Origin of the sequence: Nesterenkonia aethiopica (genome assembly GCF_039534665.1) — a bacterium.
GTDB lineage: Bacteria > Actinomycetota > Actinomycetes > Actinomycetales > Micrococcaceae > Nesterenkonia > Nesterenkonia aethiopica.
Genome location: NZ_BAAAVT010000002.1, coordinates 56,914 through 248,114 on the forward strand (window position 1 = coordinate 56,914; position 191,201 = coordinate 248,114).

156 protein-coding genes, 2 tRNA genes, 1 other RNA gene and 2 pseudogenes (1 of these 161 running past the window's edge) are annotated in these 191,201 nt (G+C 69.4%); 79 read left to right on the top strand and 82 right to left on the bottom strand.

Annotated elements, in window-relative coordinates:
• On the bottom strand, positions 1–289 hold the 5' portion of the coding sequence (locus ABD658_RS01605) for an FGGY family carbohydrate kinase (RefSeq protein WP_344682839.1). Its footprint begins 1,310 nt before the window's first position; 289 of the gene's 1,599 nt are visible here — the first part of the coding sequence; the start codon lies at positions 287–289; its stop codon lies off the left edge, out of view.
• A 128-nt stretch (positions 290–417) separates the two neighbouring features.
• Here ABD658_RS01605 and ABD658_RS01610 point away from each other — a divergent pair, with 128 nt between their 5' ends.
• Together ABD658_RS01610 and ABD658_RS01615 are read left to right on the top strand one after the other, a co-directional pair.
• On the top strand, positions 418–1,674 hold the full coding sequence (locus ABD658_RS01610; RefSeq protein WP_344682841.1) for a D-arabinono-1,4-lactone oxidase: 1,257 nt from the start codon (positions 418–420) through the stop codon (positions 1,672–1,674).
• A complete protein-coding gene (locus tag ABD658_RS01615) occupies positions 1,671–2,075 on the top strand; it encodes a sensory rhodopsin transducer (RefSeq protein WP_344682843.1) in 405 nt (134 codons plus the stop codon). Before ABD658_RS01610 ends, ABD658_RS01615 begins: the two co-directional genes overlap by 4 nt.
• Positions 2,076–2,211: 136 nt before the next feature.
• Here ABD658_RS01615 and ABD658_RS01620 read toward each other — a convergent pair whose 3' ends face one another.
• The 3 genes from ABD658_RS01620 to ABD658_RS01630 all read right to left on the bottom strand — a co-directional run bounded on the left by ABD658_RS01620 (position 2,212) and on the right by ABD658_RS01630 (position 4,018).
• Positions 2,212–2,469, bottom strand: a complete 258-nt coding sequence (locus ABD658_RS01620; RefSeq protein WP_344682845.1) for a DUF7218 family protein — start codon at positions 2,467–2,469, stop codon at positions 2,212–2,214.
• Between the two features lies 1 nt (position 2,470).
• Positions 2,471–3,376: an SDR family oxidoreductase gene (locus ABD658_RS01625; protein ID WP_139827535.1), complete on the bottom strand. Its 906-nt coding sequence runs from the start codon at positions 3,374–3,376 to the stop codon at positions 2,471–2,473.
• Positions 3,377–3,589: 213 nt separating this feature from the next.
• The gene (locus ABD658_RS01630) at positions 3,590–4,018 is read right to left on the bottom strand and encodes a DUF3054 domain-containing protein (protein ID WP_083277684.1); all 429 of its coding nucleotides are present in this window, start codon (positions 4,016–4,018) and stop codon (positions 3,590–3,592) included.
• 96 nt (positions 4,019–4,114) lie between these two features.
• Between ABD658_RS01630 and ABD658_RS01635 the strand changes: the two genes are divergently transcribed.
• The 8 genes from ABD658_RS01635 (at position 4,115) to ABD658_RS01670 (ending at position 10,352) form a co-directional block, all read left to right on the top strand.
• Positions 4,115–4,810, top strand: coding sequence for a SatD family protein (locus tag ABD658_RS01635; RefSeq protein WP_344682849.1), 696 nt, complete (start codon positions 4,115–4,117; stop codon positions 4,808–4,810).
• Positions 4,807–5,424 (top strand): hypothetical protein, encoded by a 618-nt coding sequence (locus ABD658_RS01640; protein ID WP_344682851.1) that lies wholly within the window; start codon positions 4,807–4,809, stop codon positions 5,422–5,424. The genes ABD658_RS01635 and ABD658_RS01640 overlap by 4 nt, the downstream gene beginning before the upstream one ends.
• A gap of 140 nt (positions 5,425–5,564) precedes the next feature.
• The gene (locus ABD658_RS01645) at positions 5,565–6,068 is read left to right on the top strand and encodes an SRPBCC domain-containing protein (RefSeq protein WP_344682853.1); all 504 of its coding nucleotides are present in this window, start codon (positions 5,565–5,567) and stop codon (positions 6,066–6,068) included.
• Complete coding sequence (locus ABD658_RS01650) at positions 6,065–6,433, top strand: ArsR/SmtB family transcription factor (RefSeq protein ID WP_070161571.1); 369 nt, start codon at positions 6,065–6,067, stop codon at positions 6,431–6,433. The genes ABD658_RS01645 and ABD658_RS01650 overlap by 4 nt, the downstream gene beginning before the upstream one ends.
• A gap of 300 nt (positions 6,434–6,733) precedes the next feature.
• Positions 6,734–7,657 (top strand): methyltransferase domain-containing protein, encoded by a 924-nt coding sequence (locus ABD658_RS01655; protein WP_344682857.1) that lies wholly within the window; start codon positions 6,734–6,736, stop codon positions 7,655–7,657.
• Between the two features lie 200 nt (positions 7,658–7,857).
• Complete coding sequence (locus ABD658_RS01660; RefSeq protein ID WP_344682859.1) at positions 7,858–8,343, top strand: NfeD family protein; 486 nt, start codon at positions 7,858–7,860, stop codon at positions 8,341–8,343.
• A gap of 74 nt (positions 8,344–8,417) precedes the next feature.
• The gene (locus ABD658_RS01665; protein ID WP_344682861.1) at positions 8,418–9,881 is read left to right on the top strand and encodes an SPFH domain-containing protein; all 1,464 of its coding nucleotides are present in this window, start codon (positions 8,418–8,420) and stop codon (positions 9,879–9,881) included.
• A gap of 126 nt (positions 9,882–10,007) precedes the next feature.
• A complete protein-coding gene (locus tag ABD658_RS01670; protein ID WP_070161566.1) occupies positions 10,008–10,352 on the top strand; it encodes an RNA polymerase-binding protein RbpA in 345 nt (114 codons plus the stop codon).
• A gap of 145 nt (positions 10,353–10,497) precedes the next feature.
• Here the strand turns inward: ABD658_RS01670 and ABD658_RS01675 are convergent, their stop codons facing one another.
• The 3 genes from ABD658_RS01675 to ABD658_RS01685 form a co-directional block, all read right to left on the bottom strand.
• Positions 10,498–11,232, bottom strand: coding sequence for a polyprenol monophosphomannose synthase (locus ABD658_RS01675; protein WP_344682864.1), 735 nt, complete (start codon positions 11,230–11,232; stop codon positions 10,498–10,500).
• A 135-nt stretch (positions 11,233–11,367) separates the two neighbouring features.
• Complete coding sequence (locus tag ABD658_RS01680) at positions 11,368–12,759, bottom strand: hypothetical protein (RefSeq protein ID WP_311024317.1); 1,392 nt, start codon at positions 12,757–12,759, stop codon at positions 11,368–11,370.
• A 16-nt stretch (positions 12,760–12,775) separates the two neighbouring features.
• The gene (locus tag ABD658_RS01685; protein WP_344682867.1) at positions 12,776–15,898 is read right to left on the bottom strand and encodes a DEAD/DEAH box helicase; all 3,123 of its coding nucleotides are present in this window, start codon (positions 15,896–15,898) and stop codon (positions 12,776–12,778) included.
• 109 nt (positions 15,899–16,007) lie between these two features.
• Between ABD658_RS01685 and ABD658_RS01690 the strand changes: the two genes are divergently transcribed.
• A complete protein-coding gene (locus ABD658_RS01690; protein ID WP_344682869.1) occupies positions 16,008–17,294 on the top strand; it encodes an MFS transporter in 1,287 nt (428 codons plus the stop codon).
• A gap of 27 nt (positions 17,295–17,321) precedes the next feature.
• Here the strand turns inward: ABD658_RS01690 and ABD658_RS01695 are convergent, their stop codons facing one another.
• A complete protein-coding gene (locus ABD658_RS01695) occupies positions 17,322–18,362 on the bottom strand; it encodes a LacI family DNA-binding transcriptional regulator (protein ID WP_311024320.1) in 1,041 nt (346 codons plus the stop codon).
• 12 nt (positions 18,363–18,374) lie between these two features.
• Entirely contained in the window at positions 18,375–20,132 is a 1,758-nt protein-coding gene (locus ABD658_RS01700; protein ID WP_344682871.1) for a glycoside hydrolase family 13 protein, read from the bottom strand.
• A 199-nt stretch (positions 20,133–20,331) separates the two neighbouring features.
• Here ABD658_RS01700 and ABD658_RS01705 point away from each other — a divergent pair, with 199 nt between their 5' ends.
• From ABD658_RS01705 to ABD658_RS01735, 7 genes are all read left to right on the top strand, one after another.
• Positions 20,332–21,582 (top strand): sugar ABC transporter substrate-binding protein, encoded by a 1,251-nt coding sequence (locus tag ABD658_RS01705; RefSeq protein ID WP_344682873.1) that lies wholly within the window; start codon positions 20,332–20,334, stop codon positions 21,580–21,582.
• A gap of 6 nt (positions 21,583–21,588) precedes the next feature.
• Positions 21,589–23,241, top strand: a complete 1,653-nt coding sequence (locus ABD658_RS01710; protein ID WP_344682875.1) for an ABC transporter permease subunit — start codon at positions 21,589–21,591, stop codon at positions 23,239–23,241.
• A 1-nt stretch (position 23,242) separates the two neighbouring features.
• A complete protein-coding gene (locus ABD658_RS01715; RefSeq protein ID WP_070159889.1) occupies positions 23,243–24,166 on the top strand; it encodes a sugar ABC transporter permease in 924 nt (307 codons plus the stop codon).
• Between the two features lie 6 nt (positions 24,167–24,172).
• A complete protein-coding gene (locus ABD658_RS01720) occupies positions 24,173–26,176 on the top strand; it encodes a glycoside hydrolase family 13 protein (RefSeq protein WP_344682879.1) in 2,004 nt (667 codons plus the stop codon).
• 73 nt (positions 26,177–26,249) lie between these two features.
• Positions 26,250–28,679: an AfsR/SARP family transcriptional regulator gene (locus ABD658_RS01725; protein WP_344682881.1), complete on the top strand. Its 2,430-nt coding sequence runs from the start codon at positions 26,250–26,252 to the stop codon at positions 28,677–28,679.
• Positions 28,680–28,865: 186 nt separating this feature from the next.
• Positions 28,866–29,366, top strand: a complete 501-nt coding sequence (locus tag ABD658_RS01730) for a hypothetical protein (protein ID WP_344682883.1) — start codon at positions 28,866–28,868, stop codon at positions 29,364–29,366.
• Between the two features lie 39 nt (positions 29,367–29,405).
• Positions 29,406–32,846, top strand: coding sequence for a DNA polymerase III subunit alpha (locus ABD658_RS01735; protein WP_344682885.1), 3,441 nt, complete (start codon positions 29,406–29,408; stop codon positions 32,844–32,846).
• Here ABD658_RS01735 and ABD658_RS01740 read toward each other — a convergent pair.
• Both ABD658_RS01740 and exaC read right to left on the bottom strand, forming a co-directional pair.
• On the bottom strand, positions 32,771–33,169 hold the full coding sequence (locus tag ABD658_RS01740; protein ID WP_070159901.1) for a DUF779 domain-containing protein: 399 nt from the start codon (positions 33,167–33,169) through the stop codon (positions 32,771–32,773). The genes ABD658_RS01735 and ABD658_RS01740 overlap by 76 nt on opposite strands.
• Before the next feature lie 70 nt (positions 33,170–33,239).
• Entirely contained in the window at positions 33,240–34,763 is a 1,524-nt protein-coding gene (exaC, locus tag ABD658_RS01745) for an acetaldehyde dehydrogenase ExaC (RefSeq protein WP_344683110.1), read from the bottom strand.
• 303 nt (positions 34,764–35,066) lie between these two features.
• Here exaC and ABD658_RS01750 point away from each other — a divergent pair, with 303 nt between their 5' ends.
• Positions 35,067–36,269 carry a sigma-54-dependent transcriptional regulator family protein gene (locus ABD658_RS01750; protein WP_344682889.1) on the top strand — a complete coding sequence of 401 codons (1,203 nt, stop codon included), beginning with the start codon at positions 35,067–35,069 and terminating at the stop codon, positions 36,267–36,269.
• A 110-nt stretch (positions 36,270–36,379) separates the two neighbouring features.
• Positions 36,380–37,411: an alcohol dehydrogenase AdhP gene (gene adhP / locus ABD658_RS01755; protein WP_344682891.1), complete on the top strand. Its 1,032-nt coding sequence runs from the start codon at positions 36,380–36,382 to the stop codon at positions 37,409–37,411.
• 119 nt (positions 37,412–37,530) lie between these two features.
• On the opposite strand, the gene ABD658_RS01760 is transcribed toward adhP, so the two are convergent.
• The 3 genes from ABD658_RS01760 to ABD658_RS01770 all read right to left on the bottom strand — a co-directional run bounded on the left by ABD658_RS01760 (position 37,531) and on the right by ABD658_RS01770 (position 41,304).
• Positions 37,531–37,929, bottom strand: coding sequence for a VOC family protein (locus tag ABD658_RS01760; protein WP_344743739.1), 399 nt, complete (start codon positions 37,927–37,929; stop codon positions 37,531–37,533).
• A gap of 99 nt (positions 37,930–38,028) precedes the next feature.
• Entirely contained in the window at positions 38,029–39,018 is a 990-nt protein-coding gene (locus tag ABD658_RS01765) for a heme o synthase (RefSeq protein WP_344682895.1), read from the bottom strand.
• A gap of 204 nt (positions 39,019–39,222) precedes the next feature.
• Positions 39,223–41,304, bottom strand: coding sequence for a DNA gyrase/topoisomerase IV subunit B (locus ABD658_RS01770; protein WP_344682897.1), 2,082 nt, complete (start codon positions 41,302–41,304; stop codon positions 39,223–39,225).
• Between the two features lie 249 nt (positions 41,305–41,553).
• Here ABD658_RS01770 and ABD658_RS01775 point away from each other — a divergent pair, with 249 nt between their 5' ends.
• Positions 41,554–41,775 carry a DUF7455 domain-containing protein gene (locus ABD658_RS01775; protein ID WP_070159911.1) on the top strand — a complete coding sequence of 74 codons (222 nt, stop codon included), beginning with the start codon at positions 41,554–41,556 and terminating at the stop codon, positions 41,773–41,775.
• Between the two features lie 340 nt (positions 41,776–42,115).
• Here ABD658_RS01775 and ABD658_RS01780 read toward each other — a convergent pair whose 3' ends face one another.
• The 3 genes from ABD658_RS01780 to ABD658_RS01790 form a co-directional block, all read right to left on the bottom strand.
• Positions 42,116–43,549 carry an RNA polymerase sigma factor gene (locus ABD658_RS01780; protein WP_344682899.1) on the bottom strand — a complete coding sequence of 478 codons (1,434 nt, stop codon included), beginning with the start codon at positions 43,547–43,549 and terminating at the stop codon, positions 42,116–42,118.
• Positions 43,550–43,943: 394 nt separating this feature from the next.
• Entirely contained in the window at positions 43,944–45,419 is a 1,476-nt protein-coding gene (locus ABD658_RS01785) for a DUF4192 family protein (RefSeq protein WP_344682901.1), read from the bottom strand.
• A gap of 158 nt (positions 45,420–45,577) precedes the next feature.
• A complete protein-coding gene (locus ABD658_RS01790; protein WP_344682903.1) occupies positions 45,578–46,648 on the bottom strand; it encodes a PAC2 family protein in 1,071 nt (356 codons plus the stop codon).
• Between the two features lie 455 nt (positions 46,649–47,103).
• Here ABD658_RS01790 and ABD658_RS01795 point away from each other — a divergent pair, with 455 nt between their 5' ends.
• The 3 genes from ABD658_RS01795 to sucB all read left to right on the top strand — a co-directional run bounded on the left by ABD658_RS01795 (position 47,104) and on the right by sucB (position 52,205).
• Complete coding sequence (locus ABD658_RS01795; RefSeq protein ID WP_344682906.1) at positions 47,104–48,693, top strand: leucyl aminopeptidase; 1,590 nt, start codon at positions 47,104–47,106, stop codon at positions 48,691–48,693.
• A 238-nt stretch (positions 48,694–48,931) separates the two neighbouring features.
• Positions 48,932–50,311, top strand: coding sequence for a dihydrolipoyl dehydrogenase (lpdA, locus tag ABD658_RS01800; protein WP_311024336.1), 1,380 nt, complete (start codon positions 48,932–48,934; stop codon positions 50,309–50,311).
• Between the two features lie 94 nt (positions 50,312–50,405).
• Positions 50,406–52,205 (top strand): 2-oxoglutarate dehydrogenase, E2 component, dihydrolipoamide succinyltransferase, encoded by a 1,800-nt coding sequence (gene sucB / locus ABD658_RS01805; protein WP_344682911.1) that lies wholly within the window; start codon positions 50,406–50,408, stop codon positions 52,203–52,205.
• Between the two features lie 85 nt (positions 52,206–52,290).
• On the opposite strand, the gene ABD658_RS01810 is transcribed toward sucB, so the two are convergent.
• Positions 52,291–54,075 (bottom strand): serine/threonine protein kinase, encoded by a 1,785-nt coding sequence (locus tag ABD658_RS01810; RefSeq protein ID WP_344682914.1) that lies wholly within the window; start codon positions 54,073–54,075, stop codon positions 52,291–52,293.
• A gap of 92 nt (positions 54,076–54,167) precedes the next feature.
• Here ABD658_RS01810 and lipB point away from each other — a divergent pair, with 92 nt between their 5' ends.
• The 7 genes from lipB to ABD658_RS01845 all read left to right on the top strand — a co-directional run bounded on the left by lipB (position 54,168) and on the right by ABD658_RS01845 (position 62,181).
• A complete protein-coding gene (lipB, locus tag ABD658_RS01815) occupies positions 54,168–54,851 on the top strand; it encodes a lipoyl(octanoyl) transferase LipB (RefSeq protein ID WP_344682916.1) in 684 nt (227 codons plus the stop codon).
• Positions 54,848–55,855 (top strand): lipoyl synthase, encoded by a 1,008-nt coding sequence (gene lipA, locus ABD658_RS01820; protein ID WP_344682919.1) that lies wholly within the window; start codon positions 54,848–54,850, stop codon positions 55,853–55,855. Before lipB ends, lipA begins: the two co-directional genes overlap by 4 nt.
• 168 nt (positions 55,856–56,023) lie before the next feature.
• Complete coding sequence (locus ABD658_RS01825; RefSeq protein WP_083277471.1) at positions 56,024–56,824, top strand: DUF4191 domain-containing protein; 801 nt, start codon at positions 56,024–56,026, stop codon at positions 56,822–56,824.
• 374 nt (positions 56,825–57,198) lie between these two features.
• Entirely contained in the window at positions 57,199–57,828 is a 630-nt protein-coding gene (gene rpsD, locus ABD658_RS01830; RefSeq protein ID WP_344682921.1) for a 30S ribosomal protein S4, read from the top strand.
• Positions 57,829–58,028: 200 nt separating this feature from the next.
• Positions 58,029–60,740: an alanine--tRNA ligase gene (alaS, locus tag ABD658_RS01835; RefSeq protein ID WP_344682924.1), complete on the top strand. Its 2,712-nt coding sequence runs from the start codon at positions 58,029–58,031 to the stop codon at positions 60,738–60,740.
• Positions 60,733–61,302: a Holliday junction resolvase RuvX gene (ruvX, locus tag ABD658_RS01840; RefSeq protein WP_344682926.1), complete on the top strand. Its 570-nt coding sequence runs from the start codon at positions 60,733–60,735 to the stop codon at positions 61,300–61,302. The genes alaS and ruvX overlap by 8 nt, the downstream gene beginning before the upstream one ends.
• Positions 61,303–61,410: 108 nt before the next feature.
• Positions 61,411–62,181 (top strand): hypothetical protein, encoded by a 771-nt coding sequence (locus ABD658_RS01845; RefSeq protein WP_344682928.1) that lies wholly within the window; start codon positions 61,411–61,413, stop codon positions 62,179–62,181.
• Here ABD658_RS01845 and ABD658_RS01850 read toward each other — a convergent pair.
• The 8 genes from ABD658_RS01850 to ABD658_RS01885 all read right to left on the bottom strand — a co-directional run bounded on the left by ABD658_RS01850 (position 62,145) and on the right by ABD658_RS01885 (position 71,724).
• The gene (locus tag ABD658_RS01850) at positions 62,145–64,511 is read right to left on the bottom strand and encodes a RelA/SpoT family protein (protein ID WP_425574456.1); all 2,367 of its coding nucleotides are present in this window, start codon (positions 64,509–64,511) and stop codon (positions 62,145–62,147) included. The two genes, ABD658_RS01845 and ABD658_RS01850, sit on opposite strands and share 37 nt — an antisense overlap.
• Positions 64,512–64,598: 87 nt before the next feature.
• On the bottom strand, positions 64,599–65,759 hold the full coding sequence (gene secF / locus ABD658_RS01855; RefSeq protein WP_344682930.1) for a protein translocase subunit SecF: 1,161 nt from the start codon (positions 65,757–65,759) through the stop codon (positions 64,599–64,601).
• The gene (gene secD / locus ABD658_RS01860; RefSeq protein ID WP_344682932.1) at positions 65,759–67,876 is read right to left on the bottom strand and encodes a protein translocase subunit SecD; all 2,118 of its coding nucleotides are present in this window, start codon (positions 67,874–67,876) and stop codon (positions 65,759–65,761) included. The genes secF and secD overlap by 1 nt, the downstream gene beginning before the upstream one ends.
• 124 nt (positions 67,877–68,000) lie before the next feature.
• Positions 68,001–68,321 (bottom strand): preprotein translocase subunit YajC, encoded by a 321-nt coding sequence (locus tag ABD658_RS01865; RefSeq protein WP_070159940.1) that lies wholly within the window; start codon positions 68,319–68,321, stop codon positions 68,001–68,003.
• Positions 68,322–68,480: 159 nt separating this feature from the next.
• Positions 68,481–69,554 carry a Holliday junction branch migration DNA helicase RuvB gene (ruvB, locus tag ABD658_RS01870; protein WP_344682935.1) on the bottom strand — a complete coding sequence of 358 codons (1,074 nt, stop codon included), beginning with the start codon at positions 69,552–69,554 and terminating at the stop codon, positions 68,481–68,483.
• The gene (ruvA, locus tag ABD658_RS01875; protein WP_344682937.1) at positions 69,551–70,174 is read right to left on the bottom strand and encodes a Holliday junction branch migration protein RuvA; all 624 of its coding nucleotides are present in this window, start codon (positions 70,172–70,174) and stop codon (positions 69,551–69,553) included. Before ruvA ends, ruvB begins: the two co-directional genes overlap by 4 nt.
• 67 nt (positions 70,175–70,241) lie before the next feature.
• On the bottom strand, positions 70,242–70,955 hold the full coding sequence (ruvC, locus tag ABD658_RS01880; protein ID WP_425574451.1) for a crossover junction endodeoxyribonuclease RuvC: 714 nt from the start codon (positions 70,953–70,955) through the stop codon (positions 70,242–70,244).
• Positions 70,956–70,965: 10 nt separating this feature from the next.
• A complete protein-coding gene (locus tag ABD658_RS01885) occupies positions 70,966–71,724 on the bottom strand; it encodes a YebC/PmpR family DNA-binding transcriptional regulator (RefSeq protein WP_344682941.1) in 759 nt (252 codons plus the stop codon).
• Positions 71,725–71,830: 106 nt separating this feature from the next.
• Here ABD658_RS01885 and ABD658_RS01890 point away from each other — a divergent pair, with 106 nt between their 5' ends.
• Positions 71,831–73,972 (top strand): M3 family metallopeptidase, encoded by a 2,142-nt coding sequence (locus ABD658_RS01890; RefSeq protein WP_344682943.1) that lies wholly within the window; start codon positions 71,831–71,833, stop codon positions 73,970–73,972.
• Between the two features lie 40 nt (positions 73,973–74,012).
• Here the strand turns inward: ABD658_RS01890 and pgsA are convergent, their stop codons facing one another.
• The 5 genes from pgsA to ABD658_RS01915 all read right to left on the bottom strand — a co-directional run bounded on the left by pgsA (position 74,013) and on the right by ABD658_RS01915 (position 78,888).
• Positions 74,013–74,627, bottom strand: a complete 615-nt coding sequence (gene pgsA, locus ABD658_RS01895; protein ID WP_344682945.1) for a phosphatidylinositol phosphate synthase — start codon at positions 74,625–74,627, stop codon at positions 74,013–74,015.
• Positions 74,627–75,271: an HIT family protein gene (locus tag ABD658_RS01900; RefSeq protein ID WP_344743745.1), complete on the bottom strand. Its 645-nt coding sequence runs from the start codon at positions 75,269–75,271 to the stop codon at positions 74,627–74,629. The genes pgsA and ABD658_RS01900 overlap by 1 nt, the downstream gene beginning before the upstream one ends.
• A gap of 10 nt (positions 75,272–75,281) precedes the next feature.
• Positions 75,282–77,297 (bottom strand): threonine--tRNA ligase, encoded by a 2,016-nt coding sequence (gene thrS, locus ABD658_RS01905; RefSeq protein ID WP_425544550.1) that lies wholly within the window; start codon positions 77,295–77,297, stop codon positions 75,282–75,284.
• Positions 77,298–77,471: 174 nt separating this feature from the next.
• Positions 77,472–78,392, bottom strand: coding sequence for an Fpg/Nei family DNA glycosylase (locus ABD658_RS01910; RefSeq protein ID WP_344682948.1), 921 nt, complete (start codon positions 78,390–78,392; stop codon positions 77,472–77,474).
• A gap of 22 nt (positions 78,393–78,414) precedes the next feature.
• The gene (locus ABD658_RS01915; RefSeq protein WP_344682950.1) at positions 78,415–78,888 is read right to left on the bottom strand and encodes a ribose-5-phosphate isomerase; all 474 of its coding nucleotides are present in this window, start codon (positions 78,886–78,888) and stop codon (positions 78,415–78,417) included.
• Positions 78,889–79,071: 183 nt separating this feature from the next.
• On the opposite strand from ABD658_RS01915, the pseudogene ABD658_RS01920 reads away from it, so the two are divergent.
• Positions 79,072–79,536, top strand: a pseudogene (locus ABD658_RS01920) (OsmC family protein); the annotation flags it as partial.
• A gap of 354 nt (positions 79,537–79,890) precedes the next feature.
• Positions 79,891–80,286, top strand: a complete 396-nt coding sequence (locus tag ABD658_RS01925) for a globin (RefSeq protein WP_344743748.1) — start codon at positions 79,891–79,893, stop codon at positions 80,284–80,286.
• A 30-nt stretch (positions 80,287–80,316) separates the two neighbouring features.
• Here ABD658_RS01925 and ABD658_RS01930 read toward each other — a convergent pair whose 3' ends face one another.
• The gene (locus ABD658_RS01930) at positions 80,317–81,144 is read right to left on the bottom strand and encodes a DUF8185 domain-containing protein (protein ID WP_344682954.1); all 828 of its coding nucleotides are present in this window, start codon (positions 81,142–81,144) and stop codon (positions 80,317–80,319) included.
• A gap of 238 nt (positions 81,145–81,382) precedes the next feature.
• On the opposite strand from ABD658_RS01930, the gene ABD658_RS01935 reads away from it, so the two are divergent.
• The gene (locus ABD658_RS01935; RefSeq protein ID WP_344682956.1) at positions 81,383–82,408 is read left to right on the top strand and encodes an acyl-CoA thioesterase; all 1,026 of its coding nucleotides are present in this window, start codon (positions 81,383–81,385) and stop codon (positions 82,406–82,408) included.
• A 48-nt stretch (positions 82,409–82,456) separates the two neighbouring features.
• Here the strand turns inward: ABD658_RS01935 and ABD658_RS01940 are convergent, their stop codons facing one another.
• From ABD658_RS01940 to ABD658_RS01950, 3 genes are all read right to left on the bottom strand, one after another.
• Positions 82,457–83,707 carry a glycosyltransferase gene (locus ABD658_RS01940; RefSeq protein WP_344682958.1) on the bottom strand — a complete coding sequence of 417 codons (1,251 nt, stop codon included), beginning with the start codon at positions 83,705–83,707 and terminating at the stop codon, positions 82,457–82,459.
• A 200-nt stretch (positions 83,708–83,907) separates the two neighbouring features.
• Positions 83,908–85,365, bottom strand: a complete 1,458-nt coding sequence (locus tag ABD658_RS01945) for a DUF2079 domain-containing protein (protein WP_344682960.1) — start codon at positions 85,363–85,365, stop codon at positions 83,908–83,910.
• Between the two features lies 1 nt (position 85,366).
• Positions 85,367–85,439, bottom strand: a tRNA-Arg gene (locus ABD658_RS01950).
• Between the two features lie 299 nt (positions 85,440–85,738).
• Here ABD658_RS01950 and ABD658_RS01955 point away from each other — a divergent pair.
• Positions 85,739–86,278 carry a single-stranded DNA-binding protein gene (locus ABD658_RS01955; protein ID WP_344682962.1) on the top strand — a complete coding sequence of 180 codons (540 nt, stop codon included), beginning with the start codon at positions 85,739–85,741 and terminating at the stop codon, positions 86,276–86,278.
• A gap of 55 nt (positions 86,279–86,333) precedes the next feature.
• Positions 86,334–88,016 (top strand): energy-dependent translational throttle protein EttA, encoded by a 1,683-nt coding sequence (gene ettA / locus ABD658_RS01960; RefSeq protein WP_085437043.1) that lies wholly within the window; start codon positions 86,334–86,336, stop codon positions 88,014–88,016.
• Positions 88,017–88,192: 176 nt separating this feature from the next.
• On the opposite strand, the gene ABD658_RS01965 is transcribed toward ettA, so the two are convergent.
• The 4 genes from ABD658_RS01965 to ABD658_RS01980 form a co-directional block, all read right to left on the bottom strand.
• On the bottom strand, positions 88,193–89,659 hold the full coding sequence (locus tag ABD658_RS01965; protein WP_311024352.1) for a glyceraldehyde-3-phosphate dehydrogenase: 1,467 nt from the start codon (positions 89,657–89,659) through the stop codon (positions 88,193–88,195).
• A 200-nt stretch (positions 89,660–89,859) separates the two neighbouring features.
• Positions 89,860–90,272: RNase P RNA component class A (gene rnpB, locus ABD658_RS01970), an RNA gene on the bottom strand.
• A gap of 169 nt (positions 90,273–90,441) precedes the next feature.
• A complete protein-coding gene (locus ABD658_RS01975; RefSeq protein WP_344682966.1) occupies positions 90,442–90,945 on the bottom strand; it encodes a hypothetical protein in 504 nt (167 codons plus the stop codon).
• Between the two features lie 16 nt (positions 90,946–90,961).
• Positions 90,962–92,446: a flotillin family protein gene (locus tag ABD658_RS01980; RefSeq protein ID WP_311024354.1), complete on the bottom strand. Its 1,485-nt coding sequence runs from the start codon at positions 92,444–92,446 to the stop codon at positions 90,962–90,964.
• Between the two features lie 240 nt (positions 92,447–92,686).
• Here ABD658_RS01980 and ABD658_RS01985 point away from each other — a divergent pair, with 240 nt between their 5' ends.
• The 3 genes from ABD658_RS01985 to ABD658_RS01995 all read left to right on the top strand — a co-directional run bounded on the left by ABD658_RS01985 (position 92,687) and on the right by ABD658_RS01995 (position 96,391).
• Entirely contained in the window at positions 92,687–93,610 is a 924-nt protein-coding gene (locus ABD658_RS01985; RefSeq protein WP_344682969.1) for a magnesium chelatase ATPase subunit I, read from the top strand.
• A complete protein-coding gene (locus ABD658_RS01990; protein ID WP_344682971.1) occupies positions 93,607–95,535 on the top strand; it encodes a VWA domain-containing protein in 1,929 nt (642 codons plus the stop codon). Before ABD658_RS01985 ends, ABD658_RS01990 begins: the two co-directional genes overlap by 4 nt.
• 73 nt (positions 95,536–95,608) lie before the next feature.
• Positions 95,609–96,391, top strand: coding sequence for a YaaA family protein (locus ABD658_RS01995; protein ID WP_311024357.1), 783 nt, complete (start codon positions 95,609–95,611; stop codon positions 96,389–96,391).
• A gap of 85 nt (positions 96,392–96,476) precedes the next feature.
• Here ABD658_RS01995 and ABD658_RS02000 read toward each other — a convergent pair whose 3' ends face one another.
• Positions 96,477–96,929, bottom strand: coding sequence for a reverse transcriptase-like protein (locus ABD658_RS02000; RefSeq protein WP_170922537.1), 453 nt, complete (start codon positions 96,927–96,929; stop codon positions 96,477–96,479).
• Between the two features lie 80 nt (positions 96,930–97,009).
• Positions 97,010–97,933: a Nif3-like dinuclear metal center hexameric protein gene (locus ABD658_RS02005; protein ID WP_344682974.1), complete on the bottom strand. Its 924-nt coding sequence runs from the start codon at positions 97,931–97,933 to the stop codon at positions 97,010–97,012.
• Positions 97,934–98,044: 111 nt separating this feature from the next.
• On the opposite strand from ABD658_RS02005, the gene msrA reads away from it, so the two are divergent.
• The 3 genes from msrA to epsC all read left to right on the top strand — a co-directional run bounded on the left by msrA (position 98,045) and on the right by epsC (position 100,462).
• Positions 98,045–98,680: a peptide-methionine (S)-S-oxide reductase MsrA gene (gene msrA, locus ABD658_RS02010; protein ID WP_344682977.1), complete on the top strand. Its 636-nt coding sequence runs from the start codon at positions 98,045–98,047 to the stop codon at positions 98,678–98,680.
• A 103-nt stretch (positions 98,681–98,783) separates the two neighbouring features.
• Positions 98,784–99,719: a cysteine synthase A gene (gene cysK, locus ABD658_RS02015; protein WP_344682979.1), complete on the top strand. Its 936-nt coding sequence runs from the start codon at positions 98,784–98,786 to the stop codon at positions 99,717–99,719.
• A gap of 155 nt (positions 99,720–99,874) precedes the next feature.
• Positions 99,875–100,462 (top strand): serine O-acetyltransferase EpsC, encoded by a 588-nt coding sequence (gene epsC / locus ABD658_RS02020; protein ID WP_344682981.1) that lies wholly within the window; start codon positions 99,875–99,877, stop codon positions 100,460–100,462.
• Between the two features lie 123 nt (positions 100,463–100,585).
• On the opposite strand, the gene ABD658_RS02025 is transcribed toward epsC, so the two are convergent.
• The 4 genes from ABD658_RS02025 to zapE all read right to left on the bottom strand — a co-directional run bounded on the left by ABD658_RS02025 (position 100,586) and on the right by zapE (position 106,067).
• A complete protein-coding gene (locus tag ABD658_RS02025) occupies positions 100,586–101,821 on the bottom strand; it encodes a M14 family zinc carboxypeptidase (RefSeq protein ID WP_344682983.1) in 1,236 nt (411 codons plus the stop codon).
• A gap of 229 nt (positions 101,822–102,050) precedes the next feature.
• Positions 102,051–103,493, bottom strand: coding sequence for an NADP-dependent phosphogluconate dehydrogenase (gene gndA / locus ABD658_RS02030; protein ID WP_344682985.1), 1,443 nt, complete (start codon positions 103,491–103,493; stop codon positions 102,051–102,053).
• 272 nt (positions 103,494–103,765) lie between these two features.
• Positions 103,766–104,704, bottom strand: coding sequence for a polyphosphate kinase 2 (ppk2, locus tag ABD658_RS02035; RefSeq protein ID WP_085437035.1), 939 nt, complete (start codon positions 104,702–104,704; stop codon positions 103,766–103,768).
• A gap of 277 nt (positions 104,705–104,981) precedes the next feature.
• On the bottom strand, positions 104,982–106,067 hold the full coding sequence (gene zapE / locus ABD658_RS02040; protein WP_425574452.1) for a cell division protein ZapE: 1,086 nt from the start codon (positions 106,065–106,067) through the stop codon (positions 104,982–104,984).
• Positions 106,068–106,196: 129 nt separating this feature from the next.
• On the opposite strand from zapE, the gene ABD658_RS02045 reads away from it, so the two are divergent.
• Both ABD658_RS02045 and ABD658_RS02050 read left to right on the top strand, forming a co-directional pair.
• Positions 106,197–107,084, top strand: a complete 888-nt coding sequence (locus ABD658_RS02045; RefSeq protein WP_070162595.1) for a sulfurtransferase — start codon at positions 106,197–106,199, stop codon at positions 107,082–107,084.
• Positions 107,085–107,144: 60 nt separating this feature from the next.
• Positions 107,145–107,603: a SufE family protein gene (locus ABD658_RS02050; protein ID WP_344682991.1), complete on the top strand. Its 459-nt coding sequence runs from the start codon at positions 107,145–107,147 to the stop codon at positions 107,601–107,603.
• Here ABD658_RS02050 and ABD658_RS02055 read toward each other — a convergent pair.
• Complete coding sequence (locus ABD658_RS02055; RefSeq protein WP_344682993.1) at positions 107,575–108,966, bottom strand: alpha/beta hydrolase family protein; 1,392 nt, start codon at positions 108,964–108,966, stop codon at positions 107,575–107,577. The genes ABD658_RS02050 and ABD658_RS02055 overlap by 29 nt on opposite strands.
• A gap of 287 nt (positions 108,967–109,253) precedes the next feature.
• On the opposite strand from ABD658_RS02055, the gene msrB reads away from it, so the two are divergent.
• From msrB to ABD658_RS02085, 6 genes are all read left to right on the top strand, one after another.
• Positions 109,254–109,706 (top strand): peptide-methionine (R)-S-oxide reductase MsrB, encoded by a 453-nt coding sequence (gene msrB, locus ABD658_RS02060; RefSeq protein WP_085437037.1) that lies wholly within the window; start codon positions 109,254–109,256, stop codon positions 109,704–109,706.
• Positions 109,703–110,833, top strand: coding sequence for a threonine aldolase family protein (locus tag ABD658_RS02065; RefSeq protein WP_344682996.1), 1,131 nt, complete (start codon positions 109,703–109,705; stop codon positions 110,831–110,833). The genes msrB and ABD658_RS02065 overlap by 4 nt, the downstream gene beginning before the upstream one ends.
• 21 nt (positions 110,834–110,854) lie before the next feature.
• Positions 110,855–111,538 (top strand): DUF3000 domain-containing protein, encoded by a 684-nt coding sequence (locus ABD658_RS02070; protein WP_083277812.1) that lies wholly within the window; start codon positions 110,855–110,857, stop codon positions 111,536–111,538.
• 7 nt (positions 111,539–111,545) lie between these two features.
• Entirely contained in the window at positions 111,546–112,775 is a 1,230-nt protein-coding gene (locus ABD658_RS02075; protein WP_139827543.1) for a ribonuclease D, read from the top strand.
• A gap of 173 nt (positions 112,776–112,948) precedes the next feature.
• Positions 112,949–115,114 (top strand): 3-hydroxyacyl-CoA dehydrogenase NAD-binding domain-containing protein, encoded by a 2,166-nt coding sequence (locus ABD658_RS02080; RefSeq protein ID WP_344743750.1) that lies wholly within the window; start codon positions 112,949–112,951, stop codon positions 115,112–115,114.
• A 62-nt stretch (positions 115,115–115,176) separates the two neighbouring features.
• Positions 115,177–115,620 (top strand): Rieske (2Fe-2S) protein, encoded by a 444-nt coding sequence (locus ABD658_RS02085; protein ID WP_344683005.1) that lies wholly within the window; start codon positions 115,177–115,179, stop codon positions 115,618–115,620.
• 51 nt (positions 115,621–115,671) lie between these two features.
• Here ABD658_RS02085 and ABD658_RS02090 read toward each other — a convergent pair whose 3' ends face one another.
• The 7 genes from ABD658_RS02090 to dut all read right to left on the bottom strand — a co-directional run bounded on the left by ABD658_RS02090 (position 115,672) and on the right by dut (position 125,764).
• Complete coding sequence (locus ABD658_RS02090; protein ID WP_344683007.1) at positions 115,672–116,166, bottom strand: hypothetical protein; 495 nt, start codon at positions 116,164–116,166, stop codon at positions 115,672–115,674.
• Positions 116,167–116,258: 92 nt separating this feature from the next.
• Positions 116,259–118,259, bottom strand: coding sequence for a 1-deoxy-D-xylulose-5-phosphate synthase (gene dxs / locus ABD658_RS02095; protein ID WP_344743706.1), 2,001 nt, complete (start codon positions 118,257–118,259; stop codon positions 116,259–116,261).
• A gap of 183 nt (positions 118,260–118,442) precedes the next feature.
• Complete coding sequence (gene acnA / locus ABD658_RS02100; protein WP_344683011.1) at positions 118,443–121,265, bottom strand: aconitate hydratase; 2,823 nt, start codon at positions 121,263–121,265, stop codon at positions 118,443–118,445.
• 409 nt (positions 121,266–121,674) lie between these two features.
• Entirely contained in the window at positions 121,675–123,222 is a 1,548-nt protein-coding gene (locus ABD658_RS02105) for a class I SAM-dependent RNA methyltransferase (RefSeq protein WP_344683013.1), read from the bottom strand.
• 1 nt (position 123,223) lies between these two features.
• Entirely contained in the window at positions 123,224–124,135 is a 912-nt protein-coding gene (locus tag ABD658_RS02110) for a DUF3159 domain-containing protein (RefSeq protein ID WP_344683015.1), read from the bottom strand.
• 90 nt (positions 124,136–124,225) lie between these two features.
• A complete protein-coding gene (locus ABD658_RS02115) occupies positions 124,226–125,242 on the bottom strand; it encodes a DUF3710 domain-containing protein (RefSeq protein WP_311024373.1) in 1,017 nt (338 codons plus the stop codon).
• A gap of 27 nt (positions 125,243–125,269) precedes the next feature.
• Positions 125,270–125,764: a dUTP diphosphatase gene (gene dut / locus ABD658_RS02120; protein WP_170922602.1), complete on the bottom strand. Its 495-nt coding sequence runs from the start codon at positions 125,762–125,764 to the stop codon at positions 125,270–125,272.
• Between the two features lie 199 nt (positions 125,765–125,963).
• Between dut and ABD658_RS02125 the strand changes: the two genes are divergently transcribed.
• Positions 125,964–126,446, top strand: a complete 483-nt coding sequence (locus ABD658_RS02125; protein ID WP_070158914.1) for a DUF3093 domain-containing protein — start codon at positions 125,964–125,966, stop codon at positions 126,444–126,446.
• 108 nt (positions 126,447–126,554) lie between these two features.
• Here the strand turns inward: ABD658_RS02125 and ABD658_RS02130 are convergent, their stop codons facing one another.
• Entirely contained in the window at positions 126,555–126,854 is a 300-nt protein-coding gene (locus ABD658_RS02130) for a DUF4193 domain-containing protein (protein ID WP_070158911.1), read from the bottom strand.
• Between the two features lie 393 nt (positions 126,855–127,247).
• Here ABD658_RS02130 and sepH point away from each other — a divergent pair, with 393 nt between their 5' ends.
• Entirely contained in the window at positions 127,248–128,660 is a 1,413-nt protein-coding gene (gene sepH, locus ABD658_RS02135) for a septation protein SepH (protein ID WP_344683020.1), read from the top strand.
• Positions 128,661–128,723: 63 nt separating this feature from the next.
• On the opposite strand, the gene ABD658_RS02140 is transcribed toward sepH, so the two are convergent.
• Both ABD658_RS02140 and ABD658_RS02145 read right to left on the bottom strand, forming a co-directional pair.
• Complete coding sequence (locus ABD658_RS02140; protein WP_344683022.1) at positions 128,724–129,950, bottom strand: alkaline phosphatase family protein; 1,227 nt, start codon at positions 129,948–129,950, stop codon at positions 128,724–128,726.
• A gap of 70 nt (positions 129,951–130,020) precedes the next feature.
• Positions 130,021–130,641 carry a DUF5998 family protein gene (locus ABD658_RS02145; RefSeq protein WP_070162463.1) on the bottom strand — a complete coding sequence of 207 codons (621 nt, stop codon included), beginning with the start codon at positions 130,639–130,641 and terminating at the stop codon, positions 130,021–130,023.
• A gap of 61 nt (positions 130,642–130,702) precedes the next feature.
• Between ABD658_RS02145 and ABD658_RS02150 the strand changes: the two genes are divergently transcribed.
• Genes ABD658_RS02150 through ABD658_RS02160 form a run of 3 tightly spaced genes read left to right on the top strand, consistent with a single transcriptional unit; the run spans position 130,703 to position 135,548 of the window.
• Positions 130,703–131,731, top strand: coding sequence for a 3-oxoacyl-ACP synthase III (locus ABD658_RS02150; protein ID WP_344683026.1), 1,029 nt, complete (start codon positions 130,703–130,705; stop codon positions 131,729–131,731).
• Positions 131,728–134,505: an alpha/beta fold hydrolase gene (locus ABD658_RS02155; protein ID WP_344683028.1), complete on the top strand. Its 2,778-nt coding sequence runs from the start codon at positions 131,728–131,730 to the stop codon at positions 134,503–134,505. Before ABD658_RS02150 ends, ABD658_RS02155 begins: the two co-directional genes overlap by 4 nt.
• Positions 134,502–135,548, top strand: coding sequence for an NAD-dependent epimerase/dehydratase family protein (locus ABD658_RS02160; RefSeq protein ID WP_344683030.1), 1,047 nt, complete (start codon positions 134,502–134,504; stop codon positions 135,546–135,548). The genes ABD658_RS02155 and ABD658_RS02160 overlap by 4 nt, the downstream gene beginning before the upstream one ends.
• A 79-nt stretch (positions 135,549–135,627) precedes the next feature.
• On the opposite strand, the gene ABD658_RS02165 is transcribed toward ABD658_RS02160, so the two are convergent.
• Positions 135,628–137,547, bottom strand: coding sequence for an ABC transporter ATP-binding protein (locus tag ABD658_RS02165; protein ID WP_344683032.1), 1,920 nt, complete (start codon positions 137,545–137,547; stop codon positions 135,628–135,630).
• Between the two features lie 82 nt (positions 137,548–137,629).
• Between ABD658_RS02165 and ABD658_RS02170 the strand changes: the two genes are divergently transcribed.
• On the top strand, positions 137,630–138,349 hold the full coding sequence (locus ABD658_RS02170; protein ID WP_344683034.1) for a TetR/AcrR family transcriptional regulator: 720 nt from the start codon (positions 137,630–137,632) through the stop codon (positions 138,347–138,349).
• Between the two features lie 10 nt (positions 138,350–138,359).
• Here the strand turns inward: ABD658_RS02170 and ABD658_RS02175 are convergent, their stop codons facing one another.
• Complete coding sequence (locus tag ABD658_RS02175) at positions 138,360–141,119, bottom strand: GNAT family N-acetyltransferase (RefSeq protein ID WP_344683036.1); 2,760 nt, start codon at positions 141,117–141,119, stop codon at positions 138,360–138,362.
• A 110-nt stretch (positions 141,120–141,229) separates the two neighbouring features.
• On the opposite strand from ABD658_RS02175, the gene ABD658_RS02180 reads away from it, so the two are divergent.
• The 4 genes from ABD658_RS02180 to ABD658_RS02195 all read left to right on the top strand — a co-directional run bounded on the left by ABD658_RS02180 (position 141,230) and on the right by ABD658_RS02195 (position 145,903).
• Positions 141,230–143,869, top strand: coding sequence for a DNA gyrase/topoisomerase IV subunit A (locus ABD658_RS02180; RefSeq protein WP_344743712.1), 2,640 nt, complete (start codon positions 141,230–141,232; stop codon positions 143,867–143,869).
• A gap of 154 nt (positions 143,870–144,023) precedes the next feature.
• Entirely contained in the window at positions 144,024–144,368 is a 345-nt protein-coding gene (locus ABD658_RS02185) for a BlaI/MecI/CopY family transcriptional regulator (RefSeq protein ID WP_311024383.1), read from the top strand.
• Positions 144,369–144,443: 75 nt separating this feature from the next.
• Positions 144,444–145,469, top strand: coding sequence for a M56 family metallopeptidase (locus tag ABD658_RS02190; protein ID WP_344683039.1), 1,026 nt, complete (start codon positions 144,444–144,446; stop codon positions 145,467–145,469).
• Positions 145,469–145,903: a hypothetical protein gene (locus tag ABD658_RS02195; protein ID WP_344683041.1), complete on the top strand. Its 435-nt coding sequence runs from the start codon at positions 145,469–145,471 to the stop codon at positions 145,901–145,903. Before ABD658_RS02190 ends, ABD658_RS02195 begins: the two co-directional genes overlap by 1 nt.
• 25 nt (positions 145,904–145,928) lie before the next feature.
• Here ABD658_RS02195 and ABD658_RS02200 read toward each other — a convergent pair whose 3' ends face one another.
• From ABD658_RS02200 to ABD658_RS02210, 3 genes are read right to left on the bottom strand one after another with little or no spacing between them, the layout of a single operon-like run.
• Positions 145,929–146,840 (bottom strand): SURF1 family cytochrome oxidase biogenesis protein, encoded by a 912-nt coding sequence (locus ABD658_RS02200; RefSeq protein ID WP_311024386.1) that lies wholly within the window; start codon positions 146,838–146,840, stop codon positions 145,929–145,931.
• A complete protein-coding gene (locus ABD658_RS02205) occupies positions 146,837–147,100 on the bottom strand; it encodes a hypothetical protein (RefSeq protein WP_344683045.1) in 264 nt (87 codons plus the stop codon). The genes ABD658_RS02200 and ABD658_RS02205 overlap by 4 nt, the downstream gene beginning before the upstream one ends.
• Positions 147,087–147,524, bottom strand: a complete 438-nt coding sequence (locus tag ABD658_RS02210; protein ID WP_344683047.1) for a DUF3099 domain-containing protein — start codon at positions 147,522–147,524, stop codon at positions 147,087–147,089. The genes ABD658_RS02205 and ABD658_RS02210 overlap by 14 nt, the downstream gene beginning before the upstream one ends.
• A 113-nt stretch (positions 147,525–147,637) precedes the next feature.
• On the opposite strand from ABD658_RS02210, the gene fabG reads away from it, so the two are divergent.
• Positions 147,638–148,345, top strand: a complete 708-nt coding sequence (gene fabG / locus ABD658_RS02215; RefSeq protein WP_311024389.1) for a 3-oxoacyl-ACP reductase FabG — start codon at positions 147,638–147,640, stop codon at positions 148,343–148,345.
• Positions 148,346–148,401: 56 nt separating this feature from the next.
• Positions 148,402–149,166 carry an SDR family oxidoreductase gene (locus ABD658_RS02220; protein WP_070162447.1) on the top strand — a complete coding sequence of 255 codons (765 nt, stop codon included), beginning with the start codon at positions 148,402–148,404 and terminating at the stop codon, positions 149,164–149,166.
• Positions 149,167–149,263: 97 nt separating this feature from the next.
• On the opposite strand, the gene ABD658_RS02225 is transcribed toward ABD658_RS02220, so the two are convergent.
• Positions 149,264–150,862, bottom strand: coding sequence for an ABC-F family ATP-binding cassette domain-containing protein (locus ABD658_RS02225; RefSeq protein ID WP_085437308.1), 1,599 nt, complete (start codon positions 150,860–150,862; stop codon positions 149,264–149,266).
• Positions 150,863–150,922: 60 nt separating this feature from the next.
• Between ABD658_RS02225 and ABD658_RS02230 the strand changes: the two genes are divergently transcribed.
• Positions 150,923–151,732, top strand: a complete 810-nt coding sequence (locus ABD658_RS02230) for an energy-coupling factor ABC transporter ATP-binding protein (protein ID WP_237089989.1) — start codon at positions 150,923–150,925, stop codon at positions 151,730–151,732.
• Positions 151,733–151,736: 4 nt separating this feature from the next.
• Here ABD658_RS02230 and ABD658_RS02235 read toward each other — a convergent pair whose 3' ends face one another.
• The 7 genes from ABD658_RS02235 to ABD658_RS02265 all read right to left on the bottom strand — a co-directional run bounded on the left by ABD658_RS02235 (position 151,737) and on the right by ABD658_RS02265 (position 158,580).
• Positions 151,737–152,069 carry a metal-sulfur cluster assembly factor gene (locus tag ABD658_RS02235; RefSeq protein WP_070162443.1) on the bottom strand — a complete coding sequence of 111 codons (333 nt, stop codon included), beginning with the start codon at positions 152,067–152,069 and terminating at the stop codon, positions 151,737–151,739.
• Between the two features lie 73 nt (positions 152,070–152,142).
• On the bottom strand, positions 152,143–152,634 hold the full coding sequence (gene sufU / locus ABD658_RS02240; protein WP_070162441.1) for a Fe-S cluster assembly sulfur transfer protein SufU: 492 nt from the start codon (positions 152,632–152,634) through the stop codon (positions 152,143–152,145).
• Positions 152,627–153,988: a SufS family cysteine desulfurase gene (locus ABD658_RS02245; RefSeq protein ID WP_311024391.1), complete on the bottom strand. Its 1,362-nt coding sequence runs from the start codon at positions 153,986–153,988 to the stop codon at positions 152,627–152,629. The genes sufU and ABD658_RS02245 overlap by 8 nt, the downstream gene beginning before the upstream one ends.
• Positions 153,989–154,016: 28 nt before the next feature.
• Entirely contained in the window at positions 154,017–154,775 is a 759-nt protein-coding gene (sufC, locus tag ABD658_RS02250) for a Fe-S cluster assembly ATPase SufC (RefSeq protein ID WP_070162438.1), read from the bottom strand.
• Positions 154,776–154,856: 81 nt separating this feature from the next.
• Positions 154,857–156,146, bottom strand: coding sequence for a Fe-S cluster assembly protein SufD (gene sufD / locus ABD658_RS02255; protein WP_344683055.1), 1,290 nt, complete (start codon positions 156,144–156,146; stop codon positions 154,857–154,859).
• 119 nt (positions 156,147–156,265) lie between these two features.
• Positions 156,266–157,723, bottom strand: coding sequence for a Fe-S cluster assembly protein SufB (sufB, locus tag ABD658_RS02260; protein ID WP_070162433.1), 1,458 nt, complete (start codon positions 157,721–157,723; stop codon positions 156,266–156,268).
• Positions 157,720–158,580 (bottom strand): helix-turn-helix transcriptional regulator, encoded by an 861-nt coding sequence (locus tag ABD658_RS02265; RefSeq protein WP_344683057.1) that lies wholly within the window; start codon positions 158,578–158,580, stop codon positions 157,720–157,722. Before ABD658_RS02265 ends, sufB begins: the two co-directional genes overlap by 4 nt.
• A gap of 159 nt (positions 158,581–158,739) precedes the next feature.
• Between ABD658_RS02265 and ABD658_RS02270 the strand changes: the two genes are divergently transcribed.
• Genes ABD658_RS02270 through ABD658_RS02280 form a run of 3 tightly spaced genes read left to right on the top strand, consistent with a single transcriptional unit; the run spans position 158,740 to position 161,419 of the window.
• Positions 158,740–159,687: an ABC transporter ATP-binding protein gene (locus ABD658_RS02270; RefSeq protein WP_237089990.1), complete on the top strand. Its 948-nt coding sequence runs from the start codon at positions 158,740–158,742 to the stop codon at positions 159,685–159,687.
• Entirely contained in the window at positions 159,684–160,448 is a 765-nt protein-coding gene (locus ABD658_RS02275; protein WP_344683060.1) for an ABC transporter permease, read from the top strand. Before ABD658_RS02270 ends, ABD658_RS02275 begins: the two co-directional genes overlap by 4 nt.
• Complete coding sequence (locus tag ABD658_RS02280; protein ID WP_344683062.1) at positions 160,439–161,419, top strand: COX15/CtaA family protein; 981 nt, start codon at positions 160,439–160,441, stop codon at positions 161,417–161,419. The genes ABD658_RS02275 and ABD658_RS02280 overlap by 10 nt, the downstream gene beginning before the upstream one ends.
• Before the next feature lie 16 nt (positions 161,420–161,435).
• On the opposite strand, the gene ABD658_RS02285 is transcribed toward ABD658_RS02280, so the two are convergent.
• Positions 161,436–161,873: an RDD family protein gene (locus tag ABD658_RS02285; RefSeq protein WP_344683064.1), complete on the bottom strand. Its 438-nt coding sequence runs from the start codon at positions 161,871–161,873 to the stop codon at positions 161,436–161,438.
• 371 nt (positions 161,874–162,244) lie between these two features.
• Here ABD658_RS02285 and glnA (ABD658_RS02290) point away from each other — a divergent pair, with 371 nt between their 5' ends.
• The 3 genes from glnA (ABD658_RS02290) to ABD658_RS02300 all read left to right on the top strand — a co-directional run bounded on the left by glnA (ABD658_RS02290) (position 162,245) and on the right by ABD658_RS02300 (position 165,558).
• On the top strand, positions 162,245–163,669 hold the full coding sequence (gene glnA, locus ABD658_RS02290; RefSeq protein WP_070162426.1) for a type I glutamate--ammonia ligase: 1,425 nt from the start codon (positions 162,245–162,247) through the stop codon (positions 163,667–163,669).
• A gap of 235 nt (positions 163,670–163,904) precedes the next feature.
• Positions 163,905–164,456: a maleylpyruvate isomerase family mycothiol-dependent enzyme gene (locus ABD658_RS02295; RefSeq protein WP_344683067.1), complete on the top strand. Its 552-nt coding sequence runs from the start codon at positions 163,905–163,907 to the stop codon at positions 164,454–164,456.
• Positions 164,457–164,565: 109 nt separating this feature from the next.
• Positions 164,566–165,558 (top strand): LLM class flavin-dependent oxidoreductase, encoded by a 993-nt coding sequence (locus tag ABD658_RS02300; RefSeq protein WP_344683069.1) that lies wholly within the window; start codon positions 164,566–164,568, stop codon positions 165,556–165,558.
• 37 nt (positions 165,559–165,595) lie between these two features.
• Here the strand turns inward: ABD658_RS02300 and ABD658_RS02305 are convergent, their stop codons facing one another.
• Both ABD658_RS02305 and glnA (ABD658_RS02310) read right to left on the bottom strand, forming a co-directional pair.
• A complete protein-coding gene (locus ABD658_RS02305; RefSeq protein WP_344683071.1) occupies positions 165,596–168,667 on the bottom strand; it encodes a bifunctional [glutamine synthetase] adenylyltransferase/[glutamine synthetase]-adenylyl-L-tyrosine phosphorylase in 3,072 nt (1,023 codons plus the stop codon).
• Positions 168,668–168,683: 16 nt separating this feature from the next.
• Positions 168,684–170,024 (bottom strand): type I glutamate--ammonia ligase, encoded by a 1,341-nt coding sequence (gene glnA / locus ABD658_RS02310; protein WP_085437316.1) that lies wholly within the window; start codon positions 170,022–170,024, stop codon positions 168,684–168,686.
• A gap of 135 nt (positions 170,025–170,159) precedes the next feature.
• Between glnA (ABD658_RS02310) and panB the strand changes: the two genes are divergently transcribed.
• Complete coding sequence (gene panB / locus ABD658_RS02315) at positions 170,160–171,083, top strand: 3-methyl-2-oxobutanoate hydroxymethyltransferase (RefSeq protein ID WP_344683074.1); 924 nt, start codon at positions 170,160–170,162, stop codon at positions 171,081–171,083.
• A gap of 1 nt (position 171,084) precedes the next feature.
• On the opposite strand, the gene ABD658_RS02320 is transcribed toward panB, so the two are convergent.
• Positions 171,085–171,267, bottom strand: a complete 183-nt coding sequence (locus tag ABD658_RS02320) for an SPOR domain-containing protein (RefSeq protein ID WP_344683076.1) — start codon at positions 171,265–171,267, stop codon at positions 171,085–171,087.
• A 76-nt stretch (positions 171,268–171,343) separates the two neighbouring features.
• Entirely contained in the window at positions 171,344–172,117 is a 774-nt protein-coding gene (locus tag ABD658_RS02325) for a DeoR/GlpR family DNA-binding transcription regulator (protein WP_344683078.1), read from the bottom strand.
• Positions 172,118–172,147: 30 nt separating this feature from the next.
• On the opposite strand from ABD658_RS02325, the gene ABD658_RS02330 reads away from it, so the two are divergent.
• From ABD658_RS02330 to ABD658_RS02350, 5 genes are all read left to right on the top strand, one after another.
• Positions 172,148–173,347 (top strand): MFS transporter, encoded by a 1,200-nt coding sequence (locus ABD658_RS02330; protein ID WP_344683080.1) that lies wholly within the window; start codon positions 172,148–172,150, stop codon positions 173,345–173,347.
• A gap of 32 nt (positions 173,348–173,379) precedes the next feature.
• Positions 173,380–174,279, top strand: coding sequence for a type I methionyl aminopeptidase (gene map / locus ABD658_RS02335; protein ID WP_344683082.1), 900 nt, complete (start codon positions 173,380–173,382; stop codon positions 174,277–174,279).
• 254 nt (positions 174,280–174,533) lie between these two features.
• Entirely contained in the window at positions 174,534–175,442 is a 909-nt protein-coding gene (ppgK, locus tag ABD658_RS02340) for a polyphosphate--glucose phosphotransferase (RefSeq protein WP_311024403.1), read from the top strand.
• Positions 175,443–175,563: 121 nt separating this feature from the next.
• Positions 175,564–175,636 (top strand) — tRNA-Val (locus ABD658_RS02345).
• A gap of 235 nt (positions 175,637–175,871) precedes the next feature.
• On the top strand, positions 175,872–178,889 hold the full coding sequence (locus tag ABD658_RS02350; protein WP_344683085.1) for an AfsR/SARP family transcriptional regulator: 3,018 nt from the start codon (positions 175,872–175,874) through the stop codon (positions 178,887–178,889).
• 67 nt (positions 178,890–178,956) lie between these two features.
• On the opposite strand, the gene ABD658_RS02355 is transcribed toward ABD658_RS02350, so the two are convergent.
• Complete coding sequence (locus ABD658_RS02355) at positions 178,957–179,190, bottom strand: hypothetical protein (RefSeq protein WP_344683087.1); 234 nt, start codon at positions 179,188–179,190, stop codon at positions 178,957–178,959.
• Positions 179,191–179,490: 300 nt separating this feature from the next.
• Between ABD658_RS02355 and ABD658_RS15340 the strand changes: the two are divergent.
• The 3 genes and pseudogenes from ABD658_RS15340 to ABD658_RS02365 form a co-directional block, all read left to right on the top strand.
• Positions 179,491–179,706 (top strand): annotated as a pseudogene (locus ABD658_RS15340) (winged helix-turn-helix domain-containing protein); the annotation flags it as partial.
• A gap of 34 nt (positions 179,707–179,740) precedes the next feature.
• A complete protein-coding gene (locus ABD658_RS02360) occupies positions 179,741–181,159 on the top strand; it encodes an AfsR/SARP family transcriptional regulator (RefSeq protein WP_344683089.1) in 1,419 nt (472 codons plus the stop codon).
• Positions 181,095–182,447: a tetratricopeptide repeat protein gene (locus tag ABD658_RS02365; protein WP_344683091.1), complete on the top strand. Its 1,353-nt coding sequence runs from the start codon at positions 181,095–181,097 to the stop codon at positions 182,445–182,447. Before ABD658_RS02360 ends, ABD658_RS02365 begins: the two co-directional genes overlap by 65 nt.
• Before the next feature lie 498 nt (positions 182,448–182,945).
• Here ABD658_RS02365 and ABD658_RS02370 read toward each other — a convergent pair whose 3' ends face one another.
• From ABD658_RS02370 to ABD658_RS02400, 7 genes are all read right to left on the bottom strand, one after another.
• On the bottom strand, positions 182,946–184,109 hold the full coding sequence (locus ABD658_RS02370) for an ABC transporter ATP-binding protein (RefSeq protein WP_344683093.1): 1,164 nt from the start codon (positions 184,107–184,109) through the stop codon (positions 182,946–182,948).
• The gene (locus ABD658_RS02375; protein ID WP_344683095.1) at positions 184,106–185,635 is read right to left on the bottom strand and encodes an ABC transporter permease; all 1,530 of its coding nucleotides are present in this window, start codon (positions 185,633–185,635) and stop codon (positions 184,106–184,108) included. The genes ABD658_RS02370 and ABD658_RS02375 overlap by 4 nt, the downstream gene beginning before the upstream one ends.
• Positions 185,636–185,710: 75 nt before the next feature.
• Complete coding sequence (locus ABD658_RS02380; protein WP_344683097.1) at positions 185,711–186,760, bottom strand: extracellular solute-binding protein; 1,050 nt, start codon at positions 186,758–186,760, stop codon at positions 185,711–185,713.
• A gap of 395 nt (positions 186,761–187,155) precedes the next feature.
• The gene (locus ABD658_RS02385; RefSeq protein ID WP_311024410.1) at positions 187,156–188,631 is read right to left on the bottom strand and encodes an NCS2 family permease; all 1,476 of its coding nucleotides are present in this window, start codon (positions 188,629–188,631) and stop codon (positions 187,156–187,158) included.
• A gap of 29 nt (positions 188,632–188,660) precedes the next feature.
• Entirely contained in the window at positions 188,661–189,893 is a 1,233-nt protein-coding gene (locus tag ABD658_RS02390) for a CynX/NimT family MFS transporter (RefSeq protein ID WP_344683100.1), read from the bottom strand.
• Entirely contained in the window at positions 189,890–190,390 is a 501-nt protein-coding gene (locus tag ABD658_RS02395) for a redoxin domain-containing protein (protein WP_344683101.1), read from the bottom strand. The genes ABD658_RS02390 and ABD658_RS02395 overlap by 4 nt, the downstream gene beginning before the upstream one ends.
• The gene (locus tag ABD658_RS02400; protein WP_237089993.1) at positions 190,387–190,857 is read right to left on the bottom strand and encodes a DUF3052 family protein; all 471 of its coding nucleotides are present in this window, start codon (positions 190,855–190,857) and stop codon (positions 190,387–190,389) included. Before ABD658_RS02400 ends, ABD658_RS02395 begins: the two co-directional genes overlap by 4 nt.
• Positions 190,858–191,201 lie beyond the last annotated feature (344 nt).

Consider the following 191,201-nt stretch of genomic DNA (forward strand, 5'->3'; position numbering starts at 1 on the left):
CATCGAGGAGGACCACGTCCTGCATCTGGCCGGTGAGGCCGATGGCGACGACGCGCTCGGCCAGGCCGGGGCGCGTCACGGCGGCGGCGATCACCGCGCGGAAGGCGTCCCACCAGTGCTCGGGATCCTGCTCCGTCATCACGTCCCCAGACGCGGACGGAGGGTGCGCAGTCGGGTAGTCCTCGCGGTGGGAGGACCGATGCCGACCCTGCTGATCGACCACCACGAGTTTCACTCCGGAGGTGCCGAAGTCCACTCCGACGATGAGGGCGTCCTGGAGGCTGTGCATCCGCATCAGCGTATCGGGTGGGAGGTGCGCACTGGAATCACCGGGCCGCGGGAGGCTGACCTGGTCGACCGCTGGTGGCTACGGTGGCGGCGGTGCCCCGTGCCGTCTGCCCAGCCGTCAGGAGATCCATGACTGAGCCCAGATTCACCAATTGGTCCGGCAGCGTGTCATGCAGCCCCGCCCGGTGGCTGCGCCCCGTCGGCGTGGACGAGTTGGCGGAGACCGTCGCCGAGACGGCGGCCCGCGGGGGCACTGTGCGTCCTGTGGGATCCGGACATTCCTCCATGCCGCTGATGAGCACCGAGGACGTGCTCGTCAGCCTGGACGACTTCTCCGGGGTCTGCGGCGCCGACGTCGACTCGGGCCGGGCCACGGTGCTGCCGGGCACGGGGCTTGCCGAGCTTGGGGCGCAGCTGGCCGTACACGGAGTCGCGTTGGAGAACCTCGGTGATGTGGACTACCAGGCCATCGCGGGTGCCGTCGGGACGGGGACGCACGGTTCCGGCGTGCGGCTGGGCAACCTGTCCTCGACGGTGGTGGGCGGAGAGCTCATCGACGGTCGGGGAGAGGCCGTCGCCTTCGGCGAGGATGCCGGCGGCGACACCGACGACCCCCTGCTGCGAGCCGCTCAGGTCTCCCTCGGCGCCTTGGGGGTCCTCACCCGCCTGACCCTGCGCGTCGAACCTGCCTATCAGTTGCACCGAGTCAATGTGATGACGCACGTGGACTGGGTGCTGGAGAACTTCGACGCGCTCATCGCGGCGCACCGCAGCGTCGACTTCTACTGGTATCCGCGCAGCGATCTGGCCCAGGTGCGCATGCTGAACATCCCGGGCCATGAGCCGGACCCCGACCAGCCGGGGGCTGTCCCGCCCGGGACTGTGAAGACCGAGGAGACGGGGCCGTCCTACGATATCATCCCGAATGCCCGCGATCTGCGGTTCGAGGAGATGGAGTACATGCTCCCGCTGGACGCCTCGTTGGAGGCGTTCCGGCGCGTTCGGGAGCGCGTGAAGGCCCGTCATCGGGCACGCGTGGGCTGGCGGATCCTGGTCCGGACGGTCGCACCGGACCGGGCGATGATCAGCAACGCGCAGCGACGCCCCACGATGACCATCGCTCTGCTGCAGAACGCCACGTTGGACCACCAGGCGTATTTCGCGGACATGGAGCCGCTCCTGCGAGCCTTCGGAGGACGGCCCCACTGGGGGAAGAAGCATTCGCTCCGAGCCCCGGAGCTGCGAGAGCTCTATCCAGAATGGGAGGACTTCCTGGAGGTGCGAGACCGGATGGACCCGGAACGCGTCTTCCTCAACGACCATCTGGGAGAGATCTTCGGCGTGGAGACCCACGGAGGACGTCCTCGACGACAGGAGACAGGATGAGGCACTCACCCCCTGGAGGAGATGCCGCCGCAGGACCCGGCCACCGTCGGTGGGCGTTCTCCGCCGGGTGGATCCCGCCGGAGAGCACCGGGCACGAACCGGAGTTCACCAGCCGAGACGTGCTGTGTCTGCTCAACGCCGAGGCGGCTGACGCCTGTGTGGAGGTCACGGTCCACCACGCCGCACGCGAGCCGGTGGGGCCCTACCGGATCAGGGTGGGCGCCGGCCGGGTCACCCATGTGCGGATCAATGACCTCATCGACCCCGAGGCCGTCCCGCTGGGGGAGCCTTATGGCCTCTGCCTGGTGAGCGACGTTCCGGTGGTCGCCCAGCTGGCGCATCTCGACAGCCGCAGGGGCAGTCTGAGCACGGCGGTGACCACCGGAGTCCCTGGCGACTGAGGTCTGGCCGCTTCGACGGGCTCCGGTGCGGGCACGTGCCCGCCGAGCTCGCCTGCGCCGCGGCCGAGGCGAGTCCTCCCGCCGGGAGGGTGAGCGGTCGCAGATCAGTGGTCGCGCAGGTCAGTGGTCGCGCAGGTCAGTGGTCGCGCAGGGCCGAGATCAGTTCGTCCTTGGTCATGTCGGAGTAGCCGGTGATGCCGAGCTCCTGGGCGCGGTCCCGCAGCTGATCGACGGTGCGGTCCTCATAGTTCGATGACTTCCCGCCCTTCTCACCGACTTCGCTGCGGCCCTCGTCCGCCGCCTGGTTGGCGATGCGTGCAGCCTTCTCCTTGGACTCGCCCTCAGCGCGCAGCCGCTCGTAGAGCTCTTCGTCCTTGATGCTGTCGCGGGCCATCTCAGAACCCCTTTCCACCGGTCACCGGGATCACGGAGCCGGACACATAGGATGCTTCCTCACTGGCCAGGTACACATAGGCGCCGGCCAGCTCGGCCGGCTGTCCGGGCCGACCCAGGGGAGTGTCCTGTCCGAACTGTTCGACGGCGTCGTCGGGGAACCCGGTCGCCGGGATGAGCGGAGTCCAGATGGGCCCCGGCGCCACCGCGTTGACGCGGATGCCCTTCTCGCCGAGCTCCAGCGCCAGGGCTTCCGTGAAGGCGACCTGTGCCGCCTTCGTCATCGCATAGTCGAAGAGCGGGGGCTTCGGGCCGACCGCCTGGATCGAGGTGGTCGTGATGATCGAGGCCCCTGGCTTCAGATGCGGCACAGCTTCGCGGGTCATCACCACATGGGCGAGCAGGTTCGTGTCGAAGACGCGGCGCACCTCCTCTGTGGGCACGGTGTCGATGCCGTCACGTTGCCGCTGGTAGGCCGCGTTGAGGATGAGGACGTCGAGCCCGCCCAGGTCCTCCACGGCACGTACGACGACGTCGACCGCGTTCTGCTCATCAGTGATGTCGGCAGGGTAGGAGAAGGCATTCCGACCCGCGCTCTCGATGAGTCGGCGGGTCTGTGCGGCGTCCTCGGCCTCCTCGGGAAGGTGGACGAAGGCGACGTCGGCGCCCTCCCGGGCGTAGGCGATCGCCACCGCCCGGCCGATGCCGGAGTCTCCTCCGGTGATCAGGGCCTTCTTCCCGGTGAGCCGACCGTGGCCGACCCAGCTCTCCTCGCCGTGGTCCGGCGTGGGCGCCGTCGGGCCGGTCAGTCCCGGCTGGTCCTCCTGCTGCTGGGCGGGGAGCTCGTCCCCACGGTGCTTGGTGCGTGGGTCCTGCTGGGTGTCGTGATGGGGGTGATGCGATGTCACCGGAAGTCTCCCTTCTGTCAGCTCTCTGGCGCGCGTCAGCGGGATCCTGCACTCACCAACCTACGCCGTCGGCCTCCGCAGTCAACGGGGTGGGGACGTATTGTGAGGGAACTCCCAGGAAATCAGCAGAAAGTTCTGGGGAGCGGGCCACCGAGACGCCAGCGGGACAGGTGCGGGGCACGGACAGGGTCCGTGACCAAGATGTCGAGGAGCTCAGGCCCGGCCGGGGCGCCGGATCAGGCTGGTCAGTGCGCGACGTCCCAGGAGGAAGACGGCCAGGGTCACGGTGGTGACCAGGACGAAGGACACCGGTGCACCGCCCAGCCCCAGCAGGACGCGCAGCAGCATGCCCAGGGCCACCGTCACTCCGAGCACCACGACGCCGTCGGGCCAGATCCGAGACGGCCGACGCCACGTCCGGACCAGGGTCGAGGCGAGCGCCCAGGCGAGGAGGAACGGGAAGGCGGTGGAGAGGATGTCGAGCAGGCCCAGGCCGCTCACATGTGTGCGGTTCCCCAGCGCCGCGAACAGCGTGATCAGCAGCGCGTCCGCTGCGAGGAGCCACGCGGCGTGCCGCGGAGCGGGCGCTGGTGCGGTTCGGACGGGGCCGGGGGTGATGTCAGAGTCGTCGGCGGTCTTCATCGCAGCCCAGCTTAGACCGTCCTTCCTGGAGGTTGTACCGCAATTCACAACCCCTCAAGGGTGTTCCTGTAGATACAATCTGCTAAGGTTGTGCACATGATCATCATGACGCTCGACCAGAAGGACTCGCGGCGGCAGCCCGATCTGGTGAACCGAGTCGTCGCGGAGCTGGATGCGATGGCCGGACCGCATCTGGTGCGCCGATTCCAGCGCACCGCCGGGGACGAGGTGCAGGGAGTGCTGGACGACGCGCAGACGGTGTTGGAGATCGCCCTCGCCGTGGCGCGCACCGAGCAGTGGAGCACCGGCATCGGCATCGGGGCGGTGCGCACCCCGTTGCCTGAGGAGACGCGCGCAGGGAGCGGCCCCGCGTTCGAAGCGGCTCGCGACGCCGTCACCCGGGCCAAGCGGGCATCCGGGGGAGTGGCGCTCACAGCCTCCGACGCCGAGGCGGCGGAGCAGGCCGAGGCGCTGGTGCAGCTGCTCTGCGAACTTGAGCGTCGGCGCACGGACTCGAGCCAGGAGGCTGGGAAGCTCGTGGACGAGGGGCTCTCGCAGTCGGCCGCCGCGGAGGAGCTGGGCACAAGTCAGCAGGCGGTCTCCAGGCGCCTGCAGAGAGGGCTCTGGACAGAGACTCGCCGGGTCCTGTCGGTGGCTGCTGGCATCATGAAGGACATGGATGCCACCGATGGAGTCGATGTCACCGATGTCACCGATGTCACCGATGCCACCGATGCCGCTGACATCCCGGAGGATCGCGTCGGTGATGGGCGGCCGGAAGGGGAGGCATGATCCTCGTCGTCGTGATCCTGCTGCTCCTGTCGGCGGCCCCCGCCGCCGGCTCACTCCTCCCGCGGGTCGCGCGCCCACCTGTGGGTCTGATGAACCTCGCCGCGGCGGCTCAGCTGGCCCTGCTCGGAGCCGCCGCCCTGTGCGCCCTGCAGGTCTCGGACCTCGGGGACCCGTGGTGGCGTGCCGGACTGGTCATCGCCGCAGCGACGGCGGCCTGCCTCGGTGGCTCCGGCATCTCCACCGCAGTGCTGGACACGGCGACCCGTCACGATGCACGCCGCCGCCCGGACCTAGGGGCGGAATCCTCAGGTGACGCCTCCTGGGGTGCCGTCGCGCCGCGCAGCAGGCCGCTTCAGGACCTTGCCGAGGATGACCGTCCTGTCCTGCGAGGAGGTGCATGGATCGGCTTGCTCGAGCGCCTCGCGGTGGTCTCCACTCTGCTCGCATCCTGGCCGGAGGGGTTGGCTGTGGTGCTCGCGGTCAAGGGACTCGCGCGCTACTCCGAGCTGAAGCGGCCCAATGGGGCGGCGGAGAGATTCATCATCGGTACGTTCTGCTCTGTGCTGTGGGCGGCGGCCTGTGCCGGCGTGGCCGCACTCGGCCTGACGGGGTGATGGGGGCCGCGTGCGCATCACATCCTCATTGTGCAACCACATGTTGCATATCTGGCCACCCGGAGGTATGGTGAGCGCTATGCAACTTTAGGTTGCACATCCGGGGTCCGGATGTCGTCACTCGTCACAGGGAGCAGGCCATGGAAGACCGTAGGCAGGGCATCGCAGAGCTCGAGCTGGGCACCATCACCCGAACCATGGAGATCGCCGCGCCGCCGGAGATCGTCTACGAGGTCCTCAGCACCCCCGGCCACCTCGTGAAGTGGTGGCCGGATGGGGCGGACTTCACGCCCCAGGCGGGGGAGATCGGCACACTGACCTTCGGTGAGACCAGCGCATGCGGTCATGCAGAGACAGTGCCGATGGCCGTCGTGGAGGCGGATCCGCCGCAGCGCTTCGCGTTCCGCTGGGTCTATGACGCTGACGCATCCGCCGAACCTGGGAGCTCGCTGCTGGTGACCTTCGACATCCGGCCCGGCGAAGCTGAGCAGTCGAGTGTGGTCACCATGACCGAGGCCGGATTCCGGGAGCGCGGCTGGAGCGAGGCGTCCGTGCAGGCTGAGTACGAGGACCACGTGCACGGATGGACCACCTACCTGCCGCGCCTGACCAGCTATGCGGAGACGCTGGTGTCGGCGGCATGACGGCCACCTCTGAACGCAGCGGCGGCGAATCGTCCAGGATCGACGACACGCTGTGGGATGCCGTGGGGGATCCGACCCGCCGGGCTCTGATGGATGTGATGATCGCCGCGGGTCCGAGCAGCGCCACGAGGCTCAGCGAGCAGATGCCGGTGAGCCGACAGGCGGTGGCCAAGCATCTGGCCGTCCTGGAGAGGGCCGGGCTCGTGGAGGCTCGCCAGGAGGGTCGAGAACGACGCTTCACTGTGGATCCGGAGCAGCTGTCCCGCGCGACGGCGCAGCTGCAGGATGTCGGGCGGCGCTGGGATGCACGACTCGACCGGATCCGCCTGCTCGCCGAGGAGATCCACCGATCGCGGGCGAACTGAGCATCCTGGAGTGATCACCGGCCCGCTCCGGTGATCGCGGGGCAGGCGGCGGGCGCCGGACGGGGCAGGGGCCTCCGGGCATGGTACGGCCTCCTGAGGATGCCCGCCCTCATCGGTAGATTGACATAATGTAGATTATCGGCGATCGAGCGTGATGTGGTTGTGCGCGATTCGGGCCCCGTCACGCCCACAGTCGATCTCCCGCAGCTGAAGTCGATCTCCCTCAGTTGATCTCTCGTGACCTGGGCGTGAATGTCAGGTGCGGCGTCGCACGTCATGCCACCGGATACGCTCGGTGGCATGACCTGCTCGCCCCAGAGTTTCGACCAGATCGACCCGATGCGTGAAGCCCGCTGGCCGCTGCGCTGCCCGTTGCACCCGTCAGCTGCGCCGACCCCACTGACGGTGCTGACAGAGCTGAGTGAGGCGGACGAGTTGCATGCCAGGTCGCGCATCAGGGGGCTCACCTGCGCCGCAGGGCATCGCTTTGATGCGGCACGTCAGGGTTATGTCAATCTGCTGGTCGGCGCAGGATCCCGGGCCACACCCGACACGGCGGCGATGATCATGGCTCGCGAACGCATCCAGGATGCCGGGGTGTTCTCGGCGCTGACCTCGGCTCTCCGAGAGATCGCCGACCTCAGGATGCCTCAATCGTCGAGGCCCGTGCTGCTGGACTGCGGGGCCGGGACCGGACATCACCTGCGGAGCCTGCTGGAGGGGCACCCTTCCGCCCGCGGCATCGCTCTGGACCTCTCCCCCGCCGGGCTGAAGCGTGCGGCGCGGCATCCCCGCACGCTCGCGCTGGCCTGGGACCTGTGGCGCGACCTGCCTCTGCAGAGCTCTTCGGTGGATCTGCTGCTGGACATCTTCGCTCCGCGGAACGTGGACGAGTATGCCCGCGTGCTGGCCCCCGGTGGGGCTGCCGTCGTCGTCACGCCGCGGCCGGGGCATCTGGCAGAGCTCGCTGACGGCGGACTGCTGGCCATGCGTCCCGACAAACATGCGGACCTCACAGCCCACATGGGGCGGCGCCTCGGAGATGCCGTGGAGCGCCGCAGGGTCCGCGCGCACGTGCCGGTGGCCGAGTCCACAGCGGTGGATCTGGTGATGATGGGCCCGGCCGGCCATCATCGTGAGGCCCCCGACGTGGCCGCCGCGGTGGCCGAGGCCGGTGTGCACGAGGTGACGGTGGACCTGGATGTGACCGTGTGGATCGCATGAGTCGGCGGGTTGTGCGCAGTTCGGCTGTGATGGGGATGACGGGAGCACTGTCGTCAGGCAGAATGAGGAGCACAAGCGGCTCACCTGTGGGTTTTCTCCACGTACTGGATGAACGTACTGGATGAACGTACTGGATGAACGTACTGGATGAACGTACTGGATGAGTCGGCGACGAATCGGGGTCAGGAGGAGGCGATCGCATGATCGAATGGTTCGGCGAGAATCTGTGGGCGGCCTGGCTCTCCCTGACCTTCGTCCTCCTCGTGCTCGAGCTGCTGATGCTCGACCTGCTGTTTCTGATGCTGGCCGCGGGGGCGGCCGCCGCGACCACTGTCGCTCTGGCCGGAGGCCCTGGGTGGATGCAGGTGGTCATCGGGTCGGCGACGGCGCTGCTGATGCTCGGCGCAGTGCGCCCTGTCGCGCTTAAGCATCTGAAGAAGGGCTCCCAGGAGCAGCTCACCAATGTGGACCGGATGACAGGCATGGAGGCCCAGCCGCTGGAGACCGTCACCCGGGACGCCGGCCTGGCGGAGGTCGACGGCGGCACCTGGACCGCGCGGGCGGCCGGCGACTTCCGCATCGAGCCCGGCATGGCCGCCGTCGTGGAGTCCGTGGACGGTGCCATCGTCTACCTGCGGCCCGCCGCAGGCATCGCCTGGGAGGACCCCGAACCCCGAGAAGCCTGACCGACGGCGCAGAGGCGACCGGTTCGGCAGGACCAGACCACCCCACCGAGAACTACACGAGGAACGGAAACCCCATGGATGTAGCACTTCTCTTCGTCCTCCTGGCGCTCATGGCGCTGGTCGTCATCATCCTGGTGCGCAGCGTGCGGATCATTCCGCAGGCCCGTGCCGGGATCGTGGAGCGCCTCGGCAAATACCAGCGCACGCAGGGGCCCGGACTGACCCTGCTGGTGCCATTCATCGACAGACTCGTCCCCCTGCTGGACATGCGTGAGCAGGTCGTCTCGTTCCCACCGCAGCCGGTGATCACCGAGGACAACCTGGTGGTCTCCATCGACACCGTGGTCTACTTCCAGATCACCGATCCGAAGGCCGCCACCTACGAGATCCAGAACTACATCCACGCCGTCCAGGAGCTCACCACCACGACGCTGCGCAACGTGGTCGGGGGCATGCACCTCGAAGCCGCGCTGACCTCCCGTGACACGATCAACGGTCAGCTCCGCGGTGAGCTGGACAAGGTCACAGGCCGCTGGGGCATCCGCGTGGCCCGAGTGGAGCTCAAGGCCATCGAGCCGCCCCTGTCCATCCAGGACTCCATGGAGAAGCAGATGCGTGCCGAGCGTGACCGGCGTGCCGCGATCCTCACGGCCGAGGGCACCAAGCAGTCGGCCGTGCTGACGGCCGAAGGTGAGCGTCAGGCGGCCATCCTTCAGGCCGAGGGTGAGGCGCAGGCCCGCATCCTGGCCGCCAACGCGGAGGCCCAGGCCATCGAGACCGTCTTCAACGCGGTCCACGACTCCGAGCCGGGCCCCGAGCTTCTCTCCTACCAGTACCTGCAGACCCTTCCGGAACTGGCCAAGGGAGACTCCAACACCATGTGGGTGATTCCCGGCGAGTTCGGAGACGCCCTCAAGGCGTTCTCCGGAACGTTCAGCGGCCAGGCCCAGTCCTCCGACGGGCGTTCTCCTGAGGAGCGCGAAGCTGAGCGTGCTGCCCGCGAGGAGCGACTGCGCGAGCGGCGCGAGCGCCGGGAGCGCGAGGCTCGTGAGCGCAAGGGCAAGCCGGCGATCTCCGACGCCATCGCGGACATGGCCTCCTCGGCCCGGTCCACCTCCGTCACCGACGAGCACCCCCACTATGAGGGCACCCAGGAGATCGAGGAGGAAGCACGGAAGGCTCAGAGCGCCGGCTCAGGACGCCGCGCTTCGAGTGCGACGGAGGAGTCCAGCGCGGATGCGCTCAAGCGGGTGGCGGAGACGGCTCCCCCGGAGGCGGATCCGTCCATCGGCTCTGGCCGCGGCATCGGCGATGACTCCGGCCAGCGGTCGTTGCCGCAGAACCCGGAGCCCCCCGCCTACGACCCGTACCAGCAGCCCCAGCCGGGACAGCAGCCGCAGCCCGAGCCGGGCCACCCCCAGGGGCAGCAGCCGCCACGGCCTCAGCAGGGGCAGCAGCAGTGGCCGCCGCATCAGCCGGGCCAGCCGGGTCAGCCGGGTCAGGGTCAGCCGGGAGGCCGGCCGCCGCGCCAGGGCTGAGCCGATCCTCGGCCCGGGGCCGACGGACGCCGGCGGAACTGAGCGGGTGCGTCGCGGAATAACCGCGCCGCACCCGCTGTTAGCCTGTGGGACAAAGTGTGTCCCCGTCAGTGGAGGAGAATGCCGATGAGCGACCGCAGTCTGCGCGGAATGCGCCTGGGTGCGCAGTCGATGGAGACCGAGTCGGGTGTGGAGCCTGCTCCGCGTCAGGACGTCGAGTACGTGTGTGAGGACGGCGAGAAGATCACCGTCACCTTCGCCGCCGACGCGGAGGTCCCGGCCACCTGGACCTCGCCCACCGGCAAGGAGGGTGTCCTCGTGGACGGCACCAAGCCGGACGAGACCCCTGAGAAGCCCGTCCGTACGCACTGGGACATGCTTCTGGAGCGTCGTTCCGTGGAGGAGCTCGAGGACATCCTCACCGAGCGGCTCAGGAAGCTGCGCGAGCGCCGCGGCGAGAAGGTCTCCTGACCGGCTCACCCGCCTGAGCGGCTCGACTCACTGAGCAGCGACGTCAGAGGGCCCGTCACCTGGTGGTGACGGGCCCTCTGACGTCGGGACGGGGTTCTCTCACGGACCGGGTCCTCTCACAGATCCCGGCCCTCACGCGGGAGGTTCAGCCCAGGCCCAGACGACCGGCCAGCGTCTGGGCTCGCGCGGCCAGGCCCCAGCGTGTGACGTTGAGCATCGCTTCCACCACGATGTCGGAGCTCATCTTCGAGGCACCCAGCGTGCGTTCCACGAAGGTGATCGGGACTTCCACGATGGTCTTGCGCTGCCGCGCCACACGGAAGGTCATGTCCACCTGGAACCCGTATCCGACCGACTCGATGCTGCCGAGGTCGACGTCCTCCAGCGTGGAACGACGGAAGACGCGGTAGCCGGCCGTGATGTCTCGCACGCCCAGACCCAGCATGGTGCGCGAGTACAGCGACCCGGCGCGCGAGATGAGCTCGCGGTGGAACGGCCAGTTGACCACGGCTCCCCCGGGCACCCAGCGCGAGCCGATCACGAGGTCGGCCTCGTCGATCTTCGCGATGAGGTCCGGCAGCTGCTCCGGCTGGTGGGAGCCGTCGGCGTCGAGCTCGATCAGCACGTCATAGCCCTGGTCGAGCCCCCAGCGGAACCCGGCGATGTAGGCGCCGCCCAGCCCGTTCTTCGCGCGCCGGTGCAGCACCTGGATCTGGGGATCCTGGTGTCCCATCCGCTCGGCCAGCTGTCCGGTGCCGTCCGGGCTGTTGTCATCGACGACGAGCACGTCAGACTCAGGCACCGCGGCCCGCAGCCGCTGCACCGTGATCGGCAGAGCCTCGATCTCGTTGTAGGTCGGGATGATCGTCAGGATCTTCACGGGTGGCCTCGTGCCCCTTCTGTCTCGTGCGGTCTCATGCCGCGTCCCTGGCAGCCCTGGATGTCCGCTGGGACGGGCGTGGTGCTCGCCGGGGTTCGACGGCACTCGATGTATTGTGCACCCCTCAGGGCGGGATCAGGAATCCTGGGCCCCGGAGTGTCGGGCGTCCGCCGTACCGTGAACTTCGACACCGGAGACCACGGTCGCCCGGAGCCGGGGCAGCGCAGCAGGCTCCGCGGCCGTGCCGAGGAACGGCAGCAGGGGCGTGCGGGCACGCGCATCGGTGCTCCAGGCCGCGGTCCGTGCGTCGGGCGTCTGCACGGCCAACGACTCGACCTCCCAGACGGTGTAGGTGGCCACGGCGCCCGGCGCCAGCTGGGCCGCCAGCCCGGCCGTCCCGGGCCCGAGGCCGTCAGGCGCGGGCAGCGACCGATGGGCCGCGCGGGTCTGCGCATTGAATGCGGCCCGCACCGACACCGCCGCCTCACTGCGGTGCACATGAGTCGCCACCATGGCCCATGGATCGACGTCGGCACCCGGTGCCACCGACGTCGGGATTCCGGCGCTCAGGGCCAGGCCGAGATGGCCGGGGGCTCGCATCAGCACATGGTGGGCCGTGCCCACCAGCGCCTCCCAATCGGCGCGCCGGGCGGAGTCGAAGTCGACCAGCACGGTCGGTCGGTCAGGGCGCGGCGTGGTCCTGCGCTCCTGGAGGCGTCGGCGGGTGTCGACGACGACGGCGGCCACGGCGTCCGGGGCATGGCCCGCGACGTCGAGCAGCAGCTGACGAGATGCTTCAGCCAGGGGGGCAGAGACCTCCACCAGATGGTCGACGATGTGCTCGTGGGTCTCCGGGCTCACCGCAGATCCGGCCGGGAGGACGCCCCCGGAGATCTCGCCCAGGCTCAGTTCGACTCCCACGGGTGCCCCTGCGGCGTCGTCACAGTGCTCCACGAGCGCGATCAGTCGCTGGATCCTCTGTGCAGGACCCGGGAGCCCTTCCTGACCGGCTCCGCCGTCGGAGGTGGGGACGTCGGCGGCCAGCCCCGTCAGCCGCACCACCGGAAACGCCACCACGGGATGCCAGTACGCGGCCTTGAGGACCTCCACCAGGCGAGTCCGAGTGCCGGGATCACCCTCCAGGGACGCGGTCGTGACGTCGAGGACCAGGCGCAGGGCGCCCTGACCATGGGCGGCGGCCTCGTCCAGGAGCGTCGCCACCGCTGATGCATTCAGGGCTCGCAGGTCGGAGTCGACGCGCCCGACGAAGGCGGGGGCGACCAGACCCCGGTCGAGCTCCTGGCGCTCGTGGTCCCCGCGGATGACGTGCTCGGCCGACTCCGGCGCTCCGATCCAGGAGATCAGGCCGTCCTGCACGAGCATCGCCTCCGCGTAGGGTTCAGCCGTGCTGTGGATCGTGCCGTCGACCAGCAGCCGAGGCACTCCTGCGGCCCGAGGGGCCTGGTCGTCGTGATGTTCGCGGGATCGGGCGTCGTCGGTCTGCCGCCCGGCTGGTGTGCTGCTCATCGCTGTGCTCTCATCCTCACTGCGCGTCATCGTCTGCAGGGTCCTGTCGGAGGAGATCGTCCTCCGTCACGTCATCCTCGGTGCTGTCCAGATCGTCCAGGTCGTCACTGTCGTCCAGGTCGTCACTGTCGTCCAGGTCGTCACTGTCGTCCAGGTCGTCACTGTCGTCCAGGTCGTCACTGTCGTCGGTCTCGTCGATGCCGGGGAGTGTCGCCACCGCAGAGTAGGACACCACTCCCCTGGCGATCAGGTCCACCGCCTCCTGGCAGCGTGCGGCCAGCTTGGCGGAGGTGTGCGGCGCGCGACCGAGCTGATCGAGCGAGTCGATGCACTGTTTCGCCCACCGGACGAAGTCTCCGGCCGCCAGAGGGGAGTCCTCCAGAGCCTGACGCAGGTTCCTGCCGGAGGCCCAGGCGTACATGGGCGGCACCAGACCCAGCTCGGGCGCGGAGGTGGGCTCCAGGTGGTGCTGCTTCTCCAGAGCTTCGAGATCGGCGTGGACGTCGACGGCCGCTCGCACGGCGGAGGTCAGACCCTTCGTGGGCATCTGCGGCATCGCGCCCTCATCCTCACGCTTCGCCTGGTAGATCAGCACAGTGGAGAAGGCGGCGAGCTCCGCGGCGCTCAGGCGCATCAGGACGCCCTGATGCTGCAGCATCTCGGTGAACAGGTCCCGTTCGCCGTAGATGCGCCGCAGCCGGTGGCCGCGCGGGGTCACCGTGAACTCCACCGCACTTGGAGCATCCGACTCGTCGTGACTGGACGGATCGGCGCTGGACAGTTCGGGGCCGGGCTCGGCAGCCGACTCGGGCAGGGCGGCCGTCTCCAGGTGGCCGAGCTCCACAAGCACTCCGCAGATCCTGTCGAAGGTCTTGGCGATGGAGCCGGTGCGGCGGCTGATCCGCTCCCGGATCTGGTCCGTCTCCCGGCGGAGCTTCCACCACCGCTCCGCCCACCTCGCGTGCTCCTCGCGGTCGCCGCAGCTGTGGCAGGGATGACGGCGCAGCCGTGTCTGCAGCGACTCGACCACCTCCTCATCGGGCTCGTGAACGAACCCGAAGCCCGGCGCGGGAGCGTCGGACCGCGGCGGCACCCGATCGTGCAGCGCGCTGCGCATGCTCGAGGCCAGATCCCGACGGACCTTCGGCACCTTGATCTGCGGCTTTCGGGGCAGGCGGATGCTCGCGAGGACCTCGGGAGGCTGGCTGAAGTCCTCCACGGTGATGCGCCGCAGCTGGCCGGCACCGGTGATGACGCCGGGACGGGGGTCGTGCTCCGGGGCGCTGTGGACCACCAGACACTCCCCCAGCCTGCGCCGCCCGGCCACCTCGATGACGTCACCGGGCTGCAGGGCGGCGAGCACGCGGATCAGCTCGCGACGTCGCTGCCTGCCGCGGGACTTGGCCTGCCCCTTCTGCAGGTCGGTCAGCCGCCGACGAAGCTCGGCGTACTCGCGGAAGTCGCCCAGATGGCAGGACATGGCCTTCTCGTAGCCGGCCATCGACGATTCACGCTGGGCGACCTCTCGAGCCAGGCCGACCACCGACCGGTCGGCCTGGAACTGGGCGAAGGAGGACTCCAGGATGGTGCGGGCACGTTCCCGACCGAACTGGGCGGTCAGGTTGACCGCCATGTTGTAGCTGGGACGGAAGCTGGAGTTGAGCGGGTATGTCCGGCGGGAGGCCAGGCCGGCCACCTGGCGTGGGTCCATTCCCGGCTGCCAGACGACGACGGCGTGGCCCTCCACATCGATGCCGCGCCGTCCGGCTCGCCCGGTCAGCTGGGTGTACTCCCCCGGGGTGACGTCCACATGGGACTCCCCGTTGAACTTGTCGAGCTTCTCGAGCACGACAGTGCGTGCCGGCATGTTGATGCCCAGGGCCAGGGTCTCCGTGGCGAAGACCACTTTGAGCAGTCCAGCGGCGAAGAGCTCCTCCACGAGCTCCTTGAACGGCGGCAGCATGCCGGCGTGGTGGGCGGCGACGCCGTTGACCAGGGCCTCCCGGAAGCTGTCGTATCCCAGCACCGAGAGGTCCTCGGCAGGCAGCTCCCACCCCATCTGCTCCACCCGTGAGGCGATCTCGGCCGCCTCCTGCCGGGTGGTGAGCTGGATGCCCGCCTGCAGACACTGCTCGACGGCGGCTTCGCAGCCAGCCCGCGAGAAGATGAACGCGATGCAGGGCAGCAGACCGTCCCGGTCCAACGCGCGGATCATGCGAGGCCGGTTGAGCCGGGCCCGGCCCCGGGAGGAGCCGGAGATCCCGGAGGCCTCGGCGGTCATGTGCCGCGAGGAGCGCCGCTCCGAAGGACGGTGCCTGCGCTGGTCCTGTCGTCCCCGGCCCCGCGACCGGTGCCCGCCGGAGCGACGCGAGGGCGGAGCCTGCTGCCGCTGTGCCAGGCGCTGCAGCTCGGGATTGACCAGCAGCTGGCCACCTGAGGCGGCGTCGTGCTGGTCGTCGTCGGTGATGAACAGGTCGTGGAGCTCATGGTCCACCAGCATGTGCTGCCACAGCGGGACGGGCCGGTGCTCGGAGACCACCACGGCGGTCTCGCCCCGGACCGTGTCCAGCCAGGCCCCGAACTCCTCGGCGTTGGAGACCGTCGCGCTGAGGGCCACCACCTGCACGTGCTCGGGCAGGTGGATGATGACCTCCTCCCACACGGCACCGCGGAACCGGTCCGCCAAGTAGTGGACCTCGTCCATCACCACATGGGCCAGGTTCTGCAGGGCCTCCGAGTCGGCGTAGAGCATGTTGCGCAGCACCTCGGTGGTCATCACCACGATCTGCGCGTCGGAGTTGATGGAGGTGTCCCCGGTCAGGAGGCCGACCCGCTCGGTCCCGTGGTCCGCCACCAGGTCCTGGTACTTCTGGTTGGACAGCGCCTTGATGGGCGTGGTGTAGAACGTCTTGGTGCCCTGGGCCAGGCCCAGATGGACCGCGAACTCGCCGACGACGGTCTTGCCGGCCCCGGTGGGCGCGGCCACGAGGACCGCCTTGCCTGCTTCCAGGTGCCGACAGGCTTCGAGTTGGAACTCGTCGAGCTCGAAGCTCTGCGCCCGGCGGAAGGCGCCCAGCTCGGTCCTGGCTTCCGCTGATCGGCGTCGCGCCTCGGCGTACCGCTCGGCCGGTGAACTCATGGCCCCAGCCTATGGCATCGCCCCTGGTCCGCGGGCATGGTCGGCTCATGCGCCACGAGAGGAGCCACCCGCCCAGCGCCGTCCAGGGCGTGCGAGTAGGCTGTCCGACGTGCACGTCCACGGCCGCCCCTCCCCCGATCCGGCAGGTTCGGCCCGTCTCGGCGCGCTCTTCCCGCTGCAGGCGGTCGTGCTCGGCGCACTGGTGCCGGCCTTCATCTTCAGCATCGGCATCGGGGCGATGCTGCCGGTCATCGCACCGCATGCGGTCCAGCAGGGCGCTCCGCTCGCGGTCGCGGGAGTCATCGCGGCGATGCTCCCGGTGGGGCAGATCCTCGCCGACATCCCCGCCGGAGCCCTGGCCGCCCGCATCGGGGACCGTCGAGCGATGCTGGCGGCCGGCGGCCTGGCCGGTCTGGGACTGCTCGCCGCGGCCGCGGCCCCCACGCTGGTGACGCTGGGGCTGGCGGTGCTGCTGGTGGGTGCCGCGAATGCGGTGTTCCACCTGGCGCGGCATTCCTACCTCACGGAGATCACCCCGGCTCTGCATCGCGCCCGAGTCCTGTCCACCCTGGGCGGGGTGCATCGCATCGGGCAGTTCGTCGGGCCGTTCCTGGGGGCGGTCGTCCTCCATGCCGGGGACCTGCGGCTGGTCTTCGTACTGGCGGCTGGGACGGCGGCCGCGGCCACCGTCACGGTGGCGCTGGCTCGACCGGACCCGTCAGCCGAGACTCTGGATGCGCCCGTCGCCGGAGACTCCCGACGCCGTCCCCGGCTGGCCGCCGTGCTCGGTCAGCACCGCAGGCTCCTGCTCACCCTGGGGGCACCTGTGCTGCTGGTGGGCGCGATCCGCGGGGCCCGGCAGCAGGTGATTCCGCTCTGGGGCGAGCACATCGGCCTGGATCCGGCGACCATCTCGATCATCTTCGGGATCGCCGGCGGCATCGACATGCTGCTGTTCTACCCGGCGGGGAAGATCATGGACCGGTTCGGCCGTCTGTGGATCGGGGTCCCGGCCATGATCACCCTCGGCGTGGCCATGGCGCTGGTCCCGTTGACGCACAGCACGACCCAGATGGTCTGGGTGGCCGTGGCCCTCGGTCTCGGCAACGGTCTGGGGTCCGGGATCATGATGACTGTCGCCTCCGATGTCGCGCCGTCGCAGGGGCGGCCCCAGTTCCTGGGGGCCTGGCGGCTCCTGCAGGACCTGGGCATCGCCGCGGGCCCGCTGATCGTGGCCTCCGGAGCGGCTCTGGGCTCGTTGGCGGCGGGCATCTGGGTGGCGGCCGCGATGGGCCCCTGCGCCGCCGGCGCCCTGCAGCGTTGGCTGCCGCAGTGGTCAGTGCATGCGAACCGGACCACTCGGCGGCGGGCAGGGCTGTCGGCGGATCAGCGGTGATGCTCCGGGAGCACTCCGGGTGAGAGCTCAGTGCGGGGCGCTGACCGATTCGATCCGGGGTGCGGAGGTGGAGGAGCGCACCACCAGGTCATAGGGGAGGTCGGCGTCGGCGTCGTCGGTGGGCAGCGCCTCGGTGCCCTCGATCAGCTCCAGGATCTCCCGTGCCGCACGGCCTCCCTGGCCCAGCGGATGCTGATCCACCGTGGTGAGTCCGAAGAGGGGGCCCAGGTCATGGCCGTCGATGCCGATCACCGAGACGTCTCCGGGGACCTCCAGGCCCAGGTCGCGGGCCGCCAGCAGTGCTCCGATGGCCATCTCGTCGGAGAAGGCCACCACCGCGGTGGGGGCAGATGCTGAGCGGCCCAGCACGGACTTCGCCGCTCGATGACCGCCTTCCACCGTGAAGTCCGCAGTCACGCACAGCTGCGGATCCGCTGAGAGTCCAGCCTCTGCCAGTGCATCACGGAATCCGTTCTCGCGCCGAGCCGGCACATGGAAGTCGCGGTTGAAGCTGGCCTCCGCTCCGATGCGGCCGATCCTCCGGTGGCCCAGACGCAGCAGGTGCTCCACGGCGAGGTGGGCGACGCCGTGGTCGTCGATGGCCCGGCCGGGCAGGCGGGGGTTCGATCCGCCCAGCGTCAGCACAGGAATGCCGAGACCCGTGAGCTGGTCGATCTCGTCGGCGTCGAGCTCCATGGCCACCACGATGAGGCCGTCCACGCGTCGCCGGCGGAGGAACGAGGAGAAGATCTCCTGTCGGACCTCGGCGTCGTCGGTGACGTTGTAGAGCGTGAGATCGTAGCCGCGACGGCTGAGCTCCTCGGAGATCCCGGTGAGCACCGTGGAGAAGAACCAGCGGTGCAGATCCGGCAGCATGACCCCGATGTTGCGGGTCCGCCCGGAGGCCAGGCTGGAGGCAGCCGAGGACACCACGTAGCCGAGCTCATCGGCCACCTGGAGGACCTTCTGCCGCGTGGCCGGCGAGACATGGCCTCGTCCGCTGAGCGCGCGAGAGACGGTCGCGGACGACACTCCCGCCGCGCGGGCGACCTCATCGATGCTGACCACGGTGGCGATTCCTCAGATCAGGGGGACGTTCTCCGGCGAGACCAACCATACAACGGCGTCCTGCGGCAGCAGGGGCGCTCGGTCCTCCCGGTCCGGAGCGCCGGACTCGGCGACCAGCTCGGTGCTGGACGCCAGGACGTGGCGCCCGGGCGGCAGCGGGATCGGCGTGGCGCCGAAGTTCGCGAGCACGACGACGTCCTGGTTGCTCAGCGCCAGGACATCTTCGCTCTGCCCCTCAGCGACACCGGGCAGCTCGCCCGGATCGAGCCAGCGTAGCGTCCCCTCCCCCAGGCCGTAGGCGCGACGGACCTCCAGCAGGCGCCGATACAGCGACAGCGTCGAGCCGGCGTCCTCGCGCTGACAGTCGCGGGCGAACGTCCCCCAGCCCTCCGGCTGAGGCAGCCAGGAACGGCCCGAGGAGCTGAAGCCCGCCGCCGGCGCATCGGACTCCCAGGGAATCGGCACGCGGCATCCGTCCCGGCCGTACCGTTCGCCGCGGGTGCGGAACCATGTGGGATCCTGCCGGGCCTCGTCAGGGATGTCGAGCACCTCCGGCAGGCCCAGCTCCTCACCCTGGTACAGGTAGGCCGAGCCGGGCAGCGCCAGCATGAGCGCCGTGGCGGCGCGCGCCCGGCGGAGGGCATGCTGCGGCTCGGGCAGTCCGGGGAAGTCCGGACCGATGCCCGTGCCCTGCGGGTTCTCCGCCGTGAGTCCCAGACGGGTGGCGTGCCGGACGACGTCGTGATTGGACAGCACCCACGTGCTGGGCGCACCCACCGCGCCGAAGGCACGCAGCGAGTCGTCGATGATCCTGCGCAGGGCCGCCGGCTCCCAGGGAGTCTCGAGGTAGTGGAAGTTGAAGGTCTGGTGCATCTCGTCGGGGCGGACCCATAGGGCCGTCTTCTCGATGGTGGAGACCCAGGCCTCACCGCACAGGGCGCGGTCGCCGTCATACTCGGCCAGCAGCCGGTGCCAGTCTCGGTAGATCTCGTGGACGCCAGGCTGCTCCCAATACGGCGCGGGGGCGCTGTCGCCGCCCATGGAGGCCGCCTCCGGATTCGGGCTCCAGTCGGGGAAGGAGGGGTCCTTGACCATGCCGTGGGCGACGTCCACGCGGAAGCCGTCGACGCCGCGATCGAGCCAGAAGCGCAGGATCCGGCGGAACTCCTCCCGGACCTCCTCATTCTCCCAGTTGAAGTCCGGCTGGCTCGAGTCGAACAGATGCAGGTACCACTGGCCGGGGCTGCCGTCCTCCTCGGTGACGCGCGTCCACGCCGGTCCGCCGAAGATCGAGTCCCAGTTGGTGGGCGGCTGGTCACCGCCCGGACCGCGTCCGTCCCGGAAGATGTAGCGGGCCCGCTCGGCTGATCCCGGTGCTGCCCGGAGCGCCTCCTGGAACCAGGGGTGCTGGTCCGAGGAGTGGTTGGGGACCAGGTCCACGATGATCCGGATCTCGCGGGCATGGGCGGCGGCGAGCATCTCGTCGAAGTCCGCCAGCGTGCCGAAGAGCGGATCGACGTCGCAGTAGTCGGCCACGTCGTAGCCGGCGTCCTTCTGGGGCGAGACCATGAACGGGCTGAGCCAGAGCGCGTCGACGCCGAGGTCGGCCAAGTCGTCCAGCCGCCGAGTGATGCCGCGCAGATCCCCCACTCCGTCGCCGGAGGCGTCCGCGAAGGACCGCGGGTAGATCTGGTAGATGACGGCGGTCCTCCACCACTCGGGGGCGGTGAGAGTCTGTGTGGTGTGGCGTGCGTCATGGCAGGTCTGCATGCTGACACTGTACTGGCAAGCGTTTGCATTTCGCATCTCGACATCTCTTCAGCGATCTGGGCGTCACAGGATCGCCGGCGACCAGGCTTGCACTGGAAGGTGACCTGCTTCATACTGGAAGCGCTTGCAGTGAGATGGCTCACGAGCCGTCTCCTTTCACCGCACCTGTCATGCCACATCGACGATCAGAGGACACACCATGAGGGCGAACTTCACCCGAGCCCGCGGCGCCGGCGCCGCGCTGGCCGCCAGCGCGCTGCTGCTCACCGCCTGCGGCGCTGACGAGCCCACCACCGACGGAGACGGCGAGAACGAGGCGCTGGAGGCCACGGGAAGCCTCACCGTCTGGGTCGACGCCGACCGGGCCGAGGTGCTCGGCGACGCTGCCGCCGACTTCACCGAGGACACCGGGATCGACGTCGAACTGGTCCAGCAGGACTTCGGAGACATCCAGGACCAGTTCGTCTCCCAGGTTCCCACCGGAGAAGGCCCGGACATCGCCGTCGGTGCCCACGACTGGCTGGGCACCCTGGTCACCAACGGGGTGGTGGCCCCCATCGAGCTGGGCGACGCCGCCGCCGACTTCCAGGACGTCGCCCTGGAGGCCTGGACCTATGAGGGCAACGTCTACGGCCTGCCCTACTCGATCGAGAACATCGCGATGCTGCGCAACGCGGAGCTCGCCCCGGAGGCGCCGGAGACCTATGACGAGATGATCGCCATGGGCCAGGACGCCGACGTCGACTACCCGTTCCTGGTGGGTCTGGACCCCACTGAGGCTGACCCCTACCACCTCTACCCGTTCCAGATGTCCTTCGGCGCTCCGGTGTTCGGCACCGACGCCGACGGCTCCTATGACGCCGAGGACCTGCAGATCGGCAACGACGGCGGCCTCGAGTTCGCCGACTGGCTCGCCGAGCAGGGCGCAGAAGGTCTGATGAACACCAACATCGACGGCGATCTCGCGCGCGAGAACTTCATCGATGGGAACACCCCGTTCCTGCTCACCGGGCCGTGGAACGTCCCCGCCGCCCTGGAGGCCGGCATCGACCTCGAGGTGGACGCGGTCCCCGCCCCCGGCGGTGAGGACGCTGCGCCCTTCGCCGGCGTGCAGGGCTTCTTCCTCTCCTCCCAGAGCGAGAACGTCGTGGCCGCGACCACCTTCCTGACTGAGTACATCGGTTCCGCTGAGGTGCAGACCGCGCTCTACGAGGTCGGCGGCCGTGCCCCGGCCCTGACGGAGTCCTTCGATGCGGCGCTGGCCGATGACGAGATCGTCGCCGGGTTCGGGGAGGTCGGCGCAGAGGCCGTGCCGATGCCCAACATCCCCGAGATGGGCGCCGTCTGGGAGTTCTGGGGCACCACCCAGGGTGCGATCCTCAACGGTGACGGCGAGCCCACCGAGCTCTGGGAGAGCATGGCCGAGGACATCGCCGGAGCCATCGACTGATCCCTGATGACCACCACCACTCCCGCTCCCGGCCAGACCCCGCCGTCGCTCCCGACGCGCGGACCCTCTTCCGGCGGCTCCTCACAGCGGAGGCGGAGTCGGCGTGCCCAGCGCATCGCCGACACCGCCTCCGCGGGGTGGAAGCTGCTGGTGTTCAAGATCCTCGTCCTGGGTGTGCTCAACGCCCTGGGCGTCTATGCGGCGCTCGTGCTCTACGCCAGCGGCCGCCCCGTCATCGCCGCGCTCGTCGTCGCCGCAGGGATCTTCATCTCCTGGGTATACTTCCGACGCGGTGGCCTGCCGGTCAAATACGTCCTGCCCGGAGTCGCGTTCCTGCTGATCTTCCAGATCTTCATGGTGCTCTACTCCGGCTACGTGGCCTTCACCAACTACGGGACCGGCCACAACAGCTCCAAGGACGACGCGGTCCACGCGATCATGCTGCAGAGCCAGGAGCGCGTCCCGGACTCCCCCACCTACCAGCTGGCGGTGGCCGAACGTTTCGGCGAGCTGTCCTTCGTGGTGACCGACCCGGCCGGCGACGTGTTCATCGGTGCTGAGGAGCAGCCGCTGGAGGCCGTCGACGGCGCCGTGCTCGACGCCGGCGTGGTGGTCGACGTCCCCGGTCATGACGTCCTGGACTTCGCCGAGGTGCTTCAGCGCCAGGGCGAGATCACCCAGTTGGCGGTCCCCTTCAGCGAGGACCCCAACGACGGGATGCTCCGCACCCAGGACGCCCGCTCGGCCTACCTGTACACCTCCCGCTACGTCTACGACGTGGACGCCGACACCATGACGAACTCCGAGACCGGCACTGTCTATGCCGACGTCGGAGACGGCGCCTTCACGTCGTCGGCCGGCGAGCAGCTGATGCCCGGCTGGCGGATCCACGTCGGCATGGACAACTTCGTGCGCGCCGCCACCGAACCGGCCATCCGCGGACCACTGATCTCGGTGACGATCTGGACGTTCGCCTTCGCCTTCCTCTCCGTGGCGACGACCTTCGTGCTCGGGCTGTTCCTGGCGATCGTCTTCAACGACCCGCGGATGCGCAGTCGCAGGTACTACCGGCTGATCATGATCCTTCCCTACGCCTTCCCCGGATTCCTCTCGGCGCTGGTGTGGGCCGGAATGCTCAACCAGGAGTTCGGCTTCGTCAACAACGTGCTCTTCGGCGGCGCCCAGATCCCCTGGCTGACAGATGCCCTGCTGGCGAAGGTCTCCATCCTGCTGGTGAACCTGTGGCTGGGCTTCCCCTACATGTTCCTGGTGTGCACCGGAGCGCTGCAGGCGATACCCGACGACCTCACCGAGGCGGCGCAGATGGACGGGGCCCGTCCGTTCCAGGCGTTCCGCCTGATCAAGCTCCCCCTGCTCCTGGTGTCCTTGGCCCCGCTGCTGATCTCGGCCTTCGCGTTCAACTTCAACAACCTGACTCTGGTGTACATGCTCACCGGGGGCGGGCCGCGGAACCTCGATGCCGACATCAACGTGGGCGCCACGGACATCCTGATCACCCTGGTGTACAAGGTCGCCTTCGTGGGCGCCGACCGGGACTACGGTCTGGCCAGCGCCTTCGCGATCCTGATCTTCCTGCTGGTGGGGACCGTCTCGGTCATCGCCTTCCGGCAGACCAAATCGCTCGAGGAGCTGAACTGACATGTCCGTGCAGACCTCAGCCGGCACGACCACCGTGCCGGCCGCAGAGCCCCGGCTCGTCCGGACCAAGCGTCCCTTCCGCGTCTGGATGCGCCAGACCGGCTGGCGTCACCTCGTCGGCGCCGGAATCGTCGTGTTCTCCGTGTTCCCGCTGGTCTATGTGTTCTCCGCCTCGCTGAACCCCGGCGGCACGCTGATCACGGCGAACACCCTGTTCGGAAACCTCAGCCTGGACAGCTACATCGACCTGTTCAACCGACCTCAGCAGCCGTATGCGGCTTGGTTCGGCAATACGCTGTTCATCGGCCTGACAGCCTCCGCGGGCAGCGTGCTGCTGGGGGCGCTGGCCGCCTACGCGTTCTCCCGGATGCGGTTCACCGGGCGACGCGTGGGCCTCATCACGTTGCTGCTGGTGCAGATGTTCCCCCAGCTGCTGGCCATGGTGGCGATCTTCCTTCTGATGCTCGCCATCGGCGACGTCTTCCCGGCGATCGGTGTCAACAGTCAGCTGGGTCTGATCATGGTCTACCTCGGCGGAGCATTGGGAGTGAACACGTACCTGATGTACGGGTTCTTCAACACGATCCCCCAGTCCATCGATGAGGCGGCGCGCATCGACGGGGCCGGTCACGCCCGGATCTTCTTCACGATCATCCTGCCGCTGGTCTCCCCCATCCTGGCTGTGGTGGCGCTGCTGTCGTTCATCGCCACCACCAACGACTTCGTCGTGGCCTCGGTGCTGCTCATCGATCCGGAGAAGCAGACCCTGGCTGTGGGCCTCTACCAGTTCATCTCTCAGGAGACCTCGCAGAACTGGTCGATCTTCGCCGCCGGCGCCGTGCTGGCCGCGATCATCCCGGTGGCGCTGTTCCTGGCCCTGCAGAAGTACATCATCGGCGGCCTGACCGCCGGCAGTGTGAAGTGAGGACTCGTGACCGTCTCCCCCGTGCAGCGTCCCCTCCCCCACCATGACGGGTCCCCGCTCCACGTCTCCGAGGACGTCCCGGCGCTCGGGGACGTGGTGCGGCTGCGCCTGCGCGTGCCCACGACGTGGGATCCGCTGGTCTCTGTGACCGTGCGATCCAACCCAGACCGCGAGCCGGTCTGGGACGAGGCCGTCCTCCTCGGGGAGGCCGGAGGCTGGCAGTGGTGGGAGGCGACGGTCACCGTCCACAATCCCCGCCACGGGTACCGGTGGCTGCTGCGGCAGCACGATGGAGCCGTCCGCTGGCTCAACCAGGCCGGTCTGCACGCCGGAGAGGTGCGCGACGTCGACGACTTCGTCCTGCTGGCCACCCCTCCGGCGCCGAGCTGGCTCGCGGAGTCGGTGATGTACCAGATCTTCCCCGATCGCTTCGCCCGGTCCGCGGCTGCGGACGGACGTCCCACCCCGGACTGGGCGATCCCCGCCGCCTGGGAGGACCCCGTGGATCCGGTCATGCCCGCCCGGACCCAGCAGCTCTACGGCGGCGACCTGGACGGGATCGTAGAGAAGCTCGACCACCTGGCGGACCTCGGCGTGGATCTGCTGTACCTGACCCCGATCTTCCCCGCGGCCTCCAACCACCGGTACGACGCCGCCAGCTTCGACCACGTGGACCCGCTGCTCGGCGGCGACGACGCCTATGTGCGGCTCGTGCAGGCCGCCCACGCCCGCGGAATGCGGGTGATCGGCGATCTCACCACGAACCACTCCGGAGAGCGGCATGAATGGTTCCAGACGGCGCTGGCCGATGCCGAGTCTCCGGAACGGACGTACTACTACTTCACCGAAGATGAGGAGAACGGGCGGTCCGTCAGCGCCGAGGACCCGGGCTATGAGGCGTGGCTGGGCGTCCCCTCGCTGCCGAAGTTCGACTGGTCCTCCCAGGAGCTGCGGCATCGGTTCATCCAGGGGCGCGACTCCGTGGTCGCACGTTGGCTGCTCCCGCCCTTCGAGGCCGACGGGTGGCGCATCGACGTCGCCAACATGACCGGACGCCTGCGCGACGTGGATCTGAATGCCCAGGTGCGGCAGATCATGCGCCGCACCATGGAGGAGATCGACCCCGACACGGTCCTGCTCGCGGAGTCCACCAACGACGCCACCGAGGACCTGCAGGGGGACGCCTGGCACGGGGCCATGACCTATCCGGCCTTCACCCGGCCGCTGTGGTCCTGGCTGAGTGAGCCCACCGGGGAGCCCTGGACGACCGCCCAGGACGAGCAGGTCGTGGAGCCCTGGTTCTTCGGTCAGCCGCTGGGCGGCATCCCGAGGGCCACGGCGGCGGAGTTCGCCGAGGCGGTCACCCGGTTCACTGCGGGGATCCCCTGGCGCATCCGGCTGGGGAACATGCAGCCGCTGAACACCCATGACACCGCCCGGTTCGCCACCCACGCCGCCGACGGCGCCATGCCGCTGGCCCTGGGCCTGGCGATGACGCTGCCCGGCGTCCCCGTGCTCTTCGCCGGGGACGAGTTCGGTCTCACCGGGGCCGACGGGGAGACCAGCCGCACGCCGATGCCCTGGGGAGCCGAGGCGGACCCCCCGGTCGCCGAGCGGCTGTCCCTGTGCCGACGGCTCGTCCGGCTGCGCCGCGGGCATCAGGTGCTCGCCCGCGGCGGGATGCGGTGGCTCCACACCGACGATGACGCCGTCGTCTTCCTGCGCGAGTCGGCCTCCGAGACCCTGCTCGTCGTGGCGACCATGGGCGACCGCATCTGGGAGTCCTCCCGGGAGGCGGTCCCGGGACTGGTCGCCGAGGAGGGTCTGGGCACCGACGACGTCTCACGCGTGTTCGGAGAGGCTCAGCTGAAACTCGGCGCTGACAGGGTGCGGGTCTCCGCCCCGGCCCGCACGTTCACCGTGTGGCGGCTTCCCGGAGTGCCTGTGCCCGGAGAGGCTGCCGTCATGAGCTCCGCTGATGCTCAGGAGAAGTCCAGGTTCCGTTCATAGTGTGGCAGGGCTCACCGGGGCTGAAGGCACCGGGGGCGGCCCTGCACCGCACCCAAGGAGAACGACCCTGTCGATGCAGTTGGACATCCTGGGCCCGATCCGGGTCTGCCACGAGGATCGGAGTCCGGTGGTCCTCACCGGGCTCCAGGGGTTGCTGCTGGCCATGCTGGTGGCGGCCCGCGGACGCCCTGTCCCCACGGACCGACTCCTCGACGCGATGTGGGGAGACGACCCCTGCCCCCGGGCGGCCCACCGCCTCCAGACCCATGTGCACCGGCTGCGCCGCACACTCGGGGGCCCCGACGTGCTGCAGGCGGTGGGCGGCGGCTATGTGCTGCAGGTGCCGCCGGGCGCCACGGATGTGGAGCGGTTCGAGAACCTGATCGATGAAGCCGCCGTGACGGCCGATGCGGACCCGCGCCGCGCGCAGGAGCTGCTGGGTCAGGCCTGCGGACTGTGGCGGGGACGACCCTTCGACGGGCAGACCGGCGCCGGGCTCAGCATCGAGGCGCAGCGACTCGACGGACTGCGGCTGACCGCGCGGGAGAGGCTGAACGCGGCGCGCCTGGCCTGCCGAGAGCCGGAGGCGGTGATCGAGGAGGTCCCTTCGCTCATCGCCGAGCATCCCCTGCGGGAACGGCTCTACGAGCTGCTGATGGCCGCTCATACCCTGCAGGGCCGGCCCACTGAGGCCCTCGAGGTGCACCGGCAGGCTCGCCATCGGCTGGCCGAGGAGCTCGGACTCGACGTCGGCCCTGGTCTGCGTCGTCTCCAAGAGCAGGTGCTCCGTGGAGGGGCGCCGGCGCCGGAGACCTTCCTCACTCCCCGTCGGTCTCCTGCCCCGGCCGCCGGTGCCCCCGCAGCTGGCGTCTCTGCAGCTGGTGGCTCTGTGACCGGCAGTGCCTCCGGTCGCGCGGCCACGTCCGGCGCGGTCCCTCCCCCGGCACAGCTGCCGGCGCCGCCCCGCGGCTTCCACGGTCGGGAGGAGCTGCTCGCCCGGCTGGACGAACTGCTGGGCGCCGCGCCCGCAGGGGCGTCAGAGGCCGCTCCGGGCGACGCAGCCGGGTTCGGGATCGTGGCACTCACGGGAGGCGGCGGCACCGGCAAGACCGCACTGGCTCTGCACTGGGCCCACGGGGCTGTCACCGACTTCCCTGACGGGTGCCTCTACGCCGATCTGCGGGGCTTCGGTCCGGAGGCTCCCCTGGATCCTTCTCGCATGCTCGCATGGTTCCTCATCGCGCTGGGTGTGGACGCCGCCGATGTTCCGGCCTCTCGCGCAGAGAGATCCTCACTCCTGCGCTCACTGACGAGCTCCCGTCGCATACTCATCGTGCTCGACAACGCCCGCGATGCCGACCAGGTCCGTCCTCTGCTGCCCGGGTCGCCTCGCTCCGCGGTGCTGGTCACCAGCCGAGCCGACCTTCGACCTCTGGTGCTCCACGACGGCGCCCATCAGCTGACGGTCCCTCTGATGTCCCCGGCGGAGTCCCGCGCGCTGCTGGGCGGGACCCGTGGCCCCCGTCCCTCCGAGGAGCTGCGGGACTCCCTGGCGGAGGCCTGCTCCCATCTGCCGCTGGCCCTGCGGATCATGGCTGAGCGGCTGCGACTGGAGACCGTCGAGACGGCCCCCGCCCTCCTGCGGGACCTCCAGGATGAGAGGCTGAGGCTCGACCTGCTGGACTCCGGGGATGAGGCGACCTCGGTGCGCACGGTCTTCTCCTGGTCCTGTCAGCGACTCTCCACCTCCTCGGCCCGTCTGTTCCGACTGCTGGGGACGGCCCCCGCCCGGTGGCTGGACGTCCCGGCCGTCGCGGCGCTGGCCGGACTGGGACCGGCCGAGGCGCGCCGTGGGATCGAGGAGCTCGACAGGGCCTGGTTGCTGGAGAGTCTGGAGACGGACCATGTCCGACAGCATGATCTGCTGCGTGACTATGCCGCCGAACTGGCGGAGGAGCAGGAGAGTCCTGAGGAGATCCGGGCGGCGTTCGATCGGCTCTGCTCCCATCTTCTGACCGTCACGGCCGCCGCCGTGCGGTCGGTGACGCGACCGCAGGCCTCAGAATCTGCTGAAGCTGTGGAGCCTGCTGAACCCGGCGCGTCTGGTGCGCCGGCCGCCTCAAGCAGGCCGGCGGAGCGGTTCGACGACCCTCAGGCGGCGGAGGACTGGCTCGCGCGGACCATCGACACCCTCGCCCTCGTCGCAGATCGGGCTGCCGACACCGGGCCCCGCTGGTTTCCGACCGAGCTGGCACGTCTGCTGGATCGTCACCTGGATGATCGACGTCAGCTGGACTGCGCCCACCGCCTCCACCGGGCTTCGGCCACTGCGGCGCGACGCATCGGCGAGCTCGAGGCCGAGGCCCATGCCGAGCTCGGGCTCGCCGTGGTCGCGCTCCGGCGGAGTCGGCGGAGCGAGGCTGAACCGCATCTGGAGCGGGCGATGGCGCTGTTGGAGGAGGTCCACGACCCGGTGTGGCCGGAGACCGGGCCGTCGAGCTGAGCGGCGACCCTCGGTGCCTGTCAGAGGGCTCTCGTACCCTCCCTTTGTATTCGAAGATGTGTTCGAACTACGATGGAGGGGACGTACGGCGGCGCCTCTGCCCTGACCGCCGCCCGCGTCTCTTCCCATCGTCAGCGAACACTGCACCTGTGCGCCTCCGGGCGCTGGATCAAGGGAGTAGAGCTGATGAGCCCCACCTCGACCACCCCCGCCCTGCCCGGCGTCGTCCGCCTCCTGGCCCCGGAGGAGGGCCGGCGTCTCGCCGCAGCTCGGCATCGGGCGGCGGAACGCCTGGACTCTTCAGACGCCGCAGGACACCGGTCCCCTGCTGACGTCGACGGCATGCGCCCCCCTGCCTCGGCCGCGCAGCATCTGAGCACCCAGCGTCTGAGCACCCAGCTGACGGTGGAATGTGACGACGCTGAGATCCCCCGACGACTCTGTTGGCGAGACCGCTGGCATGTCGTGGTGGAGGATCCGGTCCGCTGGTTCGAGCGGCGCCGCTGGTGGTTGGAGGACTCCCGCGCGGAGCGCGGGCGCGGACCGGGCGTGGTCGACCATGAGATCTGGCGCCTCCAGATCCGCCTGGAGGCGGCCCCCCGTGCCATGCCGCGCACTGTCGACCTGAGTCGGCACACCGGGTCGGGACGATGGCGGCTGCTGAGGGTCCACGATGTGGCGGCCTGAGCCGTCCGTCCCGGCCGCCGGATCCCGGAGATTCCACTGATGGGCGGCTTCGTGCATCTCGACGTGGCCACCGCCTACAGCGCCCACCACGGTGCCAGCTGGCCGGAGGACCTGGTGGCGGCCGCGGCGGCCGACGGCGCCGGAGCCGCCACCTGCGTGGATCGGGACGGTCTCTACGGGGCGGTCAAGCATGTCATCGCCTGTCAGGGCCATGGCGTCGCTCCGATTCTCGGGGTGAACCTTCCGGTCGCCGAGGAGCGTCCCGACGGCGGCCTGGAGGAGCGTGGACGGGTGGTCCTGCTCGCCCACGGCTCAGCGGCAGGCTACTCCGCCCTGTGCCGGGCGGTCTCCGCCGCTCATCTGCAGGACCGCGGGGCGGGGCCTCGGCTCCCCCTGGCCCGTCTGGTGGAGCTCGCCTGCCCGGAGGGGCCCCGGGCGATCGCCGGGCAGGCTGAGCCGGCCCTGTTCGTGCTGCTGGGCCCGGAGAGCGACGTGGGCGTGGCGGCGGCCTCTCGTCGCTATGCCCAGGCGCGGCGTCTGCTGCGCGGCTGGGTCTCCACGCTGGGTGCGGGGACGCTGCGGGTCGAAGTGGTCTCTCATCTGGCGCCTCCCGGAGAGCCGCTCTCCACCGCCCATGCTGCGCGGATGCTCGCCGTCGCGGAGGACTGTGCGGTGGCTCCCGTGCTGACCAACATGGTGCGCTTCCTGCATGAGGACGATGCCACGACCGCCGACGTCCTCGACGCCGTCCGGGTGCTCTCCAGCCTGCAGGTCACGGAGACCCTGCAGCCCAACGGGCAGGGCTGGCTCAAACCTGCCTCCATGATGGAGCGGATCGCTGAGGAGATCTGCACGTCCAGCACGGCCGCCCGCATCGGGGCCGTGGAGCTGCTGGAGCGCACTCGGGCGCTGGCGCAGCGCTGCCTGCTGGACCCGGAGGCCCATATGAGCTTCGGGGCCCCGAAGGTGCCTGAGGCGCGAGTCATCGGGCTGGGGGTCTCAGGACGGTGCACAGACCCCCAGCGGGAGCTCGCCCAGCGGTGCGAAGCGGGACTGACCGCCCGCTATCCCCGGCAGTCCCCCGCCGAGGCGGCGGCGCTGCGCGACCGCCTCGAGCATGAGCTGAGGATCATCGAGGACCTCGGCTTCGCCAGCTACTTCCTCACCGTCGCCGAGGTGGTGGACATGGTCGAGCAGATGGGGGTGCGGGTCTCCGCCCGCGGCTCCGGGGCATCCTCACTGGTGAACCATCTGCTGCGGATCAGCGCCGTGGACCCGATCGAGCATGAGCTGGTCTTCGAGCGCTTCCTCTCCCGAAGGCGCTCGACCCTTCCGGACATCGACATCGACGTCGAGTCCGCCCGACGCCATGAGGTCTATCACCGCATCGTGGAACGCTTCGGAGCGGAGCGCACCACGTTGATGAGCATGCAGAACAGCTACCGGATCCGCGGGGCGGTGCGCGACGCCGGCCTCGCCCTGGGGCTTCCCGAGGAGGAGATCGCGCAGATCGCCGAGACGATGTGGCGCTTCCCGGCACGTCAGTTCCGTGAGGCGCTGGCAGAGAAGCCGGAGCTGCGTGCCCTGGCCGCCCGCCTGGACTCCGAACGGGAGCAGGGCCGGCAGCAGCTGGACCTCCTGGTGGACCTCACCGAGCGGCTGGACCGTCTGCCGCGCCACATCTCCACCCATCCGTGCGGGATCATCCTGGGTGATCAGCGGCTGCTGGACCTCACTCCGGTCCAGCCCTCGGGGGTGGACGGTCTGCCGATGAGCCAGTTCGACAAGCACGACATGGACCCCATGGGCTTCCTGAAGCTGGATGTGTTGGGCGTACGTATGCAGTCCACCATCGCCCATGCCCTGCAGGAGATCCGCCGCACCACCGGGGAACGGATCGACCTGGAGTCGGTGGACCGCGATGATCCGGACACCTACCGACTCATCCAGTCCACCCACACCCTGGGCTGCTTCCAGATCGAATCCCCCGGGCAGCGGGAGCTGGTCGGCAAGCTGGTCCCGGAGCGGCTGTCCGACCTGGTGGTGGACATCTCGCTGTTCCGGCCGGGCCCGATGGGCTCGGGCATGGTGACCCCGTACCTGGAGCGACGGCACGGCTTTGAGCAGGTGCGGTTCCCTCACCCGGACCTGGCGCCGGTGCTGTCCGAGACCCATGGGGTGGTGATCTTCCATGAGCAGGTGCTGCGGATCCTGGACCGGATGACCGGCTGCGGGCTCGACCGCGCCGACGAGTTCCGGCGTGCCCTGGGCGGGCCGGAGGAGGATGCCGTAGAGACGTTCTTCCGCAGCCGGTCGGCACGACGGGGGTACTCCCCCGAGGTTGTCGATGAGGTGTGGGAGATCCTGGCAGGCTTCGGCTCCTTCGGATTCTGCAAGGCCCACGGGGCGGCGTTCGCCGTGCCCACTTTCGAGTCGGCCTGGCTGAAGACCCATCACCCGGCGGCCTTCCTGGCCGGGCTCTTCGAGCATGATCCGGGGATGTACCCGCTGCGGCTGCTGGTGGCTGAGGCCCGCCGCCTGGGTGTGCCGCTGCTGGGCATGGACGTCAACCGCTCCACCGAGCACTACGTGCTCGAGCCGACTCCGTCGCGGAGCCCCCGCGGGGAGCACACCCTGGGCATCCGCATGGCGCTGACCAGTCTCTCGGGCATCAGCGAGGCGGAGGTCCAGCGGATCGTGGAGGCCCAGCCCTTCGACTCCCTGGCGGACCTGCGGGACCGGGCCCGTCCGAAGCGCCCCACGCTGCGCGCGCTCGCCCAGGTGGGCGCGCTGGACTCTCTGATGCCCGGCGGTCGACGGCGCCGGGGCGATCTCGTCGCCTCCGTGGTCGAGCGCACCCGCACGGCGTCCTCCCCGAGGCGGCGCGAAGTGGTGGGGCAGCTGCCCCTGCCGATGGCCGACGTCGAGGTCTCCGCCCTGCCGCAGAAGCATCCGGAGCCGAGCCGGGAGGAGCTGATCAGCGATGAACTCCTGCTGACCAGCATCGACGTCACCGGTCATGTGATGGAGACCCATCGGCACACGATGGACCGTTTCGGTGTGACCCGGGCGGAGGACCTGCTGACGCTGCGCAGCGGCTCCACCGTCCGGGTGGCCGGCATCCGGGTGGCCACCCAGACGCCTCCGATGGCCAGCGGACGGCGGGTGGTGTTCATCAGCCTCGACGACGGCACCGGCTGTGCCGACGTCGCCTTCTTCGACGAGGCGCAGGGCAATGCCGGGGAGATCCTGTTCACCGCCCAGCTGATGCTGGTGGAGGGCACGATCCGCCGCACCGGGCCCCGGGCGGTGAACATCCAGGCCCACGAGGCGTGGGATCTGCGCCGCGAGGACCACGTGGAGCAGCTGTCCCGACGTCGCGCGCCGCAGGCCGCCCGCTCGACTCAGCCGGTCCGGACCGGCTCCAGATCCTCGGCCTCCTCATCGGTGAAGAGGCGGGAACGGATCATGAACCGATGACCGGTGGGCCCCTCGATGGAGAATCCTGCACCGCGGCCTGCGGTGACGTCGATCGTGATGTGGGTGTGCGACCAGTACTCGAACTGCGCCCGGGAGATCCACACCGGGACGGGTTCGCCCGTGCCGGCGTCGAGCTCTCCGAGCAGGACGTCCGACGATCCGGTCAGGAACGTCCCCTGCGTGTAACACATGGGGGCGGAGCCGTCGCAACAGCCACCGGACTGGTGGAACATCAGCGGCCTGCCGTGCTCCTGCCTCAGCCGTCGCAGCAACGCAGCGGCATCCTCGGTCACGCTGACCCGTGGGTACGCCATGGCCTTCATTCCCTTCTGGGCTCCGGCGGCGGCTCCCCCGTCCTGCAGGAGCCGCCACCGAGCGACGTCGCCCGGCGGCTCAGAAGAGCCCTGCCGCGCCTTCCGAGTAGCTGACCAACAGGTTCTTGGTCTGCTGATAGTGGGCGAGCATCATCGCATGGTTCTCGCGGCCGATGCCGGACTGCTTGTACCCGCCGAAGGCGGCGTGGGCCGGGTACTGGTGGTAGCAGTTCGTCCAGACGCGGCCGGCCTGGATCTCTCGGCCGGCCCGGTACGCGGTGTTCGCCTCGCGGGACCACACACCGGCGCCGAGGCCGTAGAGGGTGTCGTTGGCGATCTCCATGGCGTCCTGGTAGCCGGAGAAGCCGGTCACCGAGACCACCGGGCCGAAGATCTCCTCCTGGAAGATCCGCATCGAGTTCTCGCCCCGGAAGATCGTCGGCTGCACGTAGTACCCCTCGGAGAGGTCTCCGCCCAGGTCCACCCGTTCGCCGCCGAGGAGCACCTCGGCGCCCTCCTGCTTGCCGATGTCGATGTAGGACAGGATCTTCTCCAGCTGGTCGTTCGAAGCCTGGGCCCCGATCATCGTGGAGGTGTCCAGGGGGTTTCCCTGGGTGACCTTCCGGGTCCGGGCGATCGCGTCGTCCAGGAAGCCCTCGATGATGGAGTCGTCGATCAGCGCACGCGACGGGCAGGTGCAGACCTCCCCCTGGTTCAGGGCGAACATCGTGAAGCCCTCGAGCGCCTTGTCGTAGAACGCGTCCTTCTCCCGGGCGACGTCGTCGAAGAAGATGTTGGGGCTCTTGCCGCCGAGCTCCAGGGTCACCGGGATCAGGTTCTGCGTGGCGTACTGCATGATGAGCCGGCCGGTGGTGGTCTCCCCGGTGAAGGCGATCTTCCGGATCCGGGGGCTGGAGGCCAGGGGCGCCCCAGCCTCCGCGCCGAAGCCGTTGACCACGTTGACCACGCCCTCCGGGAGCAGATCGGCGATGAGCTCCATCAGCACCAGGATGGAGGTCGGAGTCTGCTCGGCGGGCTTGAGCACGACCGCGTTGCCGGCGGCCAGGGCCGGGGCGAGCTTCCAGGTGGCCATCAACAGCGGGAAGTTCCAGGGGATGATCTGTCCGACGACCCCGAGCGGCTCGTGGAAGTGGTAGGCGACCGTGTCGCCGTCGAGCTCGGAGATGCCGCCCTCCTGTGCCCGGATCGCTGAGGCGAAGTAGCGGAAGTGGTCGACCACCAGCGGCAGGTCGGCCGCCAGGCACTCCCGCACAGGTTTGCCGTTGTCCCAGGTCTCGGCGACGGCCAGCATCTCCAGGTTCTCCTCGATGCGGTCGGCGACCCGGTTCAGGATCACGGCGCGCTCCGCCGCAGCAGTGCGGCCCCAGGCGGGTGCGGCCCGATGGGCGGCGTCGAGGGCCAGCTCGATGTCCTCGGCGTCGGACTGCGCGATCTCGGTGAAGGTCCGTCCGGTCACCGGTGAGGGGTTCTCGAAGTATCGGCCCTTCACGGGGGCGGTCCACGCTCCACCGATCCAGTTGTCGTAGCGGGCTTTGAAGGTCACCCGGCTCTCAGGGCTGCCGGGCTGCGCGTAGACGGTCATCGGGACTCCTTCGTCGTGATGGTCAGTGACGTCGCTCACGACTGTGACCGTAGCTCCGCCGACGTTGCACCTTCGTTGCATGCCCGTCGAGTCATCACAGGGCGGGCCCTCAGCTCCGGCAGATGACGGCACCGCTGTGATGCTCGTCTCCTCTGCGTGGTCTATCCTGACCGCATCACGTGCACCATCGGAGCCGTCGTCGGATCGGTGTGCGACGGCCCTGCCGGCTGACGAGCATCTCGCGCAGGCCCCATCGGCGGCCCGAACCTCACCAGCCCATGTCCCACCACCACAGGAGGTCTCATGGGGCGAGAGCCCGTCCCCGATGAGCCGCAGACCTGGTCTGTCCTGCCGCCGGTGCTGCGCGAGTCCTGGCTGCGTTCGGCGAGCTACCTCGACGACCCCGTGAGAGCCCAGGCGCCGATCGACCTGGACGAGGGCGACCTGAACACGCTGCGTCGCGAACATCCGCTCTCCGCAGCCATGCCGCTGCTGGACAGGCTGCTGGTCCAACCCGCGAAGGATGCGGGTCTCGTCGTCGCCATCGGCGACGCCAAGGGGCGCCTCCTCTGGGTGGACGGTTCGCGCCAGGCGATGCGCCGGGCCGAGACCAGTGCCTTCCAGGCGGGCGCCAACTGGTCGGAGCGCGCCGTCGGCACCTCGGCTCCCGGCACTGCGCTGGCCACCGGACGGGCCGTCCAGGTGAATCAGGAGGAGCACTTCGTCCCTGCAGCCCACCAGTTCTCCTGCTCAGCCGCGCCGATCCGCTGCCCGCAGACCGGCGACCTGCTCGGCGTGGTGGACATCACCGGCGGTCCTGCAGCCGTGGAGACGCACGCGCTGCCGCTGGTGCTCGCTGCCATCACCGCAGCCCAGGGTGAGCTGCGCTCCCAGCCCCGATCCGCCCCACGGCTCAGATTCTCCGTGCTGGGCTCGGAGACCGGCACGGTCACGGCTGGAGCGTCGAGCTGGCGATTGAGTCTGCGTCACGCAGAGCTGCTGACCCTGCTGGCCTGGGAGGAGTCATCGTCCTCCGGAGGCGGCGCCAGCGCTGCCCGTCTGGCCGAGGACATCTTCGGTGAGACGGGGCATGAGGTCGCCCTGCGCGCGGAGGTGACTCGGCTGAGGCGACTCCTTGTCGGCCTGCCGGGACACGCGGACCCGCCCAGGCTGAACTCTCGGCCGTACCGCCTGGATCCGCCGCCGTGGCTGGACGCCGTCGGTGTCGTCCATGCCCTCGCCGCCGGTGATCGCAGCGCGGCGTTGGACCTGTACTCCGGGGAGCTGCTGCCTCGGTCCGAGGCGCCGGGGATCGTCAGGATCCGTTGGGAGCTCTCAGCGATGCTCCGAGAGTCCATCCTGCAGGACGGCTCCTCGTGGGAGATCTGTCGATATCTGCAGCTGCCGGAGGCGCGCGGTGACGGCGAGGTCCTCCGGGAGGCACTGCGCGTGTTGCCTCCGGACTCGCCGCAGCGAGCCCTGCTGATCGCCCGCTCGAACCTCTGAACGGCAGTGCTCGGCTCTGTGGAGCATTGGGCTGGTGCAACCTCACTGCAACGAGAATGTGACTAGCGTCACGGTCGTCATCGTTCATCGAACAGACGAGGAGCACGATCATGAGCACCATGACAGCAGCAGTCGTCGAGGAGTTCGGCGCAGAACTCACCGTCCGAGAGCACGAGCTGCCCGATCCCGGCCGGGGGCAGGCCCTGGTGCGGCTGCTCGCCTCAGGCGTCTGTCACACTGACCTGCACGCCGCCGAGGGTGATTGGCCGATCAAGCCGACGCCTCCGTTCATCCCCGGACACGAAGGTGTGGGCGTGGTGGAGAAGGTCGGGTCGGACGTCACGGACGTCGAGGTCGGGCAGACTGTGGGCAATGCCTGGCTGTGGAGCGCCTGCGGGTCCTGCGAGCACTGCCGCACCGGGTGGGAGACGCTCTGTGAGGAGCAGATCAACGGTGGATACTCCGTCGACGGATCCTTCGGGGAGTACATGATCGTCGACGCCCGCTTCGCCGCGGCGATTCCCGAGGGCGCGGATCCGTTCGAGGTCGCACCCGTGCTCTGTGCCGGCGTGACGGTCTACAAGGGACTGAAGATGACCGGAGTCCGGCCCGGCCAGTGGGTGGTGATCTCCGGGATCGGCGGCCTCGGGCACCTGGCGGTGCAGTATGCCGTGGCCATGGGGATGCGGGTCGTCGCCGTGGACATCGCCGACGACAAGCTGGCCCTGGCTTCCCGCCACGGGGCGGAGATCACCCTCAACGCGATGGGCTCCGATCCTGCCGAGGAGATCCATCGCCGCACCGGGGGCTCCCACGGAGTCCTGGTGACAGCGGTGCATCCGGATGCCTTCGGGCAGGCGATCTCGATGACGCGCCGCGGCGGAACCATCGTCTTCAACGGACTGCCGCCCGGGGAGTTCCCCGCGCCGATCTTCGACATCGTCCGCAAAGGGCTGACCATCAGAGGATCGATCGTCGGCACCCGCCAGGACATGGTCGAAGCTCTGGAGATCTATTCCCGCGGCAAGATCCACCCGACGGTCTCCACTCGGCCTCTGAGCGACATCAACGCGGTGTTCGACGAGATGCACCATGGAAAGATTGACGGCCGGGTGGTCATCGACTTCGCTCAGCAGGACTGACACCGCTCAGGACGAGACCGCTCGGGATGGTGACGGCGAGGCTCGCCGTCACCATCCCGAGCTGCGTCCGGCCCCCGGACCTCTCCTGCACCTCGAGAAGTGCTCGAGCCGGGCGAGCCTCACATGTCCCGGGCCGAGAGGACGCAGAACTCGTTGCCCTCAGGGTCTGCGAGGACGGTCCAGGTCACGTCCTCCGGCTCGCCGACGTCCACACGGCGTGCGCCCAGGTCGATCAGTCGGCGGATCTCAGCGCCGCGGTCATCCGTGGTATGAGGTGCGAAGTCCCAGTGCAGGCGGTTCTTGGCCGTCTTGGCGTGTTCCACCGGGACGAAGACCATGCCCGGGGGCACACGGTGGAAGTCCAGGATCTCGATGAAGTCCTGGGCCCAGGGCGGGAGGACCGCCGCCTCCTGGTCGTTCTCGAAGGCCACGTCCCAGCCGAGCGCCTCGGCCCACCACTGGGCCAGCGCCCGATGGTCCTGGGCCTCGACGACGGTGGAGTACCAGCGCAGCGACATCATCGGCTCCCTCCTGTGCGGATCGCCGCCGGCAGGATCACGGCGAGGCCCGCACGTCCGGCCCGCTGACCTCGGGGGCCGGCGACCGGGAAGCTCAGACTAGCCCATCAGGGGTGCCCCGATGAAGGGATCGAGGGCCAGGCCGACGAACAGCAGGGTGAGGTACATGATCGACAGGTGGAAGACCTTCATGGCCTTCTTGTCGGTGAGCGACTCGCGCTGCGCCTGCCGGTGCAGGATGTGGCACTCGTAGAGGAACCACCCGCCGGCCACGGCCGCGAAGGCGGTGTAGGTGATGCCCGCCCAGCCCATTGGGACCAGCAGCAGCGAGCAGACCACCGTCGCCCAGGCATAGAGGACGACCTGCACAGAGACCGTCTTGGCCGTGGCGACCGCGCCGAGCATCGGCACGTGCGCCGTCTGATAGTCCGTGCGGTACTTCATGGACAGCGGCCAGTAGTGCGGCGGGGTCCACAGGAAGATGATGAAGAAGAGGACCAGCGCAGGCCACTCGACCGTCTCCCGGACGGCCGCCCACGCGATGAGCACGGGGAAGCAGCCCGCGAGTCCGCCCCAGATGATGTTCTGCTCGGTGCGGCGCTTCAGGATCAGCGTGTAGATGACCACGTAGAAGAACATCGCCGCCGCGCCGAGTCCTGCCGCCAAGGGGTTGGCCCCGATCCAGAGGATGGCCAGTGCCGCCGCCCCCAGCAGGGAGGCGAAGACGAACGCCTCTCGTGGCGTGAGCTCGCCGGTGACCAGCGGACGCTTCTTCGTCCGGTTCATGAGTCTGTCCATGTCCCGGTCGATGTAGCAGTTGAACGCCCCGGCCGAGCCGGCCGCGAACGCACCGCCGACCATGGTGGCCAGCACCAGCCAGAAGTCGGGGAATCCGCGCTGCGCGAAGATCATCGTGGGGAGCGTGGTGACGAGCAGCAGCTCGATCACGCGCGGCTTCGTCAGCGACCAATACGCCGCAGCCTTGCGGCGCCACGGAGACCGCGTCTCACCGGCCGGACGTCCCGGAGTCGGTGAGGCTGCGGTCTCGGAGGGCCCGCCGGTCAGGGCGGCAGAAGAGTTCTGGGTCACGTCTGATGCTCACAATGGGTCAAGGTGCAGTCGCGGTCAGAGGTCAGTCTATCGTCAGTTCGGCGCTCCGGGCGCTGTCCCGCGCCAGTGAGGCAGAGTATTTCGACACGTCGTAGAAGAACTCGGAGGGAGCTCCTCCTGCGCCCTGTGCCGGTCTCGCCGTCGGTCTCGCCGGAAAGCGGACAACAGCGCGGACCGCAGACCTCAGGCGTCGATGCGCTCCCGGTCCAGCGCCTTCGATCCTTCGATGATGAAGTCCTTGCGCGGTGCGACCACGGAGCCCATGAGCAGGTCGAAGACCCTTTCAGCGGCCTCAGCATCGGCGACGCGGATACGCCGCAGGGACCGATGAGCGGGGTCCATGGTCGTCTCGGAGAGCTGGTCGGCATCCATCTCGCCGAGACCCTTGTAGCGCTGGATCGGCTCCTTGTATCGCAGCCCCTCGGACTCCAGGTGGGCCAGCAGCCTGTTCAGCTCCGTCTCCGAGTAGGTGTACCGGACTTCGTTGGCCTTCCGACCTGGGTGGATGACCTCCACCCGGTGCAGCGGGGGCACAGCGGCGAACACCCGCCCTGCCTCGATCATGGGACGCATGTAGCGGAAGAACAGCGTCAGCAGCAGCGTGCGGATGTGCGCGCCGTCGACGTCGGCGTCGGTCATCAGCACCACCTTGCCGTAGCGGGCGGCGTCCAGATCGAAGGTCCGGCCTGAGCCAGCACCGATGACCTGCAGCAGAGCCGCGCATTCGGTGTTGGAGAGCATGTCCGAGACGGAGGCCTTCTGGACGTTGAGGATCTTTCCTCGGATCGGCAGCAGGGCCTGGTAGTCGGAGGACCGCGCGAGCTTCGCGGTGCCGAGGGCGGAGTCGCCCTCCACGATGAACAGTTCGGTGTTCTCCACGCCCTTCGACCGGCATTCCACCAGCTTGGCCGGCATCGAGGAGTTCTCCAGGGCGTTCTTCCGGCGCTGGGTCTCCTTGTGCATCCGCGCGGAGATACGCGACTTCATCTCCGAGACGACCTTCTCCAGCACGGCAGTGGACTGCTGCTTGTCACCCCGCTTCGTGGAGTTCAGCCGCTGTGCGAGCTGCTTCTCCACCACCTTGGAGACGATCTGGCGCGCCGCCGAGGTGCCGAGGATCTCCTTGGTCTGCCCCTCGAACTGCGGCTCGGCGATCCGCACGGTGACGACGGCGGTCAGTCCGGCCAGGACATCGTCCTTCTCGAGCTTGTCGTTCCCCGCCTTGAGGCGACGGGCGTTGGCCTCCACCGTCTTGCGGAAGGTCTTCAGCAGCGCCTGCTCGAAACCGGTCAGATGCGTCCCGCCCTTGGGGGTGGCGATGATGTTGACGAAGCTGCGCACCGTGGAGTCGTAGCCGATGCCCCAGCGCAGGGCGATGTCGACCTCGCAGTCCCGTTCCACGTCCTCCATGTGACTGCGGCCGTCCTCGCCGATCACCGGTACTCTCTCGGTGAAGCTGCCGTGGCCCTGGATCCGCCAGATGTCGGTCACTGCCGAGTCTGTGGAGAGGAAGTCCACGAACTCGCTGATGCCGCCGTCGTACTGGAAGACCTCTTCAGAAGGGGTCTCGCCGCGAAGGTCGCGCACCGTCAGCCGCAGACCGGGGATCAGGAAGGCGGTCTGTCGAGCGCGGTTGCTCAGCTCCTCATCGTCGAACCGCGCATCCGGGGTGAAGATGTGGCGATCGGCCCAATAGCGGATGGTCGTGCCGGTGGCTCCCCGCTTGGCCTTGCCGACGACCTCCACCGGGGACCCTTCTGCGGCAGGGCTGAACTCGGCATCCGGGTTCGCCGTCGATCCGGCGAATGTGCCGGGCTCGCCGCGCCGGAAGGACATCTGATGGACCTTGCCCCCGCGGGTGACTCGCGCATCGAGGCGCGCCGACAGCGCGTTGACCACCGAGGCCCCGACTCCGTGAAGGCCCCCGACGGCGTTGTAGGAGCCGCCTCCGAACTTTCCTCCGGCATGAAGCTTGGTGAAGACCACTTCGAGGCCCGAGAGGCCGGTGCGCGGCTCGACGTCGACAGGAATGCCTCGGCCGTCGTCGGTGACCTCCACGGAGTCGTCCGGATGGAGCGTGACGGTGATGGTGGAGGCGTACCCTGCCAGCGCCTCATCCACAGAGTTGTCGATGATCTCCCACAGACAGTGCATGAGGCCGCGCGAATCCGTGGAGCCGATGTACATGCCGGGGCGCTTGCGGACCGCCTCCAGGCCCTCGAGCACCGACAGGTGTCGAGCGTCGTACTCGGATCTCTTCGCCACGGATCTCCTCCTGGTGGACTCTGATGGGACGCCGTCAGGGCGTCCCGTTCGGGCACAGTCAAAGCCACCGTATCGGGCTTGAGCGTGCAACTTCGGCAGAACCGCCGCAGACCCTGGGATCCGCGGAAACACAGCGAATCACGCGTACGCGGTGAGCGAAAGATCGCCGAAACGGGCGCCGAGGGCGAATGAATCGGCCCTCGACGTGGTTGTATGGGTACCTACAATTCACGTGAGGAGGCGAAGAGCATGACCGGCACGACTGGGACACTCGAAGCACACACGAACACTCTGACTGCCCTCGACCGCTGTGACCGCTGTGGAGCACAGGCCTACGTGCGCGCGGTCCTGACCTCCGGCGCCGGTGATCTGCTCTTCTGCGTGCACCATGCTCGACAGGTTCAGGACAGCCTGCGGCCGAAGACCTCCGAGTGGGTCGACGAGTCGGAGCGACTCGCCCAGGCTCGATGAGACGCCGAGCGACGAGCTGACGGCAGGCGTCGCACGGCATCATCCGTGGACGCCATGAGTCGACTTCAGACGAAGGGCCCGGGGGATCTCCCTCCGGGCCCTTCGTCATGCTCGCGTCGGGCGGTGTCCGGTGTTGGGGTGGGCGACACATGCCCGCAACGTCACAGGGCTGGAAGACATGTGCTCGAACGACATATGGCCGGTGGGCGACGGAGCAGTCCGTCGTCCACCGGCCATATGCGTGACGTCGAGTCGAGCTCGACGCTGACGGGCCTGTCAAGCCGGAGGTCCGGGAGCCGTGGCTTCCCGGACCTCCACGGTCAGGCGGCGTCGCCGGTGCTCAGTCGAGGTAGTCGCGGAGCACCTGCGAACGACTCGGGTGGCGCAGCTTCGACATCGTCTTGGACTCGATCTGTCGGATGCGCTCCCGGGTGACGCCGTAGACCTTGCCGATCTCGTCTAAAGTCTTCGGCTGTCCGTCGGTGAGGCCGAACCGCATCGCGACGACCCCGGCCTCCCGCTCGGCGAGGGTGTCCAGCACCGAGTGGAGCTGCTCCTGCAGCAGGGTGAAGCTGACCGCGTCGGAGGGCACGACCGCTTCGGAGTCCTCGATGAGGTCGCCGAACTCCGAATCGCCGTCCTCACCCAGGGGCGTGTGCAGCGAGATGGGTTCGCGACCGTACTTCTGGACCTCGACGACCTTCTCCGGCGTCATGTCCAGCTCCTGGGCAAGCTCCTCGGGGGTCGGCTCCCGCCCGAGGTCCTGCAGCATCTGACGCTGCACCCGGGCGAGCTTGTTGATGACCTCCACCATGTGCACCGGAATCCGGATGGTGCGCGCCTGGTCCGCCATGGCGCGGGTGATGGCCTGACGGATCCACCACGTGGCGTAGGTGGAGAACTTGAAGCCCTTGGTGTAGTCGAACTTCTCCACAGCGCGGATGAGTCCGAGGTTCCCCTCCTGGATGAGGTCCAGGAACAGCATGCCGCGGCCCGTGTAACGCTTGGCCAGAGAGACGACGAGGCGCAGGTTGGCCTCGAGGAGGTGATTCTTGGCGCGCCGGCCGTCGGCGACGATGAGTTCCAGGTCTCGCCGCAGGCGGCGGTCGGAGATCTCCTCGGTGGCGAGCTTGTGCTCGGCGAAGAGGCCCGCCTCGATGCGCAGCGCGAGGTCGACCTCCTGCTCCGCGTTGAGCAGCGCGACCTTGCCGATCTGCTTGAGGTAGTCCTTGACCGGGTCCGCCGTGGCGCCGGCGGAGACCACCTGGACCGCGGGGGCGTCGTCGTCGTCCGCGTTGGAGATGACGAATCCGCGGCCCTTGGTCTCCTCCTCCTCGGCCTCTTCACCCTTGGCTGCCTTCTTGGCGTTCTCGACGATCGCCTCGGCGTTGTCGGAGTCGCCGGCCGCGGCCGCGACCTTCTTGGCGACCTCCTCCTCGTCTCCGTCCTCCAGGGCTTTGGCCACGGCCTGCTCGAGCACCGCTGTCGGAGCCTCCTGCTCCTGGGCGGCCTCGGCCAACACCTCGTCGACCGGGTCGGCCGCCTTCTTCCGGCCTCCGGTCTTCCTGCCGGAGCCCTTGGCGGTGGACTTCTTCGCGGCGGTGCTGGACGTTGAGGCGGCGGACCGCTTCGACGTGGAGCTGGACTTCTGGGCCGCGGCGCTTCCCCCTGGCGCTGAGGTGCGCGAGGACGAGCTACTGGTGGCAGCGGACGGCTGTTCCGCCTCTGCCGCGGCTGCGTTCTCTTCTGTGGACTGGGACGCAGTAGTGGGCACGATGACCTTCCGACTAGGACGTGTGAAGGCGGTGGCCGACCCGTGGTCAACACACCTATGACCCTGTCAAGTCCGTCGTCCGTCTCACACCTGCTGTCCGGGCGGCCGCCGAGGCACACCAGACGGTGTGCATACGACGCCGGTCTCCCGGTGCGTGATGAGCGACCTGACGATGGTTGCAGGGTCTCAGCAGTTCACAACATACCCCTTGCCAGGATCATTCCCGCGTGGAGAAAAAAGTTTGCCAGGAGTTCGTCGGGCCGTCCTGAGCCCGGGTTCCGTGATCGGCCACGCGAGGTCGCAGCACTGACGGCATGATCCTGGCATCCGGAGAAGTCTTGGAACCCGGAGAAGTCCTGGGATCCGGCGGCGATCCCGCCTCAGCGCCGGTCCGTCATGACCAGGAATGGGCCTTGACCATCGCCCAGGGGCAGATGATCGGCTCCTTCTGGCCGACGGCGAGACGCCGGGCCAGCGGATGATCGGCGACCAGCCGCAAGGATCGGTCCAGGAAGGCGCCGCTGACCGTCCCCCTCCCCCGGGTCCACTCGATCCAGGCCATCATGGCCAGCGACGTCGACGTCGCCTGCACGCCCAAGAACGGCTGCAGCCGATGAAGGACCGAGGCGAGAGCGTCGATGGACGCCCATCGCGGGCGAGTGCCGGTGGCGCCGGCCAGTACCTGCTGATATCGCCGGAGATGGAGTCGCAGCAGGTTCTCGACCTCCGCCTCGTCTCCTTCGAACGGCTGGTCGGGCACGCGATCGCTCGCGGGCGCAGGCGCCACGAGCGCTTCGGCGCAGGGCGGACCCCCGTGATCCATCAGGTGATCTGTCCACAGTCGAGCCAGGGACCTCCACATGCCGTGGGCGTCTTCGGGCTCCGGGCCGTTCCAGAGCCCCTCCCGCTCCGCGAGACCGAGTGCCTCGACAGCGACCGCCACAGACTCCGGTCCGTCAGCGGCAAGCGCCAGCACGGCCTCGGCGAGATCCGGCGACTCCAGAACGGCCACGAGCGGGGCCAGACGGTCGCAGAACCGTCCGGTCCAGGATGCGCCCGACGGAACGGCCCCCTCGGCCGCGCCGTCGTCTGTGAGGTGGGCGACGTCCGTCACTGCACCCTCGAGCGCCTGCTCCTGGATCACCTCGTCCCAGGTGAGGAGCGCCTGTGTGACGGCCGGCACGTCCGCGAGCCTCAGGCTCATGTCCATCGCCTCGAGGTCGACCTCGGCCACGTGGTCTCCCTCGGGAGGCGCTCCAGCCTCCAGGAAGTCCTCGACGAGCTGCGAGGGCTGACGCGGCACCCTGCCGCGCACGGCCATGTGGGCTGCGACGACGCTGCTCTCCGCCCGCTCGAGACGGGTTCCGGGGAAGGGACAGCACCGCGGGTCGAGGCAGTCATAGTCCCGGATCCAGCCGCCGCCGATCCACCACGTCTGGACGATCTGGAGACAGTGGTCCTGGCGCAGAGCCGAGCAGAGGGAGGCATGCAGCGCGGCCCAGGGGCGCAGAGCCGGATCCTCCCAGGTGGGAGGCGCCGGCTCCTCATCCGTGAACAGGAAGATGACGGCGCCGTCGGGCGCCGGCGTCACCTCGGGGCCCAGCAGATGCCTGCCGACCCATTGGGCGAGCCTGTCAGGGTGGTCCACACCGGCGCTGAGGTCGATCCGCAGATGGGCGCCGGTCCGTCCTGCGTGCAGTCCCATGACCACCAGGGAGTCCTCCGGCAGGAACCCTAAGGTGTGGTGGACCAGAGCGACGGCGTCCTCGGGACCCGAGACGGTGATGACCTGCTGCTCTGCCCCATCCGTCGGAAGGGGGTGCGCGTCTGATGGTGTGTGATCGTCCTGGGGTATGCGTGGAGTGCTCATGGCCCCAGTCTCGAAGGACGTGCGCGTGCCGGACAGGCCCCCGCCGGAGCTTGTGGACGGCCCCGCGTGTCGGGTTCGGACAGCGGGACCTGTGGAGGAGCGAACGCCATTGGGCCCGGCCCGGTGCACTCACTGCTGTGCACTCAGCCACGGGCGAATCAGAACAGCGTCGACGGAGGGTCGTCCTGCTGGTCGTCCTGCTGATCGTCCGACCGCTCGTCTGTCGCCTGAACATCTGGCTGGCCCTCTGACGGGCCCACTGACGGTTCGCCGGATTCCTCGGGTCGGACGGCGTCGACTCCTCGGTCAGCCGTCGGTGACTGCGTGCGCAGGAAGGCTTCCACTGCGGCTCCCAGCTCCTCCGCGTCCGGGACGACGTCGTCCTCCTTGACCAGCAACGACCGCTGCTCCGTGGTGGTGTGCTGGTCGAACGTGCTCTCCAGGCGCTCCACCAGCGTCTGGATGTCGCTGTTGGCACTCACCTGACGTGAGATGTCCTGATCCACCATGCGCGCAGACTCTCGGAGCTCGTCCGTGGGCAGCATCAGCTCCATGGCGGCTCCGACGTACTCCAGTGCGGAGACCGCGACCTGGGGATACCGTCCGCCGGCCAGATAATGGGGCACATGCAGCGTGTAGCCGACCGTGTCATGCTCGTCGGCCTCGAGTCGCATCTCGAGGAATTGGCTCAGACCGGCCTCGATCTGGGCCGTGGGGCTCCATGTCGAGATTCCGGCCACGAGGTCCTGGCGGCTGCCGTGCGCCGTGACGCCGAGGGGGCGGGTGTGCGGCACCGGAAGCCCCAGCGCGTCGACGAGGACCACGAGAGTGACGTCGAGGCGCTTCACCAGCGTCAGCACGGCGTCGGCCACCCCCTGCCACTGGAAGTCCGGCTCGTCTCCGGTCAGCAGGAGGAACGGTCGGCCGGAGGCATCGCGAACCTCATAGAGATCGAGCTCAGGACCTTCATAGTCGGCGAACCGGCTGTCCACGAAAGTCACCTTCGGGCGACGGGAACGGTAGTCGAAGAGCTCGTCGACGTCGAAGCTGGCCAGCAGCCGGTGCGGCAGCGCGCTGAGCAGCGCCTCCGCCAGTTGGCCGCTCAGGTCGCCGGCATCGGTATGACCGGCCAGAGAGACGAGCAGCCGAAGGCCGCCCGAGGGCCTGTCGCCCAGCGGGTCGCGCAGCACCAGGTCTCCGCCGACCGGACGGACCGTCGAGTCGGTCATGGGGACAGTGGATCCGGTCCCGGCGAGACCGCTGTCCCCTTCTCCGTCTGGCTCGGCGGCGTCGGGGTCTGCTGGGTACACGTGGAGCAGGTGCAGGGGGTCCTTCATCGAGCTGAGACTCCTCTCCATGCCGTAGAACGTGCGTCACCGGGCTGGACGCGTCGGTCTGCGTGAGACGCGCGCCGTCAGGCGCTGCGGTGACCATAGAGGTAACGACCGCAACGGCTGGAGAAATTCCCGGCGCACCGCACAGAGCTTGACCGCACAGCGCCTGGCCGCCGGCGGCATGCGCGGAGGCTTCACATCGACGGCCCCGGGCACGCGGCGCGCTGGTCAGGATCTCGGATAGGATCGAGTCCTGAGGCCGCCGAGGGCTTCCACACGCGGCAGCGCGTCGGCGGATGCACACACATTCGATGCGACGATCCCCGGACCGGGGATCAGACGGGATTGACGTGATCAACGACTTCCAGCCCACCCTCTCCGCTGTCAGCACGGCCGTCGAGAAGACCCCCACCGACGCTCTCGTGCTGGGTGTCGCGAAGGGCCCCGAGGGGCCCATCCTCCTGCCGAACCCGCTGGCCGACGAAGCCGCTCGCGGCGTCGCCGACTCGCTCCAGGCCCTGGGAGCCACGGGGGCGGCTGACCAGCTCCTGCGCCTGCCCGGCGTGGACGGCTTCCGCAGCGAGACCCTCGTGCTGGTCGGCGTCGGCGAGCTCACCGGGGAGCCCACCGGCGGCGTCTCCCTCGAATCCCTCCGCCGCGCCGCGGGCTCGGCGGTCCGCCAGCTCAGCTCGCTCGACTCGGTCGCCCTCGCCCTGCCGGCCTCGAGCCCTGAAGAGGTCGCCGCCGTCGCCGAGGGTGCCGCGATCGGCGCCTACTCCTTCACCGCGTTCCGCAGCTCCCAGGAGGCGCGCGAGAAGCGTCCGGTCGAGGAGATCCTCATCCTGACCGACCTCAAGGACCGGCACACCCGCCCGGTCCTGGACCGGGCCGCCGTCGTCGGCGCTGCGGTGCGTGCCACCCGCGACCTGGTGAACACTCCCCCGAGCCACCTGTACCCGGAGACGTTCGCGGAGATCGCCGCGGACCTCGCGAGCCGCACCAAGGCACCGGCTCAGGGAGGTTCGACCTCGAAGGCTCCCAAGCTCTCGGTGAAGGTCTGGGACGTCAAGGACCTGGAGAAGGAGGGCTTCGGCGGTCTCCTCGGCGTCGGCGGAGGCTCCTCCCGCGGCCCCCGCATGGTCAGGATCGAGCACGCCCCTTCGAAGCCCGCAGCGCATATCGCGCTGGTCGGCAAGGGCATCACCTTCGACTCCGGCGGCCTCTCACTGAAGCCTGCCGCCTCGATGACCACGATGAAGCTGGACATGGGCGGCGCTGCGACGGTCCTCGCCGTGGTGCGCGCCGCGGCCGACCTCAACCTGCCGATCAAGGTGACCGGCTGGCTGTGTCTGGCCGAGAACATGCCCTCGGCCACGGCCCAGCGTCCTGAGGACGTCATCACGATCCGCGGCGGCAAGACGGTGGAGGTCCTCAACACCGACGCTGAGGGACGCCTCGTCATGGCCGACGGGCTCGTCGCCGCCTCGGAGGAGAACCCCGACGCACTGATCGACGTGGCCACGCTGACCGGTGCGCAGATGATCGCGCTGGGCCTGCGGACCACGGGCGTCATGGGAGAGGAGCAGCTCCGCTCTGCCCTCGTGGACGCCGCTGAAGACTCAGGGGAGAAGCTCTGGCCGATGCCGATCCCGGAGGAGGCACGCTCCGGCTTCGACTCGGAGGTCGCCGACCTGACGAACCTGGGTGACCGCAACGGCGGCATGCTGGGAGCCGCGGCGTTCCTGCGCGAGTTCGTGGGCGAGCGGGAGGGGGCCGACAGCGGCGCTCTCGACCCGGAGGCACGCAGGATCCCGTGGGCGCATCTCGACATCGCCGGCCCGGCGTTCAACGAGAAGTCGCCCTACGGCTACACCCCGAAGGCGGGGACCGGAGTGATGGTCCGCACGCTGGTCACCTACCTCGAAGGACTCTCACGCTGACCTGCGGACACCCCGTCGGCCCCGGAGCGCACGGATGGCGCTCCGGGGCCGACGCCGTCACAGTCCGGGTCCTCGGATGCGGCAGTGGAAGCCGTGCGCGCTCAAGCGATAGGCTGACACCCGTGCACACGGGCGGCGTCCCGGACACTGGCACAGAGCTGTGCCCCGTCAGTCCTCTGACCGCCCGCCGACACCTTCACACCTTCACAGACTCACGCGACCCAAGGGAGCAACGACCGTGGCCGACCAGCCCCAGGCACAGGAATTCGACGTACTCGTCCTCGGCGGAGGCAGCGCCGGCTACGCCGCGGCGCTGCGCTCGGTGCAGCACGGACTCACGGTCGGCCTGATCGAGAGGTCGAAGCTCGGCGGCACCTGCCTGCACACCGGATGCATCCCCACCAAGGCTTACCTGCACGCCGCGGAGCTGGCCGATGAGGCCCGCTCGAGCGAGAAGTACGGCGTGAAGACGACCTTCGAAGGCATCGACATGGCCAAGGTCCGCGAGTACAAGGACGGCATCGTCGCCGGCAAGCACAAGGGCCTCTCCGGGCTGCTGAAGATGCGCAAGGTCACTGTCATCGAGGGCGAAGGACGACTGGTCTCGCAGAACGAGATCGAGGTCGACGGCACTCGGTACAGCGGCCGCAACATCGTGCTGGCCACCGGATCCACATCCAAGACTATGGGCCTGCCGATCGGTGAGCGCATCATCACCTCGACTGAGGCACTGGAGCTCGACCACACCCCCGCGTCGGCCATCGTGCTCGGCGGCGGCGTCATCGGCTGCGAGTTCGCCTCCGCCTGGACCTCCTACGGCACGGACGTGACGATCATCGAGGGGCTGCCGTCGCTCGTCCCCAACGAGGACCCGTCGATCATCAAGAACCTCGAGCGTTCCTTCAAGAAGCGCGGCATCACGTTCAACACCGGGACGTTCTTCAAGGACGTCGAGGACACCGGTGACGGCGTCAAGGTGACCCTCGAGGACGGCAAGACGTTCGAAGCCGAGATCTGCCTGGTCGCGGTCGGACGTGGGCCCGTCACCGAGGGCTTCGGCTTCGAGGATCAGGGCATCACCCTGGACCGTGGGTTCGTGATCACCGACGAGCGGCTCCACACCGGTGTGGGGAACATCTACGCCGTCGGCGACATCGTCCCGGGCCTGCAGCTGGCGCACCGGGGCTACCAGCAGGGCATCTTCGTGGCCGAGGAGATCGTCGGCAACAACCCTGTCGTGGTCGAGGACATCAACATCCCCAAGGTCACCTTCTGCGAGCCCGAGATCATGTCGGTCGGCTACACCCAGCCCAAGGCTGAGGAGGAGTTCGGCAAGGACAACGTCGAGATCACCGAGTACAACCTCGCAGGCAACGGCAAGTCCTCGATCCTCGGCACCGGCGGCATCATCAAGATGGTCGGCGTCAAGGGCGGTCCGATCGTGGGAGTCCACGGCATCGGCACCCGCATCGGCGAACAGATCGGCGAGGCGCAGCTGATCGTGAACTGGGAGGCCTACCCGGAGGACGTGGCCACGCTGGTGCACGCCCACCCCACACAGAATGAGGCGCTCGGAGAGGCCGCGATGGCGCTCTTCGGCCACCCGCTCCACGGCTGAGAGCCGCATCCAGACCACCCAGAGAATTCAACACACCTGTGAACTCGCACCGCACTGCCCGGTGCGACGCATTCAAGAGTAGGAGCCGGACATCATGTCTGAGACCGTGAACCTTCCAGCCCTCGGTGAATCAGTCACCGAAGGCACTGTCACCCGATGGCTCGTGGAAGTCGGGGAGGAGGTCGAGGTCGACCAGCCGATCGTGGAGGTCTCCACCGACAAGGTCGACACCGAGGTCCCCTCCCCCGCCGCCGGCGTGATCGAGGAGCTGCTCGTGGACGAGGACGAGACCGTCGAGGTCGGCGCTCCTCTGGTGAAGATCGGAGACGGCTCCGGGGCCGGCACGGACTCCGGTGACGACTCGAGCACCGAGGAGCAGGCCGAGGCGGAGGACTCCGCGGACGACCAGGCTCCCCAGGAGACGCAGCCCGCGGCCGAGGCCGAGGGCGCCGAGGAGACCCCGGAAGAGGCCCCTGCCGAGGACTCCGGCGCCGCCGGCGGCGCCGAGTCCCAGGAGGTGACGCTCCCCGCTCTGGGCGAGTCCGTGACCGAGGGCACGGTGACCCGCTGGCTCGTCGAGGTCGGGGACGACGTCGAGGTCGACCAGCCGCTGCTGGAGGTCTCCACCGACAAGGTCGACACTGAGGTCCCCTCCCCTGTCGCCGGAACCGTCCAGGAGATCAAGGTCTCCGAAGATGAGACTGTCGAGGTTGGGGCCGTCTTGGCCCTGGTGGGTTCGGGCTCCTCGTCGCCGTCGGGGGCTGCTGAGGAGGCCGCATCGTCTGAGGACTCCGCTGCACAGGAGCCCGAGGAGGCCACCGCGGAGCCGACCGACGAGACTCCGAAGCCGGCAGAGAAGGCTCCTGAGGAGCCCGCCGAGAAGTCTGCTGACGAGGAGCCCGCCCCCGCGGCTGCGGAGTCGACTCAGGAGGCAGCTGGAGGTGCCGAGGGCTATGTGACGCCTCTTGTGCGTCGGCTGGCCAAGAAGGAAGGCATCGATCTCTCGACCGTCAAGGGCACCGGCGTCGGTGGGCGCATCCGCAAGCAGGACGTCCTCGACGCCGTGGAGTCCAAGAAGGCCGCGACCGAGAAGTCTGCGCCGGCACAGGCGGGGGCTCAGGCGCCCACCGCGGCTCCGGCGTCCGCGCCCGCCGTGGAAGTGGACACCACGCTCCGAGGGACCACCGAGAAGGCCCCGCGCATCCGCCAGGTGATCGCTCAGCGGATGAACGAGTCTCTCGAGATCGGGGCTCAGCTGACCCAGGTCCACGAAGTCGACATGACGCGGATCGTCAACCTCCGCGCGAAGACCAAGGCTTCCTTCAAGCAGACCAACGGGGTCAACCTCACGTACCTGGCGTTCATCGCCGCCGCCGTCACCGAGGCCCTCAAGCAGCACCCCAAGCTCAACGCCGAGTACGACGAGAAGCAGCGGCAGATCACGTACCACGATGCCGAGCACCTCTCCTTCGCCGTCGACACCGAGAAGGGCCTGATGGTCCCGGTGATCTCGGATGCGGGCGACCTGAGCCTCGCCGGCATGGCCAAGAAGATCGCCGACGTGGCGGCCCGGACCCGCAGCAACAAGATCGCTCCGGACGAGCTCTCGGGCGGCACCTTCACCATCACCAACCTGGGCTCCTTCGGGGCGCTGTTCGACACGCCGATCATCAACCAGCCCCAGGTGGCGATCCTGGGCCCCGGTGCGATCGTCAAGCGGCCCATGGTGGTCACCGATGCCGACGGCAACGAGAGCATCGCGATCCGTCACATGATGTACCTGTCGCTCACCTACGACCACCGTCTGGTCGACGGCGCCGACGCCGGCCGTTTCCTGCAGACGCTCAAGGCCCGCCTCGAGGAGGGCGCCTTCGAGTCGCAGCTGGGACTCTGACCCTCATCGGCGTCGGTCGGCCGCTCTGACGGTCGCTCGATGCCCGCGAGGCCTCGACGCTCCCCGGGCGGGATGATCCCCGTGATCATCCCGCCCGGGGAGCGTCGTCGTCTGGGCGGATGTCCTCCCCTCCGCCGGCATCGTCGTGCCGGCCGGACGTGTTCGGGGTGCCGACGTCCTGGACCGTATGCAGCCGCCATCCCACCTCGGTGCGGTGCAGCACGAGCCGTACGGTCTGCTCCCGACCTGCTCCGTCGTCGAGGCCGTCGATCCGGATCTCAGCCGTGATGTGGGCAGTCTCCCCCTGCGCCGCCGATGCGCCCGGATCCGGCGCGTACTCCGCCTCGCCGACCGGGAGGATCTCCATCCTCGCGCTGTCATGGGCCTGCCCCCGGGAGTGCATCTGCTCCATGAGGTGCTTCTCGGAGGCTTCAGCCGGTGAACCGGCGACCACGTAGCGCTGGACGTCAGGCTCCCCGGGGTTCTGCAGGGCAGACGTCCGCAGCATGGCCAGGCCGTCCAAGGCCATCAGCGGATCATCCTGCCGCAGCAGCCGCTCGGCCTCCGCGCCGGAGGGCTGCTCGCTCTCGGCCGCAGGGTCCGTTCTGCCGTCACCCGTTCTGCCGTCACTGGGCGCGCTGTCACCCGGTTCGCCGTCAACCGGCTCGCTGGTGTCATCCGGCGCACGGTCGCCGAGGCCTGCTCCGAAGACATCCTCGTCATCGGGTGACAGACCGTCCTGGCGCGGTTCGCTCAGCGTTGCGGCGCCCAGTCCCAGCAGCAGGACCGCGGCGCTGATCCCTGCCACCAGACGTTGCCGACGTCGGCGCGTCACACCCCGTTCTCGGGCGCCCGGCCGGACCGTGGGAAGCTCGGGCAGCACATCGTCGTCGACATACGCCGCCAGGTCGAGCGGTTCCGGCGCGGCGCACCGATGCAGCTCCGCGGCGAAGGCCCGGGCATCGGGCCGTTCGTCCGCAGCTTCGGACAGAGCCTCTTCCAGCAGCCGGATGAGACGGCTCGGCGCCTCGGGACACAGCGTCCCCAAGGGAGGCCTCCTCCGTCCCACGGCCGGTGCCGAGCCGGTCAGCGAGCACCAGGCGACGGCCGCCAGCCCGTACACGTCAGCCTCCGGCGCGAGGCTTGCGTCCCATGCCCTCTGACGGCGCCCGTGCTCAGCAGACCGCAGGGCGGACGTGCGTTCCGGGGCCGCGAATCCCTGTGTCGCGGCCGGGATCGGCGATGCGCCCAGCAGCTGCGCATCGCCGAGGTCTCCCAAAGCAGGCCGTCCGTCCGGCGCGAGCAGCACGTTGCCCGGCGAGACGTCCCCGTGGGCGACCCCCGCGGCGTGGAGATGCGCCAGGGCTTGGGCCACGGGCGACAGGACCGTCACCGTCTCCCCGACGGAGAGCGTGCCGCGGGCGGCGAGGAGACGCCCCAGCGAACCCGCGGTGTATGGCTCAAGGATCAGGCCCGGCCCCGCCGAGGTGTCGGTCCAGCCGTACACGGTGACGAGATGCTCATGGTGCAGTCGACGCACGGCGTTCAGCTCGGCGGATCGCCAGGCGCCTGCTCCGCTCTCCAGGCTCTGCCCAGCCCCGTGCGCCTCGCTGCGGATCTTCACGGCCACTGTGCGGTCCGCAGGCGCCGCGTCGGCCCAGTGCGGACCGTCACCGGTCACCTCGGCCAGCCACACGGTGGAGGACCCTCCGAGGCCCAGCAGGCGCCGCAGACTCAGCCCCTCGGCCTCAGGGGGAGCTCCTCGCCGTGGGGCCGCCCGGGTGGGTGTCCGGGTGGGTGTCCTCCGGTGCCCCGCCGCAGCGTCGTCGTCACCGGCCATGTCCGGTCCGGATGTCGTGTTGCTGATCATGACGACCAGCCTGCCGCAGTCGAGGACAGCCTGCAGGCGTTTTCCACAGGCTCCCGTCCCACGGTGCGCTCCGTTCGGACTAGGGTGGAGCCATGGACCTCGCATTCCGGAGGCTCGGCTTCCACCCTGACGTGGTGGACTACGCCGAGGCCCTCGACATCCAGAGGCGGCTGCACGCGGAGGTGCTCGCCGACGAGTCACCCTCGACCGTGCTGCTGCTCGAGCACGAAGACGTCTACACGGCCGGCCGTCGCACCGAGCCGGAGGATCGCCCCCGAGACGGCACACCCGTGGTCGACGTCGACCGCGGAGGGAAGATCACCTGGCACGGCAGAGGACAGCTGGTCGGCTATCCGATCCTCAAGCTGGCCGAACGGGCGATGGTGAAGGGCTATGTGGCCGCCCTGGAGGAGATCATCATCCGGGTGCTGGACCAGGAGTTCGGTCTCCGATCGACCACGGTGGAGGGCCGATCCGGGGTCTGGATGACCGACGGCCCGCGGGACCGGAAGATCGCGGCGATCGGGCTGCGCGTGCACAGATCGGTGACGATGCACGGCTTCGCGCTGAACTGCTCGAACAGTCTCGCTCCGTTCGAGAACATCATCCCCTGCGGCATCGCCGACGCCGACACCACCACCATCAGCGCCGAGGTGGGCACCGAGGTCACACCGGCTGACATCGTCGATCCCATCGCCGCCCAGCTCGCCGCCGAGCTGCCGCGGTTCCTCAGCGTGACTGAGAACATTGCTGCTGCAGAAGGAGTCCTGTCGTGACCATCGCCCCCGAAGGCCGTCGCATGCTTCGTGTGGAGGCGCGAAACTCCGAGGTGCCGGTCGAGCGGAAGCCCGCCTGGATGCGGACCAAGGTCAAGATGGGTCCGGAGTTCGCGGAGATGAAGAAGCGGGTCGGCTCGAAGGGCCTCCACACGGTCTGCGAGGAGGCCGGCTGCCCGAACATCTTCGAATGCTGGGAGGACCGAGAGGCCACGTTCCTCATCGGTGGATCGGCCTGCACCCGCCGGTGCGACTTCTGCGAGATCGACACCGGGCGTCCGCAGCCTGTGGACGAAGGAGAGCCGCTCCAGGTGGCCGAGTCGGTCCGAGAGATGAATCTGCGCTACGCCACGGTGACCGGTGTGGCCCGTGACGACCTCCCGGACGAGGGTGTCTGGCTCTACGCGGAGACCATCCGCAAGATCCATGAGCTGAACCCGGGCACGGGAGTCGAGATCCTCATCCCCGACTTCTCCGGCAAGGAGGAGAACATCGCGGCGATCTGCGAGGCCGCACCAGAGGTGTTCGCGCACAACGTGGAGACCGTGCCGCGCATCTTCCGGCGCATCCGCCCCGCGTTCCGTTACGAACGCTCCCTGGACGTCCTCACCCAGGGGCGTGGCCACGGCATGATCACCAAGTCCAACCTCATCTTGGGCATGGGAGAGACCCGGGAGGAGATCACCGAAGCCCTCCAGGACCTCCACGACGCCGGCTGTGACCTGATCACCATCACCCAGTACCTGCGGCCCACACCCCGTCACCTGCCGGTGGACCGGTGGCTCAAGCCGCAGGAGTTCCTCGAGATCTCCGAGGAGGCCGAGGAGATCGGCTTCCTGGGCGTGATGTCCGGCCCACTGGTCCGCTCCTCCTACCGCGCCGGTTCCCTCTGGGCCAAGGCCATGCACAAGAAGGGTCGGGAGATCCCGCCCGAGTTGGCCCACATCCAGCCCTCGGGCACCACCCGACAGGAGGCCGCGACGTTGGTGGCCGCCGGGCACTGACCTGGCGGGTCCTGGGCTCAGTTCTGGGCTCAGTTCTGGGCTCAGTCCGGGTTCGGATGCTCGTGCCCCACGTGGGTGGGCCCCTCGCCGGACGGACCTTCGCTCTCGATGGGGTACGGGCGCACCCCGGCCTGCCCACCTCCCGCAACACGGTAGACTGGACTCACTATGGCACCAGCTGACTCCCCCACTCCCCAGGTCTCGTCGAAGGCAGAGGCGAAGGCCGAGCTGAAGAAGCTCAAGGCCCAGCAGAAGGCCGAGAAGCAGGAACGCAAGGCGCGGAAGAAGTCGAACAAGAAGGAAGGCTTCTTCGCCCGGATCAAGTCGGTCTTCGACATGACCCGGGCCCACGACCCCAACATAGGGTGGTGGATGGCGCTGGCATTCCTGGTCGCCTTCGCCGTCTCCGCCGTGGTGGTGGGACTGCTCCTCAACTGGGTGACCGGTGTGCTCTTCGGCCTGCCGATGGGTCTTCTGGCCGCCATGATCGTCATGAACCGCCGTGCGGAGAAGGCGGCGTTCGCGCGGATCGAAGGGCGCCCAGGAGCGGCGGCGGCCGCGCTCGGCACGCTGCGCCGCGGCTGGATCGTCGTCGAAGAGCCTGTCGCCATGGACCCCAAGACACAGGCGGCGATCTTCCGGGTCGTCGGACGTCCCGGTCTGGTGCTCGTCACGGACGGCCCGGCCGGCCCCGTGCGCAAGATGGTGCCCAAGACACGCAAGCGGTTCAGCCCCATCCTTCGTGACACCGGCGTGCCGATCCACGTGATCGAGACGGGCAACGGCGAAGGCCAGGTCCCCCTTCCCAAGCTGACCAAACACATCAAGAAGCTGGACAAGGCGTTGACCAAGCACGAGGTCAGCGCCCTGGAGCAGCGCCTGGCGGCCCTGCCGATCTCGCGCCCCCCGATTCCCAAGGGTGTGGACCCCTACCGACTCCGCCCCGACCGCAAGGCGATGCGCGGCTGATCCGCATCTGTCGACCATGAACGACCATGAGCTGGAGTCGGCCCGATCGTCATGTTCGGGCCGGCCCCAGCTCATGCTAGACTGGTCTGCTGTCTGGCAGGCGCCGTCAGCGCCCCGCTCCACGCGGGACGCACCTTGGAGATCCTCCACGTCGACTCCCTGAGCCCCGCGCCGCGTGCGCGAACCGCAGCAGGGAGTCTTCACGTGTGGACGGCGCCGCAGTGAGCGAGCACTCGGCGACTCGTGCTCTCCGGTCTGGGATCCCGGAGGCCAGGTCATCGTCCGTTCTTCGGGCCGTCGCATGCGACGGCCCGGGGTGCCCCGGACGGTGGATCAACAGAACCTGCCGACTGATACGAGAGAGAGGCACCTCCATGCCCACCACCCCCCTGCGCGGCCGTCGCACCGTGAAGGCGTCGCGCGCCCTCGGAATCGCGCTGACCCCCAAGGCCCAGAAGTACCTGGACCGTCGCCCCTACGGCCCCGGCCAGCACGGCCGCACCCGCCGCAAGACCGACTCCGACTACGCGGTGCGTCTGCGCGAGAAGCAGCGTCTGCGCGCCCAGTACGGCATCCGTGAGGCCCAGATGGTGCGGTACTTCGAAGAGGCCAAGCGCCGCGACGGCCTGACCGGTGAGAACCTCATCGAGCTGCTCGAGTCCCGGCTCGACGCCCTGGTGCTGCGTGCCGGCTTCGCCCGCACGATCGCCCAGGCGCGGCAGTTCGTGGTGCACCGCCACATCACCGTCAACGGCAAGCGCGTGGACCGTCCGTCCTTCCGCGTGAAGCCCGGCCAGGTCATCCAGGTGCACGAGCGCTCGGAGAAGTTCGAGCCGTTCCAGGTGGCCGCCTCCGGTGCTCACCAGGACGTGCTGCCCGCGGTCCCCGGCTACCTGACCGTGGAGATCGACAAGCTCCAGGCGACCCTGTCCCGCGCACCCAAGCGTGCGGAAGTCCCGGTCACCTGCGAAGAGCAGCTCGTCGTCGAGTACTACGCCCGCTGATCATCGGCGGAACCCTCAGGATGCCAGCATCCTGAACCGCAGAGCCCGTCGCGATTCCTCCTCTGGTGCGGAGTCGCGACGGGCTCTGCGTCTCTGGGTCGGCACGGCCGACCTGATTGCGCCCCCATACCCTCTAGACTTGTTCCGGCGTCCTGGACGCCGCGCCGACCGCAACGCCCGCAGGAGGACCGCAGATTCTCATGAAGACCGAGGACATCACCCGCACGTGGTACGACTACTTCGCCGCGAAGGGCCATGAGCGTGTCCCCTCGGCGTCGCTGATCTCACCGGACCCCTCCGTCCTGTTCACCATCGCCGGCATGGTGCCCTTCATCCCCTACTTCCTCGGCACCGAGAAGCCTCCCTATGACCGCGCTGTCTCCGTGCAGAAGTGCATCCGCACCGCCGACATCGAGGAGGTCGGCAAGACGGCCCGCCATGGGACCTTCTTCCAGATGTGCGGCAACTTCTCCTTCGGCGACTACTTCAAGGAGAAGGCCATCCCGATGGCCTGGGAGCTGCTGACCAGCCCTGTGGACGGCGACCCGGAGACGGGCGTGCGCGGGTTCGGCCTGGACCCGGATCGCCTGTGGATCACTGTCTACGAGAACGGCGACGAGCGCGACGACGAGGCCCGCCGCATCTGGGAGGAAGAGGTCGGGGTTCCGCACGAGCGAGTGATCGGCACGGGACCGGCCGACAACTACTGGAACACCGGTCAGCCCGGTCCGGGCGGCCCCTGCTCCGAGATCTACTACGACAGGGGCCCCGCCTATGGTGCCGACGGAGGCCCGGCCGTGGACGAGACCCGCTTCGTGGAGCTGTGGAACCTCGTCTTCATGCAGGATCGACTCTCCCAGGTCCACTCCAAGACCGAGTTCGAGATCGCCGGTCCGCTGCAGAACAGGAACATCGACACCGGTCTGGGCCTCGAGCGCCTCGCCATGGTGCTCCAGGGCGTGGAGAACATGTATGAGACCGACCAGGTGCGCCCTGTCCTCGACCGCGCGGCCGAGCTCGCTGGGGTGACCTACACCTCCACTGAGGATCCGGAGGACCCGAACCACGCCACTGACGTACGACTGCGCATGATCGCTGACCACGTGCGCAGCTCGCTGATGCTCATCTCTGACGGAGTGCGGCCGTCCAACGAAGGCGGCGGCTTCGTGCTGCGCCGTCTCATCCGCCGCGTCATCCTGGCCATGCGTCTGCTCGGTGTCGAGAGGCCGATCTTCGGAGAGCTCATCACCGTGTCCCGGGATGCGATGAAGGGCGTCTACCCCGATGTCGCGGAGAGGTTCGAGACGATCCATCAGGTCTCTGTGAAGGAGGAGAAGGCCTTCCTGCGCACCATCTCGGCCGGCACCGCCAAGCTGGACAGCGCCGTCAGCGCGGCCCGGTCGACGGGTGCGCCGCTGTCCGGCGCCGACGCCTTCGCCCTGCACGACACCTACGGCTTCCCGATCGACCTCACCCTGGAGATGGCTGCCGAAGCCGGTGTCGACGTCGATGAGGACCGCTTCCGGGACCTGATGACGGAGCAGCGGGAACGTGCTCGCGCCGACGCCAAGGGGAAGAAGTCCGGCCACGCTGACACCGAGGTCTACTCCCAGCTGCGCGGTGACAGCCCCACTCACTTCACCGGTTACACCGAGCACACCACAGAATCCACGATTCGAGGACTCGTCGTGGACGGAGAAGCCACCGACCGAGCCTCCGCGGGACAGGAGGTGGAGATCGTCCTCGATGCCACCCCGTTCTACGCGGAGGCCGGAGGTCAGGCGGCTGACACCGGCCGGATCACCGGCGACGGCTTCGAGCTGGAGGTCACCGACGTCCAGTCCCCCATCAGCGGACTGTCGGTGCACCGGGCCCGTGTGGTGCATGGAGAGGTGCCGGCCGGCGTGGAGGTCCTGGGCACCATCGACCTGCGACGCCGGCTGGACGCTCAGAAGGCGCACTCAGCCACGCACATCATCCATGCGGCCCTGCACGACGTGCTCGGCCCGCAGGCGGTCCAGGCCGGCTCCTTCAACAAGGAGGGATACCTCCGCTTCGACTTCACCGCGGAGGACGCCATGAGCTCCTCCGCCCGCCAGGAGCTCGAGGAGATCGCCAACCTCGCCATCAGGGACAACCACCACGTGAGCACCCAGGTGATGTCCCTGGAGGACGCCCAGGCGATGGGTGCCATGATGCTCTTCGGCGAGAAGTACGGCGAGAAGGTGCGCGTGGTGGAGATGAACGGCGCCTGGTCCCGCGAGCTCTGCGGAGGGACCCACGTGGGCTCCACCGCGGAGATCGGGACGCTGGCACTGATGAGCGAAGCCTCAGTCGGATCCGGCAACCGTCGAGTGGAAGCCCTGGTGGGCATGGACGCCTTCCAGCACTTCGCCGCCGAGCGGACGCTGGTCAACCAGCTCACCGACATGCTGAAGGTCCCCGCCGATCAGGTGCCGGACCGCATCTCCAGCACGCTGCAGAAGCTCAAGGAGACCGAACGTGAGCTCGAGCGGCTGCGGGCCGAGCAGCTGCGGGCTCAGTCCGCGGACCTCGTCACCCGGGCAGTCGACGCGGCCGGGGTCGACGTCCTCGCCCATGACGCCGGCCCGGTCGCCAGCAGTGACGATCTGCGCGGACTCGCCCTCGACCTGCGGCAGCGCTTCGGCTCGCGCGCTGCCGTCGTGGCCCTGGCGGGGCAGGCGAAGGGACGCCCGCTGATCGTGGTCGCCACCACCGAGGCCGCCCGGTCGGAGGGCGTCCAGGCCGGCGCGCTGGTGAAGGAGGCCTGCGCGGTGCTCGGCGGCGGTGGCGGCGGCAAGCCCGACGTCGCTCAGGGCGGCGGTCAGAACGCCGAGAAGATCGGCGAGGCCCTCGACGGCGTCGTCCGGTCCGTCCGCACCCGTGGCTGAGGCCTTCCCGGGGTCCGACTCCGCGCAGCGGGGCAGCGGGGAGACCGCACCCGGCGCCCGACCCCCGCGCCCTGGAGTGCGTCTGGCAGTCGACGTCGGTGACGCCCGCGTCGGTCTGGCCGCCTCGGATCCTGACGCCCTCGTGGCCACCCCGGTCATGACGTTGCGTCGGGACCACCGACGCCGCTCGGACATCCGCATGCTGGTCAAGATCGCCCGTGACCGCGACGCCCGGGTGATCTATGTCGGTCTGCCCCTCTCGCTCTCCGGCGGGGAGACGGCCTCGACCCAGAAGGCCCGCGACTATGCCGCGGCGTTGGTGCGCCGCCTGGATCAGGCGGAGCTGCCGATCCCCGTGCACCTGATCGACGAGCGGCTCTCCACCGTCTCGGCCGCGGAGAAGATGCGGGCCTCCGGTGTGGAGGCCCGGCACCAGCGGGATCGGATCGACCAGGCGGCGGCCGTGGAGATCCTCACGCAGGCGCTGGATATCCGCCGAGCTCAAGGACGCGAACCGGGCGAAGCAGTGATCGCGGCGCCGCCGGCCGACCCCGTCTCCTGAGACGACGTGGCGGTCCTCCAGACCAGCTGATCCTCCACAGGGGCCCCGTTGTCCACAGGCATGCGGATCAGACTCCCACCGTCTCGGGAGATGAGGCAGGCTGGTGGCATGGTCTTCCACGATGCCGGTCTCGCCGCACACTCAGCTGTTCCGGCAGCGCGCGCACCGATCGCCACCTCGGCCTCACCGCGCCCCCTTCAGGAGCTCTACCGGGCGGGTGCGCCGTTCAGCGGCGCCGAGCTGCAGGCCCTGTCTGCGGAAGGGGCGGTGCAGCACCTCATCGCCGATGTCTACGCGGTGGCCTGGTTGCGCCAGTCGTCGGCCGTGCGGGCACGGGCGGCGATGATGCTGCTCCCCTGCCGGGCACAGGGCCGCGCCGTGCTCTGCGGGGAGACCGCCGCCTGGGTGCATCTCGGGGGCGCAGCGGGATCTCGCCTCACTCTGATCTCTCAGAGCCTGCGCCGACGAGGCGGGGACGCGGAGATGTGGCAGGTCCATCAGGTGGCGCTCTCCGACGAGGACGTGTCCGTGGTCTCTGGGGTCGGAGTGACCACACCGTTGCGCACGGCCGCAGACCTCTTCCTCGGGCTGGGCGCAGCAGACGGGCGGAGAGCGTTGGACGTGCTGGCCGCCGAATCGATCTACACCCGGCGGCCGGAGGTGGCCGCCGCGGCCGGGGTCCACGAGCCGGCCTGGCTGAGACGCTGGTGGCTGGTGGCAGATCTGCTGCACGCCCGGCGACGAGACGTCGATGCTGAGGCGCTCACGGAACGATTGCAGGCGCGGATGCGCGGCGGGCGGACCCACGAGCACCGTCTGGAGTTGATTCCCGACCTGGTGGCTCAGTGCGCGTCGCGACGCCGACCGACCGTGCGATAGACGTCGTAGACTCCGTCGATGCGTCGCACGGAGTTGAGCACATGGTTCAGATACCGGGGGTCCCCCATCTCGAACGAGAAGCGAGAGATCGCCACCCGGTCTCGGGAGGTCTGGACACTGGCGGAGAGGATGTTGACCTGCGACTCGGCCAGCACCCGCGTGACGTCAGAGAGCAGGGACTTTCTGTCCAGCGCCTCCACCTGGATCTCCACCAGAAACACGGACGTCTTGGTGGGGGCCCATTCCACCTCCACCAGCCGCCCGGGCTGCTCCCGGAGCTGCTGGACGTTCCGGCAGTCGGCCCGGTGCACGGAGACACCCTGCCCCCGTGTCACGAAGCCCTCGATCTCATCGGGCGGCACTGGCGTGCAGCAGCGCGCGAGCTTCGCCAGCACATTCCCTGCGCCCTTGACGATGACACCGGCGTCCGAGTACTGGCTTGCCGGAGTCACCGGGGAGGTGATGGGCGTGGTGTCGTGCTCCTCGGAGTCCTCCTCCTCCGGCTCGACGAGGGCGGTGAGGTGCTCGATGACGTTCTGCGTGGAGACATGGTTGTCCCCCACACCCGCATACAGGCCGGAGATGTCCGGATAGTGCAGCTGCTCGGCGACCTCGGCAAGGACGTCCGGATTCATGACCTTCTGCAGCTGGAGATTGGACTTTCGGATAGCCTTGGTGAGATCGTCCTTGCCGCGTTCGATGGACTCCTCGCGGCGCTCCTTGGAGAACCACTGGCGGATCTTGTTGCGCGCCCGCGCACTCTTGACGAACTGCTGCCAGTCGCTGCTGGGACCTGCGCCTTCGGCCTTCGAGGTGAAGATCTCCACCCAATCGCCGTGCTGCAGCTCCGAGTTCAGCGGGACCAGCTTCCCGTTGACCCGGGCGCCGATGGTCTTGTGACCGACGTCCGTGTGGATGGCGTAGGCGAAGTCCACCGGAGTGGCGCCCGCGGGCAGGGCCATGACCTCGCCCTTCGGGGTGTAGACGAAGACCTCTTTGGCGTTGATCTCATAGCGCAGCGACTCGAGGAACTCGTCGGGGTCCTTGGTCTCCGACTGCCAGTCGACCAGGGAGCGCAGCCACCCGATGTCGGCCGTGGTCTGGCTCTGCTGGGTCGCCACGTCCGGAGTGGGGCCTCCGGGATCGCCGCCCTGTCCGGCCTCGGCCGCGGCGGATCCACCGGACTTCTGCTTGTACTTCCAGTGGGCCGCCACACCGTACTCGGCCCGTCGATGCATGTCATAGGTGCGGATCTGGATCTCCACCGGTTTGCCCTGTGGCCCGATCACCGTGGTGTGCAGCGACTGGTACATGTTGAACTTCGGCATCGCGATGTAGTCCTTGAACCGCCCCGGCAGGGGGTTCCAGCGCGCATGCAGCGCACCCAGGGCGCCGTAGCAGTCCCGGACGGAGTCCACCAGGACCCGTACGCCCATCAGGTCGTGGATGTCGTCGAAGTCCTTCCCGCGGACGATCATCTTCTGATAGATGGAGTAGTAGTGCTTCGGGCGGCCCGTGATGGTGGCGGCGATGCTGGCCTCGTTGAGGTCGTCGGCGATCGTCTCGCGCACCTCCGAGAGGAATTTCTCACGTTGCGGGGTCCGGTCCCCGACCAGACGCACGATCTCCTCATAGACCTTGGGGTAGAGCGCCGCGAAGGAGAGGTCCTCCAACTCCCACTTGATGGTGTTCATGCCGAGCCGGTGCGCCAGCGGCGAGAAGATCTCCAGGGTCTCCTTGGCCTTGCGGGCGCTGGACTCGGCCGGCACATAGCGCCACGTTCGGGCGTTGTGCAGGCGGTCGGCGAGCTTGATCATGAGCACCCGGATGTCCTTGGCCATCGCCAGGACCATCTTCCGGACCGTCTCCGCCTGGGCCGCGTCGCCGAACTTGAGCTTGTCCAGCTTGGTGACGCCGTCCACCAGCAGGGCGATCTCCTCGCCGAAGTCGGCGGTGAGCTGGTCGAGGCTGTAGTCGGTGTCCTCGACGGTGTCGTGGAGCAGCGCGGCCGCCAACGTGGAGCCGGTCAGCCCGAGCTCTGCCAGGATGGTCGCGACGGCGACGGGGTGCGTGATGTAGGGGTCGCCGCTCTTGCGCTTCTGGTCACGATGGTGGTGGTTCGCCACGTCGAAGGCGCGCTGGATCAGCGGGAGGTCCTGCTGCCCGCCATTGGCACGCATGGCGCGCAGCAGGGGCTCCAGAAGCGGCGAGGACCCGGAATCGACGACGCCGACGGCGCGGGCGCGCCGGACGGCCGGTGCGGGCGGACTGGCCGCTGTCACCGACGTCGTGGCGTCGGTCTGGCCCCGGCGGGCGCCGTCGTCGTTCACCAACTTACGAACCTGCTCTCGGAGACGACATGATCAGGAGGTGTGTCGGCAATTGTACCCCTGGACGCCCCCTGCCATCGCAGCCCGTCATCGCCGTACGTCATCACCTGCTGAGGCGTCACCGTCGGGCTCCATGCCGGTGATGACGATCTCGAAGGCCTCCTCGTCGATCTCGACCTCCTCCGGCTCGGGCTCAGGCAGCGGCGGGAACGGCGTGGGGCGACCATGCTCGTCCAGTGCCGTGCCGGAGAGGGTCACCGACAACACGCCACGTTCCTCCCGGAGCCGGAGGACTTCCTCGGTGTGCGCGACGATGTCGGCGTCGTTCCGGCGCATCCGGGCATAGAGGGGGGCCTGGACGAAGATCGTGGCGAACGTGCCGACGATGACGCCCACGAAGAGCGCCAGTGAGATGTCTCGCAACGTGCCCGCACCCAGCAGCCATGCACCGATGAAGAGGATCGAGCCGACGGGAAGGATGCCCACCACAGAGGTGTTGATGGAACGGACCAGGGTCTGGTTGACGGCCAGATTGACCCGCTCCGTGAAGGTCTGATCCTTCTGCTGCCGCAGGGGTTGGACGTTCTCCCGGATCTTGTCGAAGACCACCATGGTGTCGTAGAGCGCGTAGGACAGAATGGTGAGGAACCCGATGATCGCGCTGGGGGTCACTTCGAAGTTGGTCGCCGAGTAGATGCCGGCCGTGGTGATCACCACGAAGCCGAGGCCGAGGATGGCGGCCAACGACATCTTCCAGGTGCGGAAGTACAGGGCCATGTAGAGCGCGACGAGGATGATGAAGATCACCAGCCCCAGCATCATCTGCTCGGAGACCTGTTCGCCCCACGTGGGGCCGATGAACGTGGAGGTCACCTGGTCGGCACTGACGCCGTAGCCTTCCTGCAGGGCTTCGGCGACCTCAAGGGTCTCGTCATCGGTGAGCTCCTCGGTCTGCACCCTCACGGTGTTCGCCGCGATGTTCGTGACGGTGGCGTCCTGGCCGGAGACCGCGGCGACCGCGTCCTCGCCGACCGCGATGTCGGTCTCCTCGGTCTGGGAGATCGTGAACTGAGAGCCTCCCGTGAACTCGATGCCCAGGTTGAACCCGCCTCTGACCAACGGGATGGCGACCGAGACCAGCACCACGAGGGCGGCCAGGAGGAACCACAGGTTCGACTTCTGGATGAACGGGTAGGCCCGCTCACCCGTGTAGAGCTGGTTGCCGGCCTTGGCGAAACCTGCAGCCATCAGCGGTCCTCCTCGTCGGTCTCGGTTCGGGTGACGGTCTCAGGGTCCGTGGCATCCCCCGGCTCGCCGTCCTGCGGAGAATCCTCGGCCGTCCGGGAGGTACGGCGCGCGTGGAGGGCGCGGGCTCGCCGTCGCTCGGCGATGGTCAGCCCCGGGGCTTCGGGGTCGGCCCCCGCTGGTGGCTGGGAGGCGCCCTGCTCCGGATGGTCGACGATGGCGTCGTCCTGCCCCGGATCGACCCCGGTCCCCGGGCCCCCTTCGGTGTCGAGGGTCAGCGTGCTGGTCGCGGTGGCCTGGGAGGCACTGACCGCAGAGGTGCCCCCGGCGGATTCGTCCCCCGCGGCGTCCTGACCACGCGGCGGCGCCGCGGCCCGGTCCGGTGAGGCGGCCCCGGTCGGTTCGGCCACTGCCGGAAGCACCGACCGGCGGGCGAAACGCCCGGCGCCCCGATAGAGCATGTCCACCCCCAGCTCCTTCTCGGAGAGGCCGGAGAACCGGCGCCCAGAGGCGAAGAACCTCCGGCGGGCGATGATCTGCATCACCGGGTGGGTGAACAGGAAGACCAGGATGACGTCCAGGATCGCGGTGAGGCCCAGGGTGAAGGCGAAGCCGCGGACGTTGCCCACCGCCACCATGTAGAGGACGACGGCGGCGATGACGTTGACAGCCTTGGAGGCCAGGATCGTCCGGCGGGCACGGGCCCAGCCGTTCTCCACCGCCCCGGCCAGGGATCTGCCTTCGCGCAGCTCGTCCTTGATGCGTTCGAAGTAGACGATGAACGAGTCGGCAGTCAGCCCGATCGAGACGATCAGACCCGCGATGCCGGCCAGCGAGAGGCGATACCCGTCCGACCAGCCCAACAGCGCGATCGTCCACCAGGTGAGCACTCCGACCACTCCCAGCGAGGCGATCGTGACCAGACCCAGCGCCCGGTACTGGAACAATGCGTACCCGGCGACCAGGATCAGACCGATGATGCCGGCGAGCAGGCCGTTGCGCAGCTGATCGGCGCCGAGCGTGGCCGAGATCTGCTCCTCGGACTGGATCTCGAAGCTGACCGGCAGAGAGCCGTACCGCAGCTGCTCGGACAGGTTGCGCGCCTCATCCTCGGTGAAGTTTCCGGTGATCTGGGCTCGGCCGTCAGTGATCGGCGAGTTCATCCTCGGAGCGGAGATGACGCGGCTGTCCAGCACGATCGCGAACTGGTTGCGGACGCCCTCGAGCCCGTAGAGACGGGTGGAGGAGTCGCGGAACTCGGCGGTGCCGTCGCTGTCGAGCACGATGTCGACGGCCCAGCGTCCGGTCTGGCCTCCTGTAGGCGTCTGCTCCATCCCGAAGCCGGCGTCGTGGATATGGGTGCCCGGGACCTCCACGGGGCCGAGCAGGTACTTCATCCCGGTCTCGGGGTCACAGGTCACCAGTGGCTGATCGGAGTCGGCGGCCTCCCGCTCCTCGATGCTGACCTCACGGCTGCAGGTGAAGTTCGCGAAGTCTGCGGCGACATCCTGGGTGATCCAGTTCAGGTCGGAGGGGTCCTGCGGCTCCGCGGTGGGCTCTGGGAAGTCCTCCGGCTGAGCCTGCTCCTCATCAGTGACCTCGTCGGTCTCGGCGTCCTCTTCGTCCTCGGCAGTGGCCTCCTCCTGGGCTTCGGCCGCCTCTTCGAGCTCCTCGGCCTCCTCCTCAGGCATGCCTTCTTCGATCAGCTGGTCGATGTAGTCAGGATCCATCTCGGCCTGCAGCACCGGGCGGAACTCCATGTCGGCGGAGGCCTGGATGAGCTCGCGGGTCTCGGCATCCGGGGTGCCCGGCATGCCGACCACCACGTTCTCCGCTCCCTGAGTGGCGATCTCAGCCTCAGCCACACCGGTGCCGTCCACGCGCTGGCGGATGATCTCCACGGCCTGCTCGAGCTGCTCGCTGTCGAGCTGGTCGTCACCGTCCACATGCGGGGACAGGACCATCTGAGTGCCGCCCGAGAGGTCGAGCGCCAGCAGCGGCGCCCACTGGGCCCGGTCCTGGGAGACCCCGTAGGTCAGCAGTCCGCCCATCCCGAGGATGAGCACCAACAGTCCGATCAGGGCCGCGCGGGCGCGGGCCACCGGTGTGCTTGTCGCCATCAGGCTCTGGTCAACCTTCCGCTCGTCGGGTGCGTCGAGGGGCGCTGCGCGGTCGCGCCGTGCCGCCCCGTCAACACCACAGCCCGCTCACCGGTGCGGTGGCGGGCTGTGAAAAGGGAACTGGTCAGCGTTCCTCGGACTCCGGAGACTCAGGGGACTCCGGAGCGGGGTCCTCCGGCGACGCCGCCGGAGTCACCACATGCTGGACGGCGGGGAGCTGGAAGTCCACGCGGTCTCCGCCGGAGAACTCCAGGGTCACCCGCTGCTTCTCCTCGTCGCGGGCGACGACGGTGCCGACGACTCCGCCGGCCGTCACGACCTCCGCGCCCGGCACAGCACCGCTGATCGCGGCGGACTGTGCATCACGCATCTTCTTCCCGCGGCGGAAGGTCATCAGCATGAAGAGCGCGAGGATCGCGATCATGATCAGAAGGAAGGGATCCATCAGAGATCACCTCCTGCCGCGGCGTGAGCCTGCTGCACTGCCATGACGTGTGGTTCGTTCACCTGTGGGCCAATCTGTTCGATCGATGGGCAGCTCCGCGGAGGCGCCGAGCCTGGTCAGCTCGACCGCCGCCGTGGAGTCGTTCAACGCGACAGACTATCAGCTGTCGCCGAGGTCCCAGCGCGGATCCCCCGAAGACACGGCCTCCCCTCCGCTGTCAGCGGACTCGGGCGGCTGCAGGCCCAGATGGCGCCAGGCCCCCTCCGTGGCGATGCGGCCCCGCGGCGTACGGGCGAGCAGTCCCTCCCGCACCAGGTACGGTTCGGCGACGGTCTCGACCGTCTCCGTCTCCTCTCCGACGAGGATCGCCAGCGTGGACAGACCCACCGGACCGCCGCGGAACGTGGTGCACAGGGCATGGAGCACCGCGCGGTCCAGACGGTCCAGACCGCGCCGATCCACCTCGTAGGTGTCCAGGGCCTGACCGGCGGCCTCACGGTCCACCAGGGGCACCCCGTGCACCAGAGCCCAGTCGCGCACCCGTCGCAGCAGTCGGTTCGCGATGCGCGGGGTCCCGCGTGATCGTGTGGCGATCTCCGCGAACCCGGCGTCGTCGACCTGCATGTCCAGCATCCCGGCCGAGCGCCGGAGAACCCGCTCCAACTCGTCGGCCGAGTAGTACTCGAGATGCCCCGTGAATCCGAAGCGATCCCGCAACGGGCCCGGCAGCAGCCCCGCGCGCGTGGTGGCGCCCACCAGGGTGAACGGCGGCAGCTCCAGCGGTATCGACGTGGCGCCGGCTCCCTTGCCGACGATGATGTCGACCCGGAAGTCCTCCATGGCCATGTAGAGCATCTCTTCGGCCGGTCGCGACATCCTGTGGATCTCGTCGATGAAGAGCACCTCCCCGTCGGTGAGCGAGGACAGGATGGCCGCGAGGTCGCCGGCATGCTGGATCGCCGGGCCGGAGGTGATGCGCAGTGCGGCATTCATCTCGCCGGCGATGATCATCGCCAGCGTGGTCTTCCCGAGCCCCGGTGGGCCGGACAGCAGCACATGGTCGGCCGCCGCTCCCCGCAGCCGCGAAGACTCCAGCACGAGTGAGAGCTGCCCGCGCACCGTGGACTGACCGACGAAGTCCTGCAGGGTCTTCGGCCGCAGCGCGGCCTCGAGCGCCTTCTCCTCGGCCGCAGGCGCCGTCCCGACCAGCTCCCGGGGATCCTCCGTGCTCATCGGCCGCTCCCCCCGACAGAACCGAGCATCCGCAGGGTGTGCCGCAGGACCACCGGCACCTCGGCCTGCGCCAGCTCCGGCTCATCACGCAGCACCTGCTCGACGGCGCTTCGGGCGTCCTTCTCGGTCCAGCCGAGCGAGCTCAGCGCCTCCTGGACCTGCCCCGTGACCTCATCGGCTCGGGACGGTGCGGGGGTCGTAGGCTCGTCCGCCGGTTCGACGACGAGCTTGCCGGCGAGCTCGAGCAGGATCCGCTGAGCGGTCTTCTTCCCGATGCCGGGAACCTTCGTGAAGGCGGCGGTGTCGGAGTCGGCGATCGCCTGACGCACCGCGGCCGGACTGTGCACGCTCAGCACGGCCAGGGCCAGCCGAGGGCCGACCCCGGAGATCCCCAGCAGAGTGGTGAAGATCTCCCGCTCGCCGCCGTCGGCGAAGCCGAAGAGCAGCGGGGCGTCGTCCTGGCGCGGCACGAACGAGGTCTGCAGCCGGGTCTCCTGGCCCAGCCGCAGCTCTCCCAACGTCTGCGCGGTGGCCGTGACCTCGAGGCCGAACCCGGCCACCTCAACGATCGCATGATCGAGCCCCACGTGGAGCACCTCGCCCCGGATCGAAGAGATCATCGCTCACCCGTCCTGTCCGCTGTTCTGTCCGCCGCCGCATCGACGTTCGTACACATCTTCGAACAGACTACCGCCCCCGTCGCACGCTGCCCGGGCCGACTCGCCCGGACGCTCCGCCGCCGGCGCGCCTCTCGGCCTCCTGCCAGGCACGCTGGGCCGGTGTCATCCCCGAGGTGCCAGCGTCTGCAGCCCGCTGCAGAGCCGTCCGCGCCCCCTGGTGGGTCCGGGTCCCGGCCGCCATGTCATGGCGCGTGCCGATGCCGGACCGCCAGGCATGACAGATGGCCACCGCATAGGCGTCGGTCGCGTCGACGGGCTTCGGCAGGGCGGGGAGCCGCAGGATCCGCTGCACCATGCGAGCCACGGCGGCTTTGTCGGCGGAACCGTCGTCGGTCACCGCCGCTTTGACCTCCGAGGGTGTATGCCAGGCCACCGGGATGCCCCGTGCGGCGGCGGCGGCGATGACCACCCCCGAGGCCTGCGCCGTGCCGACCACGGTGGGAGCGTTGTTCTGGGCGAACACCCGCTCGATGGCCAGCACGTCCGGAGCATAGGTGTCCAGCAGGGCCTCGGCGGCACGCTGGATCACCAAGATGCGCTCCGCCAGATCCTGGTCCGAGCGGGTTCCGGTGACCTCCACGTGCACGGACTCGCCGGTGCGGTCCCGGTGCATCTCCACCACGGCGAAGCCGCAGCGGGTCAGCCCGGGATCGACGCCGAGGATCCGCTGGGCCACCCGTGAGGTCCCGGCCGTGCCCCTCACCGGCACCGCTGACGCCATGGCCCGGCGATCAGCTCTCGGCGTCGAGCGCGGCGAGCGTGTCCGCGCTGAGGTCCGCGTTGGTGTGGACGTTCTGGACGTCGTCGAGATCCTCGAGCGCATCATGCAGCTTGAGGAACTTCTTGGCGGCATCGAGGTCGAGGTCCACCTTCACGTCAGAGACGAACTCGACCTCGTCCGACTCCACGGCGAGTCCTGCGTCTTCGAGGGCCTTGACGACCTCCTGCAGATCCTGCGGCTCAGACTGCACCTCGAACGTCTCCTCGTGCTCGATGACCTCCTCGACGCCGGCCTCCAGGACTGCGGCGAGCACGTCATCCTCGGTGAGCCCCTCCTTCGGCACGCTGACCACGCCCTTGCGCTGGAACATGTACGCCACCGACCCGGGATCCGCCACGGTGCCGCCCGACCGGGTCACCGCCACACGCACTTCCGAGGCAGCACGGTTGCGGTTGTCCGTGAGGCACTCCACGAGCAGCGCCGAGCCCTGCGGGCCACGCACCTCGTACATGATCTCCTCATACTCCACCGCATCGCCCGTCAGACCTGCCCCGCGCTTGATCGCCCGGTCGATGTTGTCGTTGGGGACCGAGTTCTTCTTGGCCTTGGAGACGGCGAGATCCAGCGCCGGGTTGCCCGCCGGATCCGGCCCGCCGTTGCGCGCCGCGACCTCGATCTGCTTGATGTAGCGGGCATTGATCTTGGCGCGCTTGGCGTCCACAGCAGCCTTGCGGTGCTTGGTGTTGGCCCATTTGGAGTGGCCGGCCATAGTTCTCCGATCTCGTCAGTCAGGGTTCCGGATTGCACGCCACCATGACGTGCGGCACGTAATGTGGACACCAGCCTACCGTCGCCACGAGAGGAAGGCCGAAGCCTTGACGCACGCCTCCCAGGTCACCCATCCGGACACCGGCCAGGTCCGAGTCCGCTCCCGGCCCGACGGCGCCGGCTCCCCCCACGATCCGTTCGGCGACGGCTTCCTGCTGGACCACGAGCACCCGGATCTGCGTCGTGTCTCCCCCGGCGACTGGCTGCCGGCGCTGCGGGCGGGGGTGGCCGAGGAGAAGGCTGAGCTCGAGGAGATCGCCGCGCGGGGCGCTCCGGCCGACGTCGACGATCCCCTGCGGGCCGTCGGGCGGGCCGGTGGGAGGCTGCGGCGCGTTCAGCGCGCGTTCTCCTGCGTGTTCTCCGCGGACGCCGGCCCGGACCTGCAGGACGTCCAGGCACACTGGGCCCCCGAGATGGCCGCCCACCGAGACTGGGTGCAGCTGCACCCCGGACTGCACCACCGACTGCGTGAGCTTGCCCAACGCATCGACGCCGGGGCCGTCTCCCCCACCGCGGAGCAGCGTCGGATGCTGCACCGTCTGCTCGCCGAGGCTGAGGCCGCCGGTGCAGGACTCTCCGGCACCGACCAGGAACGCCTGCGGGAGCTGAACCGGCAGATCGCCGCCGAGGAGACCGCCTATCAACGCCTGCAACGGGCTGAGGCCGCCGAGTCCGCCGTCTACGTCGCCTCCGCCGATGAGCTGGTGGGGCTCGACGACGCTGTGCTCTCCTCGGCACGAGAGGCCGCGCGCGCCGCCGGCCATGACGCCGGGCACCTGCTCCGGCTCGGGATGCCGGTGCAGCAGCCGGCGCTGGCGGTGCTGCGTGATCGTCAGACCCGGCGTCGTCTTCACCTCGCCTCCTCCGAACGCGGCGGCATGCCAGGCGACGACGGGCGCACCACACGGCAGATCGGCGCGGACATCGCTGTGCTGCGGGCGCGGCGGGCACGGCTGCTGGGCCATGACCATCACCTGGACGCGGTGCTGCCGCTGCGCACCGCGTCGGACGTCTCCGCCGTCGAGGACATGCTAGGGCCGCTCATCGCCGGGGCACGGCGTCGGCTGGCCGAGGAGCTCGCGGTCGTCGAGGAGCATCTGCGCGCCGCCGGGGACGTCCACGACGAGCTGCGGCCCTGGGACCTCACCTATGGGATCGCCGCCGTAGAGCGGGCGGCCCGCGGTGCAGCCGAGGGACGCGACGACGCCCCGGGCCCGCCCGCGGACGCCTCCCTGCCTCTGGAGGAGGCGCTCGGACGGGTGTTCGCCGCCGCCCGCCGGGTCTACGGCCTGCAGGTCCACGAGCGGACGGACCTTCCGGGGTTCGTCGACGGGGCCCGCAGCTTCGAGGTCCGCGACGTCGACGGCGCCGTCCTGGGCCTGTTCCTGCTGGATCCGTTCGCTCGTCCCACCAAGGCCGGCGGCGCCTGGATGAACTCGTTCTCCGTGGCGTCCTCCTTGACCGGATCCCGTCCGGTGGTCATCAACTGCCTGAACCTGGCACGCCCAGCCGACGGCGAGGCGGCGCAGGTCACTCGTGCCGAGCAGAAGACCCTGTTCCACGAGTTCGGCCACGCGCTGCACGGGCTGCTCGCCGAGGCCGAGTTCGAGGCTCTCTCCGGCACTGCCGTGCCGCGCGATGCCGTGGAGTTCCCCTCTCAGGTCAACGAGGTCTTCGCCGACCTGTGGCGCCCGTCCCCGGCGTCAGGATCGCATCTCCACCCCGGGGCCGACCCCCACTGGGGCCGTGGAGCCTCGATGGTGGAGCATCTGGCCGCCGTCGTCCTGGACCTCGCCTGGCACACCCTCAGTCCCGAGCAGGCCGAGGAGGCGGCCAGGGATCCGGAGGGATTCGAAGACCAGGCGCTGGCCGCGTGGGGGCTGGACCATCCCCTGGTGCCGCCGCGCTACGGCACGGGCTGCTTCAAGCACATCTTCGCCGGCTCCGGGTACGCGGCCGGGTACTACTCCTATCTCTGGGCGCAGGTCCTCGCCGCCGACGCCGCCGAGTGGTTCCGCACGGTCATGGACGACGAGAGTGCGCTGCGGAAGGCCGGAGATCGATTCCGCGCCGAGCTGCTGCGCCGCGGCGATACCCGAGAGCTGGAGGAGTCGTTCCGGCACGCGATCGGGCGGGAGCCCACGCTCGCCCCCTTGCTGCGCAGCCTCGGGATGACACCGCCCGCCTGACGTTCTCGCCCCGGAGCCGGACCGACGGTGAGTCGAAGAGTCAGCGATTCTGCTGATCGGCCTGCCGTCGGACGGAGAGGATGCGCTGGACCACCGTGACGGCCGAGGCCGCCGCCAGCAGGGTCAGCACGACGAGCAGAACTGAGGAGTGCAGCCCCAGACCCGTGAAACCGGTGAACACCAGGGCCAGGACCATCCTCTCGGGACGTTCGGCGATGCCGACATCAGCGGTGTAGCCCATCGCCTCGGCTTTGGCGCGCACATATGGCACCAGGCCCCCCAGCAGCAGGCAGGCCGCGGCGGAGACACCGATCCAGGGCTGGTCGCCTCCGGTGAAGAACCAGATGAGCAGACCCAGGAAGACCGCTCCGTCCTGCACCCGGTCCAGGGTGGAGTCCAGGAACCCGCCCAGGGGCGAGGACCGGCTGGACATGCGAGCCATGAGTCCGTCGATCAGGTCCGAGAAGATGAACAGCGTGATGAACACGGTGCCCCAGAACAGCTCCCCCAGGGGGTAGAGGACCAGGGCGCCGAGGGCCACCCCGACGGTGCCGATCACGGTGACCATGTTGGGCGTGAGCCCCACACGCATGAGCAGCTTCGCGACCGGGGTGAACAGGGCGCCGAAGAGGCCTCTCGCATACCTGTTGAGCATCAGGCGTCCTGCTCCTGTCCGGCCTCACCGGACGTCCCTTCCGTCTGTGCCTGATCTGCGGCGAAGGCCCGGGCGGCCTCGTCCCAGACGTCGTGGAGCATGCGGTGGGTCTCCCCCAGCGTCTGGGCCATGTTCTTGGTCTGGGCGATGATCGGCAGGAAGTTGCCGTCGCCGCCCCACCGGGGCACCACATGCTGATGCAGGTGCGCGGCGATCCCGGCTCCACCGTCCTTGCCCTGGTTGAGCCCCAGATTGAACCCGCCGGGTGCCGCGACGGTCCGCAGCGCGACCATCGCCACCTGGGACAGTCGGGTGAACTCCTCGGACTCGGCGGCGCTGAGGTCCGTCAGGTCCGGCACATGCCGGTAGGGGCAGACCAGGAGGTGGCCGGGGTTGTAGGGGTACAGGTTGAGCAGCACGTAGCAGGTCGTGCCGCGGTGCACGATCAGGGAATCCTCGTCGGTGCGCCCCGGCGCGGTGCAGAAGGGGCAGTCGGAGGTCCCCGAGACCTGGTCCTGCCCGCGGCGCATGTACGCGATGCGGTGCGGGTTCCAGAGGCGCTGGAACGCGTCCGGCACCCCGGCCAGGGGGAAGTCGTCCTCCGCCGGGTCGGGCGTGGTGTCGGCGTCGTGTTCCTGGTCCACCACGGGCCGCTCAGGCCTCACGGTCCTCGATGGCCTTCAGGATGCGCGCCACGGCCTCGTCGACCGGCACCTGGTTGTCCTGGCTGCCGTCACGGAAGCGGAAGGACACCGCGCCCGCGTCGGCGTCCTCACCACCGGCGATGAGCACGAACGGGATCTTGTCCTTGGAGGCGGTGCGGATCTTCTTCGGGAACCGATCGGTGCCGTCCTCCAGCTCGGCGCGCACGCCGGCGGCCCTGAGCCTGTCGATGACCTCGCCGAGATAGTCGTTGAACGGCTCGGCCACAGGGATGCCACGGACCTGGACCGGCGCCAGCCACGCGGGGAAGGCTCCGGCGTAGTGCTCCAGCAGAATGGCGAAGAACCGCTCGATCGATCCGAACAGGGCCCGGTGGATCATGATGGGGCGCTGTCGGGTGCCGTCCTCCGCGGCGTACTCCAGCCCGAAGCGTTCCGGAAGGTTCGGGTCCACCTGCACCGTGGACAGCTGCCACTTCCGCCCGATCGCGTCGGTGACCTTCAGGTCGATCTTCGGGCCGTAGAAGGCCGCCTCCCCCGGAATCTCGGTCAGCTTCAGACCCGAGGTCACCGCCACATTGCGCAGCGCCTGGGTGGCGTCCTCCCAGAACTGGTCGGAGCCGACCCACTTGTCCTTCTCGTCGTCCCGCATGGACAGCTCCAGCTCGAAGTCGTCCAGGCCGAAGTCACGCAGCAGCGAGACGACGAACTCGACCACCTTGGTGACCTCGTCCTCCAGCTGATCCTGCCGGACGAAGAGATGCGCGTCGTCCTGGGTGAACCCCCGCACGCGGGTCAGGCCATGCAGGGCCCCCGAACGCTCATTGCGATAGACGGTGCCGTTCTCCGCGAACCGCAGCGGCAGGTCCCGATAGCTGCGCCCCCGCTCCTTGTAGATGAGGATGTGCATGGGGCAGTTCATGGGCTTCAGGTAGTAGTCCTGGCCCTGCTTGGTGATGGTGCCCTCGTCGTCACGCTCCTCGTCCATGTGGATGGCGGGCCACATGTCGTCCTGGTAGTTGGCGAGGTGACCTGAGGTTGCGAAGAGATCGGCCTTGGAGATGTGAGGGGTGTAGACGTAGGTGTACCCGGACTCCAGGTGCCGCGCACGGGCGTGCTGCTCCATGATCCCGCGCACCAGGCCTCCCTTGGGATGCCAGACGGAGAGGCCGGAGCCGATCTCCTCGGGGAAGCTGAACAGGTCCAGCTCACGACCGAGCCGACGGTGGTCCCGACGTTCGGCCTCGGCGAGGCGCTCCTGATAGGCCTTGAGGTCGTCCTTCGTCGGCCAGGCGGTGCCGTAGAGGCGCTGCAGCTGAGGGTTGGTCTCCTTGCCCCGCCAGTACGCGCCCGCGGCACGCATGACGGCGTACCCGTTGGCGATGAGCTTCGTGCTGGGCAGGTGAGGCCCCCGGCACAGATCCGCCCAGACCTTCTCCCCCTTGCGGTTCACGTTGTGATAGATCGTGATGACGTCGCCGCCGACCTCGACGTCGGCCCCGTCCGCGGACCCGCCTCCGTCGCCGCCGAGCAGCTCCAGCTTGTAGGGCTCCTCAGCCATCTGCCGCTTCGCCTCGGCGAGGTCGACCACTTCGCGTTCGAAGGTCTGCCCCGACTTCACGATCTTCTGCATCGCCTTCTCGATCTTCTTCAGATCCTCCGGCGTGAACGGCTCCTCGACGTCGAAGTCGAAGTAGAAGCCGTCCGTGATGTAGGGACCGATGCCCAGCTTGGCCCCGGGGAAGAGCTGCTGGACGGCCTGGGCCATGACGTGGGCGGTCGAGTGCCGCAGGACGTCGAGCCCTGCCGGCTCGCTGATGTCCACCGGCTCGACCACGGCGCCGGCCGGGATCTCCCGCGACAGGTCCCAGACCTCTCCGTCGACACGCATCACCACAGTCGTCGCCTGGTCCGCGAAGAGGGTGATCCCGGTGGTGCCCGGCGCGATGCCGGTGGCCTCGCCGTCGATCGTGATGGTGATCTTCTCGGACACTGCGTTCTCGGACACGGGGAACGGTTCTCCTCACGGATCGGCCGGCGTCGCCGGCCAGGGGCAGGACACAACAGACCCTTCGAGAGGGTCACCAGTGATTCTACGGGAATCGGCGACCGCCCACGCATTCGGCCCGGGCCTGCCGGAGCGCGCCGCCGCGCCTCGACTCCGCCCGCGCCCGCAGGCCGGTCACCGTTGGCAGCCAGGGCACCAATAGAGGGTGCGACCCTGGAGCTCTCGGGCGGCGATGGCCTCTCCGCACCGCAGGCAGGGGGTCCCGTGATGCCGGTAGACCCAGTGGCGACGTTCTGCCTCCGGATGCGAGGAGACCCGATAGTCATGCGTGGCCTCGGACGGCGGCGGATCCGGGGTCCGCACCGTGCGGATCACGCCCTCCCGGACTCCGTCCCGCAGCTGGTCGGTGAGTCGGCGCCACAGCGCGGCGGCCTGCTCCGCCGGGAGCTGTCGTGCGGGCATGTCCGGGTCGAGGCGCTCCAGGAAAAGCGACTCCGCCCGATAGATGTTCCCGACCCCTGCGATCACACTCTGGTCCATCAGCGCGGCGGCCAGCGGGGTCCGACGTCGAGCCAGGCGTCCGGCGAAGCTCTCGATCATGTCATCGAGGGTCGCCCCCTCCGGCTGACGCAGCGGATCGGGACCGAGCCGGGCGATCACCTCGCGGTGCTCCTCGGCGGTGAGGACCGCACACCTCGACGGTCCGCGGAGATCTGCCCATCCGTGAGGAGAGCGGATCCGGGCTCGGACCGCGCCCTCCGGAGCGGTGGGGACGATCCAGCCGTCGTCGTCGCGCCGAATGTCCCAGGCTTGCGCGGCGGCACGGGGTGCGCCCAGTGTGGCGGCGCCGTCGAAGGACTCGTCCCCCCGGAAGCTGAACGCCCCGTACAGGCCCAGGTGGACCTGCCAGACGTGGTGGCCGACGCGCACGAAGAGGTGCTTGCCCCAGGCCTCTGCCTGCTCCGGGGCACGTCCGTCCAGAAGGGCCGCGCCCGCGGCGAACCGGCCCTGCGGCGAGGTGACCTTCCACATCCTGCCCACGAACAGGTCGTCGATCTGCCGGGCGAGCCGGTGCAGCGTGTGTCCTTCAGGCATAGCTCGTCTCAGTCGTCGGTGCTCAGTCGACGATCTCGCCGGACTCCTCGTAGCGGGTGATCTTGCCGATCCGGCGCGCGTGACGCTCCTCGACGGTCCACTGGGCGGTCAGGAACGCCTCGACGATCTCGGTGGCTTCCGCGACGCTGTGCTGGCGGCCGCCGAGCCCCACGACGTTGGCATCGTTGTGCTCGCGGGCCAGCCGGGCCGTGTCCAGGTTCCAGGCCAGCGCGGCCCGGATGCCACGGACCTTGTTGGCGGCGATCTGCTCCCCATTGCCGGAGCCGCCCAAGACGATGCCCAGAGAGTCCATGCCCTGGCGACGGTCCTCGGCCACAGCCTCGGCGGCGCGCAGGCAGAACGCCGGGTAGTCGTCGAGCGCGTCATACTCCTGCGGACCGTGGTCGATCATCTCGTAGCCCTGGGCGCTGAGGTGCTTCACGAGGTGGGCGGAGAGCTCCATGCCGGCGTGGTCGGTGGCGATGTGGACGCGCATGTCAGGCGGTGTTCCTCTCGAGGGACGTCAGGTGGCGGGCGACTCATCGACGCCACCTGGTGCTGTGGCGCCGATGACATCCTATGAGGAAATCGCGCTCGTCCTGGAACGCGTTGCGCCGCGAGGGGAGCCTGCCCGACGGACGGTATCGTGAGAGGCACAGGCACCACAGATGGGGAGAGCATGCAGATCGACCAGCACACCTTCCGGGTGGAGGTGGCCTGGAGTGACGACGGCGGAACGACCGGGCCCCGAGACTACCGACGCGAGCACACCGTCACAGCGGTGCTGAGCGAGCGGGAGTCCTCGCGCGGGCTGGAGTCCCCGCCTCCGCTGACGGGGTCCGCGGCCCGGGCCTTCCATGGCGACGCTGAACGGTGGAACCCGGAGCAGCTTCTGCTCGCCGCCCTGGCACAGTGCCATACCCTCTCCTATCTGCACGCGGCCGCCGCGGCGGGTGTGGTGGTGACCGCGATGACCGTGCACGGCACGGCCGAGCTTCGGGTCCACGGCGACGGTTCCGGGGAGATCACCGCGGCAGTCCTCCGCGCCGAGGTGACGCTGGCCGATGAGAGCCTGCGCGCACGGGCCGATCAGCTGCATGCCGAGGCCGCCGAGCGGTGCTTCATCGCCCGGAGCGTGAACTTCCCGGTCACCCATGAACCGGTGTCCCCGTTCCGGTCCACCGGCGCCTTCGACCGCGGCACCTCCCCCAGCAGGTCCACTCCACCCGAGGCTTCCTCACCTCAGGGGTCCGCACGCGAGGGCTCGGAGGATCGGGCCCCTCGTCCCGAGTTCTCGCGCCGCCTCGGTGCTCCGATCGCCACAGTCCGTCCGGTGGGACGCGCCCCGTCGCAGGTGAGCGGCCTCCCGTCGACGGAACGGCCCACCACGGAGCCGCCCTCCGCCGACGGGGAATCGTCCTCCGACCATGCGGCGACGGCGTCCGCCCGTCCCGCCGGTGCCGACATGGGATACTTGCCCGCACCCGGAGGACTGCCGATGGGTGACCCTGCACCGGCCCCGGATCAGAAGTCCTTCTTCGAGGAGGTGGGCGGCCACGAGACCTTCCAGCGGATCGTCGACGTCTTCTACGACCAGGTGGCCGAGGACCCTGATTTCCGCGCGATGTATCCCGAGGAGGACCTCGAGCCCGCCAAGCGGCGGCTGCTGATGTTCCTCGAGCAGTACTGGGGCGGGCCCCGGACCTACCAGGCCGAACGCGGCCATCCGCGACTGAGGATGCGCCACATGCCTTTCCGCGTCGATGCCCAGGCGCGAGACACCTGGCTGCGGTACATGCGACGAGCGGTGGAGGCCGCAGACCTGTCCCCGATGCATGAACAGATCCTCTGGGACTACCTGGAGCGGGCGGCCCACTCCATGGTCAACAGCTGAATCATGCCGCGGCGTGAACCGCGCCGCCGCTCAGATCCCGGTCCGGCGGCACAAGATATGACCACCGGCTGAGCTCAGGCGCAGCCAGCGACCCAGACCGTGCACGGCGGTGCGCCCGCCGGAGCCCTCCGGGCTCAGGAAGTTCAGCGCGTGAGAACCGAACGCCGCACCGGCCGGAACCGCCTGCGCCGCTGCAGAGGCCGCCGTCCCCTCGGACGCAGCGGGGCCGTCAGCGGGATCCGCAGGTGCCGACTCGGCCTGCACATCGTCCGTGGAGGCGCCCGCGGTGGACTCAGCCGCAGTCTCAGCGAGGCTGCGGCCCCAGACCCGCTCACGGACCTGCTCCACGACCGCCGCGCCGGCCGTCTCCGGCACGGTCCGGGCGATCTCCGCGATGCCGTGCTCGGCTGCGGCACGCACGACGTCGTCCTCCAGCTCCCCCAGGGGCTGCCATCCCGTGCGCGGGGGCGTCACGGCGGCCCACGGCACGCTCAGCCGGCTCGGCGGCAGCGGCAGCACGGTCTCCGCCGGGTTCATCCGGGCGAGACGCTCGGTGATCGCGCTCAGCTCCACGGTGACGTCGGCTCGGGACGACCGGGTCAGAGCCATGGTGCGCAGCCCCAGCACCGCAGGCAGTCGACCCACCAAGGAGCTGGGCGTCATCACCGGCACCCAGGCGGCCAGCACCGTGCCCACGGCCTGGAGCCGGACGCCCTGCTCCTGGATCCGGCGGGCACGCCGGATATAGGTGTGCAGGTCCTGCAGGGCCACGGCCTCCGCGAAGTGCAGCTCCCGCGGCTCCTCAGAGGCGCGCGCGGAGGAGGGGTCGGGCGAACGGGGTCCGGGGGTGCTCGTCATGGCGGCCATTCTTCCAGCTGCCGCTTCGGGAACCGGTCCCCGTGGAGGTCTGTGACGGGGCATGTCCGCACGGGGCGCTCCCCGTCACCGACACACCGCAGCGGCTCACGGGGCCGCCCCGCAGAGCCTGCCGCTGACCACGCGCTGCGCTCGGTAGAGTGGTGTTCAGTCCCGCCCCGTACCAGCCGGTACCATCCTGTGCCGCCCTCCCCACCAGCCCGCCCCCTCCGGAGGTCCCATGTCTGAGCGTCCGTACCGCGTCCCCACCCCCGCAGAAGCCGTGGACCGTCTGGTGGGCATGCTGGACCTCGAGGATCTCGCCCCGGCCGACGGCGAGCCCGACGCAGAGGAGCGCTTCCTGGGACCGGTCTTCGACCAGGCCTTCTGGCGAGTCTTCGGGGGTCAGGTGCTCGCCCAGTCGGCGATCGCCGCGATGAGGACCGTGGATCCGGAGCGGGTCATCCATTCCGTCCACGGATACTTCCTCCGCCCCGGTGATGCCACCAAACCGATCGAGATCGGCGTCGAGCGGCTCCGCGACGGGGGCTCGTTCTCCGCCCGACGCAGCCAGGCCTATCAGGACGGGCGGCCGATCCTGTCGATGATCGCGTCCTTCCAGCGGCCGTCTCCGGGGCCGACGCATCAGCAGGACATGCCGCTGGACATCCCCGGACCGGAGGAGCTCGCCGCCCCGCATGAGCTCGTCGGGCACGTGAAGCACCCTGTCATGCAGGAGTGGGCCCACGGCAGGCCCTTCGAGATCCGTCATGTGGACCGCCCCATCTACTTGGAGGAGGACACGCTGCCCCGGGCCGCCAACGCGGTGTGGATGCGCACCCGCGGCCCGCTGCCGGACGATCCGAACGTCCACCGGGCGGCGATCCTCTATGCCTCCGACTACACGTTGTTGGAACCGGTCCTGCGACGCCACGGGCTGTACTGGGCCAAGCCGGGGATGAAGGTGGCCTCCTTGGACCACGCGATGTGGTGGCACCGGGAGGCGCGCGCTGACGAGTGGCTCCTCTACATCCAGCGCAGCCCGAGCGCCCAGAGCTCGCGCGGACTGGGTGCGGGCGCCATCTACACCCGTGACGGAGCCCTGGTGGCCACCGTGGCTCAGGAGGGCATGGTGCGTCGTCCCCACGGACTGAAGCCGCGCATCCAGGAGCGCGTCCAGCAGTCGATGGTGCGCAGTTCACGCACCCAACGTCGTCTTGAGCGGCAGTATGGCAGCACATGGGCCTCCCGCTATTTCACCCGATGAGCTGTCTCGCCCGCTTCTCCGGCGCGTCGCCTGGCATGATGCGCCGCCTCATCCGGTGAAGGCCGAGGCGGGGCTCAGACTGCGGTAGAGGCGCAGGCTCGCCGTCGCGGTCGCCGCCCAGGAGTATTCTTCGGCTCGCACGGACGCCGTCGTGCTGTACCGCTCCCAGGCGCGCCGGTGGAGGACCAGCCAGCGCATCTGTTCCGCCCATGCCGCGGGGTCCAGCGACCTGATGAGCCGGCCGCTCCGGCGGTGGGTGACCAGTTCGGAGAGCCCACCGACGTCATGAGCCAACACCGGGGTCCCACAGGCCATCGCCTCCAAGGCCACCAGCCCGAAGGACTCGCTGTAGGAGGGCATCAGCACAGCGTCGGAGTCGCGGAACAGGGATGCGAGCTCGGGGTGCGGCAGCGGGTCTGTGGTGCGCACCAGATCCGCCACTCCGTGGTGGGCGGCCAGTCGCCCGATGTCCAGGGCATCGTCGCCGCTCTGGCGACCCGCCACTGTGAGCTCCACCGGAGTGTCAGGCATCATCCTGCGGAACAGTCCCAGCGCCTCCACGGCGACCTGCGGGCCCTTATGGGGCTGCAGGCGTCCGGCGAAGGTCAGCCGCAGGGGTCGACCCTCCAGGCTGAGGCGGGGGTCCTCGCCTTCGGGCGGGTGGAAGACGCTGAGGTCGACGCCGGGGCGCACCGAGGTCACGTCTTCCGCCTCCACGCCGAAGAGCCGCACCAGGTCGTCACGTTCGCGGGCGGTGTTCGCCGTCAGGGCGTCCGCTGAGCGTGCGATGGCCGCCTCGGCCGCGTCGCGACGGTGGTCCTCCGTCGCCGCCGGATCGCACTCCTGCTTCACCGCGCCGATCGTGTGCATGGTATGGACCAGCGGCACCTGCAGTCTGCGCGCCATCAGGGTGCCGGCCAGGCCGGAGATCCAGTAATGGGAGTGCACCGTGGTCAGCTCGGTGCCGTCGACGGCGGCCAGGCTTCGCAGCGCGCGCCTGGCGAAGGACTCGACATCGTCGACGAGGCGATTCTTGCCGCCCGGTCCTCCCGCGCTCAGCTGGTGGACCCGCCTCCCGTCGTCGAGCAGGCGCACGTGGTCGTCGTCGTCACCGGTGGTGACCAGGTCGACGCAGACCCCGGCGGCCCTCAAGGCCCGGGACAGCGAGTTCACGTAGACGTTGAGTCCGCCGGCATCGCCCGCGCCGGCCTGGGCCAGCGGAGAGGTGTGCAGACTCACCATCACGATGCGGAGCGGCGAGGGCCCTCCGCAGGGGAGCGTGGTGGTGGCGGTGGCCAAGATGCTGGTCCTCCGTGGGCGGCTGATGCGGTGCAGGTGACCGGAGCTCCGGTCAGCCGTCCGACTCTGGTCACGACGGCTCTCTCCATTGTGCCTGAGCCGCGGCCTTCCGCGCGCCCTGCGTCGCGCCAGTATCGGGAGACGGACCGCTCTCGGCCATCCGGACGGCAGGCTCGGAGCGCCGCGGCCCATCCTTCAGTTCAGCGCCGGAGATAGTCCGCACATCCGGCCGCAGCGTCCTCCCCCACCTCGCGGGTGAAGACCCACAGGCCCTCATCGTCCTCGATCACAGGCTCGAAGCCGAGTCGGTCCGCCCGGGCGAAGGCCTCCTGAGGAGTCAGCGGGTCACTGCCGCCCAGCTCGTCGACACGGTCATCGATGATGAGCCACATCAGGCGATCGTCGTCCGTGGTGCCGTTGAGCCCGACCCTCGTCCGGTCCACCAGATGGGGCACCGCGGTGTCCGCTGCCTCGACACAGACGCCGTCGGGGATCCGATCCACCGCACGGAGGTGGGCCTCGGCCCGGTCCGTCATGGTCCAGTTGTCCCCGGTGAGCGTCCGCTGGAAGGGGAACACCTGGGGGAAGAGCAACGTGCCCACCAGGGTCACCGCCAGCACCGTCGACGGCAGGGCGACGGCGATCCGCCGTCCGGCGCGCGGACCGGTGCGGCCTGCGATCCGCCGGACGACGTCCAGGGCGGCGAGCAGGAACACCGGGGCGAGGATCGCGTCGTACTGGTAGACAGGGGCCCAGACGTTGAGCCTGTCGTTGAACAGGCGTGACAGGAGGATGGGGGCCCCGATGATCACATACGGGGAGGCGAAGGGCAGGAGCCAGAGCGGGAGGAAGTGGAGCAGCCACAGGCCCACCTTCAGGGGGTGGTCGAACAGGACTGCGACGGCGTGCCAGGGCTGGGTGAGCATGAACACCACCGCGGCCCCCGCCGAGGCGCCCAGAGCGGTGTACTCCCAATATCCGAACTCCCCCGCCGGAGAGAAGTGCGGGATGACGACCTCCGTGGCGAACCAGAATCCCAGTACGCCCAGGGCGGCGGTGACGGCCGCCGGGAGCCACTGACGACGGATCGCCAGCACGAGTGCGACCGCCAGCAGGGTCACGCCCAGATCCTCGCGGACCAGCAGCAGCGCGGCCGAGAGTCCGACCGCCAGCCATGGGCGGTGGCGTTCCATGGCCCAGATCACCCACGCGATGAGCGGCACACCGAACGCGATCTCGTGGAAGTCCCAGTTGACCATCGCCTGGAACGGCCAGAAGAGCAGCACCGCGGCTGCGCTGAGGATGGCCGGACCGTGGCTGAACCAGGATCTGACCACCAGGTACACCGGGACCGCGGTGGAGACCAACAGCGCCGTCATGGCGACGTTCAGCATGCGGGGGTCGCCCCAGATCCAGTACAGCGGGGCCAGGGAGGCGATGATCGGGTGGAAATGATCCCCGAGCAGGTGGAAGTCTTCGCCCTTGATCGGCACGATCGGCGCCTCGAACAGCGCATACTGACGCACCGCCTGGTCGAAGATGCCCAGGTCATAGCCCTTGGCCTCGAAGTTGCGGAACCGCAGCAGCGAATGTGCCAGGTACAGCAAAGAGGCCGCCGTCATCACGGCGGCCAGCTGCCATCTCTGTGAACGCGTCAAGCGCCCCGGGAGGGATTCGAACCCCCGACCGGCGGATTAGAAGGCCGCTGCTCTATCCCCTGAGCTACCGAGGCTGGCACTGGTCGGTCACCACGGCACGTCCACGCGCGGTCGGTGCGGCGGTTCCCCTCCAGTCCGATGGACCAGTCTACCGACTTCTCTCCTCCACAGGCGACCTGCCCCTGCGCTCGACACGCCGGGGTCTCCACAGGGCTCTTCGGTTCCCTCGCGGAGGCCGCCGCTCTCCGCGCAGACTGGCGTGACCGGGCACGACGACCCGGACACGGGTCCGTCACCGCGGACAGCCCGCCCCGCCAGCGGGGACCCCAGACGATCGGACCGCAGGGTCAGCACACCATTCCAGGAGGACACCATGACCGAGACCATCACCGTCCGAGGCTTCATCGGCAACGACATCCGACACATCACCACGGACAAGGGCCTGCCGATCTCCACTTTCCGACTGGCCTCCACTCCTCGACGCTACGACCGGGAGCGCGGCGAATGGGTGGACGGCGAGACCAACTGGTACACCGTCACCAGCTTCCGAGCCCTGGCCCAGAACGTCCACTCCACCCTGGCCAAGGGCGACCCGGTGCTCGTCACGGGGAGGTTGAAGGTGCGGCAGTGGTCCAACGACACCGGTCAGCGAGGCACCTCGGTGGAGATCGACGCCGACGGCGTGGGACACGACCTGACCTTCGGGACCAGCTCCTTCACCCGACTGGGAGGACAGCAGGCGGACTCCTCCGCCGGCTGGGGCGCTGCCAGCGGCCCGACCTCTCCGGCCGACCCGGAGCAGGACCTCCGAGCCCTGTCGGCCGCGGCGGAGGAGGCGGAGGAGGCGGAGGGCAGTCCCTCCGCATGGGACGGCCACGACTCCGAGGAGGAGCCTGTCGCCGCCCCGTTCTGAGCCGACTCCCCGAAGCATTGGGCGAACAGGCCCCCGGCCGACTAGCCTGGAGGGCATGGCAGAGTTCATTTACACCATGGTCAAGGCCCGCAAGAAAGTGGGCGACAAGGTCATCCTCGACGACGTCACGATGTCGTTCTACCCCGGCGCGAAGATCGGCGTCGTGGGCCCCAACGGGGCGGGGAAGTCGACGATCCTGAAGATCATGGCGGGCCTCGACCAGCCCTCCAACGGTGAGGCCCGACTCTCTCCGGGCTACTCGGTGGGGATCCTGATGCAGGAGCCCCCGCTGAACGAGGAGAAGACCGTGCTCGGCAACGTCCAGGAGGGCGTGGGCGAGATCTACGGGAAGCTCCAGCGGTACAACGAGATCTCCGACGAGATGGCGAATCCGGACGCCGACTTCGACTCGCTCATGGAGGAGATGGGCAAGCTCCAGGAGCAGATCGATGCGGCCAACGCCTGGGACCTGGACTCCCAGCTGGAGCAGGCCATGGACGCCCTGCGCTGCCCGCCCGGTGACGAACCGGTCACCCACCTCTCCGGTGGTGAGCGTCGTCGTGTGGCCCTGTGCAAGCTCCTGCTGTCCAAGCCGGACCTTCTGCTGCTGGACGAGCCCACCAACCACCTCGACGCCGAGTCCGTCCTGTGGCTGGAGCAGCACCTCGCCGACTACGAGGGCGCGGTGCTCGCCGTGACGCACGACCGGTACTTCCTGGACCACGTCGCCGAATGGATCTGCGAGGTCGACCGCGGTCGGCTCTACCCCTATGAGGGCAACTACTCCACGTACTTGGAGAAGAAGCGCGCCCGCATGGAGATCCAGGGCAAGAAGGACGCCAAGCTGGCCAAGCGACTCTCCGAGGAGCTCGACTGGGTCCGCTCCAACGCGAAGGGCCGTCAGACGAAGTCGAAGGCTCGTCTGGCGCGCTATGAGGAGATGGCCGCCGAGGCGGAGCGCACGAAGAAGCTCGACCTGGAGGAGATCCAGATCCCGCCCGGGCCGCGCCTGGGCACCCAGGTCATCGAAGCGGAGGGTCTGCAGAAGGCCTTCGGGGACCGCCAGCTCATCGACGGGCTGTCCTTCTCGCTGCCGCGCAACGGGATCGTCGGGGTCATCGGCCCGAACGGTGTGGGCAAGACGACGCTGTTCAAGTCTGTCGTGGGCCTCGAGGACCTCGACGGCGGTGAGCTGACCGTCGGCGAGTCCGTGAAGATCTCTTACGTGGATCAGTCTCGCGCCGGCATCGACCCGGACAAGTCGCTCTGGGAGGTCGTCTCGGACGGCCTGGACTACATCAAGGTGGGCAACGTCGAGATGCCGTCGCGCGCCTATGTCTCGGCGTTCGGATTCAAGGGGCCGGACCAGCAGAAGAAGGCCGGCGTGCTCTCGGGTGGTGAGCGCAACCGACTGAACCTGGCGCTGACCCTCAAGCAGGGCGGCAACCTGCTGCTGCTGGACGAGCCCACCAACGATCTCGACGTGGAGACGCTGGGCTCGCTGGAGAACGCCCTGCTGAACTTCCCGGGATGCGCCGTGGTGATCTCCCACGACCGCTGGTTCTTGGACCGGGTGGCGACTCACATCCTGGCATGGGAGGGCACCGAGGAGAATCCCGCCCAGTGGTACTGGTTCGAAGGGAACTTCGAGTCCTACGAGCAGAACAAGGTGGACCGTCTCGGTCCGGACGCGGCCCGCCCGCACCGGGTGACCCACCGGAAGCTGACCCGCGGCTGAGCGCCGACTCAGCTGCGGCAGAGCACGGCCCGCGGCAGAGGCCCCGGCGGCAGGATCCAGGTCCGGATCCCGCCGCCGGGGCCTCTGTCATACGGATGCCCTCCGACGTTCGGCGCCGCGCTGCAGGGGCGCTGCAGGGGCGGTGCGGAACGGCGCGCGTCGCCGCGGGGCCGCGTTCAGGCCGGCGTGGCGGCCAGCTCCTCGACGCGGGGGTACTTCACCGGGGCGGCATCGGTCATCTGCTCGAGGGTACGGATGACCTGAGCGGAGTAGCCGAACTCGTTGTCGTACCAGACGTAGAGGATCGCCTGGCGACCGTTGACGATGGTGGCCAGGCCGTCCACGATGCCGGCCGCACGGGTTCCGACGAAGTCGGTCGACACGACTTCGGCGGAGTCGATGTAGTCCACCTGCTTGTGCAGCGGCCCTTCCAGGGATTCCCGGCGCAGGAACCGGTTGAGCTCCTCCTTGGTGGTCTCCCGCTCCAGCTCCAGGTTGAGGATGGCCATGGACACGTCCGGGGTGGGCACGCGGATCGCGTTGCCGGAGAGTCTTCCGGAGAGCTCAGGAAGCGCCTTGGCGACCGCTTTGGCCGCGCCGGTCTCGGTCAGGACCATGTTGAGCGCTGCGGACCGACCGCGCCGTTCTCCCTTGTGGAAGTTGTCGATGAGGTTCTGGTCGTTGGTGTAGGAGTGGACCGTCTCGACGTGTCCATGGTCGATGCCATAGGCCTCGTGCATGAGCTTCGCCACCGGGGTGATGGCGTTGGTCGTGCAGGACGCGGCGGAGAGGATGCGGTCCTCCTCGGCGATGTCACCGTGGTTGACGCCGAAGACGATGTTCTTGATGTCCCCCTTGCCAGGAGCGGTCAGCAGGACGCGGGAGACCCCTTCGGCCTGCAGGTGCTGGCTCAGCCCCTCCTCGTCACGCCAGCGGCCGGTGTTGTCCACCACCACAGCATCCTGGATGCCATGGGCTGTGTAGTCCACAGCAGCCGGGTCGTTTGCGTAGATCACCTGGATGTAGGTGCCGTTGGCGATGATCGCCTGGTTCTCCTCGTCGAGTCGGATGGAGCCGGCAAAGGGTCCGTGCACGGAATCCCTGCGCAGCAGGGAGGCACGCTTCGCGAGGTCGTTCTCCGAGCCGCGGCGGACCACGATCGCCCGAAGCCGCAGCCCGGAGGCGGAGGACGCGCGGCTGACGAGGATGCGGGCCAGCAGGCGCCCGATGCGACCGAAGCCGTAGAGCACGACGTCTCGCGGCTCGGAGCCGCCCTCGCCGCCGCGCCCCACCACCTCGGCCAGCTCCCGGCGCAGGAACTCGGTGAGGTCGGCGGAGCCCGAGGCCTTGAAACGGGCGTTGAGCCGGGCGATGTCCACGCTGGCGGCCCCGAGGTCCAGGGTCGTCAGGGCCTCCACCAGCGGGAGAGTCTCGGAGATCGGAAGCTCAGTCTCGTCCACCTGGCGGGCGAAACGGTGGGCCTTGAGGATGTCGATGGCGGACTGGTTGACGAGCTTCCGTCCGTGGATTCCGGTCACCACGTTGTTCTCGCGGTAGAGCCGTCCGATCAGCGGGATCATGGCCTCGGCCATCGATTCCCGGTCGATCCACTGCTGGAGATGTTCGTCAGCGGGGTTCGGCACAGTCTGGTTCCTTCCGTGAAGACGTCATTGTCCTGGGCGGAGGCCTCGCGTCGGCGGTGTCGTCGCCGGGCGGGTGGTCGAAGCGTTCCTGGTTCCAGTCTAGAGCGTCGTCACGGCGACGAATGCCGCAGGGTCCGCAGCAGCGGCCGGATGTGATGCAGCACACTCCCGCCAGCCGGGATCGGCGGGCGGGACGTGGTGGGACGGGCCGGCCTGTACGCCGGATTCTGTGCCGCACCATGGTGCGGCGGCCATCATCCATCTGGGCACCGTGTCGCCACGGGCCTCGAGCGATCAACCCGGATGCTCGGGCGGGCCGCCCTGATGACGCATCCTGTTCGACCTTGCACCGGATGGGGTTTGCCGAGCCGCGGCAGTCACCTGCCGCGCTGGTGGTCTCTTACACCGCCGTTTCACCCTTGCCCGCATCGCACGCCTCAGGCGGCTCAGCGGGCGGTCTGTTCTCTGTGGCACTGGCCTGCGGGTCTCCCCGAGTGGGCGTTACCCACCATCCTGCCCTGTGGTGTCCGGACGTTCCTCGACGTCGCAGTTATCCGCCGCACACCCTGGTGCTGGCGGGGCCTTGCGGCGCCGCGATGGCCCGGCCGACCCGTCCCGGAGGTCCATCGTACGCCAGTCAGGCGGCCCGCTCGCACCGCGGCCCCGCGGAGGTGACCCACCTCTCTTCCCGGAGATCGTCCCTCCGGTCCTGGCATCGGCGGCCTTCTCGACGTCGCACTCCGCCCCGGGGCGGCCGCCCGGTGCCGGCCAGCCGGAATCCTTCAGGGCCGAGTGCTCTGCCCCGTGACCCGGAGCCGAGTCGGCGACACGACCTCGGTGACCACCAGCTGGTCACCGTGGGAGACGTCATGCTCCGCCACCGCGGAGATCTTCAGGGGCTGCCCGCGGTGCGAGACCAGGAACTCGAAGGGCGCCCCGGCCGGGGCGCCCGTCAGGGCGCGGCCCGTGCGGCCCACCACATCCTCGAGACGCTCCTGCGGGACTTCGCCACTCCTGACCACCTTCATCGTGGCGCCCGTGATGCCGAGGACGATGACGGCGCTGAGTCCGGCCACGATCAGCGCTCCCGCCAAACCGAGGTCGAGAGCTCCCCGTCCGATCCATCCGCCGTAGCCGGCGCCGGCGACTGCGGCGCAGACCGAGGTGGAGGAGATCAGCCCGTCGGCGCCGAGATCAGGCATGACGGAGTCGAGCAGCCCGTCCAGGATGAAGGTCAGCGCCGTGAGCACGGTGAAGACCAGCGCCAGGACGACGAACCCGATCATCGTCGTGGACCCTCCGTCAGTCGCGGTCGTCGACGGAGAGGTCGTCGACGGAGGAGACGTCGCCGTCGGCGGTCTGAGGGTCTGACGCCGACCCCTGAGGGCCGACGACGCCGGCATCGACCGTTTCTGAGGAGCTCGAGCCCGAGGTGAAGTCACGCAGCAGCGCCCGCACATCGATGCCGAATGCGGAACTCGCCAGCTCCACGGCCTGATTGACGTTGTCCACGCCGTTCTTGACGACCTTGTTCGCGCCGGCCGAGTCGATCACGGTCAGGGAGTCGATGTTGTTCATGGGGGCTGCGGCCTCCCGGGCGATCTCCGGCAGCGCCTCGATGATCCGATCCATGATGGCCGCCTGCCCGAAGCTGCGGTAGGCCTCGGCCTTCTCACGCAGCGCAGAGGCCTCCGCCTCTCCCTTCTCGCGGATGGCCGCAGCCTCTGCCTCACCTTCGAGCCGGATGGCGCGGGCTTCCTTCTCGCGGCGCTCCAAGTCGGCCTGGGCGGCGAGGCGGACGCGCTCGGCCTGAGCCTGCGCCTCGGCGACTTCGGCGACGCGCCGGGCCTCGGCCTCCTGCTCTGCCCGGTAGCGGTCGGCGTCGGCCTGCTTGTGGACCTCGGCCACGAGCTCCTGCTCACGGAGCTCGGCCCGGCGCTCCGCCGTCTCACGCTGCTGGTCCACCACCGCGCGCTGAGCCTCCGCCTCGGCGCGCGGGCCGGCCGCAGCCGCCTTGGCCTTGGCCTGGTCGGTCTCCTCGCGAATGGTGGCGTCCCGCAGATCGAGCTCACGCTGTGATTCGAGGATCTCCTGCTCGGCGGCGATGCGGGCACGTTCCGACTCCCGCCGCGCGTTCTCCTCGGCGATGTCCGCGTCGCGCTTGACCTTGGCGGCCTCCGGACGGCCGAGGTCGACCAGGTAGTCGTTGTCGTCCCGGATTCCTTGGATCTGGAAGGCATCCAGCAGCAGGCCCTGATTGGTCAGCGTGGACTCGGACTCGTCCAAGGCGCGGGAGGCGAAGGCCTCACGCTCCCGATTGACCTGCTCCACCGTCATCGTGCCGAGGATGGAGCGCAGCGACGCCTCCAGGACGTCCTTGGTGAAACGCTCGATCTCCTGCTGCTGCCCCAGGAACCGCTGGGCGGCGGCGCGGATCGAGTCCTCCTTGCCGTCGACCTTCACCAGTGCCACGGCCTCCACATGGAGGTTGATGCCGTTCTGGGTGATCGCCGACGTCTCCAGGAGCACCTTCCGGGACTCCAGGGAGATGGAATCGGCCTTCTGGACGAAGGGCAGGACGAAGACCCCACCGCCCTGGACGATCTTCTGACTGGCGGGAAGTTCGGAGTCCGGGCTCCGCTTGGACCCTGAACCGGAGACGATGATCGCCTCATTGGGCTTCGCGACGCGATAGCGGGCGACGACCGCCGCCGCCGCGATCACGACGACGAGAATCAGGCCGATGATGGGGACGAGCAGACTCGCCCCGAGGAATGTCTCGAGCATCAGGTCAGTACCTCTCCAGCTGGAAGTCCGTCAGACGTGCCTCGGTGGAGGACGGGAGGCCGCGCGCACCGTCCGCCACCGCGGCGACCAGCCGTCTCCGCAGGTCAGAATCACCCAGACCCCTCACGCCTGTGTCCAGCGAGCGTATCAGTGAGCTCCAGCACACTGAAGCGCTGTGACGGCGCCGTCAGACGTACCTTTTATTGCGAACGCTTCGCATTTACCGTAGGGTCGTCGCCTGTGTTTCCCTTCACCGCTGTGCTCGGCCAGGACGAGCTGAAGAACTGTCTGATGCTGTGCGCCGTCGACCCGGAGATCTCCGGCGTGCTGGCTCTCGGCGACCGCGGCACCGCCAAGACCACCACCATCCGAGCGCTGGGTCACCTGCTCTCCGCCCATGGAGTCGAGATGCCCGTGGCGGAACTCCCCCTGGGGGCCGCTGAGGATCGGGTCGTGGGCAGTCTGGACGTGGACAGGGCCCTTCGCGGAGAGATGGTCTTCTCCCCCGGGATCCTGGCCCAGGCGCACGGCGGCATCCTCTACATCGACGAGGTCAATCTGCTCGATGACTTCCTGGTGGACCTGCTCCTCGACGTCTCCGCGTCAGGGGTGAACCGCGTGGAGCGGGACGGTCTCAGCCACGTCCATCCCGCGCGATTCGTGCTGGTGGGCAGCGGAAATCCCGAAGAGGGCGAGCTGCGCCCCCAGCTGCAGGACAGATTCGGCCTCGCCACCGAGGTCCGCACCATCCGCGACCTGCGTCTGCGTCGAGAGATCGTCCAGCGTCGGCTGGAGCACGACGCCGACCCGGCGAGGTTCGCCGCGCTGCACCAGGACCGCGAGGCCCGGCTCGCCGAACGCATCCTCCGTGCGCGGGAAAGGCTCAGGCACGTCGAGGTCCCGGAGCGCGTGCTCGACCGTGTCGTCGACGTCTGCGTGGAGTCCGGCGCCGTGGGCCATCGCGCCGACCTCGTCCTGGCTAGGACCGCACGGGCGCTGGCAGCGATGGCCGGCCGTGACGCGGCGACGGAGACGGACGTCGCGCAGGCCGCCGCCCCCGCGCTGCAGCACCGTACGCCGGCCCGACCGGGTGAGAGCGCCACCGTCCAGGCGGCCCGGGTCAAGCTCACCGCGGCCCGCGTGCTGGGACTGCGCGCGGCATGAGCTCCCGCCGCCGCCGGCTCGCCGAGGACCTGGCCGACACCAGGTCGAACGCGCCTGACGGTCCCTGGGAGCCGGTGATGGAGGCCTGGACGGCTGGGGCTGAATGTGGCCTGCTGTGCGCCGGCGACCCGGTGCTGGCCCAGACCGCCTTTCGGCGGCTGCAGGATCACGCCGACGTCGTAGTGGGCCACCCGGACCGGTGGGAGTCCGACCAGCTGGCCATGATCGACCGCTCCAGGGTCCTGGCGCTGGCGGAGACGATGGGCGAGGTCCCGGCTCCGCTGCTGCGACGGTGCACGGCGATTCTGCGGTTCGACCCGCCGGGGACGCGCTCTGCCCGGACGTCCCCGGACCAGCCCGAGCTGACGGGGACCGCGCTCGAGGGCGAGGACCTCCTCACCGCCGTCGTGATGATGCTCGACCGAGCCGGGTGCCAGGACCATGGCCTCGACGTGGCCGCCTCCCGGTTGGCCATCTCGCTGAGCGCCAGGATCGGGAGCGGACGTGCGGCGGACCTCGTGGCGCGCACCGTCGCGGCTCCTCGCGCCGCCTGCACCTCCGCGACGGAGGATCCGGGAATTCCGCCCCTCCAGGAACCGACCGGAGCTGACGATCCCTCTGACACAGAGCCACCATCTGGCCCGGACTCCCCCTCAGTCTCCGCACTGTCCGGTCCCGCCCCGGACGATCCGAGCGATGGGCCAGATGCCGACGACGGGCCCGCTCAGGACGGACCGACCCCAGAGGACCGGACGGACACCGGCTCTCCCCCCGATGCGCCGACGCCCGAGACGACAGCCGGGGAGTCCTCGGATGCGCGGGAGGTCGGCTCGGAGGACGAACCTCAGGCTGGGGACCACGCCCCGGCCTGTGACGACGGCCCCCTCGAGGGGATCGACGGCGCACAGCACGACGCCAGGGCGGAGAGCACCACAGCAGAGGGGCCCACCGCCCGGGAGACCACTGCCCAAGAAGGCGGCCCGCCCGGAGGTGCTGCGAGCCTGGACGACCCCGGCGCGCTCGAGCTCGCCCTGCCTGACGCGCCCGAGGGGCAGCTCGACGGCCCCACCGGGATCCACGCCACGCTGCGAGCACCGCTCAGCCAGCGCAGAGCCCTGGCCCGTCGGCACCTGGACGGCCGCGACGGTTCCCGGAGCCGGTCCCAGCACCGGGGGGCCGCCTTCCGGGAGGTGGCCGTCGAGCGTGCCGGCGGCATCATCGCGGCTGCGCCCACTCTCCGCCGGGCCGCCCGCCGTCGGGGTCTCGGCCGCCGGAGCGAAGGGGACATGCCAGGCCGCCGGCCGCTGGAGTCGAGCTCCAGGCAGGATCCTGCCGAATCCCAGGCTCAGTCGCCCACCGCTTCCGCCGCCGACGTCGTGGTCCGACGTGAGGATCTGCGCGGAGTGCTGCGTCGACGCCGCGGAGGGACACACAGCGTGATCGTCATCGACGGCTCTTCCTCCCTGCGCAGCTCCGGCCTCTCGCAGGCCTCACGCACGCTGTCCGATCTGGTGAGCAGCACCGCGTCACGGCGCGGGACGGTTTCGGTGGTCCTGGCGGCCGGATCCGTGCCACGGCTGCTCGTGGGACCCACCACCAGTGCCGCCCGAGCCCGACTGTCCCTGGACCGGGTCCCCGCCGGAGGCGGCACTCCCCTGGTGCCGGCGCTGGACCTCGCCGCCGAGCTCCTCGAGGCCGAGGAGCCCCAGCATCGGCGGGTGCTGCTGGTGACCGACGGTCTGCCGACCGTCGGCCGCGGCGGGAGGCACCTGCCTCCCCGGACAGCCCAGGAGGAGCTGCGGCTCCGCATCGGTGAGCTGGTCGTCGACGGCACGGACGTGGCCGTCATCCCGGTGGGGGCGAGGTCGACCAGCACACGTCAGGCGATGGACTCCCTGCGACGCGCCGGTGCGCGGGTGCTCTGAGGTCAGGCCAGAGCCCAGCACGGCGCTATGGGCCGGTCCGCGTCACCGAGCAGACCGCTGGTAGCCTGCTCCGGTGCTGATCTTTCTCCCTCCCTCCGAAGGCAAGACCGCTCCGGACCCTGACGGTACGGCGCGGCTGGACCTGGACTCGCTGATCCTGCCGGAGCTCGCCGAGCAGCGGCGCACCGCCGTGGACGCCCTCATCCGGGTGAGCCGACAGTCCGACGCGCAGGAGATCCTCAAGGTCGGTGCGAAGGTCATGGGCGAGGTGGAGCGCAACCAGCAGCTCTGGGAGGCACCCGCCGCACCGGCCCATGACGTCTACACGGGGGTGCTCTTCGAGGCGCTCGGAGCGCCTGATCTGTCGGCCACTGCGCTGGGGCGCGCGGCGGAGAAGGTGCTGGTCTTCTCGGGCCTCTTCGGAGCCACGTCGTTCACGGACCGGATCCCGGCCTACCGGCTGTCCATGGGTGTGGACCTCTCCCCCGCCGCCGGAGACGGACCGGGCCGACTCGGCGGGTACTGGCGAGGTGCCCTGGCGGAACCGCTGCGTGAACGGGTCGGCGACCAGCTGGTGCTGGACTGTCGCTCCTCCGGCTATGCGGCGGCCTACCGTCCGCACCCGGAGCAGACTCTGGTGGTCAACAGCTTCACCGAGCGTGAGGGCACGCGGAAGGTCGTGACCCATTTCGCCAAGCACGCCCGAGGAGAGCTCACCGGCATGGTGCTGCGCGCCGAGCAGATGCCCGAGACCGTGGATCAGGTGGCCGAGCTGGCGGCCGAACGCTGGGACGTCGAGGTCCGCCCGGCGGCTGGTCGCACGCCCCACCAGCTGGACCTCATCGCCGCAGGCTGAGCCTGCGCGCGGCCCGAGCCTCCGGCGCTCGGGTCCGGCCCTCGGAAGCGGGGCAGAGGATACGCCCCTGAGGATCCCGCCCTGCTCAGGCGCCGGGCCGCACGCGGCTCCTCGCCGGATCCCAGTCCTGGCCGGCGGCGGCGGCGTCCATGGCCTCATTGCTCAGCGCGTCGGCGTCGCCGTTCTGGGCACGCGGGATCCAGGTGAAGGTCACGTTCATCAGCGGCAGGATCTGGGAGGCCTCCTGGGCCAGCCGCTTCATGTCGGCGTGCTTGATCTTCCATCGACCGCTCATCTGCTCGACCACGAGCTTGGAGTCCATACGCACCTCGACGGCGGCCTCGGGGTCGATCTCCCGCACCAGCTTCAGGCCGTCGATCAGTCCGGTGTACTCAGCCACGTTGTTGGACGCCTTCCCGATGGGCGTGGCCTTGGTGGCGAGGATGCGGCCGGCCTCGTCGCGGACGAGGGCCCCTGCACCGGCGATGCCCGGGTTGCCGCGGCTGCCGCCGTCGGCCTCGATGATCAGAGTGGTCACGTCTCTCCTGTCAGGTCCTGCAGCGGGTCGATGGCGTCGCCGGGCGCATCCTCACCGAGAGGAGGACGCTCTCCGCCGGTTCACCGGCCAGGAGTGATGACGAAGTCCCAGGGGTCGGTGTTGATGCCGCTGACGGCGACCTCCACATCGTAGCCGCGATCCGCCAGGGCACGGTCCAAGGCCTGGGCCGCGGCGGGCAGCCACAGCCATTCGCTGGCGAAGTGGGAGACGTCGATCAGGTAAGGGCGTCCGTCGCGCACCGCCTCCCGCGCCTCGGATGCCGGATGGTGTCGAAGGTCACCGGTGATGTACACATCGGCGTCTGCCTCACGGGCGGCACGCAGCAGACCGTCGCCGGCGCCGCCGCACAGTGCCACACGCCGGATGAAGGCATCCCGATCCCCGGCCACCCGCACCCCTCCGGCGACGGCAGGCAGGATCGAGAAGACCGTGGCGGCGAAGTCGCCCAGCGTAGTGCCCTGGGGAAGGGAGCCGATCCTGCCCAGCCCTTCCTCCGCGAGCCCGTCTTCGGCAGCCTGCAAGGGCTCCGCATCCTCGAGGCCGAGGATCTCCGCCAGCACGTCGTTGACCCCTCCGACCGCCGAGTCGCCGTTGGTGTGGGCGGTCAGCAGGGCACATCCGGACTCGATGAGCCGGTGCACGATCTCGCCTTTGAACGACCCCGCCTCGACGCTCTGCACCGGCCGCAGCAGCAGCGGATGATGGGTGATCAGCAGGTCCGCCTCGGCCGAGCACGCCTCCTCCACCACCGTGCGCACGGGATCGACGGCGAAATGGATCAGCTCCACGGGCCGATCCCGCCGGCCCGTCACGAGCCCGACGGCGTCCCAACTCTCCGCCAGCGAGGACGGCCACAGCTCCTCGATGATCTCGAGCACGTCCTGCAGCAGCGGCACACGGCGGCCTGCGACCACAGGAGGCGCGGGGGCGACACCGGACGGAGCCGGTGAGGAGTGGGTTCCAGGGCCGGAATGGTCTGCCATGCCACCAGTTCTACCCTCTCCGCGGGGATATCACCAGGGACGCACCGGGCGATGAAAGCGGTCGGCGCCGCGCCCCGGAATGACCGAAGGGCTCGGGGAGTTGTCTCAGGCATGAGCCCAGCCAGCAGGACGAACACCCCGGGGGCCGGCGAGCGGCCCCCAGGCCAGCACGATGCCCGCCCGCACGATGCCAGCCCGCACGGTCCACGCAGGTCCCGCACGGTGGTGCTGGCGGCCGGCTGCTTCTGGTGCTTGGACTCCCTGGCCCGTCGCCTCGCCGGCGTCACCGCCGTGCGCAGCGTCTACACCGGGGGCACCGGACCGGCCGAGTACATCGCCGTCTGCAACGGGACGACCGGTCATGCCGAGGCCGTCGAGATCACCTATGAGCCCGACACCCTGCCCACGGAGGTCCTCCTGGACGTCTTCTTCAGCTGCCACGACCCGACCTCCCTCAACCGCCAGGGGTACGACGTCGGCACGCAGTACCGGTCGGCGATGTTCTACGCCGACCGCACCGAGCGCGAAGAGTTCGCAGAGGCCGTGGCCCGCGTCCAGGCAGCCTACGACCGTCCGATCGTCACCACGCTGGAGCCCCTGGGGAGGGTCTTCGAGGCCGAGCCGGAGCACCAGGGCTTCCATCTGCGCCGCCCCGACGTGGGCTACTGCCGCGTGATCATCGACCCCAAGGTCTCGGCGCTGCGCCAGCGTTACGCCCCGTGGCTCCGTGACGGAGCCCTCGTCTGATCAGCAGATAGAGTCAGGATCGGGGCTGTCGTCGTCCCGCCGACGGCGTGCCGCCCTCCTGCGCGTCCGATCCCACCACCCTCACGGAAGAGGTTTCACCACCATGGCCAAGATCCTGGACAACATCACCCAGGCCGTCGGCGGCACTCCGCTGGTGCGGCTCAATCGGCTCGACGCCGACCTGCCCGGCAATGTGGCGGTCAAGCTGGAGTTCTACTCGCCGGCGCATTCCGTCAAGGATCGCATCGGCACGGCCATCGTCGACGCCGCGGAGGCCGCCGGCGTCCTGAAGCCGGGTGGGACGATCGTGGAGGGCACCTCCGGCAACACCGGGATCGCCCTGGCCATGGTCGGCGCGGCGCGGGGCTACCGGGTGGTGCTCACGATGCCGGAGACCATGTCGACTGAGCGCCGGGTCATGCTGCGGGCCTTCGGCGCCGAGATCGTGCTGACCCCCGGCGCCGACGGGATGCGCGGCGCCGTGGAGAAGGCGAAAGCCATCGTCGAGGAGACCGAGAACTCCATCTGGGCCCGTCAGTTCGCCAATGAGGCCAACCCGCAGGTCCACTACAGCACCACCGGTCAGGAGATCTGGGAGGACACCGACGGCGCCGTCGACGTCCTCGTCTCCGGCATCGGCACCGGCGGGACCATCACCGGCGCGGGACGCCGGCTCCGCGAGCACAAGCCGGGCCTCCACATCGTCGCCGTCGAGCCTGAGGACTCCCCGATCCTCTCCGGCGGGACCCCAGGGCCGCATAAGATCCAGGGCATCGGTCCGAACTTCGTCCCTGACATCCTCGACCGCGAGATCTACGACGAGGTCATCACCGCCAACCTCGACAAGGCCCTGGAGACTGCGCGCCAGCTGGGCACGCAGGAGGGGATCCTCGGGGGCATCTCCACCGGGGCCAACGTGGCCGCCGCCCTGGACGTGGCGGCTCGCGAGGAGTTCCGGGACAAGCTCATCGTCACCGTCGCCTGTGACTTCGGCGAACGTTACATCTCCACGCTCCTCTACGAGGACATCCGCGGCTGACCCATCGGCCGACGTCTGACCTGAGCCTGTCCCGCCTGAGCCCGCCCTGACCTGGGACTGCTCCACGTTCCGCGGCCAGGCCGACTGGCCGCGGACGGCACCGCGCCGATACCCTGCTGTGACCCGCCGTCGACGTCGAAAGGCACCGAACCACCTTGGGAATCATCAAGCGTCTGCGTGAGGACATCCGTTCCGCGCGCGAGCACGATCCGGCCGCCCGCAGCGACGTGGAGGTGGCCTTGGTCTACTCCGGTCTGCATGCCATCTGGTCCCACCGGGTAGCCCACCGGATGTGGCAGCACCGGCCCCTGAAGACCCCCGCCCGGGCTCTCTCCCAGGTGACCCGCAGCCTGACCGGAATCGAGATCCACCCCGGGGCCCAGATCGGTCGTCGGTTCTTCATCGACCACGGCATGGGCGTGGTGATCGGCGAGACGACCGAGATCGGCGATGACTGCATGCTCTATCAGGGCGTCACCCTCGGCGGCCGCTCGCTCGAGGCGGTGAAACGGCACCCGACCCTGCAGGACGGCGTGGTCGTCGGCGCCGGCGCCAAGGTGCTCGGGCCCGTGGAGATCGGCAGCGGCTCCGCCATAGGAGCCAACGCCGTGGTCGTGAAGTCGGCGCCGAAGAACTCCATCCTCACCGGCATCCCGGCGAAGGACCGGAAGCGCCGTGACGAGGAGCGGCAGCCCGCCGTCGACCCCGCGGAGTATGCGCTCGACCCGGCACTGTTCATCTGAGTCGCGGCGCTGCTCTTCTGAGGCGCTGACCACCTCCTGACCACCTCAGGAGCCGACACGACGGAGGCGGCGGCCCCGGTCCTCACCAGGTTCCGCCGCCTCCGTGCCGTCTGCAGGGTGGCCTCACACGTCGTCGATCGGGATCACACCGCCCCAGTCCGTGAAGTAGTACTCGACCGGCGCGTGGGGGATCTCGTCCCAGGTCTGCGGGTCCAGGTCGACGGTGTCGCCGGTGGCCAGGCCTGCGAGCCAGGACTCCACACCCAGGATGTTCTGCTGGATGAAACGGCCCCGTCCCCGTAGTCCGAGGTCGCCGTCGCGAGTGTTGCCGGAGGTCTCGAAGAAGATCGCCGCGTTCGCGTGTCCGGCAGAGTTCAGCCCCTGCCAGTCCAGTCCCAGCATCATGGCGGAGACCACGCCCCCGCGGATGTCGATCACCTGACCGCCGCCGACGTCGTACCGATCGGTGGAGATGTGGCCGCGGTGGCGCGTGTCCAGCCAGACCTGGGAGGCCATCTGACGGGTGAGCACATCGAACTCGCCGTCACGGATGTCCGGCAGCGTGGGGCCGCCCGGTGCCAAAGAGATGCCCAGCGAGAAGGTGATCGGTTCTCCCGTCTCCGGATCGCGCTTGCGCCCCTGATGGTGGATGTCCAGCGCGTAGCTGGGCCGGACCATGGTCCAGTACTCGTACCAGGCCCGGGATTCGCGCGCCAGGAAGCCCTCCAGCGTCCAGTCGCGGTTCAGATCCACCGTGAGCTCTCTGCCGTCGTCGTCGGTGCGCGGAGCGTCCGCCTCCGTGTCCCACAGCGTGGTGGTCCGGGTGTTCATCTCCGAACCGTCAGGGTTGTACATCGGGATGATGTGCAGCGTGAACTCGTCCCGCAGCAGCTCAGCAGTCTGCTGGCCGCTGCTGCCCAGCTCCTTGAGCACGGCCAGGGTGGCCTCGACGCCGTAGGGCTCGTCCCCGTGGATCCGGCCCTGGATCCAGACGTGCCGGTCCCCCTGCCCCACCTGGGCGACGTAGAGGTCACGACCCTGCTCCGAGTGGGTCTCTGCGGTCCCCACCTCGGCGAGCGTGGTGACGGTGACCCGCCCCCGGGAGGTGTGTTCGATCTTCCGCAGCTCGCGGATCATGTCGTCGTAGCTGCGGATCGCCTGTGTCGGTGTCTCCGCCTGTGAGGAGTCCCCGGGATATGCTGCGGCGGCCTGCAGGCCGATCGGCAGCAGAGCGAGGGCACCGAGGCTTGCCAAGGCCGCCCGGCGCGAGACCCGGGAGTCGCCGAGACGGGCGGACGGGGTGGATCCTGGCGTCTGACCTGGGTCAGTTGGATGCGCGAACGATGAAGTGTGAGTCATATCACGTCATCCTAGAGCATCGTTCCGCCTGCCCGGGGCCCTGCACTGCGGCTCCGGCGTCGCCGAAAAGTGCATCCCACGCCGGAGGCCCGGTCTGCGACGCCCGCCATCATGGGCGCGCCGCAGACCGGGCCTCCGTCACGTCTGACTCTGTGGGACCAGCCTCGGGCAGAAGACCTGCGACGTCGTCGGCAGGGACTGCACCGTCGGGGTCGCCGCCTGGGCCGACTCAGGCCTCGATCTCGCTCCGATCGCCGGACCAGAGGGTGTGGAAGGTCCCGTCCTTGTCCACACGCTCATAGGTGTGCGCGCCGAAGTAGTCGCGCAGCCCCTGCGTCAGAGCGGCCGGGAGACGATCGCGGCGCAGGCTGTCGTAGTAGGCCAGCGAGGAGGCGAAGACCGGAGCGGGCACGCCGTGCTGCGCGGCGGCGGCGACCACACGACGCCAGGCCGGAAGGCACTCGTTGATGGCCTCGGTGAACTCCTCGGCCAGCAGGAGGTTCTTGGGGCGATCCTCGGCGTCGGCGTCGTAGGCCTTCATGATGGTGTCCAGCAGGTCGGCCCGGATGATGCAGCCGGCGCGCCAGAGGGAGGCGATGGACTTCAGGTCAAGGTCCCATCCGTACTCCTGACCGGCGGCGACCAGCATGTCCAGACCCTGGGCATAGGCCACCAGCTTGGAGGCGTAGAGGGCCTTGCGCACGTCCTCGACGAAGTCGGAGCCGAACTCTGCCGCCGGGGCATTCTCATCGATGCCCGAGCTGAAGGCCGCGTTGGTCTCGGCCCGCAGATCACGCTGCGAGGAGATGGAGCGGGCGAACACCGACTCCGCGATCGCGGTCACCGGGGACCCGACCTCCAGCCCGGAGATGGCCGTCCAGCGGCCGGTGCCCTTCTGGCCCGCAGAGTCCACGACGACGTCGACCAGCGGACGGCCGGTCAGTTCGTCCTCCTGCTCCAGGACCTCGGAGGTGATCTCGATCAGATACGACGCCAGGTCCGTCGTGTTCCATTCCCGGAACACCTTGGCCTGTGCGGTGGGCTCGAGGCCTGCGAGGCTGCGCATCAGGTCGTAGGCCTCGCCGATGACCTGCATGTCGGCGTACTCGATGCCGTTGTGCACCATCTTCACGTAGTGGCCCGCGCCGTCGGTGCCGACCCAGGCGCAGCAGGGCTCATCGTGGTACTGGGCGGCGATCTTCTCCAGCATCGGGCCGAGCGTCTCATAGGACTCCTGGGATCCGCCGGGCATGATCGAGGGGCCGTTGAGCGCACCCTCCTCACCGCCGGAGACACCGACGCCGACGAAGTGCAGTCCCTTGGCCCGCAGCGCCTCCTCACGGCGACGCGTGTCCGGGTAGTGGGAGTTGCCGGCGTCGATGATGATGTCGCCCTCGTCCAGAAGAGGCACCAGATCCTCGATGACCGCGTCGACCGGAGCTCCGGCCTTGACCATGATGAGCACCCGCCGCGGGCGCTCCAGCGACTCGACGAGCTCGGCGAGGGTCTCGGTGCGGACGAAGCTGCCCTCGTCCCCGTGAGCCTCAAGCAGGGCATCGGTGCGGGCCACCGACCGGTTGTGCAGGGACACGGTGTAGCCGTTGCGGGCCAGGTTCCGTGCCAGGTTGGCCCCCATCACGGCCAGTCCGGTCACGCCGATATCGGCACTCATGCAGTCTCCTTATCGAGGTCTGGTGATCGATCGAGTGCATCCTAATCCCGTGACGTTTCCGGGATGGCGCAGTCTCCTCATGCCGCCTCCACCCTGTGGTGAGGCCGCGGAAGGTGCTCAGATGACACGATGCTCGCCGTCGACGGTCGACGACGACCGAGGAGGCGAGCGTGTCCACTCTATCGCCTCAAGCCCCCGAATGTGATGACCATTGCGTCCGGCGGCTGCGCAGGAGGTCTCGGGGAGACCGCCCGTGGGGTCCTGACGGGCCCTCAGTCGCCCACGGCGTCGCGGCCGCGGCGGACGATCAACGGATCGGGCTCCCCGACCACCTCGTGGTCCTTGCCCTCGTACTCGAACTGGCTGAGGAAGTAGCGCATGGCGTTGAGCCGTGCCCGCTTCTTGTCGTTGGACTTGATGGTGATCCAGGGCGCGTGGTCCGTGTCCGTCCGGCGGAACATCTCCTCCTTGGCGTCGGTGTAGGCCTCCCACCGGTCCAGCGACTCCAGGTCCATCGGGGAGAGCTTCCACTGCCGCACGGGGTCGATCTGACGGATCGCGAACCGGGTGCGCTGCTCCTTCTGGGTCACGGAGAACCAGAACTTCGTCAGGTGGATCCCTGCGTCGACGAGCATCTGCTCGAACTGCGGCGCCTGCCGCATGAAGACCTCGTACTCGTCGTCGGAGCAGAATCCCATGACCCGTTCGACTCCGGCTCGGTTGTACCAGGAGCGGTCGAACAGGACCATCTCGCCGGCAGTGGGCAGATGGTCGACGTAGCGCTGGAAGTACCACTGTCCGCGCTCCCGGTCGGACGGCTTGTTCAGGGCCACCACCCGCGCGGTCCGGGGGTTGAGGTGCTCGGTGAAGCGCTTGATGGTGCCGCCCTTGCCGGCGGCGTCCCGTCCTTCGAAGACCAGCACGTGCTTGAGCCCGTAGTCCTCGGCCCAGTACTGGAACTTCAGCAGCTCCACCTGCAGGTGGTACTTCTCCAGCTCATAGATGTCGCGCTCGAGCCGCTGCTCGTAGGGGTAGTTCTCCTGCCAGGTCTCGACCGCGTTGCCCTGCGGGTCGATGAGGTCGGGATCCGGAGTGTGACCGTCCTGGACGGTGTAGCCGCCTTCACGGAGCCGGTCGATGAACTCGCGCAGGTTCTCCCGGGGGGCCTGGTTCAGATCTCCCACGATGTCCTGCACCTGGTCTCTGATCATGCTGACGCTCCCCTCCTCTGATCCGACGGCATCCAGCCAACCAGACGCCGATGAACGCCCCGTTAACTGCCCGCGGGTGTGGCCGGATGCGGCGACGGATCCTGGGACCGGGGCTCGGCGGACGGCCGATGGTGAGGATCGAGTCTACGCCTCTCGACTGCACAACACATCCGGTGCCGCGCCGACGGCACGGCTCACGGACCGGCTTCGGGTGGTGCTGCCGCTGGTGCCGCCAGTGGTGCTGCCGAATGGGCAGGCGCTCTGAGCGGCACACCCCTCAGAGCGCCTGCTCCCCCATCTGCCCCGAGCGGGCCAGCGCCGTGAGACGCGACACGGCGCGGTGGTACTTCTTCATGTATCCCCCGGACATCATCTCCTCGGTGAAGAGCTGGTCGAAGGGCACGCCCGAGGCGATGATCTTCACATCCTGGTCGTAGAGGCGGTCCGCCAGCACCACGAAGCGCAGCGCCAGCGACTGAGCGTCGATGGTGGTGACGTCCTTGAGCACCAGGACCTCCACTCCGCTGATGAGCTGGCGGTAGCGGCTCGGATGGACCTGGGTGAGATGCGCGGTCAGCGCGTCGAAGTCGTCGACGACGATCTCCGCCTCGCGGTGATGTGCGTGGGCGAACTCCTCGAGCTGCTCGGTCGCGAGCGGGGGCGGGGCCTCCGGCAGGCCTCGATGCCGGAAGTCCTCCCCGTCGACGCGCACCACGGAGAACTGATCGGCCAGGACCTGGATCTCCCGTTGGAAGTCGGACGCGGCGAAGCGCCCCTCCCCGAGCGAGCCCGGCAGCGTGTTCGAGGTCGCGGCGAGCTTGACGCCGGCATCGGTCAGCTCGCGCATCAGTCGGGACATCAGCACCGTGTCTCCGGGGTCGTCGAGCTCGAACTCGTCGATGCAGACCAAGCTGTAGTCGGAGAGCACGTCCACCGTGCGGCGGAAGGACAGGGCACCGACGAGATTGGTGTATTCCACGAAGGTTCCGAAGGCGCGCTGTCCCGGTGAGGCGTGGTAGAGAGATGCGAGCAGATGCGTCTTGCCGACCCCGAAGCCGCCGTCGAGATAGATCCCCCCGGCGCGCTTCGTGGCGGCCGCCCGCGAGGATCTGCCGCTGAAGAGCCGAGACAGCAGGCCCCCGGAGCCCCGCGAGGACCCGACCGTTCCGGCGAATTCCCGCAGCGCCTCCACCGCCTCGGCCTGGGAGGGGTGTCCGGGGTCCGGGATGTAGGAGTCGAAGGAGACTTCGGAGAATCGGAAGGAGGGCTGCAGCCCCTCCAGGAGCTCCCCGACGCCGACCTGAGGGCTCCGGCGGCTCAGCGGTGTGGCATCAGGTGTGGCATCAGTCGGCATGAGGGCCATGCTACCCACTGGCGTGCTCCCCCGGCGCATGACGGTTCATGACGTGCGATGGGAACAGGACCGGTGCCTCGATACGCTGAACACAGGTGAAGCGACGATCGTCAGCGACCCGAGAGAGAGGCTCTGCAGATGAGCGAGAAGGACTTCAGCCAGTACGCCCACCCCGAGAAGCTCGTGTCCACGGACTGGGTGGCCGAGCACAAGGACGACGACGGCATCGTCCTCGTCGAGTCGAACGAGGACGTCCTGCTCTACGAGACGGGGCACATCCCCGGTGCCGTCAAGATCGACTGGCACACCGAGCTCAACGACCCGATCACCCGGGACTTCCTCGACGGCGAGCATTTCGCGGAGTTCGCGGCGTCGAAGGGCATCAGCCGGGACACCACCGTGGTGTTCTACGGCGACAAGTCGAACTGGTGGGCCGCCTACGCCCTCTGGGTGTTCACCCTGTTCGGGCACGAGGACGTCCGACTGATGGACGGGGGCCGACAGAAGTGGATCGCTGAAGGTCGTGACGTCACCACCGAGCGGACCGAACCGACCCGTGCCGACTATCCGGTGATCAGCCGTGACGACTCCACGTTCCGCGCGTTCCGTGAGGATGTCTTCGAGCACTTCGGCAAGCCCCTGGTCGACGTGCGCTCCCCGCTCGAGTACTCGGGTGAGCGCACCCACATGGAGGGCTACGAGGAGGAGGGCTCCCTGCGCGGTGGCCACATCCCCTCGGCCGCCTCCGTCCCGTGGGCCCGAGCCGCCGAGGAGGACGGCACCTTCAAGCCCCGCGAGGAGCTGGAGCGCATCTACCGTGAGGAGGCCGGCATCGGGGAGGCGGACGAGGTCATCGCCTACTGCCGGATCGGCGAGCGGTCCTCGCACACCTGGTTCGTCCTCCAGCACCTGCTCGGGCACCGCCACGTCCGCAACTACGACGGCTCCTGGACGGAGTGGGGCAACTCGGTCCGTCTGCCCATCGCCGTCGGCGAGGAGCCGGGCGAGGCGCCCACAGGCCGCTGAGCCGTTGAGCGGGCGGGGCGCCGGACGACGCATCCCGCCCCGCTCTCCTATCCTGGAGACATGATGACCACCACCACCGCCGGCCTTCCCGAACCGCTGGCTGAGATCGTCGAGGAGTTCCAGGCGGTCCCGGACCAGCAGAAGCTGGAGCTGCTCCTGGAGCTCTCCCGCGAGCTGCCGGACGTGCCGGAGCAGTATCAGGACCGTGCCGACACCATGGAGCAGGTGGTGGAGTGCCAGACCCCGCTGTTCCTGGCCTTCGAGTTCGACGACGAGGCCCGCACCGCGGAGATCATCTTCGCCGCCCCGCCCGAGGCCCCGACGACCCGCGGCTTCGCCTCGATCCTGCATCAGGGACTCAGCGGGCTCAGCTACGACGAGATCCTGGCAACCCCGGACGACGTCCCGACCCGGCTGGGCCTGGCGAAGGCCATCACACCGCTGCGCCTGCGTGGCATGTCAGCCATGCTCGGCCGCATCAAGCGCAATGTCACCGAGCACGTCGCGTCGTTGAGCTGAGGTGGGCCGGGGCGTCACCGGTGAACAGCTCGGCGACCCACTGCTCCACGCTGCTCTCCCAGCGCTGGGGGTCGTGGTTCCACTCCTTGACATGCCGCGCCTGGGTGAAGGGCACGAAGCTGACCTTCTCATTCCGCTCGGCAAGGTTCCGCGACGGAGCGTAGGGGACGACGTCGTCGTCGCTGCTGTGCAGGATCAGAGTCCGCACATGCAGCTGCTCGGCGCGGTCGATCCAGTTCATCGCCTTGAGATCCACCGGTGCGGCCAGTCCGGTGACCCGTCGGCCCGCGGGATGGGAGATGAACCAGCGGCCGAGCCGCCCCACCGCCTCCGGGATCCTGTTGGCCCGTGCCTGGTAGGCGAGCACGTCGATCCAGTCGACCACCGGACCGGTGAGCACCAGGCCACGGATGGCCGGGGCCAGCCGGGAGCGGTCCGCAGTCTGCAGCGCCACCGCGCCGCCCATGGACCACCCGAAGAGCAGGACGTCCTCGGCGCCCTGGTCCAGGGCGTGCTGCACGGCGGCGTCGACGTCCTCCCACTCGGTGATGCCCAGGCCATACCGCCCGTCAGGAGCGTCAGGCGCCTCGCCGTCGTTCCGGTAGGAGATGAGCAGCGAATCGATGCCGAGGCGGTCGGCGACCCCCAGGGCGCGGATGCCTTCGGTGCGGCGTCCGCCCCGTCCATGGACCATGATCGCCCACACGTTGCGGTCTCCCAGCGGACCGGTGCGCGTCCGCGGGGGCACGTGCCAGGCCGGTGCGGGCCCGCCGGGCAGGTCGATCAGCACGTCCTCGAAAGGATGACCGGCATCCGCCGGGGTCGGGTCGGGCACCGAGGTCCACCAGCCGCGCGAGACCTTGCGGAGGTCTCCGTGATAGACCTTCTCCACCCGCCGGGCGATCGTGCCGTCCCGCGGACTGAAGGAGGTGATCTCTCCGATGCGTGCGCTGGCACGGCCGCCATGGAAGTTCAGGCCGTAGGTCCCCGGCACCACGGTCTCGGGCGTGGCAGGCAGGATGACTTCGTCGCCGTCGGCTCCGCGCACCACCGCCAGGACCTCCAGGTCCTCCACGTGCTCCTTGACGGGAGTGACCACCATGCGGGCGAAATAGCCGGCCAGCCCGGAGGCGGCCCCCGCCAGGGCCATGCCTGCGGCCAGCCCCGTGCCGGCCCCGAGCGCCGAGGCCCGCACCCAGGGCGTCTTGGGCTCGGGGTTCGCGGGAGCAGCGGCCAGCGACTCACGGAGCCGCCGCAGCGGCGCCGTCAGACGCGCACTCGGGCTCCGTCGGGCAGGTGAGGCACCATCTGGCTGGTGGCCTCCGAGACCACTCGGACGACGGTCGGCGATGCGGGGTGACATGTCTGGGAGGCCTCCACAAGGTCGGTTCCGGATGGCTGGAGGGCCACGATGCCCAGGTCACAGCTTACGCGCGACGTCCTGCGGCGGCATCCAGGGAAGCGGCGGAGCCCGGTGCGCGTTGCACCGTCTGAGGAGCGCGACGCTCTTTGCCGCCGTGCCCTGCTCGTCCGGGTGGGCGATGCGGGCCACTGTGGGCCTCAGACCGCGTGCCGCCGTCGATGCGATGATCGTGATGCGGCGGACGTGGTGCGACGAACGTGATGCGACGAACGTGATGGGATGGAGCCATGAGCACTGACCAGACTGACCCCGATGCCCGCCCGCCAGGAACCGCGCCTGACTTCGCCTCTCTGTCCGACGCCCAATGGCGCGACCGTCTGACCCCCGAGGAGTACTACGTGCTCCGCCAGGGCGGCACCGAGCGGCCCTTCACCGGGGACCATGGGGCTACCACCCAGGCCGGGGTGTATCTCTGCCGCGCCTGCGGCGCGGAGCTGTTCACCTCCCAGACCAAGTTCGACTCCCGCTGCGGCTGGCCCAGCTTCTACGAGCCCGCGACGGGAGCGAACGTCCGGCACCTGCGCGACACGTCGCTGGGGATGGAACGTGTGGAGGTCCGGTGCGGCTCTTGCGACTCCCACCTGGGACACGTGTTCTCCGGCGAGGGCTTCGACACTCCCACCGACCAGCGATACTGCATCAACTCCGTCTCGATGCGCTTCGAGGAGGCCGACGAGTGACCAGCACTGATGAGATCATGCCCGGTCTCCAGACCCTCGACGGACCCGTCGGCCCCGATGCCCCGGCGACTCCCGACCCGACCTTCGCCTCCGACAACACCGCGGGAGTCTCGCCGGAGGTGCTGGAGGCCATCGCCCGGGCCAACGGCGGCGCCGCGGTGCCCTACGGCGACGACCCCGTCACCGCCCGCCTGGAGCAGGTCGTCAGGGACCAGTTCGGTCCGTCCGCAGAGATCTTCCCGGTGTTCAACGGCACCGGTGCCAACGTCGTCTCGCTGCAGGCCCTCCTCCCGCGCTGGGGCGCGGCGATCTGCGCGCGCCAGGCTCACGTGAACACTGACGAAGGTGCCGCACCGGAGCGGCTCGGCGCACTGAAGCTGCTGGCCCGTCCCACACCGGAGGGGAAGCTGACGCCCGCCGACGTCGAGGCTGAGCTCGGAGCCCAGGGCTTCGTCCACGCCGCGCAGCCCCTGGCGGTCACCCTGACCCAGTCCACCGAGCTGGGGAGCCTCTATTCGCCCGCCGAGATCGCGGCGGTGGCGGACCGCGCCCACGCGGCGGGACTCGGGGTCCATATGGACGGCGCCCGCCTCGCCAACGCCGCCGCCGCCCTCGGCGTCTCCCTGCGCGAGGTGACCATCGACGTCGGCGTCGACGTGCTGAGCCTGGGCGGGACCAAGAACGGTGCGCTGGCCGCGGAGGCCGTCGTCGTGCTGGACCCGACCAGAGTCCGCGGCACCGACTACATCCGCAAGTACTCGATGCAGCTGGCCAGCAAGCAGCGCTTCGTCTCCGCCCAGCTGCTGGAGCTCTTCGGCACCGACCTGTGGCGCAGCAACGCCGAGCACGCCAATGCGCAGGCCCGTCTGCTCGGCGAACGCCTCGCGACGCTCGAGGGCATCGACCTCCCCGCGCCGGCGCAGGTGAACGCCGTCTTTCCCAAGATGCCGGCGACGGTGGTGGAGGAGCTGCAGTCCCGGTATCTCTTCCATGTGTGGGACACCGCGCCGGACGGCGACCCCGTCGTCCGTCTGATGTGCTCCTTCCAGACCACCGAGGCGCAGATCGATGAGTTCGTGGACCATGCGCGGGCCGCGCTCACGGCGCGCCTGCCCGATGCTCGCTGATCCTGTTCATAGGCTGGACGCGTGACAGCACTCGGCCCAGCCGGATCTGCCGCAGGACGTGGTCCCGGCCCGCAGATCTCCACCCCCGGCATCGACGACCTCCCGGAGTCGTTCCGTTCCGCCCTGGGAGAGCTGCGGCGTGCCCGTCCCCGCACCGAGGCGCAGGTGGACGAGATCCCTGCCCCGGTCAAGCTGGCCCCGTACGCGGTGGCGCTGCGCGCCGAGGTCCTGGACCCCGGCGCGCGGACCCCGCTCCACGGACCGGCTCGGCTCCGCCCAGCACCCGAGGATGCTGAGCTGCTCGCCACCGGCCGCTTCATCCTGCTCCACGACCCGCAGGGCCAGGAGACCTGGGGCGGGACGTTCCGTGTGGTGATCTACATCCGCGCCGAGCTGGACGCGGACATGGGCAACGACCCCCTGCTCGCCGAAGTCGCCTGGACCTGGCTGAGCGACTCGCTGGATCAGTGCGGTGTCGAGCACAGCCACGCCGGCGGCACCGCCACACGCATCCTGTCCGAATCCTTCGGCAGCCTCGAAGATCGTCAGGCGAGCAACACCGTCGAACTCCGGGCCTCCTGGACGCCCAGCGGGCCTCGGCTGGGCCGACACCTGGAGGCCTGGGCGGATATGGTCTGCAGCTTCGCCGGTCTGCCTCCCCTGCCCGACGGCGTGGTGGCCCTGCCGCATGTCAGGAGGATCTGACCACTCTATGGAGGACCAGGACGAGCACCTTCCCCCTCTGCTCACCGAGCCCGCCGACGGCGTACCGTTCGTCATCGACACCGCACGTGGACTGCAGCGGTGCGCCGAGGCGCTGGCTGCCGGCCACGGCCCCGTGGCGGTCGACGCAGAGCGTGCCTCGGGTTTCCGCTACGGCCAGAGAGCGTTCCTCGTGCAGCTCAAGCGCGAGGGATCCGGGCTCTGGCTCATCGACCCGGAGCCCTTCGACACACTCGTCCCGCTGCAGCGGGCATTGGGCGGTGCCGAGTGGATCCTGCACGCCGCCTCCCAGGACCTGCCCTGCCTGGCCGAGCTGGGCATGCACCCCCATGCGCTCTTCGACACCGAGCTGGCCGCCCGGTTGGCCGGCCTGCCGCGTGTGGGGCTCGGCGCCGTGGTGGAATCCCTGCTGGGGGTCCGGCTGGCGAAGGAGCACTCGGCGGCCGACTGGTCTCGCCGCCCGCTGCCGCAGGACTGGCTCCGCTACGCCGCACTGGACGTCGAGCTGCTGATCGAACTGCGGGAGAAACTCAGCTCCCTGCTGGAGGAGCAGGGCAAGTCCGACTGGGCTGCCCAGGAGTTCGAGCATGCCCGCACCCATCGGCCCCCGACGGTGCCGCGCCATGATCGCTGGCGCCGCACCTCGGGGATCAACCGGCTCAAGAGTCGACGCGGGCTCGCGGTGCTGCGCGAGCTCTGGCGCGCTCGAGAGCACCTGGCGGAGCAGAAGGACGTCTCTCCGGGGCACATCCTGCCCGACTCGGCCCTGGTGGCCGCAGCCCTGGAATCTCCCACCACCGTCCCCCAGCTGCTCGCGGTACCGGGTTTCCACGGGCGGGCGGCCAAGCGGGAGGCTCCGCGGTGGCTGCGCGCCGTGAGGGCCGGCGCCACGTCCCAAGACCTTCCGGATCTGCAGCGCCGCACCGGTGGCCCGCCCCCTCCACGCTCGTGGAAGGAGCGCCACCCGTTGGCATTCCGCCGATACCGCACCGCCAGGGAACGTCTGACGTTCCTCGCCGAACGCCTGGAGATCATGCCGGAGACTCTGCTGACCCCGGCTGTCCTGAAGCAGCTGTGCTGGGATCCCCCGGCCCAGATCGACCTGGACTCGATCGCGGCGGCCCTCACCGCGCTGGGCGCCCGGCCCTGGCAGGTCGACCAGACGGCCGCGGTGGTCACCGTGGCGCTGCTGGACCCCGATCCTCTCAGCGACCTCTGATCACCCTCGGCAGCCTCCACCTGTTGCCCGCGCCTTACTCCACAGCAGGCGAGCCATGCCTGCACACGCTGCGGCGTCGTCGGCACGGGGCCGCGCTGGCCTCTGGAGCTACTCGCCGGTAGCATGTGATGCGGAACGCATTCTTCCCTGACGACGACGCTGTGGAGGCACCCATGAACGCGCAGTCCGCACACTCCCACTCCCCCGCCGGCACCATCACCGCCGCGCAGACCGACTTCTCCGGCTATGCCGAGCTCGCCGAGGCCTTCGCGGACGAGGTCCGCACGCACAGCCGGGTCGAGGACGTCACCCTGCCCGGCGGCGGCACGCTGGCGCTGATCCGACTGGACAACGACGACGCCCGGCGGCCGACCACGCTCGGACCCAACTCCCTGATCGAGTTCGGCGAGGCCGTGGCCTCGCAGCTGCCACGTGCAGAATCCGCAGAGATCGCCGGGCTGGCGCTGATCGGCAAGCCAGGCTACCTGGTGGCCGGGGCGGACCTGGGCGCGGTCAATACGATCGAGTCCACCGAGCTGGCACGCCAGATGGCGGAGCTGGGCCACCAGGCCTACAACCTGCTCGAAGACTTCCCCGTACCGACCTTCGCCTTCATCAACGGCACCGCCCTCGGCGGCGGGCTGGAGATCGCGCTGGCCGCTCAGTGGCGCACCGTCTCCACCGACGCCAAGGCCCTGTCCCTGCCCGAGGCATTCCTGGGGCTCATCCCCGGCTGGGGCGGGGTGTATCGACTGCCGCGCCTGATCGGTCCGGAGGCCGCCGCCCAGGTCATCTTCTCGAACGCCCTGGCGAACAATCGCACGCTCAAGGGTGCGGCGGCCTATGAGCTGGGCATCGCCGACGCCCTCTTCGCCGCCGACGCATTCGAGCAGGCGTCCGTGGAGTTCGCCGCGCGGATCATCGCCAGAGATGACGACACCCTCGCCGGCGTCCGGTCCCATCGGGATCGGGACACCAGCGACGCCGCCTGGCAGCGGGGCATCGAGGCCGCCCGCCGTGCCGTGGCGGCCAAGACCGGCGACTCTGCTCCTGCGCCGCAGAAGGCTCTGGAGGTGTTCATCGCCGGCAAGGACCGCGATCGCGACCAAGACCGTGTCGCCGAGTGCGATGCCCTAGCCGAGCTGATGGTCACCGATGAGTTCGCCAACACCGTCTACGCGTTCCTGGAGCTGATCCAGAAGCGGGCCAAGCGCCCCGCCGGCGTGCCGGAGGTCCCACCGCGTCAGATCAGCAAGGTGGGGATCGTGGGCGCCGGCCTGATGGCCTCCCAGCTGGCGATGGTCTTCGCCCAGCACCTGCAGGTCCCGGTGGTCATGACCGACATCGACGAGACCCGGGTGGCCAAGGGCTTGGACTTCATCTCCTCCCAGGTGGAGAAGCTGCAGGGCAAGGGGAAGATCAGCGCCGAGCAGGCAGCCGGCCTGAGGGGCCTGGTGACCGGATCCACCGACAAGTCGGTCTACGCGGACGCGGACTTCGTCATCGAGGCGGTCTTCGAGGAGATCGGTGTCAAGAAGCAGGTCTTCGCCGAGCTCGAGGAGATCGTGCCGGCCGGGACGATCCTGGCCACCAACACGTCCTCGCTGTCGGTCACGGAGATGGCCGCCGACCTGAGGCACCCCGAGAGGGTCATCGGGTTCCACTTCTTCAACCCAGTGGCGGTGATGCCGCTGATCGAGATCGCCCGCACCCCGGAGACCACGGACGAACCGATCGCGACCGCCTTCGCGCTGGCCGCGGCACTGCGCAAGACGCCGGTCCTGACCTCCGACTCGGCGGCCTTCGTGGTCAACCGTGTCCTGCTGCGCCTGATGGCCGAGGTGCAGAAGGCCTTCGACGAGGGCACCGACGCTGCTACCGCGGACCAGGCCCTGCGGCCCATCGGACTGCCGATGACGCCTTTCACCCTGCTGGCGATGGTCGGCATCCCGGTGGCTCAGCACGTCACCGAGTCCCTCCACGCGGCGTTCGGCGAGAGGTTCCACGTCTCGGCCAACCTGCAGCGCCTCATCGAGGCCGGCGTCACGGAGATCTGGAGCACCGACGAGGACGGCCGCGCCTTCATCAAGGAGCAGACCCTGGCGCTGATGGAGTTCGGCGAGACGCCGCGCAGCGGTGAGCAGCTGCTCACCGACGTCCAGGACGCCTTGGCCGAAGAGATCGGTCTGATGCTCTCCGAGGGCGTGGTGAGCTCCCCGAAGGACATCGACCTGTGCATGATCCTCGGCGCCGGCTGGCCCATGCACCGCGGCGGCATCACCCCCTACCTGGACCAGGTGGGGGCCAGCGAGCGGGTCAACGGGCGCACGTTCCACTGACGGGATCCCCGACGGCCCGGCGGATGCAGGACGGACCTTCGGCGCCCGATAGACTCGGGCGCATGAATGAGCTGTGCTGCGCCCGCCGGGCCTTCCTCCGCACCACCGCCGCCGGTGCTGCGGGAGTCGCGGGGCTCTCGTTGGCCGCCTGCGGCAACACCTCCGACGACGGTGCCGAACCCGGAGCGGAGGCCACACATGCCGGCGAGTCCTGGGAGACCGTGCTGGCCGCCGAGGAGCTCCCGGTGGGCACCTCGGTCGCGGCCAGTGCAGGCGAGCATGAGCTGCTTCTGCACCGTGCCGGTGAGGACGAGGTCCACGCCTTCACGTCAGTGTGCACCCACCAGGGCTGCACCGTGGAGCCCGAGGACGAGCAGTTCAGCTGTCCCTGCCACGGATCGGTGTTCGCCGTGGACTCCGGGGAGCCCACCTCCGGACCGGCGGACCGTCCTCTGACCCGCTTCGAGGCGGAGATCAGCGACGGAGAGGTCCGCGTGCTCGTGTGAGCGGTCGCCCCGCCCGCCCCGCGACGGGTGAGGCCCGCTCTGCCTGTGGGCTCAGCCCACGCGGATGCGGACCTTCGAGGCAGGGACGTCGGTGGCGCGCAGGGCGCCGCGCACGGCCTCCCCGGCCTTCCGGCGGTGCACCGTGCGGGCCCTCATGACCAGCGCCGCGCCGTCGTCGTGCTCTTCGATCTCCGGGTCGCTCAGGGCGCCGAGCCCCCGCCAGGCGAGCCCCGTGAGCACTGCCGTGTGGACGGTCTCGGCGTTCCGCCGCTCCGACGCCGAGGGCTCCGAGGCCTTCAGCGGCACAGCGACGACCAGTTCGACGGTCTGCAGCTGCCCGATCTCCCGGTAACCGTCCGCCTCGCATTGGGCTGCGAAACCCTCCAGCAGAGCCTCCGCCTCGTCTGCCTGCGCCTTCTCCGCCGCGAGCTTCCCATTGGCGCCCACCGCGCCGTAGTGCACCACAAACTCTCCGGCCGCCTCGTCGTACCAAGCCTCCCGGTACTCCCAGGCGGCTTCCGAGTTCTGACGGAACAGACTGATCATGAGGTCTCCAGACGGTCGGGCCGCAGGGCAGGGCCCCGGCGGTCATGAGGTCGCCGGTCCGGTGAGGACCGACAGGGTGAACGGGTCGACGCTCAGGCGTCGCGGCTCTGGGGGAAGCTCGGGATCTCGCCGGTGGGCAGATCCTCCCCGGGCAGCGGACGTGCGAAGGGCACCTTCGTGCCCAACACCTGGGCCACGGTGTCCTGAGCCACCTGGGTGGAGGTCACACCCACGCGGTCCAGAACCTCTGCCCGCGAGCCGTGGGAGAGGAACTCCACGGGAAGTCCCACCTCGTTGAGTGCCGTGTCCACACCGGCCTCACGCATGGTCTGCCGGATCCGGGACCCGACTCCCCCGGCTTTCACACCGTCCTCCACGCAGACGACGATCCGGTGCCGCGCCGCCAGAGAGACGACGGATTCCGGGACCGGGAGCACCCAGCGGGGGTCCACGACGGTGGAGGTGATGCCCTGATCGGCCAGCCGACGCGCCACGTCGAGGGACAGCTCCCCCATCGTGCCGACGGAGACGATGAGCACGTCATTGCTGTAGGCTCCGTCTTCGTTGCGCTGACCATGGAGGACCTCCACTCCGTCCTCGAGCCTCTCCAGCCCATCGATCTCACCGTTGACGGACCCTTTGGAGAAGCGGACCACCGTGGGAGCGTCGTCCACGGCCACCGCCTCGCGCAGCTCCTCCCGCAGCCGGGTGGAGTCCCGCGGCGCGGCGATCCGCATGCCGGGCACGATCTGCAGCAGGGACAGATCCCACACGCCGTGATGGCTGGGTCCGTCCGGACCGGTCACGCCGGCCCGATCCAGCACCAGCGTCACCCCGGCGCGGTGCAGCGCGACATCCATGAGCAGCTGGTCGAATGCCCGATTGAGGAACGTCGCATAGAGCGCCACCACTGGGTGCAGCCCGCCATAGGCCAGCCCGGCGGCAGAGGCGACGGCATGCTGCTCGGCGATGCCGACGTCGAAGACGCGATCCGGGTGCTTCTCCGCGAAGCTGCGCAGGCCTACGGGGATCATCATCGCCCCGGTCAGCGCCACCACGTCCGGTCGCTCATCAGCGATGGCCGTGATCTCCTCTTCGAACACGGAGGTCCAGGAGCGCGCCGAACCCCGGGACACCGGCTCGCCGGTCTCGGGGTCGATCACGCCGACCGCGTGGAACTGGTCGTTCTCATCCGCGCGGGCCGGGGCGTAGCCGCGACCCTTCTCCGTGAGCGCGTGGACGATCACCGGACCGCCGTAGTTCTTGGCGTCCTGCAGCGCCTCCTCCATGGAGCGCTGATCATGCCCGTCCACCGGTCCGATGTACTTCATGCCCAGGTCCTCGAAGAGCCCCTGCGGCGCCCAGAAGTCCTTCGCGCCCTTCTTCGCGGCATGCAGGCTTCGGTAGACCATCTTGCTGACCGGTCCGCCGTGCTGAAGGCGCTGCTTGGTGCCGTCCATCGCCTTCTCATACACACGGTGCGTGCGCAGCTTGTCCAGGAATCCCCTCCGCAGGCGATCCAGCTGATCGGCCAGCCCTCCCACCGTGGGGGCATACGAGCGGCCGTTGTCGTTGACGACGATCACCACACGACGGTCCTTGTCCGCGGCGATGTTGTTCAGCGCTTCCCAGGCCATCCCACCGGTCAGGGCGCCGTCGCCGATGACTGCGACCACGAAACGGTCGTCCTCGCCGCTGAGCACGCGTGCCTTGGAGATGCCGTCGGCCCATGACAACGAGGAGGAGGCGTGGGAGGACTCGACGATGTCATGGATGGACTCGGCGCGCTCCGGGTAGCCGGCCAGGCCGCCCTGCTTGCGCAGGGTGGAGAAGTCCTGACGGCCCGTGACCAGCTTGTGGATGTAGGACTGGTGCCCGGTGTCGAAGATCACTGAGTCGCGCGGCGAGTCGAAGACCCGGTGGATCGCCAGGGTGAGTTCCACCACGCCGAGGTTGGGGCCCAGGTGTCCCCCGGTGCGGGACACGTTGTCGATGAGGAACTGGCGGATCTCCGCGGCCAGCCGCTCCAGCTGCTCGTCCGTCAGCCGGGACAGGTCCTGGGGAGACCGGATGGTCTCCAGAATGGTCTTCACTGGCGCGATCCCTCCCATGCGATCAGGCTCTCTGCGATTCTACCGCCCGGTCGGCATCAGGATGCACCCGAGCACGACGACGGCGGGCGGTCCGGAGTCTCCTCCGTCCCGCCCGCCGTCGACTCAGCGGGTGGCCCATCGTCTGTGCTCCCGAAGGACGGTGCGCCGACGACGGTCAGCCGCTCACTTCACCAGCTGGCGCAGCACGTACTGCAGGATGCCGCCGTTGCGGTAGTAGTCCGCCTCGCCGGGGGTGTCGATGCGCACGACCGCGTCGAAGGTGGTCTCCGAGCCGTCCGCTGCCGCGGCGGTGACCTGCACCGTCTTCGGGATGGTGCCCTCGTTCAGCGCGGTGATTCCGGAGATCGAGAAGGTCTCGAAACCGGTCAGACCCAGCGTGTCGGCCGTCTCGCCCTCCGGGAACTGCAGCGGGAGCACACCCATGCCGATGAGGTTCGAGCGGTGGATCCGCTCGAAGGACTCGGTGATGACCGCGCGGACGCCCAGCAGCTTGGTGCCCTTGGCGGCCCAGTCCCGGGACGAGCCCGACCCGTACTCCTTGCCGCCCAGGACCACCAGCGGTGTGCCGGCCTCCTTGTAGTTCTCTGCGGCGTCGTACACGTAGGCCTGCGGGGCGCCCTCCTGGGTGAAGTCCCGGGTGAAGCCGCCCTCGACTCCGTCGAGCAGCTGGTTCTTGATCCGGATGTTGGCGAAGGTGCCGCGGATCATGACTTCGTGGTTGCCTCGGCGGGAGCCGTAGGAGTTGAAGTCCTTACGCTCCACGCCGTTCTCCAGCAGGTAGCGGCCCGCCGGGGTGTCGGACTTGAAGGAGCCGGCCGGCGAGATGTGGTCGGTGGTGACCGAGTCGCCCAGCTTCAGCAGCACCCGTGCACCGGAGATGTCCTCCACCGGGGAGGCCTCCAGCGACATGCCGTCGAAGTACGGCGCCTTGCGCACGTAGGTCGACGACTCGTCCCAGGCAAAGGTGGAGCCCTCCGGAGTGTTCAGCTCCTGCCACCGGTGGTCCCCGTCGAAGACCGTGTCGTACTTCGAGGTGAACATCTCGGTGTCGATCGACTCGTCGATGATCTTCTGGACCTCGATCGGGTCCGGCCAGATGTCGCGCAGGTAGACGTCGTCGCCCGACGCATCCTGGCCCAGCGGCTCGTTCTCGAAGTCGAAGTCCATGGTCCCGGCCAGGGCGTAGGCCACCACCAGCGGCGGGGAGGCCAGGTAGTTCATCTTCACGTCCGGGTTGATGCGACCCTCGAAGTTGCGGTTGCCCGACAGCACTGAGGTGACCGCGAGGTCCTCCTCCTGGACCGTCTTGGAGATCTCCTCCTCGAGCGGACCGGAGTTTCCGATGCAGGTGGTGCAGCCGTAGCCGACCACATAGAAGCCGACCTTCTCCAGGTGCTCGATCAGCCCTGACTTCTCGTAGTAGTCGGTCACGACCTTCGAGCCCGGTGCGATGGAGGTCTTGACCCAGGGCTTCTGCGACAGGCCCTTCTCCACCGCGTTGCGCGCCAGCACACCGGCGGCGAGCATCACGTTCGGGTTGGAGGTGTTGGTGCAGGAAGTGATGGAGGCGATCGAGACCGCACCGTGGTCCAGCGTGAACTCACGGCCGTCGGGCATCGAGACCGACACCGGCTTCGAGGGCCGGCCCACGACCTCCTCGCCGCCGACGTGCCGCGGACGGTCCTTGACGTCCTGCTCCTCGTCGGCGGAGTGCGCCGGAGCGTCCGAGGCCGGGAACGAGGCCGCCGAGGCGGCGTCAGCGTGGCCGTTGGTGGCCGGGTCGGTCACGTGCTCCACGTAGTTGTGGATGTCCTTGCGGAACTGCTCCTTGGCGTCGGTGAGCTCGATACGGTCCTGCGGACGCTTCGGACCCGAGATCGAGGGCACCACGGTGGACAGGTCCAGCTCGAGGTACTCGGAGAAGCGCAGCTCGCGGGACGGGTCGTGCCACATCCCCTGCTCCTTCGCGTAGGCCTCCACCAGAGCGACCTGCTCCTCGGTGCGGCCGGTCAGGCGCAGGTACTCCAGGGTGACCTCGTCGATGGGGAACATCGCGGCCGTGGAGCCGAACTCCGGGGACATGTTGCCGATCGTCGCTCGGTTGGCCAGCGGAACCGCCGCCACGCCCTCGCCGTAGAACTCGACGAACTTGCCGACCACGCCGTGCTCGCGGAGCATCTGGGTGATGGTCAGCACCACGTCGGTGGCTGTCGCCCCGGCGGGGATCTCCCCGGAGAGCTTGAAGCCGACCACGCGCGGGATGAGCATGGAGATCGGCTGGCCCAGCATCGCGGCCTCAGCCTCGATGCCGCCCACGCCCCAGCCCAGCACACCCAGGCCGTTCTCCATGGTGGTGTGCGAGTCGGTGCCCACACAGGTGTCCGGGTAGGCGCGCAGCGCACCGTCGACCTCACGGGTCATCACCACGCGGGCCAGGTTCTCGATGTTGACCTGGTGGACGATGCCCATACCGGGAGGCACGACCTTGAAGTCGTCGAAGGCCGTCTGGCCCCAGCGCAGGAACTGGTACCGCTCGCCGTTGCGCTGGTACTCGATGTCCATGTTGCGCTCGATGGCGTCCGAGTTCCCGAAGGAGTCGATCTGCACCGAGTGGTCGATGACCATCTCGGCCGGCGCCAGCGGGTTGATCCGCTTGGGATCGCCACCCAGGTCTGCCACGGCTTCACGCATGGTGGCCAGGTCCACGACGCAGGGCACACCGGTGAAGTCCTGCATCAGGACCCGACCCGGAGTGAACTGGATTTCGGTGTTCGGCTGTGCCGTCTCGTCCCACTGGCCGAGAGCCTTGATGTGCTCGGCCGTCACATTCGCCCCGTCCTCGGTGCGCAGAAGGTTCTCCAGGAGGACCTTCAGGCTGTAGGGAAGGGACTCGTGGCCCTCCACAGTGTTGAGGCGGAAGATTTCGTAATCGGCGCCGTTGACGTTGAGAACGCCTTGTGCTCCGAAGCTGTCCACAGTGCTCACGCGGGACTCCTCTGTAGTTGCCAGACTGACACGGTCCGACGGCACGCGGCCGTCGGACAACGGGCGCTGAAGAGTTCGCCGGAGGACCTTCCGGTGCAGGCCTCGGTCGCCCTGCGGACGCGGCGCTCGACGACGAGCACGACGGCGACCTCAGGTCAGTGGCGCGACCGGGCCCGAGCACGCGGAGTCTCCTCCAGCGCTCAGAGCCGTATCGCTGTCCATCCTACTCGGTCGACATGACGTGATGCGGCTCATGTCGCTGTCGCCCCCGCGGAGGCCCGCGGGTGGCCTTCCACAGGCCAGGATCGCCGAACCACAGAGCTGACCAGGCCTTCCGCGGGCGTCCAAGGACGCGGTGCACGCGCATCGGCGTCGATCTCGGCGCCATCGCGGCCCGGAGGGGCGGGGCTCAGCGTTCGAACAGGGCGACTGACTCCATGTGGTGCGTGTTCGGGTAGAGGTCCAGCACCTGCAGGTCCGCCAACCGCCAACCCCGGGCGAGCAGGTCCTTGGCGTCACGGGCGAAGGACGCCGGTTCGCAGGACACGTAGACGAGCCGGCGCGCATCCGCCGCATCGACGCCGCCGATGACCTTCTTTCCGGCGCCGGCGCGCGGCGGGTCCACCAGGATCAGGTCGTGGCCCCCCAGTGCGTCCAGCACCCGTTCCACCGGGGCCGTCTCCACCCGGACGTGCTGCGTCCGGTCGAACAGCTCACGCGCCGAGGCGCTGGACCCGGCCGCGGCCTCCACGCTGAGCACCTGTCCCGTCTCGCCGGTGCGCGCCGCGGCCCAGGCGGTGAACAGCCCGGCGCCGGCGTACAGGTCAGCGACGGCGTCGCCGGCCCCGACGCTGGCCATCTCGTCGATCGTGCGGACCAGCGCCTCGGGCGCATGACGATGGATCTGCCAGAAGCCCTCCGGGCGCAGCGGCACGACGGCACGCTCCTCGCCGTCCCCCGTGGCGACCGGGACCGGCAGCGGCTCGGCCACGGTGCGACCGCCGAGCACGATCTCATGCTCCACGACCGCCGGCACCCGAGGCACCTCGGGACGGCCACGCGTGCGACCACGGGCAGAGCCGCGGCGCCCGTTGCGGACGCCGGAGCGAGCACCGTTGCGGGCGACGGCGCCGCCGCCGTTCGGGGCCTCGGCCCGTGCGTCGTCGGCGCGCGCCAGCGCCAGCACAATGGTCTCCACCTTCGGCTCGACGTCGGCGATGCGCAACAGGCGCTGACGAAGTCCGGCCTCCTCAGCCCGGGACTGCTCGGCGTGGACGACCAGCGCCAACGGCGCCCGACCACCCGGAGCCACGACGTCGACTCGTTGGGCGCCGGTGAAGTCTCCGCCGAAGAGTCGGGACTCATGGATGTCCTCCACTGCCAGCGGCATCCCCCGCAGATCGATCAGTTCGTGGCTGCGGTAGGGCTTCATGCTGAGCACGCCGTGATCGTTGACCCCGAAGCTGACCCGCGTGCGCCAGTGCAGACCGTTGCTGTGACGCTCTCCGACGTCGACGACATGGATCTCCCCGTCGGCTGGGGCATGGGCCAGGGTGAGGTCCTGCAGATGGATTCCGCCGATGCGCTGCAGAGTGTCCCGGAAGACCTGGGCCTTGACGCGGCGCTGATGCTGGTCCGTGATGTGGCCGTACTCGGCTCCGCCGACCGGAAGCCGGTCCATCTCATGGGCGCGGAGTGCGTCGGCGAGCTTCCAGATGTGCCGTCGCCGGTAGTCCGAGGCCTCCAGGACCTCGACGACGTCGGCGCGCCAGAACTTGGCCTGCGGTCCTGAGTCGGTGACGCGTGCCCGGACGACTTCGCCCGGGATCGCATGCCGGACGAAGATGACCCGCCCCTCATGCCTGGCGACACAGTGACCCCCATGAGCCATCGGGCCGACGTCGAGGGTGAGCAGCTGCTGCGAATGCGTCGTGCCGGCCTGTCGTGAGGTCACCATCTCAGGACACCGCCTCTCCATCGCGCCGGTCCTCCACGACCGTCGGGCGCGTGATCATCCAGCCGACCCACAGGGCCAGGGCATAGAGGGGCAGCCCCATCACCAGGCGAGCAGTCCCGAGCGCGACGACGGCGTCCGCCAGGTACAGCGGCAGCTGGACCGCCAGCCGCAGCGCGAGCACACCGGTGACGATCCACGTGGCCAGCGCATAGCGCCTCCGACGAGCGTGGTCCTGACGCCAGGCGACGCCCTCTCCCCGGATGAAGCCGAAGAGGATCCCCAGGAACGGCCAGCGGACCGCGACGGACAGCGCGAAGCCCGCGATGTAGGCGGCGTTGGTGACGAAGCCCCATAGGTAGAAGTCACGGGCCTGGCCTGTCTGCTGGGCGACGACGGCGCACAGCACGATCACCGCCAGCCCGGACAGCGACTGCACCAGAGGACCGCGCTGTGCCAGCCGCGCCACCGTGAAGATCAGTCCCATGAGGACCGCGACGATGGAGGAGATCAGCAGGTCCTCGGTGATGACGAACACCGTGAGGAACGCCGCCGCGGGCAGAGAAGCTTCGACAAGGCCCCGCACGCCCCCGATGGAGGACATCACGTCGAGCGAGCCGTCCTCACGGGTGCGCAGCCGGGAGCCCGCCGACTCGGCGAGCCGCTCCCCGATCTCGTCCGGGCCGGTCGCATCCTGAACCTGAGCGCCCCGACGGTCCGACGGATCGTCCTGCCCCGGGCCCCCGGCGCTCCCGAGCCTCCCGGCATCGGGAGTCGCGGCATCGGGAGTCGCGGAATCAGGGGTCGCTCCCCCGGTCATGAGCGTCTCGGGCGCTGCGGGCGGTGACGTCTCGTCCCGCACCGCACGCTCCTCCGAGCTGCCCGGCGTCCCCGCCCTGCCCGGTGAATCAGTCATCACAGCCGCCTGCGCCTCCCCTGTTCGTGGTCCCCTGGTCTTCATCGGCCGTCCCTCGACCGCCTGTCGCCGCCTCGTCCGCCAGCGAGATCAGGCCTGCTGCGGCCCCTCGGAGCCGGCCGCTGCGCCTCCGGCCGACCTCCGCTGCTGCGGTCGGACACCGTTGGCACGGGCGCCGCTCTGGTCCCCTTCTCCGCTGCCGACCGCGGCAGCGCCGGGATTCGGCCCTGGTGCGGCGTCCCGACGCTGCGCCGGGTTCCGCGGCAGCACCACCCGGCGTGCGCCTTCGGGCGGCCGCAGCGGCAGCAGCTCGCGAGGCGGCAGCGGGTCGTCGCCGCGCACGACGACGAGCCGAGAGAAGAGATCCTCGACGTCACGAGCGGCCTGAGGGTCGATCGCCCCCCGCCCGCCGACGACACCGCGCAGGAACCAGCGGTTCCCCTCGAATCCGATGAAACGAGCCACGCGCCAGCCGGCCCGGCCGTCCTTCAGCGTGGTCGGGACACGGGCGGCGAGCTCCTTGCCGAAGCGGCCGTCGAGCTGCTTGATCCGCCCCTTCTGCCTCACCACGGAGTCTTGGATCTGTTCCCGCACCTCATCCCACGTGCCGCCCGACTTGGGCGCGGAGAACGGCTGGATCTGGATGCTGGCCTGTCCCACCGAGATCGTCAGGGCTACGACACGTTTGGTCTTCTGATCGATGTCCAGGCGTACCTTCTGTTCCTTGCCCGCCGGCACCAGGACCGCGCCGAAGTCGATGTAGCCCTTGGTGGTCTCCACCTCCGTGACGTCGTAGGGCCCCCCGCCTTCGATGCGTTCCGAGGCGTCCTCCGAGTTGTCCTCAGAGGCACCGTCGGACGCGCTGTCGGACGCGCCGCCGGTCTCCGAACCGGCGGCCGCCGAATCCTGCGGAACCGACTCCTGCGGCACCGACTCCTGCGGCGCTGGTGCCGTCGCGGACTGCTGCTCGGGGGCCGCGGAACTCTCCGTGGTCTCCTCCTGGGCAGGGCTCGTGGGGGAGGTCTCCTCCTCGCGGAGCGCCTCTCTGATGGTGGCGGGCTTGGCCTTTTCCGCCCCTTGGGACTTCTTCCGTCGTCCGAAGATCATGCTGAAGTTCCTCTTATCCCTCGAGAGTCACGTGCCGGTGGAGCCGAAGCCGCCTGCGCCGCGGTCGCTGTCCTCCAGCTGGTCCACAGGCACGAATTCAGCCTGGTCCACACGCTGGAGGACGAGCTGCGCGATGCGGTCTCCGCGACGGAAGCTCACCGGAGTCGAACGGTCGGTGTTCAGCAGACACACCTTGAGCTCTCCACGATACCCAGCATCGATGGTTCCCGGCGTGTTGACAAGGGTGATTCCGTGTTTCACCGCCAGTCCGCTGCGGGGGTGCACCAGCCCGACCCAGCCCTGCGGGATCGCGACGGCCACCCCGGTCGGCACGAGGCGACGTGCACCCGGCTCCAGCGTGAAGTCCTCGGCGCTGACCAGGTCCGCTCCGGCGTCGCCCGGGTGGGCATAGCCGGGAAGCGGAAGGTCCGGATCAAGACGCCGGATCGGCACCCGGATCCTGCCGGGCGCCGAGCCGGTCGGCATCTGGCCGGCGTCGTGCTCCTTCGTAGACGTGGTCATCGGGGCTGCTTCTCCTCGTGGTCTGCGGGCTGGGGCCTGGTCCCGCCCATGTCGGGCTGGTCCAGTGACCCCTCGAGTCTACTCATCCGACCTGACATTCCAGTCGGCCGGGGATTCCCTCTGGCCCGAGCTTCCACCCGGCAGGGCGTCACCGTCGGCGGTTCCGGCCCACCGGAGGTTCCGTGAGAAGCTGGTGGTCATGACGACGCATTCTCCGAGCTACTCCGAGAAGCTCTGGCCGGCGTGGTGGATCTGGCTCGCCGCGGTCATCATCGGAGCCTCCGTCTCGCTCATCTTCTTCCCCATCTCCGTCGGGCTCGGCGCGACCGCCATGGTCATCGGAGTCGGACTGCTGCTGTTCGCCCTGATCATCACCACCCCTCGGATCGAGATCACCGAAGGGTGGCTGAGCGCCGGCCGAGCCCGGATCGAGCGCACCCACGTCGGCGCCGTCGTGGCCCATCGCGCCCAGGCGGCACGTGAGCAGCTCGGCCCCGGCTTCGACGCACGGGCCTATCAGTGCATCCGTGGGTGGATCGATCCCGTGGTGACCATTCAGATCACCGATCCCCAGGACGCCACGCCGTATTGGATCGTCTCCACCCGACGCCCGGAGGCGGTGCTCGCCGCGCTCGGTTCCGAGGAGCCGGTCCGCCAGACCGGGCTCAGCGTCACGGACTGACCGCCCGAACCGACCCCGCGCGGCCCAGGCACACGGAGGCCCCGTTCCGGACCATGGTCCGGAACGGGGCCTCCGTGCTGCGACGATGTGGCCGACCGAGATCGCCGTTCAGCTGTCGCAGTCCTTGCAGATGAACATCCCGTTCTCCTCGCGGGACACCTGAGACCGGTGGCGGACCAGGAAGCATTCGCCGCATGTGAACTCGTCAGACTGGGCGGGCAGCACCCGCACCTGCAGCTCCTCGTCGGAGAGGTCAGCGCCGGGGAGCTCGAACCCTTCGGCCGCCTCCGCCTCGTCTTCGTCCACGACGGCGGACTGGCGATTGGTCTGCTGATTCTTCAGTTCCTCGATGGAGTCTTCGTTGACGTCGTCGTCGTTCTTGCGCGGCGCATCGTAGTCGGTTGCCATGAGGGTCGCTCCACACTCCGAAAGTCGAATTCGAATCGCTCGGACACCAGCCTCCACCGGTCCCCCAAGCGCGATTTGTCGCACAGATTGTGTCGCATCGAGCCAGCTCCGCCAAATCGGCGGCGACACATTGAGCCGAGGGCGGACGACGGGCCGGCTCTGGGCCCCGAAACCGTCGCTGAGGCGGCGAGCCGGGGCCGCCCGGAGTCGGCGCCACGCAGCTCCTCACGGGCTCCGCGACCCCAAGGTTCAAGTTCCGCTGAACCGGGAGCGGGAGCTCCACGCCCTCCCCGCGCTACAGTGACCCCTGGACCAGTCCACCCGGAGGGCGGCGCGGCGCCGACCGCACCCGTCCCGAAGACTACTGCCGGCCACAGGCGGGAGGAAGCACAGATGCAGCAGCTGCGGATCATGGGCGTGACCGAGGACGACTCCGACGAACTGCTCGTCCTCGCCGACGACCAGGGTCAGGAGTTCGCCCTGCCCGTGGACGACGCGCTGCGCGCGGCCGTGGGACGGAAGTCCACCCGCCCGCCGCACCTCACGACGCGGGCCGAGGACGCCCGGGCGCCCATGACGGTGCGGGAGGTGCAGGCCCGGCTCCGTGCAGGGGCCACCGTGGAGCAGATGGTCGCAGAGTCAGGCCTCGACCCGGCCCGAGTGGAACGCTACGCAGGGCCCGTCCAGGCCGAGCGCGCCTATGTCGCCGAACTGGCCCGCAGCACGGCCATCGCCCCGCCGTCCTCGGCCGAACAGCACCGGATCGCGTTCGGTGACGCCCCCGCCACCCTCGAAGCGATGGCGCTGGTCCGCCTGCGGTCCCTCGGCGTCGACCTGACCTCCCTGGCGTGGGACGCCTGGCGACGCCAGGACGGCAGCTGGCAGGTCGTCTGCTGGTTCTCCTCCGATGACGAAGCCGCCGCCCGCGCTCGTGTCGACGCCGGACCGCCCGCTGAATGGGTCTTCTCTCCGGAGTCTCGCCATCTGCGAGCGGTCGGTCCCTGGGCCCAGACGCTGAGCAGCCTCCCTCCGGAGACCGGCGCCCGCCGCGGTCCGCGGCGACTGACCGCAGTGGACGCCCCCTTCGACGTCGAGTCCGTGGCGGACTCGGCGGCGCAGCGATCGGATCGTGGCACCGGCAGGCCGGCGGCGACGACACCGGCCCCGGTGCCCGCAGACCAGCAGGACACCTCGCCGCTGCCTTCCCGCTCTCCGGACGCCCCGGCAGGCCCCACGGGCGAAGGCGACGAGCATCAGGACCTCCTCGACGTCCTGCGCGCTCGGCGGGGTCGTCGGTTGGGCGCGGACGAGGACGCCGATGACAGGCTCGCCCTCATGCTCACGCGCGACGAACAGCCCAGCGGCCAGGACACGCCCCGACTGCGCGCGGTCGAGTCGGCGCAGACCGGTCAGGGGGAGGACGATCAGCAGGCTCCCCGCGACGATGAGCGCACGGAGTCCCCCGACGTAGACAGCCCCGACGGCACCGACGCCTGGGGGTTCAGCTATGCCGACAGCGAGTCACCGGTCGACGTCGACTCCTCCGGTCCGGACCACGCGGCGGCGCAGGGCGCGCCCGACACCGCAGAGGGGGCCGGCGCCCCGGCGAAGGAGCCGACCCCCGGCGAGGATCCGGCATCGGCCGGATCCGCACAGAGCGACGGCGACGCCGCCACCCGCCAGCGGGACGCCGGCAGCACCGAAGACGCCGCGCCCGCCCACGCCCCGAAGCCGAAGCGCTCCGGCTCCCGCCGCCCCAGCATGCCTCGCTGGGACGACATCCTCTTCGGCTCGAAGGGCGACTGACGACCGGCAGACGGTCGCACAGGGATCGGTCGCACAGGGATCGGTTGCACGTCCCCACGGGACTCAGCCGAAGGCGCGCCCGGTCAGCGAGAGCAGCGGGACCTTGACCTCCACGTCGGTCAGCGATCCGTGCTGGCCCACCATGGTCAGCGGATCCGGGCCCGTCCGGGCCACGTGATAGAGCGCGATCGGACCGTGCACGGCCACCAGGAGATCACCGATGCGGGGACGCACCCGGTCCTCCACGGGACCGAACCATCCCGCGTCCACCGCCTCGTCGCGCGTGGCGATCCACGCCTGGTCGCCGAAGCGCTCCTCCCACGCCTCATGCACCTGGCGGCGCACGGCGGCGGAAGCATGCTGATCGAAGTACAGATGCACGAACCGCGGCTCGCCGCCGGTGTGCCGGACGCCGCGCAGCAGCGCCTCCTCTGCGCCGAAGTCCAGCCGGCCCTCCGGGGCGATGTCCAGCATGCCGTGGTCTGCGGTCAGCAGCACCGAGAGCTGGTCGCCGAACCTCTCACGCAGCCGCGTGACGAACGTCTCGGCCTCCCGGTCCAGGCTCTCCAGCGCGCGCACCCACTCGGGTGAGGCCACCCCGTATCGGTGCCCGGTCTTGTCCAGTTCGTCCACGTAGAGATACATCAGCAGCGGCTGCGGAGACCCCTGGCGCGCTCCCCCGGTGGCGGGACGATGACCGGTGATCGCATCAGCCGCCAACCGGAACCGCGCGTCCAGGTGGGTGGCCCCGAGGAACTCACCTCCGGAGAGCACGGCCTGCGTCAGGGCGGAGTCGGCGAATTTGGGACGCGAGACGGTCAGCACCCGAGCGCCCTCACGCTCGGCGCGCCGCAGCACGGGCTCGTGGGGCTGCCAACGGGCCGGATCCACCGCGGGATCCCACCCGCCGAGCATGTTGACCACCCGGTCCAGCCACGGCGCGAGGACGTCGTAGCCGACCAGGCCGTGACGGCCCGGGGGTTCTCCCGTGCCCAAGGAGGCGATGGAGGCGGCGGTCGTCGCGGGGGCGGCGGCGTCCAGCACCCGTCCGGTGGCGCTGCTCCGCCATGCAGAGGCGAGGAACCGGGCGTGCCCGCTGTGCCGGGCGATGAGCTCGTCCCCCAGCCCGTCGACCATGAGGACCACGGTGAGGCTCGCCTCGGGCAGCCCGAGCCTGTCGAGGAATCCGTCAAGGCCGAGCGACGCCGCCGCCGAGGGCATCACGTGACGGATGTGGGCACCGTCATAGGCCGGGGCGAGAGCGGCCAGCTCACGGGCACGAGCGGTCATCAGGGTCTTCCTTCCGGAGTGGGCGGTGCGCTGCCGCGTCACCAGAGGGTCGGATGCGGGAGGACGACGGTCAGCGGGCGTGACGCACACAGGCTCGACGCAGCGCCCGGACGAAGCTGCGGGCCTCCTCCACGGCGGTGTCTCCTTCGGCGGTGGCGGCGATGCGGAGCACGATGTCCTCGGGCACGACGGTGCCGTCGTCGCCGTGGTCAGCCATGCAGTCCGGGTCTCCGCAGTGCACCGGCGCCGTCTCGAAGCGCGCGCCGCCGGTCCAGTTCATGTTCAGCGTCACCTCCGCCAGCCCCCGCTCCGGACGGAAGCTCTCCGGACGTCGGTGCACCTCAGAGAGGATCACCGAACGGATTCGGCTGACGGGGACGACCTCCGTGGAGATGCGCGCCACCGTGTCGGTCCGACCGGCGGTCCCGGCGTCGTCGGCCTCCACGTCGTGGTCGTCCAGATGGGCGACGACGATCACGTCCTCGGCCAGCGCCAGCACGGTGATGTGCCGGTGCACCTCCTCCATGTCGAAGTGGGTGTCCACATGGACGATCTGGTGCGTAGGCTCGCGGCCGTCCAGGGCGTCGGTCACCGTATGGTGCACAAGCGTGGGGTAGAAGCCGCCGCGCTCGATCGCCGCGCGCAGCGAGAGTGTCGAAGAGGGCGCGGAGTCGTCATGGCTGAAGGTCATGGAAACCATGCTAGCCCTCCCTCGATTCGCTAGCCCGGTTCACCTGCTGGATAATGGAGCGGTGCCAGGAAACGCGACTTTTCACCACCGCAACGCCGCCCTGCTGTCTGTGGCCGAGGTCCAAGCCCCGGTCCCTCTGACCTCCAAGGACATCGACCGCCGCCTGGCCGACGCCCTGAAGCGGCTGAAGCTCCCCCAGGGCCTCCTGCAGCGGGTCGCAGGCGTGAAGACCCGCCGCAACTGGGAGAAGGCGGGAGACGTGCGCGCCGGCACGGTGGAGGCCGGGCGTCGGGCCCTCCAGGCCGCCGGCGTCCCCGCAGCCGACGTCTCGGTGATGATCAACACCTCGGTGACCCGCGAGCATCTCGAGCCCTCCGTCGCCGTGGGAGTCCACCACGACCTGGGTCTGCCCAGCTCCGCGATGAACTTCGACATCACCAACGCCTGCCTGGGCTTCGTCAATGCGATGACCCTGGCCAGCTCCATGATCGACGCCGGGCAGGCGACCTATGTGCTGATCGTCAACGGCGAGGACGCCAAGAAGGTCCAGGACGCGACCGTGGAGCGCATCAGCAGCCTCGAATCGATGGTCAGCCGCGAGGACTTCATGTCGGAGTTCGCGTCCCTGACCCTGGGCTCCGGCGCGGCGGCGGCGGTCGTGGGCCCTGCCGACCGGCACCCCGAGGGGCACCGGATCGTTGGTGGTGTGACTCGGGCCGCGACTCAGCACCACCGCCTGTGCGTCGGTGACCATCGCGGCATGTTCACTGACTCCCGCGGCCTGCTCGACGGCGGCCTCGAGCTCGTCATGGATGCCTGGCAGGACGCCAAGGAGCACTTCGACTGGGATGCCATGGACGCCTACGTGACCCACCAGGTGTCGTCACTGCACACCGCGTCGATCATCAAGGCCGCCAAGCTCGACAAGAAGCGCGTCCCGGTGACCTATCCCGAGCTGGGCAACGTGGGGCCCGCCTCGCTGCCGATCACCCTGGCTCGAGAGTCCGCCTCCCTGTCCTCCGGTTCCCGGGTGCTCTGCATGGGCGTCGGCTCCGGACTCAACACGGCGATGCTGGAGATCATCTGGTGAGGGCTCCCCGGATCCGACACCGCCCGCTGCCCGCAGCACCCGCCCAGCTGCCGCCGAAGGGGCTGCCGGGGCTCGATCCTGCCTGGTCACGGCTGGTGGCGGCCAGGACCGTCGACGGCACCCGTACCTTCCACGTCCTGGACACCGGCCCGATCCTGGCTGCCCGGGGCATCCCCGTGCGGGGCACGATCCTGGCCGTCCACGGCAACCCGACCTGGTCCTACCTGTGGCGAGGGCTCGTCGCGGAGTCGCTGCGGCAGGCAGAGACCGACACCGCCGGCGGGTGGCGCATCATCGCGCCCGACCAGCTGGACATGGGCTACTCCGAGCGCCTGTGCCACGCCGGCGCCCCGCGCACCCTGACGGGCGCGGATCCGGACGAATGCGGATATCGCCGGATGGCGCAGCGGCTCGACGACCTGGACGCCCTGATGGACGCCCTCGACGTCGACACGGCCCTTCCTCTGGTGACGCTGGGCCACGACTGGGGCGGCGTCATCTCCCTGGGCTGGGCCACGCGCCATCCCTACGACGTCGACGCCGCCGCGACGCTGAACACCGCAGTGGACCATCCGGTGGACGAGCCCGTGCCGGCCGCGCTCCGCGCGGCCACCGCACCGGGCCTGCTGAGCGCCTCCACCGTGGAGACCCGAGGGTTCCTCGGGGTCACGCTGTCCCTGGCGGAAGGGCGCCTCGACCGTGAGGTCCATGCCGCCTACTCGGCCCCGTACCGGAGCCGCGATCGGCGCGGGGGCATCGGCGGGTTCGTGGCGGACATCCCCGCCTCCGCAGACCACGTCTCCCGCGGGACGCTGGAGGAGGTCTCCTCGGCCCTGACCCGATGGGACAAGCCCACGCTGCTGCTCTGGGGGCCGAAGGACCCGGTCTTCCAAGAACGTCATCTGGCGGATCTGCAGGAGCGCATCCCCCATGCCGACCTGCACCGCTTCGAGGGTGCCGGCCACCTGGTGGCGGAGGACCGAGACATCGCAGCACCTCTGCTGACCTGGCTCGGCGGCATGGACCGGCGCGACGGACGTCTCCGTCCGGAGGACTCGACCCGCCGCTCCCCCGCCCCGGCCGCCGCGGTGCACGGTCTGCACGCTCAGCTTGAGGAGATGACGGCGAGCTGGCGGCGGAATTCCCCCGCAGTGGTGGACATGACCTCCCAGGACCCGACGGCGCTCAGCTGGCAGGAGCTCTCCTCGCAGATCGACGCGCTCGCTCGCGGGCTCAGCGAACTCGGCGTCTCCCGGGGCGACAGGGTGTCCCTGCTGGTCCCGCCCGGCAACGACCTGACCGTGGTGCTCTACGCCTGCCTGCGCATCGGGGCGGTGGCCGTCGTCGCCGACGCAGGCCTCGGCGTGAGGGGCATGACGCGGGCCGCCCGCAGCGCGCGGCCGGACTGGATCATCGGCGCCACCCCCGGCCTAGCCCTGGCCCGGACCTTCGGCTGGCCCGGTCGGCGGATCAGCGTCCAGGCGCTCTCCCACCGTCAGGCACGCCTGCTCGGCACCGTGGCCTCGGTGGAGCGGCTGCTGCGCAGCCACGTGGGAGCCTCTCCGGACGTCCCCCACCCGGCCCCCGAGGACGAGGCGGCGGTGCTGTTCACCTCCGGCTCCACCGGACCGGCCAAGGGCGTGGTGTACACCCACGGACGGCTCGCCGCCCTCGTGGCGCTGCTGCGGCGCCAGTTCGACGTGACGCCCGGCTCGTCGCTGATCGCCGGTTTCGCGCCGTTCGCGCTGCTCGGCCCGGCCATCGGAGCCACCTCGGTGACCCCGGACATGTCGGTGACACGGCCTGCCACGCTCACCGCTGACGCCGTCGCTCGGGCGGCGATGACGGGTGAGGCCACGATGTTCTTCGGCTCCCCCGCGGCGCTGCGCAACGTCGTGGCGACCGCGCCCCAGCTCCAGGCGGACCAGCGAGCCGCCCTGGGACGGATCTCACTGGTCCTCTCGGCCGGGGCACCGGTCCATCCGGATCTGCTGGACGCCGTCCAGGAGCTCTTCCCCTCCGCAGAGATCCATACGCCCTATGGCATGACCGAGGGGCTCCTGCAGGCGGACATCGACCGTGACGGAGTGCATGACGCGATGGCCACCGGACAGAGCGGAGTATGCGTGGGCCAGCCTGTGGCGGGCGTGCGGCTGGCCCTGGCGCCGCTCGATCCCGCAGGCCGTCCGGCGGAGGAGCTCACCGTGCTGGACGACCCCGTCCAGCCCGCCGCCGTCGGCGTCCTCTCCGAGATCGTCGTCTCAGCCGCGCATCTGAAGGCCGGCTACGACCGGCTCTGGCAGACGGACCGGGCCAGCAGTCGGGACACCGCCGAAGGCCTTCTGTGGCACCGCACCCACGACGTCGGCCATGTCGACTCCTCAGGGCGCCTGTGGATCGAGGGGCGCCTGCAGCACGTGATCACCACCCCCGATGGTCCGGTGGGCCCCGGCACGGTGGAGACCCCGGTGGACGCCCTCGACGAGGTGACCCGCAGCGCCGCCGTCGGCGTCGGGCCGTCCGGCACCCAGGCCGTCGTCGTCATCGTGGAGCCGGACGGTCCGGACCGGCCCCTGCGTACCGGTCGGTCCCCGCTGGCCTCGCCGGAGTTCGCCTCCGCAGTGCGCCATGCCGCCGGTGACGTCCCGGTCTCGGCCGTGCTCGTCCTCGACGAACTGCCCACCGACATCCGCCACAATTCGAAGATCGACCGCACCCGTCTGGCCCTCTGGGCCGAGAAGGCTCTGACCGGGAGGAGGCCCGGCACTCCGTGAGTGAGACCACCCCCTCAGCTCCGCGTCCCGCCGAGATCCTGCCCGGCTCCCGGGTCCTGCTCACCGGCGCCTCCGGGCTGCTCGGCGGAAGCGTCGCCCGACGACTGGCGCAGGACGGCTATGAGGTGACCACCCTGCAGCGCAGCGCCTCGGGACTCGACAAGGTCCGTGACGTGCGTGGCTCGCTGACCGACCACGCCCTGGTGGCCCAGGCGATGGCCGGTCAGGACGCCGTCATCCACATGGCGGCCAAGGTGTCGGTCTCGGGCCGCCGCCAAGACTTCGTCGACGTCAACATCCACGGCACCGAGAACATCCTCGACGCGGCCGAGGCCGCCGGCGTGGAGCATCTGCTGCATGTCTCGTCTCCGTCGGTCGCCCATGCCGGCACCTCCCTCGTCGGGGAAGGCGCCGGAGACCCCGACCCGACCGCGGTCCTCGGTCACTATGCCCGCACCAAAGCTGAGGCCGAGCTGCTGGTCCAGGCGCGTGCGGCGGCGGGCATGAAGGTGCTGGTCATCCGTCCGCACCTGATCTGGGGCCCCGGGGACGGCCAGCTGACCCGCCGCGTGGTCGACCGCGCCCGCTCCGGCCGTCTGCCGCTGTTGGGCTCGGGCGCGGCCCTGGTGGACACCCTCTACATCGACAACGCGGTGGACGCCTTCGCCGCCGGGCTGCGTCGGCTGCCTCAGATCCACGGCCGCCGACTGGTGCTGACCAACGGCGAACCGCGACCGATCGGCGAGCTCCTGATGGGCATCGCGGAGGCGGGCGGCGCGCGTCGTCCGCGGCTCCGCGTGGCCCCGGCGGTGGCGAAGGCGGCCGGACTGGCCGTGGAGAAGATCTGGGGCCTGGCGGAACGGGTCGCCGGTGACCTCGACGACGAACCTCCGATGACGAAGTTCCTGGCGGAGCAGCTCTCCACCGCCCACTGGTTCGACCAGCGGGAGACCCGGGCGGCCCTCGACTGGACCCCGGCGATCAGCATCGACGACGGCCTGGCCCTCCTGGCGGAGCACGTCCGCCGCACCGGCGGAGTCTGAGCCCACCGGCGCGGCCTCCGACTCAGGAGCTCGCGCTGGAACACCGCGCAGGAACGCCGCGCTGGAACACCCCGCAGGGTCACCCCACCGGAGTCTCCATCCGCAAGGCCGCCACCAGGCTGCGGTACAGCTGGGAGCTGGTCAGCAGCTGCCCGTGGGTGCCCTCGTCGACGATGCGCCCTCCGTCCATCACGAGGATGCGGTCCGCGTCGACCACGGTCGAGAGCCGGTGGGCGATGGTCACGACGGCGGCATGGCGGGCGTGCGTGGCGATGGTCTCCTGCACGGCGGCCTCCGTGACGCCGTCGACCTGAGCGGTGGCCTCGTCGAGCAGCAGCACCGCCGGATCCACCAGCAGCGCCCGGGCCAGGGCGATCCGCTGACGCTGCCCTCCAGAGACGTTGGTGTCCGTCAGTGCCGTGTCCAGCCCGTGCGGCAGGCGGTCGACCATGTCCTCGAGCTGCAGTCGCCGCAGCACCTGCTGCAGCTCGTGCTCGTCGGCCTCGGGTGCGGAGAACAGCAGGTTCTCCCGAATCGTCCCGGGCACGACGGGAGTCTCCTGCTCCACGTAGGCGAAGGCCGAGCGCACCAGGGCCGGGCTGAGCTGCCCGTAGGGCGTGCCGCGCAGTCTGAGCTCTCCCTCCTCGGGCTCCAGGAACCGCATCATCAGCGACAGCAGCGTCGTCTTCCCGGCCCCGGAGGGACCGACGAGCGCCACGTGGCCCGTCGCCGGGACCCGCAGATCGATGCCCTGGACCGCCACCGGACCGTCCTGCGCATAGCGGGCGGTCACTCCTGCCAGCTCCAGCACGGGCCGGGATGCGGTCTCCGAGTCGCTGCTCTCCGTTGCCTCCGGTGCCTCTGGACCGGCGTCTCCAGGTGGTGGCCCTCCCCTGCCCGAGCGGGGGTCCGGGGCTGGGACGCCGAAGTCGTCGTGGCCCGGCCCCGTCACGGCGCCCGAGCCCCGTGCCACTCCCTCCACGACGCGGAGGTCGGCTCGCCGGTCCTCCACGGGCATCGCGTCCACCTGGCTGATCCGTCCGGCGGCGGCCAGGCCGGACTGCAGCGTGGTGAGGTTCTGGGTGAGCTCCATCAGCGGCCCGGTCAGTCCCCAGACATAGAGCAGGAACGCCACGAGCGTGGAGACACCGATGTGGCCTTCGGAGACGCGCCAGGCACCCAGCGCGAGCACCATGATGAGGGCGCCGTCGAGTCCGACTCCCGCGACCGTCCAGGCTCCCGCCTGGATCTTCACGGAACGCAGGCTGTGCCGTCGGGAGGAGCCCACGTGGCGCATCAGCGACTCGTAGCGGCGTCCTTCGGCCCGCGAGGACTTCACCGTCTTGATGGCCCGCACCGTGCCCTCCAGGTCGGATCCGAGGTCACCCAGGGCGGCCTGGGCCTTCTCCTCCACCGTGGCGATGCGCGGCATGAGCACGGCGAAGATCACCAGCACGACCGCCAGAGCGGCGAGTGTGGTGCCCAGCAGCACCAGGTCCAGGCGCGCCATCAGCAGCAGGGAGCCGAGGATCATGATGGCGCCGTTGATCAGCCCGATGATGGCGGTCGAGGCCGCCTGGTTGAGCAGCACCGTGTCCGAGGTGACCCTGGTGACGAGCTCCCCGGGACTGCGCCGCAGGAGCTCGAAGACGCGGGACCCCAGGTATCGGAGGATCATGCGTCGGCGGGCGTCGTAGACGATGTCCTCGGCCAGCCGCCCCAGGAGGACCCACTGGCACCAGCCAAGACCGGCGCCGAGCAGGAGCAGACCGACCAGCACCAGGACGGGATCCCGCAGCGAGGCGTCCACCGCGAGGCTGTCCAGCACCCATTTGGTGACCATCGGGCTCGCCAGCCCCATGGCCGAGACGGCGAGCGAGAGCAGCAGCCCGAGTCCCAGGACCTTCAGATGCGGTCGCGCGAAGGACCACAGGACCTTCATGCGGACTGAGGACGAGGCCTCGGGCTCGACCGACGCCTCCACTGTTGATTCATTCATGACACCTAGTGAGACATAAGTGTCGCACTTTCGTCAATACTTGTGGCACATCAGGGCTGTTCACTCCTGTACGCTGGGTCCCATGCAGGAGATCGACAGCGCCGCGTCCCCAGCCCCCGGAACCGAGCGGGAGACGGAGGCCGAGGAGGACGCCAGCCCCGCAGAGCCGGGACCGGAAGAGCCGGGACCGGATCGCGCTCACTCCTCATCAGGACCCCTCGCCCCGCCGAGTCCGGCCGCGCAGCGCACCCGCCGGGCCATACTGCTCGCCGCCGTCGAGGTCCTGTCCGTGAACCCCGGAGCCGCCCTCATCGATGTGGCGGACACGGCCGGCGTCTCTCGGAGCACCTTGCATCGTCACTTCACGGACCGTGCCGCTCTACGTGCCGCCGTGGACGCTCTGGCGGAGGAGCAATGGACGGAGGCGGTCCGTGTGGCGCGGCTGGACCAGGGATCGGGCTTCGAGGCCTTCCGTCGCCTCTGCGGTGAACTGATCAGCCGCATCGACACCCTGGCCTGGTGGATGGCCTCCGACGAGCCCGATCAGGACACGTCCGGCGACTGCGAGGCGCCCGCTGAATCCGCCGAGGATGCGGAGATCGCCGCGGCGCTGCGCCGTGGGCATCGGGACGGCACCATCGATCCGACCCTCAGCCCCGAATGGGTCAGCAACATCACCTGGGCGACGCTCTACGCCATCCGCTTCATCCCGGCCCAGGGCGGGATGAGCCCCTTCGAGGCGCGCCAGCAGGGCCTGCGGACCCTCCTGAAGTCCGTCGCCGCCGACCCCTCGGCCGTCTGAACCGGGGCCCTCACCACCGGCTGATGGCTCGGCGCGCCGAGTCGGTGCGCTGCTGCGGATTGGCGATGTCGATGGTCGCATGCAGGATGCTGACGCCTTCCTCCGCGACCAGCAGGGGCGCGATCTCCAGCGCGGCGACCTGGGGGTGGTTGTCCTTGAGCATGGCCACCCGCTGCAGGGTCTCCTCCACCGCAGTGATGTCCACCGGCGGCAGACCACGATGCCCCGTGAGCTTCTGCGCGGCACGCGGCCGACGGACCAGAGATCTGAGATCTTCGTCGGTCAGCGGCGGGACGGCATGGGCCCAGTCGTCCAGGAGGTCCACTGCGTCACCGGAGATCCCGAAGGACACCACGGGACCCATGAGCGGATCCTCCAGGGCCCGGACCCTGCACCCCTGCCCGATGGGGGCCATCGCCTGGACCTCGAGGCCCGGTGCGCCGAGACCCTCCAGCTGAGCACGCATGTCCGCCACGGTGCGGCGCAGCATGTCGGCGTCGCTGATGTTGAGCCGCACGCCCCCGAGATCCAGGCGGTGCCGCAGCGAGTCAGTGGTGGCCTTGACCGCCACCGGCCAGCCGAGCCGTTCCGCGGCCGCGACCGCCTCCTCCGGCGTCGTGAAAGGGACCGACGGCATCACTGAGAGCCCATAGTGACCCAGCAGCTCCGCGGCCTGTTCGGCCTCGAGCCGATGCAGGGCGGTCCCGGAGACGGATTCCGCGAGCCAGCCCTCGAGGAGCTCGTCGACGGTGCGCGAGACGGTGGAGCCTTCCAGGCCGGAAGGCGTCCAGGGCTCGCCGATCCCCTCCTGCCGCCATCGCTGGTAGCGCACGATCTTGCCCAGAGCGGCCACCGAGCGGGCGGGTGAGGAATAGACGGGGACGCCCTGCTGCAGCGCGCCGGTCTCCATGACCGGCGCGGCGGCGGCCAGGTGGTTCAGCGGCACATCGTCCTCCAGGACCCCGATGAGCGAGACGACCACGGGCTTGGGATGCTGCCGAGCGGTGTCGAGGATCACCCGGGAATGATCCTGGTGCTCGCCGGCGACGGTCGGCTGGAGGCACAGCGCGACGGCGTCCACCTCCTCGGCTCCCAGCAGCGCGTCGAGCGCCTTCCGCAGCTTATCCTCCGCCTCACGTCGGGTCCCGTCGAGGTCAAGCCCCGACTCCGTCCGTACGGCCTGAAGCCCGTGGGACTGGGCGGCGTCCGCCAGCACCCGGCCCATCGAGGCGGAGTTCGACAGGATGCCCAGACGCGGCCCGGCGGGAAGCGGCTGGCTGGCCAGGATCTGCAGCACGTCCATGAGCGAATCATGGTTGCCGACCTGGATGACGCCGGAGTGCTCGAGCATGGAGTCCACGGCCCCCCGCGGAGTCAGCGTGGTGCGCACGTCATGGCCGGGCGGCAGCCGACGGCCTGTGACGTCGGATGTGGCGACGACCACCGGCTTCGTCAGCGACAGCCGCCGGGCGATGCGAGAGAACTTGCGGGGGTTTCCGAAGCTCTCCAGGTAGATCCCGACAGCTCGCGTCGCCTCGTCGTCCTCGAAGCGCTGCATGGCGTCGTTCCCGGAGAGGTCCGCGCGGTTGCCCGCCGAGATCACCGAGGACAGCCCGACCTGCCGTCGATGGGCCGCGGCGTACAGCGACACTCCGATCGAGGCCGACTGGCTGAAGAGCCCGACCCCGCCGCGCAAGGGCATCGTCGGGGACAGGGAGGCGTTGAGCGAGATGTCGGGGTCGGTGTTGATCAGGCCCACAGAGGCCGGCCCGATCACCCGCATCCCCCACCCGCGGGCCAGCCGAACGAGCTCCCGCTGATCGAGGACGGCGCCGGATGCCCGAGACCCTCCGGCGCCCTCGGCCTCGAGCCCCGCGGTCACCACCAGCAGTCCCTTGACCCCGTGCCGACCGCAGTCCGCCACCACCTCGGCCAGCCGCTCCGGAGGCACCGCCACGACCGCCAGATCGACGTCCTGCTTGATGTGCTCCAGCGAGGCGTACGCCTCCGTGCCGCCGACCTCGAAGGCGTCCGGGTTCACGGCGTGGACGCCTCCGGTGAACCGCCCCTCCACGAGGTTGTGCACCAGGTGATACCCCACCGAGCCGTACTCGCGGGAGGCGCCGATGACCGCCACCTGGGACGGCGTCAGCAGCTCGGCGACGCTGCGGGACTCGGCGCGATGCTCCCGCGCCTCCATCACGGCGCGGGACTTCTCCGTCGGGTCGATGGGGAACTCGAGGACGACCACGCCGTCTTCGAACCGCCGCTGCACCTCATAGCCGGCCTCGGAGAAGACGGCCAACATCTTGCGGTTCTCCGGCAGGACCTCCGCGGAGAACCGCTCCAGGCCACGCTCCCGGCCGGCTGCCGCCAGATGCTCCAGAAGGATCGACCCCAGACCTCTGCCCTGATGGGCGTCGGAGATGTGGAACGAGACCTCGGCCTCCCGGGTGCCGTCGATGCGGTCGTAGCCGCCGACGCCGATGATCTCCTGATCGCCGGACGGGCTGGCCAGCAGGATCACCATCGCCACCCGGTCGACGTGGTCCACCTGGGTGAAGCGTCGCAGCTCCTTCTCCGTCAGTGAGGACTTGTAGGTGAAGTACCGCAGATAGATGGACGACTCCGACTGGGCCGCATGCATGCGCTGCAGCCGCTCGGCATCGTCAGCCCCGATCGGGCGCAGGTGGGCCGCGGCGCCGTCCCGCAGGACGACATCTGCCTCCCAGTGGCCCGGATATCCGCCGGTTTCTGCTGGTTCACCCATAGGATCAAGACTACGAGAACTTCCGGCCGGCAGGCATGGACCGCTCCTACGGACGTCTGCGAAGGCCCTGCCGACCCTCACGACCCCGACGAAGGACACCTTCCGCGCCCATGGCCCGCCGTTCGACTTCCAGCTCCCCGCGCTCCGGCCCCGAGCAGCCCCCGGTGACCCCGGAGGACCACATCGTCGACATCGACGTCTCGGCGGAGATGGAGACCTCGTTCCTGGAGTACGCCTATTCGGTGATCTACTCGCGGGCTCTGCCGGACGCCCGCGACGGACTGAAGCCGGTGCAGCGGCGGATCCTGTACATGATGTCCCAGATGGGGCTGCGCCCCGAGAAGGGCCATGTGAAGTCCGCCCGCGTGGTGGGCGAGGTGATGGGAAAGCTGCACCCCCATGGGGACGCCGCCATCTACGACGCCCTGGTCCGCATGGCCCAGTCCTTCTCGCTGCGGCTGCCCCTGGTGGACGGCCACGGCAACTTCGGCTCCCTCGACGACGGCCCGGCGGCTCCCCGCTACACCGAAGCCCGCATGACGGCGGCCGCGGTGTCGATGACCACCGATCTGGACGAGGACGTCGTCGACTTCGAGCCGAACTATGACAATCAGCTGACCCAGCCTTCGGTGCTGCCCAGCGCCTTCCCCAACCTGCTGGTCAACGGCGCGTCGGGGATCGCCGTGGGCATGGCGACGAACATGGCTCCGCACAACCTGCGTGAAGTGGTCGCGGGGGCGCGGCATGTGATCATGCACCCCGAGGCCACGCTCGAGGACATCATGGTCCACATCCCCGGCCCTGACCTTCCCTCGGGCGGACGGATCGTGGGACTGGACGGCATCCGGGACGCCTACCGCACGGGTCGCGGCTCCTTCAAGACCCGCGCGACGGTCTCCATCGAGCAGGTCTCTCCGCGCAAGACGGGGATCGTCGTCACGGAGCTGCCCTACATGGTGGGTCCGGAGAAGATCATCGAGAAGATCAAGGACGCGGTCCAGTCCAAGCGCCTGGCCGGCATCTCCGACGTCTTGGACCTGACCGACCGCAAGCACGGCCTGCGGATGATCATCGAGCTCAAGGCCGGGTTCAACCCCCAGGCGGTGCTGGCGCAGCTGTACAAGCTCACCCCGATGGAGGACTCCTTCGGGATCAACAACGTGGCCCTGGTGGACGGCCAGCCGCGCACACTGGGCCTGCTGGAGATGCTCCAGGTCTACGTGGACCACCGCATCTCCGTGGTGCGTCGGCGCACGGCCTATCGACTGGCGAAGCGCCAGGACCGCCTCCATCTGGTGGAGGGCCTGCTGATCGCGATCCTCGACATCGACGAGGTCATCCAGATCATCCGCGCCGCCGAGGACACGGGCACCGCCCGAGAGCGCCTGATGACGATCTTCGACCTCACCCAGCCGCAGGCTGAGCACATCCTGGAGCTGCGGCTGCGGCAGCTGACCCGCTACTCGACGCTGGAGCTGGAGCAGGAGAAGCAGCGCCTCGAGGAGGAGATCGCCGAGCTTCAGGCGATCCTGGACTCCGAGCAGCGGCTGCGGGAGGCGGTGGCCGACGAGCTGGCCCAGGTGGCCGAGGCCCACGGCGACGACCGCCGTACCCAGCTGGTGGAGTCCGAGACCCTGGAGGCCCCGGCTCCCGCGGCGAAGGCGGCCTCGCCCGATGAGGCGGCCACCGCCATGCAGATCGCCGACTCCCCGTGCTGGGCTCTGCTGTCGACCTCGGGGCAGCTGGCCCGCACCACGGACCGCTCCGGACTGGTCCATCCGACTCGTCGCGGGCGTCATGACGCGCTGACGTCCATGGTCCCCACCTCAGCCCGTGGGGAGATCGGCGCCATCACCTCGGCAGGACGGATGATCCGGGTGCCGGTGGTGGACATGCCCGCCGTGGACGTCGCCTCCGGCACGGTGAATCTCAACCAGGGTGTCAAGGTCAAGGATTTCCTGGCGCTGGAGCGCAAAGAGGAGCTGATCGCCTTCGTGCCCCTGGACGAGGTCGTCGCCCTCGGGACGGCCGCGGGGCGGGTCAAACGGGTCAACCCGGACTATCCGCTGAACCGGGACGAGTGGGAGGTCGTCGCGCTGAAGGGCAAGGACCGCGTCGTCGGCGCCCAGGCGGCCCCTGCTGATGACGACCAGCTGGTGTTCATCACTGCGGGGGCGCAGATGCTGCACTACGACGCCGCACTGGTGCGTCCCCAGGGCAGGACCGCCGCCGGGATGGCAGGGATCAAGGTCGCCGACGGCGATGAGGTCATCAGCTTCACGGTCGTGCCCGGCGCGGGAGTGCCGGACGAGGACGGGCAGGTCGCGGAGGACCTGGCGGGCTGGACCCCGGTGGTGGTGACCGTCGCCGCCGGACAGGAGCCGCTGGAGGGCTTCGAGGACGGCAGCGTGAAGGTGACCGAGTTCTCCGAGTTCCCGGCCAAGGGGCGCGCGACCGCCGGCGTCCGTGCCCATCGTTTTCTCCGCGGCGAAGACCACCTGCGCCTGGCGTGGGCAGGTCTGGGCCCGGCGATGGGCGCGGCGAAGAACGGCTCGGCCCGTGTGCTGCCGGCGGAGACGGCCCGACGCGACGGCTCCGGGATCCCGCTGGAGCGCACGGTCGATGCGGTGGCCTCCAGCCCGGAGGCCCTCACCCGCGTGGCCGGCGCACGCCTGTCGGCCGGCTCCGTGGCCGGCTCCGTGGACGGCGCCGAGGACGGCTCCGTGGACTCCGGGGCCGCCGGGGACTGACGCACGGTGGCGTCTCATCATGTGACACGCCATTACTACAGGTTGTAGAAATCACGGTCCCACCAGGAGTATCGTGGAAAGCCACCCTGCAGCGGGCTGAGCAGACTCGCTCCGCCTGTCAGGACACCCCATCACCGGCAAGGAGATCCACCGCATGGCCACCCTCGGCGACCTCGAGCGTTCAGTCATGAGCCTGCTCTGGGACAGCGCAGAGTCCCTCAGCGCCAATGACGTGCGGGATCGACTGGACGAGGACCTGGCGGTCACCACGGTGCTGACGGTCCTCGCGCGCCTGGAGAAGAAGAACATGGTCACCCGGGAGCGCTCCAGCCGTCCGCACCGCTACGCGGCCGCGGCCAGCCGCGAGGAGCACACGGTGGAGATGCTCAATGAGGTGCTCGGCACCGCCTCCGACCGTGAGGCCGTGCTCGCCCGCTTCATCGGTGGGATCTCCGACTCGGAGGCCGCCGCTCTGCGTCGGATCCTCAGGTCCTCCTGAACCGCTCCCCCGCGGAGACCTCCTCGTCGCCGTGGTCGCCCCGGTCCGATGTGGACGTGCCCGTAGACTGGTGCTGTGACCTCGCTGGCCCTCTTCCTCGCCGTGCTGGCGTTCCTGCTGGCCGTGCCGATCCCCCGGCTGCTCAGCCGGGCCCGTTTCCGCGCACGCTCTCCCTGGGCCGCCATGCTCCTGTGGCAGGCGATCGCTCTGGCCGGGGGTCTCGCGCTCATCGGAGCGCCTCTGGTCTACGGGCTGTCGCCCTTCGGCGGATCGCTCCATGAATCCGTGGCGGAGGTCCTGAAGCTGCTGCGCGCCGCCGACTTCACGGCGCTGGAGGACCTGCATGTGCTCCCCACCCATGTGTTCGCCCTGTGCCTGGCGGTCATGCTGGGCACCCACCTGCTGCTCACGCTGCTGCGCACCTACGTCAGGGTCCTGGGTTCGCGACGCCGGCACCGGGATCTCGTGAGGCTGCTGTCCACACCGCTGGACGAGCGCAGAGGCGCCACCACAGCACCGAATGCGACGGCCGTGGATGAGGCCCATGTCATCGAGGCCGAGGCGCCCTTGGCCTACTGTCTGCCCGGACGCACGCACGCAAGTTCGGTCACGGTGCTCTCCCGCGGGCTGCTCGACCAGCTCTCCGATGCGGAGCTCGCCGCCGTCGTCGCTCACGAGCAGACTCACCTGCACCAACGGCACCATCTGCTCACCATGGCCTTCGACGCCTGGTACCGGGCGCTGCCCTGGCTGCCCACCACCCGCTACGGCCGGGAAGCGGTCCTCGAGCTCACGGAGATGCTCGCCGACGACGGCGCCATGCAGCACCATTCCAGGGACGACCTCCTGCGCTCTCTGGCCCTGAGCACCCCGGAGATGTCCCTGATCGACGACGCGGACGCGGACGGACCTCGCGGCCTGCCGGAGCTCGATGCGGCCCAGGGCGCGACCGCCGGCGCCGGCGCCGCGGTGATCACCACGGAGCGGCTCAAGCGCCTGCTCGTGCCCCCGCCGGCGCTTCCACGCACCGCCCAGGCCGCGATCGCGGCAGCCGCTGCCGGGCTTCTGACGGTGCCCACCGCCCTGCTGCTGGTGATCTGATGCACCGCTTCTCGTCTGCTCGACTTCGCTCGGGCACGGTGCTCTACCGGGAGAGGATGCCGCTGACGGCGATGCCCTGGATCCTGCTGACGATGCCCTGGGTCCTGCTGACCATGGCGGCCGCCCTGCTCTACGGCACGTGGAGCGGAGTGGTGGACCGAGCAGAGCCGGTGTGGGTCGCTCTCGGGTGGGCGGCCCTGACCGCGGGCGCCATCGGGGTCCTGTTCCTGTCCATCTGGGCACTTCCGGTGATCGGCGAGGGCAAGCGGGTCCAGGTCGACGAGACCGGGGAGATTCCTGAGGCTCTGCTGATCGAGGATCTCCGGGCCGTCCGCCGGGGCAGCCGACGTCCCTGCTGGGCCGTGCAGGCGCCGCGCACCGACAACCTGCATGGGTCGCTGCGCACCGCCCGGCGCCAGCACAGGGGCTGCTGAGGGGCTGCCGAAGCGCCCGAACCGGTCAGCGTGAGCCCAGCCGTTCGTCCACCCACGCGTCCTCGACGTCTTCGTCGCTGGCGCGACCGGCCCGCTCCCGACGACGCCGGCGGGCCTCGCGCAGACGCTCCTGACGGGAGACCCCTGAGGACGCCGTCCCGGCTGCCCGTTCCTTCCCGTCCTCCTCTTCGGCGATCACGTCGAGATCCCGATTGCGGGCCGTCAGTCGGGCCGCGTATCCCCAGCCGACGAAGCCGAGCAGCCCGAACGCGTACCACTGCATGGAGTAGGACAGGTGCGGGCCCTCGTCCAGCTCAGGCCGGGCCAGCTGGCGCGGCTGCTGGTCGGGGGCCGGATCCTCTCCGGCCATGAGCCCGTAGGCGCCGGTCACGAGATCGTAGCCGAGCTGCGTCTCGTACTCGTCGAGGTCGATGGAGGCGAGCTGGCCGTCCGGGGCGTCCCGGTCGATGTCCGGCTCGCCCGGCTTCAGCCGCACCGTCACCTCGGCCTCTCCCCGCGGCGGCTCCGGCATATAGGCGGGCCGAGAGGCATCGGTGCTGTCGGTCGGCAGCCAGCCGCGGCTGATCACGACGACGTCGCCGTCGTGGGTGCGGAAGGGCACCACCTGCTCATAGCCGACGGACCCGCTGTGACCGCGGTTGCGCACCAGCCGGACGTCGTCGGAGAGATATTCGCCGCGCAGGGTGGTCACGGTCCATTCGTCGTCGGCCTCCGGAGACCGGTACAGTTCGCGCACCTCGGCATAGGGCACTGGGTCCTCGTCATAGTTGGCGACGACCCTGTTGATGTCCTCCATAGCCTGCTCCCGGCGGTCCAGCTGCCACTGTCCCAGGAACACACAGGCCACAGCGAAGCCCACGCACACGGCCAGCCAGCCCAGCCACGTGGGAGTCAGCAGGAATCGGTACCGGCTCATGTCGCGGACTCCTCAGTGTCGCCGCCGGTCAGGGGCACCGTGCTGCGCAAGAACAGACGCTGGGCCAGGAAGTTCTCCAGCCATGCCCGGTGCTCGTCACAGGCCAGCCAGACCTTCCGTCGCTGCTCGTCGTGGATCTTGGGGTTGTTCCACAGGATCTGCCAGACGGCGGCGGACCGGCACCCCTTGCGGGAGCACTGCGGCGTCTCCGGACCGGAGGCCTCCCCGGCCTGTCCGCCCAGTGAGCTAAGAACGTCCATCGTCTCCTGCATCCCGCACGACTTCACCTTCGATGATCTGCACCTGCCCCTCGGCGCCCCCCTGATGGCCCTCGGCACGGTCAGGGTCCCCTGCCGCGGCCTGATCATCCGCATCTCTTCCGGGGCCCCGGCCGTCCCCCAGCTGCGCCGAGCCGGCAGGCAGACCGCGCATCCCGTCCACCGTCTCGGCATCCCGACTGCGGAAGTACCGGTCCGTGCCCGCATTTGCCACGGTGACCGCGATGTAGGGCAGCACGACAGCCAGCGCGAGGAAGACCCAGGTCATCCAGTTCTGCACGACGACGGCCAGCACGAAGCACACGGCACGGATGCCCATGGAGATCGCGTAGCGCACCATGCGCCCGTGCTGCTCCTCGCTGTGACGCTGGGGAGCATCCGTGATGGACTGGACAGGTTCGTTCACCGCTCCATTCTAGTGCGCGGACCTGGACGCCCACCGGCGATGTGACGAGACGGTCACCGTGTGCCTGACATAGGCTGGTGGGCAGTTGTGACCATTTTGACGACGGGAGACCCATGAGCGGACGCAGCGTACTGATCACCGGAGGCAACCGCGGCATCGGCCGCGCCATCGCCGAGGAGTTCATCGCGGCCGGAGACAAGGTCGCGGTGACAACCCGGACCGGCGAGGCCCCGGAGGGCGCGCTGGGGGTGGCCGCGGACGTCACCGACGCCGCCTCGATCGATGCGGCGTTCACCGCCGTCGAGGAGGCCCACGGACCTGTGGAGGTGCTGGTCGCCAACGCCGGCATCACCCGGGACACCCTGCTGCTGCGGATGTCCGAAGATGACTTCACGGACGTGGTGGACACCAACCTCACCGGAGCATTCCGCGTGCTCAAGCGTGCGTCCAAAGGCATGCTGCGCCTGCGCAAGGGCCGCGTGGTGCTGATCTCCTCCGTGGTCGGCCTCTACGGCTCCCCCGGTCAGATCAACTACGCATCCTCCAAGGCCGGGCTGGTGGGCATGGCACGGTCCCTCACCCGGGAGCTCGGCGGACGCGGGATCACCGCCAACGTGGTGGCGCCCGGGTTCGTGCGCTCGGACATGACCGACGCGCTCGACGAGGACACCCAGAAGAAGTATCTGGAGAACATCCCCGCCGGCCGTTTCGCCGAGACCGACGAAGTCGCTCGGGTGGTGCGCTGGCTGTCCTCCGAGGACGCCGGCTACATCTCCGGCGCGGTGATCCCCGTCGACGGCGGACTCGGTATGGGCCACTGAGCCCCGGTGCTCCGCAGCCGACCCCCGTCACCCAGTACAGAAGGAGACCATTGACCATGACTGAGACCCAGGACCTCGCCGGCACCGGCGCCATCATCACCGGCTCGTCCCGCGGCATCGGTGCGGCCACTGCGCAGCTGATCGCAGCCCGCGGAGCGGGTGTGGTGATCAACTACCGGCAGAAGGCCCCCCGCGCGAAGAAGGTCGTCGCACAGATCGACGAGGCCGGCGGCCGTGCCGTGGCCGTCGGTGCGGACCTCACCGAAGCCGCGGGTGCCAAGAGCCTCGTGGACGCCGCCGTGGAGAACTTCGGCTCCCTGGACCTGCTGATCCTCAACGCCTCCGGCGGCATGGAGTCGGACCGGGGCGAGGACTACGCCCTGAAGCTCAACCGTGACGCCCAGGTCCAGATGCTCCGCGCCGCGCTCGACGTCATGCCTCGCGGTGCCCAGGTGGTCTTCGTGACCAGCCACCAGGCGCACTTCATCAATGAGACCGCCACCATGGACGCCTACGAGCCGGTGGCCCGCTCCAAGCGCGCCGGTGAGGACGCCCTGGTGGCGATGATCCCTGAGCTGGACGAGAAGGGGATCACGCTGACCATCGTCTCCGGGGACATGATCGAAGGCACGATCACCGCGACGCTGCTCGAGCGTGCCGAGCCCGGTGCGATCGACGCCCGCCGGGAAGCCGCCGGCAAGCTGTACTCCGTGGAGGAGTTCGCTGCGGAGATCGCCTCGACGGTGAATCGGGACGGTCTCGCCCAGGGCCACGTGGAGCTCGTCGGAGGCGCGGAGGACTTCCTCAGCCGGCAGGGCTGAGCCTCCACTGCCCCATACTCCGCACCGGGAGACACAGCACAGGGCCGGGAGCGACGATGAGTCGTCGCTCCCGGCCCTGTGCTGTGGGGAGCCAGGATCAGGCCAGGGTGACCAGGTCCTGGTATTCGGCGGTGTAGAGGTCCTCGACGCCGTCGGGCAGCAGCACCACACGCTCCGGATCCAGTGCCTCCACCGCACCCTCGTCGTGGGTGACCAGCACGACGGCGCCCTCGTAGGTCCGCAGCGCGGCCAGGATCTCCTCACGGGAGGCGGGATCCAGGTTGTTCGTGGGCTCGTCGAGCAGCAGCACGTTGGCGCTGGAGGCGACCAGGGTGGCCAGGGCCAGACGGGTCTTCTCACCGCCGGAGAGCACCTCCGCCGGCTTGTGGACGTCATCGCCGGAGAACAGGAACGAACCCAGGATCTTGCGCTGCTCGGTGTCCGCCAGCTCCGGTGCGGCGGTCTTCATGTTCTCCAACACGGTGCGTTCGGTGTCCAAGGTGTCGTGCTCCTGGGCGTAGTAGCCCAGCTTGAGCCCGTGTCCAGGGATGACAGCCCCGGAGTCTGGCTGGGCGACTCCGGCGAGCATGCGCAGCAGTGTGGTCTTGCCTGCCCCGTTGTAGCCGAGGATGACCACCCGGGAGCCTCGGTCGATCGCCAGGTCCACACCGGTGAAGATCTCCAGGGAGCCATAGGACTTCGAGAGCCCTTCGGCGAACAGCGGCGTCTTGCCGCAGGACGCCGGCTTCGGGAAGCGGATGTTGGCCACCCGGTCCGCCTGTCGCTCTCCTTCGAGTCCGACCATCATGCGGTCGGCCCGCTTCAACATGTTCTGCGCGGCGACCGCCTTGGTGGCCTTGGCACGCATCTTCTCCGCCTGGGAGCGCAGCGCCGTGGCCTTCTTCTCGGCATTGGCGAACTCGCGCTTGCGTCGCGCCTCGTCCTGCTCCCGCTGAACGAGATAGTTCTTCCACCCCATGTTGTAGACGTCCACCACACACCGGTTGGCATCCAGGTACAGCACCTTGTTGACGGTGCGCTCCATGAGCTCCACGTCGTGGGAGATCACGATGAATCCGCCCGAAAAGTGCTGCAGGTAGTCCCGGAGCCAGACGATGGAGTCCTGGTCCAGGTGGTTGGTCGGCTCGTCGAGAAGAAGGGTGTCGGCGTCCGAGAAGAGGATCCGCGCCAGCTCCACGCGCCGCCGCTGGCCGCCGGAGAGCGTCTTCAACGGCTGGGTGAGGATGCGCTCCGGCAAGTCGAGGTTCGCACAGATGGTGGCCGCCTCAGACTCTGCGGCGTAGCCGCCGGCTGCCACGAACCGAGCCTCCAGGGTGGAGTAGCGCTTCATGGCCCGGGCCTGGACGGCGTCGTCAGAGGAGCTCATCTGCTCCTCGGCCTGGCGCATCTTGGCCACGACCTCGTCAAGACCGCGCGCAGAGAGGATGCGGTCGCGGGCGAGCTGCTCCATGTTCTCCACTCGGGGGTCCTGGGGCAGGTACCCGATCGACCCGGTGCGCTCGACGTGACCGGCCGCGGGCAGGGCCTGGCCGGCGAGCACCTTGGTCATGGTGGTCTTCCCCGCGCCGTTGCGCCCCACCAGACCCACCTTGTCACCGGCGTCGATGCGGAAGGACACCTCGTCCATGAGCAGACGGGCGCCGGCTCGCAGCTCGAGGTTCGATACGCTGATCACAGTTGACAGGCCTTCCTGGGAGAGACGCGGACCGCCGCAGATCGGAGCAGCAGTCGAGACATGGCTGAGATGACGGACGGAGCGACGAGGAGCACGCTGAAGGGCGCCGACGCTCCGGCACACCCTGGACAGTCTAACGAGGCTGTCCAATCGGGCTCGCGGGTCCCCGCCTCTGGCCCGCAGCGCCTGGTCACCGAGGTCGACGCCGTCCACGTCGCCGTGGACCTGCCCGATGGCTCGCGTCGGACGATCCTCCACGAGCTGAGCCTCACCCTGGACGAGCCGGTGGTCGCGGTCGTCGGGGCCAACGGCTCCGGCAAGTCCACGCTGCTGCGGCTGGTGGCGGGCCTGGTCGCACCCACCGCCGGGGAGATCCGCTTCTCCCCGGCCGTGCCGCGGTCGGGGTTCATCTTCGCGAACCCGCAGGCACAGATCATCATGCCGGTGGTGGGCGAGGACATCGAGTTCTCGCTGCGGGAGACGGTGAAGTCCCGCGCCGAGCGCACCCGCCGGATGCGGGAGATCCTGACACAGCTGGAACTCGGACACCGGGCGGAGTCGAGCGTCTACGAGCTCTCCTCCGGCGAGCGGCAGAAGGTCGCCCTGGCCGGAGTGCTGGCCACTGAGCCCGAGCTGGTGATCGCCGACGAACCCACCACACTGCTGGATCTGCGCAATGCCGCAGAGTTCCGCCGCCGCCTGCTCGAGCTGCAGGTGCCCCTGCTGCTGGCCACCCATGATCTGGAGTTCGCGGCCCAGGCGGACCGGGTCCTCGTATTCGATCAGGGGCGGCTCGTGGACGACGACGAGCCGGCGGCAGCGATCGCTCGCTACCGCCGACTCGCCCTGCAGGAGCCTGAGGGCCGCTGAAGGCTCAGATGTTGAAGCCGAGGGCCCGCATCTGCTCGCGGCCGTCCTCGGTGATCTTCTCCGGCCCCCACGGCGGCATCCACACCCAGTTGAGCCGCCACTCGTCCACCATGGTGCCCACGTGCTGGCCGACCTGGTCCTCCAGGACGTCGGTCAGCGGGCAGGCGGCGGTGGTGAGGGTCATGTCGATGACCAGGGCGCCGTCCTCGGCGTAGTTCAGGCCGTAGAGCAGGCCCAGGTCGACGACGTTGATGCCCAGCTCCGGGTCGATGACCTCTTTGAGGGCCTCTTCGATGTCTTCGAGCGGTGTCCGCTCGGCGGTCGGGGTCTCACTCATGGTCCGCACTCCTTCCTTCGATGGCGTAACGCCACGGTGTCGCCATGTATGCCCGGCCTGTCCGGCCGGGGTGTCAGTCTTCGGTGCTCGGCGTGCGGGAGACGCGCGCCTGCAGCAGGGCGTCGTGCAGCGCCATCCAGCCCAGCAGGGCGCACTTGATGCGCGCCGGATACTTCGCGACGCCCACGAAGGCCGAGGCGTCCTCCAGCCTCTCCTGTCGTTCCTCGTCCGCCAAGGGGCGGCCTCGACCACGCATGAGCTCCCGGAAGGTCTCCCCCAGCTCTTCGGCCTCCGAGACCTGCGTGCCGTCGACGAGGTCATGCATGACCGACAGCGAGGCCTGGGAGATCGAGCAGCCGTGGCCCTCCCAGCCCAGACCCGCGATGCGCAGGTCCGTGCCGTCCTCCGAGGAGTCCAGCCTGACCCAGAGCCGGGCCTCGTCGCCGCAGGTCGGGTTGACCTGGAAGGATTCGCCGTCGTAGTTCTCCAGCGCACCTGCCCCGTGGCGTTCCCGGGAGTGGTCGAGGATCACCTGTTGGTAGAGCTGCTCCAGGGCGTCAGCCATGCTGCCCTCCCGAGGTGCTCCCCCCGAGGCCGAAGAACGGCCTCACACGCCCCAGCGCCTCCACGAACGCCGCGACCTCGTCAGGCGTGGTGTAGACGCCGGCTGAGGCTCGGGCCGAGGCGTGGACGCCGAGCCGCCGATGCACCGGCTGGGCACAGTGATGTCCCACGCGCACGGCGATACCGGCGTCGTCGAGCACCTGGCCCACATCGTGCGGGTGCACCCCCTCGACGTCGAAGGCCACCACGGCGAGCCGGTCGACGGGATCCGTGGGGCCCAGCACCCGCACACCGGGGACCGAGGCGATCCCGTCGAGCAGCAGCCGGGTCAGCTCCTCCTCATGTGCGGCGAAGGACTCCATACCCACACCGTGGAGATACTCCACAGCGGCGTGCATCCCCACGGTCTGGGCGACCATCTGCGTGCCGGCTTCGAAACGGTTCGGCGGCGGCATGAACGTGGTGGTCTCCATGGTGACGACCTCCACCATCGATCCGCCGGTGATGAACGGCGGCAGGAGCTCCAGCAGCTCACGGCGACCGTACAGGACGCCCACACCGGTGGGAGCGAGCATCTTGTGCCCGGAGAACGCGGCGAAGTCGACGTCGAGACCGTGGACGTCCAACGGCAGGTGGGCTGCGGACTGGCAGGCATCCAGCACCACGACGGCGCCGACGCGCCGCGCGTGCGCGACGACGTCGGCCACAGGGCTGATCGCGCCGGTGACGTTGGAGGCGTGCGTCAGCGCCACGATTCGGGTGCGCTCGGTGATCACGGAGAACGTCTCCGGATCCAGGCGGCCCTCATCCGTGAGGCCGATCCACCGCAGCGTGGCTCCGGTCCGTGCGGCGAGCTGCTGCCAGGGCACCAGGTTCGCGTGGTGCTCGGCCTCGGTGACCACGATCTCGTCACCTTCCGCGAGGGCGAAGCGCTCCGACGTCGCGGATTCGCCGCGTCCGAGCCGGGCGTCCAGCGTGGCGCTGAGGAAGCCGTGGCTGACCAGGTTGAGCGCCTCGGTGGCGTTCTTGGTCCACACGATCTCGTCCTCGTCGGCCCCGACGAAGCCGGCGACGGCGGCCCGAGCCGCCTCGTAGACCTCTGTGGCCTCTTCGGCGACCTGATGGGCACCGCGGTGGACAGCGGCGTTGGTGCGCTCGTAGAAGTGCCGTTCCGCCTCGAGCACAGCACGGGGCTTCTGCGCGGTCGCCGCGGTGTCCAGGTAGACCAGCGGCCGCCCGTCACGCACGGTGCGCTCCAGCAGCGGGAAGTCCGCACGGACGGCCGCCAGCTCCGCCGCGCTCAGAGAGCGGGCGGAGCCGGCGGCCGGCGCGGGCTGCGGGTGAGCAGCGGTCATGGGATCAGTGCCTCTCGAGATGGTCGTCTCAGGCGGTGGCCGCGAGGAAGCGGTCGTAGCCCTTCTCCTCCAGCTCATCAGCGAGCTCCGGACCACCGTGCTCGGCGACGCGCCCGTCGATGAACACGTGGACGTGGTCGGGCTTGATGTAGTTGAGGATGCGGGTGTAGTGCGTGATGAGCATGGTGCCCATGCCGTTGGCCTCATGGGCGCGGTTGACGCCCTCGGAGACCACGCGCAGGGCGTCGATGTCCAGACCCGAGTCGGTCTCGTCCAGGACGGCGAACTTCGGCTTGAACAGCTCCAGCTGCAGGATCTCCACGCGCTTCTTCTCACCGCCGGAGAAGCCCTCGTTGACGTTGCGGCTGGCGAAGTCGGCGTCGATCTTCAGCTGCTCCATCGCCTCGCGGACCTCCTTGGTCCAGGTGCGGAGCTTCGGCGCCTCGCCGTCCAGGGCGGTCTTCGCGGTGCGCAGGAAGTTGGTCATGGTCACACCAGGGACCTCCACCGGGTACTGCATGGCCAGGAACAGGCCGGCCTGGGCGCGCTCGTCCACGCCCATCTCCAGGACGTCCTCGCCGTCGAGGGTGATGGACCCGGAGGTCACCTCGTAGCGGGGGTGCCCGGCGATGGTGGCGGCCAGGGTGGACTTGCCGGAGCCGTTGGGGCCCATGATGGCGTGGATCTCACCGGAGGTGATGGTCAGGGAGACGCCCTTGAGGATCTCCTTGGTGCCCTGCTCGGTCTCGATGGAGACGTGGAGGTCCTTGATCTCGAGAGTAGACATGTCGTGTCCGTCGTCCTTTGCTGTGTCGTGAAGCGTCAGTGTCAAGCGGGTGGGGCAGTCCGGGCGCGCGCCCGGCGATGCTCAGAAGCCGGCGATCTCCAGCTCGTTCTCCAGGTCCTCCTGGAGGGAGTCCTCGATGCTGGACACACCGATCTTCTGTATGATCTCGTTCAGGAAGCCACGGACCACCAGCTGGCGGGCCTCCTTCTCCGGGATGCCCCGGGCCATGAGGTAGAAGAGGTGGTTCTCGTCGAACCGTCCGGTGGAGGAGGCGTGCCCGGCCCCCTCGATGACGCCGGTCTCGATCTCCAGGTTCGGCACCGAGTCCGCGCGGGCTCCGTCGGTGAGCACCAGATTCTGGTTCTTCTCGTAGGAGTCGGTCCCCACGGCCTCCTTGCGGATGAGCACGTCACCCACCCACACGGTGCGGGCCGAGGCGCCCTGGAGAGCGCCCTTGTACAGGACGTTGGACGTGTTCCGCGGCGAGTTGTGGTCCACGAACGTCCGGTGCTCAATGTGCTGACCGGCATCGGCGAAGTACAGGCCGTACATCTCCGCCTCCGCACCCTCGGCGGCGTAGCGGAAGTTGGTGTTGAGGCGGATGACTGCGCCGCCCAGCGACACGGCGACGTGCTTGTAGGACGCGTCGCGACCGACCTCGGCGTCGTGCTGTCCGACGTGGACGGCGTCGTCGTCCCAGCGCTGCAGGGAGATCACCTTCACGTCGGCGCCGTCGCCAACGATCACCTCCACGTTGCCGTTGAAGGCCGCGCTGCCGCGGTGCTCGAGCACGAACACCGCCTTCGCGTGGGTCCCGGCCTGCAGCACGATGTGGCTGTTGGCGCGACGTCCGGCGCCCGCCCCGGTGATGTCCACGCGGATCGGCTCCGCGACCTCGACGTCGGCCGGCACGCTGACGTGCAGCGCGTCGTCGACGTTCTTGGCCGCGACGGCGGCTGCGCGGTCCGCCGGCTGCAGGACGCTGTCGCGCGGAGCGATCCCCTGGGCCAGCGAGGAGACGAAGACGTCCTCGGAGGCGGTGACGCGGTGCTCCGCGGCGTCGGCCTGACCTGCCTCGTCGGTCAGCACGCCGGTCAGCTTCTTCAGCGGAGTGAAGCGCCACTCCTCCTCACGGCCGCTCGGCTGCGGGAAGCCGGCGACGTCGAATCCGGTGTGCCGGTTGGCCCGGGAGCCGATGCCGGAGGTCAGCTGCTTCGTCTCACCGAGCCCGCCGTGGCTGTGCTCAGCGGCCTGGTTGGTCTCAGCGGCGAGGTTCTCGCCCTCCTCCGTCATGCCGGGGATGGAGATGCGGCGTTCGCCGACCTCCACTCCTGCGACCTTCTCCGCCTGGTCAGCGGGGGTGTTCGTCATCTGTTCCTCGTCCCTTGTCTGTCGTGGAGATGTGGGTGAAGTCTGATCTCACGGAGACCCGCCCCGGGGGGGGCTCCCCCCGGAGCGGGTGTCCGTGCGTACGGCGATGAGGCCTCCGGTCAGCCGACCGAGCCTTCCATCTGCAGCTCGATGAGGCGGTTCAGCTCGAGGGCGTACTCCATCGGCAGCTCCCGGGCGATCGGCTCGATGAAGCCGCGCACGATCATCGCCATGGCCTCGTCCTCGGCCAGCCCGCGGGCCATGAGGTAGAACAGCTGGTCCTCGGAGACCTTGGAGACGGTGGCCTCGTGCCCGAGGGTCACGTCGTCCTCGCGGATGTCGATGTACGGGTAGGTGTCGGTCTTTGAGATCGTGTCCACCAGCAGGGCGTCACACACCACGGAGTTCGCCGAGTGCTCGGCTCCCTCGTTGACCTGGACCAGGCCGCGGTAGGAGGCGCGCCCACCGTTGCGGGCCACCGACTTCGAGACGATGGAGCTCGAGGTGTGCGGCGCCATGTGGACCATCTTGGAGCCGGTGTCCTGGTGCTGACCCTCGCCGGCGAAGGCCACGGAGAGGGTCTCACCCTTGGCGTGCTCACCGGTCAGGTAGACCGCGGGGTACTTCATGGTGACCTTGGAACCGATGTTTCCGTCGATCCACTCCATGGTGCCGCCGGCGTCGACGACGGCGCGCTTGGTGACCAGGTTGTACACGTTGTTCGACCAGTTCTGGATGGTCGTGTAGCGCACGCGGGCGTTCTTCTTGACCACGATCTCCACGACCGCCGAGTGCAGCGAGTCCGTGTCATAGATCGGGGCGGTGCAGCCCTCGATGTAGTGGACGTAGGAGTCCTCGTCGGCGATGATCAGGGTTCGCTCGAACTGACCCATGTTCTCGGTGTTGATGCGGAAGTAGGCCTGGAGCGGGATCTCGACGTGCACGCCCTTGGGGACGTAGACGAAGGAGCCGCCGGACCACACCGCGGTGTTCAGGGCGGCGAACTTGTTGTCGCCCACCGGGATGACGGAGCCGAAGTACTCCTCGAAGAACTCCGGGTGCTCCTTCAGTGCGGTGTCGGTGTCCATGAAGATGACGCCCTGCTCCTCCAGGTCCTCACGGATCTGGTGGTAGACCACCTCAGACTCGTACTGGGCGGCCACGCCGGCCACCAGACGCTCACGCTCGGCCTCCGGGATGCCGAGCTTCTCATAGGTGTTGCGGATGTCCTCGGGCAGGTCCTCCCAGGTGCGGGCCTGCTTCTCCGTGGAGCGCACGAAGTACTTGATGTTGTCGAAGTCGATCTCAGAGAGGTCGGCTCCCCACATCGGCAGCGGCTTGCGCTCGAAGTACTTCAGGCCCTTCTTGCGCAGCTTGAGCATCCACTCCGGCTCGTCCTTCTTGGAGGAGATGTCGGCGACGACGGCCTCGTCGAGACCGCGCTTGGCGTTGGCGCCGGCGACGTCGGAGTCGGACCAGCCGTACTCATAGGCCCCGATCGCGTTGAGCTCCGGATTCTTCTCCAGGATCTCAGAGATGACGCCCGGGTCCTCGGTGCGCTGGATCTGCTCGGTCATGACAACCTCTCTTGTTGACGGGGGGAGATGACGATTCTCTTGCGTCCACCGGACAGGCGGCTGCCTGCGGAGGCGGTGCGTGTCGTGGGGTCCTGCGGGGCATCGGACGCTGCACGTCGGGCCCGCTGTTCGGCGGCGAGCCGCTCGCGGCCCACCGGGACGTGTGTGGTGCAGACGTGGGCTCCCGCGGCCTGCGTCGAGAGCCGCCGGACGTCCACTTCGAGCAGGCGAGAGATCATCTCGGTCTCTTCCTCGCAGAACACCGGATGGGCCTCAGCTATTTCCCGCACCGGGCAGTGTCCCTGACAGAGCTGGGTGGACTGCATGGCCAGCAGCGGATTGTCCCGGCCCACTTTGCGGGTGAAGCCGGCGAACCCGTCCTCGCTGAAGAGCTCGGCCAGTCTCTCCGCACGCTCGTCGAGGTCGTCGATGCCGGCCAGGTGCTGGCGGTAGCGATCCTCGTGGCCGGCGAAGTAGGCCTCTGCCAGCGCGCGGGGCGCCTCGTCACCGACGGCGTCGCCGAGCACGTCGAGAGCCCGCCGGGCCAGCCCGAGATAGTCGTCGCCGAGTACCTGCTGGCCCTCCTGCGAGATCACGTAGCGTCGGGAAGGACGTCCGGCACCCTTGCGACGGGAGGTGACGTTCTTGATCTCCACGATGCCCTGCTCGGTCATCGCGTCGAGGTGACGGCGTACAGCGGCGGCCGTGAGGTCAAGGCGCCTCCCGAGCGCCGCAGCGCTGATGGGGCCCTCCTCCACGACGAGCTGCAGCACCCGCTCACGCGTGGTGCCGTCGCCGTCCCGACCCGCGTCGACCTGCGCCGACACGGGCTCTGCGGAGCTCCGGCTCGAATACATGATCCTATTATGACTTATTCAAAACAGGCGTGCCAGTAAGGCGACCCTGCATTGATGCAGATCACAGCCGGGGCCACGAGCCTCGGCACAGGATGTCATCCTCCCACCCTCCAGCACCCTCGACCTCTACTACAACCTGTAGAAATGTAGAATGTCCTGGTGCCCCAGCATCCCCTCTGCCTCAGCCTGCGCCAGGTCCGATACGCGGTCGGCTCCGCCCGGTCCGCAACCGGTGTGCAGGAGATCCTCCGCGGCGTCGACTTCACCGCCCGCCGCGGCGAAGTGACCGTCCTCCTGGGGCCCAACGGTGCGGGGAAGACCACCGCACTGGGCTGCGCGCAAGGCCTGCTGCGACCCTCCCAGGGCACGGTCTCCCTGCTGGGCGAGGACCCCTGGCGGGCCGGGGCTGGGCTGCGCGCCCGGGTCGGCGTCATGCTCCAGGACGGCGGCCTCCCCCAGTCGGTGCGACCGAAGGTGCTGCTCGAACACGTCGCCCGGCTCCACGCGGACCCCTGGCCGCTTCAGGACCTGGTGGACCGCCTGGACATGTCCGGATTCATGGGCACCACCGTGCGCCGCCTCTCCGGCGGGCAGCGGCAGCGCGTCGCCCTGGCCGCCAGCCTCATCGGCCGCCCGGAGGCCGTCTTCCTGGACGAACCGTCGGCCGGCCTGGATCCACAGTCGCGGCAGACCGTCTTCGAGCTGGTCACGCATCTGCGGGACCGGGGGCTGGGCATCGTGCTGACCACCCATCTGCTGGAGGAGGCCCAACGCCTGGCCGATTCGGTGCACATCCTCAAGGACGGCGTCGTCGTGCGGCACGGCACCGTGGCCGAGCTCACCGACGACGGGCGCAGCCGGCGGCTGATCTTCGTCTCGCCCCGCACTTTGACCCGTGCCGAGCTCGAGGCGGCTCCGACGCCGATGAGCCTCGACGGCGGGGCGGACAACGAGCCCGGAGCGCGGTGGGCCGCCGGAGGCATCAGTGGCCCCCAGGATCTCCACCGTCTCACGGACTGGTGGCGCCAGATCGATCTGATGCCCGGCGAGGTCTCCTTCGAGGCCCGCACCCTCGAGGACGTCTTCTGGGAGGTCTCCGTCTCATGACCCCGCCGCTCTCCCGCCCCGCTCCGGCGAGCCGGCGCATCCTCGCCCATGGCTTCTACGAGACCCGCAACACGCTGCGCAACGGCGAACAGCTGCTGGTCTCGATCATCCTTCCTGTGTTGGTGCTCATCGGAGCGCACCGTCTGGACATCGTCTCCGGCACGACCTCCGGAGGCCTCAGCGTGCCCGGGATCGATGTCATCACCCCCGGGGTGCTCGCACTGTCCGTGATGGCCTCTGCCTTCACCGGACAGGGCATCGCGGCCGGCTTCGAACGGCAGTACGGGGTGCTGGCCTATCTGTCCACCACTCCGCTCGGGCCGACCGGCCTGATCCTCGGCAAGGCCGTGGCCGTCGTCTGCGTCGTGGTCATCCAGGTGGTCGTCATCGGGGCGGCAGGACTGATGCTGGGCTGGCAGCCTGACCCCGGAGGCCTGGCGTGGCTGTCGCTGGTCCTCATCCTGGGTGCCACCGCCTTCACTGCGCTGGGCCTGCTGCTGGCCGGCACGGTGCGAGCAGAGGCGACACTCGCACTGACCAACATCCTGTGGGTTCTGCTGGGGGCCGCCGGAGGCACCGTGTTCCCGCTCGACCATGACGGACCGGGCGCCCTGCTGCTCCTGCTCCCCTCCGCGGCGCTGGGCGAGGGCCTGCGCGCCGCTTCCATCGACGGGGCACTGGCCCCGGTCCCTGCTCTCGTCCTGGCGGGCTGGTCCGTGCTCGCCGTCCTCGCCGCACGAAGGTGGTTCCAATGGCGCTGACCGACTCCCTGACCCGCCGACTCCCCACCCGTATCACGACCATGACGCGGATCCTGGCGATCGCCACCCTGGTGTCCAACATCGGCATCATGGTCACCGGCGGCGCCGTGCGGCTCACCGACTCGGGCCTCGGATGTCCGGAGTGGCCCCGCTGCACCCCCGAGTCCTGGGTCTCCACCCCCGAGATGGGCATCCACGGTGCGATCGAGTTCGGCAATCGGCTGCTCACCTACGTGCTCATCGCCATCAGCGTGGCCATGTTCTTGGCGATCGTCCGGCTCTGGGACAGCCACCGTCCACTCGTCGTCCGGTCGCTGCTGATCGGCCTGGGCATTCCGCTGCAGGGCGTGATCGGCGGCATCACCGTCTGGACGAACCTCAACCCGTGGGTGGTGGGCCTGCACTTCGTGCTGTCCTCGGTCCTCGTCATGCTCGCCGCCCAGCTGCTGCATCGAGTGAACCTGGAGCTCCGACACGACGGTGAGGCCGGACGTCCCCTCGTGGACGGGCCGGTGGACTCCGTCAGCTCCGCGATGGCTCCGGTCGTGCTGGGCGCCAGCTGGATCGCCGTCGTCCTGGGCACGATCGTCACGGGCACAGGCCCGCACGCCGGAGACCCGGGCGCCCCCCGGCACGGTTTCGACCCGGACCTGGTCACCCGCCTCCACACGATCCCGGTGTGGGTGCTGTGCGCGGCGACGCTGGCCATCCTGGTCCGGCAGCTCCGGCACCAGGCGTCCCCTGCTCAGCGGAAGGCCACCTGGTGGTTGGTCGGCCTGATCCTGGGCCAGGCCACCATCGGCTATGTCCAGCACTTCACCGGACTCCCCATCCTGCTCGTCCTGCTGCACATGCTCGGCTCCGCCGTGCTCATCGCCGCGGCGATAGTCCTGGTGGACAGGCTGCGGGCCCCGTATCGGACCCGCGGCCTGGACCGCGGGGCCCCGACGCAGGCCTCGGCACCCCGGTGAACACCGAGGTCGACGGTCACATCCTCAGCTGAACGGTTCCCGCCACACGGTCATGGACGGCGCGCCCGTCGGGCCCGAAGAGGATCGCCGGGAGGATCACCACCAGCAGCCCCGTGCGTACGGCCGACCAGAGCGGGCCCGGGGCCCGAGTGCCGCGCACCACCTGGATGCGGACCAGTCGTTTGCCGATGGTCACCCCGAGCAGACCCACCAGGATAATGTGCATCGCGGCGAAGATCAGCAGGGTCACCACCGGGTCGCCGGCGAACCAGACGGTGGAGATCAGCAGCGCGATCCCCCAGTCGATGAGCAGAGCGAGCACCCGGCGCCCGAACGGGGCCAGGCTGCCTGGGCCGTCCTCCGGAAGGCCCAGGCGTTCCCCCGGCCAGCTGTCTCCGATCCCCTCCCCGGAGGGCTCGGAACCACCAGGGCGCGCGTCTCGGCTGTCTGGCACGGATCTCCTCTGCTCGACGGACCGTCGGCAACATGTCTGCCGACGGACTCCGACCCACCATTCTACGGGCGAGGACGCTGTCCGGGCGGGACTGACCGACGGGGATGAGCGACTTAAGTTACATGGCTGAAACATCTGCGTGATGGCCGAGAAACCCTGCCTGCCTAGCGTGGACTCCAGAGCGTGAGCCTCGGGCCACGGCTCAGGTGACGCGGACCGGCCATCACGACGGCACGACCCCGGTGCACCCCGCGCCGGATCAGGTCATCGACGGTGATCGGTCCCACACACCTGTGCCGATCCGGCTAGGGTGAACAACGCAGACCGGGTCCGCCCGGTGTCCAGCACGATATCCATAGGAGCAAGGACGCATGTTCAGCAACCCCGAAGAAGTCCTGAAGTTCATCCAGGAGGAGGATGTCCGCTTCGTCGACATCCGGTTCACGGACCTCCCCGGCAGTCAGCACCACTTCAACGTCCCGGCGAAGACCGTCGACCTCGACTTCTTCGAGAACGGGCAGCTGTTCGACGGCTCCTCGATCCGCGGGTTCCAGGGCATCGAAGAGTCTGACATGCAGCTCATCCCGGATGTCGCCACCGCCTTCATCGACGAGTACCGCGTCGAGAAGACCCTGGCGATGAACTTCTCCATCGTGAACCCGCGTACCGGCGAGCCCTACGTCCGCGACCCGCGCGGCGTCGCGCAGAAGGCCGAGGAGTACCTGGCTTCCTCCGGCATCGCCGACACCGCCTTCTTCGGTGCTGAGGCCGAGTTCTTCCTCTTCGACGATGTGAAGTGGCAGTCCTCGCCGCAGGCCTCCTTCTACTCGGTCGACTCCGACGAGGCCAACTGGAAGTCGGCCGAGGAGCTCGCAGGCGGCAACCTGGGCCACAAGCTCGCCACCAAGGGCGGGTACTTCCCGGTCTCGCCGCAGGACAAGAGCGCCGACCTCCGTGACGCGATCTGCATCGCGATGGACAACGCCGGCCTCGAGGTCGAGCGTTCCCATCACGAGGTCGCCGCTCCGGGCCAGCAGGAGATCAACTACAAGTTCAACACGCTGGTCCACGCCGCCGACGATGTCCAGAAGTTCAAGTACGTCGTGAAGAACACCGCCGACCAGTTCGGCAAGTCGGCCACGTTCATGCCGAAGCCCGTCTTCGAGGAGAACGGCTCGGGCATGCACTGCCACCAGTCCCTCTGGAAGGACGGCGAGCCGCTGTTCTTCGACGAGAAGGGCTACGCGAACCTCTCCGACACCGCGCGGTGGTACATCGGTGGCCTGCTCAAGCACGCCCATGCGGTCCTGGCGTTCACCAACCCGACGGTGAACTCCTACAAGCGACTGGTCAAGGGCTATGAGGCCCCGGTCTCCCTCGTGTACTCGCAGGGAAACCGTTCCGCCTCGATCCGCATCCCGATCACCGGGGCAAACCCGAAGGCGAAGCGCCTCGAGTTCCGCGCTCCGGACGCCTCGGGGAACCCGTACCTGGCCTTCGCCGCGCAGATGATGGCCGGCCTGGACGGCATCCGCAACCGCATCGAGCCCCACGAGCCGGTCGACAAGGACCTCTACGAGCTGCCGCCCGAGGAGCTGGCCACCATCCCTCAGGCCCCCGGCTCGCTGGATGAGGCGCTGGAGGCTCTGGAGAACGACTACGAGTTCCTGCTCGAGGGCGGGGTGTTCACCGAGGAGATCGTCAAGACCTGGATCGCCTACAAGCGTGAGCAGGAGATCGAGCCGCTGAACCTGCGCCCGAACCCGCACGAGTTCGAGCTCTACTACTCGGTCTGACCCGCAGACTCAGGTCGACGTCGAAGGCCCCGTGGGCGGCAGCTGCCAGGCTGTCCCCCACGGGGCCTTTCGCGTGCGCTGCGGTGGGCGCCCCTCTGCCCACGGTGCCGGGACCCACGGCCATACGCCCTGGCCACCGACCTCCGCCCGCCACTAGGGTCTGAGGGCACACCCCACGCCCGACGCCCGACGACCAGCGGCCACCACATCCCGAAGGCCGCAGGAGGCCGCCGCCATGTCAGAGATCGCCGCCCGTCACGCCCGCCTTGCCGCCGACTTCAGGAGCACCGCCGCCTCCGTGCCCCCGGGCCGGTGGGACGCGCCCTCACCCTGCCAGGGCTGGACCGCACACGACGTCGTCGCCCACGTCATCGAGGCGCACCTGATGCAGCTCGGTTTCGCCGATACCGTTCCGCCGAACGTGCCTGATGCCGTCGAAGCCCCCGTCGAGGCCCTGGACGTCGTGATCGCCGCGGTCCAGGACCAGCTCGGGGACCGCGGCCGCGCCACGCAGGTGATCGACGGAATCGGCGGGCAGATGCCCTGGGAGACCTCCGTCGACTCGTTCCTGTGCTTCGACCTGCTCGTCCACCGCTGGGACCTCGCCCGTGCCGCAGGCTTGCCGGAGGCGCTGCCTCCCGAGGACGTCCGTTGGGCGTCGGCCGTCGCCGACGGGTTCGGCGAGATGCTCCACGCCGAAGGAGTCTGCGCCCCACCGCTGGAACCTCCCCAGGACGCCGATGAGCAGACCACGTTCCTGGCCCGGCTCGGCCGACGCGCCTGGTGATCATGCTCTCAGCGAATCCGGGATGACGTGCCGCCGCGCCCCTGTTGGATCCGGTGAGCGCTGACACGGGTCAGCGCACCCGTCCGTCCGGAACCGCCGAGGAGCTGCTGTGCCTGCATCCCGTCCCCTGTCCCTGCTGGATCTGGCGACCGTGCGGTCCCCGGAGACGATCGCAGACGGCATCGCCCGCAGCCGCCGACTGGCACGCACCGCCGACACCCTGGGCTACACCCGGCTCTGGTTCGCCGAGCATCACAACATGCCCCACATCGCCTCCTCGGCGACCTCGCTGATGATCCAGCACATCGCCGCGGCCACCGAGAACCTCCGCGTCGGCTCCGGCGGCATCATGCTGCCCAACCACACTCCCCTGGTCATCGCCGAGCAGTTCGGCATGCTGGAGACTCTCTTCCCCGGGCGGATCGACCTCGGTCTGGGTCGGGCCCCAGGCACCGACGGCGCGACCATGCGGGCGCTGCGCCGCGACGGCACCGAGGCCGACCGGTTCGAGTCCGACATCATGGAGCTCAACGGCTATCTGTCCGGATACTCCCGCATCCCCGGGGTCCGGGCCTACCCGGGGGACGGCACCGACATCCCCCTCTACGTCCTCGGGTCTTCCCTGTTCGGTGCCCAGCTGGCCGCCAAGCTCGGGCTGCCCTATGCCTTCGCCTCCCACTTCGCCCCGCAGATGCTGACCCAGGCCGCGGATCTCTACCGGTCCACCTTCGACGCCACCCGGTCGCTGCTCGGCCCCGAGGCCCGCCCGCACTTCATCGCCGCGGCCAATGTGATCGCCCACGACGACGCCGACGCGGCCCGGGCCCAGCGCCGAGCCGCCGAAGACTCCTGGATCCGCAGCATGCTCGGCCGAAACCGGACGTTGACGGACGACGACGTCATCATGCTCCGTGACCATCCGGCAGGTCAGCAGGTGCTCGACATGCTCTCACGCACCGTGGCCGGCACGGGAGCAGAGGTCATCGCCTGGCTGGACCGCCTGGCCGAGGAGGTCCAGGCCGACGAGCTGATGCTGGTCAACCTCGCACCCGAGGAGGATGTCCAGCACCGCACTTTGGAGCTCCTCTCGCCGACCGCATGACGGTGCCGGGTTCTCGGCGTCCGACCCTCGGAGTCCGTCAGACGTCTTCGTAGAAGAGCCTCTCGTAGACCTGCCGGCAGCGCCGCGTCGTACGCAGATAGTGTTCCTCGAAGGCGGCTGCGGAACCGGCGTCGAAGCCGCACCAGCGGGCCACGGCCTCCAGGTCCCGGCGCGATGAGGGCAGCACGTCCGATGTCCGTCCGCTCCACACCTTCATGGCGGCCCTGGCTCGGGTGCACAGCCTCCAGGCCTCGGCCAGCACGGCGGCGTCCTCTGCCGCCAGCAGCTCATGCTGAACCAGCACCTCGAGGGTGTCCAGCGTGTTCGTCACCCGGAGCTCCGGGTGCTCATAGGCATGCTGCAGCTGGAGCAGCTGGGCCAGCCATTCCACGTCGGAGAGACCGCCGCGCCCCAGCTTCACATGACGGGACGGGTCGGCGCCACGGGGAAGGCGCTCCGATTCGACCCGGGCCTTGATCCGCCGGATCTCCCGCACCTCAGACTCGGAGGGTGCCGGGGCGTAGCGGACCTCATCCACCAGCTCCATGACGTCGGCCGCCAGCTCGTCGCAGCCGGCGATGGGACGGGCTCGCAGCAGCGCCTGGCGCTCCCAGACGTCCATCCACCGCCGGTAGTACTCGCGGAAGGACTCCAGGGTCCGGGAGATCGGGCCGGTCTTGCCCTCGGGCCGGAGATCGGTGTCGAGCTTCAGGGGGTCCTCCCCACGCACCGGCGGCTTCACCGACTGGGAGAGCAGAGCGGTCAGCCGTGTCGCCAGACGCCGGGCCTGCTCATCGGCGACGGTCGGGTCCGCCCCCTCGACGGCGCGGTGCACGAACATGGCGTCCATGTCCGACCCATAGGAGATCTCTTGGCCACCCTGCCGTCCCATGGCGACCACGAGGAACTTGACGTGCTCGCCCTGCTCGGCAAAGACCTCCCGCTCGGCCACGTGCAGGGCGCCCAGGGTCGCGGCCCTGTCGACGTCGGAGAGCGCACGGCCCACCTCGTCCAGCTCCAGCAGCCCGGCGGCGTCGGCGATCGCGATCCGAAGCACCTCGCGCTGACGCACCAGTCGGGTGAGCCGGACCGCGGTGGACGCGTCCCCCTCATGCCGGGCCAGCTGATTTCGGATCTCCGTCCACAGCGACTCGAAGCTCAGCGGTCGCAGCGCAGAGTCGTCACCCAGCCACCGGCTCGACTCCGGCGAGTGCTCCAACAGGTCGGAGATGAAGCGGGAGCTGGTGAGGATGTGGCACAGCCGCTCGGCGGCCACCGAGGAGTCCCGCAGCATCGTCAGATACCAGGGGCTCGTGCCCAGGGACTCGCTGAGCCTCCGGAAGGCCAGCAGTCCGGAGTCGGGATCCACCCCTTCGGCGAACCAGCCCAGCATCATCGGCAGGATGCGGCGCTGCAGCGTCGCACGCCGGGTGACTCCCGCGGTGAGCGCCTCGATATGCCGCATGGCGCCGGAGGTGTCCGAATACCCCAAGGCGGCGAGCCGGTCCTGTGCGGCCTGGGACGACAGGCGGACCTCCTCGTCGGAGAGCACCGCAGTGGTCGAAAGCAGCGGACGGTAGAAGATCGTCTCGTGGAAGCTCGCCACCTCACGCACCACGCTGCGCCAGGCCTTGAGCAGGTCCTCAGCGGAATCCCGTCGGTCAGCCTGCGGCGGCCGCACAGCATGGGCGAGGGCGCGGAGCTCCGGCTCCCTCCTGGGCATCAGATGCGTGCGTCGCATGTTCGACATCTGGATCCGGTGCTCGTAGAGCCGCAGCTGTCGGTAGCAGCGGGACATGGCCTCCTGGTCCCGGCTGGCCATGTACTCGCCCTCTCCGAGCGCCCGGATGGCGGTCAGCGTGTCCCGGACGTGCAGCTCCTCGTCCACGCGTCCATGGACCAGCTGCAGCAGCTGCACCGTGAACTCGATGTCACGCAGCCCTCCACGGCCGAGTTTGATCTCCCGGTCCACATGCTCGGCAGGGATGTGTTCGAAGACCCGCCGGCGCATGCGCTGGACGTTCTCCACGAACTCCGGCTGCTGCGAGGAGCTCCACACCAGCGGCCACAGCGTGGTGATGTAGGCCTCGCCCAATGCCGAGCTGCCGGCGATGGGGCGCGCCTTGAGCAGCGCCTGGAACTCCCAACCGTGGGCCCACCGCTTGTAGTACTCCACATGGGACTCCAGGGTGCGGGTGAGCGGGCCGTCCTTGCCCTCGGGCCGCAGATTCGCATCGACCTCCCACAGCCCTGGTTCCGGCGCCGAGGAGTTGATGACCTTGGAGATGCCTCCGGCCAGCCCTCCGGCGATCGAGCTGACCTGCGCGTCGTCCACGTCCTCAGGCCCGCGATGGACGAAGACGACGTCCACGTCGGAGATGTAGTTCAGCTCGCGGGCCCCGCATTTGCCCATCCCGATGACCCCGAGCTCCACCTGCTGGGCGATCGGGCCGTGACGCTCCACCAGCTCCGCCCGAGTCACGGCGAGGGCGGCCTCCACGGCCGCGGCCGCCAGGTCTGCCAACTGCTGGGAGACCAGCGGCTGATAGGCCAGCGGGTCCGACGCGGTGAGGTCACGCAGAGCCACGGCGGTGAGCAGGCGACGATAGGCCACTCGCAGGGCGACCGCGGCGTCGCGGGCCGTGAACCCGTCATCCAGGCGGGCCACCGGCGTCTCTGACCCGGGGACTGCGCGCACCTCCTCGAGCAGGACCCGCCGGAGGTCCTCAGCGTCGTCGACCCGCGGCCGACCATCGGGGGATGGAAGATCCGCCTCCTCCCGGTGATCGAACACCACGCGCACCGCGTCAGGGCGGCGCACCAGGAACTCGCCGAGCGCCCTCGAGGAGCCCAGGAGCCGGATCAGCGGGACCGCCTGCGGATGGTGGCCGTCGCTGACCTCCTCGAACAGCGCGAGGACGTCCGGTGCCTGCTCGAGCAGCCGGATGAGCAGCAGCAGGGCCTGATCGGCATCGGGGGCCCGCCTCAGCGTGCCCAGGAGTTCCGGCCTGCCGATCGTCCGCAGCTGATCGTCCTGCAGGAAGGCCGCAGCTCGGTCCAGCTCGTCGAAGCCGGCGGCGATCAGGTCGCGTGTGGACGGTGTGCTCATGCTCGTCCGGCCGGTCTCAGATCATGCCCAGGTATCGGTTGATCTCGAAGGGCGAGACGTTGATCCGGTACTCGTCCCATTCCTGCTGCTTGTTGCGCAGGAAGTTCTCGAAGACCTGCTCGCCGAGGATCTCCGCCACGAGCTCGGAGTCCTCCATCTGGCGGATCGCATCGTGCAGCGTGCCGGGCAACGGCTTGATGCCCAGTGCCTTGCGCTCCGGGGTGGTCAGAGACCACACGTCCTCAGTGATCGCCTCCGCCAGCTGGTACTCCTCCTGGATGCCCTTCAGCCCGGCACCCAGCACGACCGCGTAGGCGAGGTAGGGGTTGGCGGAGGAGTCGATGCCACGGAACTCCACCCGCGCAGAGCCGCCCTTGGTGGGCTTGTACAGCGGCACCCGCATGAGGGCCGACCGGTTGTTGTGCCCCCAGGAGACGTGCGACGGCGCCTCTCCCCCGCCCCAGAGGCGCTTGTAGGAGTTCACGAACTGGTTGGTCACCGCCGTGAACTCCGGCGCGTGGGTGAGCACACCGGCGATGAACTGCCGGGCGATGGTGGAGAGGTTGAACTCGGCGTTCGGCGCGAAGAACGCGTTCGTGTCGCCCTCGAAGAGGCCGAAGTGCGTGTGCATGCCCGAGCCGGGGTGCTCGGCGAAGGGCTTGGGCATGAAGGTCGCGTATTTGCCCTGCATCACGGCGACCTCCTTGATCACCGTGCGGAAGGTCATGATGTTGTCCGCCGTGGTCAACGCGTCCGCGTAGCGGAGGTCGATCTCGTTCTGGCCGGGTCCGGCCTCGTGATGGCTGAACTCCACCGAGATCCCCACGGCCTCCAGCATGGAGACCACATGGCGGCGGAAGTCCTGGGAGACGCTGCCGGTCACGTGGTCGAAGTATCCTGCCCGGTCCACCGGCACGGGGTAGCCGTCCGCGTCGACCTCGTCGGAGTCGAGCAGGTAGAACTCGATCTCCGGGTGGGTGTAGCAGGTGAAGCCCATCTCCGCGGCGGTGTCGAGCTGTCGGCGCAGCACGGAGCGCGGGTCAGCGGCGGCCGGCTCCTGGTCCGGCGTGAGGATGTCGCAGAACATCCGGGAGGTGGGCTCATCCTCGCCCCGCCACGGCAGGATCTGGAAGCTCGAAGGGTCGGGCTTCAGCAGCATGTCCGACTCGAAGACGCGGGAGAGTCCCTCGATGGAGGAACCGTCGAAGCCCAGCCCTTCGCTGAAGACGCCCTCCACTTCGGCGGGCGCCAGGGCGACCGACTTCAGCGCGCCCACGACGTCGGTGAACCACAGACGCACGAAGCGCACGTCCCGTTCCTCGATGGTGCGCAGTACGAATTCCTGCTGTCGATCCATGCTCGCTGCAGCCTCTCTGCCGTGCGTGGGTGTCTCGCCGCTCCCACTCTACCCAAGTCTTCGCCCACGTCGGGGCCATCCGGGGTGCGCCGACCCTCATGCCGGCCCACCGGCAGAAGGCGCTAGCCTGGAGCCATGCCAGCTGAGAATCAGAGCAGCGAGACAGACACCCAGGCCACCTCCCCCGCGACCGCCCCCTATGGGGGGTCAGGCGGCGCGGCGGCCGGAGGCGCCACAGGCGAGGCCGGGGCGACGCCGCACTCCCCCTCGCGGATCCGCACGGTCCACCTGCGACGTTTCAAGGACGACGGCCGCCGCTTCGCCATGCTGACCGCCTATGACGCCCAGATCGCCTCGATCTTCGACGAGGCCGGCGTCGAGGTGCTGCTGGTGGGCGACTCCGCCGCCAATGTCATGATGGGCCGGACCACCACGCTGCCGATCACGGTGGACGAGATGCTGGTGTTCTCCCGATCAGTGGTCAACGGCGTCCGGCGCGCCCTGGTGGTGGCCGATGTGCCGTTCGGCAGCTACGAGGCCTCCCCGCAGCAGGCGGTGGCCACCGGCGTGCGCTTCCTGAAGGAGGCCGGCGTCCACGCGGTGAAGGTCGAGGGGGATGCCGCCATGGCGCCCCACGTGCGCGCCATGGTCGCCGCCGGGATCCCCGTCATGGCGCATGTGGGATTCACTCCGCAGTCGGAGCACGCGCTCGGAGGCTACCGAGTCCAAGGCCGCGGCGATGCGGCCGCCCGAGTGCTCGAGGACGCGCGAGCCATGCAGGACGCCGGCGCGTTCTGCGTGCTCATGGAGATGGTCCCCTCGGAGGTCGCCGCCGAGGTCGACGCCGCTCTGGAGGTCCCGACCATCGGCATCGGCGCCGGAGGGTCCACCACCGGGCAGGTGCTCGTGTGGCAGGACATGCTCGGCATGACCCAGGGCCGCGTGCCTCGCTTCGTGAAGCGCTATGCCGACCTTCGCGGGGTGATCTCCGAGGCCGCGACGGCTTTCGCCGACGACGTGCGCTCGGGCACGTTCCCCGCGGAGGAGCACGGGTTCTGAGTCAGCCCTCGGCGTCCTCCGCCGGGTCGCTCTCGTCCCATCGCTCGTTGTTCGCCCGCACCTTCTCCATGGCGCGGGCCGCCTCCGCATGGGAGTTGTAGGGACCCAGGAGGTGCTTCCAGCTGGACTGGGCGCCCTGCTCGACCTCGCCTGTGCGGACGTTGTACCAGTACTGCGTGCTCATGGCTCCAGCCTACGCCGCACGCCCTCGCAGGCACAGCGCGAAAGCGCGGCATCAGGCACAGCGCGAAGGCGCGGCATCAGGCACAGCAGACGACGTCGACCCCCTCCTGCTCCAGCCAGAGCCGTCGCTCGCGAGACAGACGCCCCGTGGCGAGGGTGTCTACCGCCGAGGAGGGGCACACCGAGAAGACCGCCGAGAGCCCGATCTTCTCGGCCGCCGCGGCGGCGACCACCTGACGGGAGGACCCGATGAGCGCCTTCTTGACGTCGGCGTCCTGAAGCGTGGACGCCGTCATCCCGGACTCCTCGTCCCATCCGCAGACCCCCAGCACGCCGATGTCCGCCCGGAAGTCCTCGATGTCGCGCACCGCCCGGTGGCCGCTCCAAGACAGCTCTCCAGGGTTGAGCTCGCCTCCGGGGGTCAGCACCCGGATCCCCCTCCCTGAGGCGTCCCCTCCCTCCGCAAGCACGGCCGCGAGATGCACCGACAGAGCGAGGACGGTGAGCTCCCGCCCGGCCAACGCTCGGGCCACCGCTCCACAGGTGGTGCCGTCGTCGAGGATCACGCTGGAGCCGTCCGGGATCATGGCGGCCACCGCCTCCCCGATCCCGCGCTTCTCCTCCACATGAGTCTCGCTGCGCACCTGGAACGGCAGCTGCGCGCCTCGTGCGGGCAGCCCGACGGCACCCCCATGGATGCGCCGCAGCACCCCGCGGCGTTCGAGATCGCTCAGGTCCCGGCGAATGGTCATCGCAGAGGCCCCGGTGGCGCGGACCAGATCGGAGGCGCGCACCTCGTCGCCGCCCCGCACGGCTGCGATGATCGTTCTGTGTCTGTTCGCACGTTGCATGTGTTCGATCTGATCGGAAGACTGCTCGCCATGCAAATGCCCAGCCCAGCGGACCGCGTGCCGACTCCGCCGCCGGCCTCACTGCGACGCAGCCGGATGGCGACCATGGCGGCCTTCGCCACGAACGGCGCCCTGCCGGCCTCCCTGCTGGCCCGGTATGCGGAGGTCAAGGAGGCCCTGGGACTGAGTCCGGCGCTCTTCGGACTGCTGGTCGTCGGCATCGGTCTGGGCGGCACGCTGGCCGTGCACCTGCCGGGAGTGATCTCCCGTCGCTTCGGCGTCGCCTGGTCGGCCGGTGTGGGCACGGCCTGGGTGGGCGGCTCCCTGGTGGTGGCCACCTCCGGCGTGGCGCTGGCCAGCCCGTGGCTCGTCCTGCTGGGACTGCTGCTCGCCGGCTTCGGAGACGCCGTGGTGGACGTGGCGCAGAACTCCCAGGGCTTGCGGGTCCAGGAGGCCTACGGCCGGTCCCTGCTGAACTCCATGCACGCCGGGTGGAGCGTCGGAGCGGCGCTGGGCGGCGCCGTCGGCACGCTCGCCGCACTGCTGGGTGTGCCGATTCTGACCCATATGGCCCTCTGGGCCGTGGTCTGCGCGGCCGCGATGGCCGCATCCGCCCGGGCGTTCCTGCCGGAGCCGGAACCGGTGCTGGGCACCCCGCAGAGCACCACCCGCGCCACCGGCTGGGCCACGGCGAAGATCCTGATCCCGTTGGCGCTGGTGGCACTGGCCGGGATCTCGGTGGAGGACGTGGGCAACAACTGGTCCGCCGTGCTGCTCTCCAGCGAACGCGACATGGCCGCGGCCTCCGCCGGCATCGGCCTCACCGTCCTGCTGACCGCCCAGTTCATCGGCCGCCTGCTGGGAGACAGGGTGATCGATCGGCTCGGCGACCGTCGGGCTCTGCTGCTGAGCCTCGCCGCCGTCGTGCTGGGTCTGCTCGGGGCCGCCTGGGCGCCCACCGTCCCCCTCACCCTCGCCGGACTGGCCCTGGCCGGAGTGGGCTGTGCGGTGACCGTCCCGATCGCGTTCGCTCGCGCCGACGCGGTGCCCGGACTGCCCCCGCACAGCGGCGTCACCTGGATCAGCTGGACCATGCGGACCGTCACGCTGAGCCTCTCGCCGGCGATCGGCGCCATGACTCAGAGCGCCTCGCTGCCGATCGCCCTGACCGTGGTGACCCTCATCGCCGTCGTCGCCCTGGTGCTGCAGCTGCGCCCCGTCGCCCGGTGAACGCCCCCTGTCGGAACGTTAGGATGGGATCCATGGCTTCCGCTCCCTCCTCCACCGCCCCGATCGGCACGCTCACCAAGGGCACCGTGACTCCGATGCGGCCCGTGCCGCACCACATCGAGAAGCCGAACTACGTCGGGTTGGACGCACCCCCGGAGTACACCGGGGAGGACGTCTACGACGCCGCGACGGTGGAGCGCATCCGCCGTGCCGGACAGCTCGCCGCCGATGCGATGGTGGCCACCGGCCGACTCATCCGCCCTGGGGTGACCACCGACGAGCTCGATGCCTTCGCCCACGAGTACCTCGTGTCCCGTGGGGCCTACCCCTCCTGCCTGTCCTACCGCGGCTTCCCCAAGGCGATCTGCACCTCCGTCAACGAGGTCATCTGCCACGGCATCCCCGACTCCACGACCCTGCAGGACGGCGACATCGTCAACCTGGACATCACGGCCTACCTCGACGGCGTCCACGGCGACCACAACCGCACCTTCCTCGTGGGCGACGTTGACGAGGACTCCCGGCTGCTGGTGGAGCGGACCCACGAGGCCATGATGCGCGGGATCCGCGCCGTGAAGCCCGGCCGCCCCATCAACGTCATCGGCCGCTCCATCGAGTCCTATGCCAAACGCTTCGGCTACGGCGTGGTCCGCGAGTTCATCGGCCATGGAGTGGGCAAGGCGTTCCACACGGGGCTGGTCATCCCCCACTACGACGCCGCACCCGAGTACTCACGTCCCATGGAGCCCGGGATGGTGTTCACCATCGAGCCGATGCTCACCCTGGGGACGCGGCACTGGGACATGTGGGAGGACGGCTGGACCGCGGTCACCCGCGATCGGCGCCGCACCGCACAGTTCGAGCACACGCTGGTCGTCACTGACGACGGGGCGGACGTCCTCACACTCCCCTCGTCCGAAGAAGACGCCTGATCAGCCAGGCGCCGGGCGGCCGCACAGTTCCCGTGGGGCTCCGCACGCCCGCGTCCGCGGCGCGTCAAGCATCGTGACATACGTGACCTACATCGCTCCGACCCGCTATCCTGTTCTCTGGCCGACCCCGCAGGGTCTGGCCGTCCGATCCCGGTGCGACGACGCACGTCCAGTCCTGTGGCCCCCGAGCAGAGCCGGCAGCGCGTCGTCGATCGCCGCTGTCTCGCTCTTCTCGCCTCACCCCTTGGAGAGCAATGACCCACTCTGACCAGTCTCAGCCTCTGGCCGCCCAAGCGGTCGCCCCTGCCAGCTTCGCCGTCGACGACCTTCCCAAGCGGGCGATCGGCATCGACGTGGGCGGCACCGGCATCAAGGGCGGGATCGTCAACCTCCAGAAGGGCAAGCTGACCGGCGAGCGGTTCCGCATCCCGACGCCGAGGCCGGCCACGCCGGAGGCCGTCGCGGAGGTCATCAGCACCATCCTGGAGGAGCTGCTGGGGCGCGAGAAGGCGCCCTCCCGCGACGAGCTGGCCGTCGGCGTCCTGGTGCCCGGCATCGTGATCGACAACGTCGTGCTCTCCGCCGCCAACATCGACGACTCCTGGATCGAATGCGACGCCGGTGAGCTGCTGCGCCCGCTGCCCGGTGACATCTCCACGCTCAACGACGCCGACGGCGCCGGTCTGGCTGAGGCACGGTACGGCGCTGGCGCTGGACGCGCGGGCAGCGTGCTCACCGTCACTCTGGGCACGGGGATCGGCTCTGCCCTGGTGCATGACGGGGTGCTGGTCCCCAACAGCGAACTCGGGCACCTGGAGTTCGAAGGAGAGGTCGCCGAGCAGAAGGCCTCGGCCGCGGCCCGCGAACGCGTCGACATGCCCTGGGACGAGTACGGGCGGCTCCTGGACCGCTACCTCACTCACGTCGAGCGCCTGTTCTCCCCCTCCCAGTTCATCATCGGCGGGGGCATCTCCAAGCGCAGCGAGGACTTCCTCCCCCACGTGACCAGCACCCGCGCGCCGGTGGTGCCGGCCCAGCTGAAGAACAACGCGGGCATCGTCGGCGCGGCGCTCTTCGGCGCCGAGCAGCGCGCCCTGGCGCGGCGTTCCGCGGCCGTGGACCCGCAGCAGGAGGCCGCTGAGAAGATCAGCGCGGACGCCTGAGCGGCCGCCCTGCAGGAGGGCTTCCTCCGTCGCGGGCGCTGAGCCCTTTGGTATAGTGCTGTGGCCGGCGCGTCCGTCCCGACGTCATTGCGCCTGTCACGGGAACGCGGCCGCCGTGCCCGGGCCTTTAGCTCAGCTGGTAGAGCATCGCGTTTACACCGCGAGTGTCATCGGTTCGATCCCGGTAGGGCCCACCGATGCCCGGCGCGGTCTCCGTGCCGGGCATCGTCGTTCCCGCAGCAGCTTCCGCTCCTGCCATGCCGCGCGGCCACAGACCGCGCCTCGCGGTCGAGCAGCCATCCTCACCACAGCACCCACCGGGTACGGTGGACGGATCCTGAGACGCATCTCTGGTTCCGAGGGGAGGACGCAGTCGCGCAGGGCCCGGTCCTGGCCGGTCGGCGGGGACGGGCGTGCCGTCTGCAGATCATGGTGGTTGTCGAGGTGCTGGGGCCGGTGCAGGTCAGACGCGACGACGGCACCGTCGTCCGTCCGCCCGGCCTGCAGGCGCTGCTGCTGAGCATGTTGGTCGTGGACGAAGACCAGATCGTCACGACGGATCGGCTGATCGACGTCATGTGGGGCGCTGCCCCGGATGATCGTGCTGCTCATCGCCGGCAGTCCCATATCCACCGGCTGCGCCGCACACTCGACACCGGTGCCACGATCGAGGCCGGCGGCGGCGGGTACCGTCTGAGCCTCGAAGGCGAGGCTGTCGACGCGGTCCGCTTCGAGAAGCTCCTCGCGGAGGCACGGAGGACGGCCGAGATCGGCGACCATGACCAGGTGGTGACGCTGTGTCGCAACGCTCTCTCCCTGTGGCGGGGCGCACCGTTCGAGACCATCGAGACCACACGTCTGGCCGGAGCATCGCGGCGCCTCCACGACCTTCGCTCGTCCACCCGGGAACTGCTGCTGGCCTCGGAGCTGGCCCGGGGAAACCACGAGACGGTAGCGCGAGAGATCGAGCCGCTGGTCCGTGAGCACCCGCTCCGCGAGCGCCTCCACGAACTGCTCGTCACGGCCCTCTCCCTCTCCGGTCAACACGCCGACGCGCTGGAGGCCTGTGAACGCGCCAGGACATGGCTTCTGGATGAGCTCGGCGTCGAGCCCGGACCCCGGCTGCGAGAGCTGCATCGCATGGTCCTCGCCGAGGAAGCGATACTCGTCGACCCGGGCCCGTCCGTCCCGAAGCCGTCCCGCCAGGTTCCCGCCCAGCTGCCGGTGTGTCCCCGTGTCTTCGTCGGCCGCACGGACGTCCTTCGGGAGCTTGACGAGGGGAGGAGCCGTGCTGTCGATCCGGTCAGGATCTTCTGCCTGACCGGTGGCGCCGGCACTGGCAAGACGGCGCTGGCCGTCTCGTGGGGACATGCGGTCACAGGCGACTTCCCGGACGGACAGCTGTACATCGAACTGCGGGGCTTCGGCCCGGATGAGCCTCGGGACCCTACGGAAGCACTGCCCGGACTTCTCACTGCTCTGGGCGTCCCGACGGCGGAGATTCCTGATGGCGAGCACGAACGATCAGCCCTGTTCCGATCGGCCATGTCAGGTCGTCGGATGCTGGTGGTGCTCGACAACGCCAAGGACGCCGACCACGTCCGGCCTCTGCTCCCGGGGACATCGGAGTCAGTCACCGTCGTGACCAGTCGTTCGCAGCTGACCGGACTGGTCGTGCAGGAAGGTGCGCATCGCCTCCCGTTGGGTCCGCTCTCCCCGGAGGAGACTCAGCAGCTCATCGCGGACCTGGGCCTGCCGCTGGATGACTCACAGGCCGATTCCCTGGCAGCAGTCTGCTCGCGCCTCCCCCTGGCCCTGCGCATCGCAGCCGAGCGTATGCGGTCAGGAGGCGCCCAGGAACTGGACGCGCTCCTCGCCTCGCCCCAGGACGTCCCTCCTGACGCCGGGGCTCGGCTGGACGTGTTGGACGTCGGAGAGGACCGGGCGTCCGTTCGCGGAGTCTTCTCCTGGTCCTACCGTCACCTGGACCATGACTCCGCATGGATCTTCCGATGCTTCGGCATCTCACCGTCCGCTGAACTGAGCCTGGGTCCGCTCTCAGCGCTCGCCCACCTCGATGAACGCGCCACCCGGCGCGGCGTGGAGACGCTCCGGCGTGCTCATCTGGTCGAGCCGGTGTCCCGGGGGCGCTACCGGCTTCATGACCTGCTGCGGGTCTACGCGATCGAGCTCTCCGAGAATCACGATCCGGAGTCGGCGCGGCAGCGAGCCTTCGCCCGGCTGTGCGATCACTATCTCGAGCGGGCGGCCTTGGCCATGGTGGTCCGCATGCCCCACCAGACCGACCATCCCAGCATCCAGGACCTGGCAGGCAGAGCGAAGGCGACAGGAGCCGACGTCGACGTCCGGTCAGCCATCACCTGGCTCACCACCGAACGTGAGAATCTCGTCCTCACCTCGGAGGAGGCCGCCCGCCGCGGGGGCCATACCTTCTCCACAGACCTCTCCGAGATCATCTGGCGCGATCTGTACCATGATGAGGCCCATGTGCTGGCGGAGCGACTGCATGGCGCTGCGCTCCGATCGGCTCGCCATGTCGACGATGCTTCTGGGGAGGGCACTGCGCATCGACGTCTTGCCATCACCGCGGTGAACCGTGCGCGTCTCGACGAGGCCCAGCATCACGCCGCACGCGCCCTGGAGCTCCACGCGACGGCCGATGCCCTCAAGGAGATCGCCGCTGACCGAGACACGCTCGGTGCGTTGAGCTTCTACCGTTGTCGTCCGGCCGACGCGGGTGCGCACTTCGAATCCTCGGCTCACGCTCACGAGGAGCTGGCAGATCCGCGAGGGGGCTGCGCCATGGCCAATGCCGGTCTGGTCCATCAGCGGATGGGGCGCTTGGACGATGCCCTGTTCTGGCTGGGGAAGGCACTGGACTACAGCCGCCAGCACCACCAGACGTCTGATAAATGCTCCGCCTGTGCGTCCCTCTCCCTGGTGCACGGAGAACGGGGTGAACTCGAGACATCTCTGAGATGCGCCGAGCGGGCCATTGCCCTGGCACAGGACATCGCGGCCGCGGACCTCGAAGGTTTCGCCCGGGCGGAGATGGGCAAGACGTCATGGCTGTCGGGTGAGACCGCCACAGGGCAGCACCTGCTGGACCAGGCGCTCGACGTGGCAGAGCGACTTGTGATCGAGGACCTGGCGTCGGAGGCCCAGTTCGGTCTCGGGGAGATCGCCCTTGACCGCGGGGACATCCACCGTGCGGTCGGCCTCTTCACTGCGGCCCTCGACGTCTCGGACCAGTATTGGTACGAGTTGGCCCAAGCCCATAGGGGGCTGGCCCGGACCTTCGACGCGCTCGGCTCAGTCAACGAAGCGACGGAGGCCTGGCGGCGGGCCGCGGAGATCTATACGGCTGTCGATCATCCTGACGCCGAGGCGCTGCGACGACGGGCGGCGGGCGGACCCGCTCCGTGAGCGCCGGGGACATCAGCGCCGAGCTGGGCCGCACGGGGTCAGCCTCCGCGGACCCGGCCGCTCGCCCTCACGGCAGATACCCGTAGGGCGCAGCCGTGGCCCGGGCGACCATGTCGTCGTGCCGCCGCCGCGCTTCCCAGCCGACCAGTCGGCGCCGGTGGATCTCCTGGGGCCCCGGCCGCTCGCGTCGGACGACGCTGATCTCCTCGCAGCGGGTGGCCCACAGCACCAGGCGCGCGCCCAGCTCGTAGGCCAGCCGCCGCGCGGCGGGGATGCTGTGGACATCGATGATGCTGGTCATGGTTCTCCTCACGCAGACATGTCTCCGGCTGCAGGTCCCCTCCTCGTATGGCTCCACTGTGCCGACACCGCCTCACAGTCTCCTCACACGGGCCTCACATGCCCTTCTGCAGCGGTCCGCTCAGCCGCTGACCTGGGACGTCTCCTCTCCATCGGCGCCGAAGAGTTCTCGGAGAGCGCTGCGGCACGGTACCGTGTCATCGTCGGGCACGGTCGTCGCAACGGGAGGGGAGGATCGCCCCGGCGGTCGCGGGCGCCGCCATCCGGAGGCACCGCTCCGGAGTCTGCCGGGGATCATGACATGCCGATCTTCGAGGTGCTGGGGCCTGTACGCGTTCGTCGCGATGACGGCAGCACACTCACCCCGACAGGTCTGCAGTCCCAGCTGCTGGGGCTGCTCCTGGCGAACCCCGGCCGCCTGCTGAGCCATGACCGGCTCGCCGACGCGATGTGGGGATGCCCGGCGGATCCACGGGTGGTCCATCGCCTGCAGACGCACGTGCATCGCCTGCGCTCCGCCGTCGGCGACCTGCCCCTGGCCGCGGACCCCGGTGGGGTACCGGCTTCAGATCACCGCGGAACAGACCGACGCCGGACGGTTCGAGTCCCTGGTCTCCGCGGCGGCATCTGTGCGCCTGCAGCATCTGCGGGTCTCCGCGTGGGAGGAGCTCTACGCCGCTGAGCTGACCTGCGGGCATCATGAGCTCGTGGCCGACGAACTGCCACCTGTCGTCGATCAGCGCCCGCTGCGTGAGCGCCTCCGCGAGCTGCTCATGATGAGCCACGCCGCAGCGGGCCGTCAGGCCGACGCCCTGGCTGTCTTCCACGAGGCACGCTCGGTGCTGCGCCGGGAGCTGGGTGTGGAACCGGGCCCTGGACTGCGGGACCTGCAGGCGCGGATCCTCTCCGGTGCCGCACTGGACCATGAGCGTCTCCCACCTGCCGCGGCCCTCGAGGCGCTGTCACGCCAGCGGGCCGGCGTCCACGGGGCCGGCGCGGCTGTGGAGGTCCCAGCTCAGCTGCCCGCCCGGCCGCGAGGATTCATCGGACGCGACGCCGAGCAGAGTGAGCTCTGGACGGGGCTGGACGATGACCCTCGTCCGGCGTCGCTGTTCACACTCATCAGCGGCGCCGGCGTCGGCAAGACTGCCCTGGCTCTGCATTGGGCCCACGAGATCGCCCACCGGTTCCCCGACGGTCACTTGGCGGTGGACCTGCGGGGGTACGGTCCCGAGGATCCCGTGCCTGCAGAACAGGTCCTCGCCGGGTTCCTGCGCGCTCTCGGCACGGACGTCGAACACGTCCCCGACGGACTCGACGAGCGCGCGGCGGCCTTCCGGTCCCAGACGGCGGAACGGCGCCTGCTGATCCTGCTCGACAACGCCCGCGATGTGTCCCAGGTGCGGCCGCTGCTGCCCGGAGGCTCCGGTTCCCTGGTCATCGTGACGAGCCGGACCGCGCTCACGGGGCTGGTGCTGCAGGAGGGCGCGCACCAGATCGCCCTCAGCACGATGGGCGACGACGACTCACGCCGCCTGCTCGGACAGCTGCTGGGCCCGGCGCCCAGCGCTGATCAGCTGGAGACCCTCGCCGACCGGTGCGCGCATCTGCCGCTGGCCCTGCGTGTCGCCGCCGAACGTGTCCGGGGGATCGGATCTGAGGACCTTCCGACGGTCCTGGAGGATCTCGAGGACCTGCAGGATCGACTCGACGTCCTCGACCTCCACGCCACCGGGGACCAGGCGTCCTCCATGCGAGCGGTGTTCTCCTGGTCGTATCTGGACCTTGAGCCGACCCCAGCCTGGCTGTTCCGCTGCTTCGGCGTCGCACCGGCCCATGAGCTCAGCCTCCAGGGCCTGTCCGCCCTGGCGGGGCACGAGCCCCGCATCGTTCGGCAGGGGGGGGGTGGAGGGGCTGCGCCGAGCCCATCTGGTGGAGAGCTGCGGGCCTCACCGGTACCGCCTGCATGACCTCCTCCGCAGCTACGCGATCGAGCTCACCGAAGACCACGAGGGCGACACCGTCCGGCAGGCGTGTCTCGACCGTCTGTGCCGCCACTACCTTCGGGGCGTGGCGGCCGCTTTGGAGATCCTCATGCCCGAAGAGATGACCATCCCCAAGGCGCGGGATCTCCTCGACGCCGACACCGTCCGGCCGTTCAGCCGGAAGACGGACGCAGCGGAATGGCTCGAGCAGAAGCTGCCCCATCTGCTCGTCACCGCGGAGCACTGTGCCGATGGCGGCCAGCCGCGCTTCGCCGTCGTCCTGTCCAAGATCCTGCGTCGCCACCTGGACCGCTCCCCCTATCTGCACACCGCCCACCGGCTGCAGACCGCATCCTTCCTGGCCGGCCGCCGCCTGGAGGACCTGGCCGCACAGGGCCACTCACTGCGGATGCTGGGGCGAGTGGCCCTGCTGCGGGTGCAGCTGGAGGAGTCGCGTGAGCTGCTGGAGCGGTCCGTGGACTGTCACCTCCGAGCCGGAGAGGAACGTGAGGGCGCCGTCACCCGAGGGCTGCTGGGAGGGGTCCACGCCTATCGCGGAGACATCCGCGGCGCCCTGCGCGAGCACCGATCCTCCGTGGACACGCTGCGGTCCCTCGACGACCCGGCGGTGTGCTTCTCCCTGGCCAACTGGGGGCTGGCCCACCATCTGCTGGGTGAGGCGGACGAGGCCCGCAGGCTCCTCCACGAAGCAGTCGACATCAGCCGGCAGCGCGGCTCGCCCTACGGCGAGTCCGTCGCCCTGCTGAACCTGACCCTGACCTACGCGAGCACCGGAGAGCATGAGGCTGCGTTGGACCTCGCCCGGCGGACGCTGCGACTGGCCACCCGGCTGGGGCGTCGCGCTCGCGCCTGCCAGGCCCTGGTCAGCGCCGGAGAGGCGCTCCACGGCGTGGGCCGGCGCAAGGTCGGTCACCGGCTCGTGCGGTTGGCCCTGACCGAGGCCGAGGATCTGGGACAGCGGGACATCATCGCCACCGCCCACCTGGCGCTCGGCGGCCTGACGCGAGAGGCCCGGGCGCTGCAGCACAGCAGGTCCCACCTGCTCATCTCTCTGGAGCAGGCGCGCGGGCACTGGGACCTGGAGGCGCTGACCCTGATCAGTCTGGGCGAGACATGCTCCGCGACCCAAGACCCAGACGGTGCGCGGGAGGCATGGGGCCAGGCGCTGGCGATCTACGAGCGGGTGGGCCACGCTCACACGCCGGTCCTGCGGCGTCGTCTTCAGGGCGTCGAGTCTCCGGCGGTCACCTGACGAGACGATGGGGCCCCGACCGTGGGCTCGCGGTCTCCCCAACGGCCGGTCTCCGGACCGGCTCGCCCCTCAGAGTCCGACGGCGGGGATGATCTCTCGTTGCCACGCCTGACGACCATGGACGACGAAGCGAAGCTCGTAGCCGTCCCGGATGTCGACAACCACAGCGTGGGGCACCACAGGAACCATTCCGGCGATCTTCGTCCAGCCGAGGCGGACGTCGGTGACCTCCTCCAGCGGCGCGACCGCAGCTGCCGATCCATCAGCGCGAGGTTTCCCTCAGAGCCCGGGGGATGGTCCTGACAGCCGCTCCTTGCTGCTCCGAAGACCGCGACCGCGACATGGCCCGGCCTGACGGTGCGGACCTCAGCGCCGACGTCCTCGTGACCTGCCGAGCGGGGCGCTTCTCCGGGTCGTCGTGGTCATGTCATGGCCCTCTGGGGAGGACACCTCTGTCACAGACCTCCCCTGGACCGAGATGGCCCGAGGTGGTCGGACTCAGTGCTGAAGCTCCGATTCCGGATAGGCGACCCCGGGCCCGGCGACGGCCAGCCGCACGACCGCGCCCGGCGGCAGCGGATCGGCGTTGAGCCGGCGCACGCGGATGGGCTCCTCGAGTCCGTCCACCGACACCACAGCCGTGGTGTCATGCCCGAAGTACTGCGAGGTCAGCACCTCGGCACGGACGCCTTCGTCGGCCAGCACGATCTGCTCCGGACGAAGCATGACAGTGGCCGATGCGTCCGCGGTGCGCCAGCTCCGATCCTCGGCCGACTCCTCCGGTTCGGAACGCACCACCGAGACGTCTCCGAGCACAGTGGACGCCACGCCGGGACTGCGCAGGCGGGCCGGAAGCAGCACCGCCTCGCCCAGGAACCTGGCAGTGCGGGCATCACGGGGGCGGCGGTAGATCTCCTCCGGGGTGCCCGTCTGGGCCAGCCGCCCGTCCCGCAGCACGGCCACCTGGTCGGCGAAGGACAGGGCCTCGTCCTGGTCGTGAGTCACCAGCACAGTGGTGGTCCCGGTCGAGGCGAGGATCTCACGGACGGCCTGCCGAGTGATCTCCCGCAGACCTGCGTCCAAGGCGGAGAACGGCTCGTCCAAAAGGATGACCTCCGGACGCCGGGCCAGTGCGCGGGCCAACGCCACCCGCTGCCGCTGGCCTCCGGAGAGCTGATCGGGCCGCCGTCGCGCGTGGGAGCGGTCCAGGCTCACCAGGTCCAGCAGCTCCTCGACGCGGCGCCTCGCCTCCCCGCGCCGGATGCCCTTCGGCAGGCCGAAGGCGATGTTTCCTGCCACGTCGAGATGCGGGAACAGGGCCCCGTCCTGTGCCACCAGACCGATGCTGCGCCGGTGGGCGGGCACCTGGGTGACCTCCTGCCCGCGCAGGGACACCGTGCCGGTTGCGGGGCGGAGGAACCCGGCGATCACCCGCAGCAGCGAGGTCTTGCCGGAACCGGACGGTCCCACGATCGCAGTGGTGCTGCCGGGCGCCACCTCCAGGTCCACGCCCTGGAGGACCGGAGTGCCCCGCCCGAAGCCGACCGAGGCGCCCACCACCTGCAGTCCCGGCCGCTCAGCACCGACCCCCAAGACGGCGGTCTGCCCCGCCGCATCGACTGGTGCGCCCGCGGGGCTCGTGGTCAATGCCGGAGTAGTCATCGGACCTCCTTGAGCAGTCGTGAGATCATCATCCAGGCCGGGACGGCGGCGACGAGGACCAGCAGCGCCGCGAACGGAGCGGCGGCCGCGTAGGACTCGTTGCCGGTGTAGGTCCACAGCCGCGTGGCCAGAGTGTCGAAGCCTGTGGGCCGCAGCATCAGCGTCGCAGGAAGCTCCTTGATCACCGTGAGGAGGACCAGCAGCGCCCCGGAGACGATGCCCGGAAGCATCAGCGGCAGGGTGACGCGCAGATAGGCCTGCACCGGACTCCTGCCGAGCGCCCGCGCCGCCTCCTCCAGCTCCGGCGGCGCACTGAGCGCGGCCGAGAGGACCGGCCCCAGGCTCAGCGGCAGCATCAGGGCGCAGTAGGCCAGTGTGAGCAGCCACATCGTCTGATACAGCGCCGGAAGGACCGTGATGCCGAGCATCACCACCGAGAGTCCGATGACGACCCCGGGCAGCGAATGCGCCAGATACGCGGCCCTCTCCAGGCCTCGAGCCAGGACGCTGGGGCGTCGGGCCAGCCACAGCCCCAGCGGGACGGCGATCAGCGTGGTCGCGGCCGCCGCCAGGCCGGCGGCCCACAGCGAGTTGCCCAGGGCACCCATCACCTCGGCGAGGGATCCCGGGCGGGACACCCCCTGGACGCTCCAGATGCCCAGTGCCGAGAGCGGCACCCCCAGCGCGACGACGATCGGCGCCCACCCCAGCATCACGGCCGCACCACGCCAGCGCCCCAGATCGAGCAGCAGCAGGCGTCCCCCTCCCGAGCCGGAGAGGCTCGCATACCTGGTCCCGGTGCGACGCAGACGCCCCTCGACGGTGAGGACGCACAGGGTGAGCAGCAGGAGCACGGAAGACAGCGCGATGCCGCCGAGTCGGTCGAATCCCATGGAGAAACTGGTGAAGATCGCCCGAGTGAAGGTGTCCACCCGCAGGATCGAGACTGCTCCGAAGTCCGCGATCACGTAGACCGCGCACAGCAGGCCCCCAGCGGTGATCGCCGGGGCGGCCTGTCGCACCGTCACCGTGAAGAACGTGGACAGCGGCCCGCGGCCCAGTGCCCGTGCGGCCTCCTCCTGCGCGGGATCGACAGCCACCAGGGCGGCGACCGCCGGCAGGTATACGTACGGGTACGTGACGGAGGTGATCACCACGACGGCGGCGGCGAAGCCCTCGAACGTCGTGCCCGGGCTGAGCAGCGCGTTCATCGACTGCCAGCCGAAGGCCGCCACATAAGAGGGAACCGCCAATGGCAGGGCGGCCGCCACCCCCAGGGCCACGCGCCCCGGGATCCGGGTGCGGGTCACCAACGCGGCCAACCCGACTCCGAGGGCCACACACAGCAGAGTCACCAGGCCGGTCAGGGCGAGGGACGTGACGGCCAGCCGCGCGCTGCGGGGGCTCAGGACAGCATCAGCGAAGTCGCCCAGGGGGTATTGGGCGACGCGCACCACCAGGTAGACCAGCGGCAGCAGGGCCACCGCGGTGCCGATCAGCGCTGCGGCCCGCAGCCACCAGGGCACGCCGACGGCTCCGCCCCCGGCAGGGGCGGAGCCGTCAGTGCGCCGGAGCCGACCGGCCGTGGTGGGGGTGATGGGTCAGCCCACCAGCCCGGATTCGGTGATCATCTGCACGGTGGTCTCCAGGTCCTCCAGAGAGGTGAGGTCGATGTCCGGGACGTCGAGCTCCTCCAACGACGGCATGCCCTCCGGCCCGTCGAGGCTGTCGATCAGTGGGTATTCAGCCGTCTCTTCGGCGAAGTAGCGCTGGCCCTCGTCGCTGAGCAGGTGCTCCACGAGCGTGTGGGCTCCTTCATGGTCGGCGTCGAACACTCCGACGCCGGCCACATTCATCAGCGCGCCGACGTCGCCGTCACCGAAGAGGTGGTTGGCGATGTTCAGATCCGTGGGGTCCTCCCCCAGCTCGGCCGCACGGCCGTAGAGGTAGTAGTGGTTGACCAGGCCCATCTCCACGACGCCGTCGGCGACGTCGGAGACGATCTCGCCGTTCTTCTCCCGGATCTGTGGGTCGTTCTCCGCCAGCCCGGTCAGGAAGTCCTCGGCGGCCTCGTCGCCCTCGATCTCACGGTAGGCGGTCACGAACGCTTGGAAGGACCCGTTGGTCGGAGCCACCGCGTAGCGCCCGGCGTACTCGGGATCGGTCAGATCCGAGACGGTCTCCGGCAGCTCCGACTCGTCGACGAGGTCCGTGTTGTACACCAGGGTGCGGGCCCGGCCCGAGACTCCGACCCATCGGTCCTCCGCGTCACGGAAGGCCTCCGGCACCTGGGCGAGGAGCTCCTCGTCAAGCTCCTCGAACAGCCCGTCCTGGGCGACGGCACCGAGCGCCCCGGCATCCTGGGCGAGGAAGATGTCAGCGGGTGTGGACTCCCCCTCCTCGAGGATCTGGGCGGCCAGCTCGGCGGTGTCTCCGTAGCGGACCTCGACGTCGATGCCGGTGTCCTCGCTGAACTGGTCGATCAGCGGCTGGATCAGCTCCTCGTTGCGTCCCGAATACAGCACGACGCTGTCCTGGTCGGCTCCGGCCTGCTCTCCGGCGGCCTCGTCCTGGTCGCCGTCGGCGGCGCCGCAGGAGGTGAGCGTCAGGGCCAGCAGCGCGACGGCGGCCGGCACGAGAGTGCGAGTCATGGAATGGGGTCCTTTCATGGGGCTGTGCCGCGGGCCCTCCGGCACATGCCCTGGGGGCCCGCTGTGCCGTCCGGGCTGCGTCTCTGTCGGTGGTGCGTTGTGGCCGATGGCGGCCCTTGGGATACGACAGACCGGGCCCGCGTCCCGCACGGGCACCGTCCAGCAGTATACGCAACAGAAGCCTTGGCTAATAGCCCAGATCGGGACCAGTTGAAGGTGAGGCATCCCTTCCCCGGAGGTATCTCGCGTCAGTGAGGATGCCAGCGCGCCAGGTGAGGCCTATGTGACGATTTCCTCGACACTCCTGGACGAGGGCAGGCCGACAGACACGTCGGCCCCGGCCTGTGCAGGTGCACCGGGGCCGGGCCGACGTCGTCGGACTGCCGACAGGCCCGTCAGCTCACGCCGAGAGCCTCCTGGATGGGGCCGGAGACGAAGTAGAGGATGAACAGCACCGCGGTCACGTACATGAGCGGATGCACCTCCCGGGCCTTGCCACGCAGCAGCTTGATACCCACGAAGGTGATGAACCCCGCGCCGATGCCGTTGGTGATCGAGTACGAGAACGGCATCATCACCACGGTCATGAAGGCCGGGATGGCGATCTCCACGTCCGTCCAGTCGATGCGGGTGATCTGCTGCATCATCAGGAACCCGACGAGCACGAGCGTCGCCGACGCAGCCTCGGTGGGGATGACCGCCGCCAGCGGCGCCAGCACGATCGTGGCCAGGAACAGCACACCCGTGACCACATTGGCCAGCCCGGTTCGGGCGCCGTCGCCGACGCCGACCGTGGACTCGATGAAGCCCGAGTTCACCGAGGTGGAGCCCAGGCCGCCGCCCATGGTCCCCACGGCGTCAGAGATCATGATGCGCCGCGAGTAGGGGATCTCCCCTGAGGCGTCCTTGATGCCGCCCGCGTTGGAGACACCCACCATGGTGCCCAGCAGGTCGAAGAAGTTCGCCAGCAGCAGGGTGAAGATCGCCAACGACGCCGCGATGATCCCGATGTTCTGCCAGGACCCCAACAGGTTGAACTCGCCGATCAGGGACAAGTCCGGCAGCGTGAACCAGTTCTGGTCGAGGGTCGGCACAGAGAGGCCCCAGCCGTAGGGGTTCTCCTCGCCGTCGGCGCCGACCTGCGGCCCCACGCGGAACACCGCCTCCACAGTGAGCGCCAGCACTGAGGCGCCGATGATCGAATAGAGGATGGCGCCGCGCACCTTGGCGGCCCACATCACGAACAGGGCGAACAGGGCCACCAGGAAGATCAGCAGAGGCCACCCGAACAGGAAGCCGCCCACTCCCAGCTCCAGCCCGACTCCGCCGGAGTTCTGGATGAATCCGGCGTTCATCATCCCGATCAGCGCGATGAACAGTCCGATGCCGACGCTGATGGCGTTCTTCAGCGGGGCCGGGACGGCGTTGAAGATCGCCTGCCGGAAGCCCGTCAGGACGAGGATCAGCAGGATGAAGCCCTCGATGACCACCAGGCCCATGGCGTCGGCCCACGTCATGCCCGGCAGCACCACGATGCCGTAGGTGATGAACGCCGAGAGGCCCAAGGACGAGGACACGGCCATCGGGAACTTGCCGACCACCCCCATCAGGATGGTCATCAGCCCGGAGATCAGCGACGTCGCCGCCGCCACGGCAGGCAGGTTCGGCTCGGTGCCGCCACCCAGGTAATGACCGGTCGAGTCGGCCGCCGCGCCGATGATCAGCGGATTGAGCACGATGATATAGCTCATGGCCAGGAAGGTGGCCAGGCCTCCGCGCACCTCCCGCCCGATGCTGGAGCCGCGCTCGGAGATGTGGAAATAGCGATCGAGGACGCCGTGCCGCGCCCGCTGGGAACTCTGTACACTCACGAGGCCCCACTCTAGGCGATCCGAGCCCCTCAGGCCCCGCCGCCGTCGTCGACGAACACCCGCCGACCGGCGAACCAGCCTGCCACGCCCTGGGCGGCGATCACGCCGAGCAGCACATGCAGCACTGGCACCCACGAACCTGTGGCGTCCACCAACGCACCGGCGATCAGCGGCCCGGAGCCCGCCAGCAGGTACCCGATCCCCTGGGCCATGCCGGAGAGCCGCGCCGCCTGATGCGGCGTCCTGGCCCGGAGGGAGACGACGGTGAGGCTCACCAGAAGCGTGGCCCCGGAGGCGAACCCGGCCATGAGGCACCACACGGGCAGAAGCTGCGGGACGAAGGCCATGCCGGCGACCCCCGACCCCATCAGCACCGCCAGTCCGACGGCGATGCCGCGCTGATCCCGCCTGCGCTGCATCAGCGGACCTACCAGGAGGCTGGCGATGATGCCGACGGCCTGGTAAGCGGCAAGCCACCATCCCGCCGCCGCCTGAGAGATCCCGTGGTACGTCTGGATCGATGGCAGCCAGGTGAGCATGATGTAGAACACGGCCGACTGCAGACCGAAGTAGGCCGTGACATGCCACGCCACCGGTGACCGTGTCAATCGGCGTCCTCGGGGGCGCGGGCTGTCCGAGACGTCCGTCGGCAGCACCACGACCGCCTGCTCCTGCGGCCGTCCGCGCCGGGACCAGACCACGGCGGCGACGACGGCCAACGCCGAGGCTGAGGCCAGAGTGAGCTCCCAGCCGATCCAGGCGGCGGCCGGGACCGCCACACCGGAGGCCACCGCCGCACAGCCGACGAGCGTGGCGGTGTAGAGGCCCGTCATCAGGGGCACATGATCGGGAAAGTCCCGTTTGACCACCGCCGGCACCAGGACGTTCCCCACCGCGATGGCCGCCCCGAGGATGACGGTGCCCAGATACAACGTCCAGACCCCGGCCGGCAGCGGCCCGCCAGGGAGGGACCTCAGCACCGTGCCTGCGGCGAGCACGCCCAGCGCCAGCAGGATGCTGCGTTCCATGCCCAACCGGGAGGAGAGCCGATGCACCACAGGCGAGAAGACCCCGAGGCTGAGGACCGGCAGTGCACCCAACAGGCCCAATGCGCTCGCGCTCATCCCAGTGTCGGCACCGATCCGTTCGATCAGCGGCCCCACCACAGTGATGGCCGGACGGAGGTTGGCCGCCACCAGCAGCACGGTGACCAGCAGAAGGGCGCGAGACGGACCCCGCGCGTCGTCCTGCGACGCTGTCATGCGAGACCAGCGAGCTCGGCCAGGGCCTCCTGGAGATCGCGAGACCGGTCCGAGGGAACGTGATGGACGTGACGGATCACCAGCTGGGGGTCGAGCACATAGCTGGTCCGCGTGGGCGCCCCCCGGGACGCGTCGAAGGCCCCGCAGGCTCGGGCGATCTCCCCGTGGGGCCAGAAGTCGCTCACCAGGTCGAAGGGGAGCCCCTCTCCCCCGGAGATCTCCTGCGCATAGGCGCGCAGCGCGTGCAGGGAGTCGCAGCTGATCGCCACCACACGCGCGCCGATCCTCTCGAACTCGCCGGCCGCGGCGTACACGGCGGACAGCTCCGTGCCGCAGACACGGCTGAAGGCGTAGGGGTAGAACATCACCAGTGAAGGCGCCCCGGCGAGGTCATACAGCGCGAACTCCTCGCCGTGATGCGTCCGCCCCCCGACGCCGGGGATCCGCTGCCCCGGCCGCAGTGGGCGGCCATCCCCCGCCACGTCGGACGGACTCACTTGCGCGGCATGAGGCGGGCCGCGGCCCAGTCCGCACAGACGCCGGCCGACGACGTCACGTGCAGCCCGGCGTTCGGCGCGGCGTCCTGGATCTCCACCGGCGGGACGTAGCCGTCACGCCCGGATCGCGGAGTCAGCAGCCACACCACGCCGCCGGTGTCGAGCGTGGTCAGCGAGTCCACCAGTGCATCGGTGAGGTCACCATCGCCGTCACGGAACCACAGGAGCACGGCGTCCACGACCTCGTCGTCGTCCTCGTCGATCAGCGGATCGTCGAGGAGGTCCTCCAGAGCGTCCCGGAAACCGTCGTCGACGTCATCGTCGACCCCGATCTCCTGGACGAGGGAATCAGCGGAGAGACCAAGCTCCTCCAACAGGCCCGACGTGTCGACCACATTGGTCGCGGCGTCGTAGGCGTGTCCGGTCTCGGCGCTCAACGGATCCTCGGCAGGGGCTGCCTGGCTCACCTGGGGTGTCCCTTCCTCTCGTGACATCGGGTGGAGGACCACGGCATGTGCCGCGCCTCTCACAGGCAACGTTACGTCGCCGGAGCACCGGGTGGGAAGTGCGACACCGGGTGTTCCGGGTAGAGTTGCCATGACGACGCGTGCCCGCACCCTGACGGGCGCGTACGACCTCGACAGCGCTGCCGGGCGTGACCCCTTGTGTCCGGGTTCTCAGTGCTGACCATCGACCCTTTGAGAGAGGTATGTTGTGAGCGCTGGTGAAGAGATCTCACATATTCGCAGCGGTCTGACCAACCAGTTGCCGGATGTGGATCCGGAGGAGACTCAGGAATGGTTGGAGTCTT

Bases quoted from the DNA above. Each gene is read 5' to 3' on its own strand.
- adhP (WP_344682891.1), top strand. From the start codon at position 36,380: ATGAGCACCATGACAGCAGCAGTCGTCGAGGAGTTCGGCGCAGAACTC.
- ppgK (WP_311024403.1), top strand. From the start codon at position 174,534: ATGACCCACTCTGACCAGTCTCAGCCTCTGGCCGCCCAAGCGGTCGCC.
- ABD658_RS01885 (WP_344682941.1), bottom strand. From the start codon at position 71,724: ATGGCCGGCCACTCCAAATGGGCCAACACCAAGCACCGCAAGGCTGCT.
- ABD658_RS02050 (WP_344682991.1), top strand. From the start codon at position 107,145: ATGATGACCACCACCACCGCCGGCCTTCCCGAACCGCTGGCTGAGATC.
- ABD658_RS02355 (WP_344683087.1), bottom strand. From the start codon at position 179,190: ATGACCAGCATCATCGATGTCCACAGCATCCCCGCCGCGCGGCGGCTG.
- ABD658_RS01740 (WP_070159901.1), bottom strand. From the start codon at position 33,169: ATGAAGGCCATGGCGTACCCACGGGTCAGCGTGACCGAGGATGCCGCT.
- ppk2 (WP_085437035.1), bottom strand. From the start codon at position 104,704: ATGATCAGAGACCAGGTGCAGGACATCGTGGGAGATCTGAACCAGGCC.
- ruvB (WP_344682935.1), bottom strand. From the start codon at position 69,554: ATGAGCACGGAGGATCCCCGGGAGCTGGTCGGGACGGCGCCTGCGGCC.
- ABD658_RS02390 (WP_344683100.1), bottom strand. From the start codon at position 189,893: ATGACAGCGTCGCAGGACGACGCGCGGGGTCCGTCTCGCGCCCTTCTG.
- ABD658_RS02045 (WP_070162595.1), top strand. From the start codon at position 106,197: ATGAGCGAGAAGGACTTCAGCCAGTACGCCCACCCCGAGAAGCTCGTG.
- ABD658_RS01915 (WP_344682950.1), bottom strand. From the start codon at position 78,888: ATGCGCGTCCACATCGCCACCGACCACGCCGGCATGGAGCTCTCCGCC.
- ABD658_RS01810 (WP_344682914.1), bottom strand. From the start codon at position 54,075: ATGATCAGCAACACGACATCCGGACCGGACATGGCCGGTGACGACGAC.
- ABD658_RS02165 (WP_344683032.1), bottom strand. From the start codon at position 137,547: ATGAATGAATCAACAGTGGAGGCGTCGGTCGAGCCCGAGGCCTCGTCC.
- ABD658_RS02295 (WP_344683067.1), top strand. From the start codon at position 163,905: ATGTCAGAGATCGCCGCCCGTCACGCCCGCCTTGCCGCCGACTTCAGG.
- ruvC (WP_425574451.1), bottom strand. From the start codon at position 70,955: ATGGCGTCAGCGGTGCCGGTGAGGGGCACGGCCGGGACCTCACGGGTG.
- ABD658_RS02185 (WP_311024383.1), top strand. From the start codon at position 144,024: ATGGCCACCCTCGGCGACCTCGAGCGTTCAGTCATGAGCCTGCTCTGG.
- ABD658_RS01665 (WP_344682861.1), top strand. From the start codon at position 8,418: ATGGATGTAGCACTTCTCTTCGTCCTCCTGGCGCTCATGGCGCTGGTC.
- secF (WP_344682930.1), bottom strand. From the start codon at position 65,759: ATGGCTGCAGGTTTCGCCAAGGCCGGCAACCAGCTCTACACGGGTGAG.
- fabG (WP_311024389.1), top strand. From the start codon at position 147,638: ATGAGCGGACGCAGCGTACTGATCACCGGAGGCAACCGCGGCATCGGC.
- ABD658_RS02230 (WP_237089989.1), top strand. From the start codon at position 150,923: ATGGCTGAGATGACGGACGGAGCGACGAGGAGCACGCTGAAGGGCGCC.
- ABD658_RS01925 (WP_344743748.1), top strand. From the start codon at position 79,891: ATGGGTGACCCTGCACCGGCCCCGGATCAGAAGTCCTTCTTCGAGGAG.
- ABD658_RS01845 (WP_344682928.1), top strand. From the start codon at position 61,411: ATGGTCTTCCACGATGCCGGTCTCGCCGCACACTCAGCTGTTCCGGCA.
- ABD658_RS01735 (WP_344682885.1), top strand. From the start codon at position 29,406: ATGGGCGGCTTCGTGCATCTCGACGTGGCCACCGCCTACAGCGCCCAC.
- ABD658_RS01785 (WP_344682901.1), bottom strand. From the start codon at position 45,419: ATGAGCACTCCACGCATACCCCAGGACGATCACACACCATCAGACGCG.
- ABD658_RS01650 (WP_070161571.1), top strand. From the start codon at position 6,065: ATGACGGCCACCTCTGAACGCAGCGGCGGCGAATCGTCCAGGATCGAC.
- ABD658_RS02205 (WP_344683045.1), bottom strand. From the start codon at position 147,100: ATGGACGTTCTTAGCTCACTGGGCGGACAGGCCGGGGAGGCCTCCGGT.
- ABD658_RS02115 (WP_311024373.1), bottom strand. From the start codon at position 125,242: ATGATCTTCGGACGACGGAAGAAGTCCCAAGGGGCGGAAAAGGCCAAG.
- ABD658_RS02090 (WP_344683007.1), bottom strand. From the start codon at position 116,166: ATGATCAGTCTGTTCCGTCAGAACTCGGAAGCCGCCTGGGAGTACCGG.
- ABD658_RS02025 (WP_344682983.1), bottom strand. From the start codon at position 101,821: ATGACTCACACTTCATCGTTCGCGCATCCAACTGACCCAGGTCAGACG.
- ABD658_RS01910 (WP_344682948.1), bottom strand. From the start codon at position 78,392: ATGCCTGAAGGACACACGCTGCACCGGCTCGCCCGGCAGATCGACGAC.
- ABD658_RS02005 (WP_344682974.1), bottom strand. From the start codon at position 97,933: ATGGCAGACCATTCCGGCCCTGGAACCCACTCCTCACCGGCTCCGTCC.
- cysK (WP_344682979.1), top strand. From the start codon at position 98,784: ATGGCCAAGATCCTGGACAACATCACCCAGGCCGTCGGCGGCACTCCG.
- pgsA (WP_344682945.1), bottom strand. From the start codon at position 74,627: ATGCTCAACAGGTATGCGAGAGGCCTCTTCGGCGCCCTGTTCACCCCG.
- ABD658_RS02085 (WP_344683005.1), top strand. From the start codon at position 115,177: ATGAATGAGCTGTGCTGCGCCCGCCGGGCCTTCCTCCGCACCACCGCC.
- rpsD (WP_344682921.1), top strand. From the start codon at position 57,199: ATGCCCACCACCCCCCTGCGCGGCCGTCGCACCGTGAAGGCGTCGCGC.
- map (WP_344683082.1), top strand. From the start codon at position 173,380: ATGGCTTCCGCTCCCTCCTCCACCGCCCCGATCGGCACGCTCACCAAG.
- ABD658_RS02170 (WP_344683034.1), top strand. From the start codon at position 137,630: ATGCAGGAGATCGACAGCGCCGCGTCCCCAGCCCCCGGAACCGAGCGG.
- lipB (WP_344682916.1), top strand. From the start codon at position 54,168: ATGGACCTCGCATTCCGGAGGCTCGGCTTCCACCCTGACGTGGTGGAC.
- ABD658_RS02245 (WP_311024391.1), bottom strand. From the start codon at position 153,988: ATGACCGCTGCTCACCCGCAGCCCGCGCCGGCCGCCGGCTCCGCCCGC.
- exaC (WP_344683110.1), bottom strand. From the start codon at position 34,763: ATGACCGTCTACGCGCAGCCCGGCAGCCCTGAGAGCCGGGTGACCTTC.
- glnA (WP_085437316.1), bottom strand. From the start codon at position 170,024: ATGGATCGACAGCAGGAATTCGTACTGCGCACCATCGAGGAACGGGAC.
- ABD658_RS02265 (WP_344683057.1), bottom strand. From the start codon at position 158,580: ATGTATTCGAGCCGGAGCTCCGCAGAGCCCGTGTCGGCGCAGGTCGAC.
- ABD658_RS02055 (WP_344682993.1), bottom strand. From the start codon at position 108,966: ATGTCACCCCGCATCGCCGACCGTCGTCCGAGTGGTCTCGGAGGCCAC.
- ABD658_RS02130 (WP_070158911.1), bottom strand. From the start codon at position 126,854: ATGGCAACCGACTACGATGCGCCGCGCAAGAACGACGACGACGTCAAC.
- zapE (WP_425574452.1), bottom strand. From the start codon at position 106,067: ATGGCCCTCATGCCGACTGATGCCACACCTGATGCCACACCGCTGAGC.
- ABD658_RS02125 (WP_070158914.1), top strand. From the start codon at position 125,964: ATGACGACGCATTCTCCGAGCTACTCCGAGAAGCTCTGGCCGGCGTGG.
- ABD658_RS02320 (WP_344683076.1), bottom strand. From the start codon at position 171,267: ATGAGCACGCAGTACTGGTACAACGTCCGCACAGGCGAGGTCGAGCAG.
- ABD658_RS01705 (WP_344682873.1), top strand. From the start codon at position 20,332: ATGAGGGCGAACTTCACCCGAGCCCGCGGCGCCGGCGCCGCGCTGGCC.
- ABD658_RS01630 (WP_083277684.1), bottom strand. From the start codon at position 4,018: ATGAAGACCGCCGACGACTCTGACATCACCCCCGGCCCCGTCCGAACC.
- ABD658_RS01775 (WP_070159911.1), top strand. From the start codon at position 41,554: ATGACCGGCACGACTGGGACACTCGAAGCACACACGAACACTCTGACT.
- ruvA (WP_344682937.1), bottom strand. From the start codon at position 70,174: ATGATCTCTTCGATCCGGGGCGAGGTGCTCCACGTGGGGCTCGATCAT.
- gndA (WP_344682985.1), bottom strand. From the start codon at position 103,493: ATGAGTGCCGATATCGGCGTGACCGGACTGGCCGTGATGGGGGCCAAC.
- ABD658_RS01710 (WP_344682875.1), top strand. From the start codon at position 21,589: ATGACCACCACCACTCCCGCTCCCGGCCAGACCCCGCCGTCGCTCCCG.
- msrB (WP_085437037.1), top strand. From the start codon at position 109,254: ATGAGCACTGACCAGACTGACCCCGATGCCCGCCCGCCAGGAACCGCG.
- ABD658_RS01620 (WP_344682845.1), bottom strand. From the start codon at position 2,469: ATGGCCCGCGACAGCATCAAGGACGAAGAGCTCTACGAGCGGCTGCGC.
- ABD658_RS02275 (WP_344683060.1), top strand. From the start codon at position 159,684: ATGACCCCGCCGCTCTCCCGCCCCGCTCCGGCGAGCCGGCGCATCCTC.
- ABD658_RS02145 (WP_070162463.1), bottom strand. From the start codon at position 130,641: ATGACCTTCAGCCATGACGACTCCGCGCCCTCTTCGACACTCTCGCTG.
- sufD (WP_344683055.1), bottom strand. From the start codon at position 156,146: ATGACGAACACCCCCGCTGACCAGGCGGAGAAGGTCGCAGGAGTGGAG.
- ABD658_RS01730 (WP_344682883.1), top strand. From the start codon at position 28,866: ATGAGCCCCACCTCGACCACCCCCGCCCTGCCCGGCGTCGTCCGCCTC.
- sufB (WP_070162433.1), bottom strand. From the start codon at position 157,723: ATGACCGAGCAGATCCAGCGCACCGAGGACCCGGGCGTCATCTCTGAG.
- ABD658_RS01655 (WP_344682857.1), top strand. From the start codon at position 6,734: ATGACCTGCTCGCCCCAGAGTTTCGACCAGATCGACCCGATGCGTGAA.
- ABD658_RS01750 (WP_344682889.1), top strand. From the start codon at position 35,067: ATGGGGCGAGAGCCCGTCCCCGATGAGCCGCAGACCTGGTCTGTCCTG.
- ABD658_RS01670 (WP_070161566.1), top strand. From the start codon at position 10,008: ATGAGCGACCGCAGTCTGCGCGGAATGCGCCTGGGTGCGCAGTCGATG.
- secD (WP_344682932.1), bottom strand. From the start codon at position 67,876: ATGGCGACAAGCACACCGGTGGCCCGCGCCCGCGCGGCCCTGATCGGA.
- ABD658_RS01825 (WP_083277471.1), top strand. From the start codon at position 56,024: ATGGCACCAGCTGACTCCCCCACTCCCCAGGTCTCGTCGAAGGCAGAG.
- dut (WP_170922602.1), bottom strand. From the start codon at position 125,764: ATGACCACGTCTACGAAGGAGCACGACGCCGGCCAGATGCCGACCGGC.
- alaS (WP_344682924.1), top strand. From the start codon at position 58,029: ATGAAGACCGAGGACATCACCCGCACGTGGTACGACTACTTCGCCGCG.
- ABD658_RS02370 (WP_344683093.1), bottom strand. From the start codon at position 184,109: ATGACTACTCCGGCATTGACCACGAGCCCCGCGGGCGCACCAGTCGAT.
- ABD658_RS01990 (WP_344682971.1), top strand. From the start codon at position 93,607: ATGAGCTCCCGCCGCCGCCGGCTCGCCGAGGACCTGGCCGACACCAGG.
- ABD658_RS02195 (WP_344683041.1), top strand. From the start codon at position 145,469: ATGCACCGCTTCTCGTCTGCTCGACTTCGCTCGGGCACGGTGCTCTAC.
- ABD658_RS01760 (WP_344743739.1), bottom strand. From the start codon at position 37,929: ATGTCGCTGCGCTGGTACTCCACCGTCGTCGAGGCCCAGGACCATCGG.
- ABD658_RS01975 (WP_344682966.1), bottom strand. From the start codon at position 90,945: ATGATCGGGTTCGTCGTCCTGGCGCTGGTCTTCACCGTGCTCACGGCG.
- ABD658_RS02075 (WP_139827543.1), top strand. From the start codon at position 111,546: ATGGAGGACCAGGACGAGCACCTTCCCCCTCTGCTCACCGAGCCCGCC.
- ABD658_RS02330 (WP_344683080.1), top strand. From the start codon at position 172,148: ATGCAAATGCCCAGCCCAGCGGACCGCGTGCCGACTCCGCCGCCGGCC.
- ABD658_RS01660 (WP_344682859.1), top strand. From the start codon at position 7,858: ATGATCGAATGGTTCGGCGAGAATCTGTGGGCGGCCTGGCTCTCCCTG.
- ABD658_RS02220 (WP_070162447.1), top strand. From the start codon at position 148,402: ATGACTGAGACCCAGGACCTCGCCGGCACCGGCGCCATCATCACCGGC.
- sucB (WP_344682911.1), top strand. From the start codon at position 50,406: ATGTCTGAGACCGTGAACCTTCCAGCCCTCGGTGAATCAGTCACCGAA.
- ABD658_RS02380 (WP_344683097.1), bottom strand. From the start codon at position 186,760: ATGACTCGCACTCTCGTGCCGGCCGCCGTCGCGCTGCTGGCCCTGACG.
- ABD658_RS01635 (WP_344682849.1), top strand. From the start codon at position 4,115: ATGATCATCATGACGCTCGACCAGAAGGACTCGCGGCGGCAGCCCGAT.
- glnA (WP_070162426.1), top strand. From the start codon at position 162,245: ATGTTCAGCAACCCCGAAGAAGTCCTGAAGTTCATCCAGGAGGAGGAT.
- msrA (WP_344682977.1), top strand. From the start codon at position 98,045: ATGAGCCCAGCCAGCAGGACGAACACCCCGGGGGCCGGCGAGCGGCCC.
- ABD658_RS01680 (WP_311024317.1), bottom strand. From the start codon at position 12,759: ATGAGCAGCACACCAGCCGGGCGGCAGACCGACGACGCCCGATCCCGC.
- ABD658_RS02175 (WP_344683036.1), bottom strand. From the start codon at position 141,119: ATGGGTGAACCAGCAGAAACCGGCGGATATCCGGGCCACTGGGAGGCA.
- ABD658_RS01955 (WP_344682962.1), top strand. From the start codon at position 85,739: ATGACCGAGACCATCACCGTCCGAGGCTTCATCGGCAACGACATCCGA.
- ABD658_RS01980 (WP_311024354.1), bottom strand. From the start codon at position 92,446: ATGCTCGAGACATTCCTCGGGGCGAGTCTGCTCGTCCCCATCATCGGC.
- ABD658_RS02105 (WP_344683013.1), bottom strand. From the start codon at position 123,222: ATGGTGACCTCACGACAGGCCGGCACGACGCATTCGCAGCAGCTGCTC.
- ABD658_RS01645 (WP_344682853.1), top strand. From the start codon at position 5,565: ATGGAAGACCGTAGGCAGGGCATCGCAGAGCTCGAGCTGGGCACCATC.
- ettA (WP_085437043.1), top strand. From the start codon at position 86,334: ATGGCAGAGTTCATTTACACCATGGTCAAGGCCCGCAAGAAAGTGGGC.
- panB (WP_344683074.1), top strand. From the start codon at position 170,160: ATGCCAGCTGAGAATCAGAGCAGCGAGACAGACACCCAGGCCACCTCC.
- ABD658_RS02305 (WP_344683071.1), bottom strand. From the start codon at position 168,667: ATGAGCACACCGTCCACACGCGACCTGATCGCCGCCGGCTTCGACGAG.
- ABD658_RS02350 (WP_344683085.1), top strand. From the start codon at position 175,872: ATGGTGGTTGTCGAGGTGCTGGGGCCGGTGCAGGTCAGACGCGACGAC.
- ABD658_RS02140 (WP_344683022.1), bottom strand. From the start codon at position 129,950: ATGACCGCTCGTGCCCGTGAGCTGGCCGCTCTCGCCCCGGCCTATGAC.
- sufU (WP_070162441.1), bottom strand. From the start codon at position 152,634: ATGGCTGACGCCCTGGAGCAGCTCTACCAACAGGTGATCCTCGACCAC.
- ABD658_RS02200 (WP_311024386.1), bottom strand. From the start codon at position 146,840: ATGAGCCGGTACCGATTCCTGCTGACTCCCACGTGGCTGGGCTGGCTG.
- ABD658_RS01790 (WP_344682903.1), bottom strand. From the start codon at position 46,648: ATGACCGACTCGACGGTCCGTCCGGTCGGCGGAGACCTGGTGCTGCGC.
- ABD658_RS01865 (WP_070159940.1), bottom strand. From the start codon at position 68,321: ATGGATCCCTTCCTTCTGATCATGATCGCGATCCTCGCGCTCTTCATG.
- sufC (WP_070162438.1), bottom strand. From the start codon at position 154,775: ATGTCTACTCTCGAGATCAAGGACCTCCACGTCTCCATCGAGACCGAG.
- ABD658_RS01930 (WP_344682954.1), bottom strand. From the start codon at position 81,144: ATGACGAGCACCCCCGGACCCCGTTCGCCCGACCCCTCCTCCGCGCGC.
- ABD658_RS01610 (WP_344682841.1), top strand. From the start codon at position 418: ATGACTGAGCCCAGATTCACCAATTGGTCCGGCAGCGTGTCATGCAGC.
- ABD658_RS02110 (WP_344683015.1), bottom strand. From the start codon at position 124,135: ATGACTGATTCACCGGGCAGGGCGGGGACGCCGGGCAGCTCGGAGGAG.
- ABD658_RS02180 (WP_344743712.1), top strand. From the start codon at position 141,230: ATGGCCCGCCGTTCGACTTCCAGCTCCCCGCGCTCCGGCCCCGAGCAG.
- ABD658_RS01700 (WP_344682871.1), bottom strand. From the start codon at position 20,132: ATGCAGACCTGCCATGACGCACGCCACACCACACAGACTCTCACCGCC.
- ABD658_RS02325 (WP_344683078.1), bottom strand. From the start codon at position 172,117: ATGCAACGTGCGAACAGACACAGAACGATCATCGCAGCCGTGCGGGGC.
- ABD658_RS02235 (WP_070162443.1), bottom strand. From the start codon at position 152,069: ATGAGTGAGACCCCGACCGCCGAGCGGACACCGCTCGAAGACATCGAA.
- ABD658_RS01640 (WP_344682851.1), top strand. From the start codon at position 4,807: ATGATCCTCGTCGTCGTGATCCTGCTGCTCCTGTCGGCGGCCCCCGCC.
- ABD658_RS02280 (WP_344683062.1), top strand. From the start codon at position 160,439: ATGGCGCTGACCGACTCCCTGACCCGCCGACTCCCCACCCGTATCACG.
- sepH (WP_344683020.1), top strand. From the start codon at position 127,248: ATGCAGCAGCTGCGGATCATGGGCGTGACCGAGGACGACTCCGACGAA.
- ABD658_RS01935 (WP_344682956.1), top strand. From the start codon at position 81,383: ATGTCTGAGCGTCCGTACCGCGTCCCCACCCCCGCAGAAGCCGTGGAC.
- ABD658_RS02080 (WP_344743750.1), top strand. From the start codon at position 112,949: ATGAACGCGCAGTCCGCACACTCCCACTCCCCCGCCGGCACCATCACC.
- ABD658_RS01715 (WP_070159889.1), top strand. From the start codon at position 23,243: ATGTCCGTGCAGACCTCAGCCGGCACGACCACCGTGCCGGCCGCAGAG.
- ABD658_RS01725 (WP_344682881.1), top strand. From the start codon at position 26,250: ATGCAGTTGGACATCCTGGGCCCGATCCGGGTCTGCCACGAGGATCGG.
- ABD658_RS01685 (WP_344682867.1), bottom strand. From the start codon at position 15,898: ATGAGTTCACCGGCCGAGCGGTACGCCGAGGCGCGACGCCGATCAGCG.
- ABD658_RS01615 (WP_344682843.1), top strand. From the start codon at position 1,671: ATGAGGCACTCACCCCCTGGAGGAGATGCCGCCGCAGGACCCGGCCAC.